Here is a 225,868-nt window from a genome sequence, read left to right as displayed (position 1 = left end):
GATACCGCTCCTACGGCACGCAGGTGGCCACGTACAACGGCTATGTCGCGGCCCGCGGACAGGCCGATGCCGACACCGCCAGCGCCCGCCCCGGCTACTCGGAACACCAGACCGGCTGGTCGTTCGACATCGGCGACGGCGGCGGGGTTTGCGGCTTCCAGCCCTGCTTCGCGGACCAGCCGGCGGCGGTGTGGGCGAAGGCGAACGGCCACCGCTTCGGATTTGTGGTGCGGTATCCGTGGATGTTCCACCCGATCACCGGCTACTACTACGAGCCGTGGCACCTGCGGTACATCGGCGTAGAAGCTGCCACCGACATGGCGACCCGGGGCATCAGCACCGTGGAGGAGTACTTCGGGGTGGACGCGGCGCCGGGGTACGCCTAACGAAAGCTACGCATACTTAGTTCCCGACACACCGTTAGGAATTTACAGATTTGTCATGTCCGGCTCACCTTGGTGCGCTAGCTTGGTCCTTATGTTGACAGGATTCAAGAATTTCATTATGAAGGGCAACGTCGTAGACCTTGCCGTCGCCGTCGTGATGGGTGCCGCTTTCGGCGCCGTCGTGACCTCAATCGTCGAGGGCCTGCTCACACCGCTGATCGGCCGCTTGTTCAGTGCCAAGGGCATTGCAGAAATGCAGTGGGAGGGATTCATGTATGGATCCGTTATTTCCTCAATCATTTCGTTCGTATTGGTGGCCGCTGCCATCTACTTCGTGGTCATTATGCCGATGAACCACATGATCGAACTCCGCAACCGCAAACTGGGCATCAACCAAGCGGTCAAGGAAGAGGCTGCAGAGGATCCGCAGATCGCCCTGCTGACCGAAATCCGGGACTCGCTGCAGAGCCGAACCCCGTAACTTCACGGCAACCAAGTGTGGCCCGCTTCCTGACGGAGGCGGGCCACACTTGTTTGTGTCGTGGATCAGTCGGTGACCAGTTCGAGCGCGAGCTCGGTGCGGACAACCTGGGCCAGGCGTTCAGCGATGGAGTGGGCTGTTGCCTCATCCCCTGCTTCCACCATGACCCGCACTACGGGCTCGGTGCCTGAGGGGCGGAGCAGGACACGTCCGGTATCGCCCAGCTCGGCTTCGGCCAGGACCACGGCCTGCGCCAGCGCGTCGGAACTACCCACGCGGGTGCGGTCAACGCCCTTGACGTTGATGAGTACCTGCGGGAGCTTGGTCATCACAGTGGCGAGCTGCTTGAGCGGCCGGCCCGTCAGGGCGACCTGCGCGGCAATCTGGAGCCCGGTGAGGACGCCGTCGCCTGTGGTGGCGTAGTCAGCGAAGATCACGTGGCCGGACTGCTCGCCGCCGAGGTTGTATCCGCCGTCGCGCATCTCCTCAAGGACGTAGCGGTCCCCGACACCTGTTTCGCGGATCGTGATGCCTGCTTGGCGCAGGGCGATCTTGAGACCGAGGTTGCTCATCACGGTGGCCACCAGGACGTCGTCAATGAGCTTGCCTGAGGCTTTGAGGGCGACGGCCAGGATCGCCATGATCTGGTCACCGTCCACCGCTGTGCCTTCGTGGTCTACGGCGAGGCAGCGGTCGGCGTCGCCGTCGTGGGCGATGCCGAGGTCGGCTCCGTGCTTCAGCACGGCGGCTTTGAGCGGACCGAGATGGGTGGAGCCCACGCCGTCATTGATGTTGTGGCCGTCCGGTTCCGCGCCAATGACGATGACGTCGGCGCCGGCGTCCTTGAAGACCTGGGGTGAGCAGCCGCTGGCGGCCCCGTGCGCGCAGTCCAGCACAACCTTCAGGCCGTCGAGCCGGTGCGGGAGCGTCTGCAGGAGGTGGACGATGTAGCGGTCCTCGGCATCGGAGAAGCGCTGGATCCGTCCAACATCGCTGCCGACAGGCCGCTGCGGCTCCTTGCCCATCTGCTCCTCGATGGCGTTCTCCACGTCATCAGGAAGCTTCTGGCCACCGCGGGCGAAGAACTTGATCCCGTTGTCCGGTGCAGGATTGTGCGACGCCGAGATCATGACGCCGAAGTCGGCGTCAAGGTCTGCCACGAGGTAGGCCGCGGCCGGCGTCGGGAGTACACCGGCGTCGTAGACATCAATACCGGAGCTCGAGAGCCCAGCCTCAACGGCGGCGGCGATGAACTCCCCGCTGGCGCGCGGGTCGCGTGCCACAACGGCGCGGGGCCGGGTGCCACTGGTATTGCGGTCATGACCAAGCACGACGGCGGCCGCCTGGGCGAGGTTCATCGCCAGCTCGGCAGTCAACAGGCCGTTAGCCAGGCCCCGGACACCATCTGTTCCAAATAATCTAGACATCGGGTCAAGTTTAGTCGATCTACCGGACACAGCCGATTTTCGAGCCTGAAGGACTATTGCTGATGCCTTGTCCGCTGACGTCTTGGCATGCAGGCTCCGGGGATTCAGCGGCGGATGAACAATTCTGCCGTAGTTTCGGCCGACTTGAGATTCCAATCCGCGCTTGTCCGTAACCGGCCGGCCAGTCCGCTCGTCGGAGGCACTAGGACGCAGTCTGCACCGGCCAGCCCTTCGTCCAGATCGACTTGACCGTCGAGCACCCGCAAGGATTGTGTGACCCGCTCTGCACCATAGAGGTCGTTTCGTGAATCAACAGACACCAGCACATCAGGCCTCTCCAAGATCACTAATCCGCCGAACCGGTACGCGTTGAACAGCTTGCATCCAGGCGGAATGGCTTTGATGGATGCGCTTGGGAAATGCGTCGGATCTGGACGGCCGAGGAAAGGGAGATTGAAAACTGCCACCCCCACCGCGATCACGACGACGGCAGTGGCACCTTGGGTCAGCATTCTGCGGCGACTGGCAAAGTAGAGCATAACCGCCTCATGGGAGGCAAAGGACGCCAGAACCGGTAACGCTAATAAAAGGAAGATGGGAAGGACACGCATCGCAGCCACAGATCCGCATGCCGCGACAAATATGGCGGCGGTGAAAACCGCGTCTCCACGCCGTGCCGCAACGACAAGGCCAAGAAGACCAAGGGCGAACATAACTAGCTGCAGCGGGTCAGCCGGGTTGAAAGGCTGCCATTCGGTAATGACGGTCGATTCGCTCTTTACTTGCAGCGTTTGAGCGAGCAACCCGGCGCCATAGGGGTTTACCAGTGAACAGAGCATTGTTATTAGCAGGGCAGCCAGAAACCAGCCGGAACGCCTGCGCGTACTTCGCTTTAAACAGACCAAAAGGATACTGACACCTGTAATGGCCACGCCTAGTAATGCAGCTGCATGAAGGTTGACCCACACTATGGTCAAGACGGCGATGGCCAGGAGCGGCCAAGCCGGCTGACGCACCTCTATTAGCCACCGTAGGAGCATCACTAGTGCTAGGACGGCAATGTAGTCTATGAGCTGGGGTCGCGCCGACAAGTATAATGTCAACAATGGAGTTCCGATCAGAAGCACACATGCGGACACTACCGGCGACGCTCCCAGTTGCCGGGCCAGAAGTAGCACCAATCCGCCAATAACGGCGACGAGGCATGCAGAGGCGAGAGCAACGCCCACTAAACCAGCGGCTTGGTAGGACAAACCCAGGACAACGTTGAAGCCCCAAGAGTTTAGCGTCCATGGTTCCCCGCCGACAGTCCACGAGAACGGATCAGCTGAGGGAATTCGCGCATGCGCGATCGTGAGGATGCCGGTGCGGACCTGCCAAAACGTATCGGACTCAGCTAGGTTTTCGGCCCGAATCAAGACAAACGGGAGAAATGCCAACCATGCAAGAATCCAAGACTTCACCTGCATCTTCTCACCAACGTGAGAGGCAGAATGGCTGCTTTGTCCAACAACTTCACTTCTTGCGTCCCCCATGCGACATACCATACCGGAGCGTCCGCCGCCGGACAGCGTATCCAGCCAAAATGCGACTCCGTTTCCCCTTGGCTCCGGGCTTTGCCTCCGTCTCCCCGGAGGACTCACACCTCAAGCAGATGCCGCACCGGTCCAACACGACAAAAGGCCCGCCCCGCCAATGGCGGGACGGGCTCCTCTGTAAGCGGGTTTAGCGCTTGGAGTACTGCTGAGCCTTACGGGCCTTCTTGAGACCGGCCTTCTTACGCTCGATGACGCGTGCGTCACGGCGAAGGTAACCGGCCTTCTTCAGGGTGGCGCGGTTGTTCTCGGTGTCGATCTCGTTCAGTGAACGGGCAATGCCGAGGCGCAGGGCACCGGCCTGGCCGGAGATGCCGCCACCGTGGATGCGGGCAATGACGTCGTATGCGCCGTCAAGATCGAGGATCTTGAAGGGCTCGTTGACGTCCTGCTGGTGCAGCTTGTTCGGGAAGTAGTTGTCCAGCGCGCGGCCGTTGATGGTCCACTTGCCGGTGCCGGGCACGATGCGCACGCGGGCAACAGCTTCCTTGCGACGGCCAACTGCGGCGCCGGCAACGGTCAGTGCCGGGCGTTCCTTCTTCGGCGCTTCTGCTTCCGCAGGACCGCTCTCCGAGGTGTAGCTGGTCGGGTTTTCCTCAGCCACAACGGCCTCGGTGGTCTCTTCGTTCTGAGCCACGATTCTCCTTGTATAGATAAGTTGTTTGGTGGCCAGGACTACTGGGCGACCTGGGAAATTTCGAACGTCTTGGGCTGCTGTGCGGCGTGCGGGTGCTCTGCACCGCGGTACACCTTCAGCTTGCCCAACTGCTGTGCAGCGAGGGAGTTCTTGGGGAGCATGCCTTTGATGGCCTTCTCAACGGCGCGGACCGGGTTGGACTCCAGGAGTTCCGCGTAGTTGACGGAGGTCAGGCCGCCCGGGTAACCGGAGTGGCGGTATGCGCGCTTCTGCTCCAGCTTGGCGCCGGTCAGGGCTACCTTCTCAGCGTTGATGATGATGACGAAGTCGCCCATGTCCATGTGGGACGCAAAGGTGGCCTTGTGCTTGCCGCGCAGCAGGATTGCGGTCTGGCTCGCGAGACGACCAAGGACAACGTCTGTGGCGTCAATGACGTGCCACTGGCGGTTGATATCGCCGGGCTTCGGGGTGTACGTACGCACGGTTTTTGCCTCGTTCTTGTTCTGGCGTTCTTGTTTAGGTGTCACTCAAGCGTGTGCACCTACTATCTATGCGCTACCGGAACAGAGGTGAGGGCTCCATGTAACCAGTCATCCTGAGGTCCCGAATGTGCACGTTGAGTAGTTATCCTGCAACCGGATTCTCAAGCGGGCACGCATCATCGAGAAAGGACACGCACAACGACTACCAATGTTAGCTTGAATCGGGCCTCAGGGTCAAAATGGGGTAGCCGGCCGCTCATCATTTAATCCGCCGGCCCGAACGTAAGCAGGGGATGCAGTGACTTCTTGGGGCGACGCTGGCTCAGCCGGACCGCTGTTCGTGGCCGTCATCGGTCTCTTGGGACTCATCCTCTCACCGTTGGCCGAGCTGCTCATTGCCAAGATGCTCCCCCGCGTCGGCCCGATGCCTGGCATGCGAGCGAGGATCACGACGGCGGTGATCACCGCTGTCCTTTGTGCAGCCTTCGCATTCCGAGTCGGCTCCGACGCGGCACTGCCGGCATTCATCCTCCTCAGCGTTCTTGGCGTTCAGCTGGCCAGAATTGATGTCGCACTACATCTATTGCCGAACCCTGTGGTCCTTTCCCTATTAGTAGGGGGGCTCTTGTGCCTCTTAGGAGCCACCTTTGGCGGAGAACCGTGGGCTAACCTCGTTCGCGCATTGGCCGGCGCTGTAATTCTCTTCGTCATCTACCTGATTCTGGCGTTAATTTCGCCAGCGGGCCTGGGAATGGGCGACGTTAAGCTCGCCGCTCCAGTGGGCCTCTACTTGGGGTACCTAGGTTGGACGCAGCTCTTTTACGGCGGACTGCTGGGGTTCATTCTGAACGGCCTTGTTACCGTCTTTGTGGTGGCACGAAACCGCAAAGAACGTACATCAGACGTGGCTCATGGGCCGTCGATGATCGGCACCGCCGTAGGCATAGGGCTTTTGTTTTCCTAGTCCTGGGATCGGACACAACCGCAATCCTAGGCTGCCCGCGCAGCAGTAATCCGAGTAGCCGCGCATGGATGCGTCCAACTATCTGAGTACTCGCACATAGGTTCCGAGTACGCACTTAAAGAGGCCCCTGAAAAAGTCGAGTACTACTACGCATTGTTGCCTAGAACCGCAAATGACAATCTCTTCTTAGCGAAGTCCAGCCGCTAAGAATCATGGGGGCAGCTGGAAATTCGTTGAAAGTAATATCCAATCAATTTCATCGAATTAAGGAACCTAAAATGACTTCTCTCATGGTCTCAATGACTGCTTTCATCGCCGGCATCAAGGAGCGCCTCGCCTCCGAAAAGGGAGCAACGATGGTGGAGTACGGCCTGATGGTTGCTCTCATTGCCGTCATCGTCGCAGTCGGCGCCGCGGCTCTTGGCATCGGTATCAACGACCTGTTTGTCGCGGTCAACACCTCGCTGTAACTCACCATTCGATTGTTTGCTCTGGTGGCGGGTGACGCCGCCACCAGTACAAGCTCTACACCGGCCCAGATTGGGCCAACTGACTATTGAACTCAAGTCTGGGGATACCGTCTTGAAGACAGCACATAAAGAGCGCGGTGCGGTAGCCGTTGAGATGGCAATTGTCCTCCCTCTACTGCTTTTGATTCTTATCGGCACCATGGAGTTCGGCCGGGTATTTAACGTCCAAAACTCATTGACGCAAGCCGCACGCGAGGGTGCGCGCTTCGCCGCAATTCACCATAGCGATTCGGATTTCGCCGATGGTGATGTAGCGACTGTCGCATTAGCAGCAGCACCGTCCCTCAGCAACTTGGAGATCCTGGTCGACGACGACGCCGGCAGCTGTGCGTCCGGCGAGAACGTCACAGTCACTACCAACGTCACTCTAGGATCCTTGTCCGGATTTCTAGATGCCGGGTTCTTTGGCTCTCCAGGCATATTCCCAATGGCCCTTGAAGGCGTAGGAGTGATGAGATGCGGCGGCTAGCAATAATGGCCAGAAACTTGCGACCCAAGGAGTACATGGACGGTGAGCGCGGCGCAAGTTCAGTGATCGTGGCCTTCGTGCTTGTGGCGTTACTGGGCTTCACAGCTCTTGCAGTCGATGTGGGAGCTATGTACGCGGAGAAGGCACAGCTTCAAAACGGCGCGGACGCTACCGCCCTTGCCATCGCCGGCGAATGTGCCAAGGGTATCAACTGCGCCACCGCGATGGCCGACGAAGACAACCGCCTCGCCGATGGTAATGCCAACGACAACTCCAGCGGGACCTTCTCCGTGACCCAGCCCACTGCCAATTCCGTGCGTGTTGAAACAAATGCACAGGAGGCAGGTTCGACAGACGACAGCTTCACGTTGTTCTTCGCGCGGGTCTTGGGCCATGACTCGGCAGTCATACATGCCGCAGGTGAAGCGAGTTGGGGCACCCCTTCGGAAGCCAGCACGTTGCCCTGGACAATTAGCGAGTGTGTATTCAAGCAATTCCTGTCGCCCACGCAACTCTCTGAATTCAACTCAACCAAGACCTTTACCGGTGATCCTGTTCCCACTCGTATCCTCCTCCGCTACGACCAGAATGTGCCCACGTTTCCAGGCTGCGCCGAGCAAAACGGGTATGCCCCTGGCGGGTTTGGTTGGCTGGACACCGACGGTGGCTGCTCAACCGACATCGACGTCGCCAACAGCGAAGTGGGCAGCAACCCTGGCAACGACTTGCCGAGTGTCTGCCACGACATGCCGACCACGATCAAGGATTCACCGATCCTCATTCCGGTGTTCACCGGTGCCACCAAAAATGGTCAGAAGACTCGGTACGAGTTGGCTGGTTTCCTCGCTTTTCAAGTAACCGGTTTCAAGTTCGGTGGTGGTCCTGGGCTCACCGACCTGGATCCACTCGCCCCCGACTGCAATGGCGGCAACTGCCGAGGCATTCAAGGCTATTTCACCCGCTTCGTCTCGATTGAAGAGGGAATCGCGTCTACGGGCGGACAGCCCAATTACGGCGCCATGCGGGTCTTCTTAAGCAATTGAGGATCCACACAGAGCCGGCTTCCTCCGGACTCATTCAGTCTCATCTAAAAAGGAGCAAATGAAGTGAAATCACGCCTACTGGGAGGCATTGCGGCACTAGTGTTGGCAATCATCGGAACTGCACTACTCGTGGTTTATGTGCAGGGAGCCGACGCTAGAGCAGCGCAAGGGCTCGAACCCGTAAATGTGCTGGTAATCAAAGAATCGGTACCCGCCGGCACCAAAGCAGAAGACCTCAACAAATTCGTCCAAGTGGAAGCAATTCCGCAGGCTGCAGTTCCCGAAGGAGCCCTTGAGGGTCTCAACGATCAGTCAGGCAAGGTAACCTCCGTCGCTTTGGAGCCTGGTGAACAGCTCCTTTCTTCCCGGCTCGTCGATCCTCGAGAACTCGTGCCTGGGACTGTTCCCGTTCCGGATGGACTGGAAGAGGTCACATTCCTCCTTTCCCCTGAGCGCATCCTGGGCGGCCGCCTTGAGGCTGGTGACACGGTCACTGTCTACACCTCCTTCAAGTCTGAGGACGGCATGCCGGCCGACGCCACTGTTCCAGCCGAGATCAAGGGCTGGAAGCAGTCCACGGGCCTTCTGTTCCATGACGTCCTGGTGACGGCGGTGCAGAAAGCGGCACCCGACACCAAGAAGTCCGGGAGCAACGACGGCTCCGGGACAACGGATAGCGGAATCGCGATGCCAAACGGGTCCGCATTCATCACCGTCGCCAGGAGCGACGCCGATGCAGCCAAGATGGTTTTTGGCGCAGAGTTCGGCACGATCTGGCTTGCTAAGCAGACGGACACCACTACGAAGGGTGACCCCCCGGTCACAACTTTTGGAGGACTGTACTAATGAGCCGCTTTGTTGCCATCACAGCGGTTCGGGATTTTGAGGGCCGCGTTCGGCAGGCTATCACCGGCGCCCTGCACGGCGAACTGCAGACCCTTACTCCGGACGTCCTGCGGGGTGGTCCAGATGACGTCTTCAAGCAGCTCAACGGGGCACCGCCGGAGGTCCTGATTCTAGGCCCTGGCGTTGCGCCAGACGACGCGCTGAAGCTCGCAACAGTATTTGACCTTCAGTACCCGGAGGTCAGCCTCCTTCTGATAGCCGAGCCCACCCCCGATCTTGTGCTTCGTGCTATGCACTCTGGCATCAGAGACGTTGTCACTCCGGAAATCGTCGTTAACGACCTCCGCATCCTCCTCGAACGCGCGTGCCTAGCTTCTGCGAGTCGGCGTAGGGGAATGGCACCGGCTGCCGAATCGGGGCAGGAGCGGGGGCGCGTCATCGCAGTAATGTCCCCCAAGGGAGGAGTAGGCAAAACCACGGTGGCCACAAACCTGGCCATCGGGTTGGGCAAGGTCGCTCCGATGGCCGTGGTGATTGTGGATCTGGATCTGCAGTTCGGTGATGTGGCGTCTGGGCTCATGCTTGAGCCTGAACACTGCATTACTGAAGCTGTACATGGCACTGCCGCCCAGGACTCCATGGTCCTTAAGGCGTACCTCACCGTGCATCCTGCCGGCATCTACGCACTCTGTGCCCCCCGGACTCCAGCTGAATCGGACTACATAACGGCGGACCATGTAAGTCGCCTGATCAATCAGCTGGCAGGTGAATTCAAGTACGTCATCGTGGACACTGCCCCCGGGTTGGGAGAACACGTCCTGGCCACTCTCGAGCTGGCCACCGACGGCGTCTGGGTGTGTGGGATGGATGTGCCAAGCGTCCGGGGCCTCCGCAAGTCCTTCAGTGTCCTCAAGGAACTGCAACTCCTGCCGCAAGGCAGGCATACGGTACTTAACTTTGCGGACCGGAAAAGCGGACTCTCAGTGCAGGATGTCGAGGCCACTATCGGCGTCCCGATAGATGCCATCATTCCACGTTCACGCACGCTTCCGTTCTCAACTAATCGCGGCGTTCCTGTGCTGCAGAGCACTACCAGAGACTCGGCCTCAAAAGGCCTTAAGAAGCTCGTGGAACGCTTCGACCCGCTTTGGGTGTCTTCAACCCACAACAAACTTCACCGAAGGGTGGTTGTATCGTGAGGCTTTCAGATCGGCTCTCCAGGTCAAACAACGACGGCGGCGCAGCCATCCCAGAGGACATCGCTGCCACAGCAGTCGAAATCTCACCGCCACCACGGGGGCTTAAGGACTTGTCGGCAGCGCCGGCCCGCCCATCATTTGGATCACCTTTGGCAACGTTGAACGGAACACCACCGCCGGTTGTCGATGCCTTGGCCGGACTCAAACAGCGGGCTGCGCTTGCGCTTTTCGAACGCATGGGAACCCGGTTCGGTGATTCCTCAGGGTCCGAAGAGGAGCTCCGGGCATCTGCAGTCGAGGAGCTTTCGGCTGTCATCGATGATGAACAAGTTCCGTTGTCGCCGGAAGAACGGCGCCGGTTGATCCGGGAGATTGCGGATGAGGTCATGGGCTTTGGGCCGCTCCAGCGTCTGTTGGAAGATCCGTCCGTAACAGAAATCATGGTGAATCGATTTGACCAGATCTATATTGAGCGAAACGGCCATCTCTCGCTGACTGGTTCGCAGTTCAGTTCCGATGACCATCTGCGAAAAGTCATCGAGCGCATAGTGTCCAAGGTCGGTCGACGAATCGACGAATCATCGCCCCTGGTAGATGCGCGCTTGGAGGATGGCTCTCGAGTGAACGCCATCATCCCACCCCTTGCGGTGAATGGCCCGTCCCTCACAATTCGCAAGTTCAGCCATGTGCCGCTTACGGTGCGTAACCTCATTGAGTGGGGTTCCATAACGGTGGAAATGGCGGAACTCTTAAGTGCGTGCGTCAAGGCCCGGCTGAACATCATCGTTTCCGGCGGAACAGGTACGGGTAAAACCACGCTGCTTAACGTACTGTCCTCTTTCATCCCTGAAGATGATCGCATCGTGACCATCGAAGACGCTGTAGAACTTCAACTGCAGCAAGAGCACGTGGTTCGCTTAGAGAGCCGGCCGCCGAACATTGAGGGCAAGGGTGCGATCGGTATCCGCGAACTGGTCCGCAACTCGCTCCGTATGCGACCGGACCGAATCATTGTGGGTGAGGTCCGCAGCGGCGAGTCCCTGGACATGCTTCAGGCGATGAACACCGGGCACGATGGTTCCTTATCTACAGTGCACGCCAATTCTCCACGCGACGCCGTTGCCCGTCTGGAGACGTTGGTTCTCATGGCTGGAATGGACTTGCCTCTCCGAGCCATACGCGAGCAAGTGTCGTCAGCCGTGGATCTCATCATTCAGGTGACCAGGCTTCGGGACGGGAGCCGCCGCGTGACGCACGTAACGGAGGTCCAGGGAATGGAGGGCGACATCGTGACTCTCCAAGACGTGTTTCTTTTTGACTATGCAGCGGGAATGGATGCGCAGGGGAAATTCCTCGGCAAGCCTGTCTCCACTGGGATACGTCCGCGGTTTTTGGACCGCTTCTCCGAACTGGGCATCACCGTGTCGCCTGCCGTGTTTGGCGGCACCATGAATCCACAAGGGAGGCGGTAGGTCATGGAGAATCCAACGGTGCTAATACTTGCCATAGTGGCGTGCTTCGGCGCATTGCTTGTGCTCTTCGTTGTTGTTCTGAAGCCACATTATGGTGCAATCCCGATAGACCGCAGGCGTCCGGAGTCGGCTCCGGAAAACTCATCATTTGGCAGAGTTTCACAATCGGTTGTCGATGGCATGGGCGGAGTTCTGGGCAAGTCCGGCGGACCATTCAACCAAAATTTGCTGTACAACGCCGGCATCAAAATGGGACCGGCCGAATTCACCGTCATGGTGGCAGTCGTTTCCTTCCTAGGTGGTTTCATCGGGGCACTCCTGACTAACCCGGTGATCGGCGTCCTCATTGGGGCGGCGGTGCCGTTCATTACCCGTCTGGTCCTGAGTATCCGCACTGACAAACGCCGCGGCAAGTTCGAATCACAACTCATTGACACCATTCAGATGCTTATTGGTGGGTTGCGAGCGGGTCACAGCGTCATGCGTTCCATGGAGGCTGCCGGATTGGAATCTGAAGCGCCTACGTCTGAGGAGCTGCGAAGGATCGTTAACGAAACCCGCATCGGGATGGACGTCCGGCAGGCATTGGATGAAACTGCGGAACGAATGGACAGCGAGGACTTTCGTTGGATCGGGCAGGCCATCCAGATCAACAGGGAAGTGGGTGGAGACCTTGCCGAGGTACTTGAACAGGTGGCCGGAACCATACGTGAACGTAGCGAAATAAAAGGCCAAGTGCGCTCCCTAAGCGCCGAGGGCAAGATGTCCGCCGTCGTCCTGATGGGCATGCCAGTCGCTGTTGCGGTCATGCTTTCGTTCATCAATCCGGGCTACATGAGCGTCTTCGTTGAGGAGCCCGTGGGCAACCTGCTCGTGGCCGTCAGCCTGGTCATGTTCGTCTGTGGTGGGTTCTGGATGAGCCGCACTGTAAAGATCAAGTTCTAGGGGGACCTAATGACTCCAATAGCCTGGCTTATCATCGCGGCCATTATGCTGCCGCTGGCCTACTTCACCTGGGTTCTTGTCACGTTGGACCGACGTGGAACTCTAGCAGTCCAATCAAATCTCGGCCAGGGATTCGCCCAGAACGGGGCAATTGCTTCAACGCGTCCTCCCCTGATGTTGGGAGTTGCGAAAAGGCTCACGACTGGCAGTTACGAAGCAAAACTAGATCGATGGCTTTCTCTGGCAGGCCGTCCTGTGTCGATGCCCCTTGAGAAGCTGATCGTAGCCAAGCCGCTTCTTGCTCTGGCGGGAGCGGTACTCGGCATTCTGGTCTTTCGTAACTCACCGACGCCGCAAAGTGTCGGCATCGGGCTCTTCATCACCGTCCTTGGCTACTTCGTTCCGGACCTGTTGGTGTACAACAAGGGGGTAAAACGCCAGGAAGCCATAGAACTCGAGTTGCCGAACACGCTCGACCAGATGCTTATCTCGGTGGAGGCTGGACTGGGCTTCGAGGCTGCCATGGCCAGGGCGGGCCAGTACGGTGATGGACCCCTGGCCCAAGAGCTGATGCGAACTCTGCAGGACATGCAGGTTGGGCGACCCCGTCAGGAGGCGTACCAGGCGCTCGCTGACAGGTCATCGGTTGCGGACTTGCGCAGCTTCGTGCGTGCCGTTGTCCAAGCCGATAAGTACGGCATTGGCCTCGCAAGAGTCCTTCGTACACAAGCCAAGCAGGCAAGGGTGAAGCGCCGACAGCGAGCGGAGGAAAGGGCAATGAAGCTGCCGGTCAAAGTACTTTTCCCGCTCCTCGTTTTCATTTTTCCGGTGCTCTTCATCGTCCTCCTCGGCCCGGCAGCCATCAACATCATGAAAATACTGTTCTAAGCAAGCCCACCGCGCCACCTGGCGCCCCTAATGCCGGACCCTCTCGGAACCCAGAACCGAGGGGGTCCGTTTTGTGTGCCCGAGGAAACATGGCCCACCAAGCTTCACCACAGCAAAGGCCAAGGGAAAACGCAGGAAACGCGCAGCCCAAGAAGTCTTTGCGCAGGATGCTGCAAGTTCCCCTCAACGTCGCATCAAGCGTTGCTAACTTCGTGATTGAGCTGGTGCAGGACCAGCCACCCAAAACTCGCTCAGGAGTCCTCATGCTTTCTCTCTACACGAACCTCATGATCCGCCTTCGCAGTGAAGAAAAGGGCGCCACGGCCGTCGAATACGGCATCATGGTCGCACTTATCGCCGTCGCCATCATCGTTGCTGTGACACTGCTCGGCGGAACCCTAACCCTGATGTTCCAGGAGGTTTCTTGCTCGCTCGGCGGAGGCACCTGGACTGCAACCGCCGCTACCGCTACCGCTGCCGCTGGCGGGAGCTGCGCACCCTAACTCAGCCGCTAGGCGCTCTGCCTCGCTTGGCTCATCCCGTGAATCTGGAACAGTGGCGGCGGCGATCAAGCCGCCGCCACTCTCCTTTCCCGAACAAGATCGACCTGACCGAAAGGCAGCACCATGTCCAGGGCATCCGAGCGTGGAGCCGTCGCGGTCGAGTTCGCGATCGTGGCGCCCCTCCTCGTCATGCTGCTCCTGGGCATCATGGAGTTCAGCCGCGCGTACAACGCGCAGGCCTCACTGTCGGCAGCTGCCCGCGAGGGGGTCCGCGTCATGGCCGTAACGGGCAAATCATCAGACGCCAAAACCGCAGCCAAAAACACTGCCGCAGCTCTTCGTCCGGCGCTGCAGGACACAGATATCAGCTTCGGCACGGCGTGTCCGGTGACGTCCGCCGCTGGCTCAAGCCCGCAGATCACCATCACGATCACTTACAGCCTGTCCACGATGACAGGTATCGCCGGTCCGTTCGCGATGACGGGCAAGGGGGCCATGCTATGCGGCGGCTGACTCCATCGAAGCCAAGGAACGACGGCGAACGCGGCGCCGTGAGCGTGATTGTCGCCCTGATGCTGGTGGCGCTGCTGGCGTTCGGTGCCATCGCGGTCGACGTGGGCATGCTGTACGCAGAACGGACCCAGCTCCGAAATGGAGCCGACGCCGCAGCCTTGGCCATCGCACAAAAGTGCAGCCGGGACCTAAACGATCCGGACTGCTCCACCAGCTCGTCCTTGGCAGCGGACCTCAACAACGGAAATGCCACCGACGGGCTCAGCCACATCAAATCCACGGTGCTCCACAAAACCAACCGCACCGTGACTGTCACCGTTGGCGCGCAGGAGGCTGGCCACTCCCCCAATGAAGTGTCGCTGTTCTTCGCCCGGGTCCTTGGGATGAACACTGCGGAAGTCACGGCCAGCTCGTCGGCCCAGTGGGGTACGCCTTCCAAGGGACCGGCCATCCTGCCGCTGGCGATTGCCTACTGCAGGATGGACTTGACGGCTGGTTCCCCATCCGGCTCCGTACAGGTGCTGGAACAGGCCGTAAATGATTGCGGTGGAATACCGGGCGGATTCGGGTGGATAGGTAACACCGGAACGACGTGTGCAGTGACGGTAACCGCAGGCCTTGCGGACAATACAGGGATCTGGTTCCCCAGCGACACAGGCGCCAGCGCGCCGACGGTGTGCACGGCTGCCGACTTCAGTCAGATGAATGATCAGACGGTTCTCCTGCCTCTGTACGACCTTGCCACGGGCGAAGGTTCCGCCGGCAAATACTACGTCAAGGGCTTCGCAGCCTTTCACGTCACCGGCTACCACTTTGCGGATATCAGCTGGACCAACGGGGCCAAGGTGGCCAACAAAACCATCAGAGGCTACTTCGTGAGGTTCGTCTCCCTTTCCGAGGCTTTCGAACTCGGCGACGCCCCCGGGACGACGATTGTCCGTCTCACCCCCTAGCAAGAACCGAAACTCTAGGAGCACTCAGTGAAGTCACGTTTGTTGGCAGGAGTGGTGGCAGTCCTGCTGGCCATCGTCGGGGCGGTCATTGTCGTCTCCTACGCCCAGGGCGCTGACCAGAGGGCTGTCAGCGGCCTCGATCCGGTCGGCGTCCTTGTTGTGACAAAAGCCGTGCCGGCAGGCTCATCGGCAGAGACCTTGAAGGCAGCCGTAGCGCTGCAGCAACTGCCAGGAACCGCCGTCGCAAAAACCGCCCTCAACACCCTGGACGGCTCGGGCGGCAAGGTCACCTCCGCAGATCTGGTCCCCGGCGAGCAACTGCTGGCCGAACGCCTGGTCTCCCCCGAGGAACTGAAATCGTCCGGCTCTGTGCCGGTGCCGGCAGGCCTGCAGGAAATCTCCTTCCAGCTGGAGCCGCAGCGCGTCGTCGGCGGCCGCGTTACGCCCGGCGACCATGTTGGCATCTTCATCTCGATGCCCAGTGGCGGTATCGAAGCGAAATCCGACAAGGAAACCGTCCAGCTTTCCATCCACAAGGCACTTGTGACCGCGGTCCAGCGAGCGCCGGAAGGCGCGGCCGCAAAGCCAGCGCCATCAGCAACCGACGCGCCTGCGCCGGACCCTCGTGACGTGAACCTCCCCACCGGATCCCTGATGGTCACCGTTGCAGTGAACGACATCAATGCAGGCAAGATCGTCTTCGCCGCAGAGTACGCTTCCATCTGGCTCAGCAGGGAACCCCTCGATGCGCAGGACAGCGGACCGCGCATCATGATCCGGCCGGACGTCTACAAATGAGCCGCTTTGTCCTCATCACCCCTGACGTCGACTTCGATGCCCGCCTCCGCGAGGCCGTTGCCGGTGGCCTCCAAGGCGGCGTGCAGACGTTCTTCACGAGCCTGCTGCCCGCGGACCCGCACCAACTGTTCGCCAGCTTGGACCAGGAGCAGCCAGAGGTCCTGATTTTGGGACCGGAAGTACCTCTGGACGAGGCACTGCGTTTTGCTACCGTCTTAAACGTCAGCTTCCCAGAGCTCGGCGTGATTGTGGCCGCGGAACCCGAGCCCGACTTCCTGCTGCATGCCATGCGGGCAGGCATCAAGGACATCGCCTCCCCCGGTTCGGATGCCGCCCAGCTGCGGGTCCTTTTGGAGCGCGCCAGCCAGTCCTTCGCCAGCCGTCACCGCACACTCGCGCCCCAGCAGGCGGCTGAAAGCAACAAGGGCCTGGTGATCGGCGTCTTCTCCCCCAAGGGCGGCGTGGGCAAAACCACCATCGCCACCAACATCGCCATTGGGCTGGGGAAGATCGCCCCCATGAGCGTGGTCATTGTGGACCTCGACCTCCAGTTCGGGGACGTCTCCTCAGGGCTCGACTTGGACCCCGAACACACAGTGACGGACGCCGTATCTACGGCCGCAAGCCAGGATTCCCTGGTCCTTAAGGCCTTCCTCACGGTGCATCCGGGCAGCATCTACGCCCTTTGCGCTCCCCCTACCCCCGTCGATGCGGACGAGATCACCCCCGACCAGATCACCCGGCTGATCGAACAGCTGTCAGAGCAGTTCCAGTACGTGGTGGTGGATACCGCGCCGGGGCTGCCCGAGATTGGGCTGGCAGCCATGGAAAAGTGCACCGATGTGGTCTGGGTTAGCGGCATGGACATCCCCAGCGTGCGCGGCCTTCGTTCCGGCCTGGATATCCTGCGCCAGCTAGATATCGTTCCCGAGACCCGCCACGTGGTGCTCAACATGGCTGACTCCAAGAACGGCCTCACCGTCCAGGACCTCGAATCGACTATCGGGGCTCCCATTGATGTGAGCATCCCACGCTCCCGCGCCGTAGCGCTGTCCACAAACCGCGGGATCCCAGTGCTCCAAGAGCCGGTGAAAGACCCTGCAATTAAAGGACTCAACCAACTCGTGGAACGCTTTAATCCTGCCTGGCGGGCAAAATCCCAGCGCAAACTGCACCGAAGGGTCGTGGTCTAGATGAAACTGTCAGAGCGCATCAGCGCCGCCCAGGCGAAGTCCCAGCCAACTGCCCAGCCTGCTTCTACGAAGGCCTCAGCCCCTACGCTCGATGTCCCGCGGCCGGAGGTTCAGCCCCAGCGCGTGCAGTGGTTGGAACAAACCCCGCAAAAACGGACGACGCCGGCACCGCCTGCCGTCGTTGTCGCCCCCCCGCAGACACATCTAGAAGAGACGAAGCCGAAACTCCAGAAGCCAGTCGATGTTTTCGCAGCCCTTAAAGAACGGGCAGCGAAGGCCTTGTTTGAACATATGGGTGCCCGATTCAACGACTCCGCCATCACGGAACATGAACTGAAGTCGTCTGCCCGCGAAGAGCTCACGCGGATCATCGACGCAGAGCAGGTCCCGCTCTCCGCTGAAGAGCGCACACGGTTGGTCCAAGACGTGGCCGATGATGTTCTCGGCTTCGGCCCGCTTCAGCGGCTGCTGGACGATCCGGCGGTTACCGAAATCATGGTCAACCGCATGGACCAGATCTACGTGGAACGAAAAGGGCATCTGACCTTGGCGGATTCCCGGTTCAGCTCGGAGGAGCACCTCCGCAAAGTTATCGAGCGGATCGTTTCCAAGGTGGGCCGCCGCATTGATGAGTCCTCTCCCCTGGTGGATGCCCGCCTGGAAGATGGTTCCCGTGTTAACGCAGTGATCCCTCCCTTGGCCGTTGGCGGCTCATCGTTGACCATCCGTAAGTTCAGCAAGGTACCCCTCACGGTCCGTAACCTCATCGACTTCGGCACCCTCACTCCTGAGATGGCAGAACTGCTGAACGCGTGCGTCAAAGCCAAGCTCAACATCATCGTCTCCGGCGGAACGGGCACCGGCAAGACCACGCTGCTGAATGTGCTGTCCTCTTTCCTGCCGGCAAACGAACGGATCGTGACCATCGAGGACGCGGTGGAACTCCAGATCCAGCAGGACCATGTGGTCCGACTGGAAAGCCGCCCGCCCAACACGGAGGGGAAAGGTGAAGTGACCATCCGCGAGCTCCTCCGGAACTCCTTGCGTATGCGCCCTGACCGCATCGTGGTGGGTGAGGTCCGTGGCGGCGAATCGCTGGACATGCTGCAGGCCATGAACACTGGCCACGACGGCTCGCTCTCCACCGTGCACTCCAACTCGCCCCGCGACGCCATCGCGCGCTTGGAGACCCTTGTCCTCATGGCCGGCATGGACCTGCCGCTGCGCGCCATCCGCGAGCAGATCGCTTCGGCTGTGAACCTTATCGTCCAGATTTCGCGCTTGCGCGACGGCTCGCGCCGCATCACGCACGTGACTGAGGTCCAGGGCATGGAAGGGGACATCGTGACCCTTCAGGACGCTTTCGTCTTCGACTACTCCGCGGGCGTTGACCAGCATGGGCGCTTCCTGGGCAAGCCGGTGGCAACCGGCATCCGGCCGCGCTTCATCGACCGTTTCGAGGACCTCGGAATTCACGTCTCGCCGTCCGTGTTCGCCACTCCGGCCGGTCCGGGTCCTGCTGGTGCGCACCCAGCCGGCAGCGGAAAGGCGTAGGACGGCATGTTGATCATCATTGGAGCGGCTCTCCTTTTCCTCGCCCCCATCATGGTGGGCGTGGCGCTGGTGCTGCCGCGTACCCCCGAGATCGCGCTCGACCGGCGCCGGCCCTTTCAGACGGATCCGCCGTCGAACCTTACCCGGCTGGCTGACGCAACGGTAGGCGCCCTGGACCGGTTCCTCGGAACCAGGAACGTCCGGCTCTACAACCGTGAGGCGCTGGAGAACGCCGGCGTCCGCTTTAGCCAAACCGAATACATGGTGTTGGTCATTGCTGGCGCAACTGTGGGAGCACTCGTGGGAATGGTGATCGGCCTACCCGTGATCTCCGTCCTGCTGGTTGTTTTGGCGCCGTTCGCAGGGCACCTTGTGCTTGGGTTCCTTGCCGGGAAACGGCGGGCAAAGTTTGACGCCCAGCTTGGTGACACCTTGCAACTGCTTTCCGGCGGGCTTCGCGCAGGACACAGCATACTGCGTGCCATCGACGCCGCCGCGACCGAGTCACAAAGTCCAACGTCCGAAGAAATGCGCCGCGTCGTCACCGAGACCAGTCTTGGCCGCGATCTGCTGGCCTCGCTGACGGACACGTCGGAACGCATGCGGAACGAGGACTTCGTCTGGATTGCCCAGGCCATCCAGATCAACCGCGAGGTGGGAGGAAATCTGGCCGAAGTACTAGACCAGGTCAACGAAACCATCCGCGAGCGCAGCGAAATCAAAGGACACATCAAGTCCCTCGCCGCAGAAGGAAAATTCTCCGCTTACATTCTCATAGCCATGCCTTTTGGCATTGTGCTGATGCTGATGACCGTCAACCCCGGCTACATGAACTCGATGTTCACCCATCCGTTAGGCTGGGGCATGATCGGCGCGTCCGTTGTGCTTATGACGATCGGCAGCCTGTGGATGCGCAAAATCATTGATCTGAAGTTCTGAAGTTCTGATGAGTCCGCTGATCATTTCCTCGCTCTTGCTGGTTTCCGTACCCATCGGCTACCTGACCTGGTCCATCCTTTCCGTTGACCGGAAGGCTCGGACTGCCACCGTAGCCATCCTTACCCGGGGCCACCGAGCTCCTGAGACGGTGGACAAAAAACCGACTGGCTTCGTGGCCGGGATCGGTTACCGCCTGACTCCCCCGGCCTATGTCCGCAAGCTTGATCGCTTGTTGTCACTTGCCGGCAGGCCGCTGTCGATGCCACTGGAAAAGGTCCTCGGCGCCAAGATCGCCCTCGGCATAGCCGGCGCGTCCCTCGGCCTCTACCTCAGCGCCGTCGGTACCACGCCCATCATGAAGCTTGCGGGTCTGTTCCTGCTCGTCCTCGGCTATTTCATCCCGGACCTGATGCTCTACAGCAAAGGCATGGAACGCCAGAAGGCCATGCAGCTGGAACTGGCCAACACCCTGGACCAGATGCTGATCTCGGTGGAGGCCGGCCTCGGCTTCGAAGGGGCCATGGCCCGGGCCGGCGAAAACGGCAAAGGGCCACTGGCCGACGAACTGGTCCGCACCCTGCAGGACATGCAGGTGGGCCGCAGCCGGCGTGAGTCGTACCAGGCACTGGCCGAGCGGACCAGCATCCCGGAACTGCGGAGCTTTGTCCAGGCGGTGGTCCAGGCTGACACCTACGGCATTGCCATCAGCCGGGTGCTGCGGATCCAAGCGAAGGTCATGCGGGTAAAACGCCGCCAGCGTGCCGAGGAAAAGGCCATGAAACTCCCTGTGATGATCCTTTTTCCCCTGCTGTTCTTTATTTTTCCCGTGCTCTTCATTGCCATTCTGGGGCCAGCGGTTATCAACACGGTGATCACGTTCAGCGGCCAATGACGGCGGATACCCAAAGTCAAGGATCACTCAAGGTTTCCACAGGATAGACCGAAAACGGACTGCGAAGTAACTACAGGAAGTAGCCTTGAAGCATGGATAGTCCACCACTCACCTCCAGCAGCGGGGGTGTCCCTGCCGAAGCGTCAGCTGCAGGGGCTGCTGCGGGCGTGGGCGCTGGCGTGCACCAGGCGGGCAATGACGCCATGCGCTGGGTCGAACCGGACATCCTGGCGGAGCTGGAAGCAGAACTGGACGGCCCCGAACTTGCCCTTGGATTCGCCCGCGACTACGCGTCTTTGTGGGACCAGCGCTTCAGCCGGCTGGCGGCAGCGGTCCACACCGAGGACCGCCCCATTGCCTTGGACGCCGTCATCAGCCTGCGAATCGCTTCAACCATGGTGGGCGGGATCCGTTTGTCAGTCCTGGCTCAAGCACTGGAGGATGCCATCCGCCGCAGCGACTTCGTCCAAGGCCAGGCACTGCTGGCAACCCTCGCCGAGCACGGAGTGCGTACAGTGTCAGAACTCCAGGCAAACTACATCCTGAAAAAACGACTAACCCTTCAGTGACCAGCCCCCGGCCAGCCCTGCAGGTCGGTCCTTGTTGGTGCGAGCCGGTAGCCCACTCCGCGCACCGTCTGAAGCCAGCGCGGTGACAGCGGATCCTCCCGCAGCTTGCGCCGAAGGTTCCCGACGTGGACCTCTACAGCCCGTTCGTCGGCCTCACTGATATAGGCATCCGGCTCATAAAGGTCACCGCGGACCGCTAGCACCAGATCGGACCGCGTACACACCGCCCCCTCGCCGCGGAGCAAAGTATGCAGGAGGTCGAACTCGCTGCGCGTGAGCCCGAGGTTGACCTCACCAATCACCACCGTGCGGGTCCGATAGTTCAGAATGAGCCCGTTGTGCTGGAGAACTCCCGCGTGGGTGAAGGTTGCCGGCGCGGCCGGAGGTGAAGCCCATGCAGCCGCCTCGGGTGGACTGGTGACCTCATGGCGCGGCCTGCGCATCATTGCCGCCACCCTGGCCCGGAGTTCACGCGGCCGAAAGGGCTTTGCAATGTAGTCGTCCGCCCCGGCGTTCAGGGCCGAGAGCAGATCCGGCTCCTCGGTCCGGCCGGTCAGCATCACCACGTAGGCATCGCTGAAATTCCTGATCCGCCGCAGGACCTCAAAACCGTCAATATCCGGAAGGCCGATGTCCAGCGTGACCACCTGGGCCTTGTTGTGCCGCACCGCTTCAACGCCTTCCCTCCCATCGACGGCGGTATGGACCTCAAAACCGGCCTGACGGAGGATCCCCTCAAGGAGGTTCCGCACATCGGCGTCGTCCTCGATTACTACTGCTACCCCAAGATCTTCCATGTCTATCCCCGATGCCAGGTGGAAGAGGCCCCCATCAGCCCAGCGCCAATCCCCTCAACCACTCCAACTCTCTATACGGTACAAGTATGAACGTCGGATGACACGCCTTCCCGCGTTTAGTTTTGGAAAGTCAATTACGATGACAACGCATACGCATTAGGATTCAGATGGTTGACTGTGCCGCCCTTCAGGAATTCGGGCGCATAAATTCATTGGAGACGGAATTGGGGCCGTCAGAAAAGGTGGAGATCCTATGCCCGTACGTCCGTCACCCCGGGCGGTGGCGCTCTATTTCAAAAAACTTGGCCCCCGCACCCAGGTGGCACTGTGCCAGCTTCCGCTGTCGCTAATTGTCGCCGTCCTCGGCGTGATGACACCGTTCACCTGGCCATCCCTGCTGGTCAGTCCGCTCTACTTGGCTGCAGTCGCCCTTCATCTCATTCTTTTCGTGGCCTGTTTCCTTACTCCGTGGGAGCGCCTGCACCATAGCTCCTACTTGGTAATTCCGATTCTTGACCTGCTGGCAATCGCGCTGCTGCGCAACGGAGCCGCGCCCCTTCTGCCGGGCCTAGCAATTCTGGTCGTATTTCCTGTCATCTGGCTGGCCGCTTCCGGGATCATGGTCCGCACTAGCCTCGTACTGAGCGCTCTGGGGCCGCTCCTAATAATGCTCCCCACAACGGCCGCAAAATTCCCCAACCTCACGGCAGCGGATATCACTTCACTGATCCTTTTCCCGCTCATGATGCTCGGCGTCTCGCTCGCAATCCGGTTCGCCAGCGTCAATATGCGGGTCCAGCAGAGGCAGCTTCAGGCCATGGGAGAGGAACTCCGGGAGTTGCTCGCCGCGAGCCGGGAGCGCGAGAAACTGCTGACGACCATCCTGGACGCCACCGACGTCGGCATTGTTGCCGTCGATTCGGACGGTAAACAGCTGCTGACGAACAACCGGCAGCGGGGGTTCCAGCAGACAGCCATCCCGGCGGGGGTAGCCGTCGCCGATGAAAAACAGCATCTGATCTTTGCCCAGGACAAAGTGACCCCGCTGCCGCCGGAGAAGCGTCCCCTGCGGCGCGCCATCGAGGGCGAATCCTTCGCGGACTACCTCGTCTGGATCGGCGACGGCCCGCAGCAGCGCGCGGTTTCCACCGCTGCGAGGCCTTTGAAGAACGACGACGGCCACCTCACCGGAGCCGTCGTGGTCTTCAACGACGTCACAGGCCTGGTTGAGGCCATGGCTGCGAACGAAGAGCTTGTCTCGAACGTCTCCCACGAGTTCAGGTCCCCGCTCAATTCCATCCTGGGCAACATTGACCTTGTGCTTGAGGACAGCGACGGGCTCTCCGCCCTCACGGTCCAGCGCTTGGACGTGGTGCAGCGCAACTCCGAACGGCTGCTTGCCTTGGTCTCGGACCTGACGCTGGAAGCCTCCGCCGCCCTGAACGTCCACCCGAAACGGACCGACATTTCCGGCCTGGTGGAGACCAGCATCGGCTCAGCCCAGGCACACGCGGAACGGTCAGCCGTAGCCCTGGTGGCCAACGTTCCCTCCCCGCTCTGGGCCTACGCCGACCCGCTGCGGATCGGCCAGGCACTGGACAACCTCGTGTCGAACGCCATCAAGTACTCCCCCGACGGCGGCACTGTGACCATCAGCGCGGCCGGTACCGAGGACTGGGTCAAGCTGGTGGTTCGGGACACCGGGATGGGCATGGCACCGGAGGATGCGGCCAAGGTTTTCAGCCGGTTCTTCCGTGCCGAGTCGGCCCGGGACGCTGCCATCCCCGGCGCCGGGCTGGGCCTGTCGATCACCAAGACCATCCTGGAACGCCACGGTGGGGCCATCGCCTGCGCAAGCGCACTGGGCGGCGGCAGCACGTTTACCATGACCCTGCCCACCCCCTCTTCCACAACGATGTGACTGCTGCCCGCGGAACCAGGGAGTGGGTGATGGCCCTCCACCGCCCTTCTAGTCTTGAGCAAATCTTGAGAAATCCTTGGAAGGAGTTGATGTAAAGCTAGGGAGCCCTTGCGGACTGCTGGAAAGAATGGGCTCACGGCGGGACTCAGCCCGCCAGATCCAAGACCCGGTCTCAGGGGGACTTCATCATGAACAAAGCAATCAAAGGCGCAATTGCCGCCGGCGCCGCCGGCATCCTTCTGCTGGGCGGGGCGGGAACCTTCGCACTCTGGGAGGACACCGATTCGGTTGATCCGGCCTCAATTTCAACAGGCGTACTGACGCTGGGCCTCGGCACCGGCACATGGTACGACGCGACCGTCGGATCAACGGGGGCCATAGCCAACATCGCGAACTTCGACATCGTTCCCGGCGACACCATCACCTACACCACCACGGCAACCATCACAGCCGAGGGTGACAACCTTGAGGGCGAGTTCAAGATTGAAAAGACCGACTTCGAGGATGCAGCAGAGACGGCGGCACCGTATCTCGATGTAACAGTGTCCTCCAATGCCGGCAGCGTCTCAGGGCTGACAGTCAACGGGACAACAGGGGTCATTACCTTCACCGCTGCGGCAACCTACACCGTCACTGTAACCATCACCGTGGTGTTCGAGAACGTCAGCGGATTGGTAGGCCAGAATGCAGACATCGACCTCACCGCTCTCGCGTTGAAACTCGAGCAAGCCTAGCAATTCCCTTCAGCGGAGAACACAATGACGACGAGGCTGTGGTTCGTTCTTGCAGGAATGGTGGTGCTCGTCATGCTGGTCTCGACCAGCACCACCGGCGCTCTCTGGCACGACCAGGCTGCAGTCGACGCAGGGTCAGTGAGCTCCGGCAGTCTTGTACTGCTGGTAGGCGGTCAGGAAGAAACGTACGCGTTTACGGCACTCACCGCCAGCAACCTCGTCCCGGGTCAGTCGGTTCGGGCTCCGCTCAGTATTAGCAACGGGGGAAGTACTGAAATGGTCTATGGTCTCTCTGCAGTCACCGCCGCTGCTGCCGGTTCGGCTGACGAGGCGCTGGCCGCCTCCCTTCGGTTGACTGTCACTGACGATGCGGCCTGCGCCGGGCCGCAGAACCAGGACCCTGGCCTTCCCTTCCAAACGGCGCTGGACGCTTCGGCGACATTCAGCGGCAGGGACCTGACGCCGTCGGCGTTTGAAACTCTTTGCTTTGAGATAGGACTTGACGCTGATGCGCCCACCGCCGCAGCATCCGGTTCGACGGCGGTAACGTTTACTTTCCGGGGGGAACAGAAGCCATGAACACGATGAAGCGGTCCCAATCGGCCCAGTCAACGGGCCCCGCGTGGTGGATCCTGCAGACAGCGTCGTGGATGCTCCTGCTGAGCATTGCCGCGCTGCTCATCGCGATGATCGGCCTTCCCCGGGTCACTGGGGCTACCCCCTACACAGTTCTCACGGGCTCCATGCGGCCAGAAATGCCCCCCGGTAGCCTGGTGGTCAGCAAGCCACTTGAGGCCGGAAAGCTGAAGGTCGGCGACGCGATCACCTATCAGATTCGTTCGGGTGAACCCGAGGTAGTCACGCACCGGATTATTTCCCTGTCGCAAACGCTGGGCGGAGAAACTCTCTTCACCACGCAGGGTGACGCCAATCCTGGTCCGGATGAAAGGCCCGTCAATGCCGCCCAGATCCGCGGCGTGGTCTGGTACAGCATTCCGTTGGTTGGCTATGTGAACAGCTGGCTGACTGGCGAGCAGCGCATCTGGGCGGTGGGCATCACGGCGGCCCTGCTGTTGGGATACGCAGTCTTTATGTGCAGCGCGGCAGTGGTCGAAACACGCCGTTCCAAGCAAAAGGCAGCTCCTGGGCCAGCTACAGTCAACGCCGACGAAGGAGTCTCAAGTGGGGCGGCGTAGTGCACCCGCCTCAAAAGGCCGCTCCGAAAGAAGCGTGCGCCTTCGGGCGCTCCTGTCTGCTGGCATGGTCCTGGGCCTTGGAGCGGTCGGAACACTCTCGGCATGGACCGATGAATCAACGGCAACGGCAACGTTTAGCGCCGGTACGCTCGACGTGAAACTCAAGGCGCTTCCGGGCGGAACGTTGGCAGACACAACTGATATCACCACGCTCACCATGGCAGCCATGTATCCAGGTGTGAGCAAGGCTGCCATGGTCCAGGTCAGCAACTCCGGTTCAGCCCCCCTTGCTTACACCCTGACCGGATCAGCGGTCCCGGGGCTCCCCGGCCAAGGCGGTAATCTTGGCGCTTCGCTGCTGGTCGGCGTCTATTCGGGCGGTTCTGCCAGCAACACGGCGACGACGGGTTCATGCACGGGCACGCGGATCGGTACTTCAGACCTGGCCCTCCTTGGATCCTTGATTCCAGATCCGAGGAGCCTCGCCGCCGGAGGAACCGAGGATGTCTGCCTCGTCGTGTCATTGCCGTCAACTGCCGCCAGCAACCTGCAGGGCACAAGCACCATAGCCACCTTTACGTTCAACGCCAGCATGGGGAGCTAACTGGCGATGCGCAGACTCTCACGCTTCCAGAACAACCTGCTGACACTGGGGGCCATACTTGGCGCGCTCTGCCTGCTTGTGGCCCTTGCAGCTGTCCTGACCGGCGCCAAACCGCTGCTCTTCCGCTCGGGCTCCATGGCGCCCGCCATCCCCACGGGTGCGCTGGGCATCAGTGTTCCCGTGGACGCCAACACCATCCGGATCGGTGATGTCATCAGCGTCGAAAACGCCGCGGGTGTCCGTATCACCCACCGTGTTGTCTCGGCAGAGATTTCTGGAGACACGGCTACCGTCAGCCTGAAAGGCGATGCGAATTCAATCCCCGACGCCGAGCCTTACGTGCTCCGCGTAGCCGACCGCGTGGTGGCCCACGCTCCGCTGATCGGCTATGCGGTGGCTTGGCTCAGCAGTTCCGCGGCGGTTTTTGCCGGTGGCCTCTTCACCGCCTACCTGCTCTATCTGGCGTTTGGTGCTCCTGCCCGACGCAGCTCCCAGCCAGAGCCACATCAGGACGCGGACCGGCCATCGCGCGGAGATCCTGCCGAGCGTCACGGCCGCCGCGCCACGCGGTTCACTGCTATGGCCTTGGTAGGTCTCGGCGTCCTCACCGGAGGAGCCCTACACACAGCAACGCCAAGTCAGGCTGCGTTCCTCGACGCGGCGCAAGCGACCGCGTCCTTCACTTCCGCGACACTCACCGCGCCCACTCTCACCTGCCAGAACTCCGGCAGCAACGATGTCACCCTGACACTGACGCACGCAGGCGATTTCGCGAATCTCTACGAATTGCGCACTCTGGTCCCCGCCAAACTGTGGGCCTCGGCGGCCTGGCAGCCAGGGACTCCCGTCGGTGTGCTGATTGATGCCGATGATTCCGTCTTCACCTACACCCAAACGACCGACGTAGGGTTCAGGGCCTCGTCATCATTCGGATCCTGGGCATCAGCTCCAGCGCTGAAAAGTGTCCGGTACACACCGCCCGTCCTGGCGATCCCGCTCATCAGCGACCTGCTTCCCGGCAGCCTCCGCTGTATCGCGTAAGAACCTACTTGCGGACTGCCCTCGTCAGTTCGGCGCGGGCAAGCATCTCGTCGTCGGACGGGTAGGCCACTTCTTCAAGGACCAGCGGGTGCGGGGCGGCCAGGACGGACTTGGCGTCACGCTTCTTGGCCAGCAGCCGCTCATGCAGCCAGCCGGGCTCCTCGATGCCCTCGCCCACGAACAGGGCCGAGCCAACCAGTGAGCGCACCATGTTGTGGCAGAAGGCGTCGGCCTGGACGGTGGCCACAATAACGCCGTCCTCACCGCGGTGGAACTCGAAGCGCTGCAGCTCGCGGACGGTGGTGGCACCCTCCCGCGGCTTGCAGTAGGACAGGAAGTTCTGCAGTCCCAGCAGCTGCGCTGCACCTGCGTTCAGCAGGTCCACGTCCAAGGGGCTTTGGTGCCAGAGCGTGAAGTACCGTTCGAGCGGATCCCACAGGGCAGGACCGTCCGCGATGCGGTAGCTGTACCGCCGCCACAGCGCGGAGAATCTGGCATCGAACCCCACGGGTGCCAAGGACACCAGGTGAACCTCGATAGCCCCGCTCAGGTCGCCCAGCCCCCTGCTGAGGGCGCCACGAATCCGCCGTAAGAACGCGACGGCGGGGTCCAGTTCGTGCCCGCGCGGCAGCTTCAGCCACTCGGCCTCAGTCAGGTCCAGGTGGACCACCTGGCCGCGGGCGTGCACGCCGGCGTCGGTACGTCCCGCCACGGTGACCCGGATGGGCCGGCGGATCAACAGCGCCAGCGCCTCTTCCAGGATGCCCTGGACGGTCCGCAATCCCGGCTGCACTGCCCACCCGTTGAAGGGGCCGCCGTCGTACGATAAATCAAACCGGACACGCAAAAACCCGCCGCCCCCCAAAACGGGGGCAGCGGGTTTTTGGTCGTTCATAGACATAAGTCTACTGGAGCGTCAGAGCCTGATTACTCAGCTTCGACGGCCTGCGCAGCTTCGCCACCGGCAGGCACGAAGCCTGCGGCTGCGGCGGACTCTGCAGAGTCGAACCAGACTTCAGCAGTCGTGGCGTCGTACCAGCGTGAGCCGGGAACGTGGTACTTCATGGAGTCCTCGTTGCCCTTGACCTCGAAGCCCTCAGGGGCGACGTTGTCAGCCGTAGCAGGCTTGGAGCCGGCGTACTTGGCTTCAGCAGCTTCGGTCTCAGCGGCTTCGGTCTCAACAACCGGAGCTTCTTCAGCAACCGGAGCAGCCTTGGCGGCAGCCTTGGCGGCAGCCTGGGTAGCCTCGGCCACAACGGCCTGCTTGGCGGAAACCGGCTCGAGAACCAGTTCGATGACAGCCATGGGAGCGTTGTCGCCCTTGCGGTTGCCGATCTTGGTGATGCGGGTGTAACCGCCGTCGCGGTTCTCCACTGCCTGTGCAATGTCGGTGAACAGCTCGTGGACGATGCCCTTGTTGCTGATCAGGCCGAGTACACGGCGGCGGGAAGCCAGGTCGCCACGCTTGGCGAAAGTCACCAGACGCTCGGCGTACGGCTTCAGTCGCTTGGCCTTGGTCACCGTGGTGGTGATCCGCTTGTGCTCGAACAGTGCGGCGGACAGGTTCGCGAGCATAAGACGCTCGTGAGCCGCTCCGCCTCCGAGGCGCGGACCCTTAGCGGGGGTAGGCATAATAGTTTCTCCTCATATGGAAGCCAGTGGGCTGCGCACACCGTGGTGCATCCAGCCAGCCGGCCAAGATCTGTTTGTTAGAGTTCGTCGTCGCCGAAAGCGGCGTCGTCCTCTTCAATTGCTGCGGCGCGTGCTGCGAGGTCAAAACCGGGAGGCGAGTCCTTGAGGGACAGGCCCAGTTCAACCAGCTTTGCCTTGACCTCGTCAATGGACTTCGCACCGAAGTTACGGATGTCCATGAGGTCAGCCTCGGAGCGTGCAACGAGTTCACCCACGGTGTGGATGCCCTCACGCTTGAGGCAGTTGTAGGAACGGACGGTGAGGTCCAGATCCTCGATCGGCAGTGCCATGTCTGCTGCCAGGGCAGCATCCGTCGGCGACGGGCCAATCTCGATACCTTCAGCTGCGGTGTTCAGCTCGCGGGCCAGACCGAAGAGTTCCACCAGGGTGGTACCTGCGGAAGCAACAGCATCGCGCGGGGCGATGGCCTGCTTGGTCTCGACGTCGACAATGAGCTTGTCGAAGTCGGTGCGCTGCTCAACACGGGTTGCTTCCACGCGGAAAGTAACCTTCAGGACCGGCGAGTAGATCGAGTCGACCGGGATACGGCCGATCTCGGAGTCGCCGGACTTGTTCTGAGCTGCCGAAACGTAGCCGCGGCCGCGCTCGATGGTCAGTTCGAGTTCGAACTTGCCCTTCGAGTTCAGCGTGGCAATGTGCAGATCCGGGTTGTGGAATTCGACGCCGGCCGGCGGAGCGATGTCCGCGGCGGTGACGACTCCGGGGCCCTGCTTGCGCAGGTAAGCCACAACCGGCTCGTCGTGCTCGGAGGAAACCGACAGGCTCTTGATGTTCAGGATGATCTCAGTGACATCTTCCTTGACACCCGGAACCGTGGTGAACTCGTGCAGCACGCCATCGATCCGGATGCTGGTTACAGCGGCACCGGGGATGGAGGAGAGCAGGGTACGGCGGAGGGAGTTTCCGAGGGTGTAGCCGAAGCCCGGTTCCAGCGGTTCAATGATGAAACGCGAGCGGTTATCGGAGACTACCTCTTCGGAGAGGGTGGGGCGCTGTGCAATGAGCACTTAGGTTTCCTTTCGGCGAGCATCCGCTATATGACGCAACACAGGTGGTGGAAATTCGGTCTGAAGACTTAACGCGGCTGGGCTTGCCCGGACCATAGACGGTCCGGGCAAGCTCAAGCTGCTGGAAAAGCCTTAGACGCGGCGGCGCTTCGGCGGACGGCAGCCGTTGTGCGCTGCGGGGGTGACGTCCTGGATGGAGCCAACCTCCAGGCCAGCGGCCTGCAGCGAGCGGATTGCGGTCTCGCGTCCTGAACCCGGTCCCTTGACGAAAACGTCAACCTTGCGCATGCCGTGCTCCTGCGCACGCTTGGCAGCAGCTTCGGCAGCCATCTGGGCTGCGAACGGGGTGGACTTGCGTGAGCCCTTGAAGCCAACCTCACCTGAGGAAGCCCAAGAGATAACAGCGCCGTTCGGGTCCGTGATGGACACGATGGTGTTGTTAAAAGTGCTCTTGATGTGCGCCTGGCCCAGCGCGATATTCTTTTTGTCCTTCTTACGCGGCTTGCGAACCGCGCCACGAGTCTTCGGGGGCATTTTTTCTCCTACAGAAAGTTATTGGGGGAAGACGAGTCAATCCCGAGGGATTTAACGAGCCTTCTTCTTGCCTGCAACGGTGCGCTTCGGACCCTTACGGGTACGTGCGTTCGTCTTCGTACGCTGTCCGCGCACTGGCAGGCCCTTGCGGTGGCGAATACCTTCGTAGCTACCGATTTCAACCTTGCGGCGGATATCAGCTGCTACTTCGCGGCGAAGGTCACCCTCAACCTTGTAGTTGCCTTCAATGTAGTCACGAAGCTCTACCAGCTGGGCATCGGTGAGGTCCTTAACGCGGACGTCAGCGCTGATGCCAGTGGCAGCCAGGGTTTCGTGTGCACGGGTCTTGCCCACGCCGTAGATGTAAGTAAGCGCAATTTCCAACCGCTTTTCGCGGGGAATGTCTACGCCAGCGAGACGAGCCATAGAGGCAGTGCTCCTTGAATAAACCGGAGGTCGTAGGCAGTACACCCGCACGTTCTGTGCGGCCCCAGCCTCCGACCGGGGGTTAGCTGTCCGGGCTCATACGTCCCAGTTCAGCTTGTGCTGCCTTTTATTTACTTGCGTGGGTTAGCAACCCAGGATTTCCCTCAGGAGGGAAATTAGCCCTGGCGCTGCTTGTGGCGCGGGTTCTCGCAGATCACCATGACCCGGCCATTACGGCGGATCACTTTGCACTTTTCGCAGATCTGCTTGACGCTCGGCTTGACCTTCATGGCATTCCTTTGCGTGTGGCAGTTGGTCAACTGGAGCAGCCGTCAGCTCATGCTGAGGCCGCCCAGAATTTACTTGTAGCGGTAGACGATACGACCCCGAGTGAGGTCATAAGGGCTCAGTTCCACCACTACCCGGTCCTCAGGGAGAATCCTGATGTAGTGCTGGCGCATCTTGCCTGAGATGTGCGCGAGTACGATGTGCTTGTTGGTCAGCTCAACGCGAAACATCGCGTTAGGCAGCGCCTCAGTCACAACGCCTTCGATCTCAATGACCCCGTCCTTCTTGGCCATACCCTCCGCTAACTGTTGTTGCCGCAGCCCTGCCGGATTGCACCGGACATTGCCACGAACGTTTTTGTTGGATCGGTTATCGCCTCCGGCCCCAAACAGGGCACAGCTGGGCAGACAACCAACAAACCACTTTACTGTAAGTGGGTAGAAAGTCCAAACTAAAAATGAAAGTACACACCCTACCCCGTAATTGAGCTTGCCGAAATCCCGTCGAGGATCGCCAAGCGTACGACGTCGGCTGCCGCACTCTGCAGGGTAATGAGACTCACCTGCCGGGCAGTTTCACTACTCCGGTCCAGCGCCACCTCACCAGTGGCAAGGCAGAACACAGTATCCCCGTCGGCCAAGGTGTGCGACGGATTGAGCGCGCGAGCCAGCCCAGCATGCGCAGCAGAAGCAGTCCGATAGCACTCGGCGGGGTCCAGCACCGCGTTCGTCGCCACAACAATAAGCGTTGTGTTCAACGCAGGCGGACCGGCATCCGCTGACGGGGAATCGGGAACCCGGAAGCGCGCGTCTAAGGGAGGCACGACCGAGCGCGCGGAGGGTTCGGGATTCCCCGGAAGTGCCTCCACGGGAAACCCAAGCGCGTTCACCACGGCCAGCGCTCCAACAACCACGCCGTTCTCAAGCGTGACCGAAGCCGTACCCACCCCACCTTTGAACTGTCCGCGTCCGATCATCGCTCCGGTGCCGGCACCCACACTGCCGCGTCCGACGTCGTGCCCGTCCGTTTCGGCAGCAGCGGCAACGGTGGCCGCATAGCCCATGTCCGCCGTCGGGCGCGCTGAGAAGTCGCCTCCCCGGCCCAGGTCGAAGATCGCGGCGGCGGGAACGATGGGCACCACTCCCCCGGTGACGGCGAATCCCCGGCCGTTCTCTTCGCACCAGCGCTGTGCACCGTGGGCCGAGACGAGCCCGTAGGCGCTGCCGCCGGTGAGGACCACGGCGTCCACCGTGGACACCAGCGTGGTGGGATCCAGCGCGTCAGTCTCATGCGTGCCCGGGCCACCGCCACGGACGTCCACCGACCCGACAGTGCCCGGCGGCGGCAGCACCACGGTGACGCCCGTCAGCCAGCCGTCGCCGGTCTTCTGCTCATGGCCAACCCTGATCCCAGGCACATCCGTGATTGCTCCCATGGCTCCATTCTGCCCTGCGTTCATCGGCGGGCGGCGGCTCCATCACCGGGGAAACGAAACGTTCCGTGAACGGGCTCCGAAGCCTGGGACAACAATTCGCTGGGCGGCCGCATCTGGTCCGGTCCGGCATCGACTATGTGATGGAGTAATCTCAAATCCGTTCCACAGCCCTGCCATCGCAGGCCTCCCGATTGAGATCCATGACACCACAGCTCACCGCCCAGCCGGGCAGTTCCCCGGCGCAGACGGCCTCCAGCGGAGCAAAGGACGAGGGCGGCGCCCTGCCCCGGAAACGCAATCGCTGGTCGCGTCGAAAGCGCCAGGACTTCTTCGTCTTCCTCGCGCTGGCCCTGCCGAACCTGCTGCTCATCGCGGTCTTCACCTACGTCCCGCTGTTCAACAACCTCTACTACTCCACGCTGAACTGGACGCTCGGCTCCGCGTCGGCCACCGTCGTCGGGCTGGAAAACTACGTCACATTCTTCACCAGCGCGGACGCCGGCCGGGTCCTTGGCACCACCGCCGTGTTCACTGCGGCAACCGTGGGCGGCTCCATGGTGCTGGGCCTACTGGTGGCGCTGGCCCTGAACTCGAAGGTCCGCGGCACCACCTTTGCCCGGTCGGCCGTCTTCGCACCGTATGTGCTGTCCGGGGTTGGCGTTGGCCTGGTGTGGCTGTTCATCTTTGATCCCGGCTACGGCGTGCTGGCCTGGATACTGCGGGGCCTTGGACAGCAGAGTCCGCAGTGGATCAACGATCCGGAGCTCTCCCTGGTGATGGTCATCATCGTGTACGTCTGGAAGAACCTGGGCTACTGCGCGGTGGTGTTCCTCGCCGGGCTGCAGTCCCTGCCGCAGGACGTGATGGAGGCGGCGTCGCTGGACGGTGCCAGCAGTTTCCGGCGCTTCGTCAGCATGTCGCTGCCGCTGCTCTCCCCCACTACCTTCTTCCTGCTGATCACCACCATGCTCAGCTCGCTCCAGGCCTTCGACCTCATCCGGATCATGACGCCCCTGGGCAGCGGCACCAGCACCCTCATCTACGAGGCGTACCTCCAAGCCTTCGGCGCCTACAACCGCGCCGGCTATTCCGCCGCCATCTCGGTGGTCCTGTTTGTCATCCTGCTGGTCATCACAGTGCTGCAGCTGCGGTTTGTCGAAAAGAAGGTGCACTACTCGTGAGCGCTCCCGCCGCCGTCCTTCCGGACCCTTCAACGCCCGACGCCGTCCCGCCCCTCGAGCGGCCGTTCTCCCGCGCCAACCTGGTCAGGACAGTCGCTGCCGGGTATGCGCCGCTGGCCGTCGCCGTCCTGGTGGTGTTCCTGCCGCTGCTGTGGATGGTGCTGAGCTCGTTCAAACAGCCCGGCGAAATCGTCACCCTGGATCTGCAGGTGCTCCCGGCAGCCCTGGACCCGGAGAACTATCGGGTGGCCATGACCACGGTCCCGTTCGGTCAGTTCTTCCTGAACAGCACCATCGTCACAGTGGTGGGCGGCGGCATCAAAGTGATCCTTGCCCTGCTGACCGCCTATGCCCTGGTGTTTGTGCGCTTTCCGTTCAAGAACCTGATCTTCGTCCTGATCCTTGTGGCCCTGATGGTTCCAGCGCAGGTGTCCATCCTGCCGAACTACATCCTGATCGCCGGAATGGGTGGGAAGAACACCCTGTGGGGCATCATCCTGCCTGGCCTGGGCACTGCCTTCGGCACGTTCCTGCTGCGCCAGCACTTCCTCACCCTGCCCGGTTCCATCCTGGAATCCGCAGAGATCGACGGCGCCGGCCACTGGCGGCGGCTCTGGCAGATCGTGGTTCCGGTCTCCGTTCCATCCATTGCCACGGTTGCCCTGGTCACCGTAGTGAGCGAATGGAACGAATACATCTGGCCGCTGATCATCACGGACAAACCCGAAAGCATGACGCTTCCGGTGGGCCTGACCCTGCTGCAGAACTCCGAGAGCAACGGCGCAGGCTGGGGAATCATGATGGCCGGCGCCGTCCTCGTGATCGTCCCCATCCTGGTCATCTTCGCCATGCTCCAGCGCTACATCGTCGCGGGCCTGACCCAGGGCAGCGTGACGGGCTAATCTCCGGCGAGTACCGCCGTCGGGCACTGCCGCCGGGCATCCAAAACCATCCATCCACCGCATCCAGCACTACCGAGGCACACAACGAAAGGCAGCACCATGTCCTTTACCCTTGATCGACGGTTCTTCCTCACCCTGGCAGGCGCCGGGGCAGGCGCGGCAGCGCTCTCCGCCTGCGGCGGCCCTTCCACAACACCCGGAGCCGCGGCGACAACCGTTGCCGACATCGACTTCAGCGGCGTCAAGCCGGCCGCATCCATCGATTTCTGGTCCAACCACCCGGGCAAGTCCCAGGACGTGGAAAAGAGCATCATCGAGAAGTTCCACGCCAAGTACCCGGACATCAAGGTGAACCTGGTGACGGCCGGCGCCAACTACGAGGAAATCGCCCAGAAGTTCCAGACCGCCCAGGCCGCCAAGTCAGGCCTGCCGTCCCTGGTGGTCCTCTCCGACGTCTGGTGGTTCCGCTACTACCTGAACGAGAGCATCATCCCGCTCGACTCCCTGGTCAAGCAGCTGGACGTCAAGCTGGACGACTTCCGCACCTCGCTGGTGGACGACTACAAGTACGACGGCAAGCAGTGGGCACTCCCTTACGGCCGGTCCACGCCCCTGTTCTACTACAACAAGGACCACTTCGCCGCAGCCGGTTTGCCGGACCGTGCCCCCGCCACCTGGCAGGAATTCGCCGGCTGGGCCCCGAAGCTCAAGGCGGCTTCCGGCGCCCAGTACGCGTTTATGCACCCCGCCCTGGCCGGGTACGCGGGCTGGACCCTGCAGAACAACCTGTGGGGCGAAGGCGGCGGCTGGTCCAAGGAATGGGACATCACGTGTGACTCAGCCGAGTCCGTGGCGGCACTGCAGGCGGCCCAGGATTCCGTCTACAAGGACGCCTGGGCTGGGGTCTCCTCCAAGGAATCCGCCGACGACTTTGCCGCTGGCCTCGCCTCGGCCACGTTGTCATCCACAGGGTCACTGATCGGCATCCTGAAGTCCGCCAAGTTCAACGTGGGCGTCGGCTTCCTGCCGGGCGGCTCAAAGGTCACCTCAGGCGTGTGCCCCACCGGCGGCGCCGGCCTGGGCATCCCCAGCGGTGTGACCAAGGAAGAGCAGCTGGCAGCAGCCATGTTCCTCCAGTTCATGACCGAGCCGGAGAACACTGCCGCCTTCTCGGCCGCGACCGGCTACATGCCCACGCGCACGTCCGCCGACATGACCGCCGTGCTCGCCAAGACGCCGCAGATCAAGATCGCCATGGACCAGCTGGCCGTGACGAAGGTCCAGGATAACGCGCGCGCGTTCCTGCCGGGAGCCGACCAGGAGATGGCCAAGGCTGCCGCCAAGATCCTGACGCAGGAGGCCGACGTGAAGGCCACCATGACCGAGCTGAAGGCGACTCTCGAGGGAATCTACACCAAGGACGTCAAGCCCAAGCTCAAGGCCTGACATACCAGCCACGGATTAACCCAAGTAGGTCGCAGTTAATGTCGTTATGAGCGCTCATAACGACATCTACTGCGACCTACTTGGGTTAGGGGATCGGAACCGGTACGACGCCGAGCGGCACCAGGTGCTCCGCGCCGCCGTCGGGGGCTGAGAGTACCCAGATCCCCTTTTCGTGGACGGCGACCGAGTGCTCCCATTGGCAGGAGCGCTTGCCGTCGGTGGTCACCACTGTCCAGTCGTCCTCCAGCACGGCGGTGTCGATGCTGCCGCGGACCAGCATGGGCTCGATGGCCAGGCACAGTCCGGGCTTGATCTTGGGACCGCGGTGGCTGGTGCGGTAGTTCAGAACATCCGGGGCCATGTGCATCTCGGAGCCGATGCCGTGACCCACGTAGTCCTCCAGGATGCCCAGCGGTTTGCCCGGCACGGAGGAGACGTAGTCGTCGATGGCTGCGCCGACGTCGCCCACGTGGCTTCCTGTGGCCAGTGCTGCGATGCCTCGCCACATGGCTGCCTGGGTGACGTCTGAGAGACGCTGGTCCTCGGGGTCAGCCTTGCCCACAATGACGGTCCGTGCAGAATCGGAATGCCAGCCGTCAACAATCGCGCCGCCGTCGATCGAGATGATGTCGCCGTCCTTGAGGACCTTGCCGCCGGGGATGCCGTGCACCACTTCCTCGTTCACTGACGTGCAGATGGTGGCGGGGAAGCCGTGGTAGCCGAGGAAGTTCGACTTGGCGCCAGCCTCGTTCAGCACTGCGGCGAAGACGTCGTCCAGCTGCTTGGTGGTAACGCCTGGAGCGGCTGCTGCCACCGCTGCGTCCAGCGCACGGTTCAGCACCAGCCCGGCATCGCGCATGATGCGCATCTGGGCGTTGGTCTTGTATTCGATACGGGGCTGGCCGAAGGCCATGGTGTGTGTCCTCTCAATGGCTGAGGCTCCTCCCGGATGCCGGGAGGAGCCTCGGAAAAGCATGTTGCGGTGCTTAGGCGGCCTGGGCTGCCTTGATGGCCTGCATCACGCGGTCGGTGACCTCGTCGATGCCGCCGATGCCGTCAACCTGGGTCAGGATGCCGCGTTCGGCATACTTGGCCACAACGGCCTCGGTCTGCTCGTGGTACAGGTCCAGGCGGTGGCGGATCACGGCTTCGTTGTCGTCGCTCCGGCCAGTTTCCTTCGCACGGCCCAACAGGCGCGAGACGAGTTCCTCGTCGTCGGCCGTGAGCTGCAGGACGACGTCGAGCTTTTCTTCGCTGTTCGCGAGGATCCCGTCAAGGTAGTCCACCTGCGCCGTGGTGCGCGGGTAGCCGTCCAGGAGGAAGCCGTTTTCGACGTCGGACTCGCTGAGGCGGTCGCGGACCATCTTGTTGGTGACGCTGTCCGGAACAAAGTCCCCGGCGTCCATGTACTTCTTGGCCTCGATGCCAAGAGGAGTTTCGCCCTTCACGTTGGCGCGGAAGATATCACCGGTGGAAATCGCCACGACGCCGAGGCGCTCGGAAATACGTTCCGCTTGCGTTCCTTTTCCGGAACCGGGGGGTCCAATAATCAACATTTTCGTCATCGCAAAAGCCCTTCGTAGTGACGTTGCTGTAGCTGCGCATCTATTTGCTTGACGGTTTCAAGGCCAACGCCCACCATGATCAGGATCGAGGTGCCACCGAACGGAAAGTTCTGGTTCGCGTTGATCAGTACCAGTGCCACCAGCGGAATCAGTGCCACAAAGCCCAGGTACAGGGCGCCGGGCAGCGTGATCCGAGAGAGCACGTACTGCAGGTAGTCCGCGGTCGGTTTTCCGGCACGGATACCCGGGATGAAACCGCCGTACTTCTTCATGTTGTCCGAGACCTCTTCAGGGTTGAAGGTGATCGCGACATAGAAGTAGGTGAAGAACACGATCATGGCGAAGTACAGCGCCATGTAGATCGGGTGGTCTCCTCGGGTCAGGTTGTTGTTGATCCACTCAACCCACGGCGCGAGCGCCTCGCCCGCTTTGGGCTGGTTGAACTGTGAGATCAGTCCCGGCAGGTAGAGCATGGAGGATGCGAAGATCACGGGGATCACGCCTGCCATGTTCACCTTGATGGGGATGTAGGTGCTGGTGCCGCCAACGGTCCGGCGTCCGATCATCCGCTTGGCATACTGCACCGGGACGCGGCGCTGGGACTGCTCCACGAAGACCACCAGGGCAACCGTCACCAGGCCGATCACCAGGACCATAAAGAACGTGCCCGGGCCCTGTGAGCTCCAGATGGCGCCCAGGGACGTGGGGAAGGTCGCCGCGATGGAGGTAAAGATGAGCAGCGACATGCCGTTGCCCACACCCTTTTCTGTGACGAGTTCGCCCATCCACATGATGAGCCCAGTACCGGCGGTCAGCGTGATGATCAGCAGGATGGTGGTGATAATGCTGTCGTCAGGAATGATCGGCAGTGCACAGCCCGGAAGCAACTGGCCTGAACGCGCCAGCGACACCAGCGTCGTGGCGTTCAGCAGGCCCAGGGCAATGGTGAGGTACCGCGTGTACTGCGTGAGCTTGGACTGCCCGGAGGCGCCCTCTTCATACAGCTCCTGGAACCGGGGAATGACCACCCGGAGCAGCTGCACGATGATGCTGGCCGTGATGTACGGCATGATGCCCAGCGCGAAGATGGACACCTGAAGCAAGGCACCGCCGCTGAACAGGTTGACGAGCTGATAGAGCCCGCCTGCGGTCTGACCGTTCTGCAAGCATTGCTGGACATTCTGGTAGTTCACACCAGGCGAGGGGATGAATGCACCCAAGCGGAAGATTGTGATGATTGCCAGCGTGAACAACAACTTGCGTCGCAGATCAGGCGTGCGAAAGGCCCGGCCAAATGCGCTAAGCAAGCGTCCTCCTGTGTTGTTTATAAGCGTGGTGTGATGGGGGACAATAATCCCAACAACCGAGTCTAACGGGTGGATTGGCCATGCGAATAATCCGCGAACCCGCGTTTGCGGCGAACGGACGGAAATGGTCGGCCAGCGGATGTGAAAAAACTCCCGGCGTGCACGGCCCTGGGGGCCCTGCACACCGGGAGTTCACAACGGGCGTTCGCCCACCGTCTACTAGAGAGCGGTGGTGCTTCCGCCTGCTGCTGCAATCTTTTCTGCGGCGCTGGCCGAGAATGCGTGGACGGTGACGTCAACCTTGACGGTGATGTCGCCGGTGCCAAGCACCTTGACGGGCTGGTTCTTACGAACGGCACCCTTTTCGACCAGGTTCTCCACGGTGACTGCGCCACCTTCGGGGAACAGCTCGTTGAGCTTGTCCAGGTTTACAACCTGGAACTCAACCCGGAACGGGTTCTTGAAGCCGCGCAGCTTCGGCAGGCGCATGTGCAGCGGCAGCTGGCCGCCGGCAAAGCCAGCCTTGATCTGGTAGCGGGCCTTTGTACCCTTGGTACCGCGACCAGCGGTCTTACCCTTGGAACCTTCACCACGACCAACGCGGGTCTTGGCGGTCTTGGCACCCGGGGCGGGACGCAGGTGGTGAACCTTCAGTGCGTTCTGCTTCTCAGCAGCGGCGCCCTGAGCCTTTTCGGCGGTGTTCTTCTCTGCCATTTACTTCGCCTCCTCTACCTTTACCAGGTGCGGAACCGTGTTGAGCATTCCAACAGTCACGGCGTCGGCGGTGCGGACAACGGTGTGTCCGATCCGCTTCAGGCCGAGGGACCGAAGGGTGTCGCGCTGGTTCTGCTTGCCGCCAATGGCGGACTTGATCTGAGTGATCTCCAACTGAAGGTCGGAGGGAATCAGGTTCTTAGCCATGGCTTAGACACCCGCCTTCTGGTTCAGGATTGCCTTCACCATTGCCGGCGGAGCAACCTCGTCCAGCGGCAGGCCGCGGCGTGCTGCCACTGCTGCCGGCTCTTCGAGCTGCTTCAGCGCAGCAACAGTCGCGTGAACGATGTTGATGGCGTTGGAGGAACCCAGCGACTTGGAGAGGATGTCGTGGATGCCCACGCACTCCAAGATGGCGCGGACCGGACCACCGGCAATAACACCGGTACCGGCGGAAGCCGGACGCAGCATTACGACGCCGGCAGCGGCCTCACCCTGAACGCGGTGCGGGATGGTGTTGCCAATGCGGGGAACGCGGAAGAAGGACTTCTTAGCCTCTTCAACGCCCTTCGCGATTGCGGCAGGAACTTCCTTAGCCTTGCCGTAGCCCACGCCGACCATGCCGTTACCGTCACCAACGACGACCAGAGCGGTGAAGCTGAAGCGACGACCACCCTTGACCACCTTGGAAACGCGGTTGATGGTGACAACGCGTTCAATGAACTGGCTCTTCTCGGCTTCGCGGCCGCCGTCACGGCCACCACGGCCACCACGGCCGCCATCGCGACCGCCCTGGCCCTTGTCGCCACGCTCGCCACGACGAGCGCCACCACGGCGGTCATCGGCAGCAGCTGCGGGCGCAGTGGTCTCAGTGGCCGGAGCAGCTACGGCTTCAGTAGCCTTCTGATCTGCAGACACAGTGTCCTTTTCCTTGTTTGCTTCCGTCACAGTGACAGCCCACCTTCACGTGCGCCGTCAGCGACAGCAGCAATTCGGCCGTGGTACTTGTTACCACCGCGGTCGAAGACAACTGCTTCGATACCGGCAGCCTTCGCACGCTCGGCGACGAGCTCGCCAACGCGCTTGGCCTTGGCGGTCTTGTCACCTTCGAATGCACGAAGATCGGCTTCCAGTGTGGAGGCGCTTGCTACGGTCAGGCCCTTGGTGTCATCGACAACCTGGACGAATACGTGGCGTGCGGAGCGGTTGACGACCAGACGAGGACGTACAGCCGTGCCGGAGATGCGCTTGCGGATACGAAGCTGGCGGCGGCTGCGCGAAGCAGACTTGCTCTTGTTCGTACGCTTCTTGTTAATTGAGATGGCCATGGTTACTTACCAGCCTTTCCGACCTTGCGGCGGATGACTTCGCCTGCGTAGCGAATGCCCTTGCCCTTGTAGGGGTCCGGCTTCCGCAGCTTGCGAATGTTGGCAGCAACCTCGCCGACCTGCTGCTTGTTGATACCTGAAACAGAGAGCTTGGTCGGGGTCTCAACTGCAAAGGTGATGCCGTCCGGTGCGGTGACATTTACCGGGTGGCTGTAGCCGAGAGCGAACTCAAGGTCAGATCCCTTGGCCTGAACGCGGTAACCAGTACCAACGATTTCAAGCTTCTTCTCGTAGCCCTTGGTAACGCCCTCGATCATGTTGGAGATCAGGGTGCGGGTCAGGCCGTGGAGTGAACGGGAGGCGCGCTCGTCGTTCGGGCGGGCGACAGTCAGGGTCTCTGCTTCCAGGGAAACCTCGATCGGGCTGGCCACAGTGTGGTTCAGCTCGCCTTTGGCACCCTTGACGCTGACGACAGAGCCGTCAACCTTGACCTCAACGCCGGCAGGAACGGTGATGGGGAGACGTCCAATACGTGACATTATTCTCTTCCTTTCCCGTTACCAGACGTAGGCGAGGACTTCGCCGCCCACGCCCTTCTTGCCGGCTTGCTTATCAGTCAAGAGGCCGGAAGAGGTGGACAGGATTGCGACACCCAGGCCACCGAGCACGTGCGGGAGGTTGGTGGACTTTGCGTAAACACGCAGGCCCGGCTTGGAAATGCGGCGAACGCCAGCGATTGAACGCTCGCGGTTCGGTCCGAACTTAAGGTCCAGGGTCAGCTTCTTGCCAACCTCTGCGTCTTCTTCTTTCCAGGAGGCGATGTAACCTTCAGCCTTCAGGATGTCGGCAACGCGTGCCTTGAGCTTGCTGTACGGCATGGACACGGAATCGTGGTACGCCGAGTTTGCATTGCGCAGACGCGTAAGCATGTCTGCGACCGGATCAGTCATTGTCATTTGGGCTCTTGCCCTTCCTCATAACGGTTTCCTCGCTGCTGCATGAAGCATCAGCGAAGGACCTGTTACGTAGTTAGATTAGTCTTCGGCCTTGAACGGGAAACCAAGCGCCTTGAGCAGCGCGCGGCCTTCGTCATCGGTCTTGGCGGTGGTTACAACCGTGATGTCCATGCCGCGTACGCGGTCAATGGAATCCTGGTCGATTTCGTGGAACATAACCTGCTCGGTCAGACCGAAGGTGTAGTTGCCGTTGCCGTCGAACTGCTTGCCACTGAGGCCGCGGAAGTCGCGGATACGGGGCAGAGCCAGCGTGACCAGACGATCCAGGAATTCCCACATGCGGTCTCCACGCAGAGTTGCGTGTGCGCCGATGGGCATGCCTTCGCGCAGCTTGAACTGTGCGATCGACTTGCGGGCCTTGGTTACCTGCGGCTTCTGGCCGGTGATCAGGGTCAGATCGCGGACAGCGCCGTCGATCAGCTTGGAGTCCTTAGCGGCATCTCCAACACCCATGTTCACAACGACCTTCACCAGGCGGGGAACCTGGTTAACGTTGCTGTACTTGAATTCCTCAACGAGCGTGCTCTTGATGGAATCGGCGTACTTGGTCTTCAGACGAGGAACGATCTTCGCTGCCGGAGTCTCGAGAGTCTCAGTCATTAGATGTCCTTCCCGGAGCTCTTGGCCACGCGGACACGCACGTCGCGCTTCACGCCATTGCGCTCCACGGTCTCGGTGCGGAAACCAACGCGGGTGGGCTTCTTGGTGGACGGGTCAACCAGAGCCACGTTGGAGATGTGGACCGAAGCTTCTACGACCTCGATGCCACCAGTCTTGGTGCCGCGCTGCGACTGACCGGCCTTCGTGTGCTTGGTTACGCGGTTAATGCCTTCGACCAACACGCGGTTGGTCTCCGGGAATACGCGCAGAACCTTGCCCTGCTTGCCTTTGTCGCCGCCGCGCTCAGCCTTGGCGCCAGTGATGACCTGAACGAGGTCACCCTTTTTGATCTTAGCCATGGACTAAAGCACCTCCGGAGCCAGAGAAACGATCTTCATGAACTTCTTGTCACGAAGTTCACGACCAACCGGTCCGAAGATACGGGTACCGCGGGGGTCACCGTCAGCCTTCAGGATCACAGCTGCGTTCTCGTCAAACTTGATATAGGAACCATCCGCACGGCGGCGTTCCTTCTTGGTACGGACGATGACTGCCTTAACAACATCGCCCTTCTTTACGTTGCCGCCCGGAATTGCATCCTTGACGGTAGCGACGATGACGTCGCCAATGCCTGCGTAGCGACGGCCAGATCCACCGAGAACGCGAATGGTAAGGATTTCCTTAGCACCCGTGTTGTCGGCGACCTTGAGTCGCGACTCCTGCTGAATCACTATTTACTCCTTGCGTCGCGCCGGTTCTCAGACCGAAAATCTTCCTACGGAATGAGCCTTGCGGAACGGTTGATCGGGGTGTCTCTTGACCTGCCTGGATTTTGCCAGACCAGGCCTAAACGCCCGTGCCAAAAACATTTGCTTCCCAAGCGAATCCGGACAGGTCCGAAGCACGAGGGGGCACTATGCCGTGGCACGATTGTTTACGAGGTTGATGACGGCGCACAGAGGGCGCCATACAAACTCAATATCCTAGCACAGTTAAGGCAATCTCCCATATCACACGGCGGCAGCCACAGCACAACCGCTGCCCTCCAGAGCCGGCTACGCATGACGGCGTCACGCACGGCACGCTTTAGGCCCACCGGCGGTGCCACTCCCCCGGAAACCCGGCCTCCCGCCGTCGGACGCTCTCTCACTTAACGCGCCTTTTCGGCGGACGCTCTCTCACTTGATGCAGATTTTTGAACGACGCTCTCTCACTTTCCTAAGAAAAGTGAGAGAGCGTCCGGGGATTTCCCGCATTAAGTGAGAGAGCGTCCTGATGCAAACGCGCGACGACGGCGTCACGCACGGCACGCTTTCGGCCCACCAGCCGTGCCACTCCCCCGGAAACCGGGCGTCCCGCCGTCGGCCGTCCCCCAAAAACCTGCTCCGCGTGACACACCCAGCCAGCCCACCCGCCGGGAAATGCGGAAAACCCCCGCTCCCAAAAGGGGACGGGGGTTTCCAGTGCAGTACCTGCAAGCAGGCTGCGGGGTGTTACTTGGCCTTTTCGAGGATCTCGACCAGACGCCACCGCTTGGTAGCGGACAGCGGGCGGGTCTCGGCGAGGAGAACGAGGTCGCCGATGCCAGCGCTGTTCTCTTCGTCGTGAGCCTTGATCTTCGTGTTGCGGCGGATGACTTTGCCGTACAAAGCGTGCTTTACGCGGTCTTCTACCTGGACAACGATGGTCTTTTCCATCTTGTCCGAGACTACGTAGCCACGCTTCGTCTTACGGTCACCGCGTTCGCCAGCCGTAGCTGCTGCGGAAACAGTTTCCGTCACGTTCTCGTCCTTTTCACTCACTTGGCATCCTCCTCGGCCTCAACCGTTTCAGCCGTTTCGGCCTTCTTGGTTGCAGCCTTCTTGGACTTCTTCTCTTCCTTGGCTTCCACAACCGGTGCGGCAACCTCGGCACGAATGCCCAGCTCGCGCTCACGGAGAACGGTGTAGATGCGTGCGATGTCCTTCTTTACCGCGCGCAGACGACCGTGGTTCTCCAGCTGACCGGTGGCGGACTGGAAACGCAGGTTGAACAGCTCTTCCTTAGCCTTCCGGAGTTCTTCAACGAGGCGCTCGTTGTCGAACGTGTCCAGCTGTGCGGATGCAAGTTCCTTGGATCCTACTGCCATTTCTATTCACCACCTTCGCGACGCAAAATGCGTGCCTTCAACGGGAGCTTGTGGATTGCCAGGCGCAGGGCCTCGCGAGCTACCGATTCCTCGACGCCGGAGATCTCAAAGAGAACCCGGCCCGGCTTGACGTTTGAGACCCACCATTCCGGTGAACCCTTACCGGAACCCATGCGGGTTTCGGCAGGCTTCTTGGTGATCGGACGGTCCGGATAGATGTTGATCCAGACCTTGCCGCCACGCTTGATGTGGCGGGTCATCGCGATACGGGCAGACTCGATCTGACGGTTGGTGACGTATGCCGGGCTCAGAGCCTGGATACCCCACTCACCGAAGGAGACCTTGGTGCCGCCCGTAGCAGCGCCGGAACGACCCGGGTGGTGCTGCTTACGGTGCTTGACTCGACGTGGGATAAGCATTTAAGCCTGTCCTCCTTCTACTGCAGCAGGTGCAGCCTCAACTGCCGGAGCCTCGGCAGCCGGAGCTGCCTCTGCTGCCGGACGGTCGGTACGACGGCGGCGGTCACCACGGTCAGCGCCGCCGGCGCCACCCGGGCGGCCCGGACGGTCGCTGGGGCCGCGGCCACGGGACGGAGCAGCAGCTGCCTGCTGAGCCAGTTCCTTCGCGGTGACGTCACCCTTGTAGATCCAGACCTTCACGCCGATGCGGCCGAAGGTGGTCTTGGCCTCGTAGAAGCCGTAGTCGATGTTCGCACGGAGGGTGTGCAGGGGCACACGGCCTTCGCGGTAGAACTCCGAGCGGGACATTTCTGCGCCACCCAGTCGACCGGAGCAGGCGATACGGATGCCCTTGGCACCTGCACGCTGAGCGGACTGCATGGCCTTCTTCATCGCACGGCGGAAAGCCACGCGGGAAGTCAGCTGCTCAGCAACGCCCTGGGCAACAAGCTGTGCTTCCATCTCGGGGTTCTTGACCTCGAGGATGTTCAGCTGGACCTGCTTGCCCGTCAGCTTCTCAAGCTCGCCGCGGATGCGGTCTGCTTCAGCGCCGCGGCGGCCGATAACGATACCGGGACGTGCCGTGTGGATATCCACGCGGACACGGTCACGGGTGCGCTCGATCTCAACCTTGGCGATACCGGCGCGCTCCATGCCAACTGACATGAGCTGGCGGATACGGATGTCTTCGCGAACGAAGTCCTTGTACCGCTGTCCGGGCTTGGTGCTGTCAGCGAACCAGTGCGATACGTGATCGGTGGTGATGCCGAGTCGGAACCCGTGCGGGTTAACTTTCTGTCCCACTTAGCGAGCCTCCTCTTTCTCAGGTGTAGCGACTACCACAGTGATGTGGCTGGTGCGCTTCTTGATCTGAAATGCACGACCCTGAGCACGCGGCTGGAACCGCTTCATGGTCGGGCCTTCATCAACGAACATTTCGCTGATGATGAGGTCGCTTTCGTCAAACGAAACACCGTCGCGGTCCGCGAGGGACCGGGCGTTTGCGATTGCCGACTGTACTACCTTGAATACCGGCTCCGAAGCTGCCTGGGGGGCAAACTTCAGAATTGCCAGAGCCTCATTCGCTTGCTTACCACGAACAAGGTTGACGACGCGCCGGGCCTTCATAGGCGTTACGCGGATGTGACGCGCAATTGCCTTGGCTTCCATTGCTTTCCTTCTCTCGTCTTTGACGTAAGTGCAGGCGCCTAGCGGCGCTTGCCCTTACGGTCGTCCTTGACATGGCCGCGGAATGTCCGCGTGGGAGCGAATTCGCCGAGCTTGTGCCCGACCATCGACTCAGTGACAAACACCGGAATGTGCTTGCGTCCGTCGTGTACGGCGATCGTGTGCCCAAGCATGTTGGGGATGATCATCGAACGGCGGGACCAGGTCTTGATGACGTTCTTGGTGCCCTTTTCGTTTTCCCTGTCCACCTTTACAAAGAGGTGCTGGTCAACGAAAGGACCTTTTTTCAGGCTGCGTGGCATGTGTCCAGGCTCCTATCGCTTGTTCTTGCCAGTACGACGGCGACGAACAATAAGCTTGTCGCTCTCTTTGTTGGGACGCCGGGTGCGGCCTTCCCGCTTACCGTTCGGGTTGACGGGGTGACGTCCACCGGACGTCTTACCCTCGCCACCACCGTGCGGGTGGTCAACCGGGTTCATCGCGACACCACGGACGGTCGGGCGAACGCCCTTCCAGCGCATGCGGCCGGCCTTACCCCAGTTGATGTTCGACTGCTCGGCGTTGCCGACCTCGCCGACGGTTGCGCGGCAGCGCACGTCAACGTTGCGGATTTCGCCGGAAGGCAGACGCAGCTGGGCGAAGCGGCCTTCCTTGGCAACAAGCTGGATCGATGCGCCGGCGGAGCGGCCCATCTTGGCGCCGCCACCCGGACGCAGTTCAACTGCGTGGATTACGGTACCAACCGGGATGTTGAGCAGCGGCAGGTTGTTACCGGGCTTGATGTCAGCACCGGAACCTGCCTCAACGACGTCACCCTGGGAGAGCTTGTTCGGGGCGATGATGTAACGCTTGGTGCCATCAACGTAGTGCAGGAGGGCGATGCGAGCCGTACGGTTCGGATCGTACTCGATTTCGGCAACGCGGGCGTTGACGCCGTCTTTGTCGTGGCGACGGAAGTCGATCAGACGGTACTGGCGCTTGTGGCCACCACCCTTGTGACGGGTCGTGATCTTACCGGAGTTGTTACGGCCGCCCTTTTTGGGCAGCGGACGTACCAACGACTTTTCCGGCGTCGACCGCGTGATTTCGGTGAAGTCCGCTACGCTCGAGCCACGACGGCCCGGGGTAGTCGGCTTGTATTTACGGATTCCCATAATTTATTTCCTCGTTAAAGTGGTCTCCGCTACGAGAGCGGACCGCCGAAGATGTCGATGGTGCCTTCTTTGAGGCTCACAATTGCACGCTTGGTGTTCTTGCGGGTACCCCATCCGAATTTGGTGCGCTTGCGCTTACCGGCACGGTTGATGGTGTTGATCGATTCGACCTTGACGGAGAAAATCTTCTCCACGGCCAGCTTGATCTCGGTCTTGTTCGAGCGGGGGTCCACCAGGAAGGTGTACTTGCCCTCATCGATCAGGCCGTAGCTTTTTTCCGATACGACGGGTGCAAGCACGACGTCGCGCGGGTCTTTGATGGTGGCTGCACTCACTTGGCATCCTCCTCGTTCTTTGCTACTGCCCGGTCAGCAACGAATGCTTCGTAGGCAGCCTTGGTGAAGACAACGTCGTCAGAGACGAGTACGTCGTAGGTGTTCAGCTGGTCTGCGTACAGAACGTGAACACCGGCGAGGTTGCGCACGGAAAGTGCTGCAACATCGTTGGCGCGCTCGATGACAACCAGCAGGTTCTTGCGCTCGGAAACTCCGCGCAGCGTTGCCAGTGCGTTCTTGACGGACGGCTTGGTGCCCTCCACCAGTTCGGCAACAACGTGGATGCGTCCGTTGCGTGCCCGGTCAGAGAGTGCGCCGCGCAGTGCAGCAGCAATCATCTTCTTGGGGGTGCGCTGGCTGTAGTCACGCGGTGTGGGACCGTGGACTACGCCACCACCGGTCATGTGAGGAGCACGGATTGAACCCTGACGGGCGCGGCCGGTGCCCTTCTGCTTGAACGGCTTGCGACCTGCACCGGAAACTTCGGCGCGGGTCTTGGTTTTGTGGGTACCCTGGCGAGCAGCAGCGAGCTGGGCTACGACGACCTGGTGCAGCAGCGGCACGTTGGTCTGAACGTCGAAGATCTCTGCAGGCAGGTCAACCTTGACAGTGCTAGTCATTGAACTAGGCTCCCTTCACGGCGGTGCGTACGAGTACGACCTGGCCGCGGGCGCCGGGGACGGCGCCCTTGATCAGGAGCAGCGACTTCTCGACGTCAACTGCGTGAACCGTGAGGTTCAGCGTGGTGTGACGAACGGCGCCCATGCGGCCGGCCATTTTCATGCCCTTGAAGACGCGGCTCGGGGTGGATGCGCCACCGATTGAACCGGGCTTACGGTGGTTCTTGTGAGCACCGTGTGAGGCGGGAGCACCGTGGAAGCCGTGACGCTTCATAACACCGGCGAAGCCCTTACCCTTGGTGGTGCCGATAACGTCGATCTTCTGGCCGGCTTCGAAGAGCTCAACAGAAAGCTCCTGGCCCAGCTCGTAAGTGTCAGCATCTGCAGTGCGCAGTTCGACGACGTGGCGGCGAGGCGTGACGCCTGCCTTTTCAAAGTGACCAGCCAGCGGCTTGGTGACCTTGCGGGGATCGATCTGGCCGTAGCCGATCTGAACAGCTACGTAGCCATCAGTGTCTGCGTTGCGCAGCTGGGTGATGACGTTCGAATCTGCCTGGACCACAGTGACGGGGATGAGCTTGTTGTTCTCGTCCCAGACCTGGGTCATGCCGAGCTTCGTGCCCAGCAGGCCCTTTACGTTACGGGTTGCGGTCATAGTCTCTCAGCACCTCCCTACAGCTTGATTTCGATGTTCACGTCGGCCGGCAGGTCGAGACGCATAAGCGAATCAACAGCCTTCGGCGTGGGATCGATGATGTCGATAAGACGCTTGTGCGTGCGCATTTCAAAGTGCTCGCGGCTGTCCTTGTACTTGTGCGGAGAGCGGATAACACAGTAAATGTTCTTCTCCGTTGGCAGCGGCACGGGGCCAACTACCGTTGCGCCTGCGCGCGTGACCGTCTCAACGATCTTCCGTGCTGAAACGTCAATGACCTCGTGGTCATATGACTTCAGCCGGATGCGGATTTTTTGTCCCGCCATGTCGCCTGACTCTCTTTCAGTTAGTGCTGCTCCCGGTGAGGGCTGCTCTGTTCACTTTCTTGTTGCATGTGGCTGCCGAAGCATTTGAAGTCTGAACTACCACCCGCCGCACAAGCTGAATCCGGATGAATCCGGGTTCCTCAACCTGCCGACGTAACCGACCCCCGCGGTCGGGCGTGTCGCGCTTAGCACGCATACAAATCCGCAGTTCCATGGGGAGTGGGTTATGTTTGGGCTTCCACTTGGACCCTGACACCCGGCATTATCCGGATCGGGACACGAAGAAGCGCTTGAACAACTCATCTAGTATGCCGGATATTATGCCCAGAAGCGAATCTGCAGGCTGACACCTCCCCGTCCGGCCCGGTGCGCATTCGGGCCCTGCGCGGCCTGGGGTCATTGCCTTCGGCAACATCCGAATGGATGATGGGGGAATGACCGTCGAAAATGACGTTTCCGTCCAGGATCTGGCCGACCTACTGCCCAGCTCGTTCACCTTGGGTGTTGCCGCGGCCGCCTTCCAGATCGAAGGCTCCCTCTCCGCTGACGGACGGGGTCCCTCCGGCTGGGACGCCTTCGCGGAGAAACCCGGCGCGATCATTGATGGACACTCCCCCGCCGTGGCCTGCGACCACTACAACCGCTCGCCCGAAGATGTGGCTCTGATGCGGGACCTCGGCGTGGATTCCTACCGCTTTTCCATCTCCTGGCCGCGGATCCAGCCGGACGGCCGCGGCGCGTTCAACAAACAGGGCCTGGACTTCTACGACCGCCTGATCGACCAGCTGCTCGAAGCCGGCATCTCCCCCATGGCCACCCTCTACCACTGGGATACGCCATTGCCCTTGGAGCACCGTGGCGGCTGGATGAACAGGGCCACCGCCGAACGCTTCGCTGAGTACGCAGGCGAGGCCGGCCGGCGTTTTGGTGACCGCGTAGACCAGTGGGTAACCCTCAACGAACCAGCCTCGGTAGTCCTCAACGGCTATGCGCTGGGCGTCCATGCCCCCGGACGGGATCTCCTCTTTGATGCCTTTCCTGCTGTCCACAACCAGCTGCTTGCCCATGGCATGGCCGTCCAGGCGCTGCGCGCAGCAGGGGTCCGCGGCGGAATCGGCGTGACCAACCTCCACTCCCCCGTCCGGCCGGCCACGCGAAAAATCACGGACAAATACATCGCGCTGGTTTTCGACCTGATGCTCAACCGCATCTATGCCGATCCGGTCCTCCTGGGCCGATACCCCCGTCCGCCGCTCATCGCCAAGCCCTGGTTCCGGTCGTTCGGCAGAATCCCCGACGCCGACCTCCGCACCATCCACCAGCCCCTGGACTTCTACGGCGTGAACTATTACTACCCCACGAAGGTGGCAGCCGGACGGGGTCCGGCCGAAAGCCCCACCGGTCCTGCCGAGGCGATGGTGCGGGTGCCGTTCCATCAGGAGCCGTTCCCCGAATACGGCACCACGGGTTTCGGCTGGCCGGTAGCGCCGGAGCACCTTGGCATCCTGCTGCGCGAACTAAAGGACCGCTATCAAGGGGACCTGCCCCCGCTGTACATCACCGAAAGCGGCGCCAGCTTCCCGGAGCCCAACCATGTGAGCGGCCCTATCCAGGACCTGGGGCGGATCAATTACATCGCGGACCACCTGCGGCACGCGCTGGAAGCGACGGCCCCGGGCGGAATCGCCCACGACGTGGACCTCCGCGGCTACTACGTCTGGACGCTGATGGACAACTTCGAATGGGCCGCGGGGTACTCCCAGCGCTTCGGCCTGGTGCACGTGGATTTCGACACCCTGGAGCGCACACCCAAGGAATCGTTCTACTGGTACCGCGCGCTCAGTCAGGCCCGGAAATCGCTGGCCGGCGAAGGCCAGCCCGGCTGAACACCGGCGAACACCCCGGCCAGCTGAGGCCCAGTGGCCTTGCTACTTGTCCTTGTTTGCCCGGTTGATGCGCTTGGCGCGGTCAATCTCGGTGCGGAAATGCTTCTTGGCCCAGAAAACTCCGGCGACCACGGCGACCACGATGATCAGAAAAATCAGCCATTCCATGATGTACTCCTCTCGCTGTCAGCAACAGTATCAGTGCCGGCGGGACGGTTCACGGCGGTCGCGGGACGGCGGGCTGGACTCAGGACCCGGGGTCACCTCTGGTCCCGCCTCCGGCGCCTGACCGGCCGTTCCACGGTTCAGCCGCCAGACGGCAAAGACGATCAGCCCCACAGCGATGAACGCCAACAGCAGGAACGTGTACTGCCGCATGGCCCACAGAATGCAGACGGCCACCCCTGCCGCGCCCCACCAGACGAAGAGCCGTTCCCCCAGTCCAAGGCCTGCCATGAGCAGCAGGGCAAAGAGCACCAGGACCCATAGCTGCTGCCCAGCGTTCCCGCCGAACACTATGCCGAGGCCGCTCAGCGAGAGCAACGCAGAGGCCGCGCCCACCAGGAACCGGCCGGCAGCCTGGTTGCCGGCGAAGTAGCGCAAGCCACCGAGGACAGCGGCCAGGACCACGTACCACTGGACAACCCAGAAGGGACTGGGAAGGTCGGTCAATAGCCGGCCTGTGCGACCTTCAGGCGCGTCCAGTTCGAAGATGGCAGCACGCTGGATGGCTACGGTGAGGAGCAACGCACCCACTTCGAGGGCGATCCGTCGCGCCCTTGCGGGTGCCTCCCTGTAGGACACCCCGACGGCGGCGGCCAGCACGGCGGCCGCCGTCCAGGACGTTGCATCGTGCCGGATTCCGACGAAGACCACCAGCATGAGGCCGAGGAACGCCGCACCGGCAAGCGACCAACGACGCACCGGCTCGGCCTGCAACGGGCCGCTGCGCATGAGCCGCACGGAATAGAGGGCGGCCGAAGCCACGCCCGCGCCGGTCAGCCATGGCAGGAATCCGTCCCAGACGCCGGGGACATCCTGATACGCCTCCGCCGCCAAGGCCACGGACCCGCCGAGCGCGGCCACGGCAGCCGGCGGATACAGGACCGGCAGATCCTCGATATGCGACGCGGTAAAGCACACGGTTGACAGGACCAGTACAGCCGCTCCCGCCACCCAGTCGGCCGCCAACGGCGAGATCAGCAGCCCAACACCGGCAAACGAGCCGGCGGTAACCAGCCAGAGCCAGTGCTCGACGTCCGCGTCGCCAGCGGTCTGTTGGTGACCATTCTGCGCGTGCCCGTTCTGAGTGAGCCCGTTCTGCCGGCCCGCGTTCTGCCGGTGTCGCAGGATGCCGGCAGCGGTTGCAAGCAGCGCACCACCCAGCAGAGTCAGGGCAGTGCCGGTGTGGCTCAGGACCGCAGTCACAAGGAACGTCCCGCCAAACGTGAACAGCGGGCCCAGGGCGACCACGCCGAACAGCGCCGCATACACAGCGAAGTAGCGGGCTCCGTTGGCATTGAAGAGTCTCCTGGCCACCACAGCAGCGACCAGCAGCAACAGCAGTTCCAGCAACACCACCCAGCGGCCGCCGTCGGCGTCCTGCGCCAGCAGCCCGACGCCGCCCGGCCTCGTCACGTAGACCAGCGGCAGCAAGGCTTGCCCGGCCAGGGTGATCCAGACTGCAGCCTGCTGGAAGGGGATGTCAGCCAGCCGTGAGCGCATCACCCAGCGGACGGCATGCTGGGCCGCGAGCACCAGGGCAAAGGTCACCGAAACCACAGTGGGCGACGCGGTGATGTCGTAGCTGAGGACCACCGCGAGGCCTGCCGTCAGCACGCGGGCCGCCACAAAGTACCAGCCCTTCCTGGCCCGCTGTCGCTCGGCCACCACCATCAGCGTGGAGTAGACCGCGAAGATACCCAGGATCAGTTCCACCCGAAGTGGATCGCCATCGCTGAAGACCAGCAGCACAACAAATGCAAACGGGGCCAACCAGACTGCACCCGCCACTCTGCGAAGGAAGTACCCCGAGGCCGCCGCGCCTAGGGCCACGAGTCCTGCAGCGGAGGTTTCCTGCCAGTCTGCGGAACCTGACTGCAAGAGGCTGGTAATGCCGGCCAACTGGAGAAGGAGCACTGCGCCCGCGTCAGCAAGAATCCCGCGGGGAGCTCGACGGCGGATGGCAGCCACCAGCGGAAAGCACAGCTGGAGTGCCAGCACGGTCACCAGGACCGTTGCCGGGTGGACCACTTCGTCCGCGATGACCACCGGGCCGCCGTCCCGCCGCAGCTGGTGAAAAGCTGTCAGGGCAAGTACGGTGGCTGCCGCCCTGGCGAACCACCAGTAGGCCCAGCGATGTTGGCGCAGGGGCAGACGAACCGCAGTGATGATCAGATACGCCACCACCAACAACAACGCCACGTTCCCGGCGCCTTGTGAAACGGCTTGGAACGCGACCGTCGCGGCGACCACGGACATACCCAGCGGCAAGGCCTCCCACACCGTTGCAACCCAGACCGGTTCCGTAGCCGGCCGTGGAACCACCAGGGCTCCGATGACAAAAGCGGCAGCAAGCTGGATGATCACGCAAACGGCTGTCAGGCCGTGGTCCGGCGAGGTCTCTATGAACGGCATCCCGACCAGAACCAGTGCACCCCCCGCACCGAAGACGCCCAAGGTTGCCTCCGGCGCCAACGTCCGCACGCCCGCGCGTTCCAGGAGCGCCGTAAGGAGTTGCTGGCACACGAGTGCCAGCAACAGCGCGAACACGGACGCCTCGGCCCGCCCGGGGCCGTCATCCATCACGGCCGCGACAGTTACGGGGACCGCACAGGTGAGGGCCAACCGGGACCCCAGAACCAACCGGCCGCGGAAATCACCAGCCGCAAAAACCCCACGGATCGCCCAGAAGCCGGCCGCGGCGAGCAGCATTCCGGCGAGCGGCCACGCGCCCATCGAAGGCGAAACTATGCCGGCCAAGACCAGTGCGGCCACGGGGGCCCATTCGGCCCGGCCGGCCCACTTGGCTGCCAGCACCATGCCCGTGGCCAACGATAAGGCCACCGGCACCCACAGCGGCACCGTAGTACCCGCTGCGACTGAACCGTAGCCGTCCATAGCGCGGAAGAAGCCGACAGCGGTCTCCTGAACGCTGAACGCCGTGGTGGCAGCGAGTTGCAGAGCAAACGTCGCCCGGGCATCAACCTGCCAGCGTTCTCCAGCGGCGTTTGGGCTGTTGCCGGCGGCGGACGAGCCTGCGTGCTGCTGGGGAAACCAGCCCGTCAGCCTGGCCGACAGAAACGCCAGCCCCACTGCCTGGGCGGCGAACAGTAGGCCGACGGAGAGCAGGGCATCGGAACCCCGGCCGGTCAGGTGCCAGATCTCGACGGCGGCAGCTACAGTCAGGGCGGCCCGTGCCGCATAGAAGTTGATCAGCCGGAACCGCCCCGGAACAGCGGCCATAAGGGCAAAATAGACTCCGCACATCCCGATGACCAACGCGTACTCAGCTTTGTCCAAGTGCAACGGCACGCAGGTCGCGGCGACGGCAACGGCCGGAACCACCAACGGGTGCAAGACCATCAACGGCCTGACATACACCGGCGGCAGCCAACGCGGCCGGGCAAGGGCAATGCCAGTTAGCAGCACGGCGACGGCTATGAGCGCAGCGAAATACCAGACGAGCGCGCCACCCAGGATTGAAACGCCGGAGAACGCTGTGGAAGCCACAAACGTGAAGGAAAGGTACACGAGAACCCTGCTCTCCAGCCGGACCGCCGCCGCAACATAAGCCGCGGTACCGATCAGCGACGTGATCAGCCAGGCAGACGGGCCGTGATGCAATGCGAAGTTGTACAGTGCCAGCCCGGTCACAGGAACCAGGGCAAGCCCGGTGCCGGTGAACGCCACGGCAGCAGGCTTCAGCCGCGGGACCCGGGCGTGCAGTACAAATCCCGCGCCATAGAAAAGCGCCGTGACTGCGCAGACTCCGGCAAAGCGCAACATGGGCGGAAGGCTGGTGCCGATGAAGAGTGCTGCGGCAGCCACCAGCAGCAGGCTGGCCACGTACAGCGTGATGTTGATGTTCTGCCGGTCCCGCTTTTCACGGCGGGCCTGGCGCTCAGCCGGTGTCTCCGGATATGTCTGGAACGAGGCGGCCGGAGACTGCGGCGGAATCCCCGGTGGCACCGACGCGGTGGGCGACGGCGACGATAAGGGCGCCAAAGGCGACGCCGGCACCAGGGAGATGCTGACGTCGGCGGGCACTGGCGTGGCCGGCGTGGGCACACTGCCGGCTGCCGCCGTCGTCGTACGCTGCCCCAGGGGCGGGCCCTCCCCCAGCCGTGAGTCGGCGTCAGCAGAACTTGGCGATTGCGTGGCCCCCGGACTTGGCTGGCCGGACGCCTGAAGCTTGGCCACGGCGTCAAGCCACCCCTGAAGGTGACCGGCGCGGTACCCCGCTTCATAAGATTCGTCCCTCACGGCGATCCCTTTCCAAGGACAGGCCTGCCTGCACAATTAATCCAGTGATTGGATTAATAGTAGCAAAGAACAGCCCCGCTGCACTAGCAGCGGGGCTGTTCCAAACTTCGCGTCAGGCCGTCAGACGGCGATCAGCTCCGTAATCAACAAGTAAATTACTTGATGATCTTGGTAACGCGTCCTGAACCAACGGTGCGGCCGCCTTCGCGGATAGCGAAGCCGAGGCCCTCTTCCATGGCGATGGGCTGGATGAGCGCAACGGTCATCTCAGTGTTGTCGCCAGGCATAACCATTTCCGTGCCTTCCGGCAGGGTGATAACGCCGGTTACGTCCGTGGTGCGGAAGTAGAACTGCGGGCGGTAGTTCGAGTAGAACGGGTTGTGACGTCCGCCTTCGTCCTTGGAGAGGATGTAGACGTTGGCCTCGAAGTCGGTGTGCGGGGTGATGGAACCCGGCTTGACGACAACCTGGCCACGCTCTACGTCATCACGCTTCAGACCGCGGAGCAGGAGGCCACAGTTCTCGCCGGCCCATGCTTCGTCGAGCTGCTTGTGGAACATCTCGATACCGGTAACCGTGGTCTTCTGGATCGGGCGGATGCCAACGATCTCAACCTCGGAGTTGATGGCGAGGGTTCCACGCTCGGCGCGGCCCGTTACAACGGTGCCACGGCCGGTGATCGTGAAGACATCTTCGATCGGCATCAGGAACGGCTTGTCACGGTCACGTACGGGGTCCGGAACGGACTCGTCAACCGCTGCCATGAGGTCCTCGACGGACTTGACCCAGATGGGGTCGCCTTCGAGGGCCTTCAGGCCTGAAACGCGAACAACGGGAGCTTCGTCGCCATCGAAGCCCTGAGCCGAAAGCAGCTCACGAACTTCCATTTCAACGAGGTCCAGCAGCTCTTCGTCGTCAACCATGTCCGACTTGTTCAGCGCAACCAGCAGGTAGGGAACGCCAACCTGGCGGGCGAGCAGAACGTGCTCGCGGGTCTGTGCCATCGGGCCGTCAGTGGCGGCAACCACGAGGATTGCACCGTCCATCTGTGCAGCACCGGTGATCATGTTCTTGATGTAGTCAGCGTGACCCGGAGCGTCTACGTGTGCGTAGTGGCGCTTCTCGGTCTGGTACTCAACGTGGGAAATGTTGATCGTGATACCACGCTGGCGCTCTTCCGGAGCAGAGTCAATCGACGCGAAGTCGCGCTGCTCGTTGAGAGTCGGGTACTTGTCGTACAGCACCTTGGAAATGGCGGCAGTCAGCGTCGTCTTACCGTGGTCAACGTGACCAATGGTGCCGATGTTGACGTGCGGCTTAGTCCGCTCGAACTTTGCCTTTGCCACAGGTTCCTCCTAGAACGTTTTCAAATGACTTACCCTTCAACCGCGCTTATCGCGGCAGAAACTCAGGCAAGTCTACTTGGGGGGCTTTGGATTGGTGAAATTGCAGATTCAGGAACTAATACTAGTCCCTCGAGCCTGTTCGTGCAGATGGCCGGGAACCGGTCTGGACCGGGACCCGGCCATCTGCACCAGGTGAGCTTCCGTTTACCGGAAGCGCACCCGAGTTTGTTCGCTGTGAAAGTCCGAAGGACTATTCGCCGCGGTTCTTCTGGATGATCTCGTCGGCAAATGCCTTCGGGACCTCGGCGTAGCTGTGGAACGTCATGGAATACACAGCGCGGCCCTGGGTCTTGGAACGCAGGTCACCGATGTAGCCGAACATGCCGGACAGCGGGACGTGCGCACGTATGACCTTGACACCCTGTGCATCTTCCATGGACTGCATCTGGCCACGGCGGGAGTTGAGGTCACCGATAACTTCACCCATGTATTCCTCAGGGGTGCGGACCTCTACATCCATCAGCGGTTCGAGCAGGATGGGGTTCGCCTTACGTGCGGCTTCCTTGAAAGCCATACGGCCGGCAATCTTGAACGCCATTTCCGAGGAGTCAACATCGTGGTAAGCGCCGTCAATCAGCGTCGCCTTGATGCCGACAACCGGGTAACCGGCCAGGACGCCGTCGTTCAGTGCATCCTGGATACCGGCGTCCACCGACGGGATGTATTCGCGAGGAATACGGCCACCAGTGACCTTGTTCTCGAACTCGTACAGCTCGCCCTCGGAAGTGTCCAGCGGCCCAATGGCAATCTGGATCTTTGCGAACTGACCCGATCCACCGGTCTGCTTCTTGTGCGTGTAGTCGTGACGCGCAACAACATTCTTGATGGTTTCGCGGTAAGCAACCTGCGGCTTGCCGACGTTTGCCTCGACCTTGAATTCGCGGCGCATGCGGTCCACCAGGATATCCAGGTGGAGCTCGCCCATGCCGGCGATGATGGTCTGACCGGTGTCCTCGTTGAGGGAGACCTGGAAGGTCGGGTCCTCAGCGGAGAGCTTCTGGATAGCCAGTGAGAGCTTCTCCTGGTCACCCTTCGTGTTCGGTTCGATGGCAACCGAGATCACGGGCTCCGGGAAGCTCATGGACTCGAGGACGATCTGGTTGCTGGAGTCACACAGGGTGTCACCCGTGGTGGTGTCCTTCAGACCGATCGCTGCGTAGATGTGGCCGGCGGTAGCGCCCTCAACGGGCATTTCCTTGTTGGCGTGCATCTGGAACAGCTTGCCGATGCGCTCCTTCTTGCCCTTGGTGGAGTTGACCACCTGGGCACCCGCTTCGACGTGACCGGAGTACACACGGATGAAGGTGAGCTGGCCGAAGAAGGGGTGCGCGGCAATCTTGAATGCCAGAGCCGAGAACGGCTCCTCGGAGGAAGGCGCGCGCGTGAGTTCCTTCTCTTCGTCGCGAGGATCGTGACCGATCATCGGCGGGACGTCGAGCGGGTTGGGCAGGTAGTCAACCACGGCGTCAAGCATCGGCTGAACGCCGCGGTTCTTGAACGCGGAGCCACAGAAGACCGGGTAGAGCTCAGAGTTGATCGTCATCTTGCGGATGCCGGCCTTGAGCTCCTCGACGGTGAGTTCTTCACCCTCGAGGTACTTCTCCATGAGCTCTTCGGTAGCGTCAGCCACCGTCTCAACGAGGGCAGCCCGGTATTCCTTGGCCTTCTCCAGCAGATCCGCGGGGATCTCCTGGACCTCGTACTTGGCACCCATGGTGACGTCACCCTTGGAGTCGCCCGGCCAGACCAGCGCGCGCATTTCCAGGATGTCGACAACGCCGACGAAGTCGTTCTCGGCACCGATCGGCAGCTGCATAACAAGCGGCTTGGCACCGAGGCGGCTGATGATGGTGTCTACCGTGTAGTAGAAGTCAGCGCCGAGCTTGTCCATCTTGTTGACGAAGCAGATGCGCGGAACGTTGTACTTGTCAGCCTGGCGCCAAACGGTCTCAGACTGGGGCTCGACACCTTCTTTACCATCGAACACGGCAACGGCGCCGTCGAGGACGCGCAGTGAGCGCTCAACCTCGACGGTGAAGTCAACGTGGCCGGGGGTGTCAATGATGTTGATCTGGTTGTTGTCCCAGAAGCAGGTCACGGCGGCAGACGTGATGGTGATGCCGCGTTCCTTCTCCTGTTCCATCCAGTCAGTGGTCGAAGCGCCGTCGTGCGTTTCGCCGATCTTGTGGTTCACACCTGTGTAGAACAGAATGCGCTCGGTGGTGGTGGTCTTGCCAGCATCGATGTGGGCCATGATGCCGATGTTGCGGACCTTACTAAGGTCTGTAAGCACGTCCTGTGCCACGGTGTCTCCCTTTCGGATGGACTACACGTTAGCCGCCGGCTCAGTCGAGCCGGCGGCGTCCGGGAAGTATTACCAGCGGTAGTGTGCGAAGGCCTTGTTGGACTCGGCCATCTTGTGGGTGTCTTCGCGACGCTTCACAGCGGCACCGAGACCGTTGGAGGCATCCAGGATTTCGTTCTGGAGGCGCTCGGTCATGGTCTTTTCACGGCGGGCCTTGGAGTAGCCAACCAGCCAACGCAGGGCGAGGGCGGTGGAGCGGCCCGGCTTGACCTCAACCGGAACCTGGTAGGTAGCGCCACCAACGCGGCGTGAGCGGACCTCGAGGGAAGGCTTGACGTTCTCCATGGCCTTCTTGAGGGCTGCCACGGGATCGCCGCCGGACTTGGCGCGGGCGCCTTCGAGGGCACCGTAAACAATGCGCTCTGCGGTGGACTTCTTACCGTCAACCAGCACCTTGTTGATCAGCTGGGTAACCAGCGGGGAGCCGTAAACCGGATCTAGTACGAGCGGCCGCTTGGGGGCCGGACCCTTGCGAGGCATATTACTTCTTCTCCATCTTTGCGCCGTAACGGCTGCGTGCCTGCTTACGGTTCTTCACACCCTGGGTATCGAGGGCGCCACGGACGATCTTGTAACGGACACCGGGGAGGTCCTTCACGCGACCGCCGCGAACGAGCACAATGGAGTGCTCCTGCAGGTTGTGGCCTACACCGGGGATGTAAGCGGTAACTTCAACGCCACCGTTGAGGCGCACACGTGCAACCTTACGAAGAGCCGAGTTCGGCTTCTTGGGGGTGGTGGTGTAAACGCGGGTGCAAACACCGCGGCGCATCGGGCTGCCGTTAAGCGCTGGAGCCTTGGTCTTTTTGACCTTAGGCGTGCGGCCCTTGCGGACCAGCTGGTTAATCGTAGGCACTCTCGTGTTCTCCGTTGGTTTGATCTCTACCTTCACACTCAGGCGCCAGCCTGAGCACAATGGTTTTGGCGTTGTTCCTGCAGCTGCGGCCTCTGGAAACTTGCGTAGGCGTGCAAAAGCGTGGCATTCGTTGCGCACCTTACCCGCAACCCGGAAACAAGCTCCACCCAGCATCATGAGAACAAAACCAAAATGATGCTGCGGCGGCCTTCATCCACTGCCACACAGAACAATTACACAAAGTTTAGCACGGCCGGATCCCGGCCTTTAAACGGGCGTATGCAAAAGGCCCCGCCGCCACAGAGTGGAAGCGGGGCCTTTCAATGCAATCGACTAGCGGAAATCGTTGCCGAGATCGTAGTCATCCAGCGGGATGGCGTGGAACTCAGGAGCTCCGTCGCCGCCCAGGGAGTCGTACGAGAAGTCACTGAACGCGCTGGGGCCGGTGAACAGGTTGGCCTTCGCTTCCTCAGTGGGCTCCACGGTGACCTCGGTGTAGCGCGGGAGACCCGTGCCGGCCGGGATCAGCTTACCGATGATGACGTTTTCCTTGAGGCCGAGCAGCGGATCACTCTTGCCTTCCATGGCCGCCTGCGTCAGGACGCGGGTGGTCTCCTGGAAGGAAGCTGCAGACAGCCAGGACTCGGTGGCCAGGGACGCCTTGGTGATGCCCATGAGCTCAGGACGTCCGGAAGCCGGAGTCTTGCCCTCGGACACAACGCGGCGGTTGGCCTCCTCGAAGCGGCTGCGCTCGGCGAGCTCGCCGGGGAGCAGATCCGATTCGCCGGACTCGATGACCGTGACGCGGCGCAGCATCTGGCGGACGATAACCTCGACGTGCTTGTCGTGGATACCGATGCCCTGGCTGCGGTACACGCCCTGGACTTCGTCCACCAGGAACTTCTGCGCGGCACGGGGACCCATGATGCGCAGAACCTGCTTGGGATCCACCGGACCGTTGATGAGCTTCTGGCCTACTGTGACGTGCTCGCCATCCTCGATGAGGAGGCGTGAACGGCGAAGTACCGGGTAGGCGATCTCTTCAGATCCGTCATCCGGAGTGATGACCAGGCGCATCTGGCGCTCGGACTCTTCGATGGCGATGCGGCCGGCTGCTTCAGCAATCGGTGCGACACCCTTCGGAGTACGGGCTTCGAAGAGCTCCTGGATACGGGGCAGACCCTGGGTGATGTCGTCGCCACCGCTGGCGGAAACAGCACCACCGGTGTGGAACGTACGCATGGTCAGCTGGGTACCGGGCTCACCGATGGACTGTGCGGCGATGATGCCGACGGCCTCGCCGATGTCCACGGTCTTGCCGGTGGCCAGTGAACGGCCGTAGCACAGGGCGCAGGTGCCGACGCTGGACTCACAGGTGAGTACGGAGCGGACCTTGACCTCGGTGATGCCGGCTGCGAACAGCTCAGCGATAACCACGTCGCCGCAGTCGGTGCCGCCGGCTGCAAGGACATTGCCCTTGGAGTCCACAACATCAACAGCGAGCGTACGGGCGTAGGCGCTGTTCTCGACGTTCTCGTCCAGGACCAGCTCGCCGTTGGCGTCCGGCACGGCGATTGCCGTGACCAGGCCGCGTTCGGTGCCGCAGTCCTCTTCGCGGACGATGACGTCCTGCGACACGTCCACCAGACGACGGGTCAGGTAACCCGAGTTGGCGGTACGCAGCGCGGTGTCAGCCAGACCCTTACGGGCGCCGTGCGTGGCGATGAAGTATTCCAGCACCGACAGGCCCTCGCGGTAGGAGGACTTGATGGGACGCGGGATGATTTCACCCTTAGGGTTGGCCACCAGGCCACGGATACCCGCGATCTGACGGACCTGCATCCAGTTACCACGTGCACCGGAGGACACCATGCGGTTGATGGTGTTCATCGGCGACAGGTTGTCACGCATCACCTGGGCGATTTCGTTGGTTGCCTTGTTCCAGATCTCGATCAGTTCCTGGCGACGCTCGTCGTCGTCGATCAGGCCCTTGTCGTACTGGCCCTGGATCTTGGCAGCCATGGTCTCGTAACCAGCGAGGATCCGCGGCTTGTCCTTGGGCACCTCGATGTCCGAGATGGCAACCGTAACGCCCGAGCGGGTGGCCCAGTAGAAACCGGCGTCCTTCAGGTTGTCCAGCGTTGCCGCCGTGACCACCTTCGGGTAGCGCTCGGCGAGGTCGTTGACGATCGTGGACAGTTCGCCCTTGTCCGCAACGTTCTCAACCCACGGGTAATCGGCCGGCAGGGTCTCGTTGAAGATAACCTGGCCCAGGGAGGTCTGGACGATGACCGGCTGGCCGGGCTCCCAGCCTTCCGGGGCTTCCCAGCCAGCGTAAGGAACGAAGCCTTCGAGACGGATCCGGACCTGCGAGTTCAGGTGCAGCTCGCGGAGGTCGTAAGCCATGATGGCTTCGGCAACCGAGGAGAAGACGCGTCCTTCGCCGGCTGAACCGACACGCTTGGTGGTCAGGTGGTAGAGACCGATGATCATATCCTGCGAAGGCAGGGTGACCGGGCGGCCGTCGGACGGCTTCAGGATGTTGTTCGAGGACAGCATCAGGATGCGTGCCTCCGCCTGGGCCTCGGGGCTCAGCGGCAGGTGGACTGCCATCTGGTCGCCGTCGAAGTCAGCGTTGAAGGCGCCACAAACCAGCGGGTGGAGCTGGATTGCCTTACCTTCAACAAGCTGCGGTTCGAACGCCTGGATGCCGAGGCGGTGCAGGGTAGGTGCACGGTTGAGCAGCACCGGGTGTTCGGTGATGATCTCTTCCAGCACGTCCCAGACCTGCGGACGGTAACGCTCGACCATACGCTTGGCCGACTTGATGTTCTGTGCGTGGTTGAGGTCAACCAGGCGCTTCATCACGAACGGCTTGAAGAGCTCCAGTGCCATCTGCTTGGGCAGGCCACACTGGTGCAGCTTCAGCTGCGGGCCAACGACGATGACCGAACGGCCGGAGTAGTCAACGCGCTTGCCGAGGAGGTTCTGGCGGAAACGGCCCTGCTTGCCCTTGAGCATGTCGCTCAGGGACTTCAGCGGACGGTTGCCAGGACCGGTGACCGGACGGCCGCGACGGCCGTTGTCGAAGAGGCTGTCAACAGCTTCCTGAAGCATGCGCTTCTCGTTGTTGACGATGATCTCCGGGGCACCGAGGTCAAGCAGGCGCTTGAGGCGGTTGTTGCGGTTGATCACACGACGGTAGAGGTCGTTGAGGTCGGAGGTCGCGAAGCGGCCACCGTCCAGCTGGACCATCGGGCGCAGTTCCGGCGGGATCACCGGGACAGCGTCCAGCACCATGCCGAGCGGGCTGTTGTTGGTGGTCAGGAACGCGTTGACCACCTTCAGGCGCTTCAGGGCGCGGGTCTTGCGCTGGCCCTTGCCGTTGGCGATGATGTCGCGCAGCAGGTCAGACTCGGCCTGCATGTCGAAGTTCTCAAGGCGCTTCTTGATGGCTTCGGCACCCATGGAGCCCTCGAAGTACATGCCGTAGCGGTCGCGCAGCTCGCGGTAGAGGCCTTCGTCGCCTTCGAGGTCTGCGACCTTCAGGTTCTTGAAACGGTCCCAGACCTGCTCGAGGCGCTCGATCTCGGCGTCGGCACGCTTACGCACGTTGGCCATCTGACGGTCCGCGGAGTCGCGGGCCTTCTTCTTGTCGGCAGCCTTGGCACCTTCACCTTCGAGGCGCGCGATCTCGTTTTCGAGGTCACGGGCGATCGTGGCGATGTCGGAGTCGCGGTTGTCGATCAGCTGCTTCTTCTCGATGTCGTGCTCAACCTGCAGGTTGGGCAGTTCCTCGTGGCGGCTGTCGGCGTCGACGCTGGTGATCATGTAGGCAGCGAAGTAGATGACCTTTTCGAGGTCCTTCGGTGCCAGGTCAAGGAGGTAGCCCAAACGGGACGGAACACCCTTGAAGTACCAGATGTGCGTGACCGGGGCGGCCAGCTCGATGTGGCCCATGCGCTCACGGCGGACCTTCGCACGGGTGACTTCAACGCCACACCGCTCGCAGATGATGCCCTTGAAGCGCACACGCTTGTACTTACCGCAGTAGCATTCCCAGTCACGGGAAGGGCCGAAGATCTTCTCGCAGAAGAGGCCGTCCTTCTCGGGCTTGAGCGTGCGGTAGTTGATGGTTTCCGGCTTCTTAACCTCGCCGTAAGACCAGCCACGGATGTCATCCGCGGTGGCGAGGCCGATCTGCATGAGGCCGAAGGAGGATTCGCTGGACATATGGTCCCTGTTCTCTCTTGTTCTCTAAATTCTGAAGTCTTGGTTACGGGAAGAGGGAGGTGATGTCCGACGGCGGGTGGTCACCCGCCGTCGGACATCAACCTGCTAAACCTCTTCTACGGAACTGGGCTCTGCACGAGACAGATCGATGCCCAGTTCTTCCGCAGCCGTGAAGACTGCGTCATCAGAGTCACGCATTTCAATTGTGGTTCCGTCCGTGGAAAGTACTTCCACGTTCAGGCACAGCGACTGCATTTCCTTGATCAAGACCTTGAAGGACTCAGGAACGCCCGGCTCGGGGATGTTCTCGCCCTTGACGATTGCTTCGTAGACCTTGACACGACCGTGGATATCATCCGACTTGATGGTGAGGAGTTCCTGGAGGGTGTACGCGGCGCCATAAGCTTCCAGCGCCCACACTTCCATCTCACCGAAGCGCTGGCCACCGAACTGTGCCTTACCACCCAGCGGCTGCTGCGTGATCATGGAGTACGGGCCAGTGGAACGGGCGTGGATCTTGTCGTCCACCAGGTGGTGGAGCTTCAGGATGTACATGTAGCCGACCGAGATCGGATCCGGGAACGGCTCGCCGGAGCGGCCGTCGAAGAGGCGGGTCTTGCCTGAGGAGTTGATCAGGCGGTCGCCGTCGCGGGTGACGTTGGTGGAGTCGAGCAGACCCGTGATTTCCTCTTCACGGGCGCCGTCGAACACCGGCGTTGCAACAGTGGTCTGGCCACTCTCGCGCGGCAGGTTCGGCAGCTGCTTCATCCACTCGGGCTCGCCTTCGATCTTCCAACCGGTCTTGGCAACCCAGCCGAGGTGCGTTTCCAGCACCTGGCCGACGTTCATACGGCCCGGAACACCCAGCGGGTTCAGGACAATATCAACGGGGGTACCGTCGGCAAGGAAGGGCATGTCCTCGATCGGGAGGATCTTGGAGATAACGCCCTTGTTGCCGTGACGGCCGGCGAGCTTGTCGCCGTCGGTGATCTTGCGCTTGGCGGCCACGTAGACGCGCACCAACTGGTTCACGCCCGGGGGCAGTTCGTCGTCGTTGTCGCGGTCGAAGACGCGGACGCCGATGACGGTGCCGGACTCGCCGTGCGGAACCTTCAGGGAGGTGTCGCGCACTTCGCGGGACTTCTCACCGAAGATGGCACGCAGCAGGCGCTCTTCCGGGGTCAGTTCGGTTTCACCCTTCGGGGTGACCTTTCCGACCAGGATGTCGCCGGCTTCAACCTCGGCACCGATGTGGATGATTCCACGCTCGTCCAGGCCTGCCAGGACTTCCTCGGACACGTTGGGGATGTCACGGGTGATTTCCTCGGCACCAAGCTTGGTGTCGCGGGCATCGATCTCGTGCTCCTCGATGTGGATGGAGGAAAGAACGTCCTCGGCAACAATTCGCTGCGAGAGGATGATGGCGTCCTCGAAGTTGTGGCCTTCCCATGACATGAATGCCACGAGCAGGTTCTTACCGAGGGCGAGTTCGCCCTGGTCCGTTGCCGGACCGTCGGCGATGATGCCGCCGACCTCGAGGCGCTGGCCTTCGTTCACCAGGACACGGTTGTTGTAGCAGTTGCCCTGGTTGGAGCGTGCGAACTTGTTGATGCGGTAGTTGGTTTCCGTACCGTCGTCGTTGAGCATGATGACGAGCTCAGCGGAGACCTCGGTAACCACACCGGCCTTCTTCGCAATGGTGACATCACCGGCGTCGACGGCTGCGGCGCGCTCCATGCCGGTACCCACGAACGGGGCCTCGGAACGGACCAGCGGCACGGCCTGGCGCTGCATGTTGGCACCCATGAGTGCGCGGTTGGCATCGTCATGCTCGAGGAACGGGATCAGGGCCGTAGCCACGGACACCATCTGGCGCGGGGAAACGTCCATGAACTCGACCTCGCCGGCGGGAACGAGCACAGGCTCGCCTCCACCACCACGGGCGCGGACCAGGACGGTCTCTTCGGCGAACTTCTTGTTCTCATCCAGCGGAGCGTTGGCCTGTGCGATCAGGACCTCTGCCTCGTCGTCGGCCGTGAGGTACTGGACCTCATCGGAGACAACGCCTTCAGCGACGAGACGGTAAGGAGTCTCGATGAAGCCGAACGGGTTGATGCGGCCGTAGGATGCCAGCGAACCGATCAGGCCAATGTTCGGGCCTTCAGGGGTTTCGATGGGGCACATACGTCCGTAGTGGGACGGGTGAACGTCTCGAACTTCCATGCCTGCACGGTCACGGGACAGACCACCCGGGCCAAGCGCGGACAGACGGCGCTTGTGGGTCAGACCCGACAGCGGGTTGTTCTGGTCCATGAACTGTGACAGCTGGGAAGTTCCGAAGAACTCCTTGATGGCTGCAACGACAGGGCGGATGTTGATCAGCGTCTGCGGCGTGATGGCCTCGACGTCCTGGGTGGTCATCCGCTCGCGGACAACGCGCTCCATACGGGACAGGCCGGTGCGGACCTGGTTCTCGATGAGCTCGCCGACGGCGCGGATACGACGGTTGCCGAAGTGGTCGATGTCATCGATCTCAACGCGCAGCTCGTGGTCCTGGCCGTCGCGCTTGCCCGTGAGGGTCTTCTCGCCGGCGTGCAGGGCAACCAGGAACTTGATCATGGCCACGATGTCTTCAACGTGCAGGACCGAAGCTTCCTTGTCGCCAAGGGAGCGGTCGATGCCAAGCTTGCGGTTGATCTTGTAACGGCCAACCTTGGCCAGATCGTAGCGCTTGGAGTTGAAGTACAGGTTGTCCAGGAGGGACTGGGCAGCCTCGACTGTGGGCGGCTCGCCCGGTCGCAGCTTCCGGTAGATGTCCAGCAACGCGTCTTCGCGGGTCTCGGTGGCGTCCTTCTCCAGCGTTGCGCGCATGGAGTCGTACTGGCCGAACTCTTCGAGGATCTGCCCTTCGGTCCAGCCGAGGGCCTTCAGCAGAACGGTGACGGACTGCTTGCGCTTGCGGTCGAGGCGAACGCCGACCTGGTCGCGCTTGTCGATCTCGAGTTCAAACCATGCACCGCGGGACGGGATGATCTTGGCAGTGAAGATGTCCTTGTCACTGGTCTTGTCGGCGGTGCGCTCAAAGTAGGCGCCCGGTGAACGGACCAGCTGGGAGACGACCACACGCTCGGTGCCGTTGACGACGAAGGTGCCCTTCTCCGTCATGAGGGGGAAGTCGCCCATGAACACGGTCTGCTGCTTGATTTCGCCCGTGTTGTTGTTCATGAACTCGGCCTTGACGTACAGCGGTGCCGAGTACGTTGCGTCCCGGTCCTTGCACTCGGCCATCGTGTACTTCGGGTCAGCGAACTCCGGATCGGAGAAGCTCAGGGACATGGTGCCCTGGAAGTCCTCGATCGGGGAGATCTCTTCAAAGATGTCCGACAGTCCGGACGAGGTGGCGACGCTGAGATCGTTTTCTTCGACGGCCTTCGCTACGCGCGCCTGCCAGCGTTCGTTTCCGACCAGCCAGTCGAAGCTGTCCGTCTGCAGGGCAAGGAGATTCGGAACGTCCAGCGGTTCGTGAATCTTTGCGAATGAGAGCCGGCGAGTGGCACCATCAGTGCTGTCGGCGGTGTTAGCGGTTTCGTTATTAGAGGTGCTCGAGGCGACCAAGAGGGATCCTTCCACAGACCTTCAGGCGTTTTCAGATCTCCCCCGCTGTGCACCCTGCGGAGTGACTCCGCAGTGCTACCATCCGGTTCCGCTATATGACCCGGGCCGGGGCTTTCCATACAGTGACGTTGTTGACGGCACGTTGATGGTCAGCTGCCAGGCAAAGCCCACCGCTATATGAAGGCTGAAGGTAAACAGGGAAGACGCAAATATCTACGATACGGCAAAACCAATTACGTGTCTACCCCACAACCGGACTTATTGCAAGCACTGATTTTTGGCTTCTGGCCCGCGTTTAGAGGCGGAGCGTGACGTCCGCTGCGGTGCACTCGCCCGCGTTTGCGAAGACAGCATCCCGCACACCATCCTTGGAAGCCTGCTCCGGCTCGCCGCCCTTTTTCGCGGCCGTGGAGTGGTCAAGAGCGAGGACGCTGAGCGAGGTAAACAGTCCCACCAGGTTCCCCGACACCGTGTCCTTGGCGTCCTGCGCGGCAAAGTAGATGTCCTCGTAGGCGTTGGAATCATCCTCGATGGCCTTGTAGTCGGCGTAGAGCGAGTTGAACGTCTCGCAGGCTCCCTTAACACCTCCGGCCTGGGGCGCTGCTGACGGACTGGAGGAGCGCGACGGCGACGCGGTGGACGGTGCGGACGTGGACGCAGTGGGGGCCGCTGTGGATGAAGTGCTGTCCGGCGCAGGAGTGGCAACGCTGCAGGCGGTGAGTCCGGCGAGGCTGGCCATGGCTGCCGCGGCGAGGATTTTCTTCAAGATGCTGCTGCTCCCTGTTTGCGTTGCTCTGTTGCTTTCGTCTTCGCCGTCCACCCTACGCACCACCGCGACCTCGCGCACAACCGGCGGATGGGTAGTTCTCCCCTGGCGGCCACGGCCGGCACGATTGGAATCATCGGCACCCCTGCGGCGTTTGGATAAATAGGTGACAAGCCTCACGGTAGCCTTGGAAGTACATCGATTCAGAGCGGAAGAGATCACAATGGGCAACTCCAACGACAACACTGACGTGGTCATCCTGGCCGGTGCGCGCACCCCGCAGGGCCGGCTCAACGGGCAACTGGCGAGCTTCACCGCCGTCGAACTGGGAGCGCACGCGATCAGGTCCGCGATTGCAGCGAGCGGCGTGGACGCCGGCCAGGTGGACGCCGTCATCATGGGCCAGGTACTGCAGGCCGGCGCCGGGCAGAACCCCGCACGCCAGAGCGCCATCGGAGCGGGAATCGGCTGGAACGTTCCCACGGTCACCATCAACAAGGTGTGCCTGTCCGGGCTGACCGCGGTGATCGACGCCGCCAGGATGATCCGCAGCGGCGACGCCACCGTGGTGGTGGCCGGCGGCCAGGAATCCATGACCCGTGCGCCCCACCTGCTGCCGGGTTCGCGCCAGGGCTGGACGTATGGCGCCATCCAGGCGCTGGATGTTGCGGCGCACGACGGCCTCACGGATGCGTTCGACGGCCAGTCCATGGGCCTGTCCACCGAGACCAAGAACCTGACCCTGGGCATTGACCGGACCTCGCAGGACAACGTGGCCGCCCACTCGCACCAGCGTGCGGCGCTGGCGGCGAAGAACGGCGTCTTCGACGACGAGATAGCGCCCATCAGCGTCAAGCAGCGCAAGGGAGATCCCATCGTTGTCTCCACCGATGAAGGGGTACGGCCCAACACGTCCATCGAGTCCCTGGCCGGGCTCCGGGCAGCTTTTGTCAGCGACGGAACCATCACCGCCGGCAACTCCTCTCCCCTGTCCGACGGCGCCTCCGCACTGGTGCTGGCATCGCGCCGTTTCGCGGAGGAGAACGGCTTGGAATACCTGGCTGTGGTGGGGAAGCCCGGACAGGTTGCCGGTCCGGACAATTCCCTGCATTCGCAGCCGTCCCACGCGATCATGAACGCACTGCAGCGGGCGGAATGGAGCACCGCCGACCTGGACTTCATCGAAATTAACGAAGCCTTCGGTTCAGTCGCGGTGCAGTCGCTGAAGGACCTGGACTACCCGCTGGACAAGTGCAACATCCACGGCGGCGCCATTGCCCTGGGCCACCCGATCGGGGCGTCCGGTGCGCGGTTGGCGCTCCACGCGGCCCATGAACTCAAACGGCGGGGCAGCGGCAAGGCCGCGGTCTCCCTGTGCGGCGGCGGCGGCCAGGGCGAAGCGCTCCTGCTGTACCGGGACTGATGGTGGGCCGGGACTGATGGCGGGGCAGGTGGACAACGGGGGCGCCGCCGTCGGACGTCAGCGCTTCCTTGCAGACGCCGCCGGGCGCGGCTTGGACGTGCAGCTGGTGGAGCGGCTGGCCGCGCGGAGCCTCGAGGAGGCTGCCGGGATTCTGGGCATCACGCCCGCGGACATCGTGAAGTCCCTGGTGGTCAAGCACAAGGACGGGACGTTCCTGTTCGCGCTGATTCCGGGTGACCGGCAGATCTCCTGGCCAAAACTGCGGACCCTGGTGGGCGTCAACAAACTCTCGTTGCCGCCCGCGGACGTGGCGCTTGGTGCGACCGGCTACGAACGCGGGACCATCACCCCGCTCGGCAGCACCACCGCCTGGCCGGTGTACGCGGACGCCACCATTGCCGGCCGCCGGATCTCCATGGGCGCCGGCGAACACGGCTACAGCGCGTTTGTGGACGCCGATGCGCTCACCGCAGCACTGGGCGCCGTCGTCGCCGATATCTCCGAACCAAACTAGCAACGCGGGGTCACTTACGGCCCAATAGTGGGCACTTCATGGGCCATATGTGACCCCGCGTTGGGTTAAATGCAGGAAAACCCCGCCCACCGAAGTGGACGGGGTTTTCCGTGAAGCGGCGTGAGTTACTTGAGGGTAACGGTTGCGCCGGCAGCCTGGAGCTGCTCCACTGCCTTTTCGGCAGCTTCCTTGGTGACGCCTTCGAGGACAGCCTTGGGGGCGCTGTCAACAACGTCCTTAGCTTCCTTCAGACCCAGGGAAGTGATTGCGCGAACTTCCTTGATCACTGCGATCTTCTTTTCGCCAGCTGATTCGAGGATAACGTCGAATTCAGTCTGCTCTTCAGCTTCTTCAGCTGCGCCGCCACCGGCGGGGCCAGCAACAGCAACTGCAGCTGCAGTAACTTCGAAGGTCTCTTCGAAGAGCTTGACGAACTCGGAGAGCTCGATGATGGTCAGTTCCTTGAAAGCTTCAATGAGCTCTTCGTTGGTGAGCTTCGCCATGGTGTGGCGTCCTTCCTATAGGTGGTGCTTGGCGGCCTGGGCCATTGCCTTCACACCGGAGTCTGGTGGGTGAAGAGAAACTAGTTCTCTTCGGCAGCGGGTGCTTCGGCGGGAGCCTCGGCAGCTGCTTCGGGGGCTTCGTCTGCGGCCGGAGCTTCTTCCGCGGCGGGAGCCTCGGCAGCTGCCGGTGCACCGTTCGCTTCTTCGAGCTTGAGGCGCAGTGCGTCAATGGTGCGTGCAGCGGCGGCAGCAGGAGCCTTGAGGATGCCTGCAACCTTGGCGAGCTGCAGCTCGCGGGACTCGAGTGCTGCCAGGGCAGCGACTTCGCTCGCGTTCAGTGCCTTGCCCTCGAAGTAACCGGTCTTGATGACCAGCTGCTTGTTGGCCTTGGCAAAATCCGTCAGGCTCTTGGCAGCGGCAACTGCGTCACCCTTGATGAACGCGATTGCAGTAGGGCCGGAGAGCTGGTCGTTGAATGCTTCGACACCAGCTTCCTTGGCTGCAATGGCGGTCAGGGTGTTCTTGACGACCGAGAACTTGGTGTCCTGGCCGAGAGAAACACGCAGCTGCTTGAGCTGTGCAACGGTGAGCCCGCGGTATTCGGTCAGGACAGCGGCGTTCGATTCCTTGAAATCGTTAGTGATCTCAGCTACTGCTGAAACCTTTGTAGGCGTTGCCATAACCCTCCTTCCGGGGATAGTGCCGGTATGCGACGGTCCCCGCTCAGATGAGCTAAAACTAAAAAACGCCCCGCGCAGATGCACGGGGCTTGGCTCAACACGGCTTTCACTGTGGAGCGTTGCTTCGTTCACCTGCGCCGGCCGCCCTATGTTCAGGGTCCTTCGTCCAGAAATGCATTTGGCCTCCCGCACACAACTGCAGAGTTGAGCTGCGTTCAGGAGAATGGATTTCCAACAACCGACGGTCTTTGGTACTTCAAGCTTACGGGACCGGTCGCCGGACCACCAAATCGGCCTTAGCTCTTGCTGGTCCCCAGGTACGGAAGTTCCTTCTGCCAGATGCCGGTCACGCCGGCGGTGGTGAAGCCGAGCTGCTGGTTGACAGTCAGCAAGTACCTGTTCTCGGGGGCGTTCCAGGTGTAGATGACACGGGCATCGGGGAACTGCTCGGTGAGCCGCTCCATGTTGGCCACCTTGATCAGCAGCCCCAGCTTGTTCCCCCGGTGCTCCTGCAGGACCAGGGTGTCGTCCTGGAACACCACATCGGGCCGGTGGGCCAGGACGCTGATGGTGGTCAGGCCCACCAGGGCCCCGGTGGCCAGATGCTCGACGGCGGTGACCACCGTCCGCCGCCCCTGCGCGATGGTGACCTCTTCGGCCTCGCGGAGGATGCCGCCGTCGAACACCATGTCCTGCTCAACGGGAGTCTCAAGGGAAGGATCGACGTCGGCGCCCGCCTGGTTCTCGAGCACGGCCACGGCTTCCAGCCACTCATCCGGGCAACGGTCCGTCCAGTGATGGAGCCGGTACCGCGCGTTGTTGGCTTCATCCGCCTCGGCCTGGAGATCGGCCACGAGTTTGGTGTCCAGCGGCAGTGCACAGGAGCTGAACTGTTCGATGTGCTGAAGTGTGTAGCCGGTCCGGCGCGCGAATTCGACTTCCCGGCTGTCCAACGGCACAAAGCCCTGGCCTGAACCCGGCACCAGCTGGGCCGTCTCGAACTCGTGCAGGGACGCGCCGGGATGGTTGGTGTCAACGAGGATCAGCGTGCGGCCCTCGCTGCGCGCCAGGTGTTCGGCCGCGAGGAGCAGCTTGCGGCCCACTCCCTGGCGCTGGAATTCCGGCAGGATGTCCAGGGTGAACTCCGCCATGTCCAGGTTGTCGGTCAGCGGCAGGGCAATGTCCACCGTGCCGATGATCTGTTCTCCGGCCTTGGCCACCAGGATGACTTGGCGCTCATAGGGATCCGCCAGCTCCAGCAGCTTCTCCAGCGGCGTGTACGCGAGGTCATCGCTGCCCCAGGTCTGCATCCGTACCTTGCGGCCCACCTCCACGGCAGCCAAGAAATCCACCGCGTCAGGTGCGTCCAGGTTGTCCGGGATCCACAATTGCTCGATCCGTACGTCTTCTGCCATAAGGTGCGTCATCCCAGCCGTTTCTGCCATTCGCCCTCATAACCAGCAGGTTTGAATCCAAGCAAATTATTTATCGCCAGCATATGCCGGTTTTCCACGGCGTTCCATGTCAGCACCGAACGCGCCGCGGGCCATCGATGCTGGGCGGCTCGGAGGTTCGCTGCCTTGATCAGCAATCCCAGCCTCTTCCCGCGGTGCCCGGAAGAGACCAGGGTGTCCTGCTGGGCAATGCTTGCAGGAATGCCCGGCCGCCAGTTCAGGACCGTATAGGCGACGAGCTGGCCGGTGGGCTTGTGCAGCGCGGCCGCGACCTGGCTCTGCAGGCCGCTGCGGCTGTTCGACTCCTCCTCCTGCCGGACCCTGGCAGCGTCCCAGTCCTCGGCCTCCCAGTCCATCCCGGCAATGGGCACATCCGTGCTCATCCGGTTCTTGAGGACTGCATATTCAGTCACGAGTTCGTCAGGACAGGTATCAGACCAGCCCACCAGGACGTAGCCGGCTGCCCGTACGGACGCCTCCATCTCCAGCGTGTCGAGTTGATTCGCCGGGACCGGCAGCGTGAGCCGGCTGGCCCTCTCCACCTGCTCAAGTTCGTAGCCTGCACCGGCCGCAAAGGCCACGGCGGGATCATCGGCGGGGAGCCCGCCCGCCCCCGATTTGGCGGGGATCAGCCTGGCTGCGTTCTCCACCGGCCCGGCGGGCAGCTCACAGTAGGCATCCAAGGAAGTGCGGCCGCTGTCCGCGGCCACCGCCTCGGCATGCTCCAGCAGGCGGCGGCCCCAGCCCCGCCGCCGGAAGGCTGCCGCCACGTCCACCATGATCCCTGCCGTGGACGTGTTCTCACGCAGGGGCAGGGTGACGGAGCAGGTTCCCACGGTTTCCTGGCCCAGCCGTGCTATGAAGAGCCGGCGTTCCTCATACTCATTGCCGCGCCAGTATTCCAGGCTTTCCATGGCCGTGGGGCAGCGGTCCAGGTCGCCCCATTTCTCCAGCTCATGCTTCTCGCGCAAGGCGTGGCACTCGTGGAAGTCCATCACACCGCCGGTGCCGCCGGCACCGTGGCCTGTCCCGGCGTCGAGCGCTGAAGGAATGGCCACTGCGGTGATCATCAGCTGGTGACCGGTCATCCCCCATCCTAACCATCCATACGGTTTGGACGAGGGGGCAGGGGCCGCATGGTCCAGGGCTGTTGAGGTTAAACCAAAGGACCGCCCGGCGCAGTGCCGGACGGTCCATTGGTGTGCCGGAATAACCCGGCCGAAGTGCTGTTGAGGACTAGACCTCGGTCAGGACCTTCGTGACGTTGGGGTCGACGGAGATGCCGGGACCGAACGTGGTGGCCACAGTGGCCTTCTGGATGTAGCGGCCCTTGGAAGCGGACGGCTTCAAACGAAGCACCTCTTCCAGTGCTGCTGCGTAGTTCTCGGCCAGCTTGATGGCGTCGAAGGAAACCTTGCCGATGATGAAGTGCAGGTTCGAGTGCTTGTCGACGCGGAAGTCGATCTTGCCACCCTTGATGTCGTTGACAGCCTTGGCCACGTCTGCGGTCACGGTGCCCGTCTTCGGGTTCGGCATCAGGTTACGGGGACCCAGGACCTTACCAAGACGGCCAACCTTGCCCATGAGGTCAGGGGTGGCGACGGCTGCATCGAAGTCGGTCCAGCCGGCTGCGATCTTTTCGATCAGGTCATCGGAACCAACGAAGTCGGCGCCGGCAGCGATTGCTGCCTCAGCCTTGTCGCCCGTTGCGAAGACCAGGACGCGGGAGACCTTACCGGTGCCGTGGGGCAGGATAACGGTGCCGCGGACCATCTGGTCAGCCTTGCGAGGGTCAACGCCCAGGCGGAAGGCAACCTCAACAGTGGCGTCGAACTTGGACGGGTTGGTGTCCTTGGCGAGCGTTACTGCCTCGAACGGCGCGTAGAAGTTCTCCGCGTCGATCTTGGCGGCTGCTGCCTCATATGCTTTGCTGCGCTTTGCCATGCTGCTTATTTCTCCTTGTGCAGTTGTGGTCTGCGGACCGCGCTGGGCCCTGCCACAGCCGAGGATCCTGGAAGGACCCTGCGGCATTTCAATGTTTCAGTGGTGCCGGTTTCCCGACGGTGAAGGCTATTAGCCTTCTACGGTGATACCCATGGAGCGGGCGGTGCCGGCGATGATCTTCGCTGCGCCTTCGAGGCTGGTGGCGTTGAGATCTTCCATCTTGGTGGTGGCGATCTCGTTGACCTGGGCCTGAGTCAGCTTGGCAACCTTGACGGTGTGCGGGGTGGGTGAACCCTTGGCAACGCCTGCAGCCTTCTTGATGAGCTCTGCAGCCGGCGGGGTCTTGGTGATGAACGTGAAGGAACGGTCTTCGTAGACCGTGATTTCCACGGGGATAACGTTTCCGCGCTGGGCTTCTGTGGCAGCGTTGTACGCCTTGCAGAATTCCATGATGTTGACACCGTGCTGGCCAAGCGCAGGACCGATCGGCGGGGCCGGGTTAGCGGCGCCTGCCTGGATCTGCAGCTTGATGAGGCCGGTGACCTTCTTCTTGGGAGCCAATGTAAGGTCCTTCTCTCAATATCTTCCTGGGACACAGGAGCGTGCCTCAGGTTTTTGGCCGCCATGGCGAGGCGACCGGCCGTTCCGGGGCTGCTAAGCGGGCAGTCCGGAACGAATTCTGTGCGGGTAACTAGATCTTGCTGACCTGGTTGAATGCCAGCGTGACCGGGGTCTCGCGTTCGAAGATCGATACGAGCACCACGAGGGTCTGGGATTCCACCTTGATCTCGGAGATCGTGGCGGGGAGGGTCTCGAACGGACCTTCCTTGACGATGACCGATTCGCCGACCTCGAAGTCGACGTCAATCTGGGCGGCAGCATGCTTGACGGGCTTGCCCTTTTCGGCCTGCTCTTCTTCGAAGACCGGCGCGAGCATGGAGAAGACTTCGTCGAGGCGAAGCGGCACCGGGTTGTGGGCGTTGCCCACGAAGCCGGTAACACCGGGAGTGTGGCGGACGGCGCCCCAAGAGGCATCCGTCAGGTCCATGCGGACCAGGACGTAGCCGGGGATCCGGACGCGGTTGATGACCTTGCGCTGAGCGTTCTTGATCTCAACGACCTCTTCCATGGGCACCTGGATTTCGAAGATGTAATCTTCCATGTCCAGGGTCTGGATGCGGGTCTCAAGGTTGGCCTTGACGCGGTTTTCGTAGCCGGCGTAGGAGTGGATGACGTACCAGTCACCCTCCTGGCGGCGCAGCTTGGCTTTGAATTCGTCGGCGGGGTCAACCTCGGCCTTGGCGGCCGCGGCTGCCAGGGCGTCTGCATCAGCGTCGTCGCCCTCTGAGTCGCCTTCAGCAGGTTCGCCTTCTACGGCGTCATCCTCTGAATCGGCATCCTCTGAATCGTCTGAATCGTCGGCGGAATCGGCGTCGGCGGATTCGGGCGCAGCGGACTCAACCTCGGACTCTTCACCGGCTTCAGCCGTGGGGGCCGCCGTGTTGTCCGTGGACTCTTCCAGCTCAGTCTCGGTTACCTCGAGCTCCTGCTCAGACACTTGGTCTCCTGCTTCCTCATTGCCTAACATGCCTATTTAAATGGCTCAATTCCGCACACCGCGTGGATTCTTCCGGTTTACCCGGACAAGGCCACGCGGCCTGCGGACGATTCGCCCTAGCGGTCCCCGGGAGCGATCCCGCCGAAGACCCAACTGACAGCGGTTCCAAAACCGATGTCCAGCAGGCTGACGATCACCATCATGATGGCCACGAACACCAGCACCACGAGCGTGTAATTGATCAGTTCCTTGCGGGTTGGTGCAACAACCTTCTTCAGTTCGCCGATGACCTGGCGAATGAAGAGTGCAATACGAGCGAAGAAGTTAGCCTTGGCGTCCTTCTTAGCTGGGCGGCCCTTGGAGCTGCTGGCAGCTGTTTCGGTCACCTGGTCCTCGCTCATCTTTGCAATGTTGGATTACCCGGTTCTGATCAGAACCATGGTTGCTGCGCTTGCTCCGGCATTCCGCCGGAACAGCTTGCGCAGGGCAGACAGGACTCGAACCTGCAACCTGCGGTTTTGGAGACCGCTGCGCTACCAATTGCGCCACTACCCTATGGATCGAAAACAGCATCCTGACAAACTTCCGCAGTTTGCACTGGGGCGCACGTCATCATCCGTGTTTTCAACACCGGAGAACCAGTCTACGCAACAACTTCGTCTACGTCGAACCAGCCTCATTCCGGACCGTCCAATCCGCCCTCGTGGGTGAGTTGACCTGCAGTCACATCCACGCCGGCAGCCCGAACGATCCGCTGAACAGCATAGAGTAGATCACGTCGAATTCCACCATTCAGCCTCCCGGCTGCAAGCGAAGAACGGACCCTGCCATGTCTGCCGCCCGCGTTTCCCAGCGCATTTCCGCAATTGCCGAATCCGCAACCCTGGCTGTTGATGCCAAGGCCAAGGCGCTGAAGGCAGCTGGCCGGCCGGTTATTGGCTTCGGGGCAGGGGAACCGGATTTCCCCACTCCGGACTACATCGTCAAGGCATCCATTGAGGCCGCCAGCCAGCCCAAGTACCACCGCTACTCCCCCGCCGCCGGCCTGCCGGAGCTCAAAAAAGCCATCGCCGAGAAGACCCTGCGCGACTCCGGCTACGCCGTGGATCCGTCCCAGGTCCTGGTGACGAACGGCGGCAAGCAGGCCGTGTACAACACCTTCGCCACGCTGGTGGATCCGGGCGACGAAGTGATTGTTCCCACGCCGTTCTGGACCACCTACCCGGAGGCCATCAGGCTCGCCGGCGGTGTCCCTGTTGAGGTGTTCGCCGGACCTGAGCAGGACTACCTGGTCACCGTTGAGCAGCTTGAGGCCGCCGTGACGGACAAGAGCAAGATCCTGCTGTTTGTCTCGCCGTCCAACCCCACGGGCTCCGTGTACAGCCCGGAGCAAGTGGCCGAGATCGGCAAGTGGGCCGCCGCCAAGGGGCTCTGGGTGGTCACCGACGAGATCTACGAGCACCTGACGTACGACGGCGTCCCGTTCACCTCCATCGCCACGGCAGCCCCGGAACTCGGCGACAAAGTGGTCATCCTCAACGGCGTCGCCAAGACCTATGCGATGACCGGCTGGCGGGTCGGCTGGATGATCGGCCCGGCCGACGTCATCAAGGCTGCCACTAACCTGCAGTCACACGCCACCTCCAACGTTTCGAACATCATGCAGATTGCAGCCCTCGCCGCCGTCTCCGGACCGCTGACCGCCGTCGACGAAATGAAGGTGGCCTTTGACCGCCGCCGCAAGGCGATCGTTGCCGGCCTGAACGCGATCGACGGTGTTGAATGCCCGACGCCGAAGGGTGCGTTCTACGTCTACGCGGACGTCCGTGCGCTGCTGGGGAAGGAATTCCCGACGGCGGCAGGCACCGCAACGCCGTCGACCTCCGCCGAACTGGCTGCTTTGATCCTGAATGAGGTTGAAGTAGCCGTGGTGCCGGGTGAGGCGTTCGGACCCTCAGGCTACCTGCGGCTCTCTTACGCCCTGGGCGACGAGGACCTGGCCACCGGCGTCGCCCGGCTCCAGGACTTCCTGGGCAAGGCCAAGTAGGCACGCTCTCTCACTTAATGCAGGAAATACTCAAACGCTCTATCACTTTCTTTAGGAGAGTGAACTGGTCCCCGGAAGTTGGACTGGCCAAATAGGATCCTAAGCTGCAAGGGCCTGGGCACGGTATTGCACCGGGCTTAGGCCCTTGAGCTTTGTTGAGATTCTTTTGGTGTTGTACCAGTGGATGTATTCCTCGATTGCAGCTGCCAGTGCGTCGGTGTTGAGGAATCGGACGCGGTGGAAGAGTTCTTCCTTGAGGTGACCGAAGAAGTTCTCCATGACGGCGTTGTCGTAGCAATTGCCCTTGCGGGACATTGATTGCACCCCGCCGGCGCCCTCGATCAGGGTGCGCCAGGACGCGTGGCGGTACTGGAAACCCTGGTCCGAGTGCACCAGCGGCTGCTGACCGGGCTGCAGGCAGGTCAGGGCCTCACGCAGGGAATCGTTGGTGAGCGCCAGGTTCGGCGACAAGCCCAGCGAGTAAGAAATGATCTGCCGGTCGAAGAGGTCCATGACCGGTGAAAGGTAAAGCTTCCGGTCGCCGACGCTGAACTCCGTCACATCGGTAACCCACTTCTGGTTCGGTGCATCAGCCTCGAACTCCCGGTTCAGCACGTTGGGCGCTACCGCGCCCTGTTCGCCCCGGTAGGAGTTGTAGCGCTTCCTGCGCCGGACCTTGCAGGCCAACCCGAGTGCCTGCATCAGCTTCAGCACGGTCTTCTTCGCGACCGTCCATCCTTGCTTGACCAGCTCCGTATGGACCCGCCGGTGCCCGTACCGGCCATGGTTCGTCTCGAAGATCTCCGTGACCGCGGCTTTGAGTTTCTCTTTCGGGTCGGGCGCCTGGATCCGGGGCTGGTGATAGAAGAACGTGGATCTGGCCAGCCCGGCGACGTCCAGCAGGACACCAAGCGGATAGTCAGCCTTGAGGGAAATGACGGCTTGAACCTTTACCGACGTCCCTGTTCCCTCAAGGCCCGCAGTTTTCCCAGGTACGCCACCTCAGCGCGCAGCCGCTCGTTCTCCCGCCGCAACCGCTCAAGCTCGGGCAGCTCCGCAGGCGGCGGGGAATCGGGTTTCCGCGGTCTGCCTTTGGGCTTCGGCCGCAACCCGTCCTCACCGTCCAGCCGATACGCCCGGACCCACTTCTGCAGCAGCTCACGCGAGGCCAAACCCGCCTCCACTGCCAGATCCGGGCCGGACTCGCCCGCGAGGAACCGCTCCACCAAGGCCAGCTTGAACTCGAAAGAGTACGACTTCGCCAGCCTGCTCACCAGCACTCCTTGCCCATGAATCCTCCACCGCCCATACAGGGCCCTAACCGGCACACGAGCCGCATCGAGCGACCGAGCCGCCGACCCATACCCCACACCCTTCTCAAACAACGCTACAACCGCCTCGCGCTGCGCCTCAGACAATGAACTACGTGCATGCATAAAACTGCTCCCCGGAAGTCGGAACTGAATTTCTCAGTCCAACTTCCGGGGAGCAGTTCAGAGTGATGGAGCGTTTGCGATTAAGCCGCATCAAGTGAGAGAGCGTTGGGGGAAAAGGCACATTAAGTGAGAGAGCGTCCGGGTGGGGGCGCTAGAGGAGGCGGCGTTCGGCGGCCCACTTGGTCAGCTCGTGCCGGCTGGAGAGCTGCAGCTTGCGCAGCACCGCCGACACGTGGGTTTCCACAGTTTTGATGCTGATGAACAGCTCCTTGGCCACCTCCTTGTAGCTGTAGCCCCGAGCGATCAGACGCATCACTTCAAGCTCGCGCGCGGAAAGCCTGTCCAGCTCATCGTCGGCAATATCGGCCGGAGCGGTGCCGAAGGCGTCCAGCACGAAGCCCGCGAGCCGGGGCGAGAACACGGCGTCGCCGCCGGCGACTCGGAACACTGCGTCGGTGATCTCGGCCCCGGAAATCGTTTTGGTGACATACCCCCGGGCACCGGCGCGGATGACCGACACCACGTCCTCGGCGGCGTCGGAGACGCTCAGGGCCAGGAACTTGGTGGTGGCCAGCAGCGCCGCCGAACCCGCGATGACTTCCCGGCCGCCGCCGCCCAGGCCACCGGGCAGGTGCACGTCCAGGAGCACCACTTCCGGACGCTCCTGCGCGATCACGGCGATGGCCTGCTCAACCGTTGCCGCTTCCCCCACTACCTGGATGCTCTCAGAGAGGTCGGCCTTGAGTCCCGAGCGGAAGATGGCGTGGTCGTCCACGATGACCACCCTGACCGGCGTTGCGGGGCGGATGGGCCCGGTCCCCTGTACGTTGTTCATGATTTCCCTTCCGCGTTTTCCGTTTGGAGCGCCGGCATTCCCAGCCGCACCTCAGTGCCGTTGGGCGTGCTGGTGATGGAGGCGGACCCGCCGTGGCGTTTCATGCGTCCGATGATCGATTCGCGGACACCGAGACGGTCTTCGGGCACATCCTGCAGGTCGAAGCCCGGCCCCCTGTCCTTGATGAAGATTTCCGTCCGACCATCGGAAACTTCGAGGTAGACAGAGACGGTCCCGCCGCCGTGCCGGGAGGCATTGAGCATCGCCTCACGGCTGGCCTGGACCAGGGCTTCATGGGATTCGGTCATGGCTGTGTCCCCGACGCTCACCACCTCCACGGCGTTGCCGAGCGAGTCTTCCACCTCGGCACCCACTGCCTTGATGCGGTCCGAAAGCTGGCCCGCCTCCTTCCCCGGGTCCTGGAACAGCCAGCTCCTGAGCTCACGTTCCTGCGCCCGGGCGAGCCGGACAACGTCGTGCTCGCTTCCCGCCCGCCGCTGGATCAGGGCGAGGGTCTGGAGGACGGAATCGTGCAGGTGGGCAGCGATCTCGGCCCGCTCCGTTTCACGGATACGGCCCGCCCGCTCAGTTTCCAGGTCCCGCCAGAATTTGAGGGCCCACGGAAGAAGTACCAGCACCACGCCGCCCAGCACCGCCACCGATGCCAGCAGCGCCAGCCAGGTCTGTTCCCAGGATCCGGAACCGGACACCATCACCAGCACGCCGGCAACCACCAGCGCCAATCCGGCGGCCAGGCGCGCCCAGCCGCCTGCCTGATCGGCCTTGGTTTTGTCCACGAGCCCCGCGCGGCGGGTTTCGTCGAGCTGCATCCAGGCGATGGCTGCACCGCCCAGCACGGCAGCCGCAGGGATTAGGGTCTCCAGGGGAACGTCCACGCCCAGGAGCCGGGCAATCATGATGCCCGCCACGAGGAGGAGGCCGGCGCCCAGCAGAATCTCCTTGCCATAGCGCATGCTGCGGACCCGGAACCACGGCGGCCGCACGGGGGCCCCGTAGCCCGACCCGTAGCCGGCAGCGGGCCCGCCGGGGGAAACCCCCGGGGCGTCAGCACCGGCGTCGGGATTTCCCCACCAGGGAGCGGCCGCGGGCGAGCCCTGCGACGGCGCCGCCGAGGGCGGTCCGGCGCTGAATGCCGGGTCAAGGCTGACGGCCGGGGCAATGGGCGACGCCGGACGCCTGGCGTTTCGCCGTGCGCTTTCGTCCGCCGTGGGGACCATGATCCACAGCCACGCGTAGAAGGCCAACCCGGCGCCGCCGGCGAGGGTTGCGAGCGCCATTCCGATCCGCACGCTTTTCACCGGCCAGCCCAGATGCGCCGCGAGGCCGGCACATACGCCCGCGATGACGCGGTCGCTGCTGCGGACAAGCGGTGGGCGGGTGAGGGCGGTGGTCATGTGTCAATCCAAGCACGGATCAGGGTTCCCCGGACCCGATTCCGGCCTGAACCGGGGGTAACTCAGGGGCGAGTCAGGGTGTTCCCCAGTAGAGCTGCGCCGCCCCGGACGGCAGGATCGAAGTATGAACTCCCAGACCCCCACCCCCGATGACGGCCAGCCCACGGAACCGCTCCCCCCTCGCGACCCGGACCAGCCAACCGAACCCCTGCTGCCACCCCCGGCTGCTTCGCAGGACACACCCCCGGCCGCCGGTCCCTATGCCGGCCCCTACGCAAGCCCGTATTCCGGCCCGTCCGCCGGCCCTTACTCCAGCGCCAAAGCACCGGGCCAGTCCGGTGACTTCTTCACCTGGGTCCGGAGCCACGGCATCCAGCGCGGACGCGACCGGTGGATCGGCGGTGTCTCCAGCGGCATCGCGCACCGGATGGGCATCGATCCGCTGATTGTCCGCGGCATCTTCATTGTCCTCACCCTCTTCGCCGGAATCGGCGTCCTGCTCTACGGCCTGGCGTGGGCATTCCTTCCCGAACCCGACGGGCGCATCCACGTCCAGGAAGCGGGCGCCGGCCGCTGGTCCAGCGGCATGACAGGCGCGCTGATCACCACCGTGGTGGGACTCACCGGGCTGGGCGGCGGATTCTGGGGCTGGAGCCGCAACGGCTTCGGCGGATTCCTCTGGACCGTCTTCTGGGTGGGCGGCGCCATCTACTTCATCTACTACCTGACCCAACGCAGCAAGGCCCGGAATGGAGCTCCCATGAACGCGACACCGCAGCCGGCCGGCGGAGACTCCGGTTACTCGGCCTCCTATCCCACAACCCCCTATTCCGCGCCGTTTGCGGCCACGGACGCTGCTTCGACCCGCACGTCCGGCACGTCCGGCACGTCCGGCAGCGCACCCTACCTTCCGGTCCCGCCGTCGGGCGTCAACCCGCCTTACGGCGGCGGCACTTACGGCGGCGGCAGCTACGGCGGGGGCGGCAGCGACGGCGGTGCCTACGGCGGCTACCAGCCACCGCAGGGCCCGGCCCGGGCACCCAAGGTCCGCCCCTCCGGCCCCGGTGCCCCGGCAGTAGCCATCACAGCCGGAACAGCACTCCTGGTGGGTGGCGGGCTCAAGGCCCTGGACGCCGGCAACGTGATCAACCTCGGTGACGCCGCCAACGCGATCGTCTGGGCCAGCGGCGCAGCCGTCCTGGGCCTGGGCATCCTCATCGCGGGCCTTCGCGGCCGGACGTCCGGAATCCTCGGTTTCTTCGCCGTTGTTGCCTTGGTGATCGGCGGCATCTTCAACGTGGTGGGCAACGGCGACAGGGTCCGCTTCAGCCAGGTCGACTGGGCACCGACGAGCCAGAAGCAGGCGGCCGATGGCTTCAGCGTCACCGGCGGCCGGGGAACCGTTGACCTCACCCAATTGGCCGCTCAGGCCCCGCTGGACTCAGACGTCGTGGTTCCCCTGGACATCACGGCGAGCAACGTCACCGTGATCCTCCCCAGCAGCATTCCAGTGGACGTGAGGGCAGACATGACGCTGGGGAACCTCAACGAAGGCACCAACCACCGGGGCGGCATTACGTCCCGGGAATCCAGCTACAACACCGACAAGCCAGGCGGCCACCTGATCATCCGGATCGACGGCACCGTCAGCAACGTCACCATCCAGGAAGGGAACTGACATGAGCAACGTCAATCCGTCACCAGACCCATACACTCCGGAAAGCACGACGGCGGCCGGCCAGCCCGGAGCCGACGCACCCCAGCAGCCATCCGCCCGCGTGGGCACCATAGTCTGGGGCCTCATCGTGATGGCGCTGGCCGCCCTGATCATCATCGCCCAGCTGGGCGTGGTGACCCTGAACGGCACCTACGTGCTGATCGGCCTTATGATCGGCGCCGGCGCCGCGCTGGTGATTGGCGGGCTGCTCTCGGCCCGGAAACGTGACAACGAACCCACAACAGGGAAGTCTTGAACCATGGACAAGTTCTTCAGCATCGTCAGGGGCTTCGGCCTGAAACGTGGACCCCAACGCTGGCTGGGAGGTGTGTGCGGCGGCATTGCGGCAAAGCTCAATGTGGATGTGGCATTCGTCCGGATCGCTTTCCTGGTCTTCTGCCTCCTTCCCGGCCCCGCCGTCGTCCTCTACGTTGCAGCGTGGCTGGTCCTTCCCGACCAGCAGAACTCCATCCCGCTGCAGAACTTCCTGGACCGCCGGTCCATCAGCTGAACTCGTGTAAGAACCGCAAGGCCCCCGCTCCCCGGACAATCCTTCCCGGAGCGGGGGCTTCTGCTGTCCTTGTCCACCGGCCGGTGGACAACAGGTTCAACCGGCCGGGGCTGTTGACCGGCACCCCGGGACTGCCACGCTGGAAGCATGAACACTTCCCTCAGCCCCGGGCAGCGGCAAGCCCCTGATGCCATCACCGTCCGCGGCCTCAACAAAACCTATGGCCTGCCCAAAGGCGGGACCCTCACGGCCGTGGACCAGCTGGACCTCACCATCCGTGCCGGCGAAACCTATGCCCTCCTGGGTCCCAACGGCGCCGGCAAGTCCACCACCATCGAGATCCTGGAAGGGCACCGGAAACCTGACAGTGGCGAGGTCATGGTTCTGGGAACGCGCCCCTGGAAGGCGGCACCGTCCTTCCGCGCCCGGATCGGCATCGTCCTCCAGGAGGCCACCGACTCCGGTGAACTCAGGGTTTCCGAGGCCCTGCGGTCACTGGCTTCCTGTTTCCCGGCGCCCCGGCCAGTGGACGACGTCATCGAAGCCGTAGGACTCGGCGGCAAGGGCGGCGTCCGGATCTCAACCCTTTCGGGCGGCCAGCGGCGCCGGCTGGACGTGGCGCTGGGGATCATCGGCAACCCGGAAGTCCTGTTCCTGGACGAACCCACCACAGGCTTCGATCCGGAAGCCCGTCGACAATTCTGGGACCTCATCCGCCAGCTGAGCAGCGGCGGCACCACCATTGTCCTCACCACGCACTACCTGGACGAGGCCGAGCAGCTGGCGGACCGGATCGGCGTCATCAACCACGGGCGTCTGATCGCCGAAGGCAGCCCGCAGGAGATCGGCGGCCCGGGTCTCCGGGTGCCCCGCGTCCGGTGGCGGGATGCTTCCGGCCTTCGCGAAGTGGTGACCGAGCAGCCTGCTTCCCTGGTCGCGTCGCTGTCCGACGGCGGCGCGATAGAGCCGGCGGAGCTCGCCGTCGTCCGTCCCAGCCTTGAGGACATTTACCTCCAGCTGATCGGTGCCGTGGACGGCGCCGAAAACTCTGCCGAACCATCCGCCGCACGATCTACGGAAGCATCGTCCGTTTCAGGAGCCCTCCGATGAGCACAGCAGTCCCCGCATCCGTCTCCCCCGCCACCGGCCGCCCGGCCTGGCGCCCGTCAGTCCTGCGCCTGGGACTTGGCCGGGTCCTGCTGGAGATCAAACTATTTAACCGTGACGTGCTATCTCTGGTCCTGGTCCTCTTCTTCCCGATCCTGATGATGTCCCTGTTCGGGACTGTTTTCGGTGACGAGCCGGTCTTCGGGGCCGGCCCGGACGGGCAGGGCGGCATCACCCCGGCGCACTACTATCTGCCCGGTATGCTTGCGCTGAGCACCATCCTCAGCGGGTTCCAGAACCTCAGCAGCTACGTGGCCACGGAGCGTTTCAACGGCACGGTGAAGCGGCTGGCCGGTACGCCACTGCCCGCAGCCTCGTACTTCATCGGGAAAACAGGCCAGACGCTCTACCTGATCGTGGCCCAGACTGTCCTCCTATTGCTCGCGGCGGCCGTCCTGTTCGACGTGCCGCTGCCCCGGGATGCCGGGCAGTGGGGCATGGTGGCGCTGCTGATGATCCTGGCCACGGCTGCCTGGGCCACCGTGGCCATCGCGTTCACCGCCTTGCCGAAGTCAGCACAAAGCGCGTCCACCCTGGCGGTCCTGCCGGTGCTGCTCCTGTCCTTTACCTCGGGTGTGTACTTTCCGTTCTCGCAACTTCCGGACTGGCTGCAGTCCGTGACGAATTTCTTCCCCCTGCGCTGGACGGCGAGCGCCTTCAGGTCTGTTTTCCTGCCTGCCGGTTTTGAAGCCGTTGAGCCCGGCGGCACCTACAACCTGCCGCTGACGTTCCTGGTCCTGGGTATCTGGGTGGCCGCGGGTGCCGTGCTGGCCCGGTTGGCGTTCCAGTGGCCGCCGCAGAAGTAGCCGGCTCCGTGCCGCAGCAACCGCCGATCTTGGTAGCCCGGCGGCACGCCGATAGGGTGCACCCATGAGCTATATGAGCGGACGGACCGAGCGGCTGCTGCCGGCACGGTCCGTGTGGGCCACCTCCATGGTCTGGTGGCACGCCGGCTTCTACGCCGCACTGGCCAGCGTGTCGTATTTCGCCATGTTCGGCGACGAGCGCGAGTCGGGGACGCCCCTGGTCGTTGGTGCGCTGGTGCTCCTGGGGGCCGCGTACCCGTTCCTGACCCGGACCAAGGATCTCCGGACACTGCGGCCCACCATCTACGTGGCACTGCTGGTGGCGGTGGTGGTGTTCCTGTCGTTTGTGTACGACGGCGCCGGGGTCCTGCTGTTTGTGGCCTTCCCGCAGGTCTGGATGTTCACGTCCTCACAGCGCCAGGGCGTAGCAGCCACCGCCGTGCTGTGCGTCGGCGTGGCCGTTGGCCAGATCAACCGCTGGGGACTTGCCGGCACGGAGGTTTACGGCATCACGGCCCAGTTGGTGACCTCGTTTGTGGCCAGCTGCATGATCGGACTCTGGATCTCGAAAGTCATTGAGCAAAGCGAACAGCGTGCCGAGCTGCTGGCCGAGCTCGAGGCCACCCGCCACGAACTGAACAACGCGGAACAGGCACGCGGTGCATTGGCTGAGCGTGAGCGGATGGCCCGGGAAATCCACGACACGCTGGCCCAGGGGTTCACATCCATCGCCATGCTCTCCGAAGCGGCGCAGGCCCAACTCAGGGCGCAACCCGAGGCCCCCTCCGGGCTGGTGCGCAGCCTCACCGCCATCACGCGGACGGCCCGGGAGAACCTCGCGGAAGCGCGGGCCCTGGTGGCCTCAGGCGTCCCGTCCGATGTGCAGGGCGGAGACCTCCTGGCGGCACTGAAGCGGCTGCCGGAGACCCTGCACCTGGACAGCATCCGGCTGACCGTGGAGCTGCCCGACAACCTGCCCCCGCTGCCGTCCACGCAGCAGGTGGCACTGCTCCGGACCGCCCAGGAGGCACTCAACAACGTCCGCAGGCATTCCGGAGCCACGGCCGCGGAGGTACTGATGGATATCCCTGCCGGCGGCCCGCCGCTGCTCCGGCTGACCGTCATGGACAACGGGCAGGGTTTTGACGTCTCGGCGGATCACCAGGGGTTCGGCCTGAAGTCGATGGCTGCCCGGCTGGACGAAATCGGTGGCCGGCTGCAGGTCACTTCCGCGCCGGGCACCACCCGGCTGGTGGCGGTGGTCCCCACCGAGGCCCTCGGGCCCGGCGGCACAGACACCGGACCAGGGACCCGCGGTACGGACGCACCCCTGCCCGGAGCCGTGACATGAGCCTCCCGGAAACTGTGACTGTTGTCCTCGCCGATGACCACCCCGTGGTCCGGAGCGGCCTGGCCGCGCTGCTGGACACCGCGGACGGCATCGATGTGGTGGCCGCCGCGGCCAACGGCGTGGAGGCGGTGGACGCTGTCAGCCGGCTGCGCCCCGCCGTCGTCCTGATGGACCTGCGGATGCCCGTCCTTGACGGCGCCGGCGCCACGGCGCAGATCCGGGACCGGTTTCCTGACACCAAGGTGCTGGTGCTGACCACGTACGACGACGACTCCGACATCATGCGCGCCGTGGAGTCAGGGGCGGTGGGCTATCTCCTGAAGGACACGGCCGGGGACCGCATCATCGAGGCCGTGCGCGCTGCAGCGCGCGGTGAGACGGTTCTCGCTCCGCCGGTGGCGGCACGCCTGGTCTCGCGGATGCGCGCGCCTGAACTGCCGCGGCTGACAGCCCGGGAGGTGGAGGTCCTTCGCTGCGTGGCGCAGGGATTGAGCAATCCCGAGGTGGCCACCGCGCTCCACATCGCCGAGGCGACGGTCAAGACGCACCTGCTGCGGATCTTCAACAAGCTGGACGTGGACGACAGGACCCGTGCCGTGGTCCTTGCCATGGAGCGGGGCCTTTTGTAACCGGTTTGTGTCGTAACGCACACCGGCGACTACAATCTAGGTGAGCTCAGCGTGGCGCTCTGCCTGTAAACCTTCACACCAGGATTTGAGCCGAGACATGAAAATTGGAATTCTTACCAGCGGCGGCGACTGCCCCGGACTGAACGCTGTCATCCGCGGAGCCGTCCTCAAGGGCATCGCCATCCACGGCCACGAATTCGTGGGGTTCCTGGACGGCTGGCGGGGTGTCGTCGAAGGCGACATCATCGACATCCCCCGCAGCATGGTCCGCGGCATCGCCAAGCAGGGTGGCACCATCCTGGGCACCTCCCGCACCAACCCCTTTGAAAACGGCGGCGGGCCGGAGGTCATCAAGGCCCACATGGACCGCCTCGGCATCGACGCCATCATCGCTATAGGCGGCGAAGGGACCCTCGCGGCCGCGAAACGCCTTACCGACGTCGGTCTCAAGATCGTGGGTGTCCCCAAGACCGTGGACAACGATCTTGACGCCACCGACTACACCTTCGGTTTTGATACGGCCGTCCAGATCGCCACCGAGGCCATCGACCGGCTCCGGACCACGGGCGAGTCCCACCACCGCTGCATGATCGCCGAGGTCATGGGCCGCCACGTTGGCTGGATTGCCCTGCACGCCGGCATGGCCGCCGGCGCCCACGCCATCCTGATCCCCGAGCAGAAGGTCAGCATCGAGCAGATCACCGAATGGGTCCAGGAAGCCCATGACCGTGGCCGCGCCCCGTTGATTGTTGTTGCCGAGGGCTTTGTTCCGGACCACATGGAATCCCCGCACTCCGAGCGCGGCCTGGACACGTTCGGCCGGCCCCGTCTGGGCGGCATCGCGGACCGGCTCGCCCCCGAGATCGAAGCCCGCACCGGCATCGAGACCCGCGCCACGATCCTGGGGCACATCCAGCGCGGCGGCGTCCCGTCCGCGTTCGACCGCGTGCTCGCCACCCGCCTGGGCATGGCGGCGATCGACTCCGTGGTGGAGGGCTATTGGGGCACCATGGTGGCGCTCAAGGGCACCGACATTGAGCACGTGAGCTTCGACAAAGCCCTGGGCCAGCTGAAGACCGTACCGCAGAACCGCTACGACGAGGCTGCGGTCCTGTTCGGCTAAGCCCGGTCAGCACGAACGGACACTTGAGGCCCTCCGCTGTGGGGCCTCAAGTGTCCGTTCGCGCTTCCCTGTGCTGGGTAGGCTGGGGATATGACTCTTGACCCCGGTTCCGCCGCCATCATCCAGCTCGCTTGGGCCCGGCATTTGGGGCTCGACGACGGCGCGTTCGCTGCGTCGCTGACTTCCGGCGAGCGTATGGTCAGGGCCGACGCCGCTGCAGAGACTGTGGAGTTCGTCAGGCTGTTCGGCAGCTCGGCACTGGTGGGCCCGCAATGGGTCATTGACGCCGCCGCCGGAATTCCGGACGAGGAGATGGCCCAGCATGTGACGCTCCTGACCCTGACCCGGTCCCACGGAGGCCACGGCCTGGGCTCGGCGGCGTTGTTCTTCGCCGACGACCTGCCCCTGCGCCAGCCTTCCGAAGAGCTGACCGTGTCCCACGGAAACCCGGAGGCGATCGAGCTCGAAGGCCTGTGCCCGCCGGACGACGTCAACGAAGTGCACCTGTCAGAACTCGAGAACCGCTACACGATCCTCCACGAGGTGGACGGGCTGCGTGTTCCGGTGGCCTGCGGCGCCTACGGGGAGTGGGAAGGACTTCTCGCGCAGATGGGAGTCCTGGTGGACCCCGAGTGGCGGCGCCGCGGGCTGGGATCCGTGGCCGCATCCATCGCAGCCCACGAGGCCCTCGCGGCGGGCCTCACCGTCCAGTGGCGGGCCGAAGTCAGCAACACCGGGGCGGTGGCCCTGGCGCGCCAGCTGGGCCTGTCCACCGGCGGCATCCAGACCAGCGTGCACCTGGGCTGACGCTGTCTAGGACGGCTGCCTACTTTTGGGACACCGCCTAGGACGCCCGGTTGGCGTCCTGTACAGCCGCAGGAGCCGCCGGCTGACCGCTCCAGCCCGCCACGGCCTTGGGCTTGGCGAAGAACAGTGCCACGGCAGCGCCCACCAGGATCACACCGGCAGGAAGCAGGATGGACTGTCCCATCGCCGTCGAGAATCCATCATGGAGCGCCTCAGGCAACTGGCCGGAGAATTCCATTCCGCCTGCCCCGGGACCTTGCACGGGAAGCTCCGCGGCCAGGCGCGCCTGGATGAGCACGGCGATGGCCGCGCTGCCCAGTACCGCGCCGATCTGGCGGGTGGTGTTGTAGACCCCGGAACCTGCCCCGGCCTGACGCGGGGGCAGATTGCGCGTGGCCGTGGAGCTCAGGGGCGCCCAGATGCCGGCATTCGCGAACCCCAGGACAGCACTGGGAAGGAGGAAGAGCAGGATGGGAGTATCCGGGTGCATCAGGGCAGAGTTCCAGAACAGCGCCACGGCCATCAGGACCAGCCCGCCGGCAGTGATGTACTTCGGATCGACCCGGTCGATGATCTTGCCCACCACGGGCGCCAGCCCACCGGAGATGAGGGCCATGGGAACCATCATGAGCGCCGATTCGGTGGGCGTCATGCCCCGCACCAGCTGGTAGTAGAAAATTAGCGGCAGCGCGAAGGCGGTCACGGTGAAGCCAACGGTGGTGATGCCGATGTTTGCCAAGGAGAAATTGCGGTCCCGGAACAGGCCCAGCGGCAGGAGCGGCTCCCCCTTGTTGAAGCGCTGCCAGAGAATGAACGCCCCAAGCACCACCATGCCGGTGATGATGAGACCCCAGACGCTGACGGGGCCCACGATGGTCCCCCAGTTGTACGTCTCGCCTTCCTGGATGCCGAACACCAGGAGGAACAGCCCGACGGCGCTGAGCAGCACGCCCGGAATGTCGAACTTATGGGCGTGCGTGCTGAGGGTGGGGACGAACCGCCAGGCGAGGATAAATCCAACGATGCCGACCGGCACGTTGATGAAGAAGATCCATTCCCAGCCGAGGCTGTCCACGAGCAGGCCGCCCAGGATTGGTCCCACCAGCGTTGCCAGGCCCGCGGTGGCGCCCCACAGGCCCATGGCGGCGCCCCTGCGGTCCGGCGGGAAGATCCTGGTGATCACGGCCATGGTCTGGGGTGTCATGATGGCGGCACCCAGACCCTGGAAGATCCGTGCGGTGATCAGGGTCTGGACGTCACCGGCCAGACCGCACCAGAGGGAGGCGAGCGTGAAGACCACGAGGCCGGAGAGGTAGAGCTTCTTGGGTCCGAAGCGGTCGCCAAGCCGGCCGGTGATCAGCAGCGGCACGGCGTAGGCCAGCAGGTAGGCGCTGGTCACCCAGATCACGGCGTTGATGTCCGTTCCCAGCCCCTCCATGATGCTGGGGTTGGCCACCGACACGATGGTGGTGTCGATCAGGATCATAAAGAACCCGATGACCAGTGACCAGAGGGCTGGCCAGGGCCGCTTTACATTCTCCAAGCGTCAGTTCCCCAGCAGATCCAGGATGTCGGTGCGGGCGAACATCTGCGCTGCAGCCCGGGCGGAGGGACTGCCGGCGTCGGGATCTGCACCGGCGTCCAGCAACACGCGGGACACGTCCGTGTAGCCCTTGAATGCTGCGCCGGCCAGTGGGGTCTGGCCGCGGTCGTTGGCCGTATTGGCCTCTCCGCCGTGCTCGAGGATCAGCTGCACCGTCTCAGCGTGGCCGTGGTAGGCGGCCAGCATCAGCAGGGAATCCCCGGCCGTGTTGGTCATGGTGGCCGGAGCCCCGGCGTCAAGATACGTGCGCAGGAGACCGGTGTCCCCCTCCCGGGCAGCCTGGAAGAGCCGGTGGGCCAGCGCCACAGCCTCGTCGTCGGGCGTTGAGGCGTCAGGCGCAGCGGCATCGGGTTTGGCGGCGCCTGTTGAAGCTGCGTCGGGTGCGGTGTTCTCGGTCATCAGCGGGTCCCCCTCAGGAATCCAGTCTGGCGCCCCACTACCTGGCCGGCGTCGGGAGCAACAATTACTTCCTGGGCAGCGATGTAAGGCTCCTCGCCGTCCAGCACGGTCAACATTTCATCCGGTGCGACGGACCGTTTGATGACGGCCAGCGCCACCGGACCCATTTCGTAGTGCTGGGCAACGGACGTCACTGTCCCGACCTTCCGCTCGCCCAGCATGACCTGGCTGCCGGGCGCCGGCATGGTGTGCTGCGACCCGTCCAGCTGCAGGAACACCAGGCGCCGCGGCGGATGGCCCAGGTTGTGGACGCGGGCGATGGTCTCCTGGCCTTTGTAGCAGCCCTTGGACAGGTGCACGGCGGTGCGGAGGAGGTCCAGTTCGTGCGGAATGGTTTTGTCGTCGGTTTCAGCGCCCAGCCTGGGGCGCCACGCGGCAATGCGGAGGGCTTCAGCCGCCATTACGCCGGCGAGCGGGCGGTCCGCCACAGTTTCCTCAAGTTCAGCGGCCGGCACCAGATACTCGATCCAGGGCCGCTCCAGCCCCGGGTGTCCTTCTTCCGGAACCACAGCATAGGAGTAGCCGCCGGCGCCGACGTGCGGCCAAGGATCCCGCCAGGCCAGCAGTGCGGACCATTCCTCCACAGCCTTTGTGGACGCGAGCACGGCCCAGTCGGCGGAGACGTCGGTGACCTCCACGCGCAGCATGAACTTCATTTTGTTCAGCCACTCAGCCAGCGGTGCAGCCTCGGCGGCCTCAACAATCAGCCAGGTGGTCCCGCCGTCGTCCACTACACGGGCGTCAAACTCGATCCGGCCCTGGACACTCAGCAACAGCAGCTCGCTTGACTCCCCCGGCTGCAGGCCGGTGACCTGCTGGGAAGACAGGGTGTTCAGCCAGGTCAGCCGGTCCGGACCGCTGACCGTCACCACGCCGCGGTGAGAGAGGTCGACGACGGCGGTACCGGCTGCGAGGGCGCGCTGCTCACGCAGCGGCTCACCGTAGTGGGATGCGACGCCGGCGTCCGCGCCGGTGGCCTCGACGGCGCCGGGGCGCGACAGTAGGGGGCTGGGAGTAGTCATACTGGGGCAACGTCCTTAGGTCGGTGGGTATTCCGGTCTCGGGCAGCGGGTCCTGACAAGCTCGACCACCGGTGGGTCAACCACCCGGGGGCGGCGTCAGCGGTATTCCGGGTTTTCGAAATCGAAGCGTGTTCCGGCTTTCCATTCTTCAGGAAGATTGCCGTACGCGGGAATCCCGCCGACGTCCTTAAGCATCCGGGCGAAATGCAGCAGGTTCCAGGTCATAAACGTGGTGTTGCGGTTGGTGAAGTCGGATTCGGGGCCGCCGGAGCCTTCGTCAAGATAGCTCGGGCCGGGGCCCACCGGGCCGATCCACCCGGCGTCGGCCTGGGGAGGGATGGTGAAGCCGACATGCTGCAGGCTGTACAGCACGTTCATGGAACAGTGCTTGATGCCGTCCTCGTTGCCGGTGATCAGGCAGCCGCCAACCTTGGGGTAGAACACCCATTGGCCCTTGTGGTTCAGTTCCCCCGAATGGGCGTAGAGCCGTTCGATCAGCTTCTTGGTCTGGGAGGAGTTGTCGCCCAGCCAGATGGGACCGGCAACCACCACAATGTCGGCTTCTTCAACTGCCGGGTAAAGTTCCGGCCACTCATCGGACGGCCAGCCGTGCTCGGTCATGTCCGGGTAAACACCGCTGGCGATGTCGTGGTCGACAGTCCTGATCACGCGCGTGCTGACGCCCTGCTTCTCCATGATGAGGCGGCTGACATTGATCAGGCCCTCGGTGTTGCTGGTCTCCGGCGACCGTTTAAGGGTCCCGTTGAAGTACACAGCCTTCAGGTCGCTGTAATCCGTGGAGTCCTGCGGTGCAGCCATGACGCTCCCTTGATTCACTCGTGGGTGAAGCCCAGGATGCCAAGTCTACTGAGAATCGGTGAAGCGGCAGGGCGTCAGGAAACCTTTTTCAGGAAAGCAGAGGCGTGCGCTTCGAGACCCTTGCCGGGCTGCGATGTTCCGCCGGTGGCCACGTCCCAGCGCCAGAGCAGGTTGCCGTCCACCAGGCCGAAGATCCGGGTGGCCGCGCTGTAGTCCTTGGAATGGCTGCCGCGCATCACCATGTCGGTGGTGAGCTGGATCTGCGGGCCCTTGATCTGCCCGTAGTAGAGCTCGGAGATCCCGCCGGGATGTGAGATGGACACCGAGATATCGAAGCCGCCGTCTTTATTGCGCAGCGCTTCGACTTCATCGGCGCTCTTGAGTGCGGGAACAATATCGGCCGGAATCAGGCCCGGTCCGCCGTCGGCATCAAGCTGTTTGCGCTCCAGCGCCCAAAAACCGGTCTCAACTGTCAGCGGCCGCAGGCGCGTGCCGTCGTCGTCAGTTAACCAGCTCTCCGCACGGTACTGAAGGTACGGCAGCCCGTTGTGCGTGAAGGACACGTGCTGGAGGAAGTGCTCCGAGTCCTCGTCCCCGCTGCCGAGCCGGCCGCTGCCTTCCCACTCACCAATGAGCCAGGAAAGCGGAACAAGTTCCGGTGTCAGGTCTGTAGGAATTTCTATCGGCACGGCAATTACCTCAGGAAAATGCTAGCTCGTTGAACGGGTTTACTTCTGCCCTTTGAAGAGGCGGTAAACCACAAAGCCGGCGAACCAGGCCATGGACAGGCTGGCGATGCCGAGCAGGACGAGGAAGAAGATTTCAAATGCAAGTACGGACATGATGCCATCCTAACCGGTTAGTAGATGAGTAGTTTGTCTATGAAGTAAGCCAGGGAGCCCACGGCCGAAACCGGTGCAAGCCCCATGCTAACCGCAGCCAAAAGATTCAGCGGACCGCCGCGGAGTGTTACGAGGCGGCGGAAGCTGACCAGGACGGCGCCAACCACAACGCCGAAGATCGCCGCCGGCAGAACAGCAATGTCGGAGAAGACCAGGCCAGCGAGCGGCCCGGCAAGTCCTGCCATCACGATGCCGAGGGGGGCCACGATGCTGTCCGGCCAGCGGATGAGGCCGGCCAGCAGCGCCACGGCAGCGCTGATGGCTGCCACCAGGAGCATCTCGCGGACGCCGTTGAAGCGCGCGCCGGCGACCCAGCCTGCTCCCAGGCAGGAGAGGAGCACACCGGCGCAGCAGCCCAGGGTGGATTCAAGCCGCTGGGCCTGGCCGGTGCCTCGGATGAGCTGCACCACAAACACGGCCATCATTCCCAGCGCCATAAATGCAGGCGTCCAGTCCAGGAAACCCGGGGCGGGGACAAAGCCGGCCGCGAGCGCCGATCCGACGCCGGGCAGCGCGATGACGGCTGCAAGGGTCTTTTTCGCGGGGATGCGGAGAAAGTGGGGCCAGCCGATGCCTACCGCCACAGCAATCACCGCGGCGACGCCGATGAGTGCCTCGCGCGAGATGTAGACGCCGGCGATGATCGCTACGAGTCCCGCCACTCCGACAACACCGATGACCCACGAGCCCAGTGACTTTGCCGGGGCCTGCACCTCGGCGGTCATCGGGAACCCGGCCGGCCGGTTCGCTTCGGCTTCGACTCTGCACTCAATTCGTGGCATCCCATTCTGGCTGTGGACCCGGCGGCTCGGCCTTCGGTGTCAGGGCGTTCTGCCCGACGGTTCAATCCTGCCTTATGTGACCCGGATATGTCGCAAAACGAAGGTTTGAGGGGGCGGAATCCGTGCTGTCGTGCAGGCCGGTGGGTATACTCAGAGTTCAGCTACGCTTCCTGCTACGGATGCCGGCCGGATAGATTCTTAGTCGGCCAAGTCCGCTGCAGTGAGATAGTACCGGCCGGCGAAAACCCGGTTCAGTCGCCCGAAGATGCGCGGACGCCCCTTGGAGGAACAATGTCGCACATCCTGCTATTGACGAACAGCACCGGTTCTTCGGTAGACATTCTGCCTGCCCTGGAATTGCTGAACCACCGCGTGCACATCCTCGCCGCGGAACCCACAGCACTACTGGAGACCGATCCCTGCGATATTGTGCTCCTCGACGCACGCAAGGACCTCGTAGGCGCCCGCTCCCTCACCCAGCTGCTCAAGGCCACAGGTTTGAGCGCGCCCTTGGTCCTGATCCTGACCGAGGGCGGTATGGCCGCTGTTTCTTCGGCCTGGGCCGTGGATGACATCGTGCTCGATTCAGCCGGTCCCGCCGAAGTGGAAGCCCGAATCAGGCTCTCCGTGGCGCGGGCAGTTCCGGACAAGGATGACGCCCCCACGGAGATCCGGGCGGCAGGCGTGGTGATCGATGAAGCGAGCTACACTGCCCGCGTGAACGGCGCCCCGCTGAACCTGACGTTCAAGGAATTCGAACTCCTCAAATATCTGGCCCAGCACCCCGGCCGCGTCTTCACCCGCCAGCAACTGCTCACCGAGGTGTGGGGCTATGACTACTACGGCGGCACGCGCACCGTGGATGTCCACGTCCGGCGGCTGCGTGCCAAACTCGGCGCGGACCACGAAAACCTGATCAGCACGGTCCGGAACGTCGGCTACCGCCTGACCCTGGTGCGGCAGCAGGAAGACGAACTGACGGAAGCCTGACACCGTTCAGACAGCAACAGCCCCGGACCAGTGGTCCGGGGCTGTTGCTGTCTTAGTCAGGCTGTATTTGTGGAGGACATACGGGTCGAACGTATCGAGGCCACCCCATTGGTGGATCCCCCTCGTTCCCACCGTTAGCGGCGGGTGAGATATCGACTATACGTGCCTGCCCCGGGGCCATCAAATCGGAGCGCCTTCCGGCCGGGGCGTATAGCCTAGCCTCATGAGTCCTGCGCACCCGGAAAAATGGCCCGTCCTGATTGTCCACGGCGGCGTGGAACAACAGCTGCTGAAGGACTGCGTGGCGCTCCTGGCAGCTGCCGAGGAGTCTGACGGCAACCCCTCGCTTTCCGAGCAAACAGTGGTGACACTCCGCGCCGGGGACTCTGCAGAGCATTCCCTCCTGACCCTGGCGCTCTACGCGCCGGACGAGGATTCCGATCCCTCCTCCGGCCAGGACCTGGCCGGGTTTGCCGTTGTTGTGGAGGAGCCGGACGGCAGTGGAGTGCTGGAAATTGCCGTCCACCCCAGCTACCGCAACCAGGGCGTGGCGGACCGGCTTGTCGGCGCACTTCAGTCCGGGCGAGGCCTGGATGGGCTGAAGGCCTGGTCCCACGGCAACCACGAGGCAGCCGCGGACCTCGCCGCCCGCTACGGCTACGGTCCGGTGCGCGAACTCTGGAAGATGAGGCTGACCACCGCCACGGCAGAACTGCCCGACGTCGGCCTGCCGGATGGCGTCACGCTCCGCCCCTTTGTGCCGGGCAAGGACGAGGACCGCTGGCTGGCTACGAACCGCGCCGCATTTGCCCACCACCCCGAGCAGGGCTCGATGTCCCGCGCGGACCTGGATGCCCGCATGGCCGAGGACTGGTTTGATCCCGCCGGCTTCCTGTTGGCCGTGGACGCCGAGGACCGGTTGCTGGGATTCCACTGGACCAAGGTGCATCCGCGCCACGGCGCCCACCCTGCGATCGGCGAGGTCTACGCTGTGGGCGTCACACCGGCCGCGCAGGGTATGGGCCTGGGAAAAGCACTCACTGTGGCTGGCATCAGGCATCTGCAGGGCCTGGGGCTTCACGCCGTCATGCTCTACACGGATGCCGACAACACCGCTGCCGTTTCCCTCTACCGGGGCCTGGGCTTCACACGCTGGGATATGGACGTAATGTACGGACCGCTGGCCTCCGTTTAGTGGCGCCCGAGTGAGTTATCCCACTCGTGTGACCAACGACTTCGGGTGGCCCGAAATCTAGGGCTTGTGGACGCTGATTGATTGTAAGGTTGGTAAAGAACCGCGCCGGCCGAGGGCCAGCATCAAGCGCCAGGTAAGAGGAGAGACCATGAAACCGGAACCCGCCGGAACAGTCACGTCCGAGGGCGCTTCAGTGCCGGTGCGCGCGCGCTTCGGCTCATCCGAAGTCCCTGCCTCGCGTGCAACGCAGGACCGGATCGACATCCCCGAGTTTGCGCCCAACCTTGTGCCCGAAGGGGACATCCGGCCTGACCGTTTCCTGGACCGCGAACTCAGCTGGCTGGCTTTCAACTCCCGCGTCCTGGAACTCGCCGAAGACCCCTCGCTCCACCTCCTGGAACGCGTGGCTTTCCTGTCCATCTTCGCGTCCAACCTGGACGAGTTCTTTATGGTCCGGGTGGCAGGCCTGAAGCGGCGCATCGCCACCAACCTCGCCGTGCCCTCCCCTGCCGGCCTCAGCCCTGTGGAGGTGCTGGAGAAGATCGGCGACGAAGCCCACCGCCTCCAGCAGCGCCATGCCCAGGTCTACGCCGAACAGATCCGCCCCGCCCTGGCCTATGAGCACATCCACCTGATGCACTGGGAAGAACTGGATGACGCCGCCAAGCAGCAGCTCAGTGCCATGTTCGCCGAAAAGGTCTTCCCGATCCTGACGCCGCTGGCCGTGGACCCGGCACACCCGTTCCCCTACATTTCGGGGCTCTCCCTCAACCTGGCCGTCGTGGTCCGCAACCCCGTGAGCGACAAGGAACTTTTCGCCCGCCTCAAGGTTCCGGACCAGCTTCCCCGCCTGATCTCCATCGACGGTCCGCGGGCCGGGGCCGTGGCGGGACGCGTGGCGCGTTTCATCGCGCTTGAGGAAGTCATCGCCGTCCACCTGGACAAGCTCTTCGCCGGCATGGAAGTCCTGGAACACCACATCTTCCGCGTCACCCGCAACGAGGACCTCGAAGTGGAAGAGGACGACGCCGAGAACCTCCTGCAGGCGCTGGAGAAGGAACTGCTGCGCCGCCGGTTCGGCCCTCCCGTCCGCCTCGAAGTCACCCACGACATCAACCCGAACATCCGGGCCCTGCTCATCCGTGAGCTCGGAGTGGACGAGTCCGAGGTTTACTCGCTTCCGGCTCCGTTGGACCTCCGCGGCCTGTCCGTCATTGCCGGAATTGACCGTGCCGACCTTCATTACCCCAAGCACATGCCGCACACGTCCCGGTTCCTCAACGAGTCCGAGACGTCCAAGGCCGCCAACGTTTTCTCGGCCATGCGCCGCCGCGACATCCTGCTCCACCACCCGTACGACTCCTTCTCCACGTCGGTGCAGGCGTTCCTGGAACAGGCGGCCGCGGACCCCAAGGTCCAGGCCATCAAGCAGACCCTGTACCGGACCTCGGGCGACTCCCCCATCGTCGACGCCCTGATCGATGCCGCCGAGGCCGGCAAGCAGGTGCTGGCCCTCGTGGAGATCAAGGCCCGGTTCGACGAGCAGGCCAATATCTCCTGGGCCCGCAAGCTGGAACAGGCTGGCGTCCACGTGGTCTACGGCATCGTGGGCCTGAAAACCCACTGCAAGCTGTCGCTGGTGGTCCGCCAGGAAGTGGACGGGCTGCGCCGCTACTGCCACATCGGCACCGGCAACTACCACCCCCGCACGGCCCGCTACTACGAGGACCTTGGCCTGCTGACCGCCAACGACCAGGTGGGCGAGGACCTTTCCAAACTGTTCAACCAGCTCTCCGGCTATGCGCCGAAGTCCACGTTCAAACGGCTCCTGGTTGCTCCGCGCTCCGTCCGCTCCGGGCTGATCGACCGCATCGAGACCGAGATCCGCAACGCCCGGGCCGGGCTGGCCGCCAGGGTGCAGATCAAGGTCAACTCCATGGTGGATGAAGCCATCATCGACTCCCTCTACCGCGCGTCCCAGGCCGGCGTGATGGTGGACGTCATTGTGCGCGGCATCTGCTCGCTGCGTCCCGGCGTCCCGGGCCTCAGCGACAACATCACCGTGCGCTCCGTGCTGGGCCGCTTCCTGGAACACTCCCGCGTGTTCGCCTTTGCCAACGGCGGCGATCCTGTGGTTTACATCGGCTCGGCGGACATGATGCACCGGAACCTGGACCGCAGGGTCGAGGCCCTGGTCCAGCTGTCCAATCCCGACGACATCAGCTACGTCCTTAACCTGCTGCGCCGCTACATGGATCCTGAGACAGCCAGCTGGCATCTGGATAACCAGGGCCTGTGGAACCGGCACCACATTGCCGACGACGGCAGCCACCTCGACGACATCCAGTCCTGGCTGCTGGCGTCGCGCACCCGCCAGCGCAGCCTGAGCCGGCGGTAGGGCTACGGCGTTGGCGAGCGACATCCTCGTAGCAGACCAAACAGACCATCCCCGCGAGGCAGTCGCCGTCGTCGCGGCCGGGGCGCTGCCCTGGCGTATCAACTCCGAAGGTCTCGAAGTCCTGCTGATCCATCGTCCGCGATATGACGACTGGTCCTGGCCCAAGGGCAAGATCGACGCCGGCGAGACCCTTCCCGAATGCGCGGCCCGTGAGGTGCAGGAGGAGATCGGACTTGATGCACCCCTGGGCATTCCGCTGCCGCCGATCCACTACCGGGTGGCGACTGGACTGAAGGTGGTCCACTATTGGGCGGTCCACGTCAACGGAGCCCGCCTCGTTCCCGACGGCAAGGAGGTGGACCGCGTGGTGTGGTGCGCCCCTGAAACGGCCGCAGGACTGCTGTCCAATCCGACCGACGTCGTTCCCTTGGAGTACCTGCGGGCAGCCCATGGCCGGGGTGACCTCAACACGTGGCCGCTGATTGTGGTGCGGCATGCAAAGGCCAAGCCCCGCTCGTCCTGGTCCAAAGCCGAGGGTGAACGGCCTCTGGCCGCGACGGGAATCAGGCAGGCGCAGGCCGTCAGTCGGCTGCTGCAGGTCTGGAAGCCGCCGCGCGTGGTGACGAGTCCCTGGCAGCGCTGCGTTTCAACGGTGGCGCCATACCTGAGGGCAACAGGGGCCAAGGTCAAACTGGTGGAAGCGCTGACGGAACACCGGCACGCCAGGACCCCCAAGAAAACCGCTGCCGCCATTGAGTCGCTCCTGGAGAAGGCACGGCCCGTCGCCGTCTGCACGCACCGTCCCGCACTGCCCACTATCCTGGGCCAGCTGGGCAAGCACATGCCGGGCCGCGTGCGCGCGCTCCTGCCGGACGCCGACCCGTACCTGTCCCCTGGTGAGCTGGTGGTGTGCCACGTGGCCATCGACAACAGGCGCCGCATCGTGGCAGTGGAGCAGTTCAAGCCCTTCGACGACTAGGTTTTTTTGGTCAATGCCGGGCGCGACGCCACAGCCTGTTGACCCCGAGATGTTTGTATCAAATACTTAGTACATTGATGCGCAAAATCTGGGGGATGATGTGCCAGGCGTCGACGGTCTCGAAATAGCGGTACACAACGTGCCGCCCATGGTCCTGTTGTGGCCGTTCCTGTTGGCCGCCGGCCTCTACCTGCTGTTGCGGTGGGTGATCAGAGCCCCGGGCGGCGGGACCACCGCCGTCACGGTTTCCCAGCATGCGCTGTGGATCGGCGTGATCGGATGGTTGGCTAGCTCCCTGCAGGCCGCGGGGACTGCGGGCATCATTCCGGCGGGCAACACATCGCCCACCCTGGCCACGCCAACAAGCATCCTCGGAGCTTTGGCGTGGCCGGTCCTGGGCTGCCTCGCGGTCCATGCCGTGGGGCAGCTGAGCTACCCCGGACCCCGGCTCCCCCGCCGGCTGGCCTCCCTGGAGATCCGCCGCATCCGGGACTTCCTGCCCCGTCCCCTGGCCTGGACTGTCGCCGCGATCTTTGTGGGTTCGGCGCTGCAGATCGGGTTTGTGGCTGGCCTTCCCGCCTACGACGCCATCCCGTATGGCGCTTTGCAGGAAGGCCCGAGCAGTTTCAGGCGCATCGGTGGGGACGGCCGGATCCAGGGTTACATTTTGGCCGCCTGCCTAGGCGCCGCCTGGCTGACGCTGGCCTTGGGAACCGCGCTGGTGCTCAAACTCATCAGCCACCGGCGGCAGCTCGAGGCCCTGGATGCACCAGAGAGCGACCTGCTGCGGACCATCGCCATGAACAGGCTCTTGAGGACCGTCGCAACCATCGCCGCCGGGCTTGCCGCGGTGGCAGGCAATTTTGCTGCCCGGCCCGATCCGGCCGCCAATGTATCCAGCTGGACCAACCCGGCCGGATTTGCGGCGTTCGTGGTGCTGCTGGTCATGTGGGGGTGGGCGCCGCCCAAGCTCCCCAGCGTCCAGGTCAACGGCAATGGGAACAGGGCGGCGCTCTCAGAATCACCGGCCGCCGCGCATCCGGCAACCCGTCTCGTTGTTTCCCTCGGGGCAGCCATGGGGTTCACCCCGGTAGCAGCCGCCGTACTGGGATTGTTCGTGCCCGGTCTCTATTTCCCCGGTGCCAACCTTCCGGGGCTGCCGATGCTATTTGTCGCGCTGATGGCGGCAGCCGTTCTGCTGGTGGCTGGGGCCGGCGAGCTGCTGCTCCAGCGCAGCTATGGCACCCACGGGATACCGCGGACATGGCCGCGGCAGGTGGTGAGCCCGGCTTTGCTCACCACGGCGATCGTCGCCGTCGTACTCTTCGTCGCGATCACGGTGCTGACTGCTGCCGGGGAATGGGAACTGCGTGAGGCCGGGCTGGACGGTTTCCTGCGCCCGGGCGGCACGCCCCCCGATGGTTCTCCCGGCTGGGTGATCGCGGCGGTTGCGACGGCGGCCGTCGCGGCCATCGCCAGCCTGCCGGTTGTTGCGGCCCGGAGGCGTCGCAGCATATCCACCGACATCCACGGCCTGGACGCCGCGCTGCGGGCCATCACGGTCCATCGTGTGGTGCGGACGTTCGCGGCGTTCTGCACAGCCCAAGCAGGCGTGCTGCTGATGACGGCAAGCCAGGCCTGGCCGCCGCTGCTGGGCCTGCCGGCAACAACCTGGGCAGCCCCGTGGCAGCCGGCCATCATTGCCGGGGCGCTGCTCGCGGCCGCCGGCGTGCTGATCGCCGTCATCCCGGTCAAGGGTTTTGCCCGAACTCCAGCCGCCGCGGCGAAGCCTGTCCCGGAACGGGTGCCGTGAACGCCGGCATCTCCGTGGACCTGCGCTCGGCAACCCCGCCGTATGAACAGATCCGCTCGCAGATCAGCGCCCTGATCGCCACCGGAACACTCACCGCCGGAAGCCGGCTGCCCACGGTCCGCAGCCTGGCCGCCGATCTGGGCATCGCCGCCGGAACGGTCGCGCGGGCGTACAAGGAACTTGAAGCTGCCGGATTCATTGAATCCCGACGGCGGAACGGCACCGTCGTCGCGCAGCCGGCACCGGGCGGCGCCCAGCAGGCAGGCGGGCCGGTGCCGGAAGCGGTGACTGCCGCCGTCGACCTTCTGGTCAATGCCGGCCGCGACGCCCGACTCACCGATGAACTGCTGCTCGATCTGGTCCGCGGCAAGCTGAGGAAGGGCTGATCCGACGCGCGGCCGGCGGCCAACGCTGAGGCCAGCCGCGGGACCCTTGCGGGGTCGGCAGGGCTTGGCCCGGTAGACTTTAGCCGTGAGCATCCCGACGCCTTATGAAGACCTCCTGCGCGATGTCCTGGCCCATGGCACGCACAAATCCGACCGGACGGGCACCGGAACCACCAGCGTTTTCGGCCGTCAACTGCGCTTTGACCTTGGCCGGAGCTTCCCGCTGATCACCACCAAACGCGTACATTTCAAGTCCGTGGCAGTGGAACTGCTGTGGTTCCTGCGCGGTGAATCGAACGTCAAATGGATGCAGGACCAGGGCGTCAGCATCTGGAACGAGTGGGCCGACGCGGACGGCGAACTCGGCCCCGTCTACGGCGTGCAGTGGCGCAGCTGGCCCACCCCTGACGGCGGCCATGTTGACCAGATCGCCGAGCTGGTGGAGAACCTCAAGACCAACCCGGACTCGCGCCGGCACATCGTGTCTGCCTGGAACGTCTCCGAGCTCAAGGACATGGCACTGCCCCCGTGCCACGCGTTCTTCCAGTTCTATGTGGCCGACGGCAAACTGTCCTGCCAGCTGTACCAGCGCTCGGCGGACATGTTCCTGGGCGTGCCCTTCAACATTGCCTCCTACGCCCTGCTCACGTGCATGATTGCGCAGCAGGTGGGGCTGGAGCCTGGCGAGTTTGTCTGGACAGGCGGCGACGTCCACATCTACGAGAACCACATGGACCAGGTCCTGAAGCAGCTGGACCGGGAACCGTATGAATACCCGCAGCTGTTGATCACCCGGAAGCCGGCGTCGATCTTCGACTACACGCTCGAGGACTTCGAAGTGGTGGGCTACCAGCACCACCCCACAATCAAGGCCCCGATCGCCGTATGAGCACCGAAAACGCAGCAGACCCCCAGGACTTCACGCAGGAACTCGCCGGTTCCGTGACCGGCGTCGGCCTTGTGTGGGCGCAGACGTCCGGCGGTGTGATCGGCAAGGACGGCGATATGCCCTGGCACCTCCCTGAGGATCTGAAGCACTTCAGCCGGCTCACCATGGGGCACCCCGTGATCATGGGCCGCAAGACGTGGCTGTCCTTCGCGGACAAGTACCGTCCCCTGCCCGGCCGGACGAACATTGTGATCACCCGGCAGAAAAACTGGGGCGAATCGCCCGAGGCGGAGGGCGCCGTCGTGGTCCCCTCCCTGGATGATGCCCTCCTTGAGTCGCAGTTCGTCGACGGCGGCGGGACCGTGTGGATCCTGGGAGGCGGCGAAGTCTTCCGCCAGTCCACCGAACTCGCCAACGTCGCGGTGGTCACCACCATCGATATGGAGGCCGACGGCGACACGTTCGCTCCGGAGCTCGATGAGACCTGGGAGGCGGCGGCGTCCGTCCCGCCAGACGGGTGGCTGACGGCGGCCAACGGAACGCGCTACAGGTTTACCAAATGGATTAGGACGCAGGGCTGAGATGTTGAAAAAACCGGAAACACTGTTTGTGCTGGGCTACATGCTGCTGCCGCTGCTCGCGCTGCTCTCTGCGATCGTGGGCCTGACCATGATCCTGGGCGGCAACAAGATCGCCGGCGCCATCGTGCTGGTGGTGGTGACGCAGGTGTTTGCCTTCGGCGCCTTCTACGCGTTGCGCCTCCGCAAAGCCGCGGTGCTGGAGGAAACCAACCGCAGCTGACGTCTGTTTCCTGCCACACGCCGTCGCGCGTTATCCCTCACGGTAGTGACGTAACCGACTGCGCCCTGCGCGATCCGGCGTCTAAACTGGACGAATGACTACAGCAGCTACCCCCTCCGTCGGCCTGGTCGGATGGCGCGGCATGGTCGGCTCCGTCCTGATGCAGCGCATGCAGGACGAGGGCGACTTCGCCAACATCAACCCGGTGTTCTTCTCCACGTCAAACGCGGGAGGTGCCGCCCCGTCGATTGCCGGTGCTGCCGCTGGCGCCGCCGGCAAGCTTGAGGACGCGTTCGACGTCGACACGCTGGCTAAGCTGCCCATTATTGTCACCGCCCAGGGCGGGGACTACACCAAGCGCGTGCACACCGAGCTGCGTGGCCGCGGCTGGGACGGCCTCTGGATCGACGCCGCCTCCACGCTGCGCATGAACGACGACTCGATCATCGTGCTGGACCCGATCAACCGCGACGTCATCGACAAGGGCCTGGTCAACGGGACCAAGGACTTCATCGGCGGCAACTGCACCGTTTCCTGCATGCTCATGGGCCTCGGCGGGCTGTTCAAGAACGGCCTCGTCGAATGGGGCACGTCCATGACCTACCAGGCTGCCTCCGGCGGCGGCGCGCGGCACATGCGCGAGCTCCTGAGCCAGTTCGGCACGCTCAATGCCGAAGTCAGCTCGGAACTGGACGACCCGGCGTCGGCCATCCTGGAAATTGACCGCAAGGTCCTGGCCCATCAGCGCTCCGACATCGACGCCACCCAGTTCGGCGTGCCCCTGGCCGGCTCCCTCATCCCGTGGATCGACGCGGACCTGGGCAACGGACAGTCCAAGGAAGAGTGGAAGGCCGGGGTTGAAACCAACAAGATCCTGGGCACATCGGACGAAAACCGGATCATCATGGACGGCCTGTGCATCCGGATCGGCGCCATGCGTTCGCACTCGCAGGCACTGACGCTGAAGCTCCGCGAGGACCTCTCCGTGGCCGAGATCGAGAAGCTCCTCGCCGACGACAACGAGTGGGCCAAGGTCATCCCGAACACCAAGGAAGACTCCATGGCAGGCCTGACCCCCGTCGCCGCGTCCGGCACGCTGGACATCCCCGTGGGCCGCATCCGCAAGATGGAAATGGGCCCGGAGTACATCAGCGCCTTCACCGTGGGCGACCAGCTGCTCTGGGGCGCCGCCGAGCCGCTGCGCCGCATGCTCAACATCGCCACAGGGAACCTGTAACCTCCCGCCACACAGCAACGCGGGGTCATTTACCGCCCGATCCGCACCCGCGGAAGGGTCGTAAGTGACCCCGCATTGCTGTGTGATGTCACGTGTTGAGGAACTCAAGGTACCGTTCGGCGGCCTTGCTGAACACGGCCTGCGCAGCGGGTCCAAGTGGCTTGGCTGCGTCAAACAGTGCAGGCACGACGGCGGCGCTACGGCTGGTTCCGGCCCGCGCCCACGTGCCGATCACCTCTCCCCCGGCCACGACGGTCTTCTTGAACACTCCGTTGCCGCCCGGGACGATCTTGTTGGCGTGCTCCGGCGCCAACACCAGGCTGCGGTCCTGGTAGCCCAGCAGGAACTCGTCGAAGCCCGGCAGCAGGAGCACGGAGCGCTGCCCGGGCACGCCGTCGTCGAGCATTGATGCAGTCTCCGGTGACATCCAGTAGGGGACACCCCCGAATTCCAGCTCCACCAGTTGCCCGCTGACCAGCTCAAACGCTGCCCGCACGTCGGTCAGGGGAATCTGCGTCCACCAGGCGAAGTCGCGGACGGTGGCAGGGCCATGGCTGCGGAAGTAGCGCAACATGAACTCGGCGATCGCTTCCTGCCGCTCAAGCTCGCGCGACACGGGGATCCAGTCATCGAACGCTACCAGCAGCTGCTGGTTCCCGGCCAACGGCCCTTGAACCAGCCAGGCGTGCCGGCACAGCGTCCCCAAGAGGTGGATCCCCCGCTGGCCGGTGGTGGGCTGCCCGGCTGCCTCAAACACCTCGAAGAGTTCGGTCCGGCTCACGGGACCGCCGGCCGCAATTCGCTCCAAGGCAACGTCGCGGCACTTCTCGATGTCCGCCCAGGTGATGTCCAGTTCCCGGTGCCGGCCGGCAATGATGCGGCTGAGACGCTCGGTGGTGAGGTCCAGCATCCAGCGCAGATCCTCTGGAGCCACCAGGTGCAAGGTGCCGCGCATCGGCCAGGACCGGACCACCCTTCCGCTGTCCAGCGCGGCGCGCACGTCAGTCAAACCTGCGCCCGGAACGCGGAGGCCGATGGCCCAGAGGGCGGCCTGCAGGTCCTGAGCCTGCGTGGCTGTCATCCAGCGGACCGCGGCCTCTACGGAGCCGAGTCCGGGACCGAGCAGTCCTTGAGAGGCAAGGCGTAACCTGCCCATCACCTTGGGGCTTACGCGGTTCACTGCCATGTCCTCATCGTAGGACCTGGCCCGATAGGGTGTAAGCATGACTTTGGGGAGTTTGTGGCAATTGTTCGCGCGCGGAACACAGGCATGGCTGGTGGCAGGGACCGTATCCGTCCTGGCCGGCGTGGCCATCGGGCTGGCCCCGGCCATTGGTTTCCAGCCCCTGGGATTCCCGGGAGGCGGCGGCGAGGCACCCCTGGAACTCCTCTTGCCTTCCCTGTTCCTGTCGCTCGGCGGAGGGTACGCCGTGCTTTTTCCCGGTATCCGGGTGGGCCGCGGCAAGGTCCGCATTGTCCGTGACTGGAAGCTCTATCCCGTCAGCGGCCGGCTGCTCTGGATCCTCGCCCATGCCACCGCCGTGATCGGATTGGTGGTTTGCATTCTTGCAGCCGCGACCCACCCGGCGGTTCCGGGACTTATGGTCTGGCTGTTTATGGGGCCATATCTGGCGCTGACCGGCTGGGCCGCCGCCCTGCTGGGCATGGCCACGAACGTCCGGCTGATCGGCACCGTTGACGGGCGCCTGGCGCCGGTCACGCAAGCAGGCTGACGCTAGAGCGTCACGCCGATGAGCAGCGGTTCCGGGTGCAGTTCAATGCCAAAGCGTTCGACGACGCCGGCGCGCACCTCGCGCGCGATGGCCAGTATGTCCTTGGCGCTGGCGGAGCCGCGGTTGGTGATGGCAAGCGTGTGCTTCGTGGACAGTGACGCCCGGCCGCCGGAGGCGCTGCCCTCCTCCAGGCCATAGCCCTTGCCGAATCCCGCCTGGTCGATCAGCCAGGCGGCGGACAACTTCACCAGCCCCTCTGCCCCCGCGGGGTACTGCGGTGCGGACTCCGGCAGCGTTGCCGCCACGTCCACGGGCACAACCGGGTTGGTGAAGAAGGAGCCGGTGGAATAGGTGTCCCGGTCGGCCGGGTCCAGCACCATGCCCTTGGAACCCCGCAACCGCAGGACCTCCCGGCGGACATCGTTGGAGTACGCCCGTTTGCCTGCTTCAACGCCCAGGGAGCGGGCCAGTTCGGCGTAGCGGATAGGCGCGCTCATCCGGCCCAGCGGCAGCTGGAATTCCACGGTCAGCACCACGTAGCGGGGTGAGCCCTCGACCGTGGTCTGTTTCAGGATGGAATCGCGGTAGCCGAACTTCAGCTCTGAGTTGGTGAACGTCTGGACCGCGTTCCGGGTCCGGTCCCAGGTGCGGACAGCCGCGATGGTCTGGGAGACGTCAGAGCCGTAGGCCCCGACGTTCTGCACGGGCGTGGCGCCCGTGGCCCCCGGGATGCCGGAAAGTGCTTCGATGCCGGACCACGCATGCAGCACTGCGTGCTCCACCAGGGCATCCCAATTGTGGCCGGCCTGGACCACCACGGCCACGCCGCCGCAGGAGTCCTCGGCGTTGACGGTGAACCCTTCGGAGGCGATCCTGATCACGGTGCCGGGGAACCCGTCGTCGGAAATCAGGAGGTTGGAGCCCCCGCCGATGATGAGGACCTGCTCGCCCGCAGCGTCAGCCGTGCGGACGGCGTCGATGATCTCCGCCTCGGTGCTGGCCTCAACATATTTGCCGGCGGGGCCTCCGACGGCGGCCGTGGTCAGGTGGGAGAGCAGTGTTTGAGTCACCAACTTAGACTAACTTAGGCCAACACTAGGTAACTTTCCGGGCCACCGGTGAGAGCAGGAAGGTGGCCACCAGCATCACCATCACGGCCAGCAGCGAGTGCAGGATGCCCACGTGTTCAGCCAGCAGCCCCAACAACGGGGGCCCGCATAGGAAGGCGCCGTAGCCGATGGTGGACACGACGGAGACGCGGGCCGCGGCCTTGGCGGGATCGTCCGCCGCGGCCGACATGCCCACCGGGAACCCCAGTGAGGCGCCGAGTCCCCAGATGGCCAGGGCCACAAAGGCGAGCCAGGGAACGGGGGCAAACACAAAGAGCCCGAGCCCCAACACTGCCAGCGCGGCGCACCAGCGCATCACCGGAACGCGGCCGAAGCGGTCCAGGACCACCGTGCCGGCGAAGCGTCCGATGGTCATAAACGTCACGAAGAGCCCGTAGCCGGCGGCTCCGGCAGCGTCGGTCTGGCCGTGCCCGTCGGCGAGGGCCAGGGCTACCCAGTCCCCTGCTGCGCCTTCGGCCAAGGCAAGCCCCAGGACCATGACACCCAGCAGCAGGGTGCGCCGGTCGCGCCAGGCCTCCGCGATCTTGCGCTTGTTGTCCAGCGGGGCCCCGGAAACGTCAGCCGGCGCGCCGGCGGTGACAATGGGGATGGGTCCGGTGAACGGGTCCTCGAAGTTGTCCGGTACATACTTCCGCTCCCCCGCGACCGGGGTGACATCCGCACGGAACCAGGCTGCCGCCGTCGTCACCGAGACGGCAACCACGACGCCGGCGGCGGCCAGGTGCCAAAACACCGGGACGGAGGCAGCTGCGGCCCATGCGCCAAAGCCTGCACCTGCCACGGTGCCGAGGCTGAACGCGCCGTGGAGCCTGGGCATGATGTGCCGGCCCACCGCGCGTTCCACGGAGGCGCCCTCGACGTTGGAGGCCGTACTCCAGCTGGCGGAGCCGAGCCCGATGACGGCAAGTCCCACGGCCACCGCGACCGGCGTGGCCAGGACCGACGTTCCAAATCCGGTGATGGCCATGCCGCAGGCCACCATGATGGCGCCTGTGCGGATGGTCCGTTTGGAGCCCAGACGGAGCACGATCAGCCCCGACGCGGACACCGAGACGAACGATCCCAGGGTCATGCACAGCAACAGCAAACCGACAGTGCCGGGGGTCAGGTCCAGCCCGTCGCGGATGGCCGGAAGCCGGGAAACCCAGGACGCGAAGGCCAGCCCACTGCCGGCGTAGGCAACCACCACGGCATTGCGCCAGGCAGTGACCTCGGCAGCGGCAGTTGTGTTGACGGTCAAAGGATCATGAAAGCCTGACGACGGCCTGGGCCTTCATCAGCACTTTCTGGCCGGCAGCGACCACGGTGAGGTCAACGCGGGCGGTGCCCGCATCGGCGTCGAGCTTTCCAATGGCGCCGCTGACCTCGATGGTGGCCCCGGCGTCCGTGGTTCCGGTGGTGTCCGTAACCAGGACCGGCTTGGTGAAGCGGGTCTGGAAGTCGACGACGGCGGCGGGGTCGCCTGCCCAGTCGGTCACCAGCTGAACGGCGGCACCCATGGTGAACATGCCGTGGGCGATCACACCGGGCAGTTCCACGCCGGTGGCGAAGGCTTCGTTCCAGTGGATGGGGTTGAAGTCGCCGGAGGCGCCGGCGTACTTGACCAGGTCGGTCCGGGTGACCTCGATGGTGCGGCTGCCGATGTCCTGGCCGGCGCTGAGTTCGTGGAAGCTGGGGCTCATGGTTACTGTCCCTCTCCGCGGACGAGGATGGATGACGTGGTGGTGGCGACTGCCTCGCGCGGTCCGTTGCCGCCGTCGGTCAGGGCGAAAATTTCCTGGCGGGTGGTGATCATGGCCCCGCCGCCCATGGCACGGACACCGTCAACGTGCAGTTCGGCAACGAGGCGGTCGCCGGCGAAGATGGGGCGGTGGTGGATGAAGCGCTGGTCGGCGTGGACCACGCGGGAGAAGTCGATGCCGGCGTCCGGATCCTCGATCAGCTGGGCATCGGCGCGCTGGGCGATGATGATGGCGAACGTGGGTGGTGCCACCAAATCCTTGTGTCCGAGGGCCTTCGCGGCCTCGACGTCAAAATGGGCTGGGTGCGTGGCCTTGACCGCGCGGGCGAACTCGCGGATCTTCTCGCGGCCGACGTCGTAAACCTCTGCGGCAGGGTAGCTGCGGCCCTGCAGGTCCGGATTGATAGTCATGGCCTCAAGCCTATCGGTCTGCCCCGGGACACCCGGAATTCCGGCTACTTGCGGAGGTTCTTCCGGATGGTCTGGCCCCGCACCACAATCCCGGCGATATGCAGCAGGAGGCCTAGCCCAATCAGCGGCAGTGACGCAGTGGCGAGGCCCTGGTTTCCGGATATGTTGCCGATCAGGTTCAGGATGATTCCGACGGCGATGAGGCCCATGGCGCCGAAGACCAGGACTTTGTACGAGGTGGGCGCTGACTCCCAGAATTCTTTGAGCACCGTGACAGTCTACCGAGCGGGTTCAGAACAGCGGTTCCTGCACGGCCGGCACCTCCGAGGCGAAGTCCCCCAGGACGATGGTCCGGGCAGCCAGCCGGCCAAGGTTCACCACAAAGGCCGCGTCCGTTCCGGCCAGGCTGGCGAGGGCGTTGCTCCCGCTCAGCGCGGTGATGCCGAAGCCGTGCTTTCCCTGCTCCAACGGATGCGTGTAGGCGTGGCGCGCCGTGGTGGCGCAAAGCCCTGCCGCCTGCGCCGGCCGCACCCATAGTTCGTCCACGATGCTGAAACCTTCTGGGCTGGAACCGTCGACGGCGGCCTGGCCCAGCAGCGTGCGGACCGCGGCCGCGTGCCGCTCATTGATGCCGTCCAAGGCGGCCGCGGGCAATGGCCCCGCCAGGGCCTCGGCTTTGGCGGCGGAGCGGACCTGCTGCGCCAGGCCGGCCTCGCGCGTCACCATGTCCTCGAGGAGCCGAACCACGCGGCCGTCCTCCGCCCTGGCAACGTACCGCGCCACCACCGCTCCCTGTTCCGCGAGCCGGTTCCATTTCCTCAGGTGGGACGCCGTGCCCACCTTGCTGGCGCCGCCGGCGAACGTGGCCACGTACAGCCAGTGATCCTGCAGAAGATAAGTTCGCAGCCCGTCCGGAACGCGGCCGCCCCGGTGGAAATCGTGGATAAGGCGGGAATCGTCCAGCACAAAGCAGCGTTCGCACTGCTTGCCCTTCACGGCGGGGGCGCGGGCCGGGCACAGGACGTGGTCACGGCTGCTGGCTGAGTGGACCTTGTAATGCCCCAGGCAGAACCTGCCGTGATCGGCCACCGCGAAACCGAGCCTGGCGCCCGCCGCGAGGCTGACCTCGCGGAGATCCCCGGACGGTGACTGGAGGCGCAGAACCGGGCTGCCGCCGTCGTGCCTTACCGTCTGCGCCGGGTCGCCGTCCCAAAAGACCCCGTGAACCAGATAGCGGGTATCGGTCACGGGGTCTCCTGTGCGTTGGGTAAACGTTGGCGCTACAGCGCGGGCTGCACGCCGAACGCTACCGCGAGCTTCATGATCTTTTCGGCGCGGCCCAGGCGGGGCAGGTCCGAGCCGTCACGGATGACGCGGCCGTTGGCCTCGAAGTCGGACATAAAGTCCGTGGCCCAGGCGACGTCCGACGGGGTGGGGCTGATGACCTCGTTGATGACGTTCGTCTGGTCGATGGCCAGGCACAGCTTGCCGGTCATGCCCATCATCACGGTGATGCCGGTCTGCTCGCGCAGGATGGGGTGGTTGGTGCCGACGGTGGGGCCGTCAATGGGGCCGGGCAGGTTGCCGACGCGGCTGGCAACCACCAGTTTCGCGCGCGGATAGGCCATGGCCTCGGGGGTGGCCGCCATGCCGGTGTCTCGGCGGAAGTCGCCGGAGCCGAAGGCCAGGCGGAAGGCGCCCTGGGCCTTGGCGATGTTGTTGGCTTCCTCGATACCCACAGCGGATTCCACGAGCGGGATGACGGGCGTCTTGCCGTCCATCCGGTGGAAACTTTCGGTCACCTGGTCAGCTGATTCGGTCTTGGCGAGCATCACGCCGAGCAGCCCGGGCGTACCGCGCAGCCCTGCCAGGTCATCGGCCCAGAACGGGCTGGTGGCATCGTTGATGCGGACCCAGGCCTGGCCGCCGCCGCTGAGCCAGTCAATCACGTGCCCGCGCGCCTCGTCCTTTTGCGACGGGTCCACGGCGTCCTCGATGTCCAGGATGATCGAGTCAGCGCGCGAAACAGCCGACTGGTCAAACAGGTCGGTTTTCATGGCGTTGACCAGAAGCCACGAACGGGCGATTTCTGCTGGGATGTTGCGCTTGGGGCGTAATGTCTCGGTGGCGGTGGGTGACGTCATGCTACTACCGTATCTGCCCGGGCACCGCCAGCGCTAAGCCATGGCACCGGACGTGCCGAACAATACAGATACGACCGTCCGGCGCCGGTGGTCGGGCCTGTCGAGACCCGGGTTTCGACAAGCTCAACCACCGGTTTGGACAGGCTTAGTTCCCTGTGAGTTCCGCATGGAGCTTTCGGACGCGGGCGTTGATGTCGTCGCGGACGAGGCGCATGCGCTCCGTGCCTTCGATGCCGCGGGTGGAAGGTTCGTCGGTTTCCCAGGTTTCGAAGCGCGTGCCTTCGCGGGGTTCGAGCTTGGCTTCGGTGCCCAGAACGATCACGACGTCGACGGCGTCAAGCACCTCGTCGGTGACGGGCTTAGGGTGTTCCCCCGTAATGTCGATGCCGAGTTCGTTCAGGGATTCCACGGCCTCGTTGTTCAGGCAGCTGCCCGGTTTGGTGCCTGCCGAGTAGACGGTGACGTCGTCGCCGGCGAGGTCCCGCATGAGACCGGCCGCGAGTTGGGACTTGCCTCCGTTTTTGCTGCAGACGAACAGGATACGGGGAGTCTTGGTGCTTTCGGTCATGAGTTGGTGTCTTCTTTCTGTTCTGCGGCCAGGAGTGAGCCGACGAGGGTTTTGATGCGCGCCTGGATTTCGTCGCGAATGACCCGGACCGTCTCCAGGGACTGACCGGCGGGGTCGGTCAGGTCCCAGTCTTCATAGCGTTTCCCGGGGTAGATGGGGCATGAGTCACCGCAACCCATGGTGATGACGACGTCAGATGCCCGCACGACGTCGTCCGTGAGTGGCTTCGGATAGTCCTTGCCCAGGTCCAAGCCCATTTCGGACATTACAGTCACAACGGTTGGATCCAGCTCAGCTGCCGGCATGGAGCCTGCCGACCGGACGCGGATCCTGCCCTTGGCTTCAACGTTGAGCAGCGCGGCAGCCATTTGTGACCTGCCGGCGTTCTGCACGCAAACGAACAGGACCTCCGGGACCTCGGAGACCACCGACCCTTTGGATTTGGCCAGGGCGGCCAGCCGGTCGTTGGCGAAGTGTTCCGTGGTGGCAGGCAGGTAGGCGCTGATCTTCGCTGTCCGGGCCAAGGCCGTGTAGGACTCGAAGACGTAGCGTTCGACCGTCTCGACGGCGAACACCCCGGTGAAACGCTCGGCGAGGCGTTCGCTTATCCGGTGCAGGATTTCAGTATTGTCCTGCAATCCCAGCGTCGTTTTCTGGTGTTCGGTCATGGCAATACTCCCTTGGCGTGCGTCCGGAACGGTGCGTTGTGGTTGGTTGTGGTCAGTGTTCCCCGGAGCGGCCGTGAGCCAGCCCGGTGGGGAATCCAACGAGGACCGGCTCCGGGGCGGCGCAACAGCCGCTCTCCGCTGATCCGTCAGTGTCTGCTGTTGAAGCCGCGGGGACGTCGCAGCTGGTGCCGGCGTCGGTGGAGCATACCCCGGTTTCGGGCAGTTCAAGGTGGACAGTGTCCGCCGCGGCCTGGTCGCCGGAGAGTGCCGCGGCGACGGACCTGACCTGTTCGTAGCCGGTAGCTAGCAGGAAGGTCGGCGCACGGCCATAGGACTTCATGCCGACGATGTAGAAGTCCTTTTCCGGGTGGGCGAGAAGCTTGGCGCCATGCGGCTGGACCGTGCCGCAGGAATGGAATTCGGGGTCGATCAGCGGACCCAGCTCGACCGGCGCCTCGACGGCGGGGTCAAGGTTGAGCCGGAGCTCGCGCAGGATGTCCAAGTCCGGCCGGAAGCCTGTGCAAGGGATGATGACGTCGGCGTCCAGGGTGCGTCCGTCGGCGGCTTCGACGCTCACGTGGGTCTCCAGGGTCTTCAGTGAGGAGATGCCAAAGCCGGTGCGCAGTTCGATGGTTCCGGCCTCAACGAGTCGGCGGAGCCGGGCGCCTAGTTGGCCGCGGGCGGGCAGGCCGTCAGCCTCTCCGCCGCCGTAGACCTTTTCAGCGGATGCTCCGCGTACGGCCCACAGGATGGTGGTTCCGGGTTCTTCCTTGGCGAGGTCTGCCAGATTGATCAGTGTGTTCGCGGCCGAGTGCCCGGCTCCCACGACCAGGACGCGACGATTCGCGAAGGTGGCACGGTCCCGCCCTGTGACGTCCGGCAGGGGCGAGGAGATCCGGGCGGCGGCCGTGTCTTCGCCGATGGCGGGCAGCCCGGAGGTTCCGAGCGGGTTGCGCGTGGACCAGGTGCCGGACGCATCGATCACGGCGGCCACGGTGTGGTCGCGCACTTCTCCGCCGTCGTGTTCGACGCGGACGGTAAAGGGTGTGGTTTCGCGGTCCCGGACGTGGGTTTTGTCCATGCCCTGGCGTGTAACGGCGATGACGCGTGCGCTGGTCTGGAGGCGGGAGGAGATCTCCGGGGTTGCGGCCAGCGGGGCGAGGTAATTGTCGATCAGTTCCCCGCCGTACGGGAGTGCCGTCAGGCGGGGGGCCACCCAGCCGGCGCCTTCCAGCAAACGCAGGGCCGCGGCGTCGAGGTTGAACCGCCAGGGTGAGAACAGCCGGATGTGGCGCCACTGTTCGATGGCGGATCCCGCCGTCGGGCCTGCCTCGAAGATCAGCGGCTCGAGGCCGCGTTCGAGCAGGTGGGCTGCGGTGGCCAGTCCCACAGGGCCGGCGCCGATGACGGCGACGGGAAAGTTATTTACTGGATCCATGCTGTCCTCTGTTTCATCCGTTGGTGTGCGGTTCGATCGGGGTGCCTGCCGGAGCCTTGTGGGACCGGCAGGCCGGGGCGGTGCTGTTCAGCAGCAGTCCAGATCGTCCTCGTCGCAGCAGCCCGCATCGGTGCAGCAATCGGTGTCCATCCAGCTCACCCCCTCTCCCTAATCGCGGGGTGTGGTTACTTGGCGGCCGGGATCAGCGAGTCGATGAGCCCTTCGATGCGCGTCTTGATCTCGTCGCGGATGGGGCGGACGGCGTCTACGCCCTGCCCGGCGGGATCCTCCAGGACCCAGTCCTCGTAGCGCTTGCCGGGGAAGTAGGGGCATTCGTCGCCGCAGCCCATGGTGATCACGACGTCGGACTCCTTGACGGCCTCGGTGGTGAGGACCTTCGGGATCTCGGCAGACATGTCGATACCCAGTTCGGCCATGGCCTCGACGGCGGCCGGGTTGACCTTATCTGCGGGCTGCGATCCGGCGGAACGAACCTCAATGCCACCCTTCGAAAGGGTGGTCAGGAAGGCGGCTGCCATCTGGGAGCGGCCGGCGTTGTGGACGCAGACGAACAGGACGGAGGGCTTCTTGGCGGTTTCGGTGCTCACGTGGTTTCTCCTGGAATCAGATCGGTGTGAATCGGTTTGGTTGAGGTTGTTGCGCCTGCACCGCCCTTGCTAGCATCACATTGATGATTATCGATGTATGCAGTATCGAGCGAAAGATTGATGATTGTCAATATTTGAATCCGCCGGAATATCAAGCGGCGTGCAGGCGGGGCGCGAGGTCGCTGATGCGGCGGGAGATGTCAGTGAAGGCGCCTTCGAAGGCGTCCTCAGTGTTCAGTCGGAGCGGATCCGGAACGGACCAGTGGATCCCTCCCAGATTGGGAATTTCCTCGTGAGCGTTATCACACACGGTCACGACGAAGTCATCATCGTGCGCCACCTCATCGAGCCGGCGCGGGGGAAGGTCTGCAAGAGCGACGCCGTGGCGGCGGGCTACATCAATGGCCCCCCGGGCAATACTGTCCGCGGGATGAGTTCCGGCCGAGGTCGAGGGGATTCCGCTGATCTGATTCCAGAGCGCGGCGGCCAGTTGCGACCGGGCGCTGTTCCGCGTGCACACGAAGAGGACACGACTGGCCCCATACTCAGCCCCCGGCACCAGCCCTTCGAGCGCCCCGGCGGCAAGCCGGAAGTAGCTGCGCCGCCTGTCCGCCTCTGAGCGGTGGCGGATCGCCAGACCCGCTCCTTCCAGTGTGCGCAGGTGGTGGGACAGCAGGTTAGAGGGCATCCCGAGGTCAGCTTGAAGTTCCGTGGGGGAAAGGTCGCCCAGAGTCAGCAGGTCCACGATGCGCAGCCGCGCGGGATCGGCGAGGGCGGCATGCTTTGCGACCCGCGCCCGAAAGTCCTCAACTGGGTCAGTATTCATTGGTTCAATTTTGACTGAGTTAATTTCTTGCGTCAAGCTGTTGGTATGACTTCACATCAGCCGCCGCTGTGGCGCCGCGCCGTCGCCGAACTCCTCGGCACCGGCCTGCTCGTATCCATCGTCGTCGGCTCCGGGATCGCGGCACAGCAACTCTCTCCGAACGACGTCGGCCTGCAGTTGCTCCAGAACAGCACCGCCACCGTCCTGGGTTTGACCGTATTGATCCTCATACTCGGACCCGTCAGCGGTGCGCATTTCAACCCAGTAGTCTCGCTCGTGGACTGGGTCCTGGGTCGGCGCAGCGGAACCGGGCTGACCCTGCCGGACCTCGGTACATACCTGGTTGCCCAAACCGTTGGTGCAATAGGCGGCAGCGTGGTCGCGAACGCCATGTTTGAGGTGGGAACCTCAATCTCGGTCACCGACCGCGCCACCACAGGGCACCTCCTGGGCGAGGTCGTCGCCACCGCGGGCCTCGTCCTGCTGATCTTCGCACTGGCCGCCACCAACCGGGGCGTCCTCGCAGCCCCCGCCGTGGGTGCCTACATCGGCGCCGCGTACTGGTTCACGTCCTCGACGTCGTTCGCCAACCCCGCCGTGACGGTCGGCCGCATCTTCAGCGACACCTTCGCCGGGATCGCGCCGGCTTCTGTACCCGGCTTCGTCGCCGCTCAGCTGATCGGGGCGGCAGTAGGCCTCGGGCTCCTCGTCGTCCTGTTCCCCTCCGCCGCCCGCAGCGCGGACGACGTAGTCCTTGCGCACTCCTCAGTAACGACCACCTCCTAGCACTTAGCAGGCCACGACGGCCCGGCTGTTGCAGTGCTGCCAGACCGTCGTCGAACGCAAAGCCCCATACATTGATGGCGGTCAATATTCGGGCATAATGGGTACATGAAAACGCTGCCCGTTCTCGATCCGATCACGGACGAAGCTTGCTGCACCCCGGCAGGACAGCCCGCCCTTGGCGCAGAAGAGGCCAAGCAGAAGGCCCTGGTCTTCAAAGCCCTGGCCGACCCGAACCGGCTGCGGCTGCTGTCCATTGTCAAGGCCGAATCCTCCGGTGAATCCTGCGTCTGCGACCTGACCGACCCGCTGGACCTGGGCCAGCCCACGGTCTCCCACCACCTGAAAATCCTGGTGGACGCCGGTCTGCTGCACCGCGAAAAGCGCGGAACCTGGGCCTATTACTCCCTGGTTCCCGGGGCCTTGGAGCGGACAGCCGGACTCCTGGCGGCGCTGTGATCGTGCCTGAACCGTCCATCGTAACCACACGCCTCATGCGCGATGATGATTGGCCGGCCGTCCACCGGATCTACGCTGAAGGAATCGCCACCGGTCACGCCACGTTCGAAACGGAAGCGCCCGGCTGGGAACAATTCAACACCTCACGACTCCCCCGCCACCGGCTCGTCGCCGAGGAAGCTGTGCGCGGGATCCTTGGTTGGGCTGCTGTTTCCCCGGTTTCCACCCGCCCCGTGTACTCGGGCGTGGTGGAACACTCCGTTTACGTCGCGGCCCAAGCACGCGGCCTCGGCGTCGGGGCAGCGCTGCTGCGGGCCTTGGCAGAATCCACCGAGGCTGGCGGGATCTGGACCATCCAAGCCAGTGTCTTTCCCGAGAACGAAGCCAGTCTCAAGCTCCACCTCGCCAACGGCTACACCGTCGTCGGGCGGAGACACCGTATCGCCCGGATGACCAACGGACCGCTCACTGGACAGTGGCGCGACACAGTCCTGATCGAACGCCGCTCCCCCATCCTCTGAACAGCCGGGCACCGCCGCACGCAGCACCGACGACGTCGTGGCCAGCGCGTAAGGCTGCGCCCGGTGATCGAGCCCGGGCCCACTCTGGATCTCGACAGGCTCGATCACCGGGACCACAGGCTCGATCACCGGGACCACCCTCAGGGGAGGGTGCTGCCCCTTGCTGCGATCCACAGTCCGTACCAGTCGGCCCGGGTCATGGCCTCCGCCACGCGGGCGGCGTCCGCGCAGGCGGCGATTCTCGCCGGATTCACGGTGCCGATCACGGGCGCAATGCCGGCCGGATGCTTCATCAGCCACCCCAGGAGGACGGCCTCCCCCGTGGTGCCGTATTGACCGGCAAGCTCCGCAACCATCGCGGCCGCGGCAGTCTCCGCCGCCGTCGGGTTTTCCGGAACTGCCCCTGTGTACAACCCCTGCGCCAGCGCGCCGTAAGCCTGCACGGTAACGCCGTTGCTGCTGCAGTACTCCAGGGTCCCGTGCGGGAAGCTGTAGTCCAGCGACTCCGGATGGTTCACCAGGACCTGGCTCTCCAGCCAGGCCCGCTTCAGCAGGCTCATCTCCAGCTGGTTGGCCACCACGGGCACCTCCAGCCGCTCCTGCAACGCCTTGATCTGCGCGCCGGACATGTTGGACACCCCAAGCGCCCGAACCTTGCCGTCGGCCAGCAGTTGCCCGACGGCGGCCGCCACCTCCGCCAGGTCCGTCAGGGGATCCGGGCGGTGCAGCAGGAGGACGTCCACGTAGTCCGTCCGCAGCCTCTTCAGGCTGCCGTCCACGCGTTCCAGGATGGATTCCCGGCTGAGGTCATAGTGTGTGGCCAGCCCGCGTTCGCGGAGCCGGATCCCGCACTTGGTCTGCAGCCGGATCCGGTCGCGCAGGCCCGGCGTTGACGTAAGGACTTCGCCGAACACCGCCTCGGACTTGCCGCCGCGGTAGATGTCCGCGTGATCGAACAGCGTGATGCCGGCGTCCAGCGCGGCCTCGATGGCGGCAGCGGCCTCGTCAACATGCTGCACGTCATGCGGTTCATCGGACCAGCTGCCGCCCAGGCCCATGCAGCCGTAGATGAGTTCCTGCGCGGAGGATGGAACGTTGTGTACAGTCATTGCTTCACTCTTTCATGAGCCGGGGCAGACACACAGGTGGCGGGGCCCGGCAGGGCCCCGCCACCTGTTTGATATTGAGTTATGTCAGCGCAGCCAGGCGGTGCTGTTGGCGCCCAGTTTGCCGTCCACCAGCGGGGCGCTGCTGACCAGGACGGTACCTGCCGGCAGCTCGACGGCGGTGTCCCCGAAGTTGGTAACGGACTGCCAGCTACCGGGGCGGCGGAAGTGCAGGACCTCCGGGTTGCCGGTCTCCACCCACTCCAGCTCCTCGCCGGCCTGCAGTTCGCGGCGCAGCTTCAGGGCCGCGCGGTACAGCTCCAGGGTGGAGTTCTCGGTGCCGTCCTGTGCCTCCACCGCGTACTTGCTGAACCAGTCCGGCTGCGGCAGGTGCGCGCCGCCGTCGCCAAAGCCGAAGGAGGTCCCTTCAACCTTCCAGGGCAGGGGCACCCGGCAGCCATCACGGCCCACCTCAACGCCCCTGTTCCGGAAGAACGCGGGATCCTGGCGCTCGGAGTCCGGAATCTCCGCCACTTCCTGCAGGCCCAGTTCCTCGCCCTGGTACAGGTAGGCCGAGCCGGGCACAGCGAGCATCAGCAGGGTGGCGGCGCGGGCACGGCGCTCGCCAAGGTCCACGTCGAGTTCCTCCTTGGGGCCGCCGGCCAGCAGCCAGCCTTTCCCGTCCTGTCCCTTGGCGTGCTTCTTCCCCTTGGACGCCTTGGGCAGGCCATAGCGCGTGGCATGCCGGACGACGTCGTGGTTGGAGAAAACCCAGGTGGAGGACGCGCCGGTCGCGGCGGCTTCGGCGAGGTTGCGGGTGATGATTTCGCGGAAATCCTCGGCATCGAAGTCGGCCTGCAGCAGGTCGAAGTTGAAGGCCTGGCCCAGGCCCTCAGGGCTGGCGTAGCGGGCACGGCGGGTAGCGTGCACCCATGCTTCGGCGACGGCGGTGCGGGGCGGGTGGTATTCGTTGAAGACTTCGCGCCATTCGACGTAGATGTCGTGGACGTCGTCCCGGTCCCAGAAGGGGTGCGAACCGTCGTCGAACCCGTCCGTCCCCGAGTTGGCCTCGGTCAGCTCCAGCTTCGAGAGCAGCGGCTCGGTGAGATCCTTGGTGAGGGCATGGGCCACGTCCACGCGGAAGCCGTCGACGCCGCGGTCGGACCAGAAGCGCAAGGTCTTGAGGAAGTCGTCGCGGACCTCCCGGCTGGACCAGTTCAGGTCCGGCTGTTCCTTGGCAAAGATGTGCATGTACCACTGGCCGGGGGTGCCGTCCGGCTCGGTGATGCGTTCCCAGGCCGGTCCGCCGAAGACGGAGTCCCAGTCCGACGGCGGGAATTCGCCGTTGGGTCCTTTGCCGTCACGGAAGATGTATCGCTCACGCGCGGCGGAACCCTTCGGCGCGGCGAGCGCCTCCTTGAACCATTCGTGCCGGTTCGAGGAGTGGTTGGGGACGATGTCGGCGATCAGCTTGATGCCGGCGGCGTGCAGCGCCTTGGCCATCTCGTCGAAGTCCGCCAGCGTGCCCAGCTTGGGGTCCACGTCGCGGTAGTCGTCCACATCGTAGCCGCCGTCGGCCAGGGCCGACGGATAGAAAGGGCTGAGCCACACAGCGTCGATCCCCAGTTCCTTCAGGTAAGGGACCTTGGCCGTGATGCCCTTGATGTCACCCATGCCGTCACCGTTTGAATCGGCGAAGCTGCGCGGATAGATCTGGTAGACCGCGGCCTGGCGCCACCAGTTGGGATCGGCCAGACGGTCGGAATCGGACAGGGTTGCCAGCGTGGCAGTGGTGGACAAAGGATGATCCTTTTCTCTTGTTTGGGTTGTTCTTGCTGGGTGGATAAGTCTGGCTATTTAACGGCCCCGCGCATGACTCCGGACAGTACCCAACGTTGGGCCAGGATGTAAACCACCAGTGTGGGTGCCATGGCCATCAGGTAGGACGCGAACGCGAGGCTGTAGTTGGTGTTGAACTCGCCCTGGAACAGCATTTGGACCACGGGGAGGGTCTGCAGGGCCGGGTCGGCGATCATCATCTGCGGCAGCAGGAAGTCGTTCCACGAGCCAAGGAAGGCGAAGATGCCCACCGTGGCGTTCATGGGGGCCAGCAGCGGGAAAATGATCTTGCGGAACACCTGCCAGGTGGTGGCACCGTCCATCCGGGCCGATTCCTCCAGCTCCACCGGGATGGAGCGGACGAACGCGATGTACAGCAGCGCGTTGAACGAGATTCCGCCCAGCACGTGCAGGAAGACGACGCCGGCCGGGTTGTCCAGGCCGAGCAATGCAGTCTGCTTGATCAGCGGCAGGATGATCACCGGGAACGGAATGAACATGGCGGACAGAAGGTACACAAAGGAGCCGCGGAAGAACCGGTGGTTCCAGTTCCGTGCGATGGCGTAGGCAACCAGCGAGCTGCAGGCCAGCGAGCCGAGGACGCTGAAGACGGTGACGAATGCCGTGGACATAAAGGCCCGAGGGAAGTTCGTGGCCACGTAGGCAGCTGCGAAGTTCTCCCAGTTAAGCGGGTTCGGCCAGGCAAGCCCGGTCCCGGTGCCGATCTGGTCCGGTGACTTCAGCGCCATGGCCACGGTGAAGTACAGCGGCAGCAAGACAGTCAGGGATGCCACGAGCATGAGGGCGGTGAGCCACCAGTTGATCTTGAAGCCCTCGCGGCCGGACGGGCGGTTTGTGAGAACGCGGATTCTGCGCTGCGGAAGAGTTGATGAGGTCATTACAGTGATACCCCCCGGCGCTGGATGAGGCGCAGCTGGATGACGGAGATCAGCAAAGTGATCAGGAAGTAGATGACCGCATTGGCCATCTGGTAGGAATAGTCGCCACCCGTGAAGCCGGAGAAGATGCGCATGGCCACTGACTGGGTTGCCATGCCGGGTCCGCCGCCGGTGAGGCCCACGATGATCTCGTAGGTCCCCAGGAATCCCTTGAAGCCGAGGATCACATTGATGACGAGATAACCGAGGATGAGGGGCAGTGTGAGGCTCAGGAACTGGCGGAAGCTGCCGGCACCATCCAGGTCCGCGGCTTCGTAGACCTCCGCTGGCACGCTCTGGAGCCCGGCGAGGTAGATGATGGTGGCTCCGGGCGCGGCCTGCCACACGGTGACCAGCACAATGGCCAGCCAGGCGAGGTTTTCGTTGGCCAGGATGCTGGTGGCAAGCGGCGTTAAGCCGAACCGTTCAGCGAGCACCGGCAGGGTGTTGGAGAACAGGTAGTTGAAGACAAACGACACCACCAGGGCTGAGAGCACCATGGGGATGAAGAACACGGTGCGGATGCCGGTTCGCCACTTGATTTTCGCATTCAGTCCAAGGGCGATCGCCAGGGCCACGATATTGACCACCACGGTGGTGGTCAGGGCAAAGACGAACGTGAAGATGTAGGACTGCAGGATTGCCGGGTCCTTGAAGATGTTGACGTAGTTGGACAGGCCGATGAACTTCCAGTCACCGTAGCCTGCGTAGTTGGTGAGGCTGAAGAACACCCCAACCAGCGCTGGCAGGGTGATGAAGAAGGCGAAAAGTGCAAGGACCGGCACCACCATCCAGTAGTAGGTGGGGTCGATCCGGCGCTTGGACCGGACAGCGAGCGCACGGGCGGGGTCGTTGTGCGCGGCCGGCGTTGTCTCAGCCGGCAGGGCAGTTGCGGTCATGGGGGCTCCTGGGATCGGGGTGGGCATCAGACCGCTGTCCGCTCGGCGACGCGGCGCCATTCGTCGTCGACCGTGGTCAGGAACTGTTCACCGTTCTTGTTGAAGACGAAGGACTGAATGTAGTTGTTCATGGGGACCGACGGCGGAAAGTATGTTCCGGCGCCCTGGTAGTAGCGGCCTTCGGCCACGTGGGCGGCAACACCGTGGAGATGGGGGTTGCTCACGGCAGGGGCGCCTATCAGCGGAGAGAACGCCGCGTTCTTCTCGTTGTACGTGTTGACCACGGACGGTTCCAGGAGGTAGTTGAGGAACCTCTCCGCAGCGGCCCTTTTCCGCGTGTTCCGGGTGATGGAGAGGGCCATGTCCACGTTGACGCGCACCTTGGTCTGGTCCGGGTCGTTGGTGACCGGCAGCGGAAAAGTGCCCAGCTTGATGTCCTTGTTGGCCTGAACCAGCTGGGAGAGCGCCCACGGCCCCTGCAGATACATGGCGGCCTGGCCCTTGCCGAAGGCGGCATTTCCGTCAGAGTAGTTCTTGCTGGCCGCCCCGTTCTGCGAGTAGGACGCGAGCTGCAGGATTTTTGGCAGCGAGGAGCGGTAGTGTTTGCTGAACGACTCGGGGGCGGACTGCGGGATGTTGGCGCCCTTGGCCATCAGGTCCCTGAAGAATCCCCCGACGTCCAGCATTCCGCCGGTGACGTAGTCGAAGGCCCCCTGGCGAAGGGTCCAGGCGTCCTTGAACGTCCCGTAGATCGGTGTGATGCCTGCTGCCTTGAAGGTCTCACACGCGGCGATGAAGGCCTCCCATGTGGTTGGAACAGCCACACCGTGCGCTGCGAAGATGTCCCGGTTGTAGATGACCCCGGCCGCAGCAATGGAGAACGGCAGGGCGCTGGTTTCGTTCCCCTTGTATTGTCCCCACGAACTGATGAGGGCCTGGAACTTCGGATCGACAGTCTTGGCCACGGGAAGGCCCGACAGGTCTGCGAAGATTCCCTTCCGGACGAACTCAGCCGTTTCGGTCGCGAATCCCCGGGTCACGACGTCGGGCGGATCGTTGCGGACCAGGCCAGGGACGAAGTTGCCCTCATTGAAGTCCTGGATGACCCGGAGATCCGGGTTCAGGGCTTCGAAGTCCTTGATCACCTGGTTGAAGTACCCCACCACCTCGGGCTTGTTCTGCATAAACCGCAGGGTTGTGACGCCGGCCTGCTGCCCTGCGCCGGCGGCGCAGCCGGTGAGGGGAAGGAAGGCGGTTGCTCCGGCCAGGCCGGCCGCCCGGAACAGCGAGCGCCTGCTGGGCAGTGTTGCGCGCGCGGTGCCGCTCACAGGGCGGGGGCAGACGGACGGGAGAGAGAGGACTGTGGTGAGGGCGGGCAGTGCTTCGGGATGCGGTTCACTGTTGCTCCTTTGCAAAGGCTGAATGAAGGATTTTGGAGAAGACCGGTGGCTCGGCGGACGTCCGACCCACCGGCCAAGCATTATTTATTTTGGATCTAAATTTAGTTTCTCAAGTATTATGTGGTGCAGAACACAGGGGGTCAACACCATGTCCGAAATTTCCGTCGCAACGCCCCAGTTGCTCAGGCGCGTGAGTGCCGGAGCCGTCCTGGATTTTATGCGCGCGTCGCAGGCCGTAACGGTCACCGACGTTATGGAAGCCACCGGACTGACCCGGGCCACGGCCATATCCGTGTGCGAGGACCTCATGCACCGAGGCTGGATCCGGGAGCTGGAAAACCAGCGGGCCTTCGGCGGCTACCAGAAAGGCCGGCCGGCACGGCGGTTCGAACTCAACGAACGCGCAGGCTACGTTCTGGGCATGGACGTGGGTGTCTCCAAGGCCACCGTGGTGGTGTCCGACCTTCGCGGAAAGGCCCTCGGCAGGTCCAGCCAACCCTTCGCGGAAGCAGACATCCCGGCCGAGGAACGCATCGCCGTCATTGACCGCACCTCCATGATGGCACTGCACAGCGTGGGCGCTTCGCCGGATTCCGTCCTGGCCGTCTGCGCCGGCATTGCGGCGCCAGTGGACCGTAACGGCGAGGTCCTGGTGACGCAGCACTTCTGGGGACTGTTCGACGTCGGCCTGAAGGCTGCCCTGCGGGATCGGCGGGGCTGGACGGTACTGCTCGAGAACGACGCGAACCTGGCCGCACTCGGCGACCGCTGGAGGGGTGCCGCTGCCGGCGTGGACGACGTCGTGGTCATCCTCGCCAGCGAGCGCCTCGGCTCGGGCGTGATCGACGGCGGGCGGCTGCTGCACGGCCGGGGCGGAGGCGCCGGCGAGCTCGCCTTCCTCGACATGGTGGAGGGTGTGGGAGATACCTACGGCATCGCCGCATTGGCAAGGACGTGGGCGGCTGACGCCCTTGCCGGCAAGGCCAAAACATCCCTCCGGGAGTTTGCCGCCGAAGGAGTCGAGGCGGAGCAGGTCTTCGCGGCTGCCGCCGACGGAGATGCCGTGGCGCTGAAGATCCTTGAACGGCTGGCCGACAGGATGGCCCGGATCATCGGGGCCGTCGCCACCATGATCAACCCCGAACTCGTGGTCATTGGCGGGGCCGTGGCGAACTCCGCCGGCGTGCTGCTTGAGCCGATCGCCAGGCACCTGACCAAGTACACCGTCACTCCCCCGCGGGTGGCGGTCTCGCCCTTGGGAGATTCAATCGTGACCGTGGGAGCCGTGCGGTGCGCCCTCGACTACGTGGAAAAGAACACCCTGGACCTGGAGCTCGCGGTTCCGGACTAAGCTGTGCTCCAACGGCGCGAAGGGACAGTTGAGGCCCCGGAGCCGCATCGGTTCCAGGGCCTCAACTGTCCCTTCGCGCTGTGTTATTCCATCGTCGCGGCCGGCCCCTCGGCTACGGCTGCGGCTCCAGGGCGGCGGCAATCGGGAGTGTGCCGTCACGGAATTCGATGGTCCTCCCCGCCGTTTCGGGCAGGTCCAGCACGGCGGCGGCCACACTGGCCGTGTTGCTGCGGGAGGTTGCCCCGCTGCCGTCCCGGCCGGGGTCCACTTCAATAAGGCCTGTCCCCGGCTGGTCCGTCAGCGTCCCCGGACCCAGGATGGTCCAGGCCAGTGCGGTGCCGCGCAGGTACTCATCCGCCGCAGCTTTGGCGTCCGCGTAGGCAAAGAAGCTGTTCTCCGCCGGAACGCCATGGTCCGGCCCCGCTCCCAGGTAGGAGACCATCACATAACGCCCGACGCCGGCCTCCGCCGCCGCGTCCATCGACCGGATGGCCGCGTCACGGTCCACCGCATAAGTGCGTTCCGGGCTTCCTCCCCCGGCCCCGGCGGACCAGACCACGGCGTCATGGCCCCTGAGGGCGTCGGCGATTGCCGCCGTCGTCGAATTCTCAACGTCCAGGACCGACGGCGTAGCGCCGGTAGCCGCGACGTCAACGGCATGGTCCGGGTTGCGGATGATCGACGTGACGCTGTGACCTTCGGTTGTAAGAAGCGTGGACAGGTGGAGGGCCACTTTGCCGTGGCCGCCAATGATAACGATGCTGGTCATGCCCCCATTCTGCCCCCTACGCCCGTGTGCGGTAGCGGAGGTAGACCACGCCGTTTCCAAAGGTGTGCTCTTCGAGGAGTTCCAGCCGCAGGCCGAGCCCGTCCGGCAGGAAGCGCAGGCCTCCTCCCACGGCTACCGGATTGAGGAACACGCGGCATTCGTCCACCAGCCCGGCGTTGAGCGACGCAGCGGCCAAGGTGGGGCCACTGATGCTGATATGCGCCTCCGTGGCGTTCTTGAGGCCGCGGACGGCGTCGGGAACAAAGGTCCGCTCGATCCTGGTCTTGGCCGTGGATGCGGCGGTGAGGGTGGTGGAGTAGACAACCTTGTCTGCCCCTTGCCAGATCCGCGCGAAGTCCCGGATGTAGTCCGGCTGATCGGGGGTATCGAAGGTTTCCCACGCAGACATGACCTGGTACATGCGGCGGCCGAAAAGGTAGGTGCCCACATCGCGTTCGAGATCATTGACGAACGTATGGACTTCCTCGTCCGGCTCGCTCCAGCTGAAGTTGCCGTTGCGGTCCGCGACGTAGCCGTCCAGGGACACGATGCCTGAGTAGATGAGCTGGCCCATCCGCCCATTGTGCCGCCGTCGGCAGCGGATGGGTAGGCTGTAGCGGCCGCGGGTGCCTGCCCTGCGGTGCGGGGTGAGGTTTCAGCGCTTCGGGCGGCCGTTAGCGTCGAAACCTCACGCCTCATTTGACGGCGAACTGCTGCGCCATGGTCCAGAGGTTGGTGGTGGTCCAGTAGATCAGGACGCCGATCGGGAAGAGTACTCCACCCACACCGAAAATGAGCGGAAGGGCATACAGGATCACCTTCTGCTGGCGCGCGAGGGGATTGTCTGCGGCCTCGTCAGGCACGCTCCGGGCCACGATCCGTCGTTGCGTGATGAACTGCGCGGCCGTCATGGCCAGGATCATCACGATAGTCAGTACCAGGACCGCCGCGGGGTCGCCGGCACCGCCGTGCAGCACGGACGCTGACAGCGGGGCACCAAAAATGCTTGATTCGTCGAACTGCACAGCCTGTTCGTGGGTCATCGCTCCGATGCCATGGGCTTCCCTGGCTGCGGCTGGGATGCCGGAGAGTACCTGGAAGAGCGCGAAGAAGAACGGCACCTGGATGAGCATCGGCAGGCAGGCGGACAGAGGGTTGGTCCCGTGTTCCTTGTAGAGGGCCATCTGTTCCTGGGCCATGGCCTGCCGGGACAGCTGATCGGTCTTGCCCTTGTACTTGTCCTGCAGCCTCTTCAGGTCCGGCTGCAGGAGCCGCATCCGGCGCTGGGCGCTGACCTGCCGCAGGAACACCGGAATCAGGGCGGCACGGATGATCAGCACCAGGCCGATGATGGACAGAGTCCACGTCCAGCCGCTTGCCGCAGGCATGCCCATGCTGCTCAGGACGTCATGGATTCCGACCATGACGGCGGATACAAGCCAATTGAACGGACCCATGATGGTTCCGAAGAAGTCCACTGCAATCCCCCATCGCCACGTGCAGCAAAGCTACGGCGAAAAGGAGCACTTGTCACGGCCTCGCGCCGCCGCAAACACACCGTCGTGCGGGGAAACAGAAAAGCCCCCGGAATCCGTGGATTCCGGGGGCTTAGCCTGTAGCGGTGGGGAGGCTCGATCTCCCGACCTCACGATTATGAGTCGTGCGCTCTAACCAACTGAGCTACACCGCCACGAATGAGAAAAACCTGCGCCAAGCCGGTCAAAAACCGCCTTGACACAGGCCCTCATCCAGAGCCCCCCACCGGAATCGATCCGGTGACCTCGTTCTTACCAAGAACGCGCTCTACCACTGAGCTAGGGGGGCAACGAGTAAATACTCTACCGGAAGATTTGGCCACCAACAAATCGGCTCCAGAACGACGCCCGCGGCGCCAAAAGTGCCGGAAATTAGGGCTTTCGGCGCCCTCCGGACGGCCCATAAATCGGCCCGGGGAGGGATCCCGGAAGGGATGTGACCAAGCCAACTTAAGCAGCAACCTTAAAGCAGAACGGGCCGGCAAGAAGCCGGCCCGTTCTCAGTTCACTTTAGGACGCAGTGGTTACCACTTGTTGCGGGGCTTGAAGCCGCCTTCGGTGCGCGGCTTGCGTGCCGCGTCGGTGCCCACGCTGCGCTCGTTACGGTCGCTGAAGGAGCGGCCGCCGCGGTCAGCGGAGCTACGCTCGCCGTCGGTCTTGCGGAATTCCTTCTTGAACCCGCCGTTGCCCTTGAAGTTGCCGCCACGGTCGCCGCCACCGGCGCCGCCACCGGAGTAACCACCACCGGAGTAACCGCCGCGCTCGCCGCCGCCACGGTTGCCCTGGTAACCGCCGCGATCGCCGCCGCCACGGTTGCCCTGGTAACCGCCACGCTCGCCGTCGCCGGAGGGCTTACGGCCGTTGTCCAGCTCGAGGTGGATCAGCTCGCCGCCGATCCGGGTGCGGGACAGAGCCTTCAGCTGGTCGGCACTGAGGTCCGCCGGGAGCTCCACAAGGGAGTGGTCCGCACGGATGTCGATGCCGCCGATCTGGGCCGAGGAGATGCCGCCTTCGTTGGCAATGGCGCCCACGATGGAACCCGGCATAACGCGCTGGCGGCGTCCGACGGCGATCCGGTAGGTGGCGTTGCCCTCCGTGAGCGTACGGGTGGGGCCACGTGAGCCGAAGCCGTCCTTGGAACGCTCGCGCTTCTGGAAATCGGGAGCTGCGGCCAGTTCCTTGACCAGCAGAGGCTGACCGCCCTGGGCCATCACTGCCAGCGCAGCAGCGATCTCCGAGGCCGGCACGTTGTGCTCTTCCTCGTAGGAGGAGATGAGGTCGCGGAACGCGGCAACGTCCTCGGACTCGAGGGTCTCCGTGATGCGCTCGGCGAACTTGCCCAGGCGCAGCGTGTTGACGGTCTCGGCCGTGGGCAGGTGCATCTGCTCCACCGGCTGGCGCGTTGCCTTTTCGATGGAACGCAGCAGGTACTTCTCCCGCGGCGTCATGAACAGGATGGCGTCGCCGGAACGGCCTGCACGGCCGGTGCGGCCGATGCGGTGGACGTAGGACTCGGTGTCGTGCGGGATGTCGTAGTTGACCACGTGGCTGATGCGCTCAACGTCCAGGCCGCGGGCCGCGACGTCGGTGGCCACCAGGATATCGATGCGGCCTTCCTTCAGCGCCTCGACAGTGCGTTCGCGCTGCTGCTGCGGGATGTCGCCGTTGATGGCGGCAGCCTGGAAGCCGCGGGACTTCAGCTTGTCAGCCAGGTCCTCGGTAGCCATCTTGGTGCGCACGAAGGCGATAACGCCGTCGAACTCTTCAACCTCGAGGATGCGGGTCAGGGCGTCAAGCTTGTGCGGGCCCATTACCTGCAGGTACCGCTGGCGGGTGTTGGCGCCGGTGGTGGTCTTGGACTTGACCGAGATCTCGGCCGGGTTGTTCAGGTACTGCTTGGACATCCGGCGGATCTGGCTCGGCATGGTGGCCGAGAACAGTGCCACCTGGCGGTCCGACGGGGTCTGCTGGAAGATCTGCTCCACGTCTTCGGCGAAGCCCATGCGCAGCATTTCGTCAGCCTCGTCCAGCACCAGGTACTGGAGCTCGGACAGGTCCAGGGAACCCTTGGAGATGTGGTCGATCACACGGCCCGGAGTACCGACAACAACCTGGGCACCGCGGCGCAGGCCGGCGAGCTGGGGGCCGTAAGCGGAGCCGCCGTAGACGGGGAGGACGGTGAAGTCATCGATGTGCTTGGCGTACGAGGTGAAGGCCTCGGCAACCTGGAGCGCGAGCTCGCGGGTCGGAGCCAGGACCAGGGCCTGGGTCTTGCGGGACGGGCCGTTGAGGTCGTGGAGCTCGGCCAGGCGGGACAGTGCCGGTACTGCGAATGCTGCAGTCTTACCGGTACCGGTCTGGGCGAGGCCCACAACGTCGCGGCCTTCAAGCAGCAGCGGGATGGTTGCTGCCTGGATGGGGGAAGGCTTTTCGTAGCCGACGTCCATCAGGGCGGCGAGGACGCGGCCGTCGATGCCGAGATCGGCGAACTTGACGCCCTCGTCTTCGGTTTCCTCAGCCTTGGGAGCTTCTTCAACCTTGGCGGCAGGCGCTTCAGTCTCAGCGGCAGGCGCTTCTTCGATCTTGGCGGGGGCTTCTTCAGCTGGAGCAGCGGGGGCTTCAGCTTCAATCGCGGCGGGCTCTGCTGCGGGGGCAACGGCCTCGGTGAATTCGACGGCGACGGTTTCGACAGTTACTGCTTCAACGGTGGCGTCATTTTGATTTTCGGGCATAGGGAAATTTCCTCATCCATAGGGGGCCAGGCGGCACAACCCGAGGTGAGCGGAGCCGCAGTACAATGTGCCGTGGGTGCCGGGCATACATTGACCGGCCGGTCACTTAGAAGTCCGGCGCTTTCGCAATCCCGTGGCAGGACTTCCCGCTGCATCTCTTGGCTGCTATCTCAGCAGTCTGTACAGCGTTTTCTTTAGCCGGCTCTCCCTATGAAAATGCCCGCATCACATTAGCGGGCCCCAACACTTGCCAGTCCTGCCTCAAAAATTGGGCAGGAATAAGGGATTTCCGGAGTGGGGGATATTTCTAGTGTAGGGTACGGATCCGCTTTCCGGCTAATTGAACGTACGACGGCGGCGGTGAGCTTGCGCACATGGTTCCCCTACCAGCCACTCCAACGGGCCGCTACGGGGCCAACTGCCGCTGCAGCCGCAGGAACTTTTCCTCGTATTCGGGCTGCTGCAGGCGGATCTCGCGGTCGGCGTCGGCATCCCGCAATGCCTCCATGGACTCCAGGTCGGGCTCACTAAACCACTTGCCCACGGTGATTCCATGCTTGGGCACAAAGATGCGGTGGATGTGGTCGCCGGCCTGGATGCTGCCAGTGCGGATCACCCTGAGGTAGGCGCCCACGCGCCCTGCCTCCGTGAATCGCTTAACGAAGCGGGGCTCGTCAAAGCGGCGCTGGAAGGTTGCGCAGGGCGTTCGCGGGGAGGTCACTTCCAGCTCCACCTCCAGCCCGATCTTCCAGCGTTCGCCAATGACGGCGCCTGTGGTTTCGATGCCGGCCACCCGAAGGTTTTCGCCAAAGATGCCCGGCGGAAGGTCGCGCTGGAGCTCGCCGGCCCAGTAGTCCGCGTCGTCCTGGGAGTATGCGTAGATGGCCTGGTCCTCCCCGCCATGGTTGATCCGGTCGGCCTGGACGTCACCGTGCAGGCCCAGCTTATGGACGCGGACGGGGCCGTCCACCGGGCGCTTGTCGATGGCCGTGACTCCCACGTTCCCCTCATCGGCAAGGAGCTGGTGGACGCGGCAGACGGCAAGCACAGATGCGGTTTCCATGGCTCCAGTGTAGGTTCCCGGGCGGACATTGAACCCGGGCGGCAGGGTGGGGACTTCTCCCCCGGTTTCCGCTCGCAGCCTGCCGGGGCAGCGGCTAGGCTGAACTCAGGATTTGAGCTTCCGGCGCACAGCTGCGCCCACATTCAGCATGGACTACCAAGGGGGGACGTCATGGACCCGGAAAAGGACCAAGGCAACGGTCCGGACAAAGACCCGGCCAAGGACCAAGGCGCCGGGCAAGGCAAGGACCAGGGAGCGCCGAAACCGCCTCCGTGGCAGGTTCCCAAACCTGAGCTGCGCCCCGAACTCCTGAACGAACCCATTCCCACGGTTGATCCGTTCGCCCGAGACCGCGAGCGCCAGACCCATGATGCGGCCGCGCGCAAGAAGCGTTCCCAGCGGCGGACCGTTGTGGTGGGGTTGGGAGTCACGGCCCTCCTCGCCGGCACCATCACCGCCGTCGTGGCCAGCAACCAGGATGAACCCGAGTACGCCCAGGTCTGTTTCAACGACGAAACCGGCGAACGCGTCGAGGATACGCAGTGCAACAGCTCGGCCGGCCGGAGCGGCGCACTATTCGCGTGGTACTTCTACTCCCGCGGCGCCAGCGTGCCAGCGGTGGGGCAGAACCGGTCCTCCTATCCGAGCTACACCAGCACCATCCCCAGCGGCGCCAAGGCATCCACCGGGTACAGCACCAAGGGCGGAACGGTCAGCAGGGGCGGCTTTGGCAGCAGCTCCAAGGGCGGAAGCACGGGGGGCTAGGCGTGAAGCGGTTGTTATCGGAGCCCAGGCCTGACTGGAAGCAGAAGATCGAAGAGCAGGGCCTGGTCTTCTCCACCACCACCATGCCCAACGGCCGGAAGATTGAATACTGGAACGAAGCCGCCTACTACGAATTCACCATGGACGAGGTGGAGACCCTGGAGGTCACGGCCGAGGACATGCACAAGATGTGCCTGGAGGCAGCCAAGTTCCTGGCCACGGGCGCCATGGGGAACATCGGCATCGGCCCGCAGGCACTGGAGCTCGCGGCTGAGTCGTTGCAGGCCGCGGACATGGATGTCTACGGGCGCTTCGACTTTATCTATGACGGCCAGGGCGGACCGGCCAAGATGCTGGAGTACAACGCCGACACGCCCACCGGCCTGATCGAGGCCGCCGTCGCTCAATGGTTCTGGCTGCAGGACGTGTTCCCGGAGAAGGACCAGTGGAACGGCATCCACGAGGCCCTGATCCGGCAGTGGAAGAAAATGCAGTACCGCACCGGCATGAGCACGCTCCACATAGCCCATTCCGAGGCTGAGGAGTCCGGCGAGGACTGGATGACGGCCGCGTACATGCGGGACGTGGCCAGCCAGGCGGGCTGGACCACCATCGGCATCAATATGTCCGATATCGGCTGGGATCCCAACCTGAACCGCTTTGTGGACCTGGACAACTTCATGATCAGCACCATGTTCAAGCTGTATCCCTGGGAGCTGATGATGAAGGAGCCGTTCGGGCACCGGCTGCTGCAGCGGGCACATAATCCCCGTTGGGTGGAGCCGGCGTGGAAAATGCTGCTCTCCAACAAGGCCTTGCTGGCTGCTCTGTGGCACCTGTACCCGGACCACCCCAACCTGCTGCCGGCCTACCTCAACGAGCCCGGGCCCCTGAAGGAATGGGTGGCCAAGCCGCTGCATGGGCGCGAAGGGGACAACATCAGGATCCATGCGCCGGGCATCAGCCTGGAGCAGCCCGGGGGGTACGGCCGAGAGGGCTGGTGCTACCAGCAGTTCCATGCGCTGCCCGACTTCGACGGCAACCACCCCGTCCTTGGCCTTTGGGTGGTGGACGGCGAGTCCGTGGGCTGCGGGATCCGCGAATCGGACGGCCCCATCACCGACTACTTCTGCCGTTTTGTGCCCAACACCATCGACGCCCCGGCGCCGCTTTCAGCGCAGGCCCACTCCAGCAAGGCAGGTATCGCACTATGAGCACCCTGATATTCCAGAGCCCGGTGACCGTATGAGTGCGGAGACGACGACGGCGGGCGGCGCTCCCGGCCGACCGTCCGGCGGTGCCGTCCCCGACAAGGGGCTCCGTGCGGGGATCCTGGACCTCGGCGACTCGGTCATGCTGGGCCTCGCGTCCACGGCGCCCGTGTATTCGCTGGCAGCCACGCTGGGCCTGATCGTGGCCGTCAACGGGAACTACACTCCCCTGATCCTGGTCCTCGGCTTCATCCCCGTCCTGTTCATTGCGTACGCCTTCCGGGAGCTGAACAGCGCCATGCCGGACTGCGGCACCACGTTCACCTGGTCCCGCCGGGCGTTCGGTCCCTGGGCGGGTTGGCTGGGCGGCTGGGGTGTTGCCCTGGCCGGCATCGTGGTCCTGGCCAACCTGGCGCAGGTGGCAGGCCAGTACCTGTGGCTGCTGATCGGCGACGGCTCCCTGGCGGAAAACAAGGTGGTGGTCACCGCCACCGGCGTGCTGTTCATCGTGTTTATGACCCTGGTGAACTACCGGGGCATCCGGCTGGGCGAGCATGTCCAGCGGGTCCTGACGTACGTGCAGTATGTGTCGCTGGGCATCTTCGCGCTGGCCATCATTGTGCGGATCGCGGGCGGGGCCCCGGAGGGCCAGGCGTTCGACGTTGAGTGGTTCAACCCGGCGGGTGCCTTCGCCGACCCCTTCGCCGTGGTGCACGGTTCGCTGCTTGCCCTGTTCATCTATTGGGGCTGGGATACCTGCCTGGCGGTGAACGAGGAGACCGAAAACCCGTCCACCACGCCGGGGCGCGGCGCCGTCATTTCGGCCTTTGTCCTGGTGGCCATCTACGTCTCGGTGGCCTTGCTGGTGATGATGTACGCCACCGTGGGCACCGAAGGCATTGGCCTGGGCAACGAAGCCAACCAAAGCGACGTCTTCCTGGCGATGAAGGACGTGGTCCTGGGTCCGTGGGGCTGGCTGATTGTGGTGGCCGTGCTGGCCTCGGTCCTGTCGTCCACGCAGACCACCATCCTGCCCACGGCTCGCGGCACACTGTCGATGGGCGTGCACGGCGCGCTGCCGCCGAAGTTCGGCGAAGTCCACACCCGCAACCAGACCCCTGGATTCTCCACCCAGGTCATGGGCGCAGCGGCCGTGGTGTACTACGTGGCCATGAGTTTCCTCAGCGAAAACCTGCTCTCCGATTCAATCAGCGCCATCAGCCTGTTCATCGCCTTCTACTACGCACTGACGGGCTTCGCGTGCTTCTGGTATTTCCGGGGCACCTTCCGGGAATCGGCCCGCAACCTCTGGTTCCGGGGCATCCTTCCGCTGCTCGGGGCGCTGATCCTCACGGCGGCGTTCTTCATTTCCGCTGTCCAGATGTGGGATCCGGCCTACGGCGACACGCAGATCTTCGGCGTCGGCGGGGCGTTTGTCAGCGGCGTGGTGCTCCTGGCTCTGGGCGTCGTCCTGGCCATTGTCTGCCGGTTCCTGCCGTCAACGCGGGAATACTTCACCGGGAAGCCGCCGGCGGCGGCTGCCACACCGACGTCGGCCTAAGATACTCAGATGAGCGACGCTGAAGTCACCGCCGAAGTGCCCCTGACACCGGACCCGTCCGACGTCCTGGCCCTTAGTGCGTTGCTGAGCGCTGACGAGCGGGCACTCCAGCAGCGGATCCGTGACTTCACCGACCAGCGGATCAAGCCGAACATTGCCCGCTGGTATGACGACGCCGTTTTTCCGCTGGAGCTCGCTCCCGAACTCGGCGAGCTGGGCGTCCTGGGGATGCACCTGGAAGGCTATGGCTGCCCCGGCCGCTCCGCCGTCGAATACGGCCTGGCCGCAATGGAACTCGAGGCCGGCGATTCCGGGATCCGGACCTTCGTCTCGGTGCAGGGGTCCCTGGCGATGACGGCCATCCACAAGTGGGGTTCGGAGGACCAGAAGCAGGAGTGGCTCCCCCGGATGGCCGCCGGTGAAGTGATCGGCTGCTTCGCCCTAACCGAGCCCACGGCAGGCTCCGACCCGTCCTCCATGACCACTTTCGCCCGCCGGGACGGTACCGGGGACAACGCCGGCTGGGTCCTGGACGGTGCCAAACGCTGGATCGGACTGGCCTCCGTGGCCGGGGTGATGGTGGTGTGGGCCCAAACCGACGACGGCGTCCGCGGCTTCCTGGTGCCGGCCGGTATGGCGGGCGTGACCGCAACGCCCATCACCCAGAAGCTCTCCATGCGCGCTTCCATCCAGTGCGATGTGGTGTTCGACGGCGTCCGGCTGGGACCTGAGGCCATGCTGCCGGCTGCGCTGGGCCTGCGCGGGCCGTTTACGTGCCTGAACGAGGCCCGCTACGGGATCATCTGGGGTGCCATGGGCGCCGCGCGTGATTCCTACGAAGCCGCCCTGGCGTATTCCCAGGACCGGTTGCAGTTCGGCAAGCCGCTGGCCGGGTACCAGCTGACGCAGGAGAAGCTGGTGAACATGCTGCTGGAGATCCAGAAGGGCACCATGCTGGCCTTCTATCTGGGGCGCCTCAAGGACGAAAAGAAGCTGCGGCCCGAGCAGATCTCGCTGGGCAAGCTGAACAACGTGCGCGAGGCCATCAAGATCGCCCGCGAAGCCCGTTCCATCCTCGGCGGCAACGGCATCACGCTGGATTATTCGCCGCTCCGTCATGCTGCCAACCTGGAGTCAGTCCGCACCTACGAGGGCACCGACGAGGTCCACATGCTCGTGCTTGGTCAGCACATTACGGGCCTCGGCGCGTTCCGGTAAACCCACCCGCAGCTCCCCAAGGGGCGGTTATTCGGGCAGGATGACCAGCTCCAGGTAGCCACGCAGGCACCCGGCCATGTCCACGCTCTCGGGCGATAGCAGCCACTGTGTCTGGATACCGTCCCACAGGGCAATCAATGATGCCGCGGCGGCTTCGGGTTGCACACCGGGACGCAGCCGGCCTTCCACCGCTAGCTGCATAAACCGACGTGCGTAGCTCCGCCGCAGCCGTTCAAAACGTTCGGTGAAGTACTCACGCCCCGGATGGCCGTCCGTGACGGATTCCGCGCACAGGACGGTGTACAACTCAATGACACCGGGAATCTCTTCGTTGGAGCGTGCCTGGCGGATGACGGCATCAACGAGCGCTTCCTCAGGATCGGGAGGTGCGGTGCCATCGCCGGTATTCGAGTCGCGCCAGTTCAGCACGGCCAGCAGCAGATCACTTTTCGACGGGAAGTAATGCAAGAGGCTCGTCTGTCTCATGCCGACTCGATCGGCAACGTCCTGCAACGAGCCTCCGCGGTACCCGTGGGCTGCAAAGACGGCGTGCGCAGCAACAAGGATCGCGTTCCGGCGCTCCGTCGACTTCGCGTACGGTCCCCGCCGGGAGGGCCTGCTCGCCTCGTTTGTGGTCATGGCAAGCCAGTGTACAGGCGGATATCCGGGTTAAATTCAAAACTCGAGTGACCACTCGAATTTTGTGTTAGCGTTTCTCGTATCGATTCCAGACGTGGTGGACCTCACAGTCTTGCCATGGTGGTCCTGCAGCGCTTCTGGCGCGGCGGGCTTACAGAAGGAGCAGTCAAGTAATGTCCCAGTCCACAGCATCCGGTCGCACCGCCGATGTTTCCTACATCATCGACCCCGCACCGGGATCGGGCAGGCGGACCGCCGCCCGCTCCTGGCTGCACAGCGACGCCCCCACCCAGTCACTCAACGGCAACTGGCGCTTCCGGCTCCTGCCCGGCGCACCCGGAACCCCCGGAGGCCGCGGCGTCCTGCCCGCCGGCGAAGCTGTGGAGGGCATCGCCGAGGAAGCCTTCGATGACTCGTCGTGGGACGAGATCGCCGTCCCGGCCCACTGGGTACTGGAAGGCGACGGTCGCTATGGGCGGCCCATCTACACGAATGTCCGCTTTCCCTTCCCCACCGATGCACCCAACGTCCCTGATGAGAATCCCACCGGCGACTACCGGCGCACGTTCGAACTGCCGGAGGCATGGACCGAAGCCGAACGGATCCTGCTGCGGTTCGACGGCGTCGAGTCGCGGTACAAGGTATGGGTCAACGGGGTGCCGATCGGCGTCGGCGTCGGGAGCCGGCTGGCTCAGGAGTTCGACGTAACCGATGAGTTGCGCCCGGGGACGAATGTGGTGGCGGTCCGCGTGCACCAGTGGTCTGCGTCGAGCTACGTCGAAGACCAGGACCAGTGGTGGCTGCCTGGCATCTTCCGCGACGTGACGCTCCAGGCACGGCCGGCGGGCGGCATCGACGACGTCTGGCTGCGCACCTCGTTCAGCGGCTCCGGTGATTCCGGAACAGGTGATTCCGGCGCCGGCACCATTGATCCTGAAATCACGGCAAACGGTGACGCCTTTCCGGTGACGCTGTCCGTGCCGGAGCTGGGCGTGGACGTCACGTGGAACTCCGCGGCGGACGTTGCCCCGGTGGCGATCGACGCCGTCGAACCCTGGTCTGCCGAGATCCCGCGGCTGTATGACGCAACGGTGAGCAGCGCTGCCGAAACGCTCTCCCTCCGCCTGGGGTTCCGCACCGTGGAAATCGTGGGCGACCGCTTTTTGGTGAACGGCCGGCGCGTGGTGTTCCACGGCATGAACCGTCACGAGACCCATCCCGACCGGGGCCGCGTCTTCGACGAAGAATCTGCCCGCGCCGATCTGGCCCTTATGAAGCAGTTCAACGTCAATGCGATCCGCACCAGCCACTATCCGCCCCATCCCCGGTTGCTGGACCTGGCCGATGAAATGGGGTTCTGGGTGGTGCTTGAGTGCGACCTCGAAACGCACGGATTCCATGCCCAGCAATGGGCCGGGAATCCCAGCGACGATCCCGCCTGGCATGACGCCTTCGTGGACCGCATCGAGCGCACCATCGAGCGCGACAAGAACCACCCCTCCATCGTTATGTGGTCGCTCGGCAACGAGGCCGGCACGGGCGCCAACCTCGCAGCAATGGCCGCGTGGGCCCATGCCCGCGACACCGGACGCCCCGTCCACTATGAGGGCGATTACAGCGGCGCCTACACGGACGTCTATTCGCGGATGTACTCCTCCGTCCCCGAGACCGAGGCGATCGGACGCGACGACTCCGGCTCCCTGCTGCTCGGCTGTTCCGCCGCCGAGTCGGCACGGCAACGGACCAAGCCCTTCATCCTGTGCGAGTACGTTCATGCGATGGGCAACGGCCCCGGCGCCATCGACCAGTATGAGGACCTCGTTGACCGTTACCCACGGCTGCACGGTGGTTTCGTCTGGGAGTGGCGGGACCACGGCATCCGCACACGAACGGAAGACGGAACCGAATTCTTCGCCTACGGCGGCGATTTCAACGAGGTCATCCACGACGGCAACTTCGTGATGGACGGAATGGTCCTCTCCGATTCGACACCGAGCCCGGGACTTTTCGAATACAAGCAGATCGTAGCGCCGATCCGTTTGCGCTTCGGCACCGAGGTGCCCAATGGAACAGCGTCCGACGGCGGTGCGCGGCGGTTCATCACAGTCGCCAATCTGCGGCACTCGGCGGACGCCTCCGACGTTGTGCTCCAGTGGCGGACCGAAGTGGACGGCATCCGCAGTGACTCGGGCGAGCTGGCAGTGGCCGGCGCGTCCGGCAAGGTTCTTGCGGCCGGCGACTCGGCGCAGCTGGAGCTACCGGCGTTTGCTGTCTCAGGTAATGGAGAGCACTGGCTCACCGTTGAAGCCGTGCTCCGCAAGGACACCGACTGGGCTCCGGCCGGGCACGTGATTTCAGCCGCCCAGCTGGACCTCTCGGAGCCTACGGCACCGGTTCAGGCACCGCGCCCGCTGGCTTCAGTCGGCCGGACCGGCTCCTTGGGGGCCGAGTCTGCGAGTGCCGAATCCTCGGGCTCCGGAACGGTAACCCTCGGACCCGGGGTCTTCGAGGAGGGCCGGCTTGTGTCGCTGGGCGGCTTGTCCGTGGCCGGTCCCCGTCTGGAGCTCTGGCGTGCACCGACGGACAACGACGGCGGAGCGGGCCACGGCAGTTACGATCTCGCCGACCCCTGGCTGAACAACGGAAACGGCGTGCCCGCCCCGCCGTCGGCCGAGGTGTGGCGCAATGCCGGTATGGACCGTCTGACGGCCCGCGTGGAAAAGGTCGCGGCGAACGATTCCGGCGTGACGGTCCGGACACGGTACGCGCCGGCCGACAGCGCTGACTCCGTGACGGTCGAACAGCAGTGGCAGCTCGCGGATGGGGAGCTGTGGCTGCGCCTGGACATCATTCCCAGTGCGGGCTGGGACATGATCTGGCCGCGCATCGGGGTCCGGTTCGATTTGCCCGGCTCCGTGGACGGCGCGTCCTGGTTCGGTGCCGGGCCCCGGGAATCGTATCCGGACAGCATGCAGGCGGCACTGATCGGGCGGTATTCGGCAGCAATCGACGACCTCACGGTGACGTACGCCAAGCCCCAGGAGAGCGGGCACCGCAGTGCCGTGCGTTCGCTCGAGCTGAAGAACGCGGGGGCGCCCTGGCTGAGGATCGAGACGGTGGCGGATGCCCGCGGCCGGCGGCCCGGTTTCACTTTGGCCCGTCACACGGCACAGGAGGTCAGCGCAGCGGCCCATCCCCACGAGTTGCCTCCGAGCGAGCACAGCTACCTCTACCTGGACGCTGTCCAGCATGGGTTGGGTTCACGGGCCTGCGGCCCGGACGTCTGGCCGGACTTCGCTCTTCGTCCGGAGGCCCGCACGGTGACGCTGCGCATCGGGACTGCCGGGTAGCCGCCGAGATGGCATTTCGCGGCAATGTCAGGCGCCGCGACTGCCGCGAAGTGCCATCTCGACGCGTTCCGGACCGGGTTACGCAGTTCCGACCGGGACGGGTTCCTTGGCGCCTGCGTCCTTGCGGATGGTCGCGCTGATCACGGCGGCGATGGTGCACATGGCGGCCGCGCCGAACCAGGCGTAGGTGTACTGGCCGGTGGCGTCCCGGATGGCACCGGCGCCGAGGGCAGCGGCGGCCGCGCCCAGTTGGTGGGCCGCGAACACCCAGCCGAACACCACGCTGCCGTCCGCGCCGAACGTTTTCCGGCAGATTGCCGCGGTGGGCGGTACCGTCGCCACCCAGTCCAGGCCGTAGATCACCACAAAAACGATCATGCTCGGCTGGACGGTGGCGCTCAGGAGCAGCGGCAGCACCAGCAGGCCGATCCCCCGGAACTGGTAGTAGACGGCCAGCAGGATTTTGGGGTTGTAGCGGTCGGTCAGCCAGCCGGAGGCGATGGTCCCCAGGATGTCAAAGATCCCGACGACGGCGAGCAGCCCGGCTGCGGTGGTTTCGGGCATGCCGTGGTCGTGGGCGGAGGGGATGAAGTGGGTGCCGATCAGCCCGTTCGTGGTGGCGCCGCAGATCGCAAAACCTGCCACCAGCGCCCAGAATGTCCGCACTTTGCTGGCCCGCTTGAGCACCTGGAGGGCGCGGACTGCGGCGTTGCTGCTGCGCCCGCTTTCCATGGGGTCCGCTGCCGCAGCAGGGGACTCAGCCGTTCCCTCCTCAGATGCCGTTTCACCGTAAGGCAAGGCGCCGACGTCGGCCGGTGAGTTCTTGAGGAACTTCAGCACCAGCGGAACCACCGCCAGTGCGCCGGCTGCGATCAGCAGCGAGGCCTGCCGCCAGCCCGGATCCTGGGCCAGCATGGCGATGAACGGCAGGAAGACCAGCTGGCCCGCGGCGCTGCCGGCGGTCAGGATGCCGATCACCAGGCCCCGGCTCTCGGAGAACCAGGTGTTGGCGATGGTGGCGGCGAAGACGAGCGCCATGGAGCCGGTGCCGAGCCCGATCAGCAGTCCCCAGGTCAGGAGGATCTGCCAGGACTGGGTGACCAGGACCGTGAGCGCGCTGCCGGCGCCGATCATCACCAGGGCGGTGGCGGTGACGGCCCGGATCCCGAACCGTTCCATCAGGGCCGCGGCGAAGGGGGCGGTCAGGCCAAAGAGCACCAGATTGATGCTGACGGCTGCGGACAGGACAGTGGTGGACCAGCCGAACTCCTGCTGCAGCGGCACCATGAGCACACCCGGGGCGGCCCGGAATCCGGCGGCGCCCACGAGGGCCAGGAAGGCGACGGCCGCGACGATCCAGGCGGGGTGCAGGCGCCGGCGGCGGGTTGTTTCGGTGGTGCTCATGCGGCGGTGGCCAGTTGCACGGGCGCGTCCGTCCGGGTGAGGCTGTGCCAGCTGGTGTTCGCGGCCGTCAGCCGTTCCCCGCAGCCGGTGCAGGTGTCCGCGGAGCTGGTCCGCTGGCCACAGCCGGAGTGGATGACATACATGTGGGCCTGGTCAGACGGCGCCGGGAGGTGCTTTTCCGCCCATATAACCACGGCGTTCAGGACAGGGAGGGCGTCCTCACCTTTGGGAGTCAGGACGTACTCCTGGCGGGCGCGGCCGCCGTCGTCGTACGCCTTCTTCTCGAGCAGCCCCGACTCCACGAGGCCCGCCAGGCGCCTGGTGAGCACCGAGTCCGCGACGGCGAGCCGGGACTTCATGGCGTCGAAGCGCCCGTTGCCGAAAAAGACCTCGCGGAGCACCAGCATGCTCCAGGGGTCACCCAAAATATCGAGACCGCGTGCCATGCTGCAGTTGCGCTGGGACCAGTCGGAGCGGAGTACCATAAAGGCACCCTAGCTAACTTTCTTGAAGAAAGCCAGGGTGCCTCTTGGTTGGTGCCCCTTGGTTGGGGAGCGCGGCGCTACTTGAGGAAGGTGAAGGCCCGCTCCAGGTCCGCGATGAGGTCTTCCACGTCCTCGATGCCGCAGGACAGCCGGATCAGGTTGACGGGAACAGCCAGTTCCGTGCCCTTGACCGATGCGTGGGTCATCTCGGACGGGTAGTTCATCAGCGATTCGATGCCGCCCAGGGATTCGGCCAGCGTGAACACGGACGTGTTTTCCGCGACGGTGCGGGCCGCCGCCTCGCCGCCCTTGAACTGGACGGACACCATGCCGCCGAACTTCTTCATCTGCTTCTTGGCCAGCTCGTGGCCGGGGTGGGAGGGCAGGCCCGGGTACAGGACGGCCTCCACCTCCGGGCGCTCGAGCAGCCATTCGGCCACGGCCTGGCCGTTGTCGCTGTGCCGGTCCATGCGAACGCCGAGCGTCTTCAGGCCACGGGTGGTGAGGAACGCGTCCATGGGCCCGGACACCGCGCCCACGGCGAACTGCACAAAGCCGATCTTCTCCGCGAGCTCCGCGTCGTTGACCACGATGGCGCCGCCCACCACGTCGGAGTGCCCGCCGATGTACTTGGTGGTGGAGTGAACCACGACGTCGGCACCCAGGGCGAGCGGGGTCTGCAGGTAGGGCGACGCGAAGGTGTTGTCCACCACGAGGAGGGCCCCGGCGTCGTGCGCTATCGCGGCGAGCGCCTCAATATCGGTGATCTTCATCAGCGGGTTCGAGGGGGTCTCCACCCAGACGAAGCGGGTCTTGTTCGCGGCCACGGCCTTGCGCACCGCGTCCAGGTCCGCCATGTCCACAGGGGTGTTGCCGATCCCCCAGTCGCCAAGCACGCCGTCGATCAGCCTGTACGTGCCGCCGTAGGCGTCGTTGCCGAGCACAATGTGGTCGCCCGGCCGGGTCAGCGCCCGGATCAGGGAGTCCTCCGCCGCGAGGCCGGAGCTGAAGGAGTACGCGTGGCTTCCGCCTTCGAGCGCCGCGAGTTGCTCCTGCAGGGCGTCGCGCGTGGGGTTGGTGCCACGGCCGTATTCGTAACCGTCGCGGAGCCCGCCGATGCCGTCCTGGGCGTAGGTGGAGCTGAAGTGCACCGGCGGGACCACAGCACCGGTGCGGGGCTCGAAGGCCTGGCCGGCGTGGACGGCGCGCGTGTTGAAACCCTGGTTTTCAGAAACAGACATGGAGTTCCTTTGGCTAGTTGCTGAGGTAGGCGAGGAGGTCGTGGCGGGTGAGGATTCCCACGGGGGCGCCGACGAATGTCACCATCACGGTGTCCACGTCGGAGAGCAGCTCGCGGGCTGCGGAGATGGTTTCCAGCGAGCCGATGACCGGCAGGCGGGGGCCCATGTGCTCGGAGATCTTGTCCGTCAGCTTGGCCTCGCCGCGGAACAGCTTGGAGGTCAGGCTGCGCTCGTCCACGGCGCCGAGGACCTCGCCCATCACCACCGGCGGTTCCTGCGAGAGGACCGGGATGTGGCTGACGCCGAACTCGTTCATGATGTTGATGACGTCGCGGACGGTCTCGTTGGGGTGGATGTGGACCAGGTCCGGCAGCTCGCCGGTCTTGGACTTGATGACCTCGCCCACGGACGCTTCCTCGCCGCCGGAGAGGAAGCCGTAGGAACGCATCCACTGGTCGTTGAAGATCTTGGCGAGGTAGCCGCGGCCGGAGTCCGGGAGGATGACCACCACCACGGCGCTTTCTGGGAGGTCCCGGGCGGTCTGCAGCGCTGCCACCACCGCCATGCCGGACGAGCCGCCCACCAGCAGCCCTTCCTCGCGGGCCAGCCTCCGGGTCATGGCGAAGGAATCGGCGTCGGTGACGGCGATGACGTCGTCCGGGACGGATTTGTCGTAGTTGGCCGGCCACATGTCCTCACCGACGCCCTCGACGAAGTACGGGCGCCCGGTGCCGCCGGAGTAGACCGAACCTTCGGGGTCCGCCCCGATGATCCTGACGCGGCCGCCGTCGGCCTCCGGACGGTCTGCCGAGATCTCCTTGAGGAAACGGCCGGTGCCGGTGATGGTGCCGCCGGTGCCGGCGCCGATCACGCAGTGAGTCACCCGGCCGTCCGTGTCCTGCCAGATCTCCGGTCCGGTGGTCTCGTAGTGGCTGCCGGGGGCGGCCGGGTTGGAGAACTGGTCGGGCTTGTAGGCGCCAGGAATTTCCGTGACCAGGCGGTCCGAAACGCTGTAGTAGCTCTGCGGGCTGTCCGGGGCAACGGACGTGGGCGTGACCACCACTTCGGCGCCATAAGCCTGAAGCACGGCGCGCTTGTCCTCGCCCACCTTGTCCGGCACCACAAAAATACACTTGTAGCCCTTTTGCTGGGCCACGAGTGCCAGACCCACGCCGGTGTTGCCTGACGTCGGCTCAACGATGGTCCCGCCGGGCAGGAGCTTGCCGGTCCGTTCGGCCTCTTCGATCATTTTCACCGCGATGCGGTCCTTGATGGAACCGCCGGGATTGATGTATTCCAGCTTGACCAGGACAGTGGCTTTGAGGCCTTCCGTCACGTGGTTGAGCTTGATGAGCGGCGTGTTTCCGATGAGGTCCAGGACGGACTGCGCGTACTTCATAGGTACAAAGTTACCGCCTGCCGCCGCAGGTCCTGCCCGGGGTCAGCTCCCTGCCGAGGAATCTGTGTGCCAGAGGCCCAGGGTGTTGCCCTCGGTGTCCTTGAAATATGCGTAGTAGCCCATGCCCGGAACGGCGTCCTTGGCCTGGGTTACGGTGCCGCCGGCGGATTCGACCTGCGCCAAGGCGGCGTCAACGTCCTCCACATCGATGGTGATGACGGGCGATGTGAGGTTGTCCGTGCGCGGGGTCAGGGCCCCGTTGATGGCCCCGGGCGCGCTTGGCATGCCCGTCTGTTCGTCCGACGGCGTGGTGGTGGCGATGGTGTAGTCCATCTCCTCCATGGGGGTCAGGGTCCAGCCAAACGCGCTTTGGTAGAAGGTGTTGGCGCGTTCTTTGTCATCGGCGGGGATCTCGAAATGCACAACTCCAGCCACTGCATGCTCCTTTGAATGCGGGGGGGGGAAGGCACGGACTCCCCGCGCCACACGATGGAGTCTAGTCTTGGCATCTTCGGTCTGAAAGGGGCTCCGGAAGCTGCGTTGTCAGCCCACCGTGGGACCATGAATACATGACCATCCTTGACGCTCCGGCCCGGATTGCCGCCGCCGCGGATGCGTCCCTGCGCTGGCATCCGGACGGCCCGTACAGCCTGCACCAGACGCTGGGCATACTCCTGCGGGGTACCGGAGATCCGTCGTTTTCGTTCGGGCCTGACAGGTTATGGACTGCGTTTACGACGCCGGACGGCCCGGTCACGCTGCGCCTCACCGCTGCCGCGGATGGGGCTGTTGATGCCCAGGCCTGGGGTCCCGGTTCCGCCGCCGGACTCGCCGGAGTGCCCCGGCTCCTGGGCGCCGAGGACGACTGGTCGGCGTTTGACGAACCGGACTTCCACGCCACGCTCCCCCGGATGGTCCGTGACGCCCGACGCCGGAACCTGGCTGTCCGGCTGCCCTCCACCGGGCGGGTGGTTGATTGCCTCGTGCCCACCATCCTCGAGCAGAAGGTCACCGTCATTGAGGCCCGCCGCGGCTACCGGTACCTGATGTACCGGTTCGGCTCGCCGGCTCCGGCGGCCGGAAGCGCGGCGCCGGAAGGGCTCCGCCTCCAGCCCACGCCTGAGCAGTGGCTGCGCATCCCCTCGTGGGAATGGCACCAGGCCGGAGTGGGACCCCAGCGTTCGGCGACCGTCATGCGGGCGCTGCGATCCGCCGTCGCGCTTGAACGGCTGGCCGCCCTTCCGTCCGTGGAGGCGGCAGCAAAGCTGCAGGTGATTCCCGGTATCGGGGTGTGGACCGCGGCCGAAGTGGTGCAGCGGACCCACGGCTGCCCGGACTCCATCGCGGTGGGCGACTACCACCTCGCCGCCTATGTGGGCGCCGCCCTTACCGGCCGCCGGACGGACGATGCCGGCATGCTGGCCCTGCTTGAGCCGTGGACCGGCCACCGGCAGCGGGTGGTCCGGATGATCGGCCTGAGCGGCTTCCGCAAACCGACGTTCGGGCCGCGGATGACCATCCAAGACCACCGCCGGCACTGACGGTTCCGCCGTGGACTCCAGCTTCAGATGGGTATAGCGTGGCGCCATGGAGCCCGCACCAGAGCCCCGGAATTCCGAATTCTCTGGAGTCACCCATGATCCACACTGACAAGCTAACCAAGACATTCACCGTCAAGAAGGAAACGGTAGAAGCCGTCAAGGGAGTCGACATCGATGTTGCCCCGGGCGAGCTTGTGGCGTTCCTTGGCCCGAACGGCGCGGGCAAATCCACCACCCTGCGAATGCTCACTACGCTGCTCCGGCCCACTTCCGGCACGGCAACCGTCGCGGGTGTGGACGTCGCCGCGGATCCGGCGGGCGTACGCGCCCGGATCGGTTACATCGGCCAGGGCAACGGCGGCGGCCACAGCTTCCGGGTCATCGACGAACTGATTATGCAGGGCCGGTTCTACGGTATGAACTCCACGGATGCCGCCGCCCGGGCGCAGGAGCTGCTGAAATCCCTGGACCTGGCCGACCTCGCCAAGCGCACCGTCATCAAGCTGTCCGGCGGGCAGCGGCGGCGGATGGACGTGGCCCTGGGGCTGATGCACTCGCCGCGGCTGCTGTTCTTGGATGAACCGTCCACCGGCATGGACCCGCAGAACCGGGCCAACCTGTGGGAGCACATCATGCGGATGCGCGCCGAGCACGGCACCACCATCGTCCTGACCACGCACTACATGGACGAGGCCGATTCCATGTCCGAGCGCGTGATCGTGATTGACCACGGGCAGATCATCGCCGATGACACAGCCGCCCGGCTGAAGGCCAACCTCGCCGGTGACCTGCTCGCCGTCGAGGTCGCGGCGGATTCCGCAGCGGGCGTGCGGGGGCTGCTGGGGCGGGCCGCCGCGGGCGGTGAGGTCAACGAATTTGTCTACGACGGCGTGGTCCGCTTCCGCCTGCGGCTCACCGAAGGCGCACGGCTGGCGCCGGTGCTGCTGCAGCAAATGAACGACGCCGGCGCTCCCGCCCAGTCCCTGGAGCTGAAACCGCCAACCCTGGACGACGTGTTCCTGGAACTGACCGGCCGCAACCTCCGGGAAGGAGCAGACCGCTGATGGCTGTGCATAGCACCGAGGTCCTGGAAAAGCCGGGCTTGGTCCAGATCCTGAATGACACCAGATTCGTCTTTTGGCGCGAGATGCTGCTGCCGCTGCGGGACCCGTTCTCGCTGGTTTTCTCGCTGCTCCAGCCGCTCGTGTTCCTGGGGCTCTTCGGCCCGTTGCTCGGCGCGGCCGTGGGCGCACCGGCATTCGGCGGCCAGTCCACGCTCCAGTGGTTCCTGCCCGGCGTCGTGGTCATGATTGCCCTGTTCGGCACCTCCATGACCGGCTCCAACCTGCAGTACGAGCTGATGACCGGTTCGTACGAGCGGATCCTGGCCACGCCGCTGTCCCGTTCGTCGCTGATGATCGGGCGGGCGCTGAAGGAATGGGCGCCGCTGGTGGTGCAGGGACTGCTGATCGCCCTGGTCTGCATCCCGTTCGGCTTTGTCTTCTATCCGCTGCACGTGCTGTTCGGCCTGGTCATCCTGGGCATTTTTGGCATCGGACTCGGCGCCCTCTCCTACGCGCTGGCGCTGGTATCGCAGAACAAGGAGTGGATCTTCTGGGGCGTGCAGCAGACGCTGCTCTTCCCGCTGATGATCCTGTCCGGCATCATGCTGCCCATCGAGGCCGGGCCGGACTGGATGAAGACCGCCAGTCTCTTCAACCCCCTGACCTACCTGGTGAACGCCGAACGGGAACTGTTCGCCGGCGGCGTCGGGACCGACACGCTCCTGGGCCTCCTCGCCGCATCGGTGACGGCCGCCGTCGGGCTCGTTGTGGGTGTGCGGACCATCAACCGCAACATCAGCTGATGCCCCGCCCGCCGATGCAACGCGGGGTCACTTCTGGCCGGATAAACCTCGATTATCCGGCCAGAAGTGACCCCGCGTTGCTCTGGGAGCGGCGTGCCCGTTTGATTCTGGCGATGAGCTCCTGGAAACCGTCGGCGAGGTCGTCTGCGTTCGGCTTGAAGTAGGACCAGCCGGCGCCGATGAAAAATTCGTCGCGGCGGTTATCCCGCGACTGCTGTTCCCTCGTTCGGTGATGCGCGCCGTCGTACTGCACCGCGATCCGGTGCTTTCGGTAACCAAGGTCGGCTGCGGGCGACCTTGGATTGTCGGGATCAAGACGGAGCTGCAATTCGGGTTCAGGCAGGCGCGCATCCAGGAGCGCCAGCCGAAGGAACGTTTCGGGGAACGAGTCCGACCCAACCCGCATCTCATCCAGCGCCAGCCGCGCCTTTTCAACGCCTTGCATGTTGGGATGCTGCCGGATCAACAGGCGCAGTCCTTCTTTATAGGCAAACGGCACGCTGCGGAACTCCAGCTCCGGCCGCGGCGTGCGGATCAGTTGGTCTCCCATGGCCACGAGATACCGCAGCGGCAGCTGGTGGGCCAGGTCCAGCCACGTCCGAGGCGGCACGCTAACCCTGATCCCGTCGATCTCTACGACTTCACCCGGAATCACGTGCACGCGATGACCGATGACGCCGGCCCGCCGAACCCTGGGCAATCCGTGCGGCTTGCTGAGGTGGACGCGCGGCTCCTGGCCCAGCCAGGGAGGAAGGCCCAAATCGAAGAACACAGCGGCTGTCTCGTGGGACACCCAGGCGTCCGGTGTGGCAGCGCAAAGCACTCGGGCCCGATCAATCAGGGAAACCTCCCGGCCGGCGTGCGCCCGGATCAGCCGCCCTGCGCCAACCAGGTCCTTCGCGTGCAAACGCTTTGGTGCAACACCCAGGTCTCGTGCCTGATAGACCGTGAAGGGAGCCTTGGCGAGATCCTCAGGGAGCGGCTTCGCAGTAACCATGGCACCAATTGTGCGCCCCGGGAAGGAACAGCGTCTGAAGTTATCCACAGGGCACCCGCACACCCAGCAACGCGGGGTCACTCCTTGCCCAAAGAAGTCGAATTATCGGGCGGAAAGTGACCCCGCGTTGCTGTCAGAGACCCAGGCGGGCCACGGCTTCCTCGCGCATCTCCACCTTGCGGATCTTCCCCGAAACGGTCATGGGGAAGCTTTCGCGGACGTCCACGTAGCGCGGGATCTTGTAGTGTGCCAATTTCCCGCGGCAGAATTCGGCGACGGCGGCCGCGTCCAGCGGTTCCGCGCCCGCAGTGAGGATGATGCAGGCCATCAGTTCCTCGCCGTATCTGGCATCGGGCACCCCGATCACCTGCACGTCCTGGATGGACGGGTGGCTGTACAGGAACTCCTCGATCTCGCGCGGGTAGATGTTTTCGCCGCCGCGGATCACGAGGTCCTTGATGCGGCCTTCGATCACCACGTAGCCCTCGTCGTCCATCCGGGCGAGGTCGCCGGTGTGCATCCAGCGGTCGGTGTCGATGGCCTCCGCGGTCGTCTCCGGCTGGTCCCAGTACCCGGCCATGACGGCGTAGCCCCGGGTGCACAGCTCGCCGATCTCGCCGCGCTCCAGCACTTCGCCGGTGCCAGGGTCCACGATCTGGTTTTCCAGCCTCGGCATGGTGCGGCCCACGGTCTCGGTGCGATGCTGCAGCGTGTCACCGTTCCGGGTCATGGTGGACACCGGGGAGGTCTCCGTCATGCCGTAGCAAATGGCCACATCCACCATGTGCATCTCCGAGATCACCCGGTTCATCACATCGATGGGGCACACCGATCCCGCCATCACGCCTGTCCTGAGCGTGGCCAGGTCGTAGGAGGAAAAGTCCGGCAGCGCCAGCTCGGCGATGAACATGGTGGGCACACCGTACAGCGATGTCCCGCCGAAGTCCTGGACCGCCTCCAGCGCGGCCGCCGGCGTGAAGCCGCGCCCGGGGATGATGGTGGCCGCACCGTGGCTGAGGGCTGCCAGGTTGCCGATCACCATCCCGAAGCAGTGGTAGAACGGCACCGGAATCACCACCCGGTCGTGCTCGGTGTAGCCCAGCAGCTCACCGATGGAGTAGCCGTTGTTCAGGATGTTGTGGTGCGTCAGCGTGGCCCCCTTGGGGAAGCCCGTGGTCCCGGAGGTGTACTGCAGGTTGATGGGATCGTGTGGGTCGAGCTCCGCCATGCGGGCCTTCAGGCCGGAATGGCCGACGGCGTCAGCCCGCTTGAGCAGCTCGGCGTACGTCAGCTCCGCATCACTTTGGGGGCCACCTGCGTCGAGCCCGTCCATGCCGTAATCCGGCAGGAACACCAGCTCCCGCAGGTCCGGGCAGCCGGCGAGCGCCTGGCGCGCCATCCCCACATAGTCGCTGTTCCGGTCCGACGGTGCCGCCACCAGCATCCGCATGCCGTTCTGCTTCACCACAAACTCCAGCTCGTGGCTCCGGTAGGCCGGGTTCACATTGACGAGGATGGCTCCGGCTTTGGCCGTAGCGTACTGCAGCAGCGTCCACTCGGCGCAGTTCGGGCTCCAGATGCCCACCCGGTCCCCCTTGGCCACCCCCGAGGCGAGCAGTGCACGCGCGAGGCGATCGACGTCGTCGTTCATTTTCGTGTAGCTCCAGCGGCGGGCGTCAGCGCCCGGCACCGGCGCGGCCTCGATCAGCGCGTCGTGGAAGGGGAACCGGGCCACCACCCGTTCAAAGTTCTGGCCGATGGTTTCCTCGAGGAGCGGGACGTCAGTGTCCCCGGCTGTGTAAGCGCGCATGGTGGCACGCTACCAACAGCAGCCGGGCAAGAGAAGCGCAACAGGAGGGTGTCCGCGCGTAAACAGGGCGGGCGTGCATCCCGAGTCCCGGTATTGTGAAATCCATGAGTGCACCCATCGACCTGCAGGCAACGTTCATCCCCAACGACGGCGAGTTCTTCCGTGTGAAGCTCGCCCTGGAAATCGCCATCGACGAGGTGGTGAACGAGCCTGGCTGCATCCGCTACGAGCTGACCGAGGCCACCGAAGAGAAGCTGGTCCTCACGGAACAGTGGGAATCCGAGGAACTGCTTGCGAAGCACTCCAAGGGCACCGCGGTCCAGGACCTGAACGAATCCCTGAGCGCGCTGCTGGCCGAGCCCGTGCAGCTGGACCGCCTGTAACCCTCCGCAAACCACAACGCGGGGTCACATTTCGCCCAAAGAACCGAAGTTATTGGGCGAAATGTGACCCCGCGTTGTTTTAAGAAAAGGATTACAGGTCGGGGATCTGCGAGCCGTCCTGGGGGCCCGACGTCTTTCCGGCGGTGGCCGGGTTGCTTTCCGCGGCCGCTGCCGCTTCTGCCTGCGAGCGCGCCACATGGGCGTGAACCTCGTCCATGTCCAGGGCCTTGACCGCGTCAACAACCTGCTCCAGCTGCTGGGCGTTCAGGGCGCCGGGCTGGGAGAAGACCAGAACTTTTTCGCGGAAGGCCATCAGGGTGGGGATGGACGTGATGCCGGCCTCGGCGGCGAGCTGCTGCTGGGCTTCGGTGTCCACCTTCGTGAACAGGACGTCGGAGTGCTTCTCCGACACGGCGCTGTACGTGGGCCCGAACTGCTTGCAGGGACCGCACCATTCAGCCCAGAAGTCCACCAGGACAATGTCGTTGCCTTCGATGGTCGATGCGAACTGTTCACCTGTGATGTCTACGGTAGCCATGCCTTCAACGGTACGCGAGGCGCAGGCGGATGTCCCAGCCGGGTGCGCCCTGTTCGCTCCCCGCGTCATCGGGAATATCCGTGGCGGGACCGTGTACACCGGGCACGGCGAGGCCTACCCTTGGGGTCATCAGCCGCTGACTGCCGCACACAGGAGGGTTCATGGCCCAGGCTATTTCCACCCGGTCCCTCACCAAACAGTTCGGCCGGCGCGTGGTGCTCCACGGGGTGGATTTCAGCGTCGAAGCAGGCTCCGCGTTCGGCGTGATCGGCCCCAACGGCGCGGGCAAGACTACCACCATGCGCTGCCTGCTGGACATCATCCGCCCCACGTCCGGGGAGGTCCGCGTCCTGGGCAAGGACCCCCGTGCTGGCGGCCCGGAGCTCCGCCGGCGGATAGGTTACCTTCCCGGCGAGCTGTTCCTCGAGGGCCGCGTCACGGGCCGGACACTCCTGGCCCACTACCAAGCCATCAGTGGTCCGGTGGCCCCGGGCAGGATCGATGGCCTTGCCGAACGGCTGGGGCTGGACCTGGACCGCCACACGCGCAAACTGTCCAAGGGCAACAAGCAGAAGCTAGGCCTGGTCCAGGCGTTTATGCACGATCCCGAGCTCCTTGTCCTCGATGAGCCCACCAGCGGCCTGGATCCGCTGGTCCAGCAGGAATTCCATGCGATGGTCCGCGAGGCGCAGCACAACGGCCAGACCATCTTCCTCAGCTCCCACGTCCTTAGCGAGGTCCAGCAGACGGCGGACACGGTGGCGATCCTCCGGGACGGCCGGATCATCGCCGTCGAGTCCGTGAACGGGCTCCGGGAAGGTGCGGTGCGCCGGGTCCGGTTCACCGCGAACGGAATAACAGCGCACGACGCCGGCGCAATGCTGGGTGGGGTACCCGGCGTCGGGCACGTTGCGGTGCTGGAGTCCGGCGGCAGCATCACCCTTTCGGCCACCGTGGAGGGGGCCATCCAGCCGCTGGTCAGGGCCCTGGGCACCCTCGATCTGACCGACCTGGTCCTGGAGGAACCGGACCTTGAAGAGTCGGTACTCAAGATGTACTCAAGTCCCGCAGAAACAGACCAAGCAGTGCCCGGCACGGCGGAGGCCGCGCGATGAGCATCACCACCCTGCCGCTGTTCCGCCGGGCATTCTTTGATTCCTGGCGCTCCACGGTGGCGTGGGCCGCCGGCCTGGCCGCCGCCACTCTCCTCTATCTGCCGCTGTACCCGTCCATCGGCGGGAGCGCGCAGATGCAGGACATGATCGATGCCCTCCCGGCCGAGATGACCAAGGCGCTGAACTACGACCAGATCGCCACCGGTCCCGGGTACACCCAGGCCACGCTTTTCGGGCTGATCGGCTTCCTGCTGATGACCATCGCTTCCGTTGGATGGGGTGCGGCCGCGGTGGGCGGGGATGAGGAATCCGGCCAGCTGGAGCTGACCCTCGCCCATGGGGTTACCCGCGTCCAGGTGGTGCTGGAACGCGCGCTGTCCCTGTTCCTGCGGGTGGTGCTGCTCGCGGCCCTGGTCTTTGTGCTGGTCCGGCTGCTCAATGATTCAGCCCAGCTGACCATCCGGCCCGAGAACCTCTTCGGCGCAGCGGTGCTGTTCGCAGGGCTGGCGCTACTGAGCGGAACGGCCGCGCTGTGCGCCGGGGCCGTGTCCGGCAGGCAGACGTACGGGTTGGCCGCGGGTGCCGCCGTCGGCGTTCTTGGATATGTCTTCAACGCCGTCGGCCGGCAGAGCGGGGACGTGGAGTGGCTGCTCAATCTGAGCCCCTACCACTGGGCTTACGGAAATTCGCCGGTGGCCAACGGTGCGGACTGGGCAGCGGCGGGGTGGCTCTGGGGAATTTCGGCAGGCCTGGTGGCCGCGGCGGCCTATGCGGTGAACCGCCGCGACGTCGGCACGTAGCTGTCCGGGTTGCCGCCGTTCAGGCCCTGGGGTTCCCGGGTGAGGCTGTCCCAAACGTGCGGCGCCGGCGTACGGCTGCCGGGCAGGGCGTTGGTCTCGCGCCACTCGTGGATCCACTCGGGGAGTACAAGGTCTGCCGGGGGCTGGCCGAACTCGCGCAGGATCTCCTCCTGGCTGACCGGCCTGCCCTTGTTGACCAGGCGGGTGGCGATGTAGGCACGCGCGTAAATCTCGCCGTCGGACACCATGCGCTGCTCAAAGTAGATGGCCTTGGCATCCAGGCCGATGATCTTTGTTTCGATGGTGTACTGCTGCCACAGCTGCAGCGACTTCCGGAAGGCGATGGTCTCCCCCGCCGCCACCGGGCTCCAGCCGCGCCGGCGCATCGTCTTCCACACGCCGCTGCGGACCATCAGGTCGAACCGGCCCAGGTCCATGAGGGAAAAGTACATGCCGTTGTTGACATGCATGGCGATGTCGATGTCGGTGGGCAGGACACGCAGCGGCAGGGAAGACGCGTCCCAGATTGTCATTGCGGAGCGGCGGGCGGACGTGAACAGCATCAGGAGGGTTCTCAGAAGCAGGTGCATTCTCCAATGTTACCCGTCGGTAACTTGCTGGCAAGTCCGTAGGTCCGGCCCGCCACGTAGGATGTGGCGCATGACGCAACAACGCTACCGGGACCTCGCCGAGTGGCCGCTGATGGGGACGGCACTGGTTTTCCTGGCGGCGTATGCGTGGCAGGTGATTGGCCGCGTCGACGGCAGCGGCGCGGAATTGCTTGAGACGGTGATGTGGCTGACGTGGGGTATTTTCGCCCTTGATTACGCCGCGAACCTGTGGCTGGCCAGAGAGCGCCACCGCTGGTTCCTCTGGAACCTGCACGAACTCCTGATCGTGGCCCTTCCGTTCTTCCGGCCGCTGCGCCTGCTCCGGCTGGTCACGCTGCTTTCAGTGCTGCACAGGACCATCGGCGAGACCCTCAGGGGCCGGGTGGTCACGTACGTGGCGGGATCGGCGGCGCTCCTGGTATTTGTGGGCGCGCTGGCGGTACTGGACGTTGAACAGTCGGCCCCGGACGCCAAGATCCTGACATTCGGCGACGCTCTCTGGTGGGCCATCACCACCATCACCACGGTGGGTTACGGCGACATGTACCCCGTGACGCCGATCGGCCGGCTGGTGGCCTCGGCGCTGATGATGAGCGGCATTGCCGTGCTGGGTGTGGTCACCGCGTCCATCGCCTCCTGGCTTGTCCAGCGTGTAGAGGAGTCCACGGAAGCTGCCGCGGAGTCCGTGGAGGAACCCTTGCGGGCAGAGCTCGCCGGTCTGGCGACGGAGATCGCTGCGCTGCGGCGCGAAGTGGCCGAGCTCAAGGACCGCCCCTCGTTGTAGGAATGTCCCGGTAGAAATGTCCAGCGGGGCAGGCGGCTGGACACCGAGTAGTCGCCGCCGCGGGGCCAAGTATTCGGCGGAAAAATTCAGGTAACGCCTACTCGTGCAGTGCCTGGCGCAGCTTCCTAGACTCGAAATTCCTAGGGCCAAACAAAGTTGCCGGCGCATCCTCCGAGCTGGGGTGGATGATGCCGCTTCATAGCGGGGCATCCGTATCTTCTGGGTATGCGGGCGCTCCCATCATGCGCGCTTTCCGTGCGCGGTTCCGTCATAGACCGGCACCGCGCAGCGCATCACTCCTCGATCCGTCCTGCATTGGAACTCGCGGCACCACTGCCGCCCTGTTGCCGGACCGACCTGCGATGGGCCACCCATGTTCCAGTTGACCGCACCTACTCCCGAACCACCCCGCCGAAATTTCGAAACCGATGTCCCCCGGGCCGATCTCCTGGCACCGAGGCACGGGCCGATCAGCAACAAGCTGTGGGCCGGCATGGCCACCGCCGCCGTGATTTCCGCCTTCGGAGTCGGCGCATTGGCCGGCCCCGTCCCCACGGCAGAGATATCCGCGCCACCGGAGGCCATCACGACGGCGGCGTCGCCAGTTGTGCGCGTTGCCCGGCCTTTGGCCGCGGTGCCGTTGGATGCGCCCTATGTTGGGTCCGTTGAGTTTGGCAGTGCGGGAGCTGGCACTGCGCAGCCGGAAGTCGCAGAAGCTGCGGTGCCTGCGGCGCCTGCCGAGGCTCCCCCACCACCGCCAGCGCCCGAACCTGCTCCGGCGCCCGCGGGCGACCCCAACCTCTACACAGTGGTTCCCGGCGACACCGTGGGTGGGATCGCGGCCAGGTACGGTGTTGACACAAATGCGATGCTGGCCGCCAACGGGCTGGGCTATTACAGCATCATCGTCCCGGGCCAAACGCTGAAACTGACGGGGCCCGCCGTCGAGGTTTCCGCCCCGGCACCGGCGCCGGCCGCGGTTGCGGCGGCACCCGCTGCTGCTTCACCGGCCTACATCCCCGCCCCGGCGCCGGTCCAGGCCGCGCCCGCTGTCCGCACCATCTATGTCGCGGGCGCTGGCGGACAGGCCATGGTGGACGCGTGCATCGGGCCGATCCATTACACACCCAACGACGGCTACTCGCTGTTCATCACGGAGCACGACTTCTGCGGCGGGTGGGCGCGCTTCTCCGGCATCGGCGTGGGCGAGACCGTCAGCATTCCGGGCTACGGGACATACACGGCGACGGCCCGGGGCCAGGTCCCCAACCCGGGAACCACCAACGATGTCATCGCGGTATTCGGCGGATTCCCCCGGGCCATCCTGCAGACGTGCATCCCGGGGACCAACCAGATGCTACTGATCGCCCTGAACTAGGCTCTGGTCCGGCCGGGTTTCGCGGTCCAGAGTTTCCAAAGCTTGTTCGCGGTTCCGAACCTTCAAGGCAAGGAGCCGCGAACAAGGCCATGCGGGAATTAGTCAGACTATGCAGACATAGGGTGGCGTTCCGAAATGTGCTCCACCAGTTCGCCCACGCGCTCCTCGGTGTAGTTGCGCGCGATGTCACCCTGGCTGAGGATGCCGACCATCTTGTGGTCGACGATGACCGGGAGGCGCCGGACCTGGTGCCTCTCCATGATTTCGATGGCTGCGTCAACGCTGGCGTCGGCGTCCACCCAGTAGGGCTTGCCGGTGGCTAGCTCGCTGGCCAACATCTCGCGGGGATCACGATCGGCAGCAACGCACCTGAGCACAATGTCGCGGTCGGTGATCATGCCCTTCAACTTGCCGTCATCGCCGCAGATCGGCAACGATCCACAATCCAGATCCAACATCATCCGAGCGGCATCTGCGAGGGACTGATGCTCCTTAATACACTGTGCATCCGTGGTCATAAATTCACGTACAACGCTCATGGTTCTCCTTCATCGATTGATGTATCGACGCAGGGCATCGGGGTCACATGCGCCGATGGTGCCAGCCTACGCCGGGCCCAACGCTGATGTCGACGGCGGTTTCTCCCCTGTCTCCCGCCGGCCCGCCAAGGCTCCCCCTCGAGTGGTCAACTCCCCTGCACCCGCGCCAAAGAGTGCCGCTAGTTATGGATATTGGTTTCGATATATCGGGTGAGCCATTCTTGAAGCTGCGCGGTGTCCCAGCTGGGTGTGGCAACGAGGAGTACTTCGCGGTCTTCGCGGACCACGCCGGTGATCCCGTCCTCCTTCGCGAGGGTTTTGACCAGCCGGTCCACCTCCCGGGAGTACTCGTTGGCGATGTCCTCCCGCAAAGACACCTCAAGCTCCCGCCGCGGAGTGCGTCTTCGCCTAGGTCCTCGACCTCGATAAGCGGTTCGTCCTCAACGACTGTTTCCTCGTCATTACCGTTCAGCTGCTTGATGGCGGCGGCGGCCATGCGGCCAGCTTGTCATCATCTGAGGGGAGCCGCCCGCTTGCCTGTCCTCGGGCAAGGCCTGGAACCAGGTCAGCCAGTGGAACCTCGTGGTTGTTGTGCACGAGCACTGGGTGGTTCTGCCAGATGTAGGACTTGATCCGGTTGTAGCCGACCCGCCATTCCGCTCTGGGTGCTCCTTGCTCCACGACGCTGCACAGGTAGGAGATAACCCCATCGATGATGGCAATTGACTCTGGCGACAGGGTCGGCTCTATGCCAATGTCGTAGCGGAGCCACGACGGGCCGGTCGAGGTATCAGACTCAGCGGTTTCCGCCGTTCGCTCAGGTACTCGACTCGCACCTTCGCTGAGCACGCAACGACGATTCCGTCGCACGAGATATTGAAGTTGCAGGACGCGGTTTCCTTGCAGCGTTTCTCTCCAGGTCCGCAGCTTGCTGGCGGATTCCCTAAGGGACATTTGTTGCCGCAGCTGCACTTAGGAGCCAATGGGCTGAGGTTGCTCCCTTGCACAGCGCCCGCGAGAGCCGCGGTAAGAACGCTGTTCCCCTGAATGCTGCCGCCGCAGATCTGCGTTTGCGCTTCCTGACCCTTGGCAACCGCGTCTCCGGGTGGCGCCGACGACCCGGTTACTCCGACGGCTGCGAGGGCTGAGATAAGAGCAAGTCGGGTCAGCATCAAGCTGGAGGCGCCCGATTTCTGAGAAAATTGCCGGGCGAGGTCAAGAATTTGCCCACTTCACGACCGCACGCCTATCTTCGGGGAAATGCATTGATTCTGGCCGCAAAGAGCGCTACTGTCGGCCGCACGAGCCGGTAAGAGACGTCGGGCCAAAGGGGCGACATGATACATCTGGCCAGTGGATTGCTCAATGGAAACCACCTTGACGCGCGTAAACCCCGACGCCGTCTGCTACCGAGTAAGCGTGCCACGAAGGGAGCCGATCGCTCTTCATCCGTTCCACGCACGTTCCGTCCGGACATAGAGGGTCTTCGCGCGATCGCAGTTCTACTGGTCGTGCTGGACCATGTAGGCGTGCCGGCGCTGCAAGGAGGCTACGTCGGTGTCGACGTCTTCTTCGTGGTCTCCGGCTTCCTCATCACCGGCCTCCTGCTCAAAGAAGCTGAACGGGGTAGGCGGATCTCCCTCTTGTGGTTCTATGCACGACGGGCTCGGCGAATCCTGCCTGCCGCGACTCTTGTCCTCGCCGTCACAGTAGTCTCATCCTTCGCTTTGATCGGCGGTACGAGTGCTGCTCGAACCGCCGAAGACGGGCAATGGGCCGCGCTTTTCGCCAGCAATTTTCGCGAAACCTCACAAGGGACGGACTACTGGGCCAGCGACCTTTCTCCATCCCCGTTACAGCACTATTGGTCACTGGCCATCGAAGAGCAGTTCTACCTGTTATGGCCAGCCTTAATGATGGCGGTCGCTGCGATCGGATGGAGAGTTCCGCTACGCACGCGACTGACGGTTCTCCTCGCTGTCACGATTGCAGTCTCCCTTATGTGGTCGGTGTACGCGACGACGGAGAACGCGAGTGCGGCCTACTTCTCTCCCTTGACGAGGACCTGGGAACTTGCGGCTGGCGCAATTCTTGCCGTGCTCACACCGACGATCATGCGGCTGCCGGTTTTTCTTGCCGCCGTTACGAGTGTGTCCGGACTCACTGCGATTGCGGCAGCAGCGCTCACGCTGGACGAGTACACCAGGTACCCAGGGTCCGCTGCTATTCTTCCGGTTGGCGGAACGATTCTTGTGATAATCGGCGGGACAATCACACCGAAGCGAGGAGCCGAAGTGCTCCTGCAGTGTCGACCTCTGCAATGGCTTGGCAAGCTCTCTTATTCCCTGTACCTGTGGCACTGGCCCGTGCTGATCCTCCCCGCGGCATCGCTCGGGACCGAACTGGCGATGACCACCAAGCTTGCCTTTGTCGGTGTGGCGCTGGCCTTGTCTGTCGTTACCTTCAAGTATGTGGAATTGCCCGTACGGAACTCCAACTGGCTCAAGGCCCGCCGGCCGTCAGTCAGCGTGGCTTTCGGCGCCGCACTGGTGGCGCTATCACTTGGCCTCACGAGCAATCTGGTGTCGATCCTGCCCAAGCCTTCCCCCACAGACAAAGTAGGCGATTTTGCAGTTGCCCCTGGCAGTGACCTACCGACGGCTGACGAAGTGGCAAAGGCCGTGGCTGACAGCGTAAACGTCGCAGGGTGGCCGCCGGAGCCGCCTGTTGGGAGATTCCTCTTCAACCAACATGCCTGTATAAGGGGCCTAGATGCCCCAACAGGTAAAGTCACATGCAGTTATGGTGACGCCAGCGGCGGCGAGACAGTGGTGGTTTATGGCGACTCGCACGCTCAGATGTGGGAAAGTCCGCTCGGCGTGACAGCCACTGAACTTGGGCGGCGCTTCGAAGTCTTTTCGATGTTCTCGTGTCCGCCAGCAGACTTTTCGGTCTACAACGCGAAGCGCAAGGGTGATTATCCCGAGTGCAAGGCATTCCGTGCTGACTCGCTGGCGAAGATCGAGGCACTTCACCCGAGCGTCGTCCTCATCTCGGGTCAGCGCCAGGGTACTTGGCTTGAGAAGGATGGGCGCCCTGACAAAGAAAACACGGGGGCCGCCTGGGAGGAGGGTCTCGCCTCGACCATAAAGTCATTGAGCGCGATAAGTGATCGTGTGGTCGTGATCGGGGACATCGCGTACTCGGAAAAGGATCCCGAGGACTGCGTCACATCGAATTCCGACGACGTCCGTCGCTGCCACACTCAGCGGAGTTACGCGGTGGACACCGAACACAATGAGATGGAGAAGCGCGTCGCCGAGGCCGGTGGCGCGGAATACGTGGACGTTGTTCCGTGGTTGTGCGCGGAGGATGTCTGTCCCGCGGTTGTCGCGGGATATGCAACCCATAAGGATGCTCAGCACATCTCCACCAACTACGCCCTGTGGTTGCGTCGGTCTCTTGCTGAGGCGGCCGCCTTGCTTCCCTGATGTGGCGTCAGCAGCGTTGTGCGCGCCGCCGGTGGGTTGGCGTTTGGGTGTCAAGCAAGCCTCCGTAACGAAAAGGGCGGCCTGTGACCGATACATGCGCCGCACTGGCAGAAGCACGTCTCTGTCAACGGGGGATGCCTGACCACGCGGTTCAAAAATGGGCTTTCTCAGGGGCCTGGTCCCGATGGTGAAATATCTCTTCATCTGAAGGAGCCAAGATCAATATCAACAAAAATCGACTGTAGTCTTTCCATTCGTCCGTTGGTCAGCGGTAGGCAGACGTGGCGGGCTCTAATACTTTCAAAGTGCTTTAAAACCGACGCGACCATTGACTCGGCTTTGTTATTAACAGGGCGGCGTCAGCATGCCCTCGACCCGTCGGCAGGAAGCCAGGGCCAGATGAACAGAGACCAGATGTTGGCCCCAGATGCCGGTTCTTTCCCCAGCGGTGATGGCCTAGGTGCAGCACAATACCAGGAGGGCGCACGGGCGGCACAGCTCGGCTGCCCGTTGCTGGAGACGATGGTCTTCGGCCATCCATTCGGTCCCTCCGTTGCATGGCAGCGTGGCTCGGACCTGGGCGTTCATGAGGGCGCTGAACTCGGGCACGCTGGCCGCGGTGTCCTTGAATCGGCGGGGATTAGTCACGAGGGCCCCGATTGGGTTGTGGCGGGATTCCCGGGCGTGGATGGTGGGGTTGTAGGCGGACCAGTCCATCGGCAGTCCGGCGAGGGTTGCCGCTAAGGCGAAGGCGCCGTTGGGTAGGTAGAGTCCTTCGGTGTTCCGCTCGTAGACGTGCTTCCAGTAGTAGATGGAGCGGTCGTCCTGGACGCCGCCACTGAGCACCGGCTGGGCGCACTGTTTGAGGTGGCCATCCTCTCCGGTATGCGCCGCGGTGAACTGTGCGGCCTCCGCTGGCAGGACGTAGACCTTGCCGCCCGCCGCCTGGTTGTCTGTGTGCAGCTTGTACAGGTAGGCAAGGAAGTAGTGGAGGGCACAATCAAAACGGATGCCGGACAGGACCGCGTGGTCGCACTGTCAGACCGGGCCGTCGCCGCTCTTCTGACGTGGCAGTTCCAGCAGGGGCAGGAACGCGAGGCATGAGGAGACGCCTATCAGGACTCGGGCCGCGTGTTCACGTACGAGGACGGCAGCCAGCTCCGCCCGGGCTACCCGTCCAAACTCTTCGAGCTGATGGTGGAGAAGCTGGGCCTCCCGCACATGCGCTTCCATGACCTCCGCCACCTCCACGCGTCTCTAATGCTGGCCTCGGGGCAGGACATGGCCATTGTGTCCAAGACCATGGGACACAGCAACAGCCAGATCACCCGCGACCTGTACGCGCACATGGTGGGAGACGCCGCCCACAACGCTGCGGAAGGTGCGTCCTCACTGCTGCCGATGTCAAAGAAAAGCCAAGGTGTGCTCACAAGTGTGATCACCGGGAAGTAAAAAAGACCCGCCCGCACCTCCGAAGAGATACGAACGGGTCTAAATTCCCCTAGAATCCGGGGCGGTGGCAGATGAGGGATTCGAACCCCCGTAGGCGTTGCCAGCTGATTTACAGTCAGCCCCCTTTGGCCGCTCGGGTAATCTGCCGAACTTCAAAAAGAAGATCACCCCCGGCTGCAGTGTTCAGAACGTCCGTTTCCGGGCCGTTCCGCTTCCAGTAACCGCGGGCAAGACAACTTTACAGAACTTCTGCCGAAACATCGAATCGAGGCTGTAGACCCCTGAAAACGCTGCCAAAAGTGCTGCAATTCCGCGGAAAAACCGGGGACTTAGGCGTCGCCGAGAATCCGTTCGGCCAGCTTGGCCTCGAACTTCACGGCCTGTTCCTCGGTGATCTGGTTCAGCTGGACGGCCCGCAGCAAGTCCGCGTGCACACCGTCCATGCGGGACGAGGCGTCCGGCACCGGGCTGAACACGATGGAGGCAGCGATCGCTGCTGCGGCAACTGAGGTCGCGGCGGTGGCGACGGCGCCGGCGGCTGCGGCGGTGGATCGCGTGACATAACGGACGGCGTTGTGTTGCATGGCTTTCCCTTCGACCTACTTCCAACTCGTTCAACTCTGCGCTGACCGGCTTCGTTCCCGCAGTGCGTCCGCTGTGAGGGAACTGTGAATGCGGAACAAGCCACGGCCGGGGCATCCGTATTAGGCTGGAATGCAGAGATCCACGCCCTGCAGAGCCAATGTCAGGGCAACCACCGGCACAAGGAGAATCATGGCAGGCGAGTCAACGTTCGACGTCGTAAGCAAAGTGGACAAGCAGGAGGTGGCCAACGCGCTGAACCAGGCACAGAAGGAACTGGTCCAGCGCTACGACTTCAAGGGCGTCGGCGCCGAGGTCGACTTCAGCGGCGAGAAGATCCTGATGAAGGCGAACTCGGAGGAACGTGTCCTCGCCGTGCTGGACGTCCTCCAGTCCAAGCTGATCCGCCGCGGCATCTCCCTGAAGTCCCTGGACACCGGCGAGCCTTACCCCTCCGGCAAGGAATTCCGCCTCGAAGCCTCCATCAAGGAAGGCATCGAGCAGGACCTGGCCAAGAAGATCAACAAGCTGATCCGCGATGAGGGCCCCAAGGGCGTCAAATCCCAGATCCAGGGCGACGAACTCCGCGTCTCCTCCAAGTCCCGCGATGACCTGCAGTCCGTCATGGCGCTGCTGAAGGACTTTGACGAGGCGGACCTGCAGTTCGTCAACTTCCGCAGCTAGCGGACCAAGCCCTCGTTTTCGAGGCGCAAAAATTCTGCCGCTGACAAAAGACGCCGGCGCTACCGGAATACGGGCAGCGCCGGCGTTTTTGCGTGTCCCGGGTGAAAGTACGACGGCGGCGCCCGGGTCGGTCAGTCAGCCTCAGTTAAGCGGCCGGCCGGCAATCCGTTCCAGCCGGGCGATCCGCTCCTTCATGGGCGGGTGCGTGGCGAACAACTTGGTCATCGCCCCGCCGCGGAACGGGTTGGCGATCATCAGGTGCGAGGTGTTGACCAGCTTCTGCTCCTGCGGCAGCGGCGCGATCCGGACCCCCTGCTCAATCTTGCGCAGGGCTGAGGCGAGCGCCAGCGGATCTCCGGTGAGCTGCGAACCGTCCTCGTCGGCGTCGTACTCGCGGGTCCTGGAGATGGCGAGCTGGATCAGGGACGCCGCGAACGGTGCCAAAAGGGCCATCGCCAGCATGGCCAGCGGGTTGGAGTTGCGCCGGTCGCCGCCGAAGAACAGCAGCATCTGGCCCACGGATGTGATGACGCCGGCCACCGCGGCTGCCACCGAGGACGTGAGGATGTCCCGGTTGTACACGTGCATCAGCTCGTGCCCCAGGACCCCGCGCAGCTCGCGGGCATCGAGCAGCTGCAGGATCCCTTCGGTGCAGCACACGGCGGCGTTTTTGGGATTCCGGCCGGTGGCGAACGCGTTCGGGTTCATGGTGGGTGAGAGGTAGATGCGAGGCATCGGCTGGTTGGCCCGGACGGAGAGCTCCCGGACAATCTGGTAGAGCTGTGGCGCCTGGGCCTCCGTGACGGGGTAGGCCTGCATGGAACGGATGGCGATCTTGTCGCTGTTCCAGTAGCCGTACGCGGTGGTGGCCACGCCGATGAGGGCCATGATCCAGATGGGCGCTGAGCTCCGGGTATTGATCCCGATCAGTCCGCCCAGGCCCAGGAGCACCGCCCACAGGACGCCGAAGAGCGCCGCAGTTTTCAGGCCGTTGTAATGCTTGTGCACGTCCACTCCTCCACGTCGCCCTGACAAAGTCGCCCTGACAAAGTTGCCCCGACAAGTTGCCCCAACAAGGCATGGCCCTATGGCACCGGGTCGCGGGCATCGTACTGCCGGAAGCCCGGCTGCAGCTGTGCCGCCAGCCAGGCAACCGCGATGCACAAAACCCCGCCCAAGAGCAGGACCCAGCCCTCACTGAGAATCTTAGTCCCGCCGCCTGCCAGCAGGTCACCCACTCGCGGCCCACCGGCCACCACCACAATGAAGACCCCCTGCAGCCGTCCCCGCAGGTGGTCCGGCGCGGCCGCCTGCAGGATGGTGTTGCGGAAAACGGCACTGATGGAGTCTGCGATTCCGGCCAGGGCGCAACACAAAGCCGCCGGGACCAGCCAAACTGTGACCCCGCCGTCGTCCGTCCGTCCTGCCAGGAGCACCACCACACCGAAGCCCGCAATCGAGGCGCCCCAGCCCATCACCGACCACACCACGGCACTCCCCTGCCACCGGACATGGCCGAGCGGCCCCGAAAACAGGCCGGCCAGGAACGCCCCCACCGCGCTGGAGGCCAGCAGGATGCCCACCGTGGTTTCGCCGCCGCCGATCATCAGCGCACCGATGGCGGGCATCAGCGCGCGCGGCTGGGCCAGGATCATGGCCACGAGGTCGATGATGAAGGTCATCCGCAGGTTGGGCCGGGTGCCCAGGAACCGGAACCCCTCGATGACAGACCGGATCCCGGCCCGCCCGGCACTTCCTGAGGGAGGCATGGACGGCAGCCTGAAGACTGCCCAGAGCACAAACGCGAAGCTGATGAAGTCGATGGTGTACGTCCAGCCGAAGCCCACCCACGCCACCAGCACCCCCGCCAGCAGGGGTCCCACCGTCAAGGCCAACCCGAACGACATCATGCTGAGCGCGTTGGCCGCGGGAAGCAGTTCCTTGCGGATAAGCGTGGGGATGATGGCACTGCGGGCCGGCTGGTTGATGGCCTGGGCACCGCTTTGCAGCGCCACCAGGAGGTAGAGAATCCAGACGTTTCCCAGCTGCAGCCAGGACTGCAGCGCGATCAGGCCGGTGGTCAGCCACAGGACAGAGGTTGCCAGGAGCGCCACCGTGCGGCGGTTGTGGGAGTCGGCGATGGAGCCGCCCAGCAGGCCGCCGAACACCAGCGGCACCAGCGCAAACACACCCAGCAGTCCCACATAGAAACTGTCCTGCGTGAGCCGGTATACCTCCAGGCTCACGGCCACCAGCGTGAGCTGGCTCCCCACGGCCGAGACGGCGGAACCCAGCCAGAGCCGGCGGAAGGCCGGGCTCTCCCGGAGCGGTGTGATATCGGCCAGCAGTTTCCCCACCCTGCAACCCTAATGGCGCAGCTATCTTCCTGGACCGTGTCGCGCCGGTCGGGGAAGCCGAGGGACCCGCCGTCAGCTGGACAGCGACGAACGCGGGGTCGTGAGGCAGAAGTTTCGAATCTCCTTGCTGAATGCCTCCGGGTTTTCCAGATTGCTCACGTGCCCTGCCTTGGGGATGAGCGCAAGCCGTGAGCCGGCAATCTCCTTGAGCAGCGCGTGGGCAACAGCGATCGGCGATCGTTCGTCCGACTCACCCCACAGCAGCAGCGTGGGAACGGTTATTGTCGGCAGGATGTTCCGGGTGTCCACAGCGGATGCCATGGCCATCAGCCGGAAGCCGGAGGGGTGGAAGCCGCGCATGATGCCCGCCAATTCCTCGAAGGCTTGCGGGTTCGGGGAACGGCTGAACATCGATGGAAGATACTTCGCTACAAAGTCCTCCGGCGGCAACGAAGCATCCCGAAGGCAGGCGGCTAGTCGCTCCTGGGGAATGGGCTGGGGAAGTGAGCCTTCCCATCCGGCGTAGGTGCCGGCCAGGATCAGCGACTCCACGAACGGGGAGTGACGCCTGTAGAACTCCTGCGCTAGAATCCCTCCCCAGGACAGGCCAGCGATGTGCGCCCGTTCAAGCCCGACAGAACTGAGGCAAGCCGCAAGGCAATCCGCCCAGTCCGCCAGTCCATAGGGGTCCGGAGGATCGGAGGAGCGGCCTGCACCGGGAGCGTCCCAGGCGAACACTGTGAACTGCCCCTTCAGGGCCTCGATCTGAGGCCTCCACATGCGTGAATCGATTGAAAAGCCATGCAACAGCACCAGCGCCGGCCCCTCGCCGACCCGTTCGTAGGCCACCGAGAGGCCTTTCACGTCAACGCGAAACACCTTGTCACCGGTTCATAGCTAGCCGAGGCGGAGCCCATATGGTCAGTGTAGGCCCGTCGGGCCATGCGCTTGGTATCCTCAGGCGGGGGAAAGGAGTCGGCTTATGCATGTGTCCAGGCGGCTGCTTTTTGCCTCGGCTTTCTGGGAGGTTGCCCGGCCCCGGACCGCCCTGAACGCCGGCCATCTCCTGATCAGGCTCACGAATCCGGCCATGGCGTTCGATCTCCGCTCCGCCACCGACTGGCTCCATTGCCACAACACCGCCCGGCAGGCCCTCGCCGAAGTTCTGGGTGCCGGCCGCTGCACCGTGGTGTTTGCGCACCAGTGGCACCCCATCGGCGCGGCCATCGGCGAACCGGAAGCGGAATCCTCCACGCCCACGTTCCACGTCTTCGGGCGCTGGGACGCCGAGCCGGTCACGCCCGGCGAACAGCTGCGCCTTCCCGTTCAGCGCAGGCTGCCGGCCGCAGCGGAAGAGCTCAAAGAGTACGACGGCGGCCTCCGCACCGCCCTGCGCCGGCTGGCTGTTGCGCGCCCGCCAGAACCCGTCCCGCCGGTGGACGGCACCCTCCCGGAACTCACTGCCAGGACCCCGAATTTCAAGGCCGGGGCGCACCACACCGTGCTCGCGCCGGCGTTGCCGCCGGCGTCGGGCGGTCCCGGCCTGACACCCGGCCACCTGCTGGCGCTGGCCGCCGCCGTCGAGGGCCTGGCAACCCGCCCCGGCGTCACCGGGCTGAGCTGCGTGGTGCCGGAACCCGGACCCGGCGGCCTGGAAGTCCATGCCATGGGCCGCTCGGCAGGAGAATCCCGCAACCCCATGCAGGAATTCCTGGACCTGCCGAAGGTAAGCCAAGCCTTATTGTGATCGACTCATAATAAGTGCTTCAATAGAAGCATGACGGAACACTTTGGCGGCCACGATGCATGGGCTGCCGCCCTGCGTGCCCACGGCCGCCGGGTGACCAAACAGCGGCTCGCCGTGCTGACCGCTGTCGAACATCATCCGCACTCCCCTGCGGAGAGCATCCTGGCCGCCGCGCGCACCGAACTTCCGGAGCTGACCGCGCAATCGGTATACGTGGTCCTCGGCGACCTGACCGATCTGCACATGCTGCGCCGCTTCGAGCCACCGCATTCCCCCGCCCTGTACGAGACCCGCGTCGGTGACAACCACCACCACGCCATCTGCATCAGCTGCGGCCGCGTGGAGGACGTCGAATGCGCCGTCGGGCACGCGCCCTGCCTCACGCCGCACTGGGATGAGAACTCCAAGCCGATGACCATCCAGATCGCCGACGTGATGTACCAGGGCATCTGCCAGGACTGCCAGGCGTCCCAAAAACTTCCTTCTAGAACGTCCCAAGTAATCGAGAAATAGGAGAAAAATGACTGCGAACATCTCTACAACCCAGTCCGGCGCGCCCGTCACTTCCGACGCGCACGCACAGTCCGTCGGCGCCGACGGCGCCATCATCCTGACGGACCACTACCTGATCGAAAAGCTCGCCCAGTTCAACCGCGAGCGCGTGCCGGAGCGCGTAGTGCACGCCAAGGGCGGCGGCGCGTTCGGTACGTTCAAGGCCACCTCGGACATCTCCAAGTACACCAAGGCCGCGTTCCTGCAGCCGGGCGTTGAAACCGAGATGCTGATCCGCTTCTCCTCCGTCGCCGGCGAGAACGGCTCCCCGGACACTTGGCGCGACCCCCGCGGTTTCGCCGTCAAGTTCTACACCTCCGAGGGCAACTACGACCTCGTGGGCAACAACACCCCGGTCTTCTTCATCCGCGACGGCATCAAGTTCCCGGACTTCATCCACTCCCAGAAGCGCCTCCCGGGCACCCACCTGCGCGACGCCGACATGCAGTGGGACTTCTGGACCCTGTCCCCCGAGTCCGCACACCAGGTCACCTGGCTTATGGGCGACCGCGGCCTGCCGGCCTCCTGGCGTGAAATGCAGGGCTACGGCTCGCACACCTACCAGTGGATCAACGCCGAGGGCGAGCGCTTCTGGGTCAAGTACCACTTCAAGTCCAACCAGGGCGTCAAGACCATCTCCGGCGACCAGGCTGAAGAGCTGGCCGGCTCGGACGCGGACTTCTACATCCGCGACCTGCAGGACAACATCGCCGAGGGCAACTTCCCATCCTGGGAACTGCACGTCCAGGTCATGCCGTACGAAGATGCCAAGGGCTACCGCTTCAACCCGTTCGACCTCACCAAGGTGTGGCCGCACTCGGACTACCCGCTGATCCACGTGGGAACCATGGAGCTGAACAAGAACCCGGAGAACTACTTCGCGCAGATCGAGCAGGCCACCTTCGCGCCGTCGAACTTCGTGCCGGGCATCGCCGCTTCCCCGGACAAGATGCTGCAGGCCCGCATCTTCTCCTACGCGGACGCACACCGCTACCGCGTGGGCACCAACCACGCCCAGATCCCGGTGAACCAGCCCAAGAACCAGGTCAACAACTACAGCCAGGACGGCGCCGGGCGTTACCACTTCAACGCCCCCTCCGTACCGGTTTACGCCCCCAACTCCTTCAACGGCCCTGCAGCCGTTGAGCCGGCATCCCCGGCCGGCGGCTGGGAGAACGACGGCGAGCTCACGCTCTCCGCACACTCCCTGCACGCCGAGGACGGCGACTTCGGCCAGGCCGGCACGCTGTACCGCGAGGTGTTCGACGACGGCGCCAAGGCCCGCCTGCTGGACACCATCACCGGTGCTGTGGGCGGCGTGAAGCACGCCGAGATCAAGGAACGCGCCATCCAGTACTGGACCAACGTGGACGCCGAACTCGGCGCCAAGCTGCGCGCCAACCTGGGCGCGGGCTCCACTGACTCCGACGCCGAGGCTGCCAACAAGATCGGCTAGTTCTTCTGCCCCTGTGGTGCAACGCCCGCCCCGTCACGGTTTTCCGTGGCGGGGCGGTCTTGTTTCCACGCATCTCTTGTTCCACACAGCTCTTGTTCCACATAGCTCCTGTTTCCACATAGGTGCCTGCCGCTCTGGCCGGGGCTGCCCGGCTGTCCCTAGGATCACTGCATGAGTACATTCCAGGGCATCCCTGCAGGGGCATTCACTTTCTATGCCGAACTTGAGCACAACAACAACCGGGAGTGGTGGCTGGAGCACAAGGACAGCTACAACACCCTGGTGCGGGTCCCGGTCACGGCGCTCCTGGCCGAACTGGAGCCGCGGTTCGGGCCAGGCAAGATCTTCCGGCCCAACCGGGACATCAGGTTCTCCCAGGACAAATCCCCCTACAAGACTGCCCAGGGAGCATTCGCGTCGTCCCAGGAAGGTGTGGGGTATTACGTCCAGGTGAGCGCCGACGGGCTGCTGGTGGGCGGCGGCTGCCACACCAGCACACCGGCCCAGCTGGCCCGCTTCCGGAACTCCGTGGATGCGTCCGGCACCGGCGAATCGCTGCGGCACATCGTGGAGACCGTGGCTGCCGCGGGCTTTGCGGTGGAGGGCGAAAAACTCAAGACCGTGCCGCGCGGTTTCGACACGGACCATCCCCGGGCGGAGCTGCTGAAGCACAAGTCGCTGTCCGCCGGCATCGAGCTGGGCCAGCCGGAGTGGCTGGATTCGCCGGCGGCGGTGCAGGAAATCGAGGCGCTGTGGGACAAGCTGCGGCCCTTGGTGGACTGGGTGGGCCGGCATGCGGCCCCGTGACGCCGTACTTCCTGTAGATGGGATCGCTCCCTATACGTGGGATAATTGGGGGCATGGAAGCTAATCCCGCAGGGGCCCGCACGCTGGAGCGCGGACTCAGCCTGCTCGACCACGTCGCTGCGGGCGCCCACCGGCTCGAGGACATCACCCAGGCCTCGGGTCTCAGCCGCTCGGCGACCCACCGCATGCTGACCACACTCGTGGCCGGCCGGTACCTCAGCCAGCAGCCGGACCACAGTTACCACCTGGGCATCAAACTACTGGAGCTCGGCACCAAGGCGGAGGCAAAGATCAGCCTCCCCGACACCGTGCAGACCATCCTCGCCGGGATCGCCAAGACCACGCAGGACACCACGCACCTGGGCATCCTCAGCGGCGACGATGTCCTGTACCTGGCCAAGGCCCGCGGCCATCGCGGCATTGAAATGGCGTCCCGCCCCGGGGCACGGTTGCGGGCGCAGAACACCGCCATGGGCAAGGCACTGCTGGCAGCCCAGTATGGAAATGACGAGGCCGTCCGCGCCTTCGATACCGCGGCAATCGCCACACCCCGATCCATTCAGGATGTTGACGCGTTCCGGGCGGTGCTGGACCGGGCCAGGGCGGACGGCTACGCGCTGGATGACCAGGAGAACGAACTCGGCATCACCTGTGTTGCCATCGCCATCCCGGACCTGCTCGGCAGAGTCGCGGCCGCTGTCTCCATCTCAGCCCCCAGCGTACACATGACCCCGGAACGGATTCAATCACTCGTGGCGCTGCTCCAGGACGTGCAGCCTGAGCTCAGCCGCTGCCTGCCGCCAGGATTTGAAAGGGCCTGGATCTAGCGCCCACGCGCCGATCCAGGCCCTTTCCGCCGGCCCCTCTACGGGACCAGCTCCCCCCTACGGGACCAGTTCCGGCTGACGGGTTCAACCCCGGCTCAGCGTGCCACCGGTTCCGTGGCGTCCAGCATGGCCAGCTCGTGCCGGCGCGGCATGCCTTCCCAGTCGCCGGGCACCAGGCAGGCAAAGGCTCCCGTGCGGACCGCGGTCAGCAGCCTCTCCTGCACCGAGGCCCCGGCCAAGAGGTCCGAGATGTAGCCGGCCACAAAGGCGTCGCCGGCCCCCACGGTGTCGATGGCGTTGACGCGGACGGCGTCCTGCACGTATTCCACCCCGTCGATCACGGCGGCACAGCCCGCGGCTCCCCGCTTGATGACAGCCTGGCCCGGCCCGAGGGCGGCGACCCGGCGGGCAAGCTCCAGGGAGTCGTCGGACTTTCCTACCGCGATGGCGGCTTCGTCGTCCCCGGCGAACACGATGTCCGCCTGGGCAATGATGTTCCGGAAAACGTCACGGGCGTCGTCGGCGGACCACAGCGCGGCGCGGTAGTTGAGGTCGAACGAGACATGGACGCCTGCTTCACGGGCAACGTCCAGGGCATATTGCGCCGCCCGGGCTGCCTCCGGCGAAAGTGCGGGCGTGATGCCCGTGAGGTGCAGCAGCCGGGCGTTGGAAATCCGCTCAGCCGGGATGTCCTCCCGGGACAGCCGGGAGCCCGCGCTTCCGGCCCGGTAGTACCAGACCTTGAGCTGGTCCATGGTGCGCCGCTCTTTGATCATGAGGCCGGTGGGTGCCGACTCGTCGCGCAGCGGGTCAACGACGATGCCCTCGGCGGCGAGCTCCCGCAGGACGAGTTCGCCGAGGCTGTCGTTGCCGACGCGTCCCACCCAGGTCACCGAGGTGCCCAGGCGCCGCAGCGCAATGGCAAAGTTGCTCTCGGAGCCGCCCATGCCCAGGCTGAGCGAGGACACCTGGGCCAGCGGGCCGGGCGTCTCGGCCTTCATCAGGCCCATCGTTTCGCCGAGGGTCACGACGTCGGTGAAGGTCACCGGGCACCCCTCGCCTGGACGGCGTCCGCCACCACGGAGCTGAGCTGCCGGGCGCGGGCGGTGAGGGCGGCGAGGTCGCCGCCGGAGAACGCATCACGGAGCAGCGGTCCGCCCAGGCTGACGGCAAGCGCCCCGGCGGCGATCCAGTCCGCGGCGTCATCGATGCCGATGCCGCCGGACGGAATGACCCGCATGTCCGGAAAGGGCCCGCGCAGCTGCCCGATGTAGCCCGGGCCCACGGTGGAGGCGGGAAACAGCTTCACGGCCGTTGCCCCCGCCTGCATGCCGGTCAGCAGTTCGGTGGGCGTCAGCCCGCCGGGGAACACCGGAACGCCGGCCGCAACCGCAGCGCGGATCACGTCCGTCACCATGGCGGGTGTCACCAGGTAGTCCGCGCCGCCGTCGAGCGCCTGCGCGGCCTGGTCACCGGAGGTGACGGTGCCGACGCCGATTTCCGCGTCCGCGCCGAACTGCCGTTTGATGTCCGGCAGGAAGTCGAAGACACCATCGGTGCTGAGGGTCAGTTCGATGGACCGGACGCCGCCCCTGACCAGGGCGTCGATGACCGGCGCGTATTCCCGGGCATGCCGGGCGCGGAGGACGGCCACCACAGGGTTCTCCTGCAGGATGGCGGAAACGGGAGGGCTCTGCAGATCGCTCATCGCGCCAGCCACCCGCCGTCGACCGGCAGTACAACGCCGTGGATGTAGTCCGCGGCCGGGGAGGCCAGGAACACCACGGCGCCGGCGAGGTCGCCACCGGTGCCCCAGCGTGCCGCCGGGATCCGCACGGAGATTTGTTCATGGCGCTGACTGTCCGCCAACAGGGCCTCGTTCATGTCAGTGGCGATATAGCCCGGGGCAACCGCGTTGACGTTCACGCCGCGGGGCGCCCATTCGTTGCACAACGCCTTGGTCAGCTGCGCCACGGCGCCCTTCGACGCCGCGTAGGCCGGAACCCGCAGGCCACCCTGGAACGTGAGGAGGGAGGCCATGTTGATGATCTTCCCGCCACCGCGTTCCACCATCGGGGTGCCGAAGCCCTGGCACAGCTGGAAGACGGCGCGGGTGTTGATGGCCATCACGCGGTCGAAGTCGGACAGCGGGAACTCGGTCGCGTCGTGCCGGATCTGGGTTCCTGCGTTGTTGACCAGGATGTCGATCTGGCGTCCCGCGAGGGTTTCCGCTGTGGCGGCGGCCACGGACTCTTCGCTGGCCAGGTCCACGTGGACTGCAGCGGCGCTGACGCCTGCCTTTTCCGCAGCGACTGCCAGTTCCGGGGCCAAGGGGCCGCGCTGGAGTGCCACAACGCTGGCGCCGGCGTTGACCAGCCCGAGGGCAATGCCCAGGCCGATCCCGCGCGAGGCGCCGGTTACGGCTGCGGTTTTGCCGCTGAGGTCAAACGGCGATTTCTCTGCTGTGTGGTTCATGAGCTTTCCTGGGTTCTCGCGGCGGGCGCCGCGGCTGGACTGACAAAGACTTTGAGGACGCGTCCGGATGCCATCGCCTGGTCAAAGGCCTGGCGGGTGTCCTCCAGGGCGAACACCTGGGTGGGTATGCGGTCCAGCCCCAGCTCACGGCTTTCGATGAGTTCCACCGCGCGTTCCACGGCCGCCCGGGTGTAGACCCGGACGCCCACGACGGTGTTTTCGGCGAAGGTCAGGGCCTGGAGGTCGAGTTCGACTGGCTTTTTGTAGACGCCCACCAGGACGATGGTGCCGCGCACGCGGACGGCACGGGGCAGCATCGCGGCGACCGAGGGGTGGGCGGCGGAGTCGAAGACGATGTCCGCGCCGTCCCCTCCCGTGGCGGCAACGATTGCCTGGACGGGGTCCTCCCCGGGTGCCACCGTGGCGAACCCGAGTTCTTCGGCCACCTGGCGGCGGGCCTCCGAGGGTTCCGAAACGAGGACGCTGCCGGCTCCCTGGTGGCGTGCCACCAGGGCCGTCAGGATGCCGATGGGCCCGGCGCCGAAGATCACCACCCGTTCCCCGCCGGTCAGGCCGGCCCGGGATACGGCGTGGACGGCGACGGCCAGGGGTTCGGCGAGGGCCGCCTCCTGGAGGGGCACGGCGATGCTGACCGGGATGAGCGCAGTGGCTGGCAGGGCTACGTATTCGGCGAGGGAGCCTGCGACGTCGATCCCGTACAGTTTCAGCGCCCGGCAGACGTGGGTGTCTCCGCCGCTGCACGGGTGGCATTCGCCGCAGTGGATGAGGGGCTCCACGGTGACCCGGGTGCCCGCTGCCGGGCCGGTCTCCGCCGCGACCTCCACGATGCCGGTGATCTCGTGGCCCATGACCAGGGGAGCTTCGGCGCGGGGGTGCGTTCCGTGCAGGATGGAAAAATCGGAGCCGCACAGTCCGGTCATTTCCGTCCGGACCAGGGCCCAGCCGGCGGGGATTTCCGGCACGGGCAGCTGCCGCGGTTCGATCGTGTCCGGCGCCGTCCACACGGCGGCGCGCATGGTGCTGTTCAGGAGTTCTACGCTCACACCAGCACCCCTGCGTTCATCACGTTGCGCGGCATACGTCCGGCGCAGACCTCGAGGACGTTTTCGATGGTGCGGCGCTTCAGTTCCGCATAGGATTCCTCGCTGTACCAGGCGGCGTGCGGTGTGAGCACGGCGTTTTCGCAGCCGATCAGCGGGCTGGTCAGGGCCAGCGGTTCCTCTTCGAAGACGTCCAGCCCGGCGCCGTAGAGCTGGCCGCTGGCCAGGGCGTCGGCAACCGCAGCGGTGTCCACCACTCCCCCGCGGCAAGTGTTGACCAGCACAGCGCCGCGTTTCATCTGCGCGAGCACGCCGGCGTTGATCAAGTGATGCGTATGGGAGTTGAGCGGAACGTGGAGGGACACCACATCAGCGCGGGAAATCACTTCCTCAAACCCGACGACGGCGACTCCATCCGCCGTCGTCGTACCGATTTCAGCCAGCGGGTCAGATCCGATCACCGTGTAGCCCAGGCCCTTGGCCTTGCGCGCGGTGGCCGCGCCGATCAGTCCCAGGCCCACCACGCCGAACACCCTGGTGGACATCCGGTGCAGGGGCTGGACGGGGAGCAGCGAGTGTTCCCCGCGCCGCATGCCGCGGTCCAGCCGGGTGATTCCGCGGGCCAGGCTGACGGCCAGGGCAATGGCGTGGTCGCTGACATCCTCGGTGCCGTAGTCCGGCACATTGCAGACGGCGACGCCGCGGGCGGTGGCCGCCTCGACGTCGAGGGTGTCCACGCCCACGCCGTAGCGGCCGATCGCCTTCAGCTGCGGCAGGGCCGCGAGGACGCGGTCCGTGATGGGGGCGTACTGGACCACGATGGCGTCGGCGCCGGCAGCGGCGGCAATAACGTCCTCCTCGGTCCGGCACTGGGCAAGGACCAGTTCCACACCGGCGGCGTCGGCAACGGCCTGCTCGATGGCGATGGAGTCGTGGTCGCAGTCGGTGATGACAATGCGGGTGGGCGTGGCTGGCATTACTTGGCGTCCTCTTCTGTGAGCAGGTCACGATCGACGGTTTCGGGGGCTTTGATGGTGGTGACGAGGCTGATGCCCATCATGGCCATCATGTAGAGGGCGACGGGGATCCAGGAGCCGCTGAACGCGGTGACCAGCGCCGAGCAGATGAGCGGGGCGATGCCGCCGCCGAAGACGGAGGAGAACTCCCGGCCCAGGGCGACGCCGGCGTAGCGGTAGCGGGAGCCGAAGAGCTCGGGGAAGTACGCTGCCTGGACGCCCACGGAGCCCTGCGCGGCGAAGATGAAGCCGAGCACGATCACCAGCGAGATCAGGAACAGGTTTCCGGTGTTCAGCAGCAGGAAGGCCGGGACGGGGAAGACAAACAGGAATGCCGTGATGATGAGGTACATCCGGCGGCGGCCGAAGCGGTCGGAGAGCGTGCCGAAGGCGTAGGCCGAGACGCAGGCGAAGAGCGCGCCCACCAGCAGGACCTTGGGAATGAACGTCGCGTCAATCTTGAGCTGCGTGATCAGGTAGGAGCCCAGGAAGACCTGGAAGATGTACGAGTGCGCGTTGGCGCCCACGTTCATAAAGAAGACCCGGAACAGGCCCGCACGGCCGTTCTTGACGACGTCGGCCACGGGGGTGGCGCGGACGGCGCCGGCGATCTCTTCCTTCATTTCCTCAAAGACCGGTGATTCCTTCAGCTTGCGGCGGATCACGTAGGCGGCGATGGTGACGAAGATCGACGAGAAGAACACAAGCCGCCAGCCGTAGGCTTCGAGTGCTTCAGTGGGCATCAGCTGGACCAGGATCCAGACGACGGCGCCCATCGCGGTGCCGGCGGCGGCACCAACGAAGACGAGCGAGGCATAGCGTCCGCGGCTGCCCTTGGGCGCAGTTTCCGCCACCAGGACCACGCCGCCCGCCTGTTCAGCGCCGGCGCCGAATCCCTGGAGGAAGCGGCAGGCAACCAGCAGCACCGGGGCCCAGATGCCCGCCTGCTCGTAGGTGGGCAGCAGGCCGATGGCGAAGGTGGCGATGCCCATCAGGAAGAGCGTGGCAACCAGCACCCACTTGCGTCCCAGCCGGTCACCGTACTTGGAGAAGAAGAGGCCGCCGAGGGGGCGTGCCCCGAAGCCAACGGCGTAGGCACCGAACGCGGCGATGATGCCGATGGCGGGGTCGATGTTCGGGAAGAAGATCTTGTTGAAGATGATCGCCGATGCGGTTCCGTAGATCACAAAGTCGTACTGCTCAAGCGCGGTGCCGATCAGGCCGGCCCATGCGGCCCTGCGGACGGGCCCTTTGTCGGTGGCCCCGGAGGACACCTCATTGCCTTCGGGGTCGAGGACCGCCGATTTACTGCGAACAACATCGTTCTCAGCCACAGTTCACCATTTCTCTTTGGTGCCGAAGCACATTCCGATTATCGGGACGACATCCCGAAAACTTCAAGCACGACTATATAGGTCTTATCGGCCAGATCACAAAAGGCGGGTTAAACGGCAGAGGCACCCTGCCACCAAAGGGGTGGACGGGTGCCTCTGCCTTGTTTGCAGGCCTAGGTGGCCGCGGGCTTACGGGCGGGTGAGTGCCTCGTCGCGGGCTGCGGCATCACTGCCGGAAAGGCGGGCGTCCGCGCTGGAATCCGCGCCGGACTCCGTGGCGTCCACGGCGGACTTGGCTTCGGCGAACCTTTCGTTCAGGCGGGAGTGACGCTGGCCGTAGGCGAAGTAGATCACGACGCCGATGACCAGCCAGCCGGCGAAGAAGATCCACGTCTCCACCGCGAGGTTCGTCATCAGGTACAGGCACAGGACGGCCGAAACCACCGGGAGGACCTTGCCGAACGGGACGCGGAAGGACGGCTTCAGGTCCGGGCGCTTCTTGCGCAGCACCAGGATGCCCAGGCTCACCACCACAAACGCGGACAGCGTGCCGATGTTGATCATTTCCTCCAGCAGGTCAACGTTTGTCAGGCCGGCCACAAGTGCTACCGCGGCGCCGCAGATGATCTGGAGGCGGACCGGCGTCGAACGTTTTTCGCTGGTCTTGGACAGCGCGCGAGGCAGCAGCCCGTCGCGGCTCATGGCCAGCACCACGCGGGACAGTCCCATCAGCAGCACCATGATGACGGTGGTGAGGCCGATCAGGGAGCCGAAGGCGATGACCTTGGCCGCGGTGGTGTTGCCGACGGCCTCGAACGCGGTGGTGAGGGTGGGCGTTTCGGCTGCCGCGAGGTCCGTGTAGGACACCATGCCGGTGAGCGCGAGGGACACCAGGATGTAGAGCAGGGTCACCACGGCCAGGCCGCCGAAGATGCCGCGCGGCAGGGTCTTCTGCGGGTTTTTGACTTCCTCCGCGGACGTGGCCACGACGTCAAAGCCGATGAAGGCGAAGAACACCAGGGCCGCGCCGGCGAAGATACCGAGGGTGCCGTACTGGGCAGGCGCGGCGCCGGTGAGGAAGCCGAAGAATGACTGCTTCATAACGTCCGCGGCGCCACCGGCGGTGGGTTCCGCGGCGGGCACGAACGGCGTGTAGTTCTCGAACTTCACGTACGTGAAGCCCACGACGATAACAAACAGCACCACGGCGATCTTGATCAGCGTGAAGACGTTGCCCACACGGGCGGAGAGCTTGGTGCCCAGCACCAGGAGCACGGTGAAGACGGCAACGATCAGGAAGGCGCCCCAGTAGAGGTCCACGCCGCCGAGGGACAGTGCCGGCGGCACGTCGGCCCCCATCAGCGCGAATACCTTGCTGAGGTAGATGCCCCAGTACTTGGCGATCACTGCCGCGGCGGTGAACAGTTCCAGGATCAGGTTCCAGCCGATGATCCACGCAAGCAGCTCGCCCATGGTGGCGTACGTAAAGACGTAGGCCGACCCGGCGACCGGAATGGCGGTGGCGAACTCGGCGTAGCACATGATGGCCAGGGCACACGTAACGGCGGCAATGGCAAAGGACAACGTCACGGCGGGGCCGGAGAAGTTGGCCGCAGCCTTGGCTCCCACCGAGAAGATGCCGGCGCCGACAGCGACGGCGACACCCATGATCATCAGGTCCCAGCTGCTGAGCGACCGCTTGAGCTTGCGTCCGGGTTCATCGGCGTCGGCGATGGACTGCTCGATGGATTTGGTCCGGAGAAGGTTCATAAGGAGATCCACAATCCTGATTTGTGTTGGAAACAGACCCATCAACGATACTCGTCCACCCAATGGACGTTCACACCTGTCCCGCATGGTGAGACTTTCCGCCCGCCCCGGTTAAGCGCGAACGGACACTTGGGGCCCTCGCCGGGAGGGCCTCAAGTGTCCGTTCGCGCAGGTGGTTCGGGTGCCTAGCCGGGCCAGTCCATCAGCTTTGACCGGATCAGGAACCGCTTGCCTTCCGGCGACTCAACCGAGAACCCGCTCCCCCGGCCCTGGACCACGTCCACGGTCAGATGGGTGTGGCTCCAGTAGTTGAACTGCTCCCTGGACATCCAGAACTCGAGGGGCTGCGGCTCCAGGCCGTCGGCGATGTCGAACAGCCCCAGGAGGACGTCCGCTTCCGCGGTGATGAACTCCCCGGCCGGATAACACATAGGCGAGGACCCGTCGCAGCAGCCGCCGGACTGGTGGAACATCAGGGGCCCGTGCTGCCCCCACAACTTCCTGAGCAGTCCCAGGGCCTCGGCGGTGAGAGCCACGCGGGAGATGTCCTCCCCGGGCAGCGTCACCGCCGCGTCAAGCCTCGCCTCCATCATCAGTACTTGATAACAACGCGGCCGTCGATCTTGGCGTGTTTCATCTCGTCAAGAACGGCGTTGACCTCGGAGAGTTCCCGGGTGGAGACCGTGGGGTGGATCTTGCCCTCGGCGTAGAACTCGAGGGCTTCCTCCAGGTCCTGCCGGGTCCCCACGATCGAGCCGCGGACGGTCAGGCCCTTGAGCACAATCTCGAAGATCGGTGCTGGGAAGTCGCCCGGCGGCAGGCCGTTGAACACAATCGTCCCGCCCCGGCGGGCCATGCCGATCGCCTGGCCAAAAGCAGACGGGTGTACTGCGGTGACCAGGACTCCATGGCAACCTCCGGTTTCACGTTGGATGACTTCGACGGGATCTTCGTGCAGCGCGTTGATGGTGAGCTCGGCGCCGTGCTTCTTGGCCAGGGCGAGTTTGTCGTCCGCGATGTCCACGGCAGCAACCCGCAGTCCCATGGCAACCGCGTACTGGACGGCAATGTGCCCCAGTCCGCCGATACCGGAGATGGTGACCCACTGTCCGGGCCTGGCTTCGGTCATCTTCAGGCCTTTGTAGACCGTGACGCCGGCGCAAAGCACCGGTGCGACTTCAACGGGGTCCGAGCCCGCCGGGATGCGTGCGGCAAAGCGCGTGTCCACGAGCATGTACTCCCCGAAGGAGCCGTCCACACTGTAGCCGGCGTTCTTCTGTACCTCGCAGAGTGTCTCCCAGCCGGTGCGGCAGTACTGGCAGTCGCCGCAGGCGGACCAGAGCCAGGCGTTGCCGACGAGGTCGCCGACGGCGAGGTCGGTGACACCTTCGCCCAGGGCAACCACTTCGCCTACACCTTCGTGGCCGGGGATGAACGGCGGTGTCGGCTTGACCGGCCAGTCGCCCTCAGCCGCGTGGAGGTCTGTGTGGCAGACGCCGGTGGTGATGACCTTGACCAGCGCCTCACCCCGGCCCGGGGTGGGAATGGGGAGGGTCTGGATCTGAAGATCCTTGCCGAACTCGGTTACTACTGCTGCTTGCATTGTCGTCGTCATTGGCGAAATCCTTGCGTAGATAAAGCGATGGTGCGGTGGAGGTGGTGCTGCCTTCCTGAAGGGTGGCCAGGACGGTGCAGGCGGGGACGGACCAGTGCTGATCCGTCCCCGCCCGGGCTAAGGGCGGCTTAGAAGAAGCCGAGCTTGTTCTCGTTGTAGCTGACCAGGAGGTTCTTGGTCTGCTGGTAGTGGTCCAGCATCATGGAGTGGTTTTCACGTCCGATGCCGGAGGACTTGTACCCGCCGAACGCAGCGCCGGCCGGGTAGGCGTGGTAGTTGTTGACCCAGACGCGGCCGGCCTGGATCTCGCGGCCGGCACGGTAGGCGACGTTGCCGTTGCGGGACCAGACGCCGGCGCCGAGGCCGTACAGGGTGTCGTTGGCGATGCCCATCGCGTCGTTGTAGTCGCTGAAGCGGGTCACGGAAACAACAGGGCCGAAGATCTCCTCCTGGAAGATCCGCATCTTGTTGTGGCCTTCGAAGATGGTCGGCTGGACGTAGTAGCCGCCGGCCAGGTCGCCGGGCATGTCGGCCCGGGCACCGCCGGTGAGCACCTTGGCGCCTTCCTGCTTGCCGATGTCGATGTAGGAGAGGATCTTTTCCAGCTGGTCATTGGAGGCCTGGGCACCAAGCTGGGTTTCGGTGTCCAGCGGGTTGCCCTGGATGATTTTCTCAACGCGGGCCACGGCGTCGGCCATGAAGGAATCGTAGATGTCTTCCTGGACCAGGGCGCGGGACGGGCAGGTGCAGACTTCGCCCTGGTTGAAGGCGAAGAGCGTAAAGCCCTCCTGGGCCTTGTCATAGAACGCGTCGTTGGTGTCCGCGACGTCGTTGAAGAAGATGTTCGGGCTCTTGCCGCCGAGCTCCAGGGTGACCGGAATCAGGTTCTGGCTGGCGTACTGGCTGATCAGGCGTCCCGTGGAGGTTTCGCCGGTGAAGGCGATCTTGCGGATCCGCGGGCTGGAGGCGAGCGGCTTGCCGGCCTCGACGCCGAAGCCGTTGACCACGTTGAGGACACCGGCCGGCAGGAGGTCGCCGATAAGCTCCATCAACACAAGGATGGACGACGGCGTCTGCTCGGCCGGCTTGAGGACCACGGCGTTGCCGGCGGCGAGGGCCGGGGCGAGCTTCCAGACGGCCATCAGGATGGGGAAGTTCCACGGGATGATCTGGCCCACGACGCCGAGCGGCTCGTGGTAGTGGTAGGCGGTGGTGTCGTCGTCGAGCTGGGACAGCCGGCCTTCCTGGGCGCGGACGGCCGAGGCGAAGTAGCGGAAGTGGTCGGCGGCGAGCGGAATGTCCGCGTTCAGGGTTTCGCGGATGGGCTTGCCGTTGTCCCAGGATTCGGCGACGGCCAGCATTTCAAGGTTTTCGTCGATGCGGTCGGCGATCTTGTTCAGGATGGCGGCGCGCTCGGCGACGGAGGTCTTGCCCCAGGACGGTGCGATCTTGTGGGCGGCGTCCAGGGCCAGCTCGATGTCTTCCGCGGTGCCGCGGGCAACTTCGCAGAAGACCTTGCCGGTGACGGGTGTGATGTTCTCGAAGTACTGGCCCTTGACGGGGGCAACCCACTCGCCGCCGATCCAGTTCTCGTAACGGTCCTTGAACGTGACCTTCGAACCCTCGGTACCGGGCTGTGCGTAGACAGTCATTGCTAGCTCCTTTGCTGTGCATGAAAGGTGGCGCCTGATGATGGCGGCCGCCGTTGGTTTCAGCGTAGGAGGGTGAAGGTTGCAGTCAGGTTGCGCCAGTGTGAGCCAGCTCACGGCCCCGGCGGTTAGGCGCTGAGTTCGGCTTCCAGCCGCTCAAGGTCCGCGACGACGGCGGCCCGCTTGGGCGAGCGCGCCGGCAGCAGCTTCAGGGCGACGGTCCGGACGTCGACGTCGTCCCTCGCCTCCGGCAGGGCCGCGTACTTGAGCAGCGTCTCGGCACTGCCGTCCGTCAGGACCGCTTCGCGCATGAGCGAGGAGACCCTGTCGCGGAGGTCGATGATGCCCGGCGCTTCGGAGCGCGGCAGCACCGCGCCGCGGTAGATTTCCAGCGCAATGCGGTGGGCGCCGCGCTGCAGGCAGTTCAGCACCTGCCCGCTGTCCGGGACCAGGTCCATGGTGAGTTTGTACGGCCGGGATTCGGGCACGGCGGCCGGATTGAGCTGCTGCAGGATCTTGCGCAGCCGGACCATTTCCGCGCGGAGCGTCATGGTGGGGCCGTCGCCCGGGTAGAGCAGGACACTGAGCTCCTCGGCGCTCAGCCCGTCCGGGTGGGTGCTGAGCAGGGCGAGGATTTCACTGTGCCGGGCGGACAGCGACACCGTTTTGCCTTCGATGCTGAGCAACGCCTGGTCACGGCCCAGAAGCTGCAGGCTGTTGCGGTACAGGCTGCCTTCCTTCGCGCCGCCGGCTCCCCCGGTCCGCGCCGAATCCGACCTGGCCGCCGAACTGGCGTTCCGCCGTCGGGCCGGCCGGCTGGCAAGGGTGGCCGCCAGCTGAAGCCGCTCAACACGGAGCTGCGCCTGGGCGGCAGCGACGGTCGCTTCAACGAGCGACAAAGTGTGGGGCGCCACGGCACTGGCTTTACCCGTGATGTCAACAACGCCCAGCAGCGCACCGGAATCCGGATCGTGGAACGGTACGGCCGTGCAGCTCCACGCGTGCACGGACCGCTGGTAGTGCTCCGCCCCGGAAATCTGGATGCCGCGACCCAGGGCCAGGGCAGTGCCGGGAGCGCTGGTGCCTACTGTGGCCTCTGACCAGTCGGCGCCCGGCACGAACATCATGCCTTCGGCACGGCGCTGCAGGGCCGGATCGCCTTCCACCCAGAGCAGCCGGCCCACTTCATCACCCACGGCAACGAGCAGGCCGCTGTCGTGGCTCGGCTGGACCAGGAGTTTGTGGATCACGGGCATGATGCTGGCAAGGGGGTGCTGCCGCCGGTATTCCTCGAGCTCGTCGGTGTCCAGGGCAAGGGGCGCTTCGGGGTTGTCAGGGTTGGCTTTCAACCGGGCGGACCGCTGCCAGGATTCCCGGATCAGCCGCCGCAGGCCGGGGATTTCCGGTGCGTTCGGAAACGCCTGGGCGTCGAGCTGCTCATGGGCGGCCAGGGCATGACGCTGGGCCAGCGCAGTTGCTTCGCCGCCGGACGTCGGCGGCAGGATCAGGTTCCTCATCGAACTCCCATCGGTCCTGCAAGTCTACTGGCCGCCGGCGCGAACCCTCCAGCGCCAGCCCCTGTTGCGCGAACGGACACTTGAGGCCCCTCTGGCTGGGGCCTCAAGTGTCCGTTCGCGCTGTTTTGGTGGGTGACGCTGGTCAGGCGCGGGAGATGTTGATCATTTCCTCACGCGGGACTACTTTGATGCGTTCACGCACGACGGCGGCGGGCCCGTCGGTGCCTGTCCCGCCTTCTGTCCACGCGGCGCCGAGGGCTGCTTCGTGCGCGTCCAGCTTGATCCAGCCCTCCCAGGTGGTGAACTCGATGCCGCGCTCCTGCAGGAGGTCGATGATGGCCTGCGGGTCCGGGTTCTGGGCGGGTGGCAGGGTGAGCCGGTCCTCCAGTAGGAAGCCGATGGTCTCCAGGGCGTCGCCCTTGGTGTGCCCGATCAGGCCGACCGGCCCGCGCTTGATCCAGCCGGTGGCGTAGATTCCGGGGACGGGGTTGCCGTCGGCGTCCAGCACGCGGCCGCCCTCGTTGGGGATCACTCCGCGTTTGGCGTTGTACTCCAGCTCGTCCAGTGGCGAACCGTGGTAGCCGATGGCGCGGTACACGGCCTGGACGGGGTAGTCCACAAACTCGCCCGTGCCTTTGACGTTGCCGGTGCCATCCAGCTCCATGCGCTCAAACTTGATGCCGGCCACCCGGCCGGACCCGCCGTCGTCGGGGTCCTGGTAGATCTTCACCGGGCTGTGCAGGAAGTGCAGGTGCAGGCGGCGGGAGGACGGCTCTTCCGCTTCGGCGTGCTCCTCCACGAGCCAGTTGGTCAGCGTGTTCACCATGGTTTTGATCTGGTTGTTGCTGCGGATGGCGTCATCGGAGGCTTCGTCGAACTCGAAGTCCTCCGGGTAAAGGACAATGTCCACGTCCTTCATGTGGCTCAGCTCCCGCAGTTCCAGCGGCGTGAACTTGACCTGCGCCGGGCCTCGGCGGCCGAAGACGTGGACGTCCGTGACCGGCGAGTTCTTCAGGCCCTGGTAGACATTGTCCGGGATTTCGGTGGTGAGGAGTTCATCGGGGTGCTTGACCAGCATCCGGGCCACGTCCAGCGCCACGTTGCCGTTGCCGATCACGGCGATTTCCTTGGCATCCAGCGGCCAGTCGCGGGGCACGTCCGGGTGGCCGTCGTACCAGGACACAAAGTCGGCGCCGCCGAACGAACCGCCGAGATCAACGCCAGGGATGGCCAGGTCCGCGTCCTTGATGGCGCCCGTGGAGAAGATCACGGCGTCGTAGAAGGCGCGGAAGTCATGGAGGGTGAGATCGCGGCCGTACGTGACGTTGCCCAGGAAGCGGATGTCGCCGCGGTCCAGGACCTTGTGCAGCGCGTTCACGATCCCCTTGATGCGCGGGTGGTCAGGGGCCACGCCGTAGCGGATCAGGCCGTACGGGGCGGGGTAGGCCTCAAAAAGGTCGATACTGACCTCAAAATCGCCGTCCTTGACGCCGTTGGACTTGGTCAGGATATCCGCCGCGTAAACACCTGCCGGTCCCGCACCCACAATGGCAACGCGGAGTGGACGTTTGGAGGTCGTTTCGGCTGGGTTGGACACCGGGAGCCCTTCTGGAACGAGGAGATTGCGACGGACGCGCACAGTGCAGTTGCGCACAATGTCCCATTCTAAATGTGCCCACCGCGGGACGCGGCATCGTGTGATGCCAGACGTTCAGCTGCCCGTCACCCTTCCTTTACCCCCGCCACCCCGGCTGGCAACCATCCGGCTTGAGCCTTATCACGACCGCATGGGCGGCGTCCAGTCACAGGATCCCTGGGGAGCCATCATTTCCAATGAACGCATTTCCTTCACCTCTCTTGTTAGTCAGGCCCTTCCTGCGGCGACCCGCTGGAAGGAGCGCGAACTCGCCGTCTTCAGCGCTGGCGTTCAGCACGGCCATGTTTCCGCGCTGCCATCCCTTAACGTGCGGCAACGGTTGACCAATCCCGTTGAACAGCCAACCGAAGTCCTGGCACAGGCAGTCCGCCTGCCGGCCATCCACCAACTGGTGCGCCGGATGGATCACTTCAACCAGCCACTGGTCGTCTGGCGCCTGATCTCGGGCAACCACAGGGAACTCGGCCGGGGTGTTGGCCTCTTCCCGAGCTATGCGGTGGCGGCCGCGAATGCGACGGCCGCTCAGAAGGCCGCCCAGGACCTAACCATTACCTTCGTCCAGAACCAGCAGGCCCGGGACTACGGGTGGTACGTCAGCCTGCGCGGACGCCCCGTGTTGATGGCCAGCGCCTGGTACCCCACCATCCGGGACCGGGACCGCAGCGCCCTGGCGGCACTGGACCTGCTTGGCGGCGCACGCCTGCTGGAAACAGTGATCCGCCACGGACACCGGCATCTTCCGGTTGAGTTCCCGCCCGAGCTCTTGCGTGCAGGAGCTCCCGGCGTGGAACGGCTGCCCGAAGCCCCCTTGCCGGCTTTCACCAAACGTTCACCTGATCGCAGGTTCTTCTTAGCCAAGCAATTCGAAATGCCGGGCAGCGCCGCCGCAGACTCTTAGCGGCCGGCACTGTCCTGACTACTCCGGCAGCCGCAGACCGCAGCGGCAGTGCCCGCACTGCGCCGTGGCTCACCTGCACCAGCTAATCCACTCGGTACCTAAGATGGGGAATCTTGACATGAAATTGAAGTCCTTCCAGGCTGTCGGCGCTATCTGCGTCACCGCCTTGGCACTCGGCCTGATCAGCTCAGCCAGCGCGTCTGCGGAGCCCACGACGCCGGACCGCCCGCTGGCGGCCGTTGGTTCCGACACCATCCAGGATGTCTGGAACGCCCTGACCAACGCGGGCCCCATCAGGACAGTGGCCTCCTACGACGCCTTCGGCACGCCGGCGACGATCGTGACCAAGACCGGCGTCACCGCGTTTACCCGACCCAACGGTTCCGGTGCCGGCGTCAAGGCCCTGAGCGCCAGCCTGAACCCGCTGAACCATGTCTACAAGGACTCGGCCAACAACTCGTTCACGCTGAAGCGGAACGACGTCGACATCGCCCGGTCCTCCTCCTCCCCCAGCGTGGCAGGCACCGACCTGACGTTCCTGCCGTTCGCACGCGACGCGATGACCGTGGCAGTCAAGGACTCCACCAACACGCCGCTGAACCTGACCACCCAGCAAATCGCCAACATCTTCAGCTGTACGGCCGGCGACGGCGTCACCATTGACGGCACCACCGGCAAGCCCGTCATCGGAACCATGACCTTCACTCCCAAGCTGCCCCAGGCCGCTTCGGGCACCCGCGCCTTCTTCGTGAAGGCCATTGGTGTCACCCCGAACACCACTTGCATCCCCGATGTCGAGCAGAACTATCCCGAGAACAACGGTGCGGCTCTCATCAACGACGGCGATATCATCGCGTTCTCCGCCGCACAGTGGATCGCGCAGAAGAACGGCGCCATGGCCAACACCACCGCTGCCGGTCAGGTGCTGGCGAACATCGATGGACTCAAGGCCATTGACCCGGCCACCGCGGCTCCGGCTCTGGCCCCCGGCGACCTCTACGGTAACGCTGCCGTGGCGCCCGCCAGCGGCAAGGGCATCTTCGCACGCGACACCTACAACGTGGTGTCCAGCTCCACCCAGACCAGCAAGCTCATTTACAGCCTGGTTCTGAGCAACGCCGTGACCACCAACCTGAAGACGATTGGCAGCAAGGTCATCATCAACAAGTTCGGTTTCAAAACGCTCTCCTACGTGGGCGACTGGACGATGGGCAAAAAGTCGGGTTACACCAACTAACAATTCCTTCGGCCGGGTCCTGAATTCCGTTCATAAAGAATTTACTTTCAGTACCGGCCTGCTTTACTTTGCCACGCCCGCAGAATTCGACTGATGACCCAGACTGATCGGTAATTCTTCGCAGCGATTTTCGCTGGTTGGCCGGTGGATTTAATTTCCCGGCGCCGGGCAACACCGCAGCAGTAGACACGTTTACCTGAGAAAGAAGAAATGATTATGGCCAACGCCACGACAATGAAATCCCGCTGGGGCCTGAACGCCACGGCCGCCGTTGCCGGCACCGCCCTCCTGCTGGGCGGTGGAATCGCTGTTGCCAACGCGGCCCTCCCGGCCGGCTCGGCAGGAACCGTCACGGCCAACCCGACGAGCGGCAACTGGAGCGCCCTGAGCCTGTCCGTGCTGAAGCTGCACAGCGACATGGTCTGCCCCACCACCGGCAACATCCTCGAGGGCGCGCTGATCTTTATGTCCGAGCCCGGGCAGGAAATCCAGCCGGCGCTGAGCAGCACCGTGGAAGCGCAGACGGTCTACCCCCTGACGCAGGATCCCCAGTACGCGATGTCCCTGAATGCCAACGGCACAATTGCTGACGACAACACGCTGGAATCCGGTTTTGTGAACAGCAGCAAGGCCCCCATTGCTGACATGTCAGCCGTGGTACAGGCCAACCACACCTACAGCATTGGTTACGTCTGCACCGTCTCGAACGAGAGCGTCACCACCGCCAAGATCAACCCGGTCGCGGGCAAGTCCGTAGCGTCGTGGGCCACGCTCACCACCGACGCGTCGAAGAACTGGACCATCAGCCAGCCGGTGGTGGCCACCCCGACGGCGACCGAAACGGCGACTCCGTCGCCGAGCACGACGCCGACCGAGACCGAAACGCCTGATCCGTCACCGAGCGCTACCGAGACAGCCTCACCGTCGCCGTCGGCCACCGAATCCACCCCGGCACCTCTGGCGACCACCGGCGGGCCCCGCGCGGGCGGCGGCGCAGCCAGCGGTTCGGATATTGTGCTGCTGACGGGCGGGGCCGCACTGGTGGAAGGTACCAAGCACGGGGTAGTCGCCCCCGCCGGCACCTTCGTCGCAGGCGAAACGGTCACCGGCGAGATCCACTCCGAGCCGGTTGTCCTGGCCGAAACGGCTGTCGCCAACGCCGACGGTTCGGTCGGCTACGTCTTCACCGTTCCGGCCGGCCTGCCTGCCGGAACGCACACCCTGATCCTCAAGGGTGCAGCCGGCGCAACGTTCGAGGTCACCGGCCTGACCGTGACCGCCGGATCCAACGCTCCGTTCCTCGCGGACACCAACTGGTTCGGCGCTGCCGCCGCCAACCCGGCCAGCACTGCGGGACTGGCTGCCATGGTCATCGGCGGACTGACGCTCATGGGCGTAGGCGGCGGGATCTACATTTCCCGGCGCCGCAAGGCCACCCGGGCCTGATTCACCAGGAATTGCCCGGATCCCGCTGGGGTCCGGGCAATTTCGCTTTCAACGCCAATTCCTTTTGTTCACCTTCCGGAAATCCCTCCTTAGTCAGGCCACAGCGGGTCCGGGATGGTTTAGGGAAATAATAGTCCAGCAGCTTCCGCTGCCACCCGGCTGGACCTTCCACTGACAGGTCTGAACAATCGGCCTACAGGTTTGATGACCGACCCGGAATATTGAAAAGAAAGAATTCATGCCGCTTCCATGGAACACCCGACAGGCCGTCGCCAGGCCCCGTCAGCAACACGGCGTGCGGTGGGCTTCCCCTCTGGCCGCTGCGGTCGCTGTGGGCGCCCTCCTGCTGGTCTCGCTTCCGCCCAGCTCGGCAGATCCGACCGTTCCGGGCTCCGACTGGGGGCCGCGCGGCTCCATGGTCAGCGACACCTCGGCGACCGTCACGTGGGACAACACTGACAACGCCGCGGAGAGCACGGTTCCCCGCGGAAACGAGCAGCAGCTGCCGCACACTGCCGGGAAGACGTACGACGACGTCGATCAGCGGCTGCGCGACTCCGCGACCCGTGCCTTCGGCCCGGGCAACGGGCTGGGCGGTCTGTCCATGAGCGTTTCCCAAACCAGGAACCTACAGAACCAATCAGTGACCATCAGCTTCACCGGCGCGGATCCCGCCGCCGGCAGCAATGGTGCCAGCACGTCCTATCTGCAGGTTTTCCAGTGCTGGGGCAAACCGGGCACGGACAACAAGCCTGACCCGGCGGCCACCGAACCGGACCCCTCCACCTGCCAGTTCGGTGCGACCGGACTGGACGGCGATATCTCCAGCACGGCCCACCAGCGTTCACTGCTCAACGATCCCCTGGTCCGCGGCGGGGACTGGGAAGCCCAGGATCCCTCCTCCCCCACCATGAACCTTCCTGCCCCCTTCCTGGCTATCACCGGTGAACAAACGCGGATCACGGACGGCTTCAACCTCAGCGAATACCGCAACCCCTTCTTCAGCCGGACCAGCACCAACGAGTTCTCCCGCTTTATGTCCTCCGAACAGGGCGCAGGCTCGCGCACCTTCGAGGTTCAGAGCGGCGCCGAGGCCTCCGGAATGGGCTGCGGCTACCGCCCGGACGCACCCAGCGTGGCCAAATGCTGGCTCGTAGCCGTACCGCGGACAGCCGCGATGGACGCCATTCTGCCAGCCGGACCACTGGCCCCCAGCCTATGGGCGATGCGCCTGCAGGTCCCGCTCCACTTCCAGGACGTGGCCGCAGTTTGCCCCACCGATCAGGCGGCAACCCTCAGCGTGGGCTCCGAAGCCCTCAGCGCAGCAATGAAATCCTGGATCCCCGCCGTGTGCGACACCAAGAAGTTCACGCTGGGCTTCTCACCGCTGGCGGACCTGCAGGCCCGCACCCAGCTGCAGCAGCCCGACACCCTCGCCTTTATCACCCGCCCCGCCGCCGGTGACATCAACGCCCTCTACGTGCCGACAGCGCTCGCCGGAGTGGTCATCGCCATGACGATTGACAATGCCTGCACCGCAGCGTTCACGCAGTACACGCTGGCCGACTGCGGCTACCAGGACAAGGCAGAGTGGGAGGCCGACAAGGCACGCAGCGCCGGTCTGGTGCGCGACCTGAAACTCAATGCCAGGCTGCTGGCCAAGCTGCTCACGCAAAGCTACGTACAGCACACTGCCCCGGCTTCCGCCATTGAGGCCCCCTTCACGAAGCCCGGCACCACTGCCTATGGCCAGCCGATGACGTATTCCATCCAGAATGATCCGGAGTTCAGGGCCCTGAACCCGAAGGGCCTGGGTTCCTCCGGCAACCTCAGTCCCCCTGTGGTGGAAGGCCTGCGCTCGGATGCCGCGTCCGCTGTCTGGGACTGGCTGCTCAACGACAAGGATTCCAGGGCCTTCCTGAACGGTTGCCCGGATCCTTCCGGCATGACCATCAACCCGTTCTACTCGACGCGGACCTACAGCGAATGCCAGGAAAAGGCCACCGAACTGGACCAGCAGGCCGCGCGGAAGGTCGCCGAGACCAAAACTCCTGACGGCTTCACCTACGCCCGTCAGACCTACCCCTCCGAAGGGGCCGCGTACCCGCAGGCCTACTGGGCACAGAAGCAGGCCGTTATGGCCGGCGATGGTTCCATCGCCGAGCCGGCCCTTACCGTAGGCGACCAGTATTCCCGCGTCCAGGACATGGCCGCGGCGGCCCAGAACACCGTGCGCGCCCAGCCGGCGTCCACCACCTCCTGGTGCGCCGACTGCAGCCCGCCCGCGTACAAATCCGTCGCGCGTCAGGGCTACGGCAGCCGCAGCGTCCTGTCCATTACGGACGCGGCCTCGGCAGCGAAGTTCCAACTGCCCACCGCGCAGTTGTGCAACGTCAGCGGCTCGCAGTGCATTGGCGCCACCACCAGCAGCCTGCAGGCAGCAGCCGGCCAGTTCGAACCCACCGGTACCCCCGGCGCCATGCGACCTGCCAGCGTCCCGGACTACACCACCGCGTATCCGCTGACCCTGCCGATCTACGGCGTGGTGAACCTTGCCTCCGTCAGCCAGTCCCAGGCCGCAACGTTCGCCCAGCTTTTCTCGTACATCAGCACCGAAGGCCAGAAGACCGGCTTCCGGAGCGGGATGCTGCCACCTGGCTACGCGCCACTCACACCGGCGCTGCTGCAGCTGGCCGCCGCCGGCATCCAGACCCTGCAGGGAATCCAGGGGCCGCAGCAAGCCGCGGCCGCCACCACCGACCTGATGCCGATGGAGTCCGTGTCCGGCGAAAACGTGGTGCCCGCAGTCCTGGCACCGGCCGTACCGGCCGCTGCCGCAGCAGAAGTCGTCCCGGCGGCAGCACCTGCGGCTGCCCCCGCGGCCGCCGCTGCGGTGCCCAGCCGGACCGCGGCCACCAGCAGCGCCTGGCCCCAGTACACGCTGGTGATCGGACTCGTGGCGGCAGTAGCAAGCGCTGCCGCCGCGCCGCTGCTGGCACGGGGACGGCGTCGATGAGCACGGTACTGCCCCGTTCCCGCGCCGATGAAGCGCAGGATACTCCCCGCACATTGCACCAGCAGTTGGAACAGCAGGACTACCTGTTCCGGACCGTCACCCGGATCGGCGGCGGAATCGTCCTGGCCATCATGGTCCTGGTGGGCCTCTTCCTGGCCGGCAACGGCGTCGGCGCCATCAGCGAGGTGGGGCTGGGAAAATTCCTGACCACCCAGAACTGGGCGCCGGAAACCAACGACTTCGGCATCGCCGCTGTTCTGTGGGGCACGGTGCAGATCGCCACGGTCGCCTTGGCCGTCGCCATGCCGCTGGCCCTGGGGACAGCGCTGTTCATCACCGAAGTCGCCACCGGCTGGATGCAGAAGGCACTCACCAGCCTGATTGACCTCCTGGCCGCCGTGCCGTCGGTGGTCTTCGGCCTATGGGGCGCCTACATGCTGCAGCCCAACGTGGTGGACTTCAGCAAGTGGCTGTCCACGTGGTTCGGCTGGATACCGTTCCTGCAGGTGGACGGCGTTGATCCGGGCAGTCCGCTGCGGGACACCGTGCCGTTCACGGCCTCCGCCTTCATCGCTGGACTGGTGGTGGCCATGATGATCGTCCCGATCCAGACCTCCATCATGACGGAGTCCTTTCGGCGCGCACCAACGGGTGAGCGTGAGGGCGCCTACGCCCTGGGAGCCACGCGGCTGGGCATGATCCGGACCGTGGTGCTGCCCTTCGGCCGCGGCGGCATCATCGGCGGCACCATGCTCGGGCTGGGACGGGCGCTCGGCGAAACCATCGCCATCTACCTGATCATCAGCCCGGTCTATGCGATCAATTTCCATGTCCTGGAAAAGGGCGCCAACTCGATCGCCGCCATGATTGCCCTGAAGTACTCCGAATCCAACGAATCTGCGATGAGCGCGCTGATGGCCGCAGGACTGACGCTGTTCGTGATCACCATGCTGGTCAACATCACGGCCTCAGCCATCATGGCGAGGTCCCGGTCCGGCGCAGAAAGCGAGGGCTGACCATGACTACCACCGACGACGGACCCGCCACCTTCGAAGTGACCGATCTGCCTGCCGATCCCGGGCCACGCCGCCCCGCCACTGAGCTGCCGCAGCTGTCCAACACCCCGGGCGCCCCGGACGAAGTCCGGGTACGGCTTGGCGTTGGGCGCAACCACGTCCTGTCTCTGGCCGGCGCGGCCGCCGGCGGGCTGGCCATGGGACTCCTGCTGACCGTGGCCCTGGGACTGATCCCCCTGGGCTGGCTGTTCATCGTTTCCTACCTATGGTTCCTGCTGCTGTATACCGCCCTGATACACCTGCGGCAGCCGGCTCCGGCAGTCCGCAACGGACTGGTGACGGTCCTGCTCAGCTCGGCGGGCGCCGCCGTCGCCGGCACCCTTGGCCTGGTGGTCATGTTCACGTTCGCCCGCGGCCAGGAAGCGCTGTTCCACCTCAACTTCTTCACCACTGACATGACCGGCGCCGGGCCCCTGTCCGGCCTGGACCAGGGCGGCGTGCTGCATGCCCTGGTGGGAACGCTGGAACAGATCGGCATCGCCCTGGCCATCACCATTCCGCTGGGAATGACGACGGCGGTATTCCTCAACGAGGTGGGCGGGCGCCTGGCCCGCATCGTGCGCACAGTCGTGGAAGCAATGACGGCGTTGCCGTCCGTTGTGGCGGGCCTGTTCATCTACGCGGCGGTGGTTATGGCCATCACGCATCAGACCAATGGTTTTGCCGCTTCGCTGGCCATCACCGTCCTGATGCTGCCGATCATGATCCGCTCGGCCGACGTCGTCCTCCGGCTGGTGCCCGGAAACCTGCGCGAGGCAGGCCTGGCCCTGGGCGCCGGCCAATGGCGCGTGGTGTGGCACATTGTGCTGCCCACAGTCCGCTCCGGCCTGACCACCGGCGTCATCCTGGCCACCGCCCACGGCATCGGGGAGACCGCGCCGGTCCTGCTGACGTCCGGCTTTACCGGTGTGATGAATGCCAATCCGTTCTCCGGCCCACAGACACCGCTTCCCCTGGCTGCCCTGGACTACGTCCGCTCCCCGGTGCCGGAGATGGTGGCTCGCGGCTTCGCCACCGCGGCGTTCCTGCTGTTCGTGGTCCTGGTGTTGTTCATCATCGCCCGCATCATCGGCGGCCAGGACGCCGGCAAGCAGACACAGGCCCAGGCACGGCGCGCGGCCGCCAGGTCCCGGCGCGACCTGCCCCGCATTGAACGCAACCACGCCCAGCTGCTGGCGAGCCTGGGCGCAGCACCTACCGACAACATGCAGGAGAAACCATGATCCGCCCCCTTTCCAAGCGACGGACCGTTCCGGCGGTCCTGGGAATCCTGCTGTCACTCGGTATGGTGCTGGCTGGCCTGGCGCCTGCCCAGGCGGCCAACTACCTGCGCATTGGCGGCTCCGGATCCTCCTGGGCGGGCAACGCGCTGCAGGACTGGATTGCACGGGTCGGCGCCCAGGGCGTGACCGTGGACTACGAGAACAAGGGTTCCTCCACGGGGCGCAAGGAATTCGCCGACCAGATGAAGCAGTTCGCCGTCTCGGAAATCCCCTACACCGGGGACACCGCCGACCCGCGCGACAACAGCATGCCCGGCTTCGCCTACGGCATGCTGCCCGTGGTTGCCGGCGGTACCGCTTTTATGTACAACCTGAAGGCCGGCAGCTCACGGATGACCAGCCTCAAACTCTCGCAGCCGGCCATCGCCAAGGTCTTCACGGGCCAGGTCACCCGCTGGAACGATCCGATCATCACCGCCGACAACCCCGGCGTTGCCCTGCCTGACGCCACCATCAACGTGGTGGTCCGCTCTGACGGCTCCGGCGCCACAGCCCAGTTCACGCTCTGGCTGTTGCGCCAGTATCCTGCCGACTACGCCAAGCTGTGCGCCGTCACCGGCTGCGATCCGCAGCACGCCACGTCCTTTTACCCCACCCAGGGGCTCAAGAACTTCGTGGCACAAAACGGGTCCCAGGGCGTCACCACGTACTCGGCGAACAACCAGTTCACCATCAACTACGACGAGTACTCCTACGCCCAGGGCATCGGCTTTCCGGTGGCACAGGTCAAGAACGCTGCCGGCTTTTACACGCTGCCCACTGAGCACGCAGTGGCCGTGGCCCTGACCCAGGCGAGCATCAACCAGGACAAGGGATCAGCGAACTACCTTTCCCAGGACCTCTCCAAGGTGTACGGCTACAAGGACCCCCGCACGTATCCCATGTCGGCGTACTCGTACATGATCGTCCCGACCCAGGCCACCAATGCCCTGAACCCGGCGCAGGGAGCCACCCTGGGCTTCTTTGCGAACTACGCCTTGTGCGAGGGCCAGCGTCCCATGGGCCAACTCGGATACTCGCCGCTGCCCATGAACCTGGTCCTGGCCGGGATGGAGCAGATCCGCAAGATTCCGGGCGTGGACCAGGACACCATCCGCAAGATGGATCAGACCCGCGACAGTGTGTCCGGCGGTTCGGCGCCCGCCTGCAACAACCCCACGTTCAAGCCGGGCGACTCACCCTCGGCGAACCAACTCGTGCGGAGCGCACCGTTCGACAAGGCCTGCGACGCTGCCTGCCAGGTGCCCTGGCGCGGTGCCGACGCGGCCGTCAACCAGGGCCCGGCAGGGGCCACGGCGGCAGCAGGAGCCGAAGTTCCGGCCGGCACCGCCGAAGTGACGGACCTGGCCGACGCCGGAGCGGCTGCCGTCGATCCGGCCAGCGAAGCGGCAGCATGTGACCCCGACAGCGGCACGTGCACAGCCGTAGCCGCCGGGGCCGCCAGCGGCGTCGCCGGGCAACTGACTCCCGTCACCACCACGCTGGCCTCCAGCCGCGGCTGGGGACAACCGCAGAACCTCCTGCTGATCATCGGCGGCCTCGTGGGCCTTCTGGTCCTCGTCCCGCCACTGACCGCCGGCGCCCTGGCCAGGCGTGCGCGGAGTAAGCGCGGCACCAAAGCATGACCGCGACACTCACCGGCCGGCGCCAGACCGGCCCCCGTTTCCTGCACCGCGGCGCGCTCGCGTGGCTCCGCCGTACGGCACGGAACAGGCGCCGGGCCACCCCCGTCAGGCTCCCGCCGTCGCACACTAACAAGGCGATTTCGCTGGGTCTGGCGATGGTCTCGGTGATCCTCTTCGGCCAGATCATCAACATTGTGATCATCTCGCAGGTGCAGCACTCCACCACGCAGACCCGGCTGTTTGAAGAGCTCCGGACCGGCCTGGCGGAAGGCTCCGCACCGCTCGGCCAGACGGACCACACGGGCGCATTGGTGGCCCCGGGGACACCGCTGGCCCTGCTTTCGATTCCCGCACTGGGCATCCAGGAAACGGTGGTGGAGGGAACCACATCCCGGGAACTGATGGACGGCGTCGGCCACCGGCGGGACACTCCCCTGCCGGGGCAGAGCGGCACAAGCGTCCTGATGGGCAGGGCCGCCGCCTACGGTGGCCCCTTGGGCCAGCTGACCCGCCTCGCACCGGGCGAGCGGTTCACCGTGACCACCGGGCTGGGAGTGGCCGAGTTCGAAGTAATGGGCCATCGCCGCGCCGGTGACCCCGGCCCGTCCATCCCCACCGGTGACGAAGGGCGCCTGACCCTGACCACCGCAGCCGGGGCCGCCTTCCTTCCCGACGGCGTCCTGCGGGTCGACGCCAAGCTGCTGTCCAAGGCTTTCCCGAAGACCGCGCCGGTCCTCTATCCGGCATCCCTGGAAGCCGCCGAGCTGCCCCTGGGATCTGACACCTCGGACCTGGTGGGACTCCTGGTATGCCTGGAACTGCTGATCCTGGCCGCCATGGCCGCCGTCTGGTCGTGGTACCGCTGGGGTCAACGGGAGACCTGGCTGGTCTTCCTCCCGATGCTCGGCGCGCTGTCAGTCCTGACCGGTACGCAGGTCAGCCTCCTGCTGCCCAACCTGCTTTAGTGAAAATCTCCACAGAAGGAACCCTGATGACCACGCAATCATCCTCCGGCCACGCACTGGCCGTGTTCGATCCGCCCGAGGGCGAGGGCTTCCCGGATCCGTTCGCCGGGAGCGAGGCGGCCGAGCTCGACGCCAAGGCGGTCAGTGCCTGGTTCGGCGAGCGCAAAGTCCTGGACCGCGTCTCGCTGACCATGGAAGCGGGACAGGTCACGGCACTGATCGGCCCTTCGGGCTGCGGCAAGTCCACGTTCCTGCGGATCCTCAACCGGATGCACGAAATGGTGCCAACCGCGTCGCTGGCGGGGCAGGTCCTGCTCGACGGGGCCGACATCTACGATCCGGGCCGGCGGGTGACCCTGGCGCGCCGCAACATCGGCATGGTCTTCCAGAAAGCCAACCCCTTCCCGGCCATGTCCATCTACGAAAATACCGTCGCAGGGCTGAAGCTCGCGGGCATCAAGGCCAGCCGGCTGGAGAAGGACTTCCTGGTGGAGGATTCACTCCGCAAGGCATCCCTGTGGGATGAGGTCAAGGACCGGCTGCACCAGCCCGGCGGCGGACTGTCAGGCGGCCAGCAGCAGCGGCTGTGCATCGCCCGTTCCCTGGCGGTTTCCCCGCGGGTTCTGCTGATGGACGAGCCATGCTCGGCGCTGGACCCCACGTCCACCCGCCGCGTCGAGGAAACCATCGCGTCGCTGCGCGGACTTGTCACGATTGTCATCGTCACCCACAACATGCAGCAGGCCGCGCGTATCTCGGACACGTGTGCCTTCTTCCTGGCGGCACACAACGCGCCCGGGGCGATCGTTGAGCACGGCCCCACTGACGCCATGTTCCAGTACCCGCAGGACCAGCGCACCAGCGACTACGTCAACGGACGCTTCGGGTAAATGCGACGGGCCCCCACATCCGCGGCCCGCAGGCGCCGCCGCTTCCGTAACCTTGCCGCCGTCGGCCTGACCGGGCTGGGCCTTTCCGTGGTGCTGGTGTACGGAATCCCGCTCCTGACGGGGGCCCAGCCGCTGCTGGCAGTCCCCGGGCAGGCCACGGAATCTGCGCCGCGGCTGCCCGACTCCGCCGCCACAACGGCAGGCGGCGGCGCCCCGCTGGTGGTGGAGACGCCGGCAGAGGCTGAGGCGCTGGCCGGCCGGGAACTGGCCCGGACACCTGCTGGGCCGGGCCAGCCGGTGCGGGTGCAACTGCCGCGGCTCGGCATGGACATTCCCGTGTTGCCGATGGACCTCCCGGCCGACCGCCGGGTCAACCCGCCGTCCAATGGATTCGCGTACTGGATCAGCGACTACGGACCGGCCGGTTCAGCGGCCACCAACACCACTTACCTGGCCGCCCACTCCTGGAACCTCGGCTACTCGGCCTTCAACGGTCTGATGGACATCCAGGCCGGCACGGGCCGGGCACAGCCGGGCGACGCGGTGCTGGTCACCACGCCGGAGGGCGTCACGAGATACACGGTCACGGGGGCGGCCGGCTATGCAAAGACCAGTCTCGGGCAGCGGGACGACCTCTGGGCTGCCGTGCCCGGGCGGCTGGTGCTGGTGACGTGCTTCCAGCTGAACGACGCCGGCGCCACCGAGAACTACGTTGTGTACGCCGAGCAAACGGGCTGAGCAGGCGGCAACAACCGGCAGCAACGACGGGCCTCAGCCGCCCTGGCGCAGCGGCACCACGTCGCCTTCCCGGTACAGCAGGGCCCTCAGCTCGGCTTCCGCGGAGTCCAGGCGTTTGGGGTCGATGGTCTCCCCCGCGGCAAAGTGGTCCAGCAGCCGGGGATCAACATAGCTTTTCCGGGCGATCGACGGCGTGTTCCCCAGCACCGCAGCAGCCTCCAGCATGGCCACGCCGATGGCGCCCTTCCGCGCGGCAACGGTCGGTTGCGGGCCGCTGCGCGCCAGGCTGACGGCGGCGGCCACCGTCCCGTGCAGCGTGCGGAAGTCCTTGGCGGTGAAGTCCAGGCCCGTCCGCTCCTTGACGTAGGCATTGATGTCCGCGCTGGTGACCGGCCGCCAGGTCCGGCCCTCCTTGAACGCCAGGAGCCTGGCATTTCCACCGCGGCGCTTAAGCGTCCGCACCAGGGCGGCCAGGTCGGCGTCGTAAATTTCCGACTCCCAGTCCTTGCCGCTCTTGGCCGGAAACTTCAGCTCCAGGCACTCCTTGCGGACGTGGACGTGCCCACACAGGAGCGTGGCCAGGCCGCGGCTGCCGTTCTCGTTGGTGTACCGCTCGGATCCCACCCGCAGGGACCCGCTGTCCAGCATCCGGAAGGCCGCCGCCAGGACGCGTTCGCGGCTTGGACCGTCGCTGCGCAGGTCCAGGGTGACCAGCCGGCGGGCGGTGGGCAGCGACTCCGCCAGCTGCAGGACGCGGTCGAACTTCACGCGGTCTTTCCGTTCGCGCCAGGCGGGGTGGTAGATGTACTGCCGCCGGCCCACCGCATCGAGGCCTGTCGCCTGGATGTGCCCGTTGTCGAACGGCGCAATCCACACCTCCGTCCAGGCCGGCGGGATGCCGATGCTTTCCAGCCGGTCCCGGACCGGCCCCGGCGGCAGCGTGGAGCCGTCCAGGTCCCGGTAGCTGAAGCCCGTGCCGGCGGGCACGCGACGGTAGCCGCGGCCATTCGCGTTGCTGCGGCGGAGCCTCACGGGACGGCAACCTGCGGGGTCATCGGTTCCATGAAGGACAGCGTACTGACTCTTGACTGGAATACGCGTCCATCAACTGGTGTTAATGGTTAGGTGCCTACTCCCCCTGAAACCACCTCCTTACCCAAAACCGCTGTGACCGCGCCAGCTGGTCCCAAGGCTGTGGACAAGGAGACGACGGCGGGAGTCCTGTTCGGTTTCGGCGCGTACGGGTTGTGGGGGCTGCTCCCGCTGTACTTCTTCGCGCTGATGCCCGCCGGTGCGGTGGAGATCGTGGCCAACCGCGTGGTGTGGTCCCTGATTTTCTGCGTCCTCCTGATCACGGTCACCCGATCCTGGCGTGCGCTGGCCGCAGCGTTCCGCGACCGTTCGGTGTTCGGCACCCTCGCCATCGCCGCGGCCCTCATTGCGGTGAACTGGCTGACCTATACCTACGGCGTGACCACCGGCCAGGCCGTCGAAGCCTCGCTGGGCTACTTCATCAACCCCTTGGTCTCGGTCCTCCTGGGTGTGTTCGTCCTCAAGGAGAAGCTGCGTCCCCTCCAGTGGGCCGCCGTCGGAATCGGTTTTGTAGCGGTGGGCGTGCTCACGGTGAGCTACGGCAAACTGCCGTGGATCGCCCTGACCCTGGCCTTCAGCTTCGGGCTGTACGGGTTCGTGAAGAAGCGCGTTGGGCCGAAGGTGGACGCGGTGACCAGCCTCAGCGTGGAGACCATCGTCCTGGCACCGATCGCGGCGGCCACCATGGTGTTCCTCGGCGTCAGCGGCTCGGCCACCCTGGCCAGCCAGGGCCCCGGACACTTCTGGCTCCTCGTGGCCTCCGGCGTGGTCACCGCGGTGCCGCTGCTGTTCTTCGGCGCCTCGGCCCGCCGGCTGCCCATGACCACCATCGGGCTGCTGCAGTACGTTGCCCCGCTCCTCCAGTTCATCGTGGCCTTGGTGGTGTTCCAGGAAGCCATGACCGCCAGCCGCTGGATCGGCTTCGGTGTGGTGTGGCTGGCCCTGCTGGTGCTGACTGTCGATATGCTGCGGATGGCAGGCAAGAACTCAAGGGCCAGGAAACTCGCACGCTCCTCGTAGGACCGGCGCGAAAGGACACTTAAGCCCCACCCCCAGCGCGAACGAACACTTGAGGCCCTGGAAACGCAAGTTTCCAGGGCCTCAAGTGTTCGTTCGCGCCGTTGCGAGGGGACGCTAACTCTATGCGGACGGTTCTTAGGCGTTGGCCTTGATGGCCGCGGCCAGGACGTCGAGGCCGTCGTTCAGCAGGTCGTCGGTAATGACCAGCGGGGGCAGCAGGCGGATGACGTTGCCGTAGGTGCCGCAGGTGAGGATGATGACACCCTCCTTGAGGCAGGCAGCGGCCACGGCCTTGGTCAGCTCGGGGTTGGGTTCCTTGGAGCCGGCCTGGACCAGTTCCACGGCCAGCATCGCGCCGCGGCCGCGGATGTCGCCGATCACGGACTTCCCGGCGCCGGCCAGTTCGGCCTGCAGTTCCTGCAGGCGTCCCGTGGCGAGCGATTCAATGTGGCGTGCACGTCCGGCGAGGTTGTACTCCTCCATGGACCCGATCGCGGCAAGCGCAGCGGCGCACGCCACCGGGTTGCCGCCGTAGGTGCCGCCCAGTCCGCCCGGGTGGACGGCGTCGAGCAGGTCAGCACGGCCGGTGATCGCGGACAGCGGCATGCCGCCCGCGATGCCCTTGGCCATGGTGATGATGTCCGGGACAACGTCCTCGTGGTTGACCGCGAACCATTCGCCGGTGCGGCAGAAGCCGGACTGGACTTCGTCGGCGATGAACACGACGCCGTTCGTCTTGGCCCAGGCGGCCAGCGCGGGGAGGAAGCCCTCGGCGGGGACAATGAAGCCACCCTCGCCCTGGATGGGTTCGATGATGATCGCGGCAACCTGGTCGCCGCCGATCTGCTTCTCGATCATGGTGATGGCGCGCTTGGCGGCCTCGGCACCGGTGATCGAAGGGTTCTCCTCGCGGAACGGGTAGCTCATGGGCATGCGGTAGACCTCCGGCGCGAACGGGCCGAAGTTGGTCTTGTACGGCATGGCCTTCGCGGTCAGCGCCATGGTCAGGTTGGTGCGGCCGTGGTAGGCGTGGTCAAAGGCGACGACGGCGTCACGCCCGGTGGCGAGACGGGCCACCTTGACGGCGTTCTCCACAGCCTCGGCGCCGGAGTTGAACAGCACCGTCCGCTTCTCGTGGTCGCCCGGGGTCAGGCGGTTGAGCTGCTCGGCGAGGGCCACGTAGCTTTCGTACGGGGTGACCATAAAACAGGTGTGGGTGAAGTGCTCCACGGCTTCCTTCACGGCCCCGACGACGGCGGGATCGGACGCGCCGACGCTGGTCACCGCGATGCCCGAGCCGAGGTCAATGAAGGAGTTGCCGTCGACGTCGTGGATGATGCCGCCGTCGGCGTCCGCAACGTAGACCGGAACGGCGGAGGCGACACCCGCGGCGACCACTGCCTTGCGGCGCTCGGTCAGGGCGATGGACTTGGGGCCCGGGAAGTCGGCCTGGACACGGCGCTTCTGTTCCAGGCGGAAGGTGATTTCACTTGCTGTGGTGCTCATTGGGGGGTCTTCTTTCTGCGTGGGCCCACGCCGGCAGGGTTCCCTGGCCGAAGCGGAGCGAGGTTAGGGTGCCGGTGGGGAGGGTTCCCTGGCCGAAGCGGAGCGAGGTTAGGCCGCCGGTGGGGACTAGGCGTCGAGTGCGCTCATGACGTGCTTGATGCGCGTGTAGTCCTCAACGCCGTACATGGAGAGGTCCTTGCCGTAGCCGGACTGCTTGAAGCCGCCGTGCGGCATTTCGGCCGTCAGGAGGATGTGCGTGTTGATCCACACCGCGCCGAAGTCCAGGTCGCGGCTCATCCGCATCGCCGTGCCGTGGTCGGACGTCCAGACGCTGGAGGCGAGGGCGTATTCGACGTCGTTCGCCAGCTCGAGTGCCTCCGCCTCGGAGGAGAACTTCTGCACCGTGATGACCGGGCCGAAGGTTTCCTGCTGGACGATGTCGTCCGTCTGCTTGGCGCCCGTGACGATGGTGGGTTCGAAGAAGAAGCCCTTATCCCCTGCGCGGTGCCCGCCCGTGACAACCTTGCAGTTTTCCGGCAGGTGCTCCACCACGGAGGTGACGGCGTTGAAGTGGTTCACGTTGTTCAGCGGGCCGAAGTAGTTGTCTTCGTCGTTCTGCGAGCCGGTGTGCAGGGTCTTGGTGTGTTCCACCATGGCTGCCACGACGTCGTCGTGGACCGAGTCCTCCACCAGCACGCGGGTGATGGCGGTGCAGTCCTGGCCGGCGTTGAAGAAGGCGAACTCGGCGATGGCCGCGGCGCTCTTCTTGATGTCGGCGTCCTTGAACACAATGGCCGGGGCCTTGCCGCCCAGCTCCAGGTGGGCGCGCTTGAGGCCCTTCGCAGCTCCGGAGGCCACGGCGATGCCGGCCCGGACGGAACCCGTGATGGAGACCAGGCCGGGGACCCGGTGCTCCACCATCATGGCGCCGGTTGCGCCGGTACCCAGCACCACGTTCAGCACGCCGGCGGGCAGGATGTCGCCGGCCAGGCGGGCCAGCACCAGGGTGGATTCCGGGGTGGTGTCGGAAGGCTTGAGGACCACGGTGTTGCCGGCCGCGAGAGCAGGGCCGATCTTCCAGATGGCCATCAGGAACGGGTAGTTCCAGGGTGCAACCTGGGCCACGACACCGATGGGTTCGCGGCGCACGTAGGAAGTGTGGCCTTCGAAGTACTCGCCTGCTGACTTTCCTTCCAGGATGCGCGCGGCACCGGCGAAGAAGCGGAGCTGGTCGGCGCCGGCGGCAATTTCCTCGGAGGCAATCAGGGAGCGGACCTGCCCGGTGTTGCGGTGCTGGGCCTCGACAAGTTCGTCGCTGTTGGCTTCAACGGCGTCCGCGAGCTTGAGCAGCATCAGCTGGCGCTGCCCGGGGGTGACGTGCTTCCAGGTCTTGAAGGCGTCCTTGGCCGCGGTCATGGCAGCGTCGACGTCGGCCTGGATGGACACGGGAGACTGCGCCACTACCTCGCCGTTGGTGGGGTTAACGATGTCCAGCAGGTCGGTGCCCGCGGGCGTAACGAACTCACCATTGATGAAGTTCTGCAAGGTTTGGACCACGGTGTACAACCTCTTTCATAAGGGAACATCAGCTGCGAAGCGGATGGTTGCGACTGCCTTGAGCCTATGCCAGCACCTTCCCCCCGGGGAATAGCCACCTGCACACCCTTGGCCGCAATGTTTAGTGCGGTTGACCAGCGTCCGTCTATCCTTGAGCCATGGCCATTTCCCTCGCCACCCTGCTCGGCGTGCACTCCCTCCACCTGTCCAATGCAGGCCTTGCCGAGACCACCTGGCACGAGGACATCAACTGGGTTGCCGTCACGGAACTGGAGGACCCGCAGCGTTTCCTCAGCGGCGGCGAACTGGTGCTCACCACCGGCATGCGCCTGCGGTCCGCGCCCGAGCAGCGGCGCTTCGTCCGGCAGGTCCAGCGCGCCGGAGCCGTGGGCATTGGTTTCGGGACAGGTCTGACGCACGACGCCGTCCCGCCGGCCCTGATTGCCGAGGCCAACCGCTGGGGGCTGCCGATCGTCCAAGTGCCTTACGAGACTCCGTTCATTGCCATCGGCAAGCTGGTGGCGGAAGCGCAGGCCGCTGATCATGTCGCCAAGCTGGAGCGCCTGATCGCGGGCCACCAGATCCTGGCCCGCGCCCTCCTCACCGGCGGTGGCCTCACCCAGCTCCTGAAGCATCTGGGCGGGATGCTGCGGACTGAGATTGCCCTCACCCAGTTCACCGCCCACCTGTACAACAGCGGCGCCGAACTCCCCTCCGCGGACACGTGGGCGTCCTACCCCATCCCCACCGGCCGCCGCGATGCCTGCACGCTGTGGGTCCGCCAGCCGTTCGAGGATTCGGGCATCATCGGCTACGCCCAGAACCTGATCAGCGTGGAGCTGAACAACATGGTCAAGCAGCGCCAGGCCCAGCGCGCCCTGTGCGGCCAAGTGCTGGAGGACGTTATCCACGGGGCCCTGGAGACCAGCGAGGCCCAACGCCGGCTCGCCGGTGTGGGCCTGAACAGCACACGCAAAAACGTGGTGCTGCTGGCGGTGTCCGCCGCCCATCACAAGGCCCTGGTGAGCACCTCGGTGCCGCAGCCGCTGGAGAAGGCGGTGGCCGCCGTCGTCGGGAAGGACCTGGTGGTGGTAATTAACGACGACGGCGGCGCGGCACCTGCGCTGGCCAGGCGCCTCAGCGACCACCTGGCTGAGGCCGGGATCCACGCGACGATCGGGATCGGCGGCGCGTACACCAAGCCGAACGGCCTGCGCTGGAGCTACTTCGAGGCCCGCGATGCGGCCAGCCACGGCCTGCCGGTGAACGAACCGGAACGCCTGAGCCTGACCTCCCTGCTGCTGGCCAGCGAGGACGTTCCCCTGGCCGACATGGCCCACGAGTCGCTGAACCCGCTGCGCGCGTTCGACGCCGCCCACGGCGCGGAACTCGTGACCACCCTGGAAAGCTACCTGAACAACAACGGTTCCGTGGCCGCCGTCGCCGAAGCCCTGACACTGCACCGGAACACCGTGAGGTACCGGCTGGCGCAGATCACCGAGCTGACCGGCTACGATCCTTCGGTCACGGCGGACCGTGTGCAGCTGTGGCTGGCGCTCGCCGTGTCGCGGCTCGGAGCGCGGCAGGCCAGGTAGGCCCGCTGCCCTAAATGACCGTCCCCCTGAAGACCTTGCGGGACTTCTTGCGTTCCTTCCGGTACTCAGCTTCGGCGTCGGCCGCGAGCTGCACCTGCCGGGTATGGAGCGTGACGTAGGCCGACGCGACGGCCTCGGGCAGGTCCGGCGCCGCCGCCAGCTTGGCCAGCAGGTCCCGGGCCACCACGCTGTCGTGGAAATCGCCGAGGATCTGCTGCTGGCGGCGCGCGGCCTTGGCGATTTTCGTGGCGTGCTTGCCGTGGACCGGCTCCACGGATTCCGCCACGTGCCGCAGCCGCTTGGCGTCCTTGCGCACCTGGTGCAGCGCCGTCTCGTGCTCGGCTCCCCTGCGTGTTCGCTTGGCTGTCCTGGCTGCGCGCTCCAGCCTCTTGGCTGCCTTGGCCACCAGCTTGACCGCCGCCTTGCGGGCCGGGGCTGCGGCGCCCGGGCGGACCGGCGGGTTGTCAAGGAAGCCCTCGAGGCCGTCCAGGAGTTGGAAATAGCGCGCGGAAACCATCGCCATCTGGAGTTTCCGGTGGGCTGCGTCCCGGCTCGCTCCCAGGTCATCCTCCAGCCGGTCCTTCACCGCCGAAGCCAGTATCGGGGGCAGCTCCGCCATATGCCCGCGCAGGCGGTCCAGCATGACTTCAGCGTCCCGCGGCACGCCCAGCACGCGGCCAAGCCATTTGAGCTCGGTACCGAGGTGCCGCACAGCAAGGGCATTGTAGAACCGCCGGTAGGCTTGCAGCGCCGAACGGGCCCGGCGGGTGGCCGACCGCAGGTCGTGCACAGCCTCGGGTTCCTCCAGGCGGACGCCGGGATCGTGCGCCAGGATCTCGCTGATCTGCTCAGCCAGGTAGGCGGTCAGAAGGTCCGACACAGGCCCCTTTTTGCCAGGACTTTTTGGGCCGGCAGCGGCACCTGACTCCCTGGCAGCCAGTGCCAGGACTTTTGCCAGCTTGGAGCCGTGCTTGGCCGGGAGCGCCCCGGCGGCCGCCAGGATTTCCTCAGCGGCCGGGAACAGTTCAGGACTCCCGTGCACCAGCTCGAGCTCCCATTCACGCCACTCCCGCGTCCGGGCCTCTCCCTCGGGCGCTGCCGTGTCCCCCACCGCGGCGTCACCCGCGCCGCCCGCGCCGCCCGCAGCGCCGAGCAGCTCTGCGCTCACGCGGTCATCCGCCAGGTCCGCCAGATGGACACCGTCCCCGCCATATAACGCATAGGTGGTCCGCTGGGTTTTCAGCCGGACCACCGGGGCTGCATCCTCGCCGCGGAGGTAGGCCAGCACGTGCGCCAACAGGCTGTCAGGAACGACGCCGGGCTGGCCCAGCGGGGCGTGCAGCTCGCGGCGCCGCCGGGGTTCCGAGCCGGAGCCGCCGGCTGCGTCGCCAGACTCCTCGTCGGATCCGGGGCCCTCCGCGGTCAGCTTCAGGTGCCAGCCGGCGTCGACTCCGCCGGTGCGGCGGCGAAGCGTGATGTCACGGGAGGCGAGCGCGTGGGTTTGCGTGTCGAAGTACACCGCTTCCAGGGTGTCCACGTGGGGCTCCCCCACCCGGGTGACCCCGGGGATCTCCGCGAGCGAAGGCACCTCGGCGTCCTGGCCGACGTCGTACTTCATTTCGACCTCAACTGCCTGCGAAGCCATGACCGGCCGTCCTTCCACGTTGATGGGCGCCAGATCCTGCCGGGCGAGTTCCCTTGAGCCCGGGGCTGAACTCTGGTGGCCCGAGTCTATGCCCGCAACATTAACGGCCGCGAGAGGTTCACCACAGAACCCTAGACATCAAACGTCAAACGTCTAACCTTAAGACATGACTGTTGCCCCTGCAGATGCCCCGACGCTGTCCGACGCGCCGCTCAAACCGCGCTCCGCCGTCGTCTTCGGAGTCATTGCGCTGGTGCTGATTGGGCTGAACCTGCGGGCGGGGATTGCGGGCGCGTCTGCCCTCCTCCATGATTTTCAGCAGGTCCTGGGCTACGGACCGCTGGTGGCGGCGATTATTCCGTCCATCCCGACGCTCTGTTTTGCGGTGGCGGGCGCGGCGACGTCGTGGCTGACCGGACGGCTCGGCGTCGAGAAGGCCATCCTGCTGGCACTTGGATTCCTGGCCGGCGGGCTGCTGCTCCGCGGGATCCCGGCAACGGGCATGCTGGTGGCGGGCACCGTGGTGGGGATGTCCGGCCTGGCGGTCTGCAACGTGGCCATGCCGTCATTCATCCGCGAGCATTTTGCCCACCGGACGTCGGCGATGACGGCGCTCTATACCGTCACCATGACCACCGGCGCCACCGTCACCGCGGTCGCCGTGGTCCCGCTGGCCCTGACGCTCGGCTCGCCGTCCGCCGCGGTGGGCGCGATCGGATTCCTGGCAGTGGCTGCTTTCCTGGGCTTCCTGCCCGTCGTTCTGCATGCGCACCGCAACAGCGTCCGGAGCACGGCACCCCGCATCTCCCCGTGGCCACTGCTGCGTACCCGGAAGGGCCAGCTGCTTACCGCCATTTTTGCCCTCCAGGCGCTGCTCGCCTACTCGCTGATCAGCTGGTTCCCGTCCATGCTGATCAGCATGGGCCTCAGCTCAGCGGACAGCGGCCTGATGTACGGGCTGATGCAGCTGGTCTCCGTGCCTGCCGGCATGGTGCTGCTCGCCATCGGCTCGCGGCCCCGGATGTTCCGGCCGGCGCTGTATCTGGTCAGCATCACTATGGTGGCCGGTCTGGCGTCACTGCTGGTGGTGCCGGTGGGCCTGGCCATCATTCCCACCGTCCTGCTCGGCTTCGGCCTGGGCATTTTCCCGCTGGTGATGGTGATGATCAGCCGGAGCGGGACAAGCACCGCCGAGACCACCGCCCTGTCCACCCTGGCGCAGTCCACCGGCTACTTGCTGGCCACGGCGGGCCCCTTCGGCGCCGGCCTGCTGTTCAGCGGCACCGGCGGCTGGTCGCTTCCCGTGGCACTCCTGCTGGGCCTTGCCGTGGCCCAAGTGGTGGTGGCCCACCTGATCTCACGTGCCCCCTTGTCCGGCCTGAAGAAGTAGGACGCCATGACCCTGAGCACCTCGCACCGCCAGCCCCTCGCCGACGAGGTCACCGCCAAACTCCGGCAGATGATCCACTCCGGCGAGTGGCCCCTTGACCAGCGCATCCCCGCCGAACCGGAACTGATGCAGGGCCTGGGCGTCTCGCGCGGCACGTTGCGCGAGGCCATCAGGGCCCTGGCCCACAGCGGGATGCTGGAGGTCCGCCGGGGCGACGGCACCTACGTCCGCGCCACCAGCGAGATGTCCGGCGCCGCCCGTCGGATGTACCAGGACCACTCGGACGAACACATACTCGAGGTCCGGCTGGGCCTGGACACCCAGGCCGCGCGCCTGGCCGCCCGGAACGCAACGGCCGACGACGTCGCCGCCCTGCGTGCCGTGCTCGCCACCCGGGAGGTCGCCTGGAACGCCGCGGACTTCGAAGGGTGGGCCCGGGCCGACTGGGACTTCCACGCGCGTGTGGCCCAGTCCACCGGGAACCCGCTGCTGCACGAGCTCTACGTCAGTTTCGGCGACGTGTTCCACCAGGACCTGCTCAAGCAGCAACGCAAGGGCCGGCTGGACGGCCTCACGTACGAGGGCCACGGCGCACTGGTGGACGCGATCGAGGCCCACGACGCCGATGCCGCAGTGGCCAGCGTCAACCAGAACCTGAACACCTGCGCGGAGTGGCTGCGGGCGTAGGTTCAGTTCCTGTGTGCTACCTAGTTTCGAAGGGCGCGCGAAGGTGGGGTTTCTCCGCGGGCCAGCCCCATCAGTAGGCTTACTACCTGACGCAGGTAGTTACGCCCCGGGTGCCGCCCGCATCCTGGATGCCCGCCGATGACCAGGAGTTTCCATGTCACGAGCAACCCACCAGGCCCCGAACGAAGAGACCCCGAGCGAAGTGACCCCGGCGAAGCCGCGGGACCGGAAGCCGCCCGGCGCGCTGTGGGCCGATGGGCTGGGAAGAGTGGGGATCCGTTCGGCCCAGGTCCTGCTGATCCTGGCAGTGGCCGTGGTCTCTGTGTACGCCCTGATGCAGATCAAGCTTCTGGTCATTCCGATCCTGATCGCCCTGATCCTTGCCGCGGCCATAGGCCCGTTCGTCAACTTGCTCCGCCGCCGCGGCTTGCCGGGTGCCGCGGCCACGGGACTGGCGTTTGTGGCGCTCCTGCTCCTGCTGGCAGGCGTTGGTACGGTCATCTACTTCTCCGTCCGGAGCCAGTGGGCCGAGCTGGCGCAGCAGGCCTCCTCCGGACTGGACGAGCTGGAGCAGTTCCTGCTCACCGGTCCAATTCCGATCGACCGGGAGCAGCTGAACCAGGCACGGGAGGGGATCATCCAGTTTGCCACCAGCAGCCAGGTCCGCTCGGGTGCCATCACCGGACTGTCCGTGGTGACAGAGTTCCTGGCCGGAAGCGCACTGATGGTGGTCATCCTGTTCTTCTTCCTCAAGGACGGCGCCAAAATCTGGAACTTCTTCCTGCGACCCTTCAGCGGGCAGCGGGAAGCAAAACTCCGCCGCGTGGGCAGCCGCACCCTCGAAGTCTTGGGCGGCTACGTCCGCGGCACCGCCATCGTGGCCCTGGTGGATGCCGTGGCCATCGGCGCGGCACTCCTGATCCTGCAGGTTCCACTGGCGTTCCCGCTGGCCATCATCATCTTCATGACCGCTTTCATCCCGCTGGTGGGAGCCACGGTTGCCGGCATCCTCGCGGCCCTGGTGGCCCTCGTGGCCAACGGTCCGGTGGTGGCGCTGATCGTGGTGGCCGTGGTGATCGCCGTGAACCAGCTGGAGGGTGACCTGCTGCAGCCGATCGTGATGGGCAAGTCGCTCCAGCTTCACGCGCTGGTGATCCTGATGGCCCTGACTGCCGGCACCATCCTGGCGGGCATCATCGGTGCGGTCCTGTCTGTCCCCATGGCGGCCGTCATCTGGGCTGTCATTCAGGTGTGGACCGCTGAGGATCCGAACCGTGAGGACATGAATCCGGACCTCCCGCCGCCCAACAGCCAGCCGGTCTGAGGGATGCGTTCCTAACGTAAAGCGCGACGGCGATCCGGCACTTGGGTGCCGAACCGCCGTCGAGGGTTAATTCACCGAGTTGCTACCTTGTTTAGGAGCGGAGTCCCTGGAACACGTTCTTGGGCCGCTGCATCTCGCCGTGCTTGGCACCCAGGACAATCACCGCGGCAGCGAATGCCGGGACGGCCCACTGCAGCAGCTTGAGCTGCTGCTGAGCCGACTGCAGTTCCTCGGACGCACCGGGATTCGGCTCGGTGGCGCCCCGCGCTCCCTCGTCCGCGAGCTTCTCTACCTTCTTGCCAAGGATGCCGGCGTAGAGTGTCACGGCGGCACCGGCAACCGTGACCGCCGTCTTGATCGCGGTATCGCGGGCCACACCGTCCTGCTTCGCGATGCGTCCCTTGTTTTCCCACGCGATGGCGAGGTCAGCCACCAGGTGGGAGGCGAAAGCCGCCGTCTGGATCGGAGCCCACTTCATCCAGCCCGCGCTGGACAGACGGGTGCGTTCCGTCGGGTCCTTGGCTTCCGCAGCCGCGCCGTTCAACCCGATAGCGCCCATCAGCGATCCGCCGAACCACGCCGCAGCCGTCAAGTCGTGAACGGACCGGGCAACAAGATTTCCTGCCATGATGTGTATTCCTCACGTTGAACTGGTTATGAATTGCCGCTGGTGCGGTCTTTACTGGCCGCGTCCCCTCAAGATCATGCTCACGCTATCGTAAGCACACTTACTAATATTACGGAACCCCGTCTTCAACAGCGGATACGCGTAATATCGTCGCCATGGAAACAGGGACTTTGTTCGGCTGGGCATTCGGAGACCCCGCCCGGGAAGATGACGGCGAATACATGGCAGGCCTCGAGAAGGATGCCCTGGAGAACGCCAGGGAGACGGCCAAGGCCAAGGGCGTATCAGTGGTTGCTGGCTCCGAGGTTTTCACGGCTTTGAGCGCAAATGACAGCCTGGTGGAGCTGGATCACGCTCCGGGCAAGCTGGTGGTCCGCTGCACGGTGCACGTTGAAGGCCCCGGGGCCGGGAAGCTCCACGCAGAGGGGCCCATGAACGGCTGACTCATGGCAGACGGGGAATCCACTATCGGCGAGGCGGCGGACGCCGTCGAGGAGGCGTCTGACACTAAGGCGCTGGACGTTGTGGCGCGCTCGGGCTTTGCCGTGATGGCCCTGCTCCACGTCATCGTTGGTGCGATTGCCATCGCCCTGGCCTTCGGTCAGCCGGGGCAGGCGGAAGCCACTGGCGCCATCGAGCAGCTAGGCGCCAACCCCTGGGGACCGGCCGTGCTGTGGGCGTGTGTCGTTGCTTGTACCGGCCTGGCGCTGTGGCAGCTCAGTGAAGCGACGCTCCGGGCGCGGCACCGGCCCGGGCCGAAGCGGCTGCGCAAGCTGATCTCGTCAGGGTGCCTTACCGTTGCCTACGGCAGCGTGGGCCTGAGCTTTGCGGGCTTCGCCATCGGCATGCGAGGGGACTCGGGAGACACCACCCGGGACTTCAGCACCGCACTCCTGAACGCCCCGTTCGGGCTGCCTGTGCTGGTGGCCGTCGGCCTGACCACCATGGGCGTCGGCGTGTACTTCGTGGTGAAGGGCCTGCGGCGCGGGTTCAAAAAGGAGCTCTTTCGGTTTGAAGGCACCCGGCGCGGCAAGCTCATCGACTCCCTGGGCGTCACCGGTCACGTGGCCAAGGGGGTCGCGCTGAATCTGGCCGGGCTGTTGTTTGTGATCGCGGCCAGCAAACAGAGTCCCGAAGAATCCACCGGCCTGGACGGCAGCCTGAAGGCGCTCCGCGACCACCCGTTCGGCCCGTACCTGCTTGTCGCGATCGGAGCCGGCTTCATCTGCTACGGCATGTTCGCGCTCGTCCGGGCGCGGTTTGGCTGGATGTAACCACCGATGGAGGGAAAACCATGTCAACCGTGAGCCGCCTGTTCAACACCCCGGCCGACGACATCTGGAAGGTGATTGCCGACGGGTGGCTGTACTCCGGCTGGGTGGTGGGGGCCTCCCGCATCCGTGCCGTCGACGCCCACCGCTCCCTGGAACTGGTGGCGCGCGGCTGGCCCCTGGGCGAAGCCAAAGTGGTGATCACGCTGGAGGATATGGGCACGCAGTGCCGGGTCTCCATCGCCGAGGATGCCATCCGCGGACCGGGCAAGCTCGTGCCCAAGGTGCTGCGGGACCCGCTGATCGACGTGCGGAACCGGGAAACCCTCAGCCGGCTGGAACTGATGGCAGCCGGTGGGGCGGGCAGCTAGGCCCGGACGTTAAAAGCAACGCGGGGTCACTTCCTGCCCAATAAACCGTGATTATTGGGCAGGAAGTGACCCCGCGTTGGTTGTGTCCTAGACGTTGGCTGCTACGCCGTCGCGGGAGATGGCAACCATGTCCTCGCGCGGCACCACCTTGATGCGCTCACGCTTGACCTCAACACCGTGCGAACCGCCGGCCTCCGTGGCTGCGGCACCGAGCGCGAGTTCGTGGGCGTCCAGCGCCAGCCAGCCTTCCCAGCTGGTGAACTTCACGCCGCGGGCGTCGAGGAGGTCCACGACGGCGTCCGCCTCGGGAACGGCGGCGACCGGAAGGTTTTCGCGGTCTTCCAGCAGGTACGTCACGGTCTCGAGGGCATCGCCCTTGGTGTGGCCGATCAGGCCCACCGGTCCGCGCTTGATCCAGCCGGTGGCGTAGATGCCCGGCACGTGGGTGCCGGCGGCATCCAGGACGCGGCCGCCGTCGTTCGGTACCACGCCCTTCTTGTGGTCGAACTCGATCTCCGGCAGCGCCGAACCGAAGTAGCCGATCGAGCGGTAGACGGCCTGGACGGGGTAGTCCACGAACTCGCCGGTGCCGCGGGCGTTGCCCGTGCCGTCCAGCTCGGTGCGCTCGAATTTCATGCCGGCAACCTTGCCCGGCGTCGCGGCGTCGTCGTAAATTTCCACCGGGCTGTGCAGGAAGTGCAGGTGCAGGCGGCGGGAGGCGGTCAGCTCGGAGAGGTCCTCGGGCTGCTCGGCGATCCAGTTCGTGAGGGTGCCCACCATGGTTTTGGTCTGGTTGTTGCTCTGGATCTGGCGGTCCGATTCCTCGTCGAACTCGAAGTCCTCGGCGTAGAGGATGATGTCGACGTCCTTGGAGTGGGAGAGTTCGCGGAGCTCCAGCGGGGTGAACTTCACCTGGGCCGGGCCGCGGCGCCCGAAGACGTGCACGTCCGTGACCGGCGAGTTCTTCAGCCCGGCGTAGACGTTGTCCGGGATTTCGGAGACCAGGAGGTCGTCGGCGTGCTTGGAGAGGACACGGGCCACGTCCAGGGCCACGTTGCCGTTGCCGATCACGGCGATTTCCTTGGCGTCCAGCGGCCATTCGCGGGCGACGTCGGGGTGGCCGTCGTACCAGGAGACGAAGTCCGCGCCGCCGTAGGAGCCGTCCAGCTCGATGCCCGGGATGTTCAGGTCCGCGTCCTTGATGGCGCCGGTGGCGAAGATGACGGCGTCGTAGTGGGTGCGGAGGTCCTCGATGGAGATGTCGGTGCCGTAGTCCACGTTGCCGAAGAAGCGGATGTCGCCGCGGTCCAGGACTTTGTGCAGGGCGTTGACGATGCCCTTGATGCGCGGGTGGTCCGGGGCCACTCCGTAGCGGATCAGGCCGTAGGGTGCCGGGTAGCGGTCAAAGAGGTCGATGCTCACGGTGAGCTCGCCGCTCTTGACGGCTTCGCTCTTGGTGAGGATGTCCGCGGCGTAGACGCCGGCCGGGCCGGAGCCCACAACGGCAACGCGCAGCGGACGCTCGGCAGATCCTACGGAGGTGCTTGATGACACGGCTGTGTTCCTTTTCTTCTGCATCGATTGCTCCGTAATGGCCCTTTTGAGGACTCATAAGGGCGGTTGCGGAGCAATCGATGGGTTTCAGGGGGTTAGAACTCGGGTGGTGCGGGGGCTGTTCGGGGTGGTGGTGCTGTAGTCCGCTGTCCTGAAGTGCGACGGCGCGAACGGGCTGACGCGGACAACGTCGCCGATCACAATCACGGCAGGATTTGCGACGCCGGTGGCTTCCGCCTGGTCGGCGATGGAACCGAGCGTGCCGATCGTCACGCGCTGATTCGGCAGATAGCCGTTCTCAACGATGCCAACTGGAGTGTCCTGAGGCAAACCGGCGCCAGCCAGGGCAGCGGCCGAATCCCGAAGTGCGGCCACGCCCATCAGCAGGATGATGGTGTGATCTGCCCGGGCGGGGACCTCGGACAGCTCCTCGTGGCCAGTGACAACACTGAAGCCCTTGGCCAGGCCGCGGTGAGTCACGGGGATGCCGGCGGCGGCCGGGACGGAGATCGCGGACGTCACGCCGGAAACCACTTCCACCTCGACGCCGTGCTGCCGGCAGTATTCGGCTTCCTCGCCGCCGCGGCCCAGGACGTACGGATCGCCGCCCTTGAGCCGGACCACGCGGTGCCCCTCCAGGGCTTCGTCGACAAGGATGCGGTTGATCTCCGCCTGCGGCACGGGATGGTGGCCGGGGGTCTTGCCCACTTCGATCACGCGGACGTCGGGGGCGAGTTCGTTGAGCAGTTCGCGCGGGCCGAGGCGGTCTGCCACCACGACGTCGGCCTGGCCGAGCAGCCTGCGGCCGCGGACGGTGATGAGGCCGGTGTCGCCGGGCCCGCCACCCACAAGGGCCACGGAGCCCGCCGACGCCCGACGGCGGCGCAGCGGGAGGTCGCCGGTTTCCAGTGCGGTGGCGACGGCGTCACGCAGGGCCATGGCACGGCGCGGGTCTCCCCCGGCGTTCACGGCGATCTGCACGTCGTCAACCACAGCGACGGCGGGCGTCCACGCGGCGGAGGCTTCGTGGTCGGAGGCGTTGACGCACCAGATGCGCTGCGCCTCGGCGTCGGCCGACACCTGGGTGTCCACGGCGGGATCTCCGGTGGCCGTCTGGACGAACCAGACGCCGTCGACGTCGGAGGGAAGGTAAGTGCGCGGCTCCCAGGTGAGGAGGCCGGCGTCGGCCAGTTCGCGGAGCGCGGCGGAGGCAACGGGAGCCACGACGGTGACCCGCGCACCGGCGTCGAGCAGACCCTTGGCGCGGCGGGTTGCCACGGGGCCGCCGCCCACCACCAGCACGGGGCGGCCGAGCAGCCGCAGTGCTGTGGGGTAAATATCCTGAATTGCCATGAATCAACGGTAGGGCCGCGCCGTTACACCAACAACGGCAGCGGAAACACCAGTTCACGTAAGGTAACCCTGCGTCACATTGCCGGGCGGGCTCGTGGGACGCCGTCGGGGCGCCATCGTGGGGCACATTGGCCGTCAGGAACGCCAAAGCCGGATCGATCGCCGGCGCGTCCGTGTCAAAGTGCCCCAGTTCAGCTGCTCATGCTGCTGAGGAACCGGCCGCGGTCAACGATGAGCCGCTGCAGGTAGCGGCGCAGGACCAGGTCTTCCACCAGCCGGCCCAGGATCCCGAACGGCGCCCTGAACTCCACGCGGTCCGTCATGATGCTGCCGGTGGCCGTGGATTCGAACTCGTGGACGTGGCGGAACGTTTTGAACGGGCCCCTGACCTGTTCGTCCGTGGAGCTGTTGGGGAAGTCCAGTGCGGTGATGCGGCTGGTCATCTTCAGCGGTACGCCAAAATGCCGGGCCTGCCAGGTCACGTACTGGCCTTCACCGATCAGGCCCGACGTAACCCCGCCAACTGCCCGTTCGTCGGCGGCCTTCTGGGAATCCATGTGCGCCTCAATGCTGCGTGCGAGGTCGAACAGGCGCTCCGGCGGGAGTGCGGACGCGGTGCGGCACACGAAGCTGACAGTCATGGCGCCAGTCTGCCAGATCTCACGATGGTGGGGCTCCGGCGTAGGTCGTCGCCTGCAAAACAGAACAGCAAAGCCCGACGGCGGGACTCGCCGTCGGGCTCTGCCGGGTACTAAATAACCAACGCGGGGTCAGATCCGGCCTAATAAACCGTGGTTATTGGGCCGGATCTGACCCCGCGTTGGAAGGAGGGTTAGCGGGTGCTGCCGGCGAGGAGGCCGCGGCTGCGGAGGAGGCGCTTCTCGATCGGCGCGAACACCAGCAGCTCGATGAGAATGCCGACGGCCAGGATCAGCAGGATCGCGGCCATTACAACCGTCATGTCGGACAGGACCCGGCCTTGGTCAAGCAGCGAGCCGAGTCCGAAGCCGATGGTGCCGCCCACGGCGATGATTTCCGCGGCCATGAGCGACCGCCAGGAGAATGCCCAGCCCTGTTTGAGCCCGCCCAGGTATCCGGGAAGTGCGGCAGGCAGGACAATCTGCACGGCCATCTGGAAACGGTTCGCACCCAGGACCGTGCCGACGCGGCGGTACTGCGGCGGGATCTGGTCCACGCCGGAGATCAGCCCGTTGATGATGGACGGGATCGCACCCATAAAGACCACGAAGTAGACGGTGGCATCAGTGAGGCCGAACCAGATGATGGCTGCAGGAACCCAGGCTACGGACGGCAGCACCTGAAGGCCGGAAATCAGAGGCCCGAAGGCACGGCGCAGCGGCGCAACCTGGGCCAGCAGCAGCCCCACCGGCGTGGCGATGGCAACGCTGATCAGGAACCCGACCAGCCCGCGCTGCAGCGAGGTCCACACCGCTTCCTGCAGCTTGGCCTCGCCCCAAAGCACGCCGATCTGGCCCAGGACATCCAGCGGACCGGGAACCAGGTCGCGGCGCTTCAGGCCCAGGGATACGTAGAACTGCCAGATCAGGACAAGGACCACAAGGGCGGCGACCGGCAGGAGCACCCGGCTCCAGTCGATCCGGTGCTTGCGCGCGGCGTCGGACTGGAGCGAATCCAGCCCGGCCTCGAGCTCTCGCAGGTCCTCATGCCCGGTGGAAGTTCGGGTCAGGGCGGCGTGGACTTTGCGGGTTTCCGGCTTGGCCTCGAAAGGTTCGGTCTCGGCGAGGGGCGTGGGGTTATTTGGCATGGCGGCGAATCTCCTCCCGCAGCCGGGCGGTGATGACCCCGGTCAGCTGTCCGGCCAGGCCGGCGTCGGTTCGGTGTTCCTCGGTGACGGCCCACTCCTGGACCACACGGCCGGGGCGGGACGACAGCAGCAGGACACGCTGGCCCAGCCGCACGGCCTCGCGGACGTTGTGGGTCACAAAAACGATGGTGCGGCCGGTTTCCTTCCAGATGCGTTCCAGCTCGTCGTGCAGGAGGTCGCGGGTGATGGCGTCCAGGGCGGCAAACGGCTCATCCATCAGCAGCAGCTGCCGGTCCTGCGACAGGGCACGGGCCAGTGCCACGCGCTGGCGCATCCCGCCGGAGAGCTCGTGCGGACGCTTGTCCCCGGCCTCGCCGAGGTGCACCAACTCGAGCAGCTCGTTGGCCTTGATCCGGCGTTCAGCTTTCCCCACACCGCGCAGCTTTAGGGCCAGCTCGATATTCTCCCGCGCCGTCAGCCAGGGGAAGAGGGCAGCGTCCTGGAACATAAAGGCTGCCCCGTCGCTGGGCACTTCCAGGGCGCCCGACGTCGGGACCTCCAGTCCCGCCATGATGTTCAGCAGGGTGGATTTGCCGCAGCCGGACGCACCGAGGAGGGCGACGAATTCGCCCGCGCCGATGGTGGCGTTGACGTCGTCCAGCACCGGGGCGCCGTCGCCGAAGCGCTTGCCCAGGTTTTCCAGTACGACTGGCATGGTCCCGTCCTTAAGTAGTTGGTGCGGTAGGTGGCGGTCAGTCCTGGCCGAGGCCAGCGGCGGAGACCCGTTCGGCGGTCCCGGTGACTTCGTTCAGGGCACGGAGGTCGAACAATCCGGTGATGTCCGCCTGCTTGGTGGTGCCGGCTTTCACCCCGTCTTCGAGGAGCTTGGGGTAGGTTCCCGCGAGCGGATCCACCGTGAAAACCACGTTCTGCAGGGCTCGGTCAAGGACATCGGCGGGAAGCGCCGCGCCTGCCGATTCCTGCAGGGCGTCGTTGATGACGCTCGACTTCTCCGCAACAGGTGCATCGTTCAGCCAGGCCACGGACTCAACATGGCCGCGCAGCAGGGCCCTTACGGTGTCCGGGTGCGCGGCGGCGAACTTCTTGTTCACAATCAGGATGGTGGTGGGGAACTCGCCGGCCTTGCCGGAGAGCGAGCCGTCCCAGAGGTCCTTTTCGTCCACCAGGACCTTGGCTCCGGCCTGGAGCACCAAACGGGACGCCCACGGCTCAGGCAACCACGCGCCGTCGAGCTTTCCATCCTGGAACAGTTTCAGCGTCTGGGCGTTCTCCGTGGGGTTAATGGCGACGTCGCCGCTGCCGTCCACATTGGTCTCGTAGCCCTGCGAGCCGAGCCAGGCGCGAAGCGCCACGTCCTGCGTGCCGCCCAGCTGAGGCGAGGCCAGGGTCTTGCCCTTCAAGTCCGCCGCCGAGGTAATCTCAGGACGCACAACCAACTGCGCCCCACCCGCTGCGGCGCCCGCGATGACGCTGACGGACTCCCCCTCGCTCTTGACAAACGAGTTGATGGCCGGGTTCGGGCCGATGTACGCCGCGTCGATGGCACCGGCATTCAGCGCCTCGATCGCGGCTGGCCCGGCGTTGAAAGTCTCGGTGCTGAGCTTGGTGTTGCCCAGGTTCCGGGCGAGAATCCCCTGTTTCACGCCCACCAGGGCGGGGGCATGGGTCAGGTTTCCGAAATAGCCCAGCTTCAGTTCTGCGGCCGGAGTGGGCGCGGGGATGGATGCCTCTGCCGCCGTATTACGGGAAATGGACGACGCCACAACGGCACCGGCGGCGATCAGGAACACGAGCCCGATGGCCAGGGCCGCCTCGATGGCACGCTTGCGCTTGGGTACTGCGCTTTCGCCTGCCACGATGCGGGTCATCCCGGGCTTGGAACTAGTCATTGTTTCACCATAGGGAGTGACATAAACCCATTCAATGAAGCAGAAACGGGGGGTCACGCGGGTTCATGCAACGTCACATTCCGTGCTCGGTTCAGTCGCCCTTGACGTTGATCAGCTGCCGGAGCTTGTGCCGCACCTTGACCAAGTCCGCCGCGTCCCTCATCACCACATCGATGGGCTTGTAGGCCGCCGGAATCTCGTCGATGAAGGCCTCGGTGACGCGGAACTCGATGCCCTGCATGGCCGTCTTCAGCTCGGCCAAGGAGAAGGTCTTGCGGGCAGCCGTGCGGGAGTACTCGCGCCCGGCCCCGTGCGGGGAGGAGTTCAGCGAGACGGGGTTCCCCAGCCCCTCCACCACGTACGACGCCGTCCCCATGGACCCGGGGATAAGTCCCGGATCGCCGTGCTCGGCTCTGATCGCCCCCTTCCGCGATACCCACACGGATTTGCCGTAATGGGTCTCCTGCTGCGTGAAGTTGTGGTGGCAGTTGATCCGCTCGCGCTCCGTGACATGGCCGCCCACCCAGTGGCCGAACTGAGTAATGACGCGGTCCATCATTTCCTCGCGGTTCAGGAGGGCGAAGTGTTGCGCCCAGCGAAGTTCCTTGATGTAGCGGGCGAACTCGCTGGTACCCTCCTCCAGGTAGGCGAGGTCCGGGTCGGGCAGCCTGGTCCCGCGTTTGCGGGTCACCTGCTGGGCGACGCCGATGTGGTGCTGCGCGATCTTGTTGCCCACGCCCCGCGAGCCCGAGTGCAGGAACAGCCAGACGGCGTCGGTCTCGTCGGCGGAGACCTCGATGAAGTGGTTGCCTGATCCCAGCGAGCCCAGCTGAAGTTCCCACTTGGCCAGATACTGGGCAGGGTTGAAGCCGGCCTGCGCCGCCAGCTTCCGGAGCTCGGCAAGGCGCGGTTCGGCAGTGGACATGACCCGCCGGTTGTTGTGGCCTGCGGACAACGGAATGGCCCGTTCGATGTCCTCGCGCAGCCGTTTGCGGTCCTTGGGCAGGTCCTTGACCGAGTACTGGGTCCGCACAGCGATCATGCCGCAGCCGATATCCACGCCCACAGCGGCCGGGATGATCGCGCGCAGGGTGGGGATCACTGAGCCGACGGTGGCACCCTTGCCCAGGTGTGCGTCCGGCATCAGGGCAAGGTGCGGGTAGATGAACGGCAGCGTGGACGTGGCCAGCGCTTGCTCGCGGGTCTTGGCGTCCAGGATCGAGGCCCAGCTGATGAGCTTGGGGTTGATGGTTTCCACGCTTCGCCTCCCACTGTTAAGGATACGAAAACGACGAAACCGCGGCTTGTTCGCAAACCGGCCCGTGAAGGCCAAAATCTGCGAACAAGCCGCGGTTTCGGCAGAAACTTAGATCGAGTAGCGCTCGTCCTCGTGGTCGCCCGGGTGGTCCTTGACGAGGCCCGCGGCCAGCGTGTTGCCGTCCAGGGGGTCGATGACGAGGAACGCGCCGGTGCGGCGGTGGTGCAGGTAGTTCTCCAGCGGCAGCGGCGCGGCGAGCCGGAGCTGCGCGTGGCCGATGTCGTTCAGCTCCAGGCTGGACGCGCCTTCGAGCTTGAAGGTGGCCAGGTCCAGCTTGCCGCTGACGCTGCGGACCAGCGCCTGGACGGTGCGGGTGCCGTGCTTGACCAGCACCTTGGCACCTTCACGCAACGGCTTCGGCGAGAGCCAGCACAGCGCGGCATACAGGTCGGCGGTGGACTCACGGACAGTGCCGGCCGCAGCGATGGTGTCCCCACGGGCGACGTCGAACTCATCTGCCAGGCGGATTGCCACCGACTGCGGGGCGAACGCTTCCTCCAGCGACTCGCCGGCGAAATCGATGCCAATCACCGTCGTCGTGCGCGGAGCCTGGCCGGGAGTGATGACGGAAACCTTGTCCCCCACCTTTACGGAGCCCTCGGTGATCTGGCCGGCGTAGGCGCGGTAGTCACGGTAGGCCTCCACGTCCAAGCCGCCAGCGACGGCGTCGGGAGCCAGCGCACCCTGCGGCCGGATGACCAGCTGCACCGGGAAGCGGAAGCTCTCCAGTTGCGTGTCGATCTCGTCTGCGGCGGGCAGGGTTTCGAGGACCTCGAGCAGGGCCGGGCCGTCGTACCAGGGGGTGCGCTCGGACCGGTCCACCACGTTGTCGCCGTCGAGGGCGGACACCGGGATGACCAGCAGATCATCGATGTGGTCGGCAGAGCCCAGCTCGGCGGATCCGATGCCCAGTTCGCGGGCCACCTGCTGCACGTCGGCCTGGATTTCGCGGAAAACGGACTCGCTGAAGTCAACGAGGTCGATCTTGTTGACGGCCACAATCACGTGCGCCACCCGCAGCAGCTGCAGCACGGACAGGTGCCGGCGGGTCTGCTCCAGGACACCCTTGCGGGCGTCAATGAGTACGACGACGGCATCCGCAGTGGACGCGCCGGTCACCGTGTTTTTGGTGTACTGGACGTGCCCGGGGCAGTCGGCCAGGATGAAGCTGCGCTGGTCCGTGGCGAAGTAGCGGTACGCGACGTCGATGGTGATGCCCTGCTCGCGCTCGGCACGGAGGCCGTCGGTCAGGAGGGCCAGGTCGATGCCGCCGGCCGAGCCGCCGAAGCCACGGTCTGCTGACGTGCGGGCGACGGCGTCGAGCGTGTCAGCAAGAATCGCCTTGGAGTCGTGCAGGAGGCGGCCCACCAAAGTGGACTTCCCGTCGTCGACCGATCCGGCGGTGGCGAAACGGAAAAGGGTGGTGGGCAGGGCTGTCTCGAGCTCGGCGGCCAATGTGTCAGTGGTCATTTAGAAGTACCCATCCTTCTTGCGGTCTTCCATGGCGGCCTCGGAGATGCGGTCATCTGCACGGGTGGCGCCACGTTCGGTGATGGTGGAGGCGGCAACTTCGATCACAACGTCGCTCACGGTGGCTGCGTCCGACTCAACGGCACCGGTGCAGGACATGTCGCCCACGGTGCGGTAACGGACGGTTTTGACGATGACTTCCTCGTGCGGCAGCGGCTGGGAAACCTCGCCCACCGCACGCCACATGCCGTCGCGGGCAAACACCTCGCGGTCATGGGCGTAGTACAGGCCCGGCAGCTCGATGTTCTCGCGTTCGATGTAGCGCCAGATGTCCAGCTCGGTCCAGTTGCTGATGGGGAATGCGCGGACATGCTGGCCCACGGTGTGGCGGCCGTTGTAGAGGTTCCACAGTTCGGGGCGCTGGTTGCGCGGGTCCCACTGGCCGAATTCGTCGCGGAGGCTCAGGATGCGCTCCTTGGCGCGGGCCTTGTCCTCGTCGCGGCGGCCGCCGCCGAAGACGGCGTCGAACTTGTTCTGCTGGATGGCGTCCAGCAGCGGGACGGTCTGCAGTGGGTTGCGGGTGCCGTCGGCACGCTCGGCCAGCTCGCCGCGGTCGATGAACTCCTGGACGGAGCCGACGACGAGCTTCAGGCCAAGGCGCTCCACCGTGCGGTCGCGGAAGTCGATGACCTCGGGGAAGTTGTGGCCGGTGTCCACGTGCAGCACGGGGAACGGGACCTTGCCCGGCCAGAAGGCCTTGGTGGCCAGGTGCAGCATCACCACGGAGTCCTTGCCGCCGGAGAACAGCAGCGCAGGCTTCTCGAACTCGGCCACAACTTCGCGGATGATGTGGATCGCTTCGGACTCGAGGGCGTCCAGGCTGGAGAGGCGCGTGGATACGGCGGCTTCAGTCACCTGGGTGGTCTCCTCAGTTAGGAAAGTGCTCATACGTGTAGCCCGCATTCTGTCTTGTCGGTGCCTGCCCAGCGGCCGGCGCGGGGGTCGTCGCCGGGCGCCACCTTGCGGGTGCAGGGCTGGCAGCCAATGGAGGGGTAACCCTGGGAAAGCAGCGGGTTGACGGGCAGGAGGTTGTCATCGGAGTACTGGACCAGCTGGTCGAACGTCCACGCGGCCACCGGGTTGACCTTGACCAGGCCGTTGACTTC

At 64.6% G+C, this 225,868-nt stretch carries 227 protein-coding genes, 4 tRNA genes and 1 pseudogene (2 of these 232 cut by a window edge); 96 read left to right on the top strand and 136 right to left on the bottom strand.

Annotated features, from left to right (window positions below; genetic code table 11):
- Both AU252_RS17170 and mscL read left to right on the top strand, forming a co-directional pair.
- Positions 1-386: the final stretch of a M15 family metallopeptidase gene (locus tag AU252_RS17170; protein ID WP_058931755.1), read on the top strand. The gene continues 484 nt to the left of window position 1, outside the view; 386 of the gene's 870 nt are visible here — the last part of the coding sequence; its start codon lies beyond the left edge, outside the window; its stop codon occupies positions 384-386.
- 91 nt (positions 387-477) lie between these two features.
- A complete protein-coding gene (mscL, locus tag AU252_RS17165) occupies positions 478-867 on the top strand; it encodes a large conductance mechanosensitive channel protein MscL (RefSeq protein WP_058931754.1) in 390 nt (129 codons plus the stop codon).
- Between the two features lie 65 nt (positions 868-932).
- Here mscL and glmM read toward each other — a convergent pair whose 3' ends face one another.
- The 4 genes from glmM to rplM all read right to left on the bottom strand — a co-directional run bounded on the left by glmM (position 933) and on the right by rplM (position 5,008).
- The gene (glmM, locus tag AU252_RS17160) at positions 933-2,294 is read right to left on the bottom strand and encodes a phosphoglucosamine mutase (RefSeq protein WP_058931753.1); all 1,362 of its coding nucleotides are present in this window, start codon (positions 2,292-2,294) and stop codon (positions 933-935) included.
- Between the two features lie 104 nt (positions 2,295-2,398).
- Entirely contained in the window at positions 2,399-3,829 is a 1,431-nt protein-coding gene (locus AU252_RS17155) for a hypothetical protein (protein ID WP_157769012.1), read from the bottom strand.
- A 190-nt stretch (positions 3,830-4,019) separates the two neighbouring features.
- Positions 4,020-4,526 carry a 30S ribosomal protein S9 gene (rpsI, locus tag AU252_RS17150; protein WP_056344277.1) on the bottom strand — a complete coding sequence of 169 codons (507 nt, stop codon included), beginning with the start codon at positions 4,524-4,526 and terminating at the stop codon, positions 4,020-4,022.
- A gap of 38 nt (positions 4,527-4,564) precedes the next feature.
- A complete protein-coding gene (gene rplM / locus AU252_RS17145) occupies positions 4,565-5,008 on the bottom strand; it encodes a 50S ribosomal protein L13 (protein ID WP_058931751.1) in 444 nt (147 codons plus the stop codon).
- 340 nt (positions 5,009-5,348) lie between these two features.
- On the opposite strand from rplM, the gene AU252_RS17140 reads away from it, so the two are divergent.
- The 18 genes from AU252_RS17140 (at position 5,349) to AU252_RS17055 (ending at position 21,278) form a co-directional block, all read left to right on the top strand.
- Entirely contained in the window at positions 5,349-5,972 is a 624-nt protein-coding gene (locus tag AU252_RS17140) for a prepilin peptidase (RefSeq protein ID WP_240484216.1), read from the top strand.
- Between the two features lie 278 nt (positions 5,973-6,250).
- Positions 6,251-6,442, top strand: a complete 192-nt coding sequence (locus AU252_RS17135) for a Flp family type IVb pilin (RefSeq protein WP_083510458.1) — start codon at positions 6,251-6,253, stop codon at positions 6,440-6,442.
- 112 nt (positions 6,443-6,554) lie between these two features.
- Positions 6,555-6,971: a TadE/TadG family type IV pilus assembly protein gene (locus AU252_RS17130; RefSeq protein ID WP_058933022.1), complete on the top strand. Its 417-nt coding sequence runs from the start codon at positions 6,555-6,557 to the stop codon at positions 6,969-6,971.
- A gap of 35 nt (positions 6,972-7,006) precedes the next feature.
- Entirely contained in the window at positions 7,007-8,014 is a 1,008-nt protein-coding gene (locus AU252_RS17125; protein WP_058931749.1) for a Tad domain-containing protein, read from the top strand.
- 63 nt (positions 8,015-8,077) lie between these two features.
- Positions 8,078-8,860 (top strand): Flp pilus assembly protein CpaB, encoded by a 783-nt coding sequence (gene cpaB / locus AU252_RS17120; protein ID WP_058931748.1) that lies wholly within the window; start codon positions 8,078-8,080, stop codon positions 8,858-8,860.
- The gene (locus AU252_RS17115) at positions 8,860-10,059 is read left to right on the top strand and encodes an AAA family ATPase (RefSeq protein ID WP_058931747.1); all 1,200 of its coding nucleotides are present in this window, start codon (positions 8,860-8,862) and stop codon (positions 10,057-10,059) included. Before cpaB (AU252_RS17120) ends, AU252_RS17115 begins: the two co-directional genes overlap by 1 nt.
- A 149-nt stretch (positions 10,060-10,208) precedes the next feature.
- Positions 10,209-11,531, top strand: a complete 1,323-nt coding sequence (locus tag AU252_RS17110; protein WP_240484215.1) for a CpaF family protein — start codon at positions 10,209-10,211, stop codon at positions 11,529-11,531.
- Positions 11,532-11,534: 3 nt separating this feature from the next.
- The gene (locus AU252_RS17105) at positions 11,535-12,476 is read left to right on the top strand and encodes a type II secretion system F family protein (RefSeq protein WP_058931745.1); all 942 of its coding nucleotides are present in this window, start codon (positions 11,535-11,537) and stop codon (positions 12,474-12,476) included.
- A gap of 9 nt (positions 12,477-12,485) precedes the next feature.
- A complete protein-coding gene (locus tag AU252_RS17100) occupies positions 12,486-13,364 on the top strand; it encodes a type II secretion system F family protein (RefSeq protein WP_058931744.1) in 879 nt (292 codons plus the stop codon).
- Positions 13,365-13,627: 263 nt separating this feature from the next.
- Positions 13,628-13,867 carry a Flp family type IVb pilin gene (locus AU252_RS17095; RefSeq protein WP_058933021.1) on the top strand — a complete coding sequence of 80 codons (240 nt, stop codon included), beginning with the start codon at positions 13,628-13,630 and terminating at the stop codon, positions 13,865-13,867.
- 123 nt (positions 13,868-13,990) lie between these two features.
- Entirely contained in the window at positions 13,991-14,380 is a 390-nt protein-coding gene (locus tag AU252_RS17090; RefSeq protein WP_058931743.1) for a TadE/TadG family type IV pilus assembly protein, read from the top strand.
- Positions 14,368-15,333: a pilus assembly protein TadG-related protein gene (locus AU252_RS17085; RefSeq protein ID WP_058931742.1), complete on the top strand. Its 966-nt coding sequence runs from the start codon at positions 14,368-14,370 to the stop codon at positions 15,331-15,333. The genes AU252_RS17090 and AU252_RS17085 overlap by 13 nt, the downstream gene beginning before the upstream one ends.
- Positions 15,334-15,360: 27 nt before the next feature.
- On the top strand, positions 15,361-16,131 hold the full coding sequence (cpaB, locus tag AU252_RS17080) for a Flp pilus assembly protein CpaB (RefSeq protein ID WP_058931741.1): 771 nt from the start codon (positions 15,361-15,363) through the stop codon (positions 16,129-16,131).
- On the top strand, positions 16,128-17,324 hold the full coding sequence (locus AU252_RS17075; RefSeq protein WP_058931740.1) for an AAA family ATPase: 1,197 nt from the start codon (positions 16,128-16,130) through the stop codon (positions 17,322-17,324). Before cpaB (AU252_RS17080) ends, AU252_RS17075 begins: the two co-directional genes overlap by 4 nt.
- Positions 17,325-18,878, top strand: a complete 1,554-nt coding sequence (locus AU252_RS17070) for a CpaF family protein (protein ID WP_058931739.1) — start codon at positions 17,325-17,327, stop codon at positions 18,876-18,878. It abuts the gene before it with no gap.
- A gap of 6 nt (positions 18,879-18,884) precedes the next feature.
- Positions 18,885-19,817, top strand: coding sequence for a type II secretion system F family protein (locus AU252_RS17065; protein ID WP_058931738.1), 933 nt, complete (start codon positions 18,885-18,887; stop codon positions 19,815-19,817).
- Between the two features lie 7 nt (positions 19,818-19,824).
- Positions 19,825-20,709 (top strand): type II secretion system F family protein, encoded by an 885-nt coding sequence (locus AU252_RS17060; protein WP_058931737.1) that lies wholly within the window; start codon positions 19,825-19,827, stop codon positions 20,707-20,709.
- 92 nt (positions 20,710-20,801) lie between these two features.
- Complete coding sequence (locus AU252_RS17055) at positions 20,802-21,278, top strand: Hpt domain-containing protein (RefSeq protein WP_240484214.1); 477 nt, start codon at positions 20,802-20,804, stop codon at positions 21,276-21,278.
- Here AU252_RS17055 and AU252_RS17050 read toward each other — a convergent pair.
- Positions 21,272-22,075: a response regulator transcription factor gene (locus AU252_RS17050; RefSeq protein ID WP_058931736.1), complete on the bottom strand. Its 804-nt coding sequence runs from the start codon at positions 22,073-22,075 to the stop codon at positions 21,272-21,274. The genes AU252_RS17055 and AU252_RS17050 overlap by 7 nt on opposite strands.
- Positions 22,076-22,328: 253 nt before the next feature.
- Here AU252_RS17050 and AU252_RS17045 point away from each other — a divergent pair, with 253 nt between their 5' ends.
- From AU252_RS17045 to AU252_RS17020, 6 genes are all read left to right on the top strand, one after another.
- The gene (locus AU252_RS17045) at positions 22,329-23,996 is read left to right on the top strand and encodes a sensor histidine kinase (protein ID WP_058931735.1); all 1,668 of its coding nucleotides are present in this window, start codon (positions 22,329-22,331) and stop codon (positions 23,994-23,996) included.
- A 188-nt stretch (positions 23,997-24,184) separates the two neighbouring features.
- Entirely contained in the window at positions 24,185-24,730 is a 546-nt protein-coding gene (locus AU252_RS17040; RefSeq protein ID WP_058931734.1) for an alternate-type signal peptide domain-containing protein, read from the top strand.
- Positions 24,731-24,754: 24 nt separating this feature from the next.
- The gene (locus AU252_RS17035) at positions 24,755-25,309 is read left to right on the top strand and encodes a hypothetical protein (RefSeq protein WP_058931733.1); all 555 of its coding nucleotides are present in this window, start codon (positions 24,755-24,757) and stop codon (positions 25,307-25,309) included.
- Complete coding sequence (locus AU252_RS17030) at positions 25,306-25,926, top strand: signal peptidase I (protein WP_058931732.1); 621 nt, start codon at positions 25,306-25,308, stop codon at positions 25,924-25,926. The genes AU252_RS17035 and AU252_RS17030 overlap by 4 nt, the downstream gene beginning before the upstream one ends.
- 34 nt (positions 25,927-25,960) lie before the next feature.
- Positions 25,961-26,530, top strand: coding sequence for a SipW-dependent-type signal peptide-containing protein (locus AU252_RS17025; protein WP_157769011.1), 570 nt, complete (start codon positions 25,961-25,963; stop codon positions 26,528-26,530).
- Positions 26,531-26,536: 6 nt separating this feature from the next.
- Positions 26,537-27,571: a signal peptidase I gene (locus AU252_RS17020; protein WP_058931730.1), complete on the top strand. Its 1,035-nt coding sequence runs from the start codon at positions 26,537-26,539 to the stop codon at positions 27,569-27,571.
- A gap of 4 nt (positions 27,572-27,575) precedes the next feature.
- Here AU252_RS17020 and AU252_RS17015 read toward each other — a convergent pair whose 3' ends face one another.
- The 8 genes from AU252_RS17015 to AU252_RS16980 all read right to left on the bottom strand — a co-directional run bounded on the left by AU252_RS17015 (position 27,576) and on the right by AU252_RS16980 (position 32,974).
- Entirely contained in the window at positions 27,576-28,466 is an 891-nt protein-coding gene (locus AU252_RS17015) for a tRNA pseudouridine synthase A (protein WP_205630588.1), read from the bottom strand.
- Positions 28,467-28,498: 32 nt separating this feature from the next.
- Positions 28,499-29,203: a 50S ribosomal protein L17 gene (rplQ, locus tag AU252_RS17010; RefSeq protein ID WP_058931729.1), complete on the bottom strand. Its 705-nt coding sequence runs from the start codon at positions 29,201-29,203 to the stop codon at positions 28,499-28,501.
- A gap of 77 nt (positions 29,204-29,280) precedes the next feature.
- Positions 29,281-30,291 (bottom strand): DNA-directed RNA polymerase subunit alpha, encoded by a 1,011-nt coding sequence (locus AU252_RS17005; protein WP_056344331.1) that lies wholly within the window; start codon positions 30,289-30,291, stop codon positions 29,281-29,283.
- A 132-nt stretch (positions 30,292-30,423) separates the two neighbouring features.
- Positions 30,424-30,825 (bottom strand): 30S ribosomal protein S11, encoded by a 402-nt coding sequence (gene rpsK, locus AU252_RS17000; RefSeq protein WP_018769149.1) that lies wholly within the window; start codon positions 30,823-30,825, stop codon positions 30,424-30,426.
- Positions 30,826-30,876: 51 nt separating this feature from the next.
- The gene (gene rpsM / locus AU252_RS16995; RefSeq protein ID WP_028275004.1) at positions 30,877-31,251 is read right to left on the bottom strand and encodes a 30S ribosomal protein S13; all 375 of its coding nucleotides are present in this window, start codon (positions 31,249-31,251) and stop codon (positions 30,877-30,879) included.
- Positions 31,252-31,427: 176 nt separating this feature from the next.
- Positions 31,428-31,541, bottom strand: a complete 114-nt coding sequence (gene rpmJ, locus AU252_RS16990; protein WP_009358722.1) for a 50S ribosomal protein L36 — start codon at positions 31,539-31,541, stop codon at positions 31,428-31,430.
- Positions 31,542-31,610: 69 nt separating this feature from the next.
- Positions 31,611-31,832 carry a translation initiation factor IF-1 gene (gene infA, locus AU252_RS16985; RefSeq protein ID WP_009358723.1) on the bottom strand — a complete coding sequence of 74 codons (222 nt, stop codon included), beginning with the start codon at positions 31,830-31,832 and terminating at the stop codon, positions 31,611-31,613.
- 179 nt (positions 31,833-32,011) lie between these two features.
- Complete coding sequence (locus AU252_RS16980) at positions 32,012-32,974, bottom strand: P1 family peptidase (protein WP_083510456.1); 963 nt, start codon at positions 32,972-32,974, stop codon at positions 32,012-32,014.
- A 200-nt stretch (positions 32,975-33,174) separates the two neighbouring features.
- Between AU252_RS16980 and AU252_RS16975 the strand changes: the two genes are divergently transcribed.
- The 3 genes from AU252_RS16975 (at position 33,175) to AU252_RS16965 (ending at position 36,503) form a co-directional block, all read left to right on the top strand.
- The gene (locus AU252_RS16975) at positions 33,175-34,155 is read left to right on the top strand and encodes a carbohydrate ABC transporter permease (protein WP_240484213.1); all 981 of its coding nucleotides are present in this window, start codon (positions 33,175-33,177) and stop codon (positions 34,153-34,155) included.
- Positions 34,152-35,057 (top strand): carbohydrate ABC transporter permease, encoded by a 906-nt coding sequence (locus AU252_RS16970; protein ID WP_058931727.1) that lies wholly within the window; start codon positions 34,152-34,154, stop codon positions 35,055-35,057. The genes AU252_RS16975 and AU252_RS16970 overlap by 4 nt, the downstream gene beginning before the upstream one ends.
- A gap of 99 nt (positions 35,058-35,156) precedes the next feature.
- A complete protein-coding gene (locus tag AU252_RS16965) occupies positions 35,157-36,503 on the top strand; it encodes an ABC transporter substrate-binding protein (RefSeq protein ID WP_058931726.1) in 1,347 nt (448 codons plus the stop codon).
- An 85-nt stretch (positions 36,504-36,588) separates the two neighbouring features.
- On the opposite strand, the gene map is transcribed toward AU252_RS16965, so the two are convergent.
- The 23 genes from map to rpsJ all read right to left on the bottom strand — a co-directional run bounded on the left by map (position 36,589) and on the right by rpsJ (position 49,897).
- Positions 36,589-37,416 carry a type I methionyl aminopeptidase gene (gene map / locus AU252_RS16960; RefSeq protein ID WP_058931725.1) on the bottom strand — a complete coding sequence of 276 codons (828 nt, stop codon included), beginning with the start codon at positions 37,414-37,416 and terminating at the stop codon, positions 36,589-36,591.
- A gap of 73 nt (positions 37,417-37,489) precedes the next feature.
- Positions 37,490-38,059 (bottom strand): adenylate kinase, encoded by a 570-nt coding sequence (locus AU252_RS16955; RefSeq protein WP_181037244.1) that lies wholly within the window; start codon positions 38,057-38,059, stop codon positions 37,490-37,492.
- A gap of 5 nt (positions 38,060-38,064) precedes the next feature.
- A complete protein-coding gene (secY, locus tag AU252_RS16950; RefSeq protein WP_058931723.1) occupies positions 38,065-39,375 on the bottom strand; it encodes a preprotein translocase subunit SecY in 1,311 nt (436 codons plus the stop codon).
- Between the two features lie 219 nt (positions 39,376-39,594).
- Positions 39,595-40,089, bottom strand: coding sequence for a 50S ribosomal protein L15 (rplO, locus tag AU252_RS16945; protein WP_058931722.1), 495 nt, complete (start codon positions 40,087-40,089; stop codon positions 39,595-39,597).
- Positions 40,090-40,296: a 50S ribosomal protein L30 gene (gene rpmD / locus AU252_RS16940; RefSeq protein WP_056344352.1), complete on the bottom strand. Its 207-nt coding sequence runs from the start codon at positions 40,294-40,296 to the stop codon at positions 40,090-40,092.
- Between the two features lie 3 nt (positions 40,297-40,299).
- Positions 40,300-41,037: a 30S ribosomal protein S5 gene (rpsE, locus tag AU252_RS16935; protein ID WP_058931721.1), complete on the bottom strand. Its 738-nt coding sequence runs from the start codon at positions 41,035-41,037 to the stop codon at positions 40,300-40,302.
- Complete coding sequence (gene rplR / locus AU252_RS16930; RefSeq protein ID WP_058931720.1) at positions 41,034-41,417, bottom strand: 50S ribosomal protein L18; 384 nt, start codon at positions 41,415-41,417, stop codon at positions 41,034-41,036. Before rplR ends, rpsE begins: the two co-directional genes overlap by 4 nt.
- Positions 41,418-41,419: 2 nt before the next feature.
- A complete protein-coding gene (gene rplF / locus AU252_RS16925) occupies positions 41,420-41,956 on the bottom strand; it encodes a 50S ribosomal protein L6 (protein WP_056344361.1) in 537 nt (178 codons plus the stop codon).
- Positions 41,957-41,974: 18 nt separating this feature from the next.
- Positions 41,975-42,373 (bottom strand): 30S ribosomal protein S8, encoded by a 399-nt coding sequence (gene rpsH / locus AU252_RS16920; RefSeq protein ID WP_056344363.1) that lies wholly within the window; start codon positions 42,371-42,373, stop codon positions 41,975-41,977.
- Between the two features lie 78 nt (positions 42,374-42,451).
- Positions 42,452-43,033: a 50S ribosomal protein L5 gene (gene rplE / locus AU252_RS16915; RefSeq protein ID WP_056344366.1), complete on the bottom strand. Its 582-nt coding sequence runs from the start codon at positions 43,031-43,033 to the stop codon at positions 42,452-42,454.
- The gene (gene rplX / locus AU252_RS16910; protein WP_056344369.1) at positions 43,033-43,392 is read right to left on the bottom strand and encodes a 50S ribosomal protein L24; all 360 of its coding nucleotides are present in this window, start codon (positions 43,390-43,392) and stop codon (positions 43,033-43,035) included. The genes rplE and rplX overlap by 1 nt, the downstream gene beginning before the upstream one ends.
- Positions 43,393-43,395: 3 nt before the next feature.
- Positions 43,396-43,764 carry a 50S ribosomal protein L14 gene (gene rplN, locus AU252_RS16905; RefSeq protein WP_024366126.1) on the bottom strand — a complete coding sequence of 123 codons (369 nt, stop codon included), beginning with the start codon at positions 43,762-43,764 and terminating at the stop codon, positions 43,396-43,398.
- Between the two features lie 762 nt (positions 43,765-44,526).
- Positions 44,527-44,835: a 30S ribosomal protein S17 gene (rpsQ, locus tag AU252_RS16900; RefSeq protein ID WP_056344371.1), complete on the bottom strand. Its 309-nt coding sequence runs from the start codon at positions 44,833-44,835 to the stop codon at positions 44,527-44,529.
- Positions 44,832-45,161 (bottom strand): 50S ribosomal protein L29, encoded by a 330-nt coding sequence (gene rpmC / locus AU252_RS16895; protein WP_058931719.1) that lies wholly within the window; start codon positions 45,159-45,161, stop codon positions 44,832-44,834. Before rpmC ends, rpsQ begins: the two co-directional genes overlap by 4 nt.
- Before the next feature lie 2 nt (positions 45,162-45,163).
- Positions 45,164-45,580 (bottom strand): 50S ribosomal protein L16, encoded by a 417-nt coding sequence (gene rplP, locus AU252_RS16890; RefSeq protein WP_056344375.1) that lies wholly within the window; start codon positions 45,578-45,580, stop codon positions 45,164-45,166.
- Positions 45,581-46,423 (bottom strand): 30S ribosomal protein S3, encoded by an 843-nt coding sequence (rpsC, locus tag AU252_RS16885; protein WP_056344378.1) that lies wholly within the window; start codon positions 46,421-46,423, stop codon positions 45,581-45,583.
- Positions 46,424-46,789: a 50S ribosomal protein L22 gene (gene rplV, locus AU252_RS16880; RefSeq protein ID WP_056344381.1), complete on the bottom strand. Its 366-nt coding sequence runs from the start codon at positions 46,787-46,789 to the stop codon at positions 46,424-46,426. It lies immediately after the preceding gene.
- A 38-nt stretch (positions 46,790-46,827) separates the two neighbouring features.
- Positions 46,828-47,109, bottom strand: a complete 282-nt coding sequence (gene rpsS / locus AU252_RS16875) for a 30S ribosomal protein S19 (protein WP_056344384.1) — start codon at positions 47,107-47,109, stop codon at positions 46,828-46,830.
- Positions 47,110-47,121: 12 nt separating this feature from the next.
- On the bottom strand, positions 47,122-47,961 hold the full coding sequence (gene rplB, locus AU252_RS16870) for a 50S ribosomal protein L2 (RefSeq protein ID WP_056344386.1): 840 nt from the start codon (positions 47,959-47,961) through the stop codon (positions 47,122-47,124).
- 29 nt (positions 47,962-47,990) lie between these two features.
- Positions 47,991-48,296, bottom strand: a complete 306-nt coding sequence (gene rplW / locus AU252_RS16865) for a 50S ribosomal protein L23 (RefSeq protein ID WP_018773664.1) — start codon at positions 48,294-48,296, stop codon at positions 47,991-47,993.
- Positions 48,293-48,916 carry a 50S ribosomal protein L4 gene (gene rplD / locus AU252_RS16860; RefSeq protein ID WP_056344389.1) on the bottom strand — a complete coding sequence of 208 codons (624 nt, stop codon included), beginning with the start codon at positions 48,914-48,916 and terminating at the stop codon, positions 48,293-48,295. Before rplD ends, rplW begins: the two co-directional genes overlap by 4 nt.
- 4 nt (positions 48,917-48,920) lie before the next feature.
- Complete coding sequence (rplC, locus tag AU252_RS16855; RefSeq protein WP_056344391.1) at positions 48,921-49,571, bottom strand: 50S ribosomal protein L3; 651 nt, start codon at positions 49,569-49,571, stop codon at positions 48,921-48,923.
- Between the two features lie 17 nt (positions 49,572-49,588).
- The gene (gene rpsJ, locus AU252_RS16850) at positions 49,589-49,897 is read right to left on the bottom strand and encodes a 30S ribosomal protein S10 (protein WP_038464699.1); all 309 of its coding nucleotides are present in this window, start codon (positions 49,895-49,897) and stop codon (positions 49,589-49,591) included.
- A 434-nt stretch (positions 49,898-50,331) separates the two neighbouring features.
- Here rpsJ and AU252_RS16845 point away from each other — a divergent pair, with 434 nt between their 5' ends.
- Positions 50,332-51,783 carry a GH1 family beta-glucosidase gene (locus AU252_RS16845; protein WP_058931718.1) on the top strand — a complete coding sequence of 484 codons (1,452 nt, stop codon included), beginning with the start codon at positions 50,332-50,334 and terminating at the stop codon, positions 51,781-51,783.
- Positions 51,784-51,825: 42 nt separating this feature from the next.
- Here the strand turns inward: AU252_RS16845 and AU252_RS24820 are convergent, their stop codons facing one another.
- From AU252_RS24820 to AU252_RS16805, 9 genes are all read right to left on the bottom strand, one after another.
- Positions 51,826-51,951 (bottom strand): hypothetical protein, encoded by a 126-nt coding sequence (locus tag AU252_RS24820; protein WP_256468624.1) that lies wholly within the window; start codon positions 51,949-51,951, stop codon positions 51,826-51,828.
- A gap of 30 nt (positions 51,952-51,981) precedes the next feature.
- Entirely contained in the window at positions 51,982-56,268 is a 4,287-nt protein-coding gene (locus AU252_RS16840; RefSeq protein WP_058931717.1) for a hypothetical protein, read from the bottom strand.
- 155 nt (positions 56,269-56,423) lie between these two features.
- Positions 56,424-57,614: an elongation factor Tu gene (tuf, locus tag AU252_RS16835; protein WP_058931716.1), complete on the bottom strand. Its 1,191-nt coding sequence runs from the start codon at positions 57,612-57,614 to the stop codon at positions 56,424-56,426.
- A gap of 250 nt (positions 57,615-57,864) precedes the next feature.
- Positions 57,865-59,979, bottom strand: coding sequence for an elongation factor G (fusA, locus tag AU252_RS16830; protein WP_058931715.1), 2,115 nt, complete (start codon positions 59,977-59,979; stop codon positions 57,865-57,867).
- Positions 59,980-60,048: 69 nt separating this feature from the next.
- A complete protein-coding gene (gene rpsG / locus AU252_RS16825) occupies positions 60,049-60,519 on the bottom strand; it encodes a 30S ribosomal protein S7 (protein WP_011692813.1) in 471 nt (156 codons plus the stop codon).
- Between the two features lies 1 nt (position 60,520).
- Positions 60,521-60,895 carry a 30S ribosomal protein S12 gene (gene rpsL, locus AU252_RS16820; protein WP_011692814.1) on the bottom strand — a complete coding sequence of 125 codons (375 nt, stop codon included), beginning with the start codon at positions 60,893-60,895 and terminating at the stop codon, positions 60,521-60,523.
- A 333-nt stretch (positions 60,896-61,228) separates the two neighbouring features.
- On the bottom strand, positions 61,229-65,128 hold the full coding sequence (locus AU252_RS16815; protein WP_058931714.1) for a DNA-directed RNA polymerase subunit beta': 3,900 nt from the start codon (positions 65,126-65,128) through the stop codon (positions 61,229-61,231).
- 105 nt (positions 65,129-65,233) lie between these two features.
- Positions 65,234-68,743, bottom strand: a complete 3,510-nt coding sequence (gene rpoB / locus AU252_RS16810; protein ID WP_058931713.1) for a DNA-directed RNA polymerase subunit beta — start codon at positions 68,741-68,743, stop codon at positions 65,234-65,236.
- A 295-nt stretch (positions 68,744-69,038) separates the two neighbouring features.
- Positions 69,039-69,509, bottom strand: a complete 471-nt coding sequence (locus tag AU252_RS16805; RefSeq protein WP_058933017.1) for a hypothetical protein — start codon at positions 69,507-69,509, stop codon at positions 69,039-69,041.
- Positions 69,510-69,732: 223 nt separating this feature from the next.
- On the opposite strand from AU252_RS16805, the gene AU252_RS16800 reads away from it, so the two are divergent.
- Positions 69,733-70,932 carry an acetyl-CoA C-acetyltransferase gene (locus tag AU252_RS16800; RefSeq protein ID WP_058931712.1) on the top strand — a complete coding sequence of 400 codons (1,200 nt, stop codon included), beginning with the start codon at positions 69,733-69,735 and terminating at the stop codon, positions 70,930-70,932.
- A gap of 16 nt (positions 70,933-70,948) precedes the next feature.
- Positions 70,949-71,446: an aminoacyl-tRNA deacylase gene (locus tag AU252_RS16795; protein ID WP_058931711.1), complete on the top strand. Its 498-nt coding sequence runs from the start codon at positions 70,949-70,951 to the stop codon at positions 71,444-71,446.
- Positions 71,447-71,571: 125 nt separating this feature from the next.
- Here AU252_RS16795 and rplL read toward each other — a convergent pair whose 3' ends face one another.
- From rplL to AU252_RS16750, 9 genes are all read right to left on the bottom strand, one after another.
- On the bottom strand, positions 71,572-71,949 hold the full coding sequence (gene rplL, locus AU252_RS16790; protein WP_056344416.1) for a 50S ribosomal protein L7/L12: 378 nt from the start codon (positions 71,947-71,949) through the stop codon (positions 71,572-71,574).
- A gap of 80 nt (positions 71,950-72,029) precedes the next feature.
- Entirely contained in the window at positions 72,030-72,629 is a 600-nt protein-coding gene (gene rplJ, locus AU252_RS16785) for a 50S ribosomal protein L10 (RefSeq protein ID WP_058931710.1), read from the bottom strand.
- A 296-nt stretch (positions 72,630-72,925) separates the two neighbouring features.
- A complete protein-coding gene (locus tag AU252_RS16780) occupies positions 72,926-74,044 on the bottom strand; it encodes a GNAT family N-acetyltransferase (protein WP_058933016.1) in 1,119 nt (372 codons plus the stop codon).
- Positions 74,045-74,052: 8 nt separating this feature from the next.
- Complete coding sequence (locus AU252_RS16775) at positions 74,053-75,171, bottom strand: GNAT family N-acetyltransferase (RefSeq protein WP_058931709.1); 1,119 nt, start codon at positions 75,169-75,171, stop codon at positions 74,053-74,055.
- Positions 75,172-75,319: 148 nt separating this feature from the next.
- Positions 75,320-76,027 carry a 50S ribosomal protein L1 gene (gene rplA / locus AU252_RS16770; protein WP_058931708.1) on the bottom strand — a complete coding sequence of 236 codons (708 nt, stop codon included), beginning with the start codon at positions 76,025-76,027 and terminating at the stop codon, positions 75,320-75,322.
- Between the two features lie 129 nt (positions 76,028-76,156).
- Complete coding sequence (gene rplK, locus AU252_RS16765; protein WP_024365990.1) at positions 76,157-76,588, bottom strand: 50S ribosomal protein L11; 432 nt, start codon at positions 76,586-76,588, stop codon at positions 76,157-76,159.
- A 130-nt stretch (positions 76,589-76,718) separates the two neighbouring features.
- Entirely contained in the window at positions 76,719-77,585 is an 867-nt protein-coding gene (gene nusG / locus AU252_RS16760; protein ID WP_058931707.1) for a transcription termination/antitermination protein NusG, read from the bottom strand.
- Positions 77,586-77,701: 116 nt separating this feature from the next.
- The gene (secE, locus tag AU252_RS16755; RefSeq protein WP_056344431.1) at positions 77,702-77,986 is read right to left on the bottom strand and encodes a preprotein translocase subunit SecE; all 285 of its coding nucleotides are present in this window, start codon (positions 77,984-77,986) and stop codon (positions 77,702-77,704) included.
- Between the two features lie 81 nt (positions 77,987-78,067).
- Positions 78,068-78,140: transfer RNA gene (locus AU252_RS16750), tRNA-Trp, on the bottom strand.
- A gap of 274 nt (positions 78,141-78,414) precedes the next feature.
- On the opposite strand from AU252_RS16750, the gene AU252_RS16745 reads away from it, so the two are divergent.
- The gene (locus AU252_RS16745; RefSeq protein ID WP_058931706.1) at positions 78,415-79,632 is read left to right on the top strand and encodes a pyridoxal phosphate-dependent aminotransferase; all 1,218 of its coding nucleotides are present in this window, start codon (positions 78,415-78,417) and stop codon (positions 79,630-79,632) included.
- A gap of 99 nt (positions 79,633-79,731) precedes the next feature.
- On the opposite strand, the gene AU252_RS23650 is transcribed toward AU252_RS16745, so the two are convergent.
- The 4 genes from AU252_RS23650 to AU252_RS16725 all read right to left on the bottom strand — a co-directional run bounded on the left by AU252_RS23650 (position 79,732) and on the right by AU252_RS16725 (position 83,318).
- Positions 79,732-80,532 carry an IS3 family transposase gene (locus AU252_RS23650; protein WP_240484410.1) on the bottom strand — a complete coding sequence of 267 codons (801 nt, stop codon included), beginning with the start codon at positions 80,530-80,532 and terminating at the stop codon, positions 79,732-79,734.
- A 50-nt stretch (positions 80,533-80,582) separates the two neighbouring features.
- Positions 80,583-80,906 (bottom strand): helix-turn-helix domain-containing protein, encoded by a 324-nt coding sequence (locus tag AU252_RS24645; RefSeq protein WP_240484212.1) that lies wholly within the window; start codon positions 80,904-80,906, stop codon positions 80,583-80,585.
- 313 nt (positions 80,907-81,219) lie between these two features.
- Entirely contained in the window at positions 81,220-81,903 is a 684-nt protein-coding gene (locus AU252_RS16730; protein ID WP_058931703.1) for a LuxR C-terminal-related transcriptional regulator, read from the bottom strand.
- Complete coding sequence (locus tag AU252_RS16725; protein WP_058931702.1) at positions 81,900-83,318, bottom strand: ATP-binding protein; 1,419 nt, start codon at positions 83,316-83,318, stop codon at positions 81,900-81,902. Before AU252_RS16725 ends, AU252_RS16730 begins: the two co-directional genes overlap by 4 nt.
- 124 nt (positions 83,319-83,442) lie before the next feature.
- Here AU252_RS16725 and AU252_RS16720 point away from each other — a divergent pair, with 124 nt between their 5' ends.
- The 9 genes from AU252_RS16720 (at position 83,443) to AU252_RS16680 (ending at position 91,429) form a co-directional block, all read left to right on the top strand.
- Positions 83,443-84,996, top strand: a complete 1,554-nt coding sequence (locus AU252_RS16720) for a PspC domain-containing protein (protein ID WP_058931701.1) — start codon at positions 83,443-83,445, stop codon at positions 84,994-84,996.
- Position 84,997: 1 nt separating this feature from the next.
- Positions 84,998-85,291, top strand: a complete 294-nt coding sequence (locus AU252_RS16715) for a hypothetical protein (RefSeq protein WP_058931700.1) — start codon at positions 84,998-85,000, stop codon at positions 85,289-85,291.
- A 3-nt stretch (positions 85,292-85,294) separates the two neighbouring features.
- The gene (locus tag AU252_RS16710; RefSeq protein WP_058931699.1) at positions 85,295-85,546 is read left to right on the top strand and encodes a PspC domain-containing protein; all 252 of its coding nucleotides are present in this window, start codon (positions 85,295-85,297) and stop codon (positions 85,544-85,546) included.
- 147 nt (positions 85,547-85,693) lie between these two features.
- Positions 85,694-86,656, top strand: a complete 963-nt coding sequence (locus tag AU252_RS16705) for an ABC transporter ATP-binding protein (protein WP_058931698.1) — start codon at positions 85,694-85,696, stop codon at positions 86,654-86,656.
- The gene (locus AU252_RS16700; protein WP_058931697.1) at positions 86,653-87,519 is read left to right on the top strand and encodes an ABC transporter permease; all 867 of its coding nucleotides are present in this window, start codon (positions 86,653-86,655) and stop codon (positions 87,517-87,519) included. Before AU252_RS16705 ends, AU252_RS16700 begins: the two co-directional genes overlap by 4 nt.
- A 64-nt stretch (positions 87,520-87,583) precedes the next feature.
- Entirely contained in the window at positions 87,584-88,870 is a 1,287-nt protein-coding gene (locus AU252_RS16695; RefSeq protein WP_083510455.1) for a sensor histidine kinase, read from the top strand.
- Positions 88,867-89,499 carry a response regulator gene (locus AU252_RS16690; RefSeq protein WP_058931695.1) on the top strand — a complete coding sequence of 211 codons (633 nt, stop codon included), beginning with the start codon at positions 88,867-88,869 and terminating at the stop codon, positions 89,497-89,499. The genes AU252_RS16695 and AU252_RS16690 overlap by 4 nt, the downstream gene beginning before the upstream one ends.
- Before the next feature lie 97 nt (positions 89,500-89,596).
- Positions 89,597-90,622 (top strand): ATP-dependent 6-phosphofructokinase, encoded by a 1,026-nt coding sequence (locus AU252_RS16685; RefSeq protein ID WP_058931694.1) that lies wholly within the window; start codon positions 89,597-89,599, stop codon positions 90,620-90,622.
- A gap of 90 nt (positions 90,623-90,712) precedes the next feature.
- Entirely contained in the window at positions 90,713-91,429 is a 717-nt protein-coding gene (locus tag AU252_RS16680) for a GNAT family N-acetyltransferase (RefSeq protein WP_058931693.1), read from the top strand.
- A 37-nt stretch (positions 91,430-91,466) separates the two neighbouring features.
- Here the strand turns inward: AU252_RS16680 and AU252_RS16675 are convergent, their stop codons facing one another.
- The 6 genes from AU252_RS16675 to AU252_RS16650 form a co-directional block, all read right to left on the bottom strand.
- A complete protein-coding gene (locus AU252_RS16675) occupies positions 91,467-92,972 on the bottom strand; it encodes a DHA2 family efflux MFS transporter permease subunit (RefSeq protein WP_058931692.1) in 1,506 nt (501 codons plus the stop codon).
- A 3-nt stretch (positions 92,973-92,975) separates the two neighbouring features.
- The gene (locus tag AU252_RS16670; RefSeq protein WP_083510454.1) at positions 92,976-93,431 is read right to left on the bottom strand and encodes an ankyrin repeat domain-containing protein; all 456 of its coding nucleotides are present in this window, start codon (positions 93,429-93,431) and stop codon (positions 92,976-92,978) included.
- A complete protein-coding gene (locus tag AU252_RS16665; RefSeq protein ID WP_058931691.1) occupies positions 93,431-94,513 on the bottom strand; it encodes a YgfZ/GcvT domain-containing protein in 1,083 nt (360 codons plus the stop codon). Before AU252_RS16665 ends, AU252_RS16670 begins: the two co-directional genes overlap by 1 nt.
- A gap of 96 nt (positions 94,514-94,609) precedes the next feature.
- Positions 94,610-95,332: a flavodoxin family protein gene (locus AU252_RS16660; protein ID WP_058931690.1), complete on the bottom strand. Its 723-nt coding sequence runs from the start codon at positions 95,330-95,332 to the stop codon at positions 94,610-94,612.
- 74 nt (positions 95,333-95,406) lie between these two features.
- The gene (locus AU252_RS16655) at positions 95,407-96,021 is read right to left on the bottom strand and encodes an FABP family protein (protein WP_056344475.1); all 615 of its coding nucleotides are present in this window, start codon (positions 96,019-96,021) and stop codon (positions 95,407-95,409) included.
- Between the two features lie 170 nt (positions 96,022-96,191).
- Positions 96,192-96,959: a hypothetical protein gene (locus AU252_RS16650; RefSeq protein WP_058931689.1), complete on the bottom strand. Its 768-nt coding sequence runs from the start codon at positions 96,957-96,959 to the stop codon at positions 96,192-96,194.
- 348 nt (positions 96,960-97,307) lie between these two features.
- On the opposite strand from AU252_RS16650, the gene AU252_RS16645 reads away from it, so the two are divergent.
- The 10 genes from AU252_RS16645 (at position 97,308) to asd (ending at position 107,704) form a co-directional block, all read left to right on the top strand.
- Positions 97,308-98,006 (top strand): winged helix-turn-helix transcriptional regulator, encoded by a 699-nt coding sequence (locus tag AU252_RS16645; RefSeq protein WP_056344481.1) that lies wholly within the window; start codon positions 97,308-97,310, stop codon positions 98,004-98,006.
- Between the two features lie 223 nt (positions 98,007-98,229).
- Positions 98,230-99,201 carry a mycothiol synthase gene (mshD, locus tag AU252_RS16640; protein ID WP_058931688.1) on the top strand — a complete coding sequence of 324 codons (972 nt, stop codon included), beginning with the start codon at positions 98,230-98,232 and terminating at the stop codon, positions 99,199-99,201.
- Positions 99,202-99,349: 148 nt separating this feature from the next.
- Entirely contained in the window at positions 99,350-101,599 is a 2,250-nt protein-coding gene (locus tag AU252_RS16635) for an RNA degradosome polyphosphate kinase (protein WP_058931687.1), read from the top strand.
- Positions 101,600-101,609: 10 nt separating this feature from the next.
- Positions 101,610-102,578 carry an NUDIX hydrolase gene (locus tag AU252_RS16630; protein WP_058931686.1) on the top strand — a complete coding sequence of 323 codons (969 nt, stop codon included), beginning with the start codon at positions 101,610-101,612 and terminating at the stop codon, positions 102,576-102,578.
- A 148-nt stretch (positions 102,579-102,726) separates the two neighbouring features.
- Positions 102,727-104,391, top strand: a complete 1,665-nt coding sequence (locus AU252_RS16625) for a hypothetical protein (RefSeq protein ID WP_240484211.1) — start codon at positions 102,727-102,729, stop codon at positions 104,389-104,391.
- Positions 104,388-104,777 (top strand): GntR family transcriptional regulator, encoded by a 390-nt coding sequence (locus AU252_RS16620; RefSeq protein WP_058931685.1) that lies wholly within the window; start codon positions 104,388-104,390, stop codon positions 104,775-104,777. The genes AU252_RS16625 and AU252_RS16620 overlap by 4 nt, the downstream gene beginning before the upstream one ends.
- An 85-nt stretch (positions 104,778-104,862) precedes the next feature.
- Positions 104,863-105,666: a thymidylate synthase gene (locus tag AU252_RS16615; RefSeq protein ID WP_058931684.1), complete on the top strand. Its 804-nt coding sequence runs from the start codon at positions 104,863-104,865 to the stop codon at positions 105,664-105,666.
- Positions 105,663-106,247 carry a dihydrofolate reductase gene (locus tag AU252_RS16610; protein ID WP_058931683.1) on the top strand — a complete coding sequence of 195 codons (585 nt, stop codon included), beginning with the start codon at positions 105,663-105,665 and terminating at the stop codon, positions 106,245-106,247. The genes AU252_RS16615 and AU252_RS16610 overlap by 4 nt, the downstream gene beginning before the upstream one ends.
- Position 106,248: 1 nt before the next feature.
- A complete protein-coding gene (locus AU252_RS16605) occupies positions 106,249-106,467 on the top strand; it encodes an NF038396 family protein (protein ID WP_056344500.1) in 219 nt (72 codons plus the stop codon).
- A gap of 94 nt (positions 106,468-106,561) precedes the next feature.
- Positions 106,562-107,704: an aspartate-semialdehyde dehydrogenase gene (gene asd / locus AU252_RS16600; RefSeq protein WP_058931682.1), complete on the top strand. Its 1,143-nt coding sequence runs from the start codon at positions 106,562-106,564 to the stop codon at positions 107,702-107,704.
- 88 nt (positions 107,705-107,792) lie between these two features.
- Here asd and AU252_RS16595 read toward each other — a convergent pair whose 3' ends face one another.
- A complete protein-coding gene (locus tag AU252_RS16595; protein ID WP_058931681.1) occupies positions 107,793-108,890 on the bottom strand; it encodes a winged helix DNA-binding domain-containing protein in 1,098 nt (365 codons plus the stop codon).
- A 37-nt stretch (positions 108,891-108,927) separates the two neighbouring features.
- Between AU252_RS16595 and AU252_RS16590 the strand changes: the two genes are divergently transcribed.
- Complete coding sequence (locus AU252_RS16590) at positions 108,928-109,437, top strand: hypothetical protein (protein ID WP_157769010.1); 510 nt, start codon at positions 108,928-108,930, stop codon at positions 109,435-109,437.
- A gap of 2 nt (positions 109,438-109,439) precedes the next feature.
- Here AU252_RS16590 and AU252_RS16585 read toward each other — a convergent pair whose 3' ends face one another.
- The 12 genes from AU252_RS16585 to AU252_RS16530 all read right to left on the bottom strand — a co-directional run bounded on the left by AU252_RS16585 (position 109,440) and on the right by AU252_RS16530 (position 118,971).
- Positions 109,440-110,507 (bottom strand): UDP-N-acetylmuramate dehydrogenase, encoded by a 1,068-nt coding sequence (locus AU252_RS16585; RefSeq protein ID WP_058931679.1) that lies wholly within the window; start codon positions 110,505-110,507, stop codon positions 109,440-109,442.
- Between the two features lie 25 nt (positions 110,508-110,532).
- A complete protein-coding gene (locus AU252_RS16580) occupies positions 110,533-111,807 on the bottom strand; it encodes an MFS transporter (protein WP_058931678.1) in 1,275 nt (424 codons plus the stop codon).
- 4 nt (positions 111,808-111,811) lie between these two features.
- A complete protein-coding gene (locus AU252_RS16575; protein ID WP_058931677.1) occupies positions 111,812-112,249 on the bottom strand; it encodes a MaoC family dehydratase in 438 nt (145 codons plus the stop codon).
- Positions 112,250-112,251: 2 nt separating this feature from the next.
- Positions 112,252-112,719 (bottom strand): FAS1-like dehydratase domain-containing protein, encoded by a 468-nt coding sequence (locus AU252_RS16570; protein ID WP_058931676.1) that lies wholly within the window; start codon positions 112,717-112,719, stop codon positions 112,252-112,254.
- Between the two features lie 44 nt (positions 112,720-112,763).
- Positions 112,764-112,988 (bottom strand): DUF3188 domain-containing protein, encoded by a 225-nt coding sequence (locus AU252_RS16565; RefSeq protein WP_058931675.1) that lies wholly within the window; start codon positions 112,986-112,988, stop codon positions 112,764-112,766.
- Positions 112,989-113,010: 22 nt separating this feature from the next.
- On the bottom strand, positions 113,011-113,967 hold the full coding sequence (locus tag AU252_RS16560; RefSeq protein WP_083510453.1) for a DUF2797 domain-containing protein: 957 nt from the start codon (positions 113,965-113,967) through the stop codon (positions 113,011-113,013).
- Between the two features lie 32 nt (positions 113,968-113,999).
- Positions 114,000-114,863, bottom strand: a complete 864-nt coding sequence (locus AU252_RS16555; protein WP_058931674.1) for an HpcH/HpaI aldolase/citrate lyase family protein — start codon at positions 114,861-114,863, stop codon at positions 114,000-114,002.
- 145 nt (positions 114,864-115,008) lie between these two features.
- On the bottom strand, positions 115,009-115,431 hold the full coding sequence (locus AU252_RS16550) for a low molecular weight phosphatase family protein (RefSeq protein WP_058931673.1): 423 nt from the start codon (positions 115,429-115,431) through the stop codon (positions 115,009-115,011).
- Positions 115,428-116,099: an arsenate reductase ArsC gene (locus AU252_RS16545; RefSeq protein WP_058931672.1), complete on the bottom strand. Its 672-nt coding sequence runs from the start codon at positions 116,097-116,099 to the stop codon at positions 115,428-115,430. The genes AU252_RS16550 and AU252_RS16545 overlap by 4 nt, the downstream gene beginning before the upstream one ends.
- Before the next feature lie 52 nt (positions 116,100-116,151).
- Positions 116,152-117,537, bottom strand: a complete 1,386-nt coding sequence (locus AU252_RS16540; protein ID WP_058931671.1) for an FAD-dependent oxidoreductase — start codon at positions 117,535-117,537, stop codon at positions 116,152-116,154.
- A gap of 185 nt (positions 117,538-117,722) precedes the next feature.
- Complete coding sequence (locus AU252_RS16535; RefSeq protein ID WP_058931670.1) at positions 117,723-118,145, bottom strand: arsenate reductase ArsC; 423 nt, start codon at positions 118,143-118,145, stop codon at positions 117,723-117,725.
- A gap of 151 nt (positions 118,146-118,296) precedes the next feature.
- Positions 118,297-118,971 carry a helix-turn-helix domain-containing protein gene (locus tag AU252_RS16530; protein WP_058931669.1) on the bottom strand — a complete coding sequence of 225 codons (675 nt, stop codon included), beginning with the start codon at positions 118,969-118,971 and terminating at the stop codon, positions 118,297-118,299.
- Between the two features lie 45 nt (positions 118,972-119,016).
- On the opposite strand from AU252_RS16530, the gene AU252_RS16525 reads away from it, so the two are divergent.
- The 3 genes from AU252_RS16525 to AU252_RS16515 all read left to right on the top strand — a co-directional run bounded on the left by AU252_RS16525 (position 119,017) and on the right by AU252_RS16515 (position 120,734).
- On the top strand, positions 119,017-119,757 hold the full coding sequence (locus AU252_RS16525; RefSeq protein WP_058931668.1) for an aquaporin: 741 nt from the start codon (positions 119,017-119,019) through the stop codon (positions 119,755-119,757).
- 105 nt (positions 119,758-119,862) lie between these two features.
- Positions 119,863-120,213 carry an ArsR/SmtB family transcription factor gene (locus AU252_RS16520; RefSeq protein ID WP_058931667.1) on the top strand — a complete coding sequence of 117 codons (351 nt, stop codon included), beginning with the start codon at positions 119,863-119,865 and terminating at the stop codon, positions 120,211-120,213.
- A 35-nt stretch (positions 120,214-120,248) separates the two neighbouring features.
- Positions 120,249-120,734, top strand: coding sequence for a GNAT family N-acetyltransferase (locus AU252_RS16515; RefSeq protein ID WP_058933012.1), 486 nt, complete (start codon positions 120,249-120,251; stop codon positions 120,732-120,734).
- Positions 120,735-120,874: 140 nt separating this feature from the next.
- Here the strand turns inward: AU252_RS16515 and AU252_RS16510 are convergent, their stop codons facing one another.
- The 5 genes from AU252_RS16510 to AU252_RS16490 form a co-directional block, all read right to left on the bottom strand.
- The gene (locus AU252_RS16510; protein ID WP_058931666.1) at positions 120,875-121,843 is read right to left on the bottom strand and encodes an aldo/keto reductase; all 969 of its coding nucleotides are present in this window, start codon (positions 121,841-121,843) and stop codon (positions 120,875-120,877) included.
- 84 nt (positions 121,844-121,927) lie between these two features.
- Positions 121,928-123,640 carry a glycoside hydrolase family 13 protein gene (locus tag AU252_RS16505; protein ID WP_058931665.1) on the bottom strand — a complete coding sequence of 571 codons (1,713 nt, stop codon included), beginning with the start codon at positions 123,638-123,640 and terminating at the stop codon, positions 121,928-121,930.
- A 53-nt stretch (positions 123,641-123,693) separates the two neighbouring features.
- Positions 123,694-124,578: a carbohydrate ABC transporter permease gene (locus AU252_RS16500; protein ID WP_058931664.1), complete on the bottom strand. Its 885-nt coding sequence runs from the start codon at positions 124,576-124,578 to the stop codon at positions 123,694-123,696.
- Positions 124,578-125,516 carry a carbohydrate ABC transporter permease gene (locus AU252_RS16495; protein WP_058931663.1) on the bottom strand — a complete coding sequence of 313 codons (939 nt, stop codon included), beginning with the start codon at positions 125,514-125,516 and terminating at the stop codon, positions 124,578-124,580. Before AU252_RS16495 ends, AU252_RS16500 begins: the two co-directional genes overlap by 1 nt.
- A 26-nt stretch (positions 125,517-125,542) precedes the next feature.
- Positions 125,543-126,844 carry an ABC transporter substrate-binding protein gene (locus AU252_RS16490; RefSeq protein ID WP_058931662.1) on the bottom strand — a complete coding sequence of 434 codons (1,302 nt, stop codon included), beginning with the start codon at positions 126,842-126,844 and terminating at the stop codon, positions 125,543-125,545.
- A 220-nt stretch (positions 126,845-127,064) separates the two neighbouring features.
- On the opposite strand from AU252_RS16490, the gene AU252_RS16485 reads away from it, so the two are divergent.
- Positions 127,065-128,267 (top strand): ROK family transcriptional regulator, encoded by a 1,203-nt coding sequence (locus tag AU252_RS16485; protein ID WP_058931661.1) that lies wholly within the window; start codon positions 127,065-127,067, stop codon positions 128,265-128,267.
- Between the two features lie 112 nt (positions 128,268-128,379).
- Here AU252_RS16485 and AU252_RS16480 read toward each other — a convergent pair whose 3' ends face one another.
- The 7 genes from AU252_RS16480 to AU252_RS16450 all read right to left on the bottom strand — a co-directional run bounded on the left by AU252_RS16480 (position 128,380) and on the right by AU252_RS16450 (position 134,366).
- On the bottom strand, positions 128,380-129,036 hold the full coding sequence (locus AU252_RS16480; protein ID WP_058931660.1) for an SDR family oxidoreductase: 657 nt from the start codon (positions 129,034-129,036) through the stop codon (positions 128,380-128,382).
- A 16-nt stretch (positions 129,037-129,052) separates the two neighbouring features.
- Positions 129,053-129,610 carry a dihydrofolate reductase family protein gene (locus tag AU252_RS16475; protein ID WP_058931659.1) on the bottom strand — a complete coding sequence of 186 codons (558 nt, stop codon included), beginning with the start codon at positions 129,608-129,610 and terminating at the stop codon, positions 129,053-129,055.
- A 121-nt stretch (positions 129,611-129,731) separates the two neighbouring features.
- Positions 129,732-130,514 (bottom strand): membrane protein insertase YidC, encoded by a 783-nt coding sequence (gene yidC, locus AU252_RS16470; RefSeq protein ID WP_058931658.1) that lies wholly within the window; start codon positions 130,512-130,514, stop codon positions 129,732-129,734.
- A 138-nt stretch (positions 130,515-130,652) separates the two neighbouring features.
- A tRNA-Met gene (locus tag AU252_RS16465) sits at positions 130,653-130,726 on the bottom strand.
- Positions 130,727-130,788: 62 nt separating this feature from the next.
- Positions 130,789-130,860 (bottom strand) — tRNA-Thr (locus AU252_RS16460).
- A gap of 235 nt (positions 130,861-131,095) precedes the next feature.
- Positions 131,096-133,303, bottom strand: a complete 2,208-nt coding sequence (locus AU252_RS16455; RefSeq protein WP_058931657.1) for a DEAD/DEAH box helicase — start codon at positions 133,301-133,303, stop codon at positions 131,096-131,098.
- 406 nt (positions 133,304-133,709) lie between these two features.
- Positions 133,710-134,366: an MOSC domain-containing protein gene (locus AU252_RS16450; protein WP_058931656.1), complete on the bottom strand. Its 657-nt coding sequence runs from the start codon at positions 134,364-134,366 to the stop codon at positions 133,710-133,712.
- Positions 134,367-134,537: 171 nt separating this feature from the next.
- On the opposite strand from AU252_RS16450, the gene AU252_RS16445 reads away from it, so the two are divergent.
- Genes AU252_RS16445 through AU252_RS16430 form a run of 4 tightly spaced genes read left to right on the top strand, consistent with a single transcriptional unit; the run spans position 134,538 to position 139,121 of the window.
- Positions 134,538-135,131, top strand: coding sequence for a hypothetical protein (locus AU252_RS16445; protein ID WP_058931655.1), 594 nt, complete (start codon positions 134,538-134,540; stop codon positions 135,129-135,131).
- 2 nt (positions 135,132-135,133) lie between these two features.
- A complete protein-coding gene (locus AU252_RS16440) occupies positions 135,134-136,345 on the top strand; it encodes a glutathionylspermidine synthase family protein (protein ID WP_058931654.1) in 1,212 nt (403 codons plus the stop codon).
- Between the two features lie 31 nt (positions 136,346-136,376).
- Complete coding sequence (locus AU252_RS16435) at positions 136,377-137,903, top strand: APC family permease (protein WP_058931653.1); 1,527 nt, start codon at positions 136,377-136,379, stop codon at positions 137,901-137,903.
- 9 nt (positions 137,904-137,912) lie between these two features.
- Positions 137,913-139,121, top strand: a complete 1,209-nt coding sequence (locus tag AU252_RS16430; protein ID WP_058931652.1) for an acyl-CoA dehydrogenase family protein — start codon at positions 137,913-137,915, stop codon at positions 139,119-139,121.
- Positions 139,122-139,148: 27 nt separating this feature from the next.
- On the opposite strand, the gene AU252_RS16425 is transcribed toward AU252_RS16430, so the two are convergent.
- Positions 139,149-139,760, bottom strand: coding sequence for a TetR/AcrR family transcriptional regulator (locus AU252_RS16425; protein ID WP_058931651.1), 612 nt, complete (start codon positions 139,758-139,760; stop codon positions 139,149-139,151).
- Positions 139,761-139,933: 173 nt separating this feature from the next.
- Here AU252_RS16425 and AU252_RS16420 point away from each other — a divergent pair, with 173 nt between their 5' ends.
- Positions 139,934-143,110: a glycoside hydrolase family 2 TIM barrel-domain containing protein gene (locus AU252_RS16420; protein ID WP_083510451.1), complete on the top strand. Its 3,177-nt coding sequence runs from the start codon at positions 139,934-139,936 to the stop codon at positions 143,108-143,110.
- A gap of 78 nt (positions 143,111-143,188) precedes the next feature.
- Here the strand turns inward: AU252_RS16420 and AU252_RS16415 are convergent, their stop codons facing one another.
- The 5 genes from AU252_RS16415 to AU252_RS16395 all read right to left on the bottom strand — a co-directional run bounded on the left by AU252_RS16415 (position 143,189) and on the right by AU252_RS16395 (position 148,074).
- On the bottom strand, positions 143,189-144,514 hold the full coding sequence (locus AU252_RS16415; RefSeq protein WP_058931650.1) for an MFS transporter: 1,326 nt from the start codon (positions 144,512-144,514) through the stop codon (positions 143,189-143,191).
- Positions 144,511-144,999: a winged helix-turn-helix transcriptional regulator gene (locus AU252_RS16410; protein ID WP_058931649.1), complete on the bottom strand. Its 489-nt coding sequence runs from the start codon at positions 144,997-144,999 to the stop codon at positions 144,511-144,513. The genes AU252_RS16415 and AU252_RS16410 overlap by 4 nt, the downstream gene beginning before the upstream one ends.
- Before the next feature lie 77 nt (positions 145,000-145,076).
- Positions 145,077-146,240: a cystathionine gamma-synthase gene (locus AU252_RS16405; RefSeq protein ID WP_058931648.1), complete on the bottom strand. Its 1,164-nt coding sequence runs from the start codon at positions 146,238-146,240 to the stop codon at positions 145,077-145,079.
- A gap of 13 nt (positions 146,241-146,253) precedes the next feature.
- Complete coding sequence (locus tag AU252_RS16400; RefSeq protein WP_058931647.1) at positions 146,254-147,639, bottom strand: cystathionine beta-synthase; 1,386 nt, start codon at positions 147,637-147,639, stop codon at positions 146,254-146,256.
- Between the two features lie 42 nt (positions 147,640-147,681).
- Positions 147,682-148,074: a VOC family protein gene (locus tag AU252_RS16395; RefSeq protein WP_058931646.1), complete on the bottom strand. Its 393-nt coding sequence runs from the start codon at positions 148,072-148,074 to the stop codon at positions 147,682-147,684.
- A 134-nt stretch (positions 148,075-148,208) separates the two neighbouring features.
- Here AU252_RS16395 and AU252_RS16390 point away from each other — a divergent pair, with 134 nt between their 5' ends.
- The 3 genes from AU252_RS16390 to AU252_RS16380 all read left to right on the top strand — a co-directional run bounded on the left by AU252_RS16390 (position 148,209) and on the right by AU252_RS16380 (position 151,047).
- On the top strand, positions 148,209-149,180 hold the full coding sequence (locus tag AU252_RS16390) for a DNA-3-methyladenine glycosylase family protein (protein WP_058931645.1): 972 nt from the start codon (positions 148,209-148,211) through the stop codon (positions 149,178-149,180).
- Positions 149,181-149,275: 95 nt separating this feature from the next.
- Complete coding sequence (locus tag AU252_RS16385) at positions 149,276-150,244, top strand: ABC transporter ATP-binding protein (RefSeq protein ID WP_058931644.1); 969 nt, start codon at positions 149,276-149,278, stop codon at positions 150,242-150,244.
- Positions 150,244-151,047 carry an ABC transporter permease gene (locus tag AU252_RS16380; RefSeq protein WP_058931643.1) on the top strand — a complete coding sequence of 268 codons (804 nt, stop codon included), beginning with the start codon at positions 150,244-150,246 and terminating at the stop codon, positions 151,045-151,047. The genes AU252_RS16385 and AU252_RS16380 overlap by 1 nt, the downstream gene beginning before the upstream one ends.
- A 52-nt stretch (positions 151,048-151,099) precedes the next feature.
- Here AU252_RS16380 and AU252_RS16375 read toward each other — a convergent pair whose 3' ends face one another.
- Positions 151,100-152,044: a hypothetical protein gene (locus AU252_RS16375; protein WP_058931642.1), complete on the bottom strand. Its 945-nt coding sequence runs from the start codon at positions 152,042-152,044 to the stop codon at positions 151,100-151,102.
- 133 nt (positions 152,045-152,177) lie between these two features.
- Entirely contained in the window at positions 152,178-153,854 is a 1,677-nt protein-coding gene (locus AU252_RS16370) for an AMP-binding protein (RefSeq protein WP_058931641.1), read from the bottom strand.
- Positions 153,855-153,958: 104 nt separating this feature from the next.
- Between AU252_RS16370 and AU252_RS16365 the strand changes: the two genes are divergently transcribed.
- A complete protein-coding gene (locus tag AU252_RS16365) occupies positions 153,959-154,237 on the top strand; it encodes a putative quinol monooxygenase (protein ID WP_058931640.1) in 279 nt (92 codons plus the stop codon).
- 91 nt (positions 154,238-154,328) lie between these two features.
- On the opposite strand, the gene AU252_RS16360 is transcribed toward AU252_RS16365, so the two are convergent.
- Together AU252_RS16360 and AU252_RS24815 are read right to left on the bottom strand one after the other, a co-directional pair.
- Positions 154,329-154,775, bottom strand: a complete 447-nt coding sequence (locus tag AU252_RS16360) for a thioredoxin family protein (protein WP_058931639.1) — start codon at positions 154,773-154,775, stop codon at positions 154,329-154,331.
- Between the two features lie 4 nt (positions 154,776-154,779).
- Positions 154,780-154,905, bottom strand: coding sequence for a hypothetical protein (locus tag AU252_RS24815; RefSeq protein WP_268760659.1), 126 nt, complete (start codon positions 154,903-154,905; stop codon positions 154,780-154,782).
- A gap of 31 nt (positions 154,906-154,936) precedes the next feature.
- Here AU252_RS24815 and AU252_RS16355 point away from each other — a divergent pair, with 31 nt between their 5' ends.
- Positions 154,937-155,890: an ABC transporter ATP-binding protein gene (locus AU252_RS16355; protein ID WP_058931638.1), complete on the top strand. Its 954-nt coding sequence runs from the start codon at positions 154,937-154,939 to the stop codon at positions 155,888-155,890.
- Positions 155,887-156,690, top strand: coding sequence for an ABC transporter permease subunit (locus tag AU252_RS16350; RefSeq protein ID WP_058931637.1), 804 nt, complete (start codon positions 155,887-155,889; stop codon positions 156,688-156,690). The genes AU252_RS16355 and AU252_RS16350 overlap by 4 nt, the downstream gene beginning before the upstream one ends.
- Here AU252_RS16350 and AU252_RS16345 read toward each other — a convergent pair.
- Complete coding sequence (locus tag AU252_RS16345; protein WP_083510450.1) at positions 156,657-157,280, bottom strand: acyl-CoA thioesterase; 624 nt, start codon at positions 157,278-157,280, stop codon at positions 156,657-156,659. The two genes, AU252_RS16350 and AU252_RS16345, sit on opposite strands and share 34 nt — an antisense overlap.
- A gap of 70 nt (positions 157,281-157,350) precedes the next feature.
- On the opposite strand from AU252_RS16345, the gene AU252_RS16340 reads away from it, so the two are divergent.
- Positions 157,351-158,085, top strand: a complete 735-nt coding sequence (locus AU252_RS16340; protein ID WP_058931636.1) for a potassium channel family protein — start codon at positions 157,351-157,353, stop codon at positions 158,083-158,085.
- 373 nt (positions 158,086-158,458) lie between these two features.
- Positions 158,459-159,463 carry a LysM peptidoglycan-binding domain-containing protein gene (locus AU252_RS16335; protein WP_058931635.1) on the top strand — a complete coding sequence of 335 codons (1,005 nt, stop codon included), beginning with the start codon at positions 158,459-158,461 and terminating at the stop codon, positions 159,461-159,463.
- A 107-nt stretch (positions 159,464-159,570) separates the two neighbouring features.
- Here AU252_RS16335 and AU252_RS16330 read toward each other — a convergent pair whose 3' ends face one another.
- The 3 genes from AU252_RS16330 to AU252_RS23930 form a co-directional block, all read right to left on the bottom strand.
- Positions 159,571-160,002, bottom strand: coding sequence for a CBS domain-containing protein (locus tag AU252_RS16330; protein ID WP_058931634.1), 432 nt, complete (start codon positions 160,000-160,002; stop codon positions 159,571-159,573).
- 179 nt (positions 160,003-160,181) lie between these two features.
- On the bottom strand, positions 160,182-160,379 hold the full coding sequence (locus AU252_RS16325) for a hypothetical protein (RefSeq protein WP_157769009.1): 198 nt from the start codon (positions 160,377-160,379) through the stop codon (positions 160,182-160,184).
- Positions 160,380-160,470: 91 nt separating this feature from the next.
- Positions 160,471-160,974: a hypothetical protein gene (locus tag AU252_RS23930; RefSeq protein ID WP_157769008.1), complete on the bottom strand. Its 504-nt coding sequence runs from the start codon at positions 160,972-160,974 to the stop codon at positions 160,471-160,473.
- Between the two features lie 365 nt (positions 160,975-161,339).
- Here AU252_RS23930 and AU252_RS16320 point away from each other — a divergent pair, with 365 nt between their 5' ends.
- Positions 161,340-163,493: an acyltransferase family protein gene (locus tag AU252_RS16320; RefSeq protein ID WP_083510449.1), complete on the top strand. Its 2,154-nt coding sequence runs from the start codon at positions 161,340-161,342 to the stop codon at positions 163,491-163,493.
- Between the two features lie 456 nt (positions 163,494-163,949).
- On the opposite strand, the gene AU252_RS16315 is transcribed toward AU252_RS16320, so the two are convergent.
- A complete protein-coding gene (locus tag AU252_RS16315; RefSeq protein ID WP_058931631.1) occupies positions 163,950-164,339 on the bottom strand; it encodes a hypothetical protein in 390 nt (129 codons plus the stop codon).
- A 39-nt stretch (positions 164,340-164,378) separates the two neighbouring features.
- Between AU252_RS16315 and AU252_RS24640 the strand changes: the two are divergent.
- Positions 164,379-164,945: pseudogene (locus AU252_RS24640) on the top strand (site-specific integrase).
- 65 nt (positions 164,946-165,010) lie between these two features.
- Here the strand turns inward: AU252_RS24640 and AU252_RS16300 are convergent.
- Both AU252_RS16300 and AU252_RS16295 read right to left on the bottom strand, forming a co-directional pair.
- Positions 165,011-165,092: transfer RNA gene (locus AU252_RS16300), tRNA-Tyr, on the bottom strand.
- A gap of 182 nt (positions 165,093-165,274) precedes the next feature.
- Complete coding sequence (locus AU252_RS16295; protein WP_058931628.1) at positions 165,275-165,529, bottom strand: hypothetical protein; 255 nt, start codon at positions 165,527-165,529, stop codon at positions 165,275-165,277.
- Between the two features lie 190 nt (positions 165,530-165,719).
- Here AU252_RS16295 and AU252_RS16290 point away from each other — a divergent pair, with 190 nt between their 5' ends.
- Positions 165,720-166,211, top strand: a complete 492-nt coding sequence (locus tag AU252_RS16290) for a YajQ family cyclic di-GMP-binding protein (protein ID WP_056344649.1) — start codon at positions 165,720-165,722, stop codon at positions 166,209-166,211.
- A 141-nt stretch (positions 166,212-166,352) separates the two neighbouring features.
- Here AU252_RS16290 and htpX read toward each other — a convergent pair whose 3' ends face one another.
- The 3 genes from htpX to AU252_RS16275 all read right to left on the bottom strand — a co-directional run bounded on the left by htpX (position 166,353) and on the right by AU252_RS16275 (position 169,432).
- Complete coding sequence (gene htpX, locus AU252_RS16285; RefSeq protein WP_058931627.1) at positions 166,353-167,219, bottom strand: zinc metalloprotease HtpX; 867 nt, start codon at positions 167,217-167,219, stop codon at positions 166,353-166,355.
- 77 nt (positions 167,220-167,296) lie between these two features.
- The gene (locus AU252_RS16280; RefSeq protein ID WP_058931626.1) at positions 167,297-168,568 is read right to left on the bottom strand and encodes an MFS transporter; all 1,272 of its coding nucleotides are present in this window, start codon (positions 168,566-168,568) and stop codon (positions 167,297-167,299) included.
- A 72-nt stretch (positions 168,569-168,640) separates the two neighbouring features.
- Positions 168,641-169,432, bottom strand: coding sequence for an alpha/beta fold hydrolase (locus AU252_RS16275; RefSeq protein WP_205630587.1), 792 nt, complete (start codon positions 169,430-169,432; stop codon positions 168,641-168,643).
- Between the two features lie 118 nt (positions 169,433-169,550).
- Here AU252_RS16275 and AU252_RS16270 point away from each other — a divergent pair, with 118 nt between their 5' ends.
- The 5 genes from AU252_RS16270 (at position 169,551) to AU252_RS16250 (ending at position 173,957) form a co-directional block, all read left to right on the top strand.
- Complete coding sequence (locus AU252_RS16270; protein ID WP_058931624.1) at positions 169,551-170,315, top strand: hypothetical protein; 765 nt, start codon at positions 169,551-169,553, stop codon at positions 170,313-170,315.
- 30 nt (positions 170,316-170,345) lie between these two features.
- Entirely contained in the window at positions 170,346-170,828 is a 483-nt protein-coding gene (locus tag AU252_RS16265) for a Fur family transcriptional regulator (RefSeq protein ID WP_058931623.1), read from the top strand.
- A 7-nt stretch (positions 170,829-170,835) separates the two neighbouring features.
- Entirely contained in the window at positions 170,836-172,323 is a 1,488-nt protein-coding gene (locus AU252_RS16260) for a catalase (protein ID WP_058931622.1), read from the top strand.
- A 171-nt stretch (positions 172,324-172,494) separates the two neighbouring features.
- Entirely contained in the window at positions 172,495-173,130 is a 636-nt protein-coding gene (locus AU252_RS16255) for a DUF2461 domain-containing protein (protein ID WP_058931621.1), read from the top strand.
- A 53-nt stretch (positions 173,131-173,183) separates the two neighbouring features.
- Entirely contained in the window at positions 173,184-173,957 is a 774-nt protein-coding gene (locus AU252_RS16250; protein WP_058931620.1) for an IclR family transcriptional regulator, read from the top strand.
- A 95-nt stretch (positions 173,958-174,052) separates the two neighbouring features.
- On the opposite strand, the gene AU252_RS16245 is transcribed toward AU252_RS16250, so the two are convergent.
- The 12 genes from AU252_RS16245 to AU252_RS16190 all read right to left on the bottom strand — a co-directional run bounded on the left by AU252_RS16245 (position 174,053) and on the right by AU252_RS16190 (position 187,991).
- Positions 174,053-175,003 carry a sugar kinase gene (locus AU252_RS16245; protein ID WP_240484210.1) on the bottom strand — a complete coding sequence of 317 codons (951 nt, stop codon included), beginning with the start codon at positions 175,001-175,003 and terminating at the stop codon, positions 174,053-174,055.
- Positions 175,000-175,665: a bifunctional 4-hydroxy-2-oxoglutarate aldolase/2-dehydro-3-deoxy-phosphogluconate aldolase gene (locus AU252_RS16240; RefSeq protein WP_058931619.1), complete on the bottom strand. Its 666-nt coding sequence runs from the start codon at positions 175,663-175,665 to the stop codon at positions 175,000-175,002. The genes AU252_RS16245 and AU252_RS16240 overlap by 4 nt, the downstream gene beginning before the upstream one ends.
- Positions 175,662-176,432, bottom strand: coding sequence for an SDR family oxidoreductase (locus AU252_RS16235; RefSeq protein WP_058931618.1), 771 nt, complete (start codon positions 176,430-176,432; stop codon positions 175,662-175,664). The genes AU252_RS16240 and AU252_RS16235 overlap by 4 nt, the downstream gene beginning before the upstream one ends.
- Complete coding sequence (locus tag AU252_RS16230; RefSeq protein ID WP_240484209.1) at positions 176,429-177,496, bottom strand: zinc-dependent alcohol dehydrogenase; 1,068 nt, start codon at positions 177,494-177,496, stop codon at positions 176,429-176,431. The genes AU252_RS16235 and AU252_RS16230 overlap by 4 nt, the downstream gene beginning before the upstream one ends.
- On the bottom strand, positions 177,493-178,470 hold the full coding sequence (locus tag AU252_RS16225; RefSeq protein ID WP_058931617.1) for a C-terminal binding protein: 978 nt from the start codon (positions 178,468-178,470) through the stop codon (positions 177,493-177,495). The genes AU252_RS16230 and AU252_RS16225 overlap by 4 nt, the downstream gene beginning before the upstream one ends.
- A complete protein-coding gene (locus AU252_RS16220) occupies positions 178,470-179,843 on the bottom strand; it encodes an MFS transporter (RefSeq protein WP_240484208.1) in 1,374 nt (457 codons plus the stop codon). Before AU252_RS16220 ends, AU252_RS16225 begins: the two co-directional genes overlap by 1 nt.
- Before the next feature lie 189 nt (positions 179,844-180,032).
- A complete protein-coding gene (locus AU252_RS16215) occupies positions 180,033-181,613 on the bottom strand; it encodes an APC family permease (RefSeq protein WP_058931616.1) in 1,581 nt (526 codons plus the stop codon).
- Positions 181,614-181,798: 185 nt separating this feature from the next.
- Positions 181,799-182,206 carry a DUF779 domain-containing protein gene (locus tag AU252_RS16210; RefSeq protein ID WP_058931615.1) on the bottom strand — a complete coding sequence of 136 codons (408 nt, stop codon included), beginning with the start codon at positions 182,204-182,206 and terminating at the stop codon, positions 181,799-181,801.
- A complete protein-coding gene (adhP, locus tag AU252_RS16205) occupies positions 182,206-183,228 on the bottom strand; it encodes an alcohol dehydrogenase AdhP (protein ID WP_205630586.1) in 1,023 nt (340 codons plus the stop codon). The genes AU252_RS16210 and adhP overlap by 1 nt, the downstream gene beginning before the upstream one ends.
- A gap of 128 nt (positions 183,229-183,356) precedes the next feature.
- Complete coding sequence (gene exaC, locus AU252_RS16200) at positions 183,357-184,880, bottom strand: acetaldehyde dehydrogenase ExaC (protein ID WP_058931614.1); 1,524 nt, start codon at positions 184,878-184,880, stop codon at positions 183,357-183,359.
- Between the two features lie 125 nt (positions 184,881-185,005).
- The gene (locus AU252_RS16195; RefSeq protein ID WP_058931613.1) at positions 185,006-186,394 is read right to left on the bottom strand and encodes a helix-turn-helix domain-containing protein; all 1,389 of its coding nucleotides are present in this window, start codon (positions 186,392-186,394) and stop codon (positions 185,006-185,008) included.
- Between the two features lie 142 nt (positions 186,395-186,536).
- A complete protein-coding gene (locus AU252_RS16190) occupies positions 186,537-187,991 on the bottom strand; it encodes an FAD-dependent oxidoreductase (RefSeq protein ID WP_058931612.1) in 1,455 nt (484 codons plus the stop codon).
- 103 nt (positions 187,992-188,094) lie between these two features.
- Between AU252_RS16190 and AU252_RS16185 the strand changes: the two genes are divergently transcribed.
- The 10 genes from AU252_RS16185 (at position 188,095) to AU252_RS16140 (ending at position 201,225) form a co-directional block, all read left to right on the top strand.
- Positions 188,095-188,949 (top strand): hypothetical protein, encoded by an 855-nt coding sequence (locus AU252_RS16185; protein WP_157769006.1) that lies wholly within the window; start codon positions 188,095-188,097, stop codon positions 188,947-188,949.
- Positions 188,950-189,067: 118 nt separating this feature from the next.
- Positions 189,068-190,186 (top strand): hypothetical protein, encoded by a 1,119-nt coding sequence (locus AU252_RS16180; protein WP_058931610.1) that lies wholly within the window; start codon positions 189,068-189,070, stop codon positions 190,184-190,186.
- 216 nt (positions 190,187-190,402) lie between these two features.
- Positions 190,403-191,632, top strand: coding sequence for a hypothetical protein (locus tag AU252_RS16175; protein ID WP_157769005.1), 1,230 nt, complete (start codon positions 190,403-190,405; stop codon positions 191,630-191,632).
- A 295-nt stretch (positions 191,633-191,927) separates the two neighbouring features.
- Entirely contained in the window at positions 191,928-194,648 is a 2,721-nt protein-coding gene (locus AU252_RS16170; RefSeq protein WP_167349841.1) for a hypothetical protein, read from the top strand.
- The gene (gene pstC / locus AU252_RS16165; RefSeq protein WP_083510447.1) at positions 194,645-195,664 is read left to right on the top strand and encodes a phosphate ABC transporter permease subunit PstC; all 1,020 of its coding nucleotides are present in this window, start codon (positions 194,645-194,647) and stop codon (positions 195,662-195,664) included. The genes AU252_RS16170 and pstC overlap by 4 nt, the downstream gene beginning before the upstream one ends.
- A 2-nt stretch (positions 195,665-195,666) precedes the next feature.
- Positions 195,667-196,947, top strand: a complete 1,281-nt coding sequence (locus tag AU252_RS16160; RefSeq protein WP_083510446.1) for a PstA family ABC transporter permease — start codon at positions 195,667-195,669, stop codon at positions 196,945-196,947.
- Positions 196,944-198,632: a substrate-binding domain-containing protein gene (locus tag AU252_RS16155; RefSeq protein WP_058931606.1), complete on the top strand. Its 1,689-nt coding sequence runs from the start codon at positions 196,944-196,946 to the stop codon at positions 198,630-198,632. The genes AU252_RS16160 and AU252_RS16155 overlap by 4 nt, the downstream gene beginning before the upstream one ends.
- Positions 198,629-199,597: a sortase gene (locus AU252_RS16150; protein ID WP_058931605.1), complete on the top strand. Its 969-nt coding sequence runs from the start codon at positions 198,629-198,631 to the stop codon at positions 199,595-199,597. Before AU252_RS16155 ends, AU252_RS16150 begins: the two co-directional genes overlap by 4 nt.
- Before the next feature lie 26 nt (positions 199,598-199,623).
- Positions 199,624-200,487 carry a phosphate ABC transporter ATP-binding protein gene (locus AU252_RS16145; protein WP_083510445.1) on the top strand — a complete coding sequence of 288 codons (864 nt, stop codon included), beginning with the start codon at positions 199,624-199,626 and terminating at the stop codon, positions 200,485-200,487.
- Positions 200,488-201,225 carry a class F sortase gene (locus AU252_RS16140; RefSeq protein ID WP_058931604.1) on the top strand — a complete coding sequence of 246 codons (738 nt, stop codon included), beginning with the start codon at positions 200,488-200,490 and terminating at the stop codon, positions 201,223-201,225.
- Positions 201,226-201,258: 33 nt separating this feature from the next.
- Here AU252_RS16140 and AU252_RS16135 read toward each other — a convergent pair whose 3' ends face one another.
- Complete coding sequence (locus AU252_RS16135) at positions 201,259-202,257, bottom strand: DNA topoisomerase IB (RefSeq protein ID WP_058931603.1); 999 nt, start codon at positions 202,255-202,257, stop codon at positions 201,259-201,261.
- 135 nt (positions 202,258-202,392) lie between these two features.
- Between AU252_RS16135 and rarD the strand changes: the two genes are divergently transcribed.
- Positions 202,393-203,337, top strand: coding sequence for an EamA family transporter RarD (gene rarD / locus AU252_RS16130; RefSeq protein WP_240484207.1), 945 nt, complete (start codon positions 202,393-202,395; stop codon positions 203,335-203,337).
- 135 nt (positions 203,338-203,472) lie between these two features.
- On the opposite strand, the gene gabT is transcribed toward rarD, so the two are convergent.
- Both gabT and AU252_RS16120 read right to left on the bottom strand, forming a co-directional pair.
- Positions 203,473-204,843 (bottom strand): 4-aminobutyrate--2-oxoglutarate transaminase, encoded by a 1,371-nt coding sequence (gabT, locus tag AU252_RS16125; protein WP_058931602.1) that lies wholly within the window; start codon positions 204,841-204,843, stop codon positions 203,473-203,475.
- A 126-nt stretch (positions 204,844-204,969) separates the two neighbouring features.
- Entirely contained in the window at positions 204,970-206,400 is a 1,431-nt protein-coding gene (locus AU252_RS16120) for a gamma-aminobutyraldehyde dehydrogenase (RefSeq protein ID WP_058933004.1), read from the bottom strand.
- A gap of 158 nt (positions 206,401-206,558) precedes the next feature.
- Between AU252_RS16120 and AU252_RS16115 the strand changes: the two genes are divergently transcribed.
- Complete coding sequence (locus AU252_RS16115; RefSeq protein ID WP_058931601.1) at positions 206,559-207,995, top strand: PucR family transcriptional regulator; 1,437 nt, start codon at positions 206,559-206,561, stop codon at positions 207,993-207,995.
- 10 nt (positions 207,996-208,005) lie between these two features.
- On the opposite strand, the gene AU252_RS16110 is transcribed toward AU252_RS16115, so the two are convergent.
- Complete coding sequence (locus tag AU252_RS16110) at positions 208,006-209,640, bottom strand: CYTH and CHAD domain-containing protein (protein WP_058931600.1); 1,635 nt, start codon at positions 209,638-209,640, stop codon at positions 208,006-208,008.
- 166 nt (positions 209,641-209,806) lie between these two features.
- Here AU252_RS16110 and AU252_RS16105 point away from each other — a divergent pair, with 166 nt between their 5' ends.
- From AU252_RS16105 to AU252_RS16095, 3 genes are all read left to right on the top strand, one after another.
- Positions 209,807-211,030, top strand: a complete 1,224-nt coding sequence (locus tag AU252_RS16105) for an MFS transporter (RefSeq protein ID WP_058931599.1) — start codon at positions 209,807-209,809, stop codon at positions 211,028-211,030.
- Between the two features lie 6 nt (positions 211,031-211,036).
- Positions 211,037-211,717, top strand: a complete 681-nt coding sequence (locus AU252_RS16100; RefSeq protein WP_058931598.1) for a FadR/GntR family transcriptional regulator — start codon at positions 211,037-211,039, stop codon at positions 211,715-211,717.
- Positions 211,718-211,871: 154 nt separating this feature from the next.
- Entirely contained in the window at positions 211,872-213,041 is a 1,170-nt protein-coding gene (locus AU252_RS16095; RefSeq protein ID WP_083510444.1) for an AI-2E family transporter, read from the top strand.
- 91 nt (positions 213,042-213,132) lie between these two features.
- Here AU252_RS16095 and AU252_RS16090 read toward each other — a convergent pair whose 3' ends face one another.
- A complete protein-coding gene (locus AU252_RS16090; RefSeq protein ID WP_058931597.1) occupies positions 213,133-213,669 on the bottom strand; it encodes a hypothetical protein in 537 nt (178 codons plus the stop codon).
- Positions 213,670-213,824: 155 nt separating this feature from the next.
- On the opposite strand from AU252_RS16090, the gene AU252_RS16085 reads away from it, so the two are divergent.
- Genes AU252_RS16085 through AU252_RS16075 form a run of 3 tightly spaced genes read left to right on the top strand, consistent with a single transcriptional unit; the run spans position 213,825 to position 215,311 of the window.
- Complete coding sequence (locus tag AU252_RS16085; protein ID WP_058931596.1) at positions 213,825-214,112, top strand: hypothetical protein; 288 nt, start codon at positions 213,825-213,827, stop codon at positions 214,110-214,112.
- A gap of 3 nt (positions 214,113-214,115) precedes the next feature.
- Positions 214,116-214,943, top strand: a complete 828-nt coding sequence (locus tag AU252_RS16080; RefSeq protein ID WP_058931595.1) for a DUF1206 domain-containing protein — start codon at positions 214,116-214,118, stop codon at positions 214,941-214,943.
- Positions 214,944-214,963: 20 nt separating this feature from the next.
- Positions 214,964-215,311, top strand: a complete 348-nt coding sequence (locus tag AU252_RS16075) for an SRPBCC family protein (protein WP_058931594.1) — start codon at positions 214,964-214,966, stop codon at positions 215,309-215,311.
- An 87-nt stretch (positions 215,312-215,398) separates the two neighbouring features.
- Here AU252_RS16075 and AU252_RS16070 read toward each other — a convergent pair whose 3' ends face one another.
- The 10 genes from AU252_RS16070 to AU252_RS16025 all read right to left on the bottom strand — a co-directional run.
- Positions 215,399-216,865, bottom strand: a complete 1,467-nt coding sequence (locus AU252_RS16070; RefSeq protein ID WP_058933002.1) for an FAD-dependent oxidoreductase — start codon at positions 216,863-216,865, stop codon at positions 215,399-215,401.
- A gap of 87 nt (positions 216,866-216,952) precedes the next feature.
- Positions 216,953-218,218, bottom strand: coding sequence for a uroporphyrinogen-III C-methyltransferase (gene cobA, locus AU252_RS16065; RefSeq protein WP_058931593.1), 1,266 nt, complete (start codon positions 218,216-218,218; stop codon positions 216,953-216,955).
- A 191-nt stretch (positions 218,219-218,409) separates the two neighbouring features.
- Positions 218,410-218,859: an SRPBCC family protein gene (locus tag AU252_RS16060; protein ID WP_058931592.1), complete on the bottom strand. Its 450-nt coding sequence runs from the start codon at positions 218,857-218,859 to the stop codon at positions 218,410-218,412.
- Positions 218,860-219,050: 191 nt separating this feature from the next.
- Entirely contained in the window at positions 219,051-220,004 is a 954-nt protein-coding gene (locus AU252_RS16055; protein WP_058931591.1) for an ABC transporter permease, read from the bottom strand.
- A complete protein-coding gene (locus AU252_RS16050; RefSeq protein ID WP_058931590.1) occupies positions 219,994-220,719 on the bottom strand; it encodes an ABC transporter ATP-binding protein in 726 nt (241 codons plus the stop codon). Before AU252_RS16050 ends, AU252_RS16055 begins: the two co-directional genes overlap by 11 nt.
- Positions 220,720-220,756: 37 nt before the next feature.
- The gene (locus AU252_RS16045; protein WP_058931589.1) at positions 220,757-221,893 is read right to left on the bottom strand and encodes an ABC transporter substrate-binding protein; all 1,137 of its coding nucleotides are present in this window, start codon (positions 221,891-221,893) and stop codon (positions 220,757-220,759) included.
- A 112-nt stretch (positions 221,894-222,005) separates the two neighbouring features.
- Positions 222,006-223,172, bottom strand: coding sequence for an RtcB family protein (locus AU252_RS16040; protein WP_058931588.1), 1,167 nt, complete (start codon positions 223,170-223,172; stop codon positions 222,006-222,008).
- A gap of 108 nt (positions 223,173-223,280) precedes the next feature.
- A complete protein-coding gene (locus AU252_RS16035; RefSeq protein WP_058931587.1) occupies positions 223,281-224,702 on the bottom strand; it encodes a sulfate adenylyltransferase subunit 1 in 1,422 nt (473 codons plus the stop codon).
- Positions 224,703-225,650, bottom strand: a complete 948-nt coding sequence (cysD, locus tag AU252_RS16030; RefSeq protein WP_058931586.1) for a sulfate adenylyltransferase subunit CysD — start codon at positions 225,648-225,650, stop codon at positions 224,703-224,705.
- Positions 225,647-225,868, bottom strand: partial view of a phosphoadenylyl-sulfate reductase gene (locus AU252_RS16025; protein WP_430929450.1) — the 3' end only. Its footprint extends 552 nt past the window's final position; only the last 222 of its 774 coding nucleotides appear in the window; the start codon falls outside the window, past its right edge; it ends in the stop codon at positions 225,647-225,649. The genes cysD and AU252_RS16025 overlap by 4 nt, the downstream gene beginning before the upstream one ends.

Origin of the sequence: Pseudarthrobacter sulfonivorans (assembly GCF_001484605.1) — a bacterium.
Classification (GTDB): Bacteria; Actinomycetota; Actinomycetes; order Actinomycetales; family Micrococcaceae; genus Arthrobacter; species Arthrobacter sulfonivorans_A.
Note: the sequence above shows the minus strand (reverse complement) of the source record. Positions and strands in the feature narration are given on the sequence as shown.

What these genes read in the sequence shown, in the direction of transcription:
- mscL (WP_058931754.1), top strand. Translation starts at nt 478, where the DNA reads ATGTTGACAGGATTCAAGAATTTCATTATGAAGGGCAACGTCGTAGAC.
- glmM (WP_058931753.1), bottom strand. Translation starts at nt 2,294, where the DNA reads ATGTCTAGATTATTTGGAACAGATGGTGTCCGGGGCCTGGCTAACGGC.
- AU252_RS17155 (WP_157769012.1), bottom strand. Translation starts at nt 3,829, where the DNA reads ATGGGGGACGCAAGAAGTGAAGTTGTTGGACAAAGCAGCCATTCTGCC.
- AU252_RS17135 (WP_083510458.1), top strand. Translation starts at nt 6,251, where the DNA reads ATGACTTCTCTCATGGTCTCAATGACTGCTTTCATCGCCGGCATCAAG.
- AU252_RS17125 (WP_058931749.1), top strand. Translation starts at nt 7,007, where the DNA reads ATGGACGGTGAGCGCGGCGCAAGTTCAGTGATCGTGGCCTTCGTGCTT.
- AU252_RS17115 (WP_058931747.1), top strand. Translation starts at nt 8,860, where the DNA reads ATGAGCCGCTTTGTTGCCATCACAGCGGTTCGGGATTTTGAGGGCCGC.
- AU252_RS17105 (WP_058931745.1), top strand. Translation starts at nt 11,535, where the DNA reads ATGGAGAATCCAACGGTGCTAATACTTGCCATAGTGGCGTGCTTCGGC.
- AU252_RS17100 (WP_058931744.1), top strand. Translation starts at nt 12,486, where the DNA reads ATGACTCCAATAGCCTGGCTTATCATCGCGGCCATTATGCTGCCGCTG.
- AU252_RS17095 (WP_058933021.1), top strand. Translation starts at nt 13,628, where the DNA reads ATGCTTTCTCTCTACACGAACCTCATGATCCGCCTTCGCAGTGAAGAA.
- AU252_RS17090 (WP_058931743.1), top strand. Translation starts at nt 13,991, where the DNA reads ATGTCCAGGGCATCCGAGCGTGGAGCCGTCGCGGTCGAGTTCGCGATC.
- AU252_RS17085 (WP_058931742.1), top strand. Translation starts at nt 14,368, where the DNA reads ATGCGGCGGCTGACTCCATCGAAGCCAAGGAACGACGGCGAACGCGGC.
- AU252_RS17075 (WP_058931740.1), top strand. Translation starts at nt 16,128, where the DNA reads ATGAGCCGCTTTGTCCTCATCACCCCTGACGTCGACTTCGATGCCCGC.
- AU252_RS17070 (WP_058931739.1), top strand. Translation starts at nt 17,325, where the DNA reads ATGAAACTGTCAGAGCGCATCAGCGCCGCCCAGGCGAAGTCCCAGCCA.
- AU252_RS17065 (WP_058931738.1), top strand. Translation starts at nt 18,885, where the DNA reads ATGTTGATCATCATTGGAGCGGCTCTCCTTTTCCTCGCCCCCATCATG.
- AU252_RS17060 (WP_058931737.1), top strand. Translation starts at nt 19,825, where the DNA reads ATGAGTCCGCTGATCATTTCCTCGCTCTTGCTGGTTTCCGTACCCATC.
- AU252_RS17055 (WP_240484214.1), top strand. Translation starts at nt 20,802, where the DNA reads ATGGATAGTCCACCACTCACCTCCAGCAGCGGGGGTGTCCCTGCCGAA.
- AU252_RS17050 (WP_058931736.1), bottom strand. Translation starts at nt 22,075, where the DNA reads ATGGAAGATCTTGGGGTAGCAGTAGTAATCGAGGACGACGCCGATGTG.
- AU252_RS17045 (WP_058931735.1), top strand. Translation starts at nt 22,329, where the DNA reads ATGCCCGTACGTCCGTCACCCCGGGCGGTGGCGCTCTATTTCAAAAAA.
- AU252_RS17040 (WP_058931734.1), top strand. Translation starts at nt 24,185, where the DNA reads ATGAACAAAGCAATCAAAGGCGCAATTGCCGCCGGCGCCGCCGGCATC.
- AU252_RS17035 (WP_058931733.1), top strand. Translation starts at nt 24,755, where the DNA reads ATGACGACGAGGCTGTGGTTCGTTCTTGCAGGAATGGTGGTGCTCGTC.
- AU252_RS17030 (WP_058931732.1), top strand. Translation starts at nt 25,306, where the DNA reads ATGAACACGATGAAGCGGTCCCAATCGGCCCAGTCAACGGGCCCCGCG.
- AU252_RS17020 (WP_058931730.1), top strand. Translation starts at nt 26,537, where the DNA reads ATGCGCAGACTCTCACGCTTCCAGAACAACCTGCTGACACTGGGGGCC.
- AU252_RS17015 (WP_205630588.1), bottom strand. Translation starts at nt 28,466, where the DNA reads ATGAACGACCAAAAACCCGCTGCCCCCGTTTTGGGGGGCGGCGGGTTT.
- rplQ (WP_058931729.1), bottom strand. Translation starts at nt 29,203, where the DNA reads ATGCCTACCCCCGCTAAGGGTCCGCGCCTCGGAGGCGGAGCGGCTCAC.
- rpsK (WP_018769149.1), bottom strand. Translation starts at nt 30,825, where the DNA reads ATGCCCCCGAAGACTCGTGGCGCGGTTCGCAAGCCGCGTAAGAAGGAC.
- rpsM (WP_028275004.1), bottom strand. Translation starts at nt 31,251, where the DNA reads ATGGCTCGTCTCGCTGGCGTAGACATTCCCCGCGAAAAGCGGTTGGAA.
- rpmJ (WP_009358722.1), bottom strand. Translation starts at nt 31,541, where the DNA reads ATGAAGGTCAAGCCGAGCGTCAAGCAGATCTGCGAAAAGTGCAAAGTG.
- infA (WP_009358723.1), bottom strand. Translation starts at nt 31,832, where the DNA reads ATGGCCAAGAAGGACGGGGTCATTGAGATCGAAGGCGTTGTGACTGAG.
- AU252_RS16980 (WP_083510456.1), bottom strand. Translation starts at nt 32,974, where the DNA reads ATGGGAGCAATCACGGATGTGCCTGGGATCAGGGTTGGCCATGAGCAG.
- AU252_RS16975 (WP_240484213.1), top strand. Translation starts at nt 33,175, where the DNA reads ATGACACCACAGCTCACCGCCCAGCCGGGCAGTTCCCCGGCGCAGACG.
- AU252_RS16965 (WP_058931726.1), top strand. Translation starts at nt 35,157, where the DNA reads ATGTCCTTTACCCTTGATCGACGGTTCTTCCTCACCCTGGCAGGCGCC.
- map (WP_058931725.1), bottom strand. Translation starts at nt 37,416, where the DNA reads ATGGCCTTCGGCCAGCCCCGTATCGAATACAAGACCAACGCCCAGATG.
- AU252_RS16955 (WP_181037244.1), bottom strand. Translation starts at nt 38,059, where the DNA reads ATGTTGATTATTGGACCCCCCGGTTCCGGAAAAGGAACGCAAGCGGAA.
- rplO (WP_058931722.1), bottom strand. Translation starts at nt 40,089, where the DNA reads ATGGCAGAGAAGAACACCGCCGAAAAGGCTCAGGGCGCCGCTGCTGAG.
- rpmD (WP_056344352.1), bottom strand. Translation starts at nt 40,296, where the DNA reads ATGGCTAAGAACCTGATTCCCTCCGACCTTCAGTTGGAGATCACTCAG.
- rplR (WP_058931720.1), bottom strand. Translation starts at nt 41,417, where the DNA reads ATGGCCATCTCAATTAACAAGAAGCGTACGAACAAGAGCAAGTCTGCT.
- rplF (WP_056344361.1), bottom strand. Translation starts at nt 41,956, where the DNA reads ATGTCACGTATTGGACGTCTCCCCATCACCGTTCCTGCCGGCGTTGAG.
- rpsH (WP_056344363.1), bottom strand. Translation starts at nt 42,373, where the DNA reads ATGACAATGACTGATCCGGTCGCAGACATGCTTACGCGTCTGCGCAAT.
- rplE (WP_056344366.1), bottom strand. Translation starts at nt 43,033, where the DNA reads ATGACTGAGACTCTCGAGACTCCGGCAGCGAAGATCGTTCCTCGTCTG.
- rplX (WP_056344369.1), bottom strand. Translation starts at nt 43,392, where the DNA reads ATGGCTAAGATCAAAAAGGGTGACCTCGTTCAGGTCATCACTGGCGCC.
- rpmC (WP_058931719.1), bottom strand. Translation starts at nt 45,161, where the DNA reads ATGGCAGTAGGATCCAAGGAACTTGCATCCGCACAGCTGGACACGTTC.
- rplP (WP_056344375.1), bottom strand. Translation starts at nt 45,580, where the DNA reads ATGCTTATCCCACGTCGAGTCAAGCACCGTAAGCAGCACCACCCGGGT.
- rplV (WP_056344381.1), bottom strand. Translation starts at nt 46,789, where the DNA reads ATGGAAGCCAAGGCAATTGCGCGTCACATCCGCGTAACGCCTATGAAG.
- rpsS (WP_056344384.1), bottom strand. Translation starts at nt 47,109, where the DNA reads ATGCCACGCAGCCTGAAAAAAGGTCCTTTCGTTGACCAGCACCTCTTT.
- rplB (WP_056344386.1), bottom strand. Translation starts at nt 47,961, where the DNA reads ATGGGAATCCGTAAATACAAGCCGACTACCCCGGGCCGTCGTGGCTCG.
- rplD (WP_056344389.1), bottom strand. Translation starts at nt 48,916, where the DNA reads ATGACTAGCACTGTCAAGGTTGACCTGCCTGCAGAGATCTTCGACGTT.
- rplC (WP_056344391.1), bottom strand. Translation starts at nt 49,571, where the DNA reads ATGACCGCAACCCGTAACGTAAAGGGCCTGCTGGGCACGAAGCTCGGC.
- rpsJ (WP_038464699.1), bottom strand. Translation starts at nt 49,897, where the DNA reads ATGGCGGGACAAAAAATCCGCATCCGGCTGAAGTCATATGACCACGAG.
- AU252_RS16845 (WP_058931718.1), top strand. Translation starts at nt 50,332, where the DNA reads ATGACCGTCGAAAATGACGTTTCCGTCCAGGATCTGGCCGACCTACTG.
- AU252_RS24820 (WP_256468624.1), bottom strand. Translation starts at nt 51,951, where the DNA reads ATGGAATGGCTGATTTTTCTGATCATCGTGGTCGCCGTGGTCGCCGGA.
- rpsG (WP_011692813.1), bottom strand. Translation starts at nt 60,519, where the DNA reads ATGCCTCGCAAGGGTCCGGCCCCCAAGCGGCCGCTCGTACTAGATCCG.
- AU252_RS16815 (WP_058931714.1), bottom strand. Translation starts at nt 65,128, where the DNA reads ATGTCCAGCGAATCCTCCTTCGGCCTCATGCAGATCGGCCTCGCCACC.
- AU252_RS16800 (WP_058931712.1), top strand. Translation starts at nt 69,733, where the DNA reads ATGGGCAACTCCAACGACAACACTGACGTGGTCATCCTGGCCGGTGCG.
- AU252_RS16795 (WP_058931711.1), top strand. Translation starts at nt 70,949, where the DNA reads ATGGCGGGGCAGGTGGACAACGGGGGCGCCGCCGTCGGACGTCAGCGC.
- rplL (WP_056344416.1), bottom strand. Translation starts at nt 71,949, where the DNA reads ATGGCGAAGCTCACCAACGAAGAGCTCATTGAAGCTTTCAAGGAACTG.
- rplJ (WP_058931710.1), bottom strand. Translation starts at nt 72,629, where the DNA reads ATGGCAACGCCTACAAAGGTTTCAGCAGTAGCTGAGATCACTAACGAT.
- AU252_RS16780 (WP_058933016.1), bottom strand. Translation starts at nt 74,044, where the DNA reads ATGGCAGAAGACGTACGGATCGAGCAATTGTGGATCCCGGACAACCTG.
- AU252_RS16775 (WP_058931709.1), bottom strand. Translation starts at nt 75,171, where the DNA reads ATGACCGGTCACCAGCTGATGATCACCGCAGTGGCCATTCCTTCAGCG.
- rplA (WP_058931708.1), bottom strand. Translation starts at nt 76,027, where the DNA reads ATGGCAAAGCGCAGCAAAGCATATGAGGCAGCAGCCGCCAAGATCGAC.
- secE (WP_056344431.1), bottom strand. Translation starts at nt 77,986, where the DNA reads ATGAGCGAGGACCAGGTGACCGAAACAGCTGCCAGCAGCTCCAAGGGC.
- AU252_RS16745 (WP_058931706.1), top strand. Translation starts at nt 78,415, where the DNA reads ATGTCTGCCGCCCGCGTTTCCCAGCGCATTTCCGCAATTGCCGAATCC.
- AU252_RS16730 (WP_058931703.1), bottom strand. Translation starts at nt 81,903, where the DNA reads ATGAACAACGTACAGGGGACCGGGCCCATCCGCCCCGCAACGCCGGTC.
- AU252_RS16725 (WP_058931702.1), bottom strand. Translation starts at nt 83,318, where the DNA reads ATGACCACCGCCCTCACCCGCCCACCGCTTGTCCGCAGCAGCGACCGC.
- AU252_RS16720 (WP_058931701.1), top strand. Translation starts at nt 83,443, where the DNA reads ATGAACTCCCAGACCCCCACCCCCGATGACGGCCAGCCCACGGAACCG.
- AU252_RS16715 (WP_058931700.1), top strand. Translation starts at nt 84,998, where the DNA reads ATGAGCAACGTCAATCCGTCACCAGACCCATACACTCCGGAAAGCACG.
- AU252_RS16710 (WP_058931699.1), top strand. Translation starts at nt 85,295, where the DNA reads ATGGACAAGTTCTTCAGCATCGTCAGGGGCTTCGGCCTGAAACGTGGA.
- AU252_RS16705 (WP_058931698.1), top strand. Translation starts at nt 85,694, where the DNA reads ATGAACACTTCCCTCAGCCCCGGGCAGCGGCAAGCCCCTGATGCCATC.
- AU252_RS16700 (WP_058931697.1), top strand. Translation starts at nt 86,653, where the DNA reads ATGAGCACAGCAGTCCCCGCATCCGTCTCCCCCGCCACCGGCCGCCCG.
- AU252_RS16695 (WP_083510455.1), top strand. Translation starts at nt 87,584, where the DNA reads ATGAGCTATATGAGCGGACGGACCGAGCGGCTGCTGCCGGCACGGTCC.
- AU252_RS16690 (WP_058931695.1), top strand. Translation starts at nt 88,867, where the DNA reads ATGAGCCTCCCGGAAACTGTGACTGTTGTCCTCGCCGATGACCACCCC.
- AU252_RS16685 (WP_058931694.1), top strand. Translation starts at nt 89,597, where the DNA reads ATGAAAATTGGAATTCTTACCAGCGGCGGCGACTGCCCCGGACTGAAC.
- AU252_RS16680 (WP_058931693.1), top strand. Translation starts at nt 90,713, where the DNA reads ATGACTCTTGACCCCGGTTCCGCCGCCATCATCCAGCTCGCTTGGGCC.
- AU252_RS16670 (WP_083510454.1), bottom strand. Translation starts at nt 93,431, where the DNA reads ATGACCGAGAACACCGCACCCGACGCAGCTTCAACAGGCGCCGCCAAA.
- AU252_RS16665 (WP_058931691.1), bottom strand. Translation starts at nt 94,513, where the DNA reads ATGACTACTCCCAGCCCCCTACTGTCGCGCCCCGGCGCCGTCGAGGCC.
- AU252_RS16660 (WP_058931690.1), bottom strand. Translation starts at nt 95,332, where the DNA reads ATGGCTGCACCGCAGGACTCCACGGATTACAGCGACCTGAAGGCTGTG.
- AU252_RS16650 (WP_058931689.1), bottom strand. Translation starts at nt 96,959, where the DNA reads ATGACCGCCGAGGTGCAGGCCCCGGCAAAGTCACTGGGCTCGTGGGTC.
- AU252_RS16645 (WP_056344481.1), top strand. Translation starts at nt 97,308, where the DNA reads ATGTCGCACATCCTGCTATTGACGAACAGCACCGGTTCTTCGGTAGAC.
- mshD (WP_058931688.1), top strand. Translation starts at nt 98,230, where the DNA reads ATGAGTCCTGCGCACCCGGAAAAATGGCCCGTCCTGATTGTCCACGGC.
- AU252_RS16635 (WP_058931687.1), top strand. Translation starts at nt 99,350, where the DNA reads ATGAAACCGGAACCCGCCGGAACAGTCACGTCCGAGGGCGCTTCAGTG.
- AU252_RS16625 (WP_240484211.1), top strand. Translation starts at nt 102,727, where the DNA reads ATGGTCCTGTTGTGGCCGTTCCTGTTGGCCGCCGGCCTCTACCTGCTG.
- AU252_RS16610 (WP_058931683.1), top strand. Translation starts at nt 105,663, where the DNA reads ATGAGCACCGAAAACGCAGCAGACCCCCAGGACTTCACGCAGGAACTC.
- AU252_RS16605 (WP_056344500.1), top strand. Translation starts at nt 106,249, where the DNA reads ATGTTGAAAAAACCGGAAACACTGTTTGTGCTGGGCTACATGCTGCTG.
- asd (WP_058931682.1), top strand. Translation starts at nt 106,562, where the DNA reads ATGACTACAGCAGCTACCCCCTCCGTCGGCCTGGTCGGATGGCGCGGC.
- AU252_RS16595 (WP_058931681.1), bottom strand. Translation starts at nt 108,890, where the DNA reads ATGGCAGTGAACCGCGTAAGCCCCAAGGTGATGGGCAGGTTACGCCTT.
- AU252_RS16590 (WP_157769010.1), top strand. Translation starts at nt 108,928, where the DNA reads ATGACTTTGGGGAGTTTGTGGCAATTGTTCGCGCGCGGAACACAGGCA.
- AU252_RS16575 (WP_058931677.1), bottom strand. Translation starts at nt 112,249, where the DNA reads ATGAGCCCCAGCTTCCACGAACTCAGCGCCGGCCAGGACATCGGCAGC.
- AU252_RS16570 (WP_058931676.1), bottom strand. Translation starts at nt 112,719, where the DNA reads ATGACTATCAATCCGGACCTGCAGGGCCGCAGCTACCCTGCCGCAGAG.
- AU252_RS16555 (WP_058931674.1), bottom strand. Translation starts at nt 114,863, where the DNA reads ATGACGTCACCCACCGCCACCGAGACATTACGCCCCAAGCGCAACATC.
- AU252_RS16550 (WP_058931673.1), bottom strand. Translation starts at nt 115,431, where the DNA reads ATGACCGAAAGCACCAAGACTCCCCGTATCCTGTTCGTCTGCAGCAAA.
- AU252_RS16545 (WP_058931672.1), bottom strand. Translation starts at nt 116,099, where the DNA reads ATGACCGAACACCAGAAAACGACGCTGGGATTGCAGGACAATACTGAA.
- AU252_RS16540 (WP_058931671.1), bottom strand. Translation starts at nt 117,537, where the DNA reads ATGGATCCAGTAAATAACTTTCCCGTCGCCGTCATCGGCGCCGGCCCT.
- AU252_RS16530 (WP_058931669.1), bottom strand. Translation starts at nt 118,971, where the DNA reads ATGAATACTGACCCAGTTGAGGACTTTCGGGCGCGGGTCGCAAAGCAT.
- AU252_RS16525 (WP_058931668.1), top strand. Translation starts at nt 119,017, where the DNA reads ATGACTTCACATCAGCCGCCGCTGTGGCGCCGCGCCGTCGCCGAACTC.
- AU252_RS16520 (WP_058931667.1), top strand. Translation starts at nt 119,863, where the DNA reads ATGAAAACGCTGCCCGTTCTCGATCCGATCACGGACGAAGCTTGCTGC.
- AU252_RS16515 (WP_058933012.1), top strand. Translation starts at nt 120,249, where the DNA reads ATGCGCGATGATGATTGGCCGGCCGTCCACCGGATCTACGCTGAAGGA.
- AU252_RS16510 (WP_058931666.1), bottom strand. Translation starts at nt 121,843, where the DNA reads ATGACTGTACACAACGTTCCATCCTCCGCGCAGGAACTCATCTACGGC.
- AU252_RS16500 (WP_058931664.1), bottom strand. Translation starts at nt 124,578, where the DNA reads ATGACCTCATCAACTCTTCCGCAGCGCAGAATCCGCGTTCTCACAAAC.
- AU252_RS16495 (WP_058931663.1), bottom strand. Translation starts at nt 125,516, where the DNA reads ATGACCGCAACTGCCCTGCCGGCTGAGACAACGCCGGCCGCGCACAAC.
- AU252_RS16485 (WP_058931661.1), top strand. Translation starts at nt 127,065, where the DNA reads ATGTCCGAAATTTCCGTCGCAACGCCCCAGTTGCTCAGGCGCGTGAGT.
- AU252_RS16480 (WP_058931660.1), bottom strand. Translation starts at nt 129,036, where the DNA reads ATGACCAGCATCGTTATCATTGGCGGCCACGGCAAAGTGGCCCTCCAC.
- AU252_RS16475 (WP_058931659.1), bottom strand. Translation starts at nt 129,610, where the DNA reads ATGGGCCAGCTCATCTACTCAGGCATCGTGTCCCTGGACGGCTACGTC.
- AU252_RS16455 (WP_058931657.1), bottom strand. Translation starts at nt 133,303, where the DNA reads ATGCCCGAAAATCAAAATGACGCCACCGTTGAAGCAGTAACTGTCGAA.
- AU252_RS16450 (WP_058931656.1), bottom strand. Translation starts at nt 134,366, where the DNA reads ATGGAAACCGCATCTGTGCTTGCCGTCTGCCGCGTCCACCAGCTCCTT.
- AU252_RS16445 (WP_058931655.1), top strand. Translation starts at nt 134,538, where the DNA reads ATGGACCCGGAAAAGGACCAAGGCAACGGTCCGGACAAAGACCCGGCC.
- AU252_RS16435 (WP_058931653.1), top strand. Translation starts at nt 136,377, where the DNA reads ATGAGTGCGGAGACGACGACGGCGGGCGGCGCTCCCGGCCGACCGTCC.
- AU252_RS16430 (WP_058931652.1), top strand. Translation starts at nt 137,913, where the DNA reads ATGAGCGACGCTGAAGTCACCGCCGAAGTGCCCCTGACACCGGACCCG.
- AU252_RS16425 (WP_058931651.1), bottom strand. Translation starts at nt 139,760, where the DNA reads ATGACCACAAACGAGGCGAGCAGGCCCTCCCGGCGGGGACCGTACGCG.
- AU252_RS16420 (WP_083510451.1), top strand. Translation starts at nt 139,934, where the DNA reads ATGTCCCAGTCCACAGCATCCGGTCGCACCGCCGATGTTTCCTACATC.
- AU252_RS16415 (WP_058931650.1), bottom strand. Translation starts at nt 144,514, where the DNA reads ATGAGCACCACCGAAACAACCCGCCGCCGGCGCCTGCACCCCGCCTGG.
- AU252_RS16410 (WP_058931649.1), bottom strand. Translation starts at nt 144,999, where the DNA reads ATGGTACTCCGCTCCGACTGGTCCCAGCGCAACTGCAGCATGGCACGC.
- AU252_RS16405 (WP_058931648.1), bottom strand. Translation starts at nt 146,240, where the DNA reads ATGTCTGTTTCTGAAAACCAGGGTTTCAACACGCGCGCCGTCCACGCC.
- AU252_RS16400 (WP_058931647.1), bottom strand. Translation starts at nt 147,639, where the DNA reads ATGAAGTACGCGCAGTCCGTCCTGGACCTCATCGGAAACACGCCGCTC.
- AU252_RS16390 (WP_058931645.1), top strand. Translation starts at nt 148,209, where the DNA reads ATGACCATCCTTGACGCTCCGGCCCGGATTGCCGCCGCCGCGGATGCG.
- AU252_RS16385 (WP_058931644.1), top strand. Translation starts at nt 149,276, where the DNA reads ATGATCCACACTGACAAGCTAACCAAGACATTCACCGTCAAGAAGGAA.
- AU252_RS16380 (WP_058931643.1), top strand. Translation starts at nt 150,244, where the DNA reads ATGGCTGTGCATAGCACCGAGGTCCTGGAAAAGCCGGGCTTGGTCCAG.
- AU252_RS16375 (WP_058931642.1), bottom strand. Translation starts at nt 152,044, where the DNA reads ATGGTTACTGCGAAGCCGCTCCCTGAGGATCTCGCCAAGGCTCCCTTC.
- AU252_RS16370 (WP_058931641.1), bottom strand. Translation starts at nt 153,854, where the DNA reads ATGCGCGCTTACACAGCCGGGGACACTGACGTCCCGCTCCTCGAGGAA.
- AU252_RS16365 (WP_058931640.1), top strand. Translation starts at nt 153,959, where the DNA reads ATGAGTGCACCCATCGACCTGCAGGCAACGTTCATCCCCAACGACGGC.
- AU252_RS16360 (WP_058931639.1), bottom strand. Translation starts at nt 154,775, where the DNA reads ATGGCTACCGTAGACATCACAGGTGAACAGTTCGCATCGACCATCGAA.
- AU252_RS24815 (WP_268760659.1), bottom strand. Translation starts at nt 154,905, where the DNA reads ATGACCCCAAGGGTAGGCCTCGCCGTGCCCGGTGTACACGGTCCCGCC.
- AU252_RS16355 (WP_058931638.1), top strand. Translation starts at nt 154,937, where the DNA reads ATGGCCCAGGCTATTTCCACCCGGTCCCTCACCAAACAGTTCGGCCGG.
- AU252_RS16350 (WP_058931637.1), top strand. Translation starts at nt 155,887, where the DNA reads ATGAGCATCACCACCCTGCCGCTGTTCCGCCGGGCATTCTTTGATTCC.
- AU252_RS16345 (WP_083510450.1), bottom strand. Translation starts at nt 157,280, where the DNA reads ATGCACCTGCTTCTGAGAACCCTCCTGATGCTGTTCACGTCCGCCCGC.
- AU252_RS16340 (WP_058931636.1), top strand. Translation starts at nt 157,351, where the DNA reads ATGACGCAACAACGCTACCGGGACCTCGCCGAGTGGCCGCTGATGGGG.
- AU252_RS16335 (WP_058931635.1), top strand. Translation starts at nt 158,459, where the DNA reads ATGTTCCAGTTGACCGCACCTACTCCCGAACCACCCCGCCGAAATTTC.
- AU252_RS16330 (WP_058931634.1), bottom strand. Translation starts at nt 160,002, where the DNA reads ATGAGCGTTGTACGTGAATTTATGACCACGGATGCACAGTGTATTAAG.
- AU252_RS16320 (WP_083510449.1), top strand. Translation starts at nt 161,340, where the DNA reads ATGATACATCTGGCCAGTGGATTGCTCAATGGAAACCACCTTGACGCG.
- AU252_RS16295 (WP_058931628.1), bottom strand. Translation starts at nt 165,529, where the DNA reads ATGCAACACAACGCCGTCCGTTATGTCACGCGATCCACCGCCGCAGCC.
- AU252_RS16290 (WP_056344649.1), top strand. Translation starts at nt 165,720, where the DNA reads ATGGCAGGCGAGTCAACGTTCGACGTCGTAAGCAAAGTGGACAAGCAG.
- AU252_RS16270 (WP_058931624.1), top strand. Translation starts at nt 169,551, where the DNA reads ATGCATGTGTCCAGGCGGCTGCTTTTTGCCTCGGCTTTCTGGGAGGTT.
- AU252_RS16265 (WP_058931623.1), top strand. Translation starts at nt 170,346, where the DNA reads ATGACGGAACACTTTGGCGGCCACGATGCATGGGCTGCCGCCCTGCGT.
- AU252_RS16260 (WP_058931622.1), top strand. Translation starts at nt 170,836, where the DNA reads ATGACTGCGAACATCTCTACAACCCAGTCCGGCGCGCCCGTCACTTCC.
- AU252_RS16255 (WP_058931621.1), top strand. Translation starts at nt 172,495, where the DNA reads ATGAGTACATTCCAGGGCATCCCTGCAGGGGCATTCACTTTCTATGCC.
- AU252_RS16250 (WP_058931620.1), top strand. Translation starts at nt 173,184, where the DNA reads ATGGAAGCTAATCCCGCAGGGGCCCGCACGCTGGAGCGCGGACTCAGC.
- AU252_RS16240 (WP_058931619.1), bottom strand. Translation starts at nt 175,665, where the DNA reads ATGAGCGATCTGCAGAGCCCTCCCGTTTCCGCCATCCTGCAGGAGAAC.
- AU252_RS16235 (WP_058931618.1), bottom strand. Translation starts at nt 176,432, where the DNA reads ATGAACCACACAGCAGAGAAATCGCCGTTTGACCTCAGCGGCAAAACC.
- AU252_RS16225 (WP_058931617.1), bottom strand. Translation starts at nt 178,470, where the DNA reads ATGCCAGCCACGCCCACCCGCATTGTCATCACCGACTGCGACCACGAC.
- AU252_RS16215 (WP_058931616.1), bottom strand. Translation starts at nt 181,613, where the DNA reads ATGAACCTTCTCCGGACCAAATCCATCGAGCAGTCCATCGCCGACGCC.
- AU252_RS16210 (WP_058931615.1), bottom strand. Translation starts at nt 182,206, where the DNA reads ATGATGGAGGCGAGGCTTGACGCGGCGGTGACGCTGCCCGGGGAGGAC.
- adhP (WP_205630586.1), bottom strand. Translation starts at nt 183,228, where the DNA reads ATGACGACGACAATGCAAGCAGCAGTAGTAACCGAGTTCGGCAAGGAT.
- exaC (WP_058931614.1), bottom strand. Translation starts at nt 184,880, where the DNA reads ATGACTGTCTACGCACAGCCCGGTACCGAGGGTTCGAAGGTCACGTTC.
- AU252_RS16195 (WP_058931613.1), bottom strand. Translation starts at nt 186,394, where the DNA reads ATGAGGAACCTGATCCTGCCGCCGACGTCCGGCGGCGAAGCAACTGCG.
- AU252_RS16185 (WP_157769006.1), top strand. Translation starts at nt 188,095, where the DNA reads ATGCCAGACGTTCAGCTGCCCGTCACCCTTCCTTTACCCCCGCCACCC.
- AU252_RS16180 (WP_058931610.1), top strand. Translation starts at nt 189,068, where the DNA reads ATGAAATTGAAGTCCTTCCAGGCTGTCGGCGCTATCTGCGTCACCGCC.
- AU252_RS16175 (WP_157769005.1), top strand. Translation starts at nt 190,403, where the DNA reads ATGGCCAACGCCACGACAATGAAATCCCGCTGGGGCCTGAACGCCACG.
- pstC (WP_083510447.1), top strand. Translation starts at nt 194,645, where the DNA reads ATGAGCACGGTACTGCCCCGTTCCCGCGCCGATGAAGCGCAGGATACT.
- AU252_RS16160 (WP_083510446.1), top strand. Translation starts at nt 195,667, where the DNA reads ATGACTACCACCGACGACGGACCCGCCACCTTCGAAGTGACCGATCTG.
- AU252_RS16155 (WP_058931606.1), top strand. Translation starts at nt 196,944, where the DNA reads ATGATCCGCCCCCTTTCCAAGCGACGGACCGTTCCGGCGGTCCTGGGA.
- AU252_RS16150 (WP_058931605.1), top strand. Translation starts at nt 198,629, where the DNA reads ATGACCGCGACACTCACCGGCCGGCGCCAGACCGGCCCCCGTTTCCTG.
- AU252_RS16145 (WP_083510445.1), top strand. Translation starts at nt 199,624, where the DNA reads ATGACCACGCAATCATCCTCCGGCCACGCACTGGCCGTGTTCGATCCG.
- AU252_RS16140 (WP_058931604.1), top strand. Translation starts at nt 200,488, where the DNA reads ATGCGACGGGCCCCCACATCCGCGGCCCGCAGGCGCCGCCGCTTCCGT.
- gabT (WP_058931602.1), bottom strand. Translation starts at nt 204,843, where the DNA reads ATGAGCACCACAGCAAGTGAAATCACCTTCCGCCTGGAACAGAAGCGC.
- AU252_RS16115 (WP_058931601.1), top strand. Translation starts at nt 206,559, where the DNA reads ATGGCCATTTCCCTCGCCACCCTGCTCGGCGTGCACTCCCTCCACCTG.
- AU252_RS16110 (WP_058931600.1), bottom strand. Translation starts at nt 209,640, where the DNA reads ATGGCTTCGCAGGCAGTTGAGGTCGAAATGAAGTACGACGTCGGCCAG.
- AU252_RS16105 (WP_058931599.1), top strand. Translation starts at nt 209,807, where the DNA reads ATGACTGTTGCCCCTGCAGATGCCCCGACGCTGTCCGACGCGCCGCTC.
- AU252_RS16100 (WP_058931598.1), top strand. Translation starts at nt 211,037, where the DNA reads ATGACCCTGAGCACCTCGCACCGCCAGCCCCTCGCCGACGAGGTCACC.
- AU252_RS16095 (WP_083510444.1), top strand. Translation starts at nt 211,872, where the DNA reads ATGTCACGAGCAACCCACCAGGCCCCGAACGAAGAGACCCCGAGCGAA.
- AU252_RS16090 (WP_058931597.1), bottom strand. Translation starts at nt 213,669, where the DNA reads ATGGCAGGAAATCTTGTTGCCCGGTCCGTTCACGACTTGACGGCTGCG.
- AU252_RS16085 (WP_058931596.1), top strand. Translation starts at nt 213,825, where the DNA reads ATGGAAACAGGGACTTTGTTCGGCTGGGCATTCGGAGACCCCGCCCGG.
- AU252_RS16080 (WP_058931595.1), top strand. Translation starts at nt 214,116, where the DNA reads ATGGCAGACGGGGAATCCACTATCGGCGAGGCGGCGGACGCCGTCGAG.
- AU252_RS16075 (WP_058931594.1), top strand. Translation starts at nt 214,964, where the DNA reads ATGTCAACCGTGAGCCGCCTGTTCAACACCCCGGCCGACGACATCTGG.
- cobA (WP_058931593.1), bottom strand. Translation starts at nt 218,218, where the DNA reads ATGGCAATTCAGGATATTTACCCCACAGCACTGCGGCTGCTCGGCCGC.
- AU252_RS16060 (WP_058931592.1), bottom strand. Translation starts at nt 218,859, where the DNA reads ATGACTGTCAGCTTCGTGTGCCGCACCGCGTCCGCACTCCCGCCGGAG.
- AU252_RS16055 (WP_058931591.1), bottom strand. Translation starts at nt 220,004, where the DNA reads ATGCCAAATAACCCCACGCCCCTCGCCGAGACCGAACCTTTCGAGGCC.
- AU252_RS16050 (WP_058931590.1), bottom strand. Translation starts at nt 220,719, where the DNA reads ATGCCAGTCGTACTGGAAAACCTGGGCAAGCGCTTCGGCGACGGCGCC.
- AU252_RS16045 (WP_058931589.1), bottom strand. Translation starts at nt 221,893, where the DNA reads ATGACCCGCATCGTGGCAGGCGAAAGCGCAGTACCCAAGCGCAAGCGT.
- AU252_RS16035 (WP_058931587.1), bottom strand. Translation starts at nt 224,702, where the DNA reads ATGACCACTGACACATTGGCCGCCGAGCTCGAGACAGCCCTGCCCACC.
- cysD (WP_058931586.1), bottom strand. Translation starts at nt 225,650, where the DNA reads ATGAGCACTTTCCTAACTGAGGAGACCACCCAGGTGACTGAAGCCGCC.